This window comes from Rhizobium sp. NLR10b, assembly GCF_019685435.1.
In the GTDB taxonomy this organism is placed as follows: Bacteria; Pseudomonadota; Alphaproteobacteria; order Rhizobiales; family Rhizobiaceae; genus Rhizobium.
This window is the reverse complement of sequence record NZ_JABDWV010000015.1, coordinates 1-190,867: the sequence shown is the minus strand read 5'-3', so window position 1 is coordinate 190,867 and position 190,867 is coordinate 1. Positions and strand designations below refer to the sequence as shown.

Annotated in this window: 181 protein-coding genes, 8 tRNA genes, 3 pseudogenes and 1 riboswitch; of the genes and pseudogenes, 64 read left to right on the top strand and 128 right to left on the bottom strand. The window is 60.8% G+C overall.

Annotation, left to right across the window (positions count from 1 at the left end; translation table 11 throughout):
* The 5 genes and pseudogenes from HJB91_RS23875 to HJB91_RS23855 form a co-directional block, all read right to left on the bottom strand.
* A pseudogene (locus tag HJB91_RS23875) lies at window positions 1–196 on the bottom strand (sugar ABC transporter substrate-binding protein); the annotation flags it as partial.
* Window positions 197–295: 99 nt separating this feature from the next.
* Entirely contained in the window at window positions 296–1,804 is a 1,509-nt protein-coding gene (locus tag HJB91_RS23870; protein WP_221123479.1) for an aldehyde dehydrogenase family protein, read from the bottom strand.
* Window positions 1,804–2,583: an enoyl-CoA hydratase/isomerase family protein gene (locus HJB91_RS23865; RefSeq protein ID WP_210628224.1), complete on the bottom strand. Its 780-nt coding sequence runs from the start codon at window positions 2,581–2,583 to the stop codon at window positions 1,804–1,806. The genes HJB91_RS23870 and HJB91_RS23865 overlap by 1 nt, the downstream gene beginning before the upstream one ends.
* Window positions 2,576–4,189 (bottom strand): acyl CoA:acetate/3-ketoacid CoA transferase, encoded by a 1,614-nt coding sequence (locus HJB91_RS23860; protein ID WP_221155992.1) that lies wholly within the window; start codon window positions 4,187–4,189, stop codon window positions 2,576–2,578. Before HJB91_RS23860 ends, HJB91_RS23865 begins: the two co-directional genes overlap by 8 nt.
* Before the next feature lie 22 nt (window positions 4,190–4,211).
* Window positions 4,212–5,267: a LacI family DNA-binding transcriptional regulator gene (locus HJB91_RS23855; protein WP_221155991.1), complete on the bottom strand. Its 1,056-nt coding sequence runs from the start codon at window positions 5,265–5,267 to the stop codon at window positions 4,212–4,214.
* Between the two features lie 400 nt (window positions 5,268–5,667).
* Between HJB91_RS23855 and HJB91_RS23850 the strand changes: the two genes are divergently transcribed.
* Complete coding sequence (locus HJB91_RS23850) at window positions 5,668–7,200, top strand: PAS-domain containing protein (protein WP_221155990.1); 1,533 nt, start codon at window positions 5,668–5,670, stop codon at window positions 7,198–7,200.
* 118 nt (window positions 7,201–7,318) lie between these two features.
* Entirely contained in the window at window positions 7,319–7,942 is a 624-nt protein-coding gene (locus HJB91_RS23845) for a carboxymuconolactone decarboxylase family protein (protein ID WP_221155989.1), read from the top strand.
* 33 nt (window positions 7,943–7,975) lie between these two features.
* Here the strand turns inward: HJB91_RS23845 and HJB91_RS23840 are convergent, their stop codons facing one another.
* Both HJB91_RS23840 and HJB91_RS23835 read right to left on the bottom strand, forming a co-directional pair.
* On the bottom strand, window positions 7,976–8,950 hold the full coding sequence (locus HJB91_RS23840) for an alpha/beta hydrolase (protein WP_210631645.1): 975 nt from the start codon (window positions 8,948–8,950) through the stop codon (window positions 7,976–7,978).
* 40 nt (window positions 8,951–8,990) lie between these two features.
* Window positions 8,991–9,314, bottom strand: coding sequence for a hypothetical protein (locus tag HJB91_RS23835; RefSeq protein WP_210628229.1), 324 nt, complete (start codon window positions 9,312–9,314; stop codon window positions 8,991–8,993).
* Between HJB91_RS23835 and HJB91_RS23830 the strand changes: the two genes are divergently transcribed.
* Entirely contained in the window at window positions 9,304–9,867 is a 564-nt protein-coding gene (locus tag HJB91_RS23830) for a nucleoside 2-deoxyribosyltransferase (RefSeq protein ID WP_210628230.1), read from the top strand. The genes HJB91_RS23835 and HJB91_RS23830 overlap by 11 nt on opposite strands.
* Window positions 9,868–9,879: 12 nt before the next feature.
* On the opposite strand, the gene HJB91_RS23825 is transcribed toward HJB91_RS23830, so the two are convergent.
* Window positions 9,880–10,767: a LysR family transcriptional regulator gene (locus HJB91_RS23825; RefSeq protein WP_210628231.1), complete on the bottom strand. Its 888-nt coding sequence runs from the start codon at window positions 10,765–10,767 to the stop codon at window positions 9,880–9,882.
* Window positions 10,768–10,880: 113 nt separating this feature from the next.
* Here HJB91_RS23825 and HJB91_RS23820 point away from each other — a divergent pair, with 113 nt between their 5' ends.
* The 4 genes from HJB91_RS23820 to HJB91_RS23805 all read left to right on the top strand — a co-directional run bounded on the left by HJB91_RS23820 (window position 10,881) and on the right by HJB91_RS23805 (window position 14,332).
* Entirely contained in the window at window positions 10,881–11,732 is an 852-nt protein-coding gene (locus tag HJB91_RS23820; protein ID WP_221155988.1) for an oxidoreductase, read from the top strand.
* Window positions 11,733–11,883: 151 nt separating this feature from the next.
* Entirely contained in the window at window positions 11,884–12,882 is a 999-nt protein-coding gene (locus tag HJB91_RS23815; RefSeq protein WP_210628233.1) for a ketopantoate reductase family protein, read from the top strand.
* A gap of 216 nt (window positions 12,883–13,098) precedes the next feature.
* Window positions 13,099–13,410, top strand: a complete 312-nt coding sequence (locus tag HJB91_RS23810) for a DUF1883 domain-containing protein (RefSeq protein ID WP_210628234.1) — start codon at window positions 13,099–13,101, stop codon at window positions 13,408–13,410.
* 247 nt (window positions 13,411–13,657) lie between these two features.
* On the top strand, window positions 13,658–14,332 hold the full coding sequence (locus tag HJB91_RS23805) for a VIT1/CCC1 transporter family protein (protein ID WP_221155987.1): 675 nt from the start codon (window positions 13,658–13,660) through the stop codon (window positions 14,330–14,332).
* Between the two features lie 13 nt (window positions 14,333–14,345).
* Here the strand turns inward: HJB91_RS23805 and HJB91_RS23800 are convergent, their stop codons facing one another.
* Both HJB91_RS23800 and HJB91_RS23795 read right to left on the bottom strand, forming a co-directional pair.
* Window positions 14,346–15,662: a replication-associated recombination protein A gene (locus tag HJB91_RS23800; RefSeq protein ID WP_210628236.1), complete on the bottom strand. Its 1,317-nt coding sequence runs from the start codon at window positions 15,660–15,662 to the stop codon at window positions 14,346–14,348.
* Window positions 15,659–17,062 carry a DegQ family serine endoprotease gene (locus HJB91_RS23795; protein WP_210628237.1) on the bottom strand — a complete coding sequence of 468 codons (1,404 nt, stop codon included), beginning with the start codon at window positions 17,060–17,062 and terminating at the stop codon, window positions 15,659–15,661. The genes HJB91_RS23800 and HJB91_RS23795 overlap by 4 nt, the downstream gene beginning before the upstream one ends.
* A 133-nt stretch (window positions 17,063–17,195) precedes the next feature.
* On the opposite strand from HJB91_RS23795, the gene HJB91_RS23790 reads away from it, so the two are divergent.
* Entirely contained in the window at window positions 17,196–17,576 is a 381-nt protein-coding gene (locus HJB91_RS23790) for a YkvA family protein (RefSeq protein ID WP_210628238.1), read from the top strand.
* A 19-nt stretch (window positions 17,577–17,595) separates the two neighbouring features.
* Complete coding sequence (locus tag HJB91_RS23785; RefSeq protein ID WP_210628239.1) at window positions 17,596–17,946, top strand: lysozyme inhibitor LprI family protein; 351 nt, start codon at window positions 17,596–17,598, stop codon at window positions 17,944–17,946.
* Between the two features lie 49 nt (window positions 17,947–17,995).
* On the opposite strand, the gene ilvD is transcribed toward HJB91_RS23785, so the two are convergent.
* Complete coding sequence (ilvD, locus tag HJB91_RS23780) at window positions 17,996–19,834, bottom strand: dihydroxy-acid dehydratase (protein ID WP_210628240.1); 1,839 nt, start codon at window positions 19,832–19,834, stop codon at window positions 17,996–17,998.
* A gap of 340 nt (window positions 19,835–20,174) precedes the next feature.
* Here ilvD and msrP point away from each other — a divergent pair, with 340 nt between their 5' ends.
* Together msrP and msrQ are read left to right on the top strand one after the other, a co-directional pair.
* Complete coding sequence (msrP, locus tag HJB91_RS23775; RefSeq protein WP_210628241.1) at window positions 20,175–21,122, top strand: protein-methionine-sulfoxide reductase catalytic subunit MsrP; 948 nt, start codon at window positions 20,175–20,177, stop codon at window positions 21,120–21,122.
* Window positions 21,122–21,778 (top strand): protein-methionine-sulfoxide reductase heme-binding subunit MsrQ, encoded by a 657-nt coding sequence (gene msrQ / locus HJB91_RS23770; protein WP_210628242.1) that lies wholly within the window; start codon window positions 21,122–21,124, stop codon window positions 21,776–21,778. The genes msrP and msrQ overlap by 1 nt, the downstream gene beginning before the upstream one ends.
* Window positions 21,779–21,795: 17 nt before the next feature.
* Here msrQ and HJB91_RS23765 read toward each other — a convergent pair whose 3' ends face one another.
* Window positions 21,796–22,200 (bottom strand): DUF2809 domain-containing protein, encoded by a 405-nt coding sequence (locus tag HJB91_RS23765; RefSeq protein WP_405047679.1) that lies wholly within the window; start codon window positions 22,198–22,200, stop codon window positions 21,796–21,798.
* Between the two features lie 173 nt (window positions 22,201–22,373).
* Here HJB91_RS23765 and HJB91_RS23760 point away from each other — a divergent pair.
* Window positions 22,374–23,107, top strand: a pseudogene (locus HJB91_RS23760) (phosphotransferase).
* 149 nt (window positions 23,108–23,256) lie between these two features.
* Here the strand turns inward: HJB91_RS23760 and rplQ are convergent.
* The 31 genes from rplQ to rpsL form a co-directional block, all read right to left on the bottom strand.
* On the bottom strand, window positions 23,257–23,679 hold the full coding sequence (rplQ, locus tag HJB91_RS23755) for a 50S ribosomal protein L17 (RefSeq protein ID WP_088685497.1): 423 nt from the start codon (window positions 23,677–23,679) through the stop codon (window positions 23,257–23,259).
* A 123-nt stretch (window positions 23,680–23,802) separates the two neighbouring features.
* Window positions 23,803–24,813: a DNA-directed RNA polymerase subunit alpha gene (locus HJB91_RS23750; RefSeq protein ID WP_003547579.1), complete on the bottom strand. Its 1,011-nt coding sequence runs from the start codon at window positions 24,811–24,813 to the stop codon at window positions 23,803–23,805.
* A 97-nt stretch (window positions 24,814–24,910) separates the two neighbouring features.
* Entirely contained in the window at window positions 24,911–25,300 is a 390-nt protein-coding gene (rpsK, locus tag HJB91_RS23745; protein ID WP_003547577.1) for a 30S ribosomal protein S11, read from the bottom strand.
* Window positions 25,301–25,433: 133 nt separating this feature from the next.
* Window positions 25,434–25,802: a 30S ribosomal protein S13 gene (gene rpsM / locus HJB91_RS23740; protein WP_011424992.1), complete on the bottom strand. Its 369-nt coding sequence runs from the start codon at window positions 25,800–25,802 to the stop codon at window positions 25,434–25,436.
* Window positions 25,803–26,024: 222 nt separating this feature from the next.
* Entirely contained in the window at window positions 26,025–26,675 is a 651-nt protein-coding gene (locus HJB91_RS23735) for an adenylate kinase (protein WP_210628244.1), read from the bottom strand.
* Complete coding sequence (gene secY, locus HJB91_RS23730; RefSeq protein ID WP_085777822.1) at window positions 26,672–28,012, bottom strand: preprotein translocase subunit SecY; 1,341 nt, start codon at window positions 28,010–28,012, stop codon at window positions 26,672–26,674. Before secY ends, HJB91_RS23735 begins: the two co-directional genes overlap by 4 nt.
* A 232-nt stretch (window positions 28,013–28,244) precedes the next feature.
* Entirely contained in the window at window positions 28,245–28,721 is a 477-nt protein-coding gene (rplO, locus tag HJB91_RS23725; RefSeq protein ID WP_210628245.1) for a 50S ribosomal protein L15, read from the bottom strand.
* Between the two features lie 16 nt (window positions 28,722–28,737).
* Window positions 28,738–28,947: a 50S ribosomal protein L30 gene (gene rpmD / locus HJB91_RS23720; protein ID WP_221155986.1), complete on the bottom strand. Its 210-nt coding sequence runs from the start codon at window positions 28,945–28,947 to the stop codon at window positions 28,738–28,740.
* A gap of 13 nt (window positions 28,948–28,960) precedes the next feature.
* Window positions 28,961–29,530: a 30S ribosomal protein S5 gene (gene rpsE, locus HJB91_RS23715; RefSeq protein WP_003573784.1), complete on the bottom strand. Its 570-nt coding sequence runs from the start codon at window positions 29,528–29,530 to the stop codon at window positions 28,961–28,963.
* 130 nt (window positions 29,531–29,660) lie between these two features.
* Window positions 29,661–30,023, bottom strand: a complete 363-nt coding sequence (gene rplR / locus HJB91_RS23710; protein WP_210628246.1) for a 50S ribosomal protein L18 — start codon at window positions 30,021–30,023, stop codon at window positions 29,661–29,663.
* A gap of 12 nt (window positions 30,024–30,035) precedes the next feature.
* On the bottom strand, window positions 30,036–30,569 hold the full coding sequence (rplF, locus tag HJB91_RS23705) for a 50S ribosomal protein L6 (protein WP_008521309.1): 534 nt from the start codon (window positions 30,567–30,569) through the stop codon (window positions 30,036–30,038).
* A 42-nt stretch (window positions 30,570–30,611) separates the two neighbouring features.
* Window positions 30,612–31,010 (bottom strand): 30S ribosomal protein S8, encoded by a 399-nt coding sequence (gene rpsH, locus HJB91_RS23700; protein ID WP_003547562.1) that lies wholly within the window; start codon window positions 31,008–31,010, stop codon window positions 30,612–30,614.
* 12 nt (window positions 31,011–31,022) lie between these two features.
* The gene (gene rpsN, locus HJB91_RS23695; RefSeq protein ID WP_003573787.1) at window positions 31,023–31,328 is read right to left on the bottom strand and encodes a 30S ribosomal protein S14; all 306 of its coding nucleotides are present in this window, start codon (window positions 31,326–31,328) and stop codon (window positions 31,023–31,025) included.
* A gap of 32 nt (window positions 31,329–31,360) precedes the next feature.
* Window positions 31,361–31,918, bottom strand: coding sequence for a 50S ribosomal protein L5 (gene rplE / locus HJB91_RS23690; RefSeq protein WP_004674930.1), 558 nt, complete (start codon window positions 31,916–31,918; stop codon window positions 31,361–31,363).
* Complete coding sequence (gene rplX, locus HJB91_RS23685; protein WP_008521328.1) at window positions 31,911–32,219, bottom strand: 50S ribosomal protein L24; 309 nt, start codon at window positions 32,217–32,219, stop codon at window positions 31,911–31,913. Before rplX ends, rplE begins: the two co-directional genes overlap by 8 nt.
* Window positions 32,220–32,229: 10 nt before the next feature.
* Window positions 32,230–32,598 carry a 50S ribosomal protein L14 gene (gene rplN / locus HJB91_RS23680; protein ID WP_003573790.1) on the bottom strand — a complete coding sequence of 123 codons (369 nt, stop codon included), beginning with the start codon at window positions 32,596–32,598 and terminating at the stop codon, window positions 32,230–32,232.
* A gap of 261 nt (window positions 32,599–32,859) precedes the next feature.
* Window positions 32,860–33,099 (bottom strand): 30S ribosomal protein S17, encoded by a 240-nt coding sequence (gene rpsQ / locus HJB91_RS23675; protein ID WP_004674926.1) that lies wholly within the window; start codon window positions 33,097–33,099, stop codon window positions 32,860–32,862.
* Window positions 33,100–33,111: 12 nt separating this feature from the next.
* Window positions 33,112–33,312 (bottom strand): 50S ribosomal protein L29, encoded by a 201-nt coding sequence (gene rpmC, locus HJB91_RS23670; RefSeq protein WP_004674925.1) that lies wholly within the window; start codon window positions 33,310–33,312, stop codon window positions 33,112–33,114.
* Between the two features lie 11 nt (window positions 33,313–33,323).
* Complete coding sequence (gene rplP / locus HJB91_RS23665) at window positions 33,324–33,737, bottom strand: 50S ribosomal protein L16 (RefSeq protein ID WP_003573792.1); 414 nt, start codon at window positions 33,735–33,737, stop codon at window positions 33,324–33,326.
* 38 nt (window positions 33,738–33,775) lie between these two features.
* The gene (gene rpsC / locus HJB91_RS23660) at window positions 33,776–34,510 is read right to left on the bottom strand and encodes a 30S ribosomal protein S3 (RefSeq protein ID WP_003573793.1); all 735 of its coding nucleotides are present in this window, start codon (window positions 34,508–34,510) and stop codon (window positions 33,776–33,778) included.
* Complete coding sequence (gene rplV / locus HJB91_RS23655; RefSeq protein WP_004674922.1) at window positions 34,510–34,899, bottom strand: 50S ribosomal protein L22; 390 nt, start codon at window positions 34,897–34,899, stop codon at window positions 34,510–34,512. Before rplV ends, rpsC begins: the two co-directional genes overlap by 1 nt.
* 2 nt (window positions 34,900–34,901) lie before the next feature.
* Entirely contained in the window at window positions 34,902–35,180 is a 279-nt protein-coding gene (gene rpsS, locus HJB91_RS23650) for a 30S ribosomal protein S19 (RefSeq protein WP_007531666.1), read from the bottom strand.
* 15 nt (window positions 35,181–35,195) lie between these two features.
* Complete coding sequence (gene rplB / locus HJB91_RS23645) at window positions 35,196–36,032, bottom strand: 50S ribosomal protein L2 (RefSeq protein ID WP_184452872.1); 837 nt, start codon at window positions 36,030–36,032, stop codon at window positions 35,196–35,198.
* An 11-nt stretch (window positions 36,033–36,043) separates the two neighbouring features.
* Entirely contained in the window at window positions 36,044–36,337 is a 294-nt protein-coding gene (locus HJB91_RS23640) for a 50S ribosomal protein L23 (RefSeq protein WP_003547550.1), read from the bottom strand.
* The gene (gene rplD / locus HJB91_RS23635; protein ID WP_221155985.1) at window positions 36,334–36,954 is read right to left on the bottom strand and encodes a 50S ribosomal protein L4; all 621 of its coding nucleotides are present in this window, start codon (window positions 36,952–36,954) and stop codon (window positions 36,334–36,336) included. The genes HJB91_RS23640 and rplD overlap by 4 nt, the downstream gene beginning before the upstream one ends.
* 13 nt (window positions 36,955–36,967) lie before the next feature.
* Window positions 36,968–37,609 (bottom strand): 50S ribosomal protein L3, encoded by a 642-nt coding sequence (gene rplC, locus HJB91_RS23630; RefSeq protein WP_004674916.1) that lies wholly within the window; start codon window positions 37,607–37,609, stop codon window positions 36,968–36,970.
* 33 nt (window positions 37,610–37,642) lie between these two features.
* Window positions 37,643–37,951 carry a 30S ribosomal protein S10 gene (gene rpsJ, locus HJB91_RS23625; RefSeq protein ID WP_003547547.1) on the bottom strand — a complete coding sequence of 103 codons (309 nt, stop codon included), beginning with the start codon at window positions 37,949–37,951 and terminating at the stop codon, window positions 37,643–37,645.
* Between the two features lie 307 nt (window positions 37,952–38,258).
* The gene (gene tuf, locus HJB91_RS23620) at window positions 38,259–39,434 is read right to left on the bottom strand and encodes an elongation factor Tu (protein ID WP_011424970.1); all 1,176 of its coding nucleotides are present in this window, start codon (window positions 39,432–39,434) and stop codon (window positions 38,259–38,261) included.
* Window positions 39,435–39,502: 68 nt separating this feature from the next.
* Window positions 39,503–41,602 carry an elongation factor G gene (fusA, locus tag HJB91_RS23615; protein WP_210628248.1) on the bottom strand — a complete coding sequence of 700 codons (2,100 nt, stop codon included), beginning with the start codon at window positions 41,600–41,602 and terminating at the stop codon, window positions 39,503–39,505.
* Between the two features lie 29 nt (window positions 41,603–41,631).
* Complete coding sequence (gene rpsG / locus HJB91_RS23610; protein WP_004669085.1) at window positions 41,632–42,102, bottom strand: 30S ribosomal protein S7; 471 nt, start codon at window positions 42,100–42,102, stop codon at window positions 41,632–41,634.
* Between the two features lie 77 nt (window positions 42,103–42,179).
* Window positions 42,180–42,551 carry a 30S ribosomal protein S12 gene (gene rpsL, locus HJB91_RS23605; protein WP_003547537.1) on the bottom strand — a complete coding sequence of 124 codons (372 nt, stop codon included), beginning with the start codon at window positions 42,549–42,551 and terminating at the stop codon, window positions 42,180–42,182.
* Between the two features lie 496 nt (window positions 42,552–43,047).
* Here rpsL and HJB91_RS23600 point away from each other — a divergent pair, with 496 nt between their 5' ends.
* Window positions 43,048–43,341, top strand: a complete 294-nt coding sequence (locus HJB91_RS23600; RefSeq protein WP_085777819.1) for a transcriptional regulator — start codon at window positions 43,048–43,050, stop codon at window positions 43,339–43,341.
* A 101-nt stretch (window positions 43,342–43,442) separates the two neighbouring features.
* Here the strand turns inward: HJB91_RS23600 and rpoC are convergent, their stop codons facing one another.
* The 14 genes from rpoC to HJB91_RS23535 form a co-directional block, all read right to left on the bottom strand.
* Window positions 43,443–47,651 (bottom strand): DNA-directed RNA polymerase subunit beta', encoded by a 4,209-nt coding sequence (gene rpoC, locus HJB91_RS23595; protein ID WP_064801902.1) that lies wholly within the window; start codon window positions 47,649–47,651, stop codon window positions 43,443–43,445.
* Window positions 47,652–47,839: 188 nt separating this feature from the next.
* Window positions 47,840–51,979 (bottom strand): DNA-directed RNA polymerase subunit beta, encoded by a 4,140-nt coding sequence (rpoB, locus tag HJB91_RS23590; protein WP_210628249.1) that lies wholly within the window; start codon window positions 51,977–51,979, stop codon window positions 47,840–47,842.
* A 258-nt stretch (window positions 51,980–52,237) separates the two neighbouring features.
* Window positions 52,238–52,618: a 50S ribosomal protein L7/L12 gene (gene rplL, locus HJB91_RS23585; protein ID WP_210628250.1), complete on the bottom strand. Its 381-nt coding sequence runs from the start codon at window positions 52,616–52,618 to the stop codon at window positions 52,238–52,240.
* Between the two features lie 58 nt (window positions 52,619–52,676).
* The gene (gene rplJ, locus HJB91_RS23580) at window positions 52,677–53,195 is read right to left on the bottom strand and encodes a 50S ribosomal protein L10 (RefSeq protein ID WP_064801896.1); all 519 of its coding nucleotides are present in this window, start codon (window positions 53,193–53,195) and stop codon (window positions 52,677–52,679) included.
* A 329-nt stretch (window positions 53,196–53,524) separates the two neighbouring features.
* Window positions 53,525–54,226, bottom strand: coding sequence for a 50S ribosomal protein L1 (gene rplA / locus HJB91_RS23575; protein ID WP_064801895.1), 702 nt, complete (start codon window positions 54,224–54,226; stop codon window positions 53,525–53,527).
* A gap of 4 nt (window positions 54,227–54,230) precedes the next feature.
* Window positions 54,231–54,662: a 50S ribosomal protein L11 gene (gene rplK / locus HJB91_RS23570; RefSeq protein ID WP_009985507.1), complete on the bottom strand. Its 432-nt coding sequence runs from the start codon at window positions 54,660–54,662 to the stop codon at window positions 54,231–54,233.
* 175 nt (window positions 54,663–54,837) lie between these two features.
* Window positions 54,838–55,368: a transcription termination/antitermination protein NusG gene (gene nusG, locus HJB91_RS23565; protein WP_007791989.1), complete on the bottom strand. Its 531-nt coding sequence runs from the start codon at window positions 55,366–55,368 to the stop codon at window positions 54,838–54,840.
* Between the two features lie 17 nt (window positions 55,369–55,385).
* Entirely contained in the window at window positions 55,386–55,586 is a 201-nt protein-coding gene (gene secE, locus HJB91_RS23560; RefSeq protein WP_003573826.1) for a preprotein translocase subunit SecE, read from the bottom strand.
* Between the two features lie 193 nt (window positions 55,587–55,779).
* A tRNA-Trp gene (locus tag HJB91_RS23555) sits at window positions 55,780–55,855 on the bottom strand.
* A 185-nt stretch (window positions 55,856–56,040) separates the two neighbouring features.
* Complete coding sequence (locus HJB91_RS23550; RefSeq protein WP_221155984.1) at window positions 56,041–56,934, bottom strand: NAD(P)-dependent oxidoreductase; 894 nt, start codon at window positions 56,932–56,934, stop codon at window positions 56,041–56,043.
* A gap of 174 nt (window positions 56,935–57,108) precedes the next feature.
* Window positions 57,109–57,243, bottom strand: a complete 135-nt coding sequence (locus HJB91_RS30905; protein ID WP_259669939.1) for a hypothetical protein — start codon at window positions 57,241–57,243, stop codon at window positions 57,109–57,111.
* A 201-nt stretch (window positions 57,244–57,444) separates the two neighbouring features.
* Window positions 57,445–58,620 carry an elongation factor Tu gene (gene tuf, locus HJB91_RS23545; RefSeq protein ID WP_011424970.1) on the bottom strand — a complete coding sequence of 392 codons (1,176 nt, stop codon included), beginning with the start codon at window positions 58,618–58,620 and terminating at the stop codon, window positions 57,445–57,447.
* A 321-nt stretch (window positions 58,621–58,941) separates the two neighbouring features.
* Window positions 58,942–59,015: transfer RNA gene (locus HJB91_RS23540), tRNA-Gly, on the bottom strand.
* A 24-nt stretch (window positions 59,016–59,039) separates the two neighbouring features.
* A tRNA-Tyr gene (locus tag HJB91_RS23535) sits at window positions 59,040–59,124 on the bottom strand.
* A 203-nt stretch (window positions 59,125–59,327) separates the two neighbouring features.
* Between HJB91_RS23535 and rlmB the strand changes: the two genes are divergently transcribed.
* The 4 genes and pseudogenes from rlmB to HJB91_RS23515 all read left to right on the top strand — a co-directional run bounded on the left by rlmB (window position 59,328) and on the right by HJB91_RS23515 (window position 61,455).
* Entirely contained in the window at window positions 59,328–60,218 is an 891-nt protein-coding gene (gene rlmB / locus HJB91_RS23530) for a 23S rRNA (guanosine(2251)-2'-O)-methyltransferase RlmB (RefSeq protein WP_221155983.1), read from the top strand.
* Window positions 60,219–60,282: 64 nt separating this feature from the next.
* Window positions 60,283–60,974, top strand: a pseudogene (locus tag HJB91_RS23525) (AprI/Inh family metalloprotease inhibitor).
* 125 nt (window positions 60,975–61,099) lie between these two features.
* On the top strand, window positions 61,100–61,258 hold the full coding sequence (locus HJB91_RS23520) for a hypothetical protein (RefSeq protein WP_164517777.1): 159 nt from the start codon (window positions 61,100–61,102) through the stop codon (window positions 61,256–61,258).
* Window positions 61,259–61,317: 59 nt separating this feature from the next.
* Window positions 61,318–61,455: a hypothetical protein gene (locus tag HJB91_RS23515; protein WP_210628254.1), complete on the top strand. Its 138-nt coding sequence runs from the start codon at window positions 61,318–61,320 to the stop codon at window positions 61,453–61,455.
* 123 nt (window positions 61,456–61,578) lie between these two features.
* On the opposite strand, the gene HJB91_RS23510 is transcribed toward HJB91_RS23515, so the two are convergent.
* Together HJB91_RS23510 and HJB91_RS23505 are read right to left on the bottom strand one after the other, a co-directional pair.
* Window positions 61,579–61,749, bottom strand: a complete 171-nt coding sequence (locus tag HJB91_RS23510; RefSeq protein ID WP_409079592.1) for a hypothetical protein — start codon at window positions 61,747–61,749, stop codon at window positions 61,579–61,581.
* A gap of 204 nt (window positions 61,750–61,953) precedes the next feature.
* Window positions 61,954–62,029: transfer RNA gene (locus HJB91_RS23505), tRNA-Thr, on the bottom strand.
* A 156-nt stretch (window positions 62,030–62,185) separates the two neighbouring features.
* Between HJB91_RS23505 and HJB91_RS23500 the strand changes: the two genes are divergently transcribed.
* From HJB91_RS23500 to HJB91_RS23490, 3 genes are read left to right on the top strand one after another with little or no spacing between them, the layout of a single operon-like run.
* Entirely contained in the window at window positions 62,186–62,959 is a 774-nt protein-coding gene (locus tag HJB91_RS23500) for an NAD kinase (protein WP_221147453.1), read from the top strand.
* A 4-nt stretch (window positions 62,960–62,963) separates the two neighbouring features.
* Window positions 62,964–63,467: a hypothetical protein gene (locus HJB91_RS23495; protein ID WP_221147454.1), complete on the top strand. Its 504-nt coding sequence runs from the start codon at window positions 62,964–62,966 to the stop codon at window positions 63,465–63,467.
* A gap of 31 nt (window positions 63,468–63,498) precedes the next feature.
* Entirely contained in the window at window positions 63,499–64,518 is a 1,020-nt protein-coding gene (locus tag HJB91_RS23490) for a serine aminopeptidase domain-containing protein (RefSeq protein ID WP_221155982.1), read from the top strand.
* 50 nt (window positions 64,519–64,568) lie between these two features.
* Here HJB91_RS23490 and prfB read toward each other — a convergent pair.
* The 3 genes from prfB to HJB91_RS23475 form a co-directional block, all read right to left on the bottom strand.
* Window positions 64,569–65,700 (bottom strand): peptide chain release factor 2 gene (gene prfB, locus HJB91_RS23485; protein ID WP_210628257.1). Its coding sequence is split into 2 segments (ribosomal slippage): window positions 64,569–65,630 and window positions 65,632–65,700, totalling 1,131 coding nucleotides; the frame shifts between segments, so codons are not numbered across the junction.
* A 102-nt stretch (window positions 65,701–65,802) separates the two neighbouring features.
* A complete protein-coding gene (locus HJB91_RS23480; RefSeq protein WP_210628258.1) occupies window positions 65,803–68,262 on the bottom strand; it encodes a penicillin-binding protein 1A in 2,460 nt (819 codons plus the stop codon).
* A 361-nt stretch (window positions 68,263–68,623) separates the two neighbouring features.
* On the bottom strand, window positions 68,624–69,883 hold the full coding sequence (locus HJB91_RS23475; RefSeq protein ID WP_221155981.1) for an N-acetylmuramoyl-L-alanine amidase: 1,260 nt from the start codon (window positions 69,881–69,883) through the stop codon (window positions 68,624–68,626).
* Window positions 69,884–70,505: 622 nt separating this feature from the next.
* Between HJB91_RS23475 and HJB91_RS23470 the strand changes: the two genes are divergently transcribed.
* From HJB91_RS23470 to HJB91_RS23460, 3 genes are all read left to right on the top strand, one after another.
* Window positions 70,506–73,370: a ribonuclease E/G gene (locus HJB91_RS23470; RefSeq protein WP_221155980.1), complete on the top strand. Its 2,865-nt coding sequence runs from the start codon at window positions 70,506–70,508 to the stop codon at window positions 73,368–73,370.
* Between the two features lie 128 nt (window positions 73,371–73,498).
* Window positions 73,499–73,720, top strand: coding sequence for a type II toxin-antitoxin system VapB family antitoxin (locus tag HJB91_RS23465; protein WP_210631647.1), 222 nt, complete (start codon window positions 73,499–73,501; stop codon window positions 73,718–73,720).
* On the top strand, window positions 73,704–74,093 hold the full coding sequence (locus HJB91_RS23460; protein WP_210628261.1) for a PIN domain nuclease: 390 nt from the start codon (window positions 73,704–73,706) through the stop codon (window positions 74,091–74,093). The genes HJB91_RS23465 and HJB91_RS23460 overlap by 17 nt, the downstream gene beginning before the upstream one ends.
* Before the next feature lie 12 nt (window positions 74,094–74,105).
* On the opposite strand, the gene HJB91_RS23455 is transcribed toward HJB91_RS23460, so the two are convergent.
* Window positions 74,106–75,764 carry an acyl-CoA dehydrogenase family protein gene (locus HJB91_RS23455; protein WP_210628262.1) on the bottom strand — a complete coding sequence of 553 codons (1,659 nt, stop codon included), beginning with the start codon at window positions 75,762–75,764 and terminating at the stop codon, window positions 74,106–74,108.
* Between the two features lie 178 nt (window positions 75,765–75,942).
* Between HJB91_RS23455 and HJB91_RS23450 the strand changes: the two genes are divergently transcribed.
* The 9 genes from HJB91_RS23450 to rpmG all read left to right on the top strand — a co-directional run bounded on the left by HJB91_RS23450 (window position 75,943) and on the right by rpmG (window position 87,466).
* Window positions 75,943–76,899 carry an aspartate carbamoyltransferase catalytic subunit gene (locus HJB91_RS23450; RefSeq protein WP_064801874.1) on the top strand — a complete coding sequence of 319 codons (957 nt, stop codon included), beginning with the start codon at window positions 75,943–75,945 and terminating at the stop codon, window positions 76,897–76,899.
* The gene (locus HJB91_RS23445; protein WP_221155979.1) at window positions 76,896–78,185 is read left to right on the top strand and encodes a dihydroorotase; all 1,290 of its coding nucleotides are present in this window, start codon (window positions 76,896–76,898) and stop codon (window positions 78,183–78,185) included. Before HJB91_RS23450 ends, HJB91_RS23445 begins: the two co-directional genes overlap by 4 nt.
* 42 nt (window positions 78,186–78,227) lie before the next feature.
* A complete protein-coding gene (gene plsY, locus HJB91_RS23440; RefSeq protein ID WP_221147463.1) occupies window positions 78,228–78,848 on the top strand; it encodes a glycerol-3-phosphate 1-O-acyltransferase PlsY in 621 nt (206 codons plus the stop codon).
* Window positions 78,848–79,990, top strand: a complete 1,143-nt coding sequence (dprA, locus tag HJB91_RS23435) for a DNA-processing protein DprA (RefSeq protein ID WP_210628265.1) — start codon at window positions 78,848–78,850, stop codon at window positions 79,988–79,990. The genes plsY and dprA overlap by 1 nt, the downstream gene beginning before the upstream one ends.
* Before the next feature lie 228 nt (window positions 79,991–80,218).
* Complete coding sequence (gene topA, locus HJB91_RS23430) at window positions 80,219–82,873, top strand: type I DNA topoisomerase (RefSeq protein ID WP_221147465.1); 2,655 nt, start codon at window positions 80,219–80,221, stop codon at window positions 82,871–82,873.
* Between the two features lies 1 nt (window position 82,874).
* On the top strand, window positions 82,875–85,247 hold the full coding sequence (rnr, locus tag HJB91_RS23425; RefSeq protein ID WP_221155978.1) for a ribonuclease R: 2,373 nt from the start codon (window positions 82,875–82,877) through the stop codon (window positions 85,245–85,247).
* Window positions 85,248–85,318: 71 nt separating this feature from the next.
* Window positions 85,319–85,771, top strand: coding sequence for a DUF983 domain-containing protein (locus HJB91_RS23420; protein WP_210628268.1), 453 nt, complete (start codon window positions 85,319–85,321; stop codon window positions 85,769–85,771).
* Window positions 85,772–86,021: 250 nt separating this feature from the next.
* The gene (locus HJB91_RS23415; RefSeq protein WP_210628269.1) at window positions 86,022–87,206 is read left to right on the top strand and encodes an MFS transporter; all 1,185 of its coding nucleotides are present in this window, start codon (window positions 86,022–86,024) and stop codon (window positions 87,204–87,206) included.
* Window positions 87,207–87,298: 92 nt separating this feature from the next.
* The gene (rpmG, locus tag HJB91_RS23410) at window positions 87,299–87,466 is read left to right on the top strand and encodes a 50S ribosomal protein L33 (protein ID WP_003587245.1); all 168 of its coding nucleotides are present in this window, start codon (window positions 87,299–87,301) and stop codon (window positions 87,464–87,466) included.
* Between the two features lie 746 nt (window positions 87,467–88,212).
* On the opposite strand, the gene HJB91_RS23405 is transcribed toward rpmG, so the two are convergent.
* Entirely contained in the window at window positions 88,213–89,586 is a 1,374-nt protein-coding gene (locus tag HJB91_RS23405; protein ID WP_221155977.1) for a PleD family two-component system response regulator, read from the bottom strand.
* An 18-nt stretch (window positions 89,587–89,604) separates the two neighbouring features.
* Window positions 89,605–89,976 carry a response regulator gene (locus tag HJB91_RS23400; RefSeq protein ID WP_003547430.1) on the bottom strand — a complete coding sequence of 124 codons (372 nt, stop codon included), beginning with the start codon at window positions 89,974–89,976 and terminating at the stop codon, window positions 89,605–89,607.
* Window positions 89,977–90,109: 133 nt separating this feature from the next.
* Here HJB91_RS23400 and HJB91_RS23395 point away from each other — a divergent pair, with 133 nt between their 5' ends.
* On the top strand, window positions 90,110–90,418 hold the full coding sequence (locus HJB91_RS23395; RefSeq protein ID WP_221155976.1) for a DUF3572 domain-containing protein: 309 nt from the start codon (window positions 90,110–90,112) through the stop codon (window positions 90,416–90,418).
* Complete coding sequence (locus tag HJB91_RS23390) at window positions 90,415–91,089, top strand: hypothetical protein (protein WP_210631648.1); 675 nt, start codon at window positions 90,415–90,417, stop codon at window positions 91,087–91,089. Before HJB91_RS23395 ends, HJB91_RS23390 begins: the two co-directional genes overlap by 4 nt.
* On the opposite strand, the gene HJB91_RS23385 is transcribed toward HJB91_RS23390, so the two are convergent.
* A complete protein-coding gene (locus HJB91_RS23385) occupies window positions 91,064–91,651 on the bottom strand; it encodes a GNAT family N-acetyltransferase (RefSeq protein WP_210628272.1) in 588 nt (195 codons plus the stop codon). The genes HJB91_RS23390 and HJB91_RS23385 overlap by 26 nt on opposite strands.
* A 76-nt stretch (window positions 91,652–91,727) precedes the next feature.
* Between HJB91_RS23385 and HJB91_RS23380 the strand changes: the two genes are divergently transcribed.
* Together HJB91_RS23380 and HJB91_RS23375 are read left to right on the top strand one after the other, a co-directional pair.
* Entirely contained in the window at window positions 91,728–93,020 is a 1,293-nt protein-coding gene (locus HJB91_RS23380; protein WP_221155975.1) for a DNA polymerase IV, read from the top strand.
* A 225-nt stretch (window positions 93,021–93,245) separates the two neighbouring features.
* Window positions 93,246–94,502, top strand: coding sequence for a L,D-transpeptidase family protein (locus HJB91_RS23375; RefSeq protein WP_221147468.1), 1,257 nt, complete (start codon window positions 93,246–93,248; stop codon window positions 94,500–94,502).
* Window positions 94,503–94,558: 56 nt separating this feature from the next.
* Here the strand turns inward: HJB91_RS23375 and dnaE are convergent, their stop codons facing one another.
* Window positions 94,559–98,056, bottom strand: coding sequence for a DNA polymerase III subunit alpha (dnaE, locus tag HJB91_RS23370; protein WP_221147469.1), 3,498 nt, complete (start codon window positions 98,054–98,056; stop codon window positions 94,559–94,561).
* A gap of 514 nt (window positions 98,057–98,570) precedes the next feature.
* Here dnaE and HJB91_RS23365 point away from each other — a divergent pair.
* Window positions 98,571–99,035 carry a DUF5680 domain-containing protein gene (locus tag HJB91_RS23365; protein ID WP_210628275.1) on the top strand — a complete coding sequence of 155 codons (465 nt, stop codon included), beginning with the start codon at window positions 98,571–98,573 and terminating at the stop codon, window positions 99,033–99,035.
* A 5-nt stretch (window positions 99,036–99,040) separates the two neighbouring features.
* On the opposite strand, the gene HJB91_RS23360 is transcribed toward HJB91_RS23365, so the two are convergent.
* The 26 genes from HJB91_RS23360 to HJB91_RS23235 form a co-directional block, all read right to left on the bottom strand.
* Window positions 99,041–99,724, bottom strand: a complete 684-nt coding sequence (locus HJB91_RS23360) for an ABC transporter ATP-binding protein (RefSeq protein WP_210628276.1) — start codon at window positions 99,722–99,724, stop codon at window positions 99,041–99,043.
* A gap of 14 nt (window positions 99,725–99,738) precedes the next feature.
* A complete protein-coding gene (locus HJB91_RS23355; RefSeq protein WP_210628277.1) occupies window positions 99,739–101,043 on the bottom strand; it encodes a lipoprotein-releasing ABC transporter permease subunit in 1,305 nt (434 codons plus the stop codon).
* Between the two features lie 15 nt (window positions 101,044–101,058).
* Window positions 101,059–102,381 (bottom strand): proline--tRNA ligase, encoded by a 1,323-nt coding sequence (gene proS / locus HJB91_RS23350; RefSeq protein ID WP_210628278.1) that lies wholly within the window; start codon window positions 102,379–102,381, stop codon window positions 101,059–101,061.
* A gap of 580 nt (window positions 102,382–102,961) precedes the next feature.
* A complete protein-coding gene (locus HJB91_RS23345) occupies window positions 102,962–103,237 on the bottom strand; it encodes a DUF1467 family protein (protein WP_210628279.1) in 276 nt (91 codons plus the stop codon).
* Between the two features lie 163 nt (window positions 103,238–103,400).
* Window positions 103,401–103,805 (bottom strand): methylmalonyl-CoA epimerase, encoded by a 405-nt coding sequence (gene mce / locus HJB91_RS23340; RefSeq protein WP_210628280.1) that lies wholly within the window; start codon window positions 103,803–103,805, stop codon window positions 103,401–103,403.
* Window positions 103,806–103,807: 2 nt separating this feature from the next.
* Entirely contained in the window at window positions 103,808–105,478 is a 1,671-nt protein-coding gene (locus HJB91_RS23335; RefSeq protein ID WP_221147470.1) for a ribonuclease J, read from the bottom strand.
* Window positions 105,479–105,495: 17 nt separating this feature from the next.
* Window positions 105,496–106,260, bottom strand: a complete 765-nt coding sequence (locus HJB91_RS23330; protein WP_210628282.1) for a biotin--[acetyl-CoA-carboxylase] ligase — start codon at window positions 106,258–106,260, stop codon at window positions 105,496–105,498.
* Window positions 106,260–107,705, bottom strand: coding sequence for an NADH-quinone oxidoreductase subunit NuoN (gene nuoN, locus HJB91_RS23325; RefSeq protein ID WP_210628283.1), 1,446 nt, complete (start codon window positions 107,703–107,705; stop codon window positions 106,260–106,262). The genes HJB91_RS23330 and nuoN overlap by 1 nt, the downstream gene beginning before the upstream one ends.
* Window positions 107,706–107,723: 18 nt before the next feature.
* The gene (locus tag HJB91_RS23320; RefSeq protein WP_221155974.1) at window positions 107,724–109,235 is read right to left on the bottom strand and encodes an NADH-quinone oxidoreductase subunit M; all 1,512 of its coding nucleotides are present in this window, start codon (window positions 109,233–109,235) and stop codon (window positions 107,724–107,726) included.
* The gene (gene nuoL, locus HJB91_RS23315; RefSeq protein ID WP_221155973.1) at window positions 109,235–111,235 is read right to left on the bottom strand and encodes an NADH-quinone oxidoreductase subunit L; all 2,001 of its coding nucleotides are present in this window, start codon (window positions 111,233–111,235) and stop codon (window positions 109,235–109,237) included. Before nuoL ends, HJB91_RS23320 begins: the two co-directional genes overlap by 1 nt.
* 7 nt (window positions 111,236–111,242) lie before the next feature.
* Entirely contained in the window at window positions 111,243–111,551 is a 309-nt protein-coding gene (gene nuoK, locus HJB91_RS23310; protein ID WP_003587269.1) for an NADH-quinone oxidoreductase subunit NuoK, read from the bottom strand.
* A 23-nt stretch (window positions 111,552–111,574) separates the two neighbouring features.
* Entirely contained in the window at window positions 111,575–112,189 is a 615-nt protein-coding gene (locus HJB91_RS23305) for an NADH-quinone oxidoreductase subunit J (protein ID WP_184452956.1), read from the bottom strand.
* 141 nt (window positions 112,190–112,330) lie between these two features.
* Window positions 112,331–112,822 (bottom strand): NADH-quinone oxidoreductase subunit NuoI, encoded by a 492-nt coding sequence (nuoI, locus tag HJB91_RS23300; RefSeq protein ID WP_004680064.1) that lies wholly within the window; start codon window positions 112,820–112,822, stop codon window positions 112,331–112,333.
* A 40-nt stretch (window positions 112,823–112,862) separates the two neighbouring features.
* On the bottom strand, window positions 112,863–113,906 hold the full coding sequence (gene nuoH, locus HJB91_RS23295; RefSeq protein ID WP_210628287.1) for an NADH-quinone oxidoreductase subunit NuoH: 1,044 nt from the start codon (window positions 113,904–113,906) through the stop codon (window positions 112,863–112,865).
* A 12-nt stretch (window positions 113,907–113,918) separates the two neighbouring features.
* Window positions 113,919–116,000 carry an NADH-quinone oxidoreductase subunit NuoG gene (gene nuoG / locus HJB91_RS23290; protein ID WP_210628288.1) on the bottom strand — a complete coding sequence of 694 codons (2,082 nt, stop codon included), beginning with the start codon at window positions 115,998–116,000 and terminating at the stop codon, window positions 113,919–113,921.
* 222 nt (window positions 116,001–116,222) lie between these two features.
* On the bottom strand, window positions 116,223–116,906 hold the full coding sequence (locus HJB91_RS23285) for a 5' DNA nuclease (protein WP_210628289.1): 684 nt from the start codon (window positions 116,904–116,906) through the stop codon (window positions 116,223–116,225).
* A gap of 2 nt (window positions 116,907–116,908) precedes the next feature.
* Window positions 116,909–118,213, bottom strand: a complete 1,305-nt coding sequence (nuoF, locus tag HJB91_RS23280; RefSeq protein WP_003558451.1) for an NADH-quinone oxidoreductase subunit NuoF — start codon at window positions 118,211–118,213, stop codon at window positions 116,909–116,911.
* 10 nt (window positions 118,214–118,223) lie between these two features.
* A complete protein-coding gene (locus HJB91_RS23275; RefSeq protein WP_221155972.1) occupies window positions 118,224–119,387 on the bottom strand; it encodes an NADH-quinone oxidoreductase subunit E in 1,164 nt (387 codons plus the stop codon).
* 16 nt (window positions 119,388–119,403) lie between these two features.
* Window positions 119,404–119,676: a hypothetical protein gene (locus HJB91_RS23270; RefSeq protein WP_210628292.1), complete on the bottom strand. Its 273-nt coding sequence runs from the start codon at window positions 119,674–119,676 to the stop codon at window positions 119,404–119,406.
* The gene (locus HJB91_RS23265) at window positions 119,676–120,866 is read right to left on the bottom strand and encodes an NADH-quinone oxidoreductase subunit D (RefSeq protein WP_210628293.1); all 1,191 of its coding nucleotides are present in this window, start codon (window positions 120,864–120,866) and stop codon (window positions 119,676–119,678) included. Before HJB91_RS23265 ends, HJB91_RS23270 begins: the two co-directional genes overlap by 1 nt.
* Before the next feature lie 60 nt (window positions 120,867–120,926).
* Window positions 120,927–121,313 carry a four helix bundle protein gene (locus HJB91_RS23260; protein ID WP_221155971.1) on the bottom strand — a complete coding sequence of 129 codons (387 nt, stop codon included), beginning with the start codon at window positions 121,311–121,313 and terminating at the stop codon, window positions 120,927–120,929.
* Between the two features lie 46 nt (window positions 121,314–121,359).
* Window positions 121,360–121,962: an NADH-quinone oxidoreductase subunit C gene (locus tag HJB91_RS23255; RefSeq protein WP_210628295.1), complete on the bottom strand. Its 603-nt coding sequence runs from the start codon at window positions 121,960–121,962 to the stop codon at window positions 121,360–121,362.
* A gap of 18 nt (window positions 121,963–121,980) precedes the next feature.
* Window positions 121,981–122,565, bottom strand: a complete 585-nt coding sequence (locus tag HJB91_RS23250) for an NADH-quinone oxidoreductase subunit B family protein (RefSeq protein ID WP_210628296.1) — start codon at window positions 122,563–122,565, stop codon at window positions 121,981–121,983.
* Window positions 122,556–122,921 (bottom strand): NADH-quinone oxidoreductase subunit A, encoded by a 366-nt coding sequence (locus HJB91_RS23245; RefSeq protein WP_010055493.1) that lies wholly within the window; start codon window positions 122,919–122,921, stop codon window positions 122,556–122,558. Before HJB91_RS23245 ends, HJB91_RS23250 begins: the two co-directional genes overlap by 10 nt.
* A gap of 247 nt (window positions 122,922–123,168) precedes the next feature.
* Window positions 123,169–123,245: transfer RNA gene (locus tag HJB91_RS23240), tRNA-Asp, on the bottom strand.
* Window positions 123,246–123,296: 51 nt separating this feature from the next.
* Window positions 123,297–123,373, bottom strand: a tRNA-Asp gene (locus HJB91_RS23235).
* A 407-nt stretch (window positions 123,374–123,780) separates the two neighbouring features.
* On the opposite strand from HJB91_RS23235, the gene HJB91_RS23230 reads away from it, so the two are divergent.
* Window positions 123,781–123,856, top strand: a tRNA-Val gene (locus HJB91_RS23230).
* A gap of 548 nt (window positions 123,857–124,404) precedes the next feature.
* On the opposite strand, the gene HJB91_RS23225 is transcribed toward HJB91_RS23230, so the two are convergent.
* Together HJB91_RS23225 and HJB91_RS23220 are read right to left on the bottom strand one after the other, a co-directional pair.
* A complete protein-coding gene (locus HJB91_RS23225; protein ID WP_221155970.1) occupies window positions 124,405–124,953 on the bottom strand; it encodes a glutathione peroxidase in 549 nt (182 codons plus the stop codon).
* A 126-nt stretch (window positions 124,954–125,079) separates the two neighbouring features.
* Entirely contained in the window at window positions 125,080–125,442 is a 363-nt protein-coding gene (locus HJB91_RS23220) for a hypothetical protein (RefSeq protein ID WP_221155969.1), read from the bottom strand.
* A gap of 162 nt (window positions 125,443–125,604) precedes the next feature.
* On the opposite strand from HJB91_RS23220, the gene HJB91_RS23215 reads away from it, so the two are divergent.
* Window positions 125,605–126,210, top strand: a complete 606-nt coding sequence (locus HJB91_RS23215) for a class I SAM-dependent methyltransferase (protein WP_210628299.1) — start codon at window positions 125,605–125,607, stop codon at window positions 126,208–126,210.
* Window positions 126,211–126,316: 106 nt separating this feature from the next.
* On the opposite strand, the gene HJB91_RS23210 is transcribed toward HJB91_RS23215, so the two are convergent.
* Window positions 126,317–126,718, bottom strand: a complete 402-nt coding sequence (locus HJB91_RS23210) for a cupin domain-containing protein (RefSeq protein ID WP_210628300.1) — start codon at window positions 126,716–126,718, stop codon at window positions 126,317–126,319.
* Window positions 126,719–126,861: 143 nt separating this feature from the next.
* On the opposite strand from HJB91_RS23210, the gene HJB91_RS23205 reads away from it, so the two are divergent.
* Window positions 126,862–127,848 carry an aldo/keto reductase gene (locus HJB91_RS23205; protein ID WP_210628301.1) on the top strand — a complete coding sequence of 329 codons (987 nt, stop codon included), beginning with the start codon at window positions 126,862–126,864 and terminating at the stop codon, window positions 127,846–127,848.
* Window positions 127,849–127,919: 71 nt separating this feature from the next.
* Here the strand turns inward: HJB91_RS23205 and HJB91_RS23200 are convergent, their stop codons facing one another.
* Window positions 127,920–128,909, bottom strand: coding sequence for a zinc-dependent alcohol dehydrogenase family protein (locus tag HJB91_RS23200; protein WP_221155968.1), 990 nt, complete (start codon window positions 128,907–128,909; stop codon window positions 127,920–127,922).
* Between the two features lie 104 nt (window positions 128,910–129,013).
* Between HJB91_RS23200 and HJB91_RS23195 the strand changes: the two genes are divergently transcribed.
* Window positions 129,014–129,913, top strand: coding sequence for a LysR family transcriptional regulator (locus HJB91_RS23195; RefSeq protein WP_221155967.1), 900 nt, complete (start codon window positions 129,014–129,016; stop codon window positions 129,911–129,913).
* An 84-nt stretch (window positions 129,914–129,997) separates the two neighbouring features.
* Here HJB91_RS23195 and HJB91_RS23190 read toward each other — a convergent pair whose 3' ends face one another.
* From HJB91_RS23190 to clpP, 6 genes are all read right to left on the bottom strand, one after another.
* Entirely contained in the window at window positions 129,998–132,196 is a 2,199-nt protein-coding gene (locus tag HJB91_RS23190; protein WP_221155966.1) for an esterase-like activity of phytase family protein, read from the bottom strand.
* A gap of 95 nt (window positions 132,197–132,291) precedes the next feature.
* The gene (locus tag HJB91_RS23185; RefSeq protein ID WP_221155965.1) at window positions 132,292–133,191 is read right to left on the bottom strand and encodes a DMT family transporter; all 900 of its coding nucleotides are present in this window, start codon (window positions 133,189–133,191) and stop codon (window positions 132,292–132,294) included.
* 193 nt (window positions 133,192–133,384) lie between these two features.
* Window positions 133,385–133,533, bottom strand: a riboswitch (FMN riboswitch).
* 105 nt (window positions 133,534–133,638) lie between these two features.
* Window positions 133,639–133,914, bottom strand: coding sequence for a DNA-binding protein HupB (hupB, locus tag HJB91_RS23180; RefSeq protein WP_003558438.1), 276 nt, complete (start codon window positions 133,912–133,914; stop codon window positions 133,639–133,641).
* Window positions 133,915–134,120: 206 nt separating this feature from the next.
* Window positions 134,121–136,538: an endopeptidase La gene (lon, locus tag HJB91_RS23175; RefSeq protein ID WP_210628306.1), complete on the bottom strand. Its 2,418-nt coding sequence runs from the start codon at window positions 136,536–136,538 to the stop codon at window positions 134,121–134,123.
* Window positions 136,539–136,936: 398 nt separating this feature from the next.
* Window positions 136,937–138,214: an ATP-dependent Clp protease ATP-binding subunit ClpX gene (gene clpX, locus HJB91_RS23170; RefSeq protein ID WP_004680013.1), complete on the bottom strand. Its 1,278-nt coding sequence runs from the start codon at window positions 138,212–138,214 to the stop codon at window positions 136,937–136,939.
* Window positions 138,215–138,515: 301 nt separating this feature from the next.
* The gene (gene clpP, locus HJB91_RS23165) at window positions 138,516–139,145 is read right to left on the bottom strand and encodes an ATP-dependent Clp endopeptidase proteolytic subunit ClpP (protein WP_038688182.1); all 630 of its coding nucleotides are present in this window, start codon (window positions 139,143–139,145) and stop codon (window positions 138,516–138,518) included.
* A gap of 219 nt (window positions 139,146–139,364) precedes the next feature.
* On the opposite strand from clpP, the gene HJB91_RS23160 reads away from it, so the two are divergent.
* Complete coding sequence (locus tag HJB91_RS23160; protein WP_221155964.1) at window positions 139,365–140,792, top strand: GGDEF domain-containing protein; 1,428 nt, start codon at window positions 139,365–139,367, stop codon at window positions 140,790–140,792.
* Window positions 140,793–140,941: 149 nt separating this feature from the next.
* On the top strand, window positions 140,942–142,186 hold the full coding sequence (locus tag HJB91_RS23155) for a cytochrome P450 (RefSeq protein ID WP_210628308.1): 1,245 nt from the start codon (window positions 140,942–140,944) through the stop codon (window positions 142,184–142,186).
* A 61-nt stretch (window positions 142,187–142,247) separates the two neighbouring features.
* On the opposite strand, the gene HJB91_RS23150 is transcribed toward HJB91_RS23155, so the two are convergent.
* From HJB91_RS23150 to HJB91_RS23120, 7 genes are all read right to left on the bottom strand, one after another.
* Window positions 142,248–144,377: a bifunctional diguanylate cyclase/phosphodiesterase gene (locus HJB91_RS23150; RefSeq protein WP_221155963.1), complete on the bottom strand. Its 2,130-nt coding sequence runs from the start codon at window positions 144,375–144,377 to the stop codon at window positions 142,248–142,250.
* Window positions 144,378–144,609: 232 nt separating this feature from the next.
* Window positions 144,610–144,960, bottom strand: a complete 351-nt coding sequence (locus tag HJB91_RS23145; protein WP_210628310.1) for a cupin domain-containing protein — start codon at window positions 144,958–144,960, stop codon at window positions 144,610–144,612.
* Window positions 144,961–145,218: 258 nt separating this feature from the next.
* Window positions 145,219–145,530 (bottom strand): DUF982 domain-containing protein, encoded by a 312-nt coding sequence (locus HJB91_RS23140; RefSeq protein WP_210628311.1) that lies wholly within the window; start codon window positions 145,528–145,530, stop codon window positions 145,219–145,221.
* 289 nt (window positions 145,531–145,819) lie between these two features.
* A complete protein-coding gene (locus HJB91_RS23135; protein WP_210631650.1) occupies window positions 145,820–146,197 on the bottom strand; it encodes a glyoxalase/bleomycin resistance/extradiol dioxygenase family protein in 378 nt (125 codons plus the stop codon).
* A gap of 94 nt (window positions 146,198–146,291) precedes the next feature.
* A complete protein-coding gene (locus HJB91_RS23130) occupies window positions 146,292–146,837 on the bottom strand; it encodes an AAA family ATPase (protein ID WP_259672828.1) in 546 nt (181 codons plus the stop codon).
* Window positions 146,838–146,915: 78 nt separating this feature from the next.
* On the bottom strand, window positions 146,916–148,199 hold the full coding sequence (locus tag HJB91_RS23125; protein WP_210628313.1) for an O-acetylhomoserine aminocarboxypropyltransferase: 1,284 nt from the start codon (window positions 148,197–148,199) through the stop codon (window positions 146,916–146,918).
* Between the two features lie 119 nt (window positions 148,200–148,318).
* Complete coding sequence (locus HJB91_RS23120) at window positions 148,319–148,747, bottom strand: CoA-binding protein (protein WP_221147478.1); 429 nt, start codon at window positions 148,745–148,747, stop codon at window positions 148,319–148,321.
* A 117-nt stretch (window positions 148,748–148,864) separates the two neighbouring features.
* On the opposite strand from HJB91_RS23120, the gene HJB91_RS23115 reads away from it, so the two are divergent.
* Together HJB91_RS23115 and HJB91_RS23110 are read left to right on the top strand one after the other, a co-directional pair.
* Complete coding sequence (locus tag HJB91_RS23115) at window positions 148,865–149,188, top strand: hypothetical protein (RefSeq protein ID WP_210628315.1); 324 nt, start codon at window positions 148,865–148,867, stop codon at window positions 149,186–149,188.
* Between the two features lie 473 nt (window positions 149,189–149,661).
* On the top strand, window positions 149,662–150,498 hold the full coding sequence (locus tag HJB91_RS23110; protein ID WP_210628316.1) for an EamA family transporter: 837 nt from the start codon (window positions 149,662–149,664) through the stop codon (window positions 150,496–150,498).
* Here HJB91_RS23110 and HJB91_RS23105 read toward each other — a convergent pair whose 3' ends face one another.
* Window positions 150,499–151,326, bottom strand: coding sequence for an enoyl-CoA hydratase (locus tag HJB91_RS23105; RefSeq protein WP_221147480.1), 828 nt, complete (start codon window positions 151,324–151,326; stop codon window positions 150,499–150,501).
* 82 nt (window positions 151,327–151,408) lie between these two features.
* A complete protein-coding gene (locus tag HJB91_RS23100) occupies window positions 151,409–151,639 on the bottom strand; it encodes a DUF1127 domain-containing protein (protein ID WP_210628317.1) in 231 nt (76 codons plus the stop codon).
* Window positions 151,640–151,711: 72 nt separating this feature from the next.
* Between HJB91_RS23100 and HJB91_RS23095 the strand changes: the two genes are divergently transcribed.
* The 7 genes from HJB91_RS23095 to HJB91_RS23065 all read left to right on the top strand — a co-directional run bounded on the left by HJB91_RS23095 (window position 151,712) and on the right by HJB91_RS23065 (window position 158,287).
* The gene (locus HJB91_RS23095) at window positions 151,712–152,611 is read left to right on the top strand and encodes a LysR family transcriptional regulator (protein ID WP_221147482.1); all 900 of its coding nucleotides are present in this window, start codon (window positions 151,712–151,714) and stop codon (window positions 152,609–152,611) included.
* 269 nt (window positions 152,612–152,880) lie between these two features.
* The gene (rplM, locus tag HJB91_RS23090; protein ID WP_012483399.1) at window positions 152,881–153,345 is read left to right on the top strand and encodes a 50S ribosomal protein L13; all 465 of its coding nucleotides are present in this window, start codon (window positions 152,881–152,883) and stop codon (window positions 153,343–153,345) included.
* Window positions 153,346–153,347: 2 nt separating this feature from the next.
* Entirely contained in the window at window positions 153,348–153,815 is a 468-nt protein-coding gene (gene rpsI, locus HJB91_RS23085; RefSeq protein WP_221155962.1) for a 30S ribosomal protein S9, read from the top strand.
* A 307-nt stretch (window positions 153,816–154,122) separates the two neighbouring features.
* On the top strand, window positions 154,123–155,313 hold the full coding sequence (gene cml, locus HJB91_RS23080; protein WP_221155961.1) for a CmlA/FloR family chloramphenicol efflux MFS transporter: 1,191 nt from the start codon (window positions 154,123–154,125) through the stop codon (window positions 155,311–155,313).
* Window positions 155,314–155,534: 221 nt separating this feature from the next.
* Window positions 155,535–156,497 carry an agmatinase gene (gene speB / locus HJB91_RS23075; protein WP_221155960.1) on the top strand — a complete coding sequence of 321 codons (963 nt, stop codon included), beginning with the start codon at window positions 155,535–155,537 and terminating at the stop codon, window positions 156,495–156,497.
* A gap of 61 nt (window positions 156,498–156,558) precedes the next feature.
* Window positions 156,559–157,491 (top strand): N-acetyl-gamma-glutamyl-phosphate reductase, encoded by a 933-nt coding sequence (gene argC, locus HJB91_RS23070; RefSeq protein ID WP_210628322.1) that lies wholly within the window; start codon window positions 156,559–156,561, stop codon window positions 157,489–157,491.
* A gap of 7 nt (window positions 157,492–157,498) precedes the next feature.
* Window positions 157,499–158,287, top strand: coding sequence for a sulfite exporter TauE/SafE family protein (locus HJB91_RS23065; RefSeq protein ID WP_210628323.1), 789 nt, complete (start codon window positions 157,499–157,501; stop codon window positions 158,285–158,287).
* An 18-nt stretch (window positions 158,288–158,305) separates the two neighbouring features.
* On the opposite strand, the gene HJB91_RS23060 is transcribed toward HJB91_RS23065, so the two are convergent.
* On the bottom strand, window positions 158,306–159,409 hold the full coding sequence (locus tag HJB91_RS23060; RefSeq protein ID WP_221155959.1) for a COX15/CtaA family protein: 1,104 nt from the start codon (window positions 159,407–159,409) through the stop codon (window positions 158,306–158,308).
* 114 nt (window positions 159,410–159,523) lie between these two features.
* Here HJB91_RS23060 and HJB91_RS23055 point away from each other — a divergent pair, with 114 nt between their 5' ends.
* The gene (locus HJB91_RS23055) at window positions 159,524–159,733 is read left to right on the top strand and encodes a DUF2842 domain-containing protein (RefSeq protein WP_221123474.1); all 210 of its coding nucleotides are present in this window, start codon (window positions 159,524–159,526) and stop codon (window positions 159,731–159,733) included.
* 118 nt (window positions 159,734–159,851) lie between these two features.
* Entirely contained in the window at window positions 159,852–161,093 is a 1,242-nt protein-coding gene (locus tag HJB91_RS23050; RefSeq protein ID WP_221123473.1) for a GNAT family N-acetyltransferase, read from the top strand.
* A gap of 63 nt (window positions 161,094–161,156) precedes the next feature.
* Here HJB91_RS23050 and HJB91_RS23045 read toward each other — a convergent pair whose 3' ends face one another.
* Window positions 161,157–163,322 (bottom strand): GumC family protein, encoded by a 2,166-nt coding sequence (locus HJB91_RS23045; RefSeq protein ID WP_221155958.1) that lies wholly within the window; start codon window positions 163,320–163,322, stop codon window positions 161,157–161,159.
* Window positions 163,323–163,510: 188 nt separating this feature from the next.
* Here HJB91_RS23045 and HJB91_RS23040 point away from each other — a divergent pair, with 188 nt between their 5' ends.
* The 4 genes from HJB91_RS23040 to HJB91_RS23025 are packed head-to-tail and all read left to right on the top strand — an operon-like array spanning window position 163,511 to window position 168,119.
* Complete coding sequence (locus HJB91_RS23040; protein ID WP_221155957.1) at window positions 163,511–164,086, top strand: polysaccharide biosynthesis/export family protein; 576 nt, start codon at window positions 163,511–163,513, stop codon at window positions 164,084–164,086.
* Window positions 164,087–164,089: 3 nt separating this feature from the next.
* Window positions 164,090–165,259, top strand: a complete 1,170-nt coding sequence (locus HJB91_RS23035; RefSeq protein ID WP_210628329.1) for a glycosyltransferase — start codon at window positions 164,090–164,092, stop codon at window positions 165,257–165,259.
* A gap of 56 nt (window positions 165,260–165,315) precedes the next feature.
* Window positions 165,316–166,878, top strand: coding sequence for an undecaprenyl-phosphate glucose phosphotransferase (locus tag HJB91_RS23030; protein WP_221155956.1), 1,563 nt, complete (start codon window positions 165,316–165,318; stop codon window positions 166,876–166,878).
* Complete coding sequence (locus tag HJB91_RS23025) at window positions 166,875–168,119, top strand: O-antigen ligase (RefSeq protein WP_221155955.1); 1,245 nt, start codon at window positions 166,875–166,877, stop codon at window positions 168,117–168,119. The genes HJB91_RS23030 and HJB91_RS23025 overlap by 4 nt, the downstream gene beginning before the upstream one ends.
* 20 nt (window positions 168,120–168,139) lie before the next feature.
* Here HJB91_RS23025 and HJB91_RS23020 read toward each other — a convergent pair whose 3' ends face one another.
* From HJB91_RS23020 to HJB91_RS23010, 3 genes are all read right to left on the bottom strand, one after another.
* Complete coding sequence (locus HJB91_RS23020) at window positions 168,140–168,973, bottom strand: carbohydrate ABC transporter permease (protein ID WP_210628332.1); 834 nt, start codon at window positions 168,971–168,973, stop codon at window positions 168,140–168,142.
* The gene (locus tag HJB91_RS23015) at window positions 168,973–169,866 is read right to left on the bottom strand and encodes a carbohydrate ABC transporter permease (RefSeq protein WP_210631652.1); all 894 of its coding nucleotides are present in this window, start codon (window positions 169,864–169,866) and stop codon (window positions 168,973–168,975) included. The genes HJB91_RS23020 and HJB91_RS23015 overlap by 1 nt, the downstream gene beginning before the upstream one ends.
* A 125-nt stretch (window positions 169,867–169,991) precedes the next feature.
* Complete coding sequence (locus tag HJB91_RS23010; RefSeq protein ID WP_221123470.1) at window positions 169,992–171,329, bottom strand: extracellular solute-binding protein; 1,338 nt, start codon at window positions 171,327–171,329, stop codon at window positions 169,992–169,994.
* Between the two features lie 176 nt (window positions 171,330–171,505).
* Between HJB91_RS23010 and HJB91_RS23005 the strand changes: the two genes are divergently transcribed.
* Window positions 171,506–172,120 (top strand): GNAT family N-acetyltransferase, encoded by a 615-nt coding sequence (locus HJB91_RS23005; RefSeq protein ID WP_210631653.1) that lies wholly within the window; start codon window positions 171,506–171,508, stop codon window positions 172,118–172,120.
* Between the two features lie 20 nt (window positions 172,121–172,140).
* Here HJB91_RS23005 and HJB91_RS23000 read toward each other — a convergent pair whose 3' ends face one another.
* Window positions 172,141–173,898 carry a glycogen debranching protein gene (locus HJB91_RS23000; RefSeq protein WP_221155954.1) on the bottom strand — a complete coding sequence of 586 codons (1,758 nt, stop codon included), beginning with the start codon at window positions 173,896–173,898 and terminating at the stop codon, window positions 172,141–172,143.
* Window positions 173,899–174,257: 359 nt separating this feature from the next.
* Between HJB91_RS23000 and HJB91_RS22995 the strand changes: the two genes are divergently transcribed.
* Window positions 174,258–175,439, top strand: coding sequence for an ROK family transcriptional regulator (locus HJB91_RS22995; RefSeq protein WP_210628335.1), 1,182 nt, complete (start codon window positions 174,258–174,260; stop codon window positions 175,437–175,439).
* Between the two features lie 70 nt (window positions 175,440–175,509).
* Window positions 175,510–175,803: a RodZ family helix-turn-helix domain-containing protein gene (locus HJB91_RS22990; protein ID WP_097598408.1), complete on the top strand. Its 294-nt coding sequence runs from the start codon at window positions 175,510–175,512 to the stop codon at window positions 175,801–175,803.
* Between the two features lie 54 nt (window positions 175,804–175,857).
* Here the strand turns inward: HJB91_RS22990 and HJB91_RS22985 are convergent, their stop codons facing one another.
* Window positions 175,858–176,070 (bottom strand): hypothetical protein, encoded by a 213-nt coding sequence (locus HJB91_RS22985; protein ID WP_210628336.1) that lies wholly within the window; start codon window positions 176,068–176,070, stop codon window positions 175,858–175,860.
* A 247-nt stretch (window positions 176,071–176,317) separates the two neighbouring features.
* Entirely contained in the window at window positions 176,318–176,539 is a 222-nt protein-coding gene (locus HJB91_RS22980) for a hypothetical protein (protein ID WP_064806073.1), read from the bottom strand.
* 540 nt (window positions 176,540–177,079) lie between these two features.
* Between HJB91_RS22980 and HJB91_RS22975 the strand changes: the two genes are divergently transcribed.
* A complete protein-coding gene (locus HJB91_RS22975; protein ID WP_221155953.1) occupies window positions 177,080–177,712 on the top strand; it encodes a bifunctional 2-polyprenyl-6-hydroxyphenol methylase/3-demethylubiquinol 3-O-methyltransferase UbiG in 633 nt (210 codons plus the stop codon).
* Between the two features lie 82 nt (window positions 177,713–177,794).
* Here the strand turns inward: HJB91_RS22975 and HJB91_RS22970 are convergent.
* From HJB91_RS22970 to bcsN, 7 genes are all read right to left on the bottom strand, one after another.
* Window positions 177,795–177,871, bottom strand: a tRNA-Pro gene (locus HJB91_RS22970).
* A 99-nt stretch (window positions 177,872–177,970) separates the two neighbouring features.
* On the bottom strand, window positions 177,971–178,639 hold the full coding sequence (locus tag HJB91_RS22965; protein ID WP_221123466.1) for an HAD family hydrolase: 669 nt from the start codon (window positions 178,637–178,639) through the stop codon (window positions 177,971–177,973).
* Window positions 178,640–178,716: 77 nt separating this feature from the next.
* Entirely contained in the window at window positions 178,717–181,062 is a 2,346-nt protein-coding gene (locus HJB91_RS22960) for a cellulose synthase (protein WP_221155952.1), read from the bottom strand.
* Window positions 181,059–182,105 (bottom strand): glycosyl hydrolase family 8, encoded by a 1,047-nt coding sequence (locus tag HJB91_RS22955; protein ID WP_221155951.1) that lies wholly within the window; start codon window positions 182,103–182,105, stop codon window positions 181,059–181,061. Before HJB91_RS22955 ends, HJB91_RS22960 begins: the two co-directional genes overlap by 4 nt.
* Window positions 182,102–184,534, bottom strand: a complete 2,433-nt coding sequence (locus tag HJB91_RS22950; RefSeq protein ID WP_221155950.1) for a cellulose biosynthesis cyclic di-GMP-binding regulatory protein BcsB — start codon at window positions 184,532–184,534, stop codon at window positions 182,102–182,104. Before HJB91_RS22950 ends, HJB91_RS22955 begins: the two co-directional genes overlap by 4 nt.
* Window positions 184,531–186,723 carry a UDP-forming cellulose synthase catalytic subunit gene (bcsA, locus tag HJB91_RS22945; RefSeq protein WP_210628342.1) on the bottom strand — a complete coding sequence of 731 codons (2,193 nt, stop codon included), beginning with the start codon at window positions 186,721–186,723 and terminating at the stop codon, window positions 184,531–184,533. Before bcsA ends, HJB91_RS22950 begins: the two co-directional genes overlap by 4 nt.
* Before the next feature lie 54 nt (window positions 186,724–186,777).
* Complete coding sequence (gene bcsN / locus HJB91_RS22940) at window positions 186,778–187,755, bottom strand: cellulose biosynthesis protein BcsN (protein ID WP_221147493.1); 978 nt, start codon at window positions 187,753–187,755, stop codon at window positions 186,778–186,780.
* 319 nt (window positions 187,756–188,074) lie between these two features.
* Between bcsN and HJB91_RS22935 the strand changes: the two genes are divergently transcribed.
* Window positions 188,075–188,389 (top strand): DUF1236 domain-containing protein, encoded by a 315-nt coding sequence (locus tag HJB91_RS22935; RefSeq protein ID WP_210628343.1) that lies wholly within the window; start codon window positions 188,075–188,077, stop codon window positions 188,387–188,389.
* A gap of 37 nt (window positions 188,390–188,426) precedes the next feature.
* Here the strand turns inward: HJB91_RS22935 and HJB91_RS22930 are convergent, their stop codons facing one another.
* Window positions 188,427–190,073: an ATP-binding protein gene (locus tag HJB91_RS22930; protein ID WP_221155949.1), complete on the bottom strand. Its 1,647-nt coding sequence runs from the start codon at window positions 190,071–190,073 to the stop codon at window positions 188,427–188,429.
* 271 nt (window positions 190,074–190,344) lie between these two features.
* Between HJB91_RS22930 and HJB91_RS22925 the strand changes: the two genes are divergently transcribed.
* Window positions 190,345–190,692, top strand: a complete 348-nt coding sequence (locus HJB91_RS22925; protein WP_210628345.1) for a response regulator — start codon at window positions 190,345–190,347, stop codon at window positions 190,690–190,692.
* Window positions 190,693–190,867: the final 175 nt, after the last annotated feature.

The window sequence follows — 190,867 nt, the reverse complement described above, 5'->3', positions numbered from 1 at the left end:
CGGCAACCGGGACGTCCTTCCAGGCAAAACCTTCCTTCGATAGATCCTGCTTCAGGACGTTCAAAGCCGCTGCCTCGCCCCCCGACGTCCACCAGTGCAGCATCTGCACTTCCTTCACGTCGGCAGCGCGTGCGGAGACGCCGGCGCCGGCCACGGCCAGTGCGATCACGGCAGTCATTGTCAGAAACTTACGCATCGAAGAACCTCCCAGTTCCCGTTTGGAGATGCGGGACCCATTCCCGCACCCGATCACCCGCCCTCCTCAGGCGTAGTTTCGTCGCTGGCGAAGCCAGCCTCAGGTTCGCGGCATCCACCAGTTGGTGCGCTTGCCGATATGCATGTTCAGCGTCTTGGTCTCCGTATAGTCCTCGACCGCGTGGCGGCCGAGCTCACGGCCAAGGCCGCTCTGCTTGTAGCCGCCGAAGGGCAGTTCCGAGGCGCCGTCCATGAAGGTGTTCATCCAGACCGTGCCCGCCCGCACTGACCGACCGATGGTCAGGCAGGTATCGAAATCGCGGCTCCAGACACCGGCCGAGAGGCCGTAATCGATGGAATTCGCGATCCTGATTGCTTCGGCAGTCGTTTCGAACGTGAGAACCGAGAGGACCGGGCCAAAGACCTCTTCGCGCGCCACCGCCATGTCAGGCGTGACCGCTTCGAGGATCGTCGGCGACATGAACTGCCCCATGCCGAGGTCGAGCCTCTCGCCGCCATGCGCGATCCGAGCGCCGCTGCTCCTGGCGCCGGCGACATAGCCCGAGATCTTCTCCAGATGCTGCGGCGTTATGATCGCGCCGACCTGCGTCGAGGGATCGAGGGGATCGCCGACCTTGACCGCCTTCGACAACTCGGCAATCCGCCTGACGGCATCGGCAGCGATCGACTTGTGAAGGATCAGCCGCGAGCCAGCATTGCAGCACTCGCCGGCATTGAAATAGGCACCGAAGACCGCGGCATCGATGAAGGCGTCGAGATCGGCATCCGGGAAGACGATCTGCGGGTTCTTGCCGCCCAGTTCCAGTGAGACCTTCTTCAGCGTCTGCGCAGCATTCGCCATGGTCAATTTTCCCACGCCCGTCGAGCCGGTGAAGGAGACCATATCGACGTCGGGATGAGACGTCATGACCGCGCCGACCTCAGGTCCCGTACCGGTGACAATATTGACGACACCCTCGGGAATGCCTGCTTCCTGCAGGATTTCTCCGAGCACGAGCGTCGATCCCGACGTCAGTTCAGAGGGCTTGACGACGGTGGTGCAGCCTGCGGCAAGGGCGAAGGGCAGCTTCTGTCCGACGATCAGGAACGGGAAATTCCAGGGCGTGATGATCGACACCACGCCGATCGCCTCGCGCAGGACGACGCCGAGCGTGCCGTCCCCAAGCGTGTTGTAGCTTTCGCCGTGAAGGTCGCGAGCAAGAGCCGCCGCATAGCGCCATATGTCGACGGAGCCCGCGATCTCGCCCTGAACCTGGGTGATGGGTTTCCCCGCCTCGATGGCATCGAGAAATGCCAGTTCTTCCGCACGCGCCGCGATCAGATCGGCAGCCCTGAGCAGAATGGCCGACCGCTCGGAAGCGGTCATTCGCGGCCATGGCCCGAGATCGAAGGCCTTGCGGGCGGCGGCGATGGCGCGTTCGGCATCGCTCCTGCTGCCGGCCGGGAAACGGCTGACCACCACACCATGGCTCGGCGCGACGCGCGCGATCGGATCGGCGGCGCCGGCTTCCCATTTGCCGTCAATCAGCATCTTGAAATCGCGAGCTTTGTCATTGCTAAGCGCGGTCGGATTGACGAGAACCGTCATTACCATTCTCCCTTGAATTTTGCCGGGCGCTTTTCGCTGAACGACGCAACGCCCTCCTTCAGATCGCCGGTCTTGGCGGCGAGGATCGAGCCTAGGGCTTCGACCGCGGTTCCATTGTCTTCACCGTTCGCCGATGCGATCATCAGCTTGACGATCTCGATAGCGGCCGGTCCCCGTGCGGCAATCCGCTCGGCATAGTCCCTGGCAGCCGCCAGCGCGTTTCCCGTCGGAACCACCGCGTCGACGATCCCGAGCAGACGCGCCTCCTCGGCGGTAAAAATCTCGCCGCCGAGCGCCATGCGCCGGACGGCCTGCGCGCCAAACCGGCGCACGAGACGCTGGGTGCCGGACCAGCCCGGCACCATTCCGAGGCCGGTCTCCGGCAGGCCGATCTTGATGTGTTCCTCTGCGATGCGAATATCGGCAACGCCGGCCAGTTCGAGCCCGCCTCCGAGGGCGTGGCCATTGAGGGCCGCGACCAGCGGCACCCTGAGCGTCGCCAGTCTATCGAATATGCGGTGGCCGTGCCGCACCCAGGCGTGGCCGAACTCCTGAGGCAGCATTCCGCCCCAGGCCTTGATGTCGCCTCCGGCGGAAAAGCCCTTTCCTTCGCCGGTGAGAACGGCAGCGCGCACATTCGGGTTCGCCTCCACCGCGTCGGCCGCCTCCGCCAAGGCTTTCAGCATATCGAGATCGAGCGCGTTCAGCTTCTCCGGCCGGGAGATCGTCAGCGTCGCGACATGGCCATCGATATCGATCCTGACCGATCCACTAGCCATTGAAGGAGCCCTCCAGCGCCCGCGCCCTCCTTGCCGGAAGCGAGAGTCCGATCTCAGCCTCCCGGAACAGTGCGGCGTCCATCACCTTCAGGTCGGGCGCGACGATCAGTCGGAATTCGGACTGCTCGAGGATCTGGGTTTGCAGATCGACGCCGGGCGCGATCTCGGTCAACACGATGCCCTCAGGCGTCAGCTTCATGACGCACCGCTCGGTGACATAGGTGATATCCTGACCCTGCTCGATTGCGCGCCTGCCGCTGAAGGTGACGTGTTCGACCACGTTCACCAGCTTCTTCAGCTTGCCTTCCTTTTCGATGAGGAGAGCTCCGTCGGCGATCGAAAGCTTCGCACCGGCGTTGAACATGCCGGAGAAGACTATCTTCTTCGCCCGCGCCGTGATGTCGACGAAGCCCCCAGCGCCGGCGGTGACATGCGGCCGGAACGACAGCTTCGAGACGTTGACCGATCCGTCCTTTCCGATTTCGAGGAAGGACAACAGCGACGCATCGAAACCAGCGCCCTGGAAATAGGTGAACTGATAGGGAGACGGCATATAGGCGTCGGCATTGGAGGCACAACCGAAGGCGAAGTCGAGCAGCGGCACACCGCCGACCGCGCCCTGCTCGATCACCCAGGTGACAGCGCCGTGCAGCCCCTCCTCCAGCAGAATCCGTGGCACGTTGGCCGATATTCCGAAGCCGAGATTAACGCAGCTTCCCGCCTCTAATTCCTGCGCGACACGGCGCGCGATGACCTTCTGGACATTGAACTCCGGAACGCGGAAGCTATCGAGCGGGCGGAAGATCTCGCCTGATATTGCCGGGTCGTACCCAGTCTGCGTCGTCTGCTTCTGATCGGGATCAACGATCACATAGTCGACCAGCATTCCCGGCACGCGGACGTCATGGGGCTTCAGAGAGCCTTCCTTGGTGATACGCTTGACCTGCGCGATGACGATGCCGCCATTATTGCGGGCGGCAAGCGCCTGATCGAGGCCGCCGAGATAGGCGCCTTCATGTTCATAGGTGAGATTGCCGCGCTCATCGGCTGTCGTCGCGCGAATGATCGCGACCTGCGGGACGATCGCGGGGAAGAACAGCCAGTCGTCGCCCTCGAAGCTGACGCGCCTGACCACCGGATCGCCCGAAGCCAGGGCGTTCATTGCGCAGCCCTGCCGCTCGGGATCGACGAAGGTGTCGATGCCGACCTTGGTCAAGACACCAGGTCGCTTGGCGGCGGCCTCGCGATGGATGTCGAACAGGATGCCGGAGGGAATATTATAGGCCGGGATCTCATTATTGGTGATCATCTGCCAGATCAACGGCGGCTCGGCCGAGGACGGTCCCGAGGGATAGGAACCGCCGATGATGCGCTTGAGCAGACCTTTCCTCGCGATATGGTCGACGCCCTTGATGCCGCTCATATCGCCGGCGGCAATTGGGTGAAGGGTGGTAATGTGACTGGGATGACCGGTCGCTTCGAAACGCTCGCCGATCGCCTTCAGCATCAGGTCGGGGCAACCTAGACCGCTCGACGACGACACCGTAACGACGGCGCCATCCGGGATCAGCGCGGCCGCTTCGGCTGGTGTGAGATGCTTCTTCATGTGCGTCACTTCGAACCCCGTTTCAATTTCCCGCTCTGCCGGCCCTTATCGGCGCGGCTGTGCCGGCTCCGCAACTTTCGCGGACGACGAGCCGAACGGCTGTCGTCACCGTCTCCGCTTCGGCCTTGCCCGCATTGATCTGCTTGAGGAGCATCTGTGCGCCGCGACGCCCGATGCCCTGCGGATCGACCGAGACCGTCGTTAGCGCGGGAACCGCCGCCTGAGCCTCGATGACGTCGTCGAAACCCACGACGGCGAAGTCGGCGCCAGGCTCCAGACGGCGCGAACGCAATCCGTCGCAGACTCCGAAGGCGACGGCATCGTTGAAGCAGACGGCCGCAGTGGGCCGGTCGCCAAGAGCGATCGCTCTTCCGATCGCCTCCACGCCGCCCGCTCGCGACGGCGCGGACGAGATCACGAGTGCCTCGTCGTATCCGAGCCCGGCCGCCTCTATTCCGCTGCGGTAACCGGAAAGGCGATCGTCGAAGACAGCGGTGTCGGGAAAGCCGCCGAGAAATGCGATGCGCTTATGACCGAGACCCACCAGATGCTGAACGGCGGCCATCATGCCGGCCCGGTTGTCGGAGACTATCGACGAGACCTTGGCGCCAGGCAAGTTTCGGACGACAACCACGACGGGAATGCCTGCCGAGACCAGCGGCTTGAAGTCGGCGGCATCGGTGGCGCGCGCCGGCGAGACGATCAGGCCCGAAATGCCATGTTCGCGCATCGATGCGACAACCTCGCGCTGCCTGTCGATGCTCTCGCCGGTGTTCGACAGGAACTGCACGAAACCGGCCGACTGAACGACCATATCGACGCCGACCGCCAACTCCGCAAAGAAGCTGTTCGTCAGATCGTTCACGACAACTCCGATGATCCTCGATTTGGAACCGGCCTGCCGAAGATTGGCTGCGCTGCGATTATAGACGTATCCGAGCTCGCGCATCACGGCATTGACCTTGGCACGCGTCGCCTCATTGACCAGGGAGGAGCCCTGAAGCACGAGCGACACCGTCGACTTGGAGACGCCGGCGGCCTTCGCAATGTCGATGACGGTCACCCGCGCCTTTGTCACTTCACCCTCCCGTCGTCATCGTCGACTGGTGCTTATTTATTTGGAACGTTCCAAATATGTCAAGAGCCATTTTAATTAGGGTTGCTCTTTATTGGCCTTTCTCTCTCCCCATCACGTCACGAGCGGGGACTTGTTTTTGGAACGATTTAAATCATGGAAACAATCCGACAGGCTTTTCCCAACGTTGCGAGTTCGGGCCAGCCTGCGAAATCTCTGGCTCTTCAAGTCTGAGGATGAATCGCGGCAGATGTCGTGGATCCATTAGGTTGATGCAGAATCGCGACGCATCTTTGCTGGAATTGCTCTCGAGGAATTCCCTCCCGGAGGTATTAGCGAAACTTTATCGTTTGTGGCCAATGCTACGGATAGGGGACGTGCCAGATTTAAAGCGGGGCCGGAAATGCCGCATTCGTTTGAAGCCATTCTGGAGAACCTGCCGCAGGGCATTGTTCTCCTTGATTCTGCCGATACGGTGACGGCTTTCAATTCCCGTGCGCTTGATATTCTCGGCCTTTCCGATGGCACTCTGCGCAGAGGAATGAATATCGACGGCCTGCCCGGCACCGCCGACTGCCGTGCAGCGGCTTGTTCACGGTTGACTACCGGCAGGCCGCACACCTCGCAGTTTGCACTGGCCAACGGACGGATGATCTCATTGACCTGCGCCCCGTCGAGAGCGGGAAGCTGGATCCTCAGCTATGAAGACATCTCGGCCCATATCCGCGTAGAAGACAATCTGAGGGAACAGCATCGCCGGTTCGACGCAGCTCTCAGCAATATGCCGCATGGGCTGTGCATGTTCGACGCGACGAAGAAGCTGATATTGTGCAACGCATCCTATGCACGGATGTACGATCTGCCGGATTTTTTGACTCGGCCCGGAACGTCGCTGGTGGACATCCTCGCCTATCGAAGCCAACAGGGAAATGGTCCGGCCGATACCGCCACCTATTTTGACGTCGTCTTCGAAGCGACGGCACTCGGCGCACCGGCGAGCCAGAACATCGCGCTCACCGACGGGCGCATCATCAAAATCACCCACAATCCGATGCAGAACGGCGGATACGTGGCGACCCACGAGGACGTCACGAAGACCGTGCGGCTTGCGGAAGCGCTGCGCCGCCATCACGATCAGCTCGAAGTTACTGTGCAAAACCGAACGGCGGAGGTCGAACGGCAGGCGCGCGAGCTTGAGCGGATGCTCGCCCAGGAGCGGAGCATCAACGAATTGCAGCGGCAGTTCGTGGCGATGGCATCACATGAGTTCCGCACCCCGCTTGCAATCATCGATGCTGCCGCTCAGCGGCTGCTCCGGAAAGGGGGCGCGGTCGATCCCGAATTTCTCAACGACAAGGTCGAACAGATCCGTGCATCGGTGAGCCGGATCGTCGATCTCATGGAGAGCATCCTGACGGCCGGACGCCTCGATACCGGCAAGATCGATATCAGTTATGACGCCTGCGCCGTGGGAACGTTGATCAGAACCTGCTGCGAGCGGCAGTCGGCGATCTCGAAGACGCACGGCTTCGTGCTCGACATAGACGGGCTGCCGGAATTCATCGATGCCGATCCCCGCAGCTTAAGCCAGGTCTTTACCAATCTGCTCTCGAATGCGGTGAAATATGCGCCAGGAACCTCCGAAATTCGTGTTACGGCATGGGAGGAGACGGGCAATATCAAGGTTTCGATCAGCGACGATGGCGTGGGGATCGATGCTGAAGACGTGCCCCGGCTGTTTCAACGCTATTTCCGCGCGCGGACCTCGACCGGGATTGCCGGAACCGGTATCGGCCTCAATCTTGTCAAGCAGATCATCGAACTGCATCAAGGCTCGATAGAGGTGCGAAGTGCAAGAGGGTGCGGATCCACCTTCACCGTCACTCTTCCCATCAAGAGAGCCGCTGACATTCTGGCGAGCAACGACGTTGCCTGATCATTCAGGCCCTCAAACGGCGTCCTGTACGGCCGAGGGCTCGTTCCCGATCTGACGGCGCAGGATTGCTGTCCGGCATATCTACCCTATCCTTCTCGCAATAGAGGAGGACCATGTCATGGCTTTCATTCACACCCCGGATGCATCCGCCAGCGAGAGGACGACGTCGATGTACGCGTCGGCCGAGGCGAATTATGGTTATCTGCCGAACATGTATCGTGCCTTCGGCCACCGGCCGGAGGTGATGGAGAGCTGGGCGGGGCTGCTTTCGAGCATTCGCGGCCATATGAGCCTCAGGCGCTACGAATTGGTGACGCTGGCGGCGGCCAAGGAGCTTAAATCCTCCTATTGCATGCTGGCGCACGGCTCGGTGCTGCTGCGCGAGGGATTTACCAGCGAGGGACTGACGGCAGTTGTCAACGAGACCGAAAAGGCACCAATCGATGCCGGCGAGCGTGCGATCATGGCCTTTGCGGCCAAGGTGGCGCGCGATGCGACATCGATCACGCAGCACGATATAGACGGGTTGAAGAAACGCGGGCTGAGTGACGCCGAAATCTTCGACGTCACGGCCGCCACAGCGGCCCGCTGTTTTTTCTCGAAAATGCTGGATGCGCTCGGCGCTGCGCCCGACCACGCCTATATCGAGCGGCTGGAGCCGAATGTGCGAAAGGCGCTCAGTGTCGGCCGGGAAGTCGAGCGGCCCCTGGCGCCTTCACCCTCGGGCGGCACATCGCAATGATGCAGTGTCGGCTGACGCCAGCGGCTGTGGCCCCTACTCTTCCGGTTTTTCGGCAAAATGCCGAATCGCAAACTCGGCAATAGTCTGACTCGAGCGATCGGCATCGTCGAGTATCGCGGGAAACAGCTGCCACTGATGCGGCATGCCCGGCCAGACCTCGGTGGTGACATCCACGCCCTGCCCGCGCGCTTTGTCAGCGAGGCGCAGCGTGTCATCAAGCAGGGCTTCGCCGGAACCGACCTGCAACAATAGCGGCGGGAATCCGGTCATGTCGGCATAAAGCGGTGATGCCTGAGGATCGGTGGCAGGCCGGCTGCCGAGATAGGTCTTGCGCAAAGTCTCGATCAACGCCTTATCGACCAGCGGGTCGCTGCCGGCATTCGCCGTCATCGATCCGCCCGTCGCGGCAAGATCGGTGATCGGGCTCAGCGCAATCACGGCCGCCGGCAAGGGTTTGGCCGCCTGCTTCTGCCGCAGCACCGCCTCGAGCGCAATGTTGCCGCCAGCGCCGTCTCCTGCCACGACGACGTTCTCGTTGCTATAACCGTTATCAAGAAGCCAGCGATAGGCCGTCAGCGCGTCGTTGATCTGGGCGGGATAGGTATATTCCGGCATCAGCCGATAATTGATCAGAAGCACGTCGCTGGATGCGGCCTTGGCGAGCGAACCGGCGAACAAGCCGTGCGTACGGATGGAACCACCGGAAAAGCCGCCGCCATGGATGTAGAGAATCACCCTTTTGCCGATCGGGTGATGGAGCCGGGCGGGCCACATCAGCTCGCCATCCACGCCGTCGGCATCGACCTGCCGGACCTGGATGCGCGTCGGCCCCGGCATCGTTTCCATCAGCCTGGCGAAAGCAGCCCTGCGCTCTTGCAGGCTGTCGGCGCCGGCAAAGTGCTCCTTCCACAGGCCGAGCAGTTTTTCGACCTGCGCACGCGAGGACTGGCTTTGCGGCCCGATTTCTTCTCCCAGCGCCAGCGGTGCCGATAGGATCAGCGCGGCGATGGCGGGAAACAGATATCCGAGCCGCTTCGGCGCACTTCGATCAGCATTTGACAAAATCCGCCCCTTCATCAATCTCTCCCGATGATGCTGCCATGACCGTATCATTGGCTGCTTCGCCCAGCGAAGTCAAAAGGGTGACAAGCGCAACCTTTCGCTTTTTCACGTCTCCAACGAGCAGGCTGATGCCGGCCCGCGCGGCAGCTGCCGGCCTGCTGCGGGCTGATCGGACTGTCAATGGAAGAAATCGAAATTGTTGCCGGCGCGGCTTGCCATCTGCCAGGCTTCCATCGGAAATGGATCCCGCCCTGCCCTCAACTCCCGTGCTTCGGCTCGCGTAGAAATGAAGGATACCGATGACCACCATTTACCTTGCCGGCCCGGAAGTCTTTCTTCCCGATGCAATGCCCATCATGGCAGAAAAACGCCGATTGGCGCGTCAGTGCGGCTTCGAACCGACCGGCCCCGGCAGCGACGAAAATCAAACGCCGATAAAGCGGACAGCTGCGGAGATTTACGCCCGCAATGACGTCGCCATGCGTAAGGCGGAAATCTGCCTCGCCAACATCACACCCTTTCGCGGCGTCAGCGCCGATCCGGGCACGGTCTACGAGATCGGCTTCATGATTGCTCTCGGAAAATCGGTCTTCGCCTATACCAACCACCCCGACGACTACGGCTTGCGCGTCCGCTCGATCTGGTATGCGGGAATGGAGATCGACGAGACGAGCGGACGCCCGCGCGGGCCTGACGGCATCGCAATCGAAAATCACGGCATGGCCGACAACCTGATGATCGACGGAGGCGTCGAGGCGGCAGGAGGCAAGGTATTCCGTGCAACCACCCTGCCGGCGGATCCTGCCCGAGACTTGGCGATTTATTTTGAGGCGCTTCAAACGATCGCTGGCTTGCGCGGGTAGGATTGGGCTCTTTCACACCGCCCTGATCGCGTCGATCACCGCCCTGAAGCCCGCAGATATATGGCGGCGGCTCGGATAGTAGATATAGAGCGGTTCCTCCGGCTGACACCAGTCGTCGAGCACCTGGATGAGTTCGCCGTCGGCAATGGCCTTTTCGACGCGGGGCTCCCAGATATAGGCAAGGCCGACGCCGCCGAGCGCTGCCTGCATCATCAGCTCGTGATCGTCGAGCGACAGTGGTCCGGTCGGCTGAAAGCTCACCGTCTGGCCGTCCTTCTCGAATTCCCAGGCATAACGTGCACCGGAGGGAAACATGTTCTGGATGCAGAGGTGGCGCTTGAGCTCGTAAGGCGTTTCCGGCTTCGGGCGCCTCTCGAAATAGGCGGGTGAACCGACCACGACCAGGCGGATACGCGGCTTGATACGCAAGGCGATCATGCCTTCGGTGACACGTTCGCCGAAACGGATGCCGGCATCAAACCCTTCCTCGACGATGTCGACCAGCCTGTCGGTCGCGTTGATTTCCAGCTGCAAATTGGGATTGCGTTGAAGCAATGGGGCGATGACACGGCCAATGACGAAAGGACCGATGGAATTCGGCACGTTGATTCTCACCCTGCCGAACGGCGTATCGCGGTATCGGTTCAGCGCATCGAGCGCGGCCGCCATCTCCCCGAAAGCCGGAACGAGATGTGAGACCAGGAGTTCGCCGGCTTCCGTCAGCGAAACGCTGCGTGTCGTGCGGTTGAGCAGGCGGATGCCAATTCGGTCTTCCAGATTGAGCACCGCATGGCTGACGGCAGAGGCTGTGACGCCCCGCTCCTCGCCCGCCTTGCGGAAGCTCTTGTGCCGCGCCACGGCCACGAAGGCCGCCAGTTCGGAAAGTTCAGTGGCCCTCATTGCTGAGTTTTGCTCATCATAGTTTCAATAATAACGAATCTTATACAGCATCTGGTTTTCAGTCAAATTCAGTCCGTCAGCACAGAGATGCGACGCCAACAAAGGAATTCGTCATGAAAGTCTGGTTTATCACTGGTGCATCCCGCGGTTTCGGCGCGCTGATGACCAAGGAAGCACTTGCATCAGGCGATGCCGTCATCGCCACGGCCCGCAACCCGAAGACCATCATCGAACAATTCGGGGACCATCCGAACCTGCTGGCCGTCGCGCTCGACGTCACCAACGAGGCGCCGGCCAAGGAGGCTGCGGCCGCCGGCATCGCCCGCTTCGGCCGCATCGACGTTCTCGCCAACAATGCCGGTTACGGCCTGCTCGGCGCCGTCGAGGAAGCCACAGCCGAAGAGATCGAAAAGATCTATGCCACCAATGTCTTCGGTCTCCTGAAGGTGACACGCGCCGTACTGCCCTATATGCGTCGCCAGCGTTCCGGCCATATCCTGAACTTCTCCTCGATCGGCGGCTATTTCGGCTATCCCGGCTGGGGCGTCTACGGCTCGACCAAATTCGCAGTCGAAGGGCTGTCGGAATCCATGGCCGCCGAAGTCGAACCTTTCGGCATCAAGCTGACGATTGTCGAGCCTGGCTTCTTCCGCACGGACTTCCTCGCCGACACCTCGCTGGCAATAAGTCCTGCTTCCATCGCCGATTACGAGGGCACGCCGGCTGGAAACATGCGTAATTTCGCCGTCGACGCCAATCACGCCCAGCCCGGCAACCCCGCCAAGCTCGCGGCCGGCATCATGACAATGGTCAACTCGGCCAACCCGCCGCTGCGCATGCCGTTCGGCAGCGATACGGTCGCCATGATCGAGGCGCAGCATGCGAGTGTCGAAAAGGAACTGGCCGTCTGGCGCGAGCTTGCCGTCTCCACGGATTTTGCAAGCGACGCAACCGCTCGGGCCTGAGCAGCCAAGACCAATGCCGCCGTATTCGGATTTGGACGTGCGGCAGCGCCATGGAGGTGATACAAAGAACGCCTTGCGGCAAATTGGCATTCGCCTCTCGCCGGGGATGGCCTAGATGTAAGTCAGACCGTGACCCCTGAAGAGGCAACACATGCCCATCAAGACCATCTGTATTTATGGCGCCGGCGCCCTTGGCGGCGCCATCGCCGCCAAGCTCGCAGGCAGGGAAGATAACGACGTCGCCGTCGTCGCGCGTGGGGCGCATCTCGATGCGATCCGCAGCCACGGCCTCAGTCTGCGCGAGGCCGATGCGCAAACCCCGCTCAAGGTACGCGTAACGGCAACCGACGATCCGAAGACATTGCCGCGGCAGGATCTCGTCATCACCGGCCTCAAGGGACATCAGCTGTCGCCTGCCGCCGAAGGGATCGCCGGTCTGCTCAAGCAAGGCACCCGCGTCGTCATGATCCTCAACGGCATTCCATGGTGGTATTTCCATCGCGATCCCAGGAGCGGACATCAGGAACTGCAATTCGACGAGCTCGATCCCGGCGGCAGGCTCTGGCGGCTGATCAGCCCGGAACGCGTGATCGGCTGCGTCGCCTATCAAGGTGCGGAAGTGGTCAAGCCAGGCGAGATCCAACTTTCCCACAAAGGCCGCTTCGTACTTGGCGAGCCCTCCGGTGAAATGTCTGCCGAGCTTTCGGCCATAGCAGCGGTGCTGAGCGGCGCCGATCTCAATATTACGACCACGGCCGACATCCGCAGTGAAATCTGGAGCAAGTTGATGGGCAACGCCGCCTTCAACCCGATCAGCGCTCTGACACGGGCGCTGATGACCGACATCATGGCGGATCCGGCGCTCATGGACATGGTGAGCAAGGTCATGAAGGAAGTGCGCGCTGTCGGCGATGCGGTCGGTGCGGATTTCGCCATGTCTGTCGAGCAGCGGCTGGAGCAGTCGCGCCACATCGGCGGCGTTCGGACCTCGATGCTGCAGGACCTGATCGGCGGCAAGGCGCTCGAAATTACCCCGCTTGTCGGCATGCTGGTGGCGCTCGGACGCCTGACTGCCGTGCCGACGCCGGTATCGGAGACGATCCTGGCGCTGGTGACGCAGCTGGATCGGGAAAACCGGCGCGGCAACTGACAACCAGGAGAACGGCGGCCATCAGGGCGACCATTCCTTCCCGACATGGCGTGGGAGATTTCCGCCGCCCGCCTTTATGCCATAACTATATTTTTGCCCCTCGCCACGCATGGATTTCCTATCGCAGGCATGGGCTAAAGGGGCCGATTTCCAACTTTTCGTTAACTGGCATGCTGGTAAAATCTCGTCGCCAAGTTATCAGACGCCGCGAGACCGATGCCGAAACCGAATTTCCGCTTCACCCATTACGATCTCAAGGAACAGCGAGCCGGAACGATCGTCGAGGTGTCGCTGAATGCGGTGAACAATGTTCGTCTGATGACGGCGCCGAACTTCCAGCGTTTCACCGAGGTTCTCGATTTCAAATATATCGGCGGCGTGGCGCGCAAGTCGCCGGTCAAGCTCGCCGTTCCGGAAAGCGGCCACTGGCATGTCGTCGTCGACATGGAAGGCCATCACGGGCTCGCGGAATCCGCCGTCAAGGTGATCGCCGCGCCTGTCAATCAGAAGACACCACGCCCTTCCTGAGCTTTGCAGCACCGGCATCTTTTCTGACGCGCCAGGACAGGCACGGACGTGCTTTGTCGACAAACCGTGATCACGAGACGCCCAATCGTACTGATCTTGATCACGATCAATGAATCATCCCGAGTCGTCGTTCACAATTCTCAGTCGCGGGGCTTCCACCACGCCGCCAGCTGCAGTCCGCTCCCATTCATACTCGGATCGCCGAGAGAGGAACAGCAGACGAAGATCTCATCACCTGGGGCAGCCCATGACTTCGAACCCGATCGATCGTGTCACTGATATCATCGATCCCGGCGATGCACTCGGTGAAGTCCTTTTCGGACTGATCATGGCGCTGACTTTGACGGTCGGCTCGAGACTTGTTTTTGAAGAAGAGGGGTTGGATGCTCAGGAGTTGATCGTCGCAACAGTCGGATGCAACGTTGCCTGGGGGATCATTGACGCCGTTTTGTTCGTTCTGGGGACGACGTTTTACAAGAGCAGGCGGCTGCGCCCTTTTCGGCAAATCAAAGCCGCCGGAAGCGAGACTGCGGCGCTCAACATGCTCGCGAAAGAATTCCCGATCGAAGAAGCACCGTTTTCTGCAAAGGCTGCCGATGCAGACGCGCTTTATAGATCACTGCTGACGCTCGCACGCAGGGCCGATCCTGTGAGGGCGTCTCTATCGAAAAATGATCTCCTTGCCGCCCTCGCGGTCGTTTTTCTCGTCTCGGTCACGTCCATTCCGGCCGTGACCCCTTTCTTTCTCATCGACAGCGCCCACCTCGCTCTGAGAGTCAGCAACCTGTTTCTCATCATGCTGCTGTTCGTGACGGGTTATGCGTGGGCGAAATTTTCGGGAGGCAGGCCTTTTTATGCGGGGATGACGATGACTTGCCTCGGATTGCTTCTGGTCGCCATAGCGGTCGCTCTTGGCGGTTAACCCCGCCCACGCGTCAGCGCGGATTGCGTTCTTTGCGCAGCTTCGCCCACCATTCCAGCCGCTTACGGATATCCCGCTCGAAGCCGCGCTCCGGCGGATCGTAGAAAGTCTGGCGGCCCATCTTCTCCGGAAAATAATCCTGGCCTGAAAAGGCGTCCGGCTCGTCGTGATCGTAGCGATAGCCCTCGCCGTAACCCTCGCCCTTCATCAATTTCGTCGGCGCGTTGAGGATATGCTTCGGCGGCAGCAGCGAGCCGTTCTGCTTTGCGGCCTGGCTTGCGGCCTTGAAGGCGGTGTAGACGGCATTCGATTTCGGCGCGGTGGCGAGATAGACGCAGGCTTGCGCCAGCGCCAGCTCCCCTTCCGGCGATCCGAGATAGTCATAGGCATCCTTGGCGGCGTTGCAGATCACCAGCGCCTGCGGATCGGCAAGCCCGATATCCTCCACCGCCATGCGCACCAAACGCCGGCCGAGATAGAGCGGATCCTCGCCGGCATCGAACATGCGGGCAAGATAATAGAGCGCAGCATCCGGATCCGAGCCGCGCACCGACTTATGCAGCGCCGAAATCAGATTGTAGTGGCCGTCCTGCGCCTTGTCGTAGACTGGGGCGCGGCGCTGGACGATACGCGTCAACGCTTCGGTATCGAAGCTCTCGCCCTCGCGGGCAGCACGCCAGACCTCTTCGGCGAGCGTCAGCACGGCGCGGCCGTCGCCATCGGCCATGCGGATCAGGCTGGCGCGCGCCTCCTCGGTCAGCGGCAGCGGCTTCTGCTCAATCGCCTCGGCGCGCGTCAGCAATTCCTCCAGGCTCTCCTCGTCATGTGACTTGAAAGTGAGGACGCGGGCGCGCGACAACAGAGCGGCGTTGAGCTCGAAGGAGGGATTTTCGGTGGTGGCGCCGACGAGAATGACGGTGCCGTCCTCCATAACAGGCAGGAAACTGTCCTGCTGGGCGCGGTTGAAACGATGAATCTCATCGACGAACAGCAGCGTCTGGCGACCGTCCATGCGGCGCATGCGAGCCGCCTCGAACACCTTCTTCAGATCGGCGACGCCGGAAAAGATCGCCGATATCTGCTCGAAGGCCAGCCCCGCCTCACCGGAAAGCAGCCGCGCCACCGTCGTTTTGCCGGTGCCTGGCGGACCCCAGAAGATCATCGATCCGAGCGAACCACTTTCGATCATCCTCTTCAGCACGCCGTCCTCACCGGTCAGATGTTCCTGACCAGTGACATCGGCAAGCGTCTTCGGCCGCAACCGGTCGGCAAGCGGCCGCCTGGCGGCAACCTCTTCCGGAACACGCGGCGCGAAGAGATCATTGCTCATCGGAAGAACTGCCTGATACGCTGGCCATCGCGCTCGATCTCGACCCGCCAGAGACCGGGATCGCTGCTGGCTATCTCGGCCAGTTCTTTGGTCGATTTTACTTCCGTTCCGTTGATCGAAACGATGATATCCTTGGGCTCAAAACCCAGACGAGCCGCCGGGGAATCCTGCTTGACATCGGCAACGACGACGCCCGCCGATTCCGAGGGCATGCGCAATTCATCTGCGACGCGCGGCGACAGGTTTTCGACGACGGCGCCGGTAAAGGGCGTCCGCCCGCCAATGACGCGCTGGTCACGAGGCGAGGTCTCCGGCGCGCGGTCGAGCGCCAGCGACAACTGCTGCTCGTGGCCGTTGTCGATGACGGTAAGATTGACCGTTTTGCCGAGGCCGGCTGTGGTCAGGCGATAGAGCAACGCGTCCGGATGCTCGACGGCGATGCCGTTGACTGACGTGACGATCTGGCCGGCCTTCAGCCCGGCCTTCGCCGCCGGGCTGCCTTCCGAAACCTTGACGACGAGTGCGCCGCGCACTTTGTTGAGCCCAAGGGCTTCGGCAACTTCCGACGTCACCGCATCGAAGCTCGCGCCGACATAGGGCCGCTCGAAGGATTTGACGCCGGCATCGGCGGAAGCGAGGAAGACTTTGACGAGATTGGCGGGAATGGCAAAGCCGATGCCGTTCGAGCCGCCGCCGCGCGAGAAGATCGCGGTGTTGATGCCGATCAGCTCGCCCTTCATGTTCATCAGCGCACCGCCGGAATTGCCCGGATTGATCGAGGCGTCGGTCTGGATGAAGAAGCCGAACTCGTTCTTGACCACCTGGTTGCGGGCAAGTGCGGAGACGATACCGCTCGTCACCGTCTGGCCGACACCGAAGGGATTGCCGATCGCCAGCACGAGATCGCCGACCTCGACGGTATCGGAATTGCCGATCGGTAGTGTCGGGAAGTTTTCCTTGGTGTCGATCTTCAGCACGGCGAGGTCGACGCGGTCGTCGCGCAGCACCACCTTGCAGGGGAATTCGCGGCCATCTGACAGCGCCACCTTGATATCGTCGGCGCCTTCGACGACGTGGTTGTTGGTGACGACAGTGCCGTTCGCCTCGACAATGACGCCGGAACCGAGCGAGGACTGCTTTTCGGATCGATTCGGCATCTGCTGGCCGAAAAACTGCTCGAAGAAGGGATCGCCCGCAAAGGGCGACTGGCGCTGGATGATCTTTTCCGCATAGACGTTGACGACTGCGCCCGACGTCTGCTTGACGAGCGGCGCGAAGGAGAGCTGCATCTGCATCTGGCTCTCAGGCACCGTCTTTGCCGTCTGCGCCTGGGCCGCAGCCGGCAGAACGAGCATCAGAGCGAAGAGCGAAACGGAGGCGCGCTTGAACAGGCCTTGCATGGGTATCCCTTTTGAATCCTCTTGAGCAACGTTGTAGCGTCCGACGCTAGAAAGGAAAGAGGGCGGAAGCATGGAAGAATAAGGCAAGGGAGTGCCTTGATGGCGCTGCGAATTTGATTCAGGAAGGTCAACCATGCAACTGATATCAAAAGCTAAAATCTGGGCAAAGTCACTGAAGCGTGACATCGTTGCGCTGTGGCTTGCCGCCCGCGATCCTCGCGTGCCCTGGTATGCGAAAGCGGTCGCCGGCGCCGTCGCAGCCTATGCGCTTTCGCCGATCGATCTGATCCCCGATTTCATTCCCGTGCTCGGCTATCTCGACGATCTCGTCATCGTTCCGCTCGGCATCTTGCTGGCGACGCGGCTCGTGCCGGCAGAGGTGATGGCTGCGCTTCGCGTGGAAGCGGCTAGGCGGATCGAACGCCCTTCCGGCCGGGCCGGATTGATCTTCATCCTTGTCGTCTGGCTCGCCTGCATCATCTTTCTGGCTCTGGCGGTGCGCAAGCTGATTTGATCGGCAGTAAAGGAAGAAGATGATGACATGGCGAATGTCGGCCGCGCTCGGTTTGGCGATCCTGATTTTCTCATCGGATCTGGCATGGTCGGCGAGTTTCGATTGTGATGCGAAGGAATTGAAGCCGGACGAAAAGGCGATCTGCGACAATCGCGTCCTCAACGACGCCGACGTCAAGATGGTGACGACCTTCGAGCTGCTCTCCGGTCTGCTGGCCATGGGCTCGCGCGGAACATTGCAGGACGAGCAGACCGCCTGGCTGAAGAAGCGGCAGGAATGCGGGGGCGACGCCGCCTGTATCAAGGCTGCCTATGACGAGCGGATGAAGCAGCTCGGCGAGACCTACAAAAACATCAACCGACCGCTTTGACAGCGGCCGCGCCGCTGGACTCTTAATCAGGGGTCGTAGTTTCGACTACTCAGCGGGCGTTGAGATCCCGCACGGCGCCGCGGTCGGCGCTGGTTGCGAAAGCCGCATAGGCCTTCAGCGCGGTGGTGACGTTGCGCTTGCGAATCTCGGTCGGCTGCCAGCCCTTGCCTTCCTGCTCGGCGTGGCGGGCGGCGAGTTCGGCCTCGCTGACACGCAGGCTGATCGTGCGGTTCGGGATATCGATATCGATCATGTCGCCTTCGCGCACCAGGCCGATCGTGCCGCCATTCGCCGCTTCCGGCGAGACATGGCCGATCGAGAGGCCGGAGGTACCGCCGGAGAAGCGGCCGTCGGTAATCAGCGCGCAGGCCTTGCCGAGGCCCTTCGACTTCAGATAGCTCGTCGGATAGAGCATTTCCTGCATGCCGGGGCCGCCCTTCGGGCCTTCGTAACGGATGACGACGACGTCGCCGGCCTTGATCTCGTTGGCGAGGATCGCCTTGACCGACGCATCCTGGCTTTCGAAGACGCGGGCCGGGCCGGAGAATTTCAGGATCGATTCATCGACGCCGGCCGTCTTGACGATGCAGCCGTCCACTGCGAGATTACCCTTCAGCACAGCAAGACCGCCATCCTTGGAGAAGGGGTGTTCGACCGAGCGGATTACGCCGTTCTGGCGATCGGTGTCGAGCTCGTCCCAACGAGCTTCCTGGCTGAAGGCGACCTGGGTCGGGATGCCGCCGGGAGCGGCGCGATAGAAGTTGCGGACGGTGTCGCTGTTGGTGCGGGTGATGTCCCAGCGATCAATCGCATCGCCGAGCGTCTCGGCATGGACGGTCGGACAATCGCGGTTCAGGAGCCCACCCTTATCGAGCTCTCCGAGGATCGACATGATGCCGCCAGCGCGGTGGACATCTTCCATATGCACATCGCTCTTGGCGGGCGCGACCTTCGATAGGCATGGCACGCGGCGCGACAGTGCGTCGATATCGGCCATGGTGAAATCGACCTCGCCTTCGTGGGCCGCTGCAAGGATGTGCAGGACCGTGTTGGTCGAACCGCCCATGGCGATATCGAGCGCCATGGCATTCTCGAAAGCCTGCTTGGAGGCGATGGTGCGTGGCAGCGCCTTGACGTCGTCCTGCTCGTAATAGCGGCGGGCGAGATCGACGATCAGGTGGCCGGCCTCGACGAAGAGGCGCTTACGATCGGCATGGGTGGCAAGCGTCGAGCCGTTGCCGGGCAGCGACAGGCCGAGCGCCTCCGTCAGGCAATTCATCGAGTTTGCGGTGAACATGCCGGAGCACGAACCGCAGGTCGGACAGGCTGAACGCTCGATGACCTTGACGTCGTCATCGGAGATCTTATCATCGGCAGCCGCGACCATGGCGTCGACGAGGTCAAGCGCATGTGTCTTCCCATGCAGCACGACCTTGCCCGCTTCCATAGGACCGCCGGAGACGAAGACGGTGGGGATGTTGAGGCGCAGCGACGCCATCAGCATGCCGGGGGTGATCTTGTCGCAGTTGGAGATGCAGACCATGGCGTCGGCGCAATGGGCATTGACCATGTATTCGACGCTGTCGGCGATCAACTCGCGCGAGGGCAGCGAGTAGAGCATGCCGTCATGGCCCATGGCGATGCCGTCATCGACGGCGATCGTATTGAACTCCTTGGCGACGCCGCCGGCCGCCTCGATTTCGCGAGCGACGAGCTGGCCGAGATCCTTCAGATGCACATGGCCGGGAACGAACTGGGTGAAGGAATTCACCACCGCGATGATCGGCTTGCCGAAATCCGAATCCTTCATGCCCGTGGCGCGCCAAAGGCCGCGCGCGCCCGCCATGTTGCGGCCATGGGTCGTGGTTCTGGAACGGTAAGCTGGCATCGGTGTCTTCCTCGACATGTCGGAAACATCAGGCGAAGCCGGGCCGGCAATGAAGCCTGCGGGCCGGGCGAACGCCGCTTTTTGGAATTGTCCTAATCCAATCGATGGGGGCTGTCACTACCGGCAAGGCCAAATCCGGTACGCTGCCGGGAGAAGCGCGTTGAGCGCAATTCGAATATATACGGTTCGGCGGGACCTTTGGTTACACCCTATTCCATCACAGCCGAACACAAAAAATTGGCTTCCTGTCAGCAATATTCAAGGCATAGAAATTGATCCGAACATGCGGGCGGTTCGTTTAAGGACTATATTCGGAATATCCGCCCTGGAGGTTTTCGACATGCCAAGCTATCGCCCCCCAAGGATCGCGTCGTCGGAGATCACGCCGCGCCAGCTCTATCTGCGTCGCCGTGAGTTCCTGGGCGCAGCGACGCTTGGCGCCATGGCGCTCTATGGCGCCGGCAAGGCGAGCGCGGCCACCCTTTCCGCCGTCGAGAGCAAGTACAAGGTCGATGGGAAGACGACGCCGATCAAGGACGTCACGACCTACAATAATTTCTATGAGTTCGGTCTCGACAAGGGCGACCCCGCCGCTCTCTCCGGCGATTTCAAGCCGCTGCCCTGGACGGTCAAGATCGACGGCATGGTCAACAAGCCAGGCACCTTCGACGTCGAGGCGCTGATGAAGGAATTCCCGATCGAGGAGCGCACCTATCGGATGCGCTGCGTCGAGGCCTGGTCGATGGTCGTTCCATGGAACGGGTTTCCGCTGGCGGCGCTGCTCGACAAGGTGGAGCCGCTCGGCAGCGCCAAATATGTCGCCTTCGAAACCGTCGTGCGACCGGAGGAGATGCCAGGGCAGAAGGGCTTCTTTCAGTCGCTCGACTGGCCCTATGTCGAGGGGCTGCGGCTGGACGAGGCGCGCCACCCGCTGACGCTGCTTGCCGTCGGGCTTTATGGTGAAACGCTACCGAACCAGAATGGTGCGCCGATCCGGCTTGTTGTGCCGTGGAAATACGGCTTCAAGGGCATCAAGTCGATCGTCAGGATCACGCTCACCGACCAGCAGCCGAAGAACACCTGGCAGGTGACCAATCCGCAGGAATACGGCTTCTACGCCAACGTCAACCCGGCCGTCGACCATCCGCGCTGGAGTCAGGCAAGCGAGAGGCGCATCGGCGAAAGCGGCTTCTTCGGCGCAAGCCGCCGCCCCACCCTGCCCTTCAACGGCTATGCCGACGAGGTGGCGAGCCTTTATGCCGGCATGGACCTGAAGGCGAATTTCTGATGGCCGAACTGTCGCTTGCCATCCCGAAGCGCTGGCAGCCTGCCTCCGTCTGGCTGCTTTATGTCGTCGGGCTCGTGCCCGCCGCCTGGGCCTTTTATCTCGGCGCGACCGATCAGCTCGGCGCCGATCCGGTCAAGACCTTCGAGCTCTTCCTTGGCATCTGGACAATCCGCTTTTTGATTCTGACGCTTGCCGTCTCCCCTGCCCGCGAGCTTTTCGGCTGGAACTATCTGCGCTATCGCCGCGCGCTCGGCTTGCTGACCTTTTACTACGCGCTGATGCATTTTACCGTCTACATGGTGCTCGACCAGGCGATGGAAATTCAGGCCGTCATCAATGACGTGTTGAAGCGCCCGTTCATCATGTTCGGCATGGCCGGCCTTGCGATGCTTATTCCCCTGGCGGTGACTTCCAATAACCTCTCGATCCGTCGCCTCGGCAACACCTGGATCTGGCTGCACCGCCTCGTCTACATCATTGCCGCCTGCGGGGCTCTGCATTTTGCGCTTTCGACCAAGATCCTCGATCTCCAGCAGTTTATTTATGTGGGTTTGATTATCGCGCTCATCCTCTACCGCTCTTGGCGGCCGATCGCACGCAGTCGGAAAAAAAGCCAGGGGCGGCAACGCAATCGTGCGGCGGCGTCGGTTTCCTGACGGTAGTCAGCCGAGTCTCAACGACGCGCGGGATCAAAGGCACAGGCTGCGGCGATGCCGACCGCGTAGGCGAGTATGTTCCAGAGGGAAAATATCCGGCCGAGCAACAAGGCGCCTGCAGTCGTCAGCCGAAACGCGTCCAACCCGGGCGTATGATAAAGCCGGAACAATTCGACCGAGATTGCTATGAAAAGCGCCATGACCGCAATGACCGCCCGCGGTGACCTTCCGAAGACGAGCGCCACCAGCAGATAGACCATCGCTCCCCAGAGCGCCGACCCGCCATATTTGACGACGACGAAAGGCAGATCGACCGCGTAGCCCAAGCGCCTGAGGGCCAGGCCGACCGCAATCACCACAAACACAGCCGCGAGACGGAGGAACTGCGATCGGGAATGTGCTTCGCGCAGAGAACCTTCCACCTTAATCTCCAGGGTTTGGTAAGCGGTGTCGCTGCCGCACCTTGACCAAGATGCTTTAGGCAGTTTCGATGATTGCCGCCATGGCTGCTTTGCGCCGGACACGGACATCTTGGCGTCCTAAACTTTCTCTATTTCTTCCGTCAATTGAATCATAGCCGCCAGGGATATCGCCAATGGGATGGGAAGTACTCGGGCAATGGGGTGAAGATGCGGTTCGCATCGAACGACTGACGGGTGGAGTTGCCAATGGCGTGTGGAGCGTTCGCGTCCACGGGCAGATCGCGGTCGGTGGTCTCGGCAGCCGGACCAACGCCGATCTCGCATGGGAAACCGAGCTGATCCAATACCTCGACAGTGAAGGCATGCACGTTCCAGTGCCGACCCCGACGACGGACGGCCGGCTGTTCGTGGACGGGCTGGTGGTGATGAAATACATGGAGGGCGGAGCGCCCGAGACAGGGTCCGACTGGCGTCGCGTGGCCGACACGCTCCGCGAGCTGCATCGGTTGACACAGGGCTGGCCGCAGCGTCCGGGCTGGCGATCGTCGACCGACCTCCTTCACGCGGAAACCGGAACGAGGATCAACCTTGCCGCGATGCCGCCCGAGGGCGTTATTCGATGTCGCGCAGCGTGGGCGCGCTCGCCGGACGTCAGAGATGCGTTGTCCACGGCAATCCCAACAGCCCTGGCAACGTCCGCATAACCCCCGACCGGGTCGCGTTGATCGACTGGGACGAGTCACATGTCGACGCTCCCGACCTCGACCTGGTGCTGCCCGGCAACGCTGCCGGTCTCGACGACGGCGCGCACGACATCGCCGCGCAAGCGTCAGCCGCATGGGAAGCCGCCGTCTGCTGGCAGGACGACTACGCCGCCAAGCGGCTCGCTGAAGTTCGAGCGGTCTGAGCAGTTTCGGCGGATCGATGGGCCGCATCCATGTCGGGACCTTCCGGCGACAGCATTGCGCCAAAAGGAGCCTTTACGCACGCGCATGGACAAAGAAAAACAGCCGGGCTTTGCAGCCCGGCTGTTCCGTTTCCGGCGAAGCGGAAAATTTAAGCGGCGACGGCCTGCTCTTCGGCAGCAACGCGGGCCTTGTCGGCTGCGCCCTTGGCATAGGTGTCGCGATCAACGAATTCGATCACAGCCAAAGCGGCGTTGTCGCCCTGGCGGAAGCCGGCCTTCATGATGCGCAGGTAGCCGCCGTTGCGGGTGGCGTAGCGCGTTGCGATCGTGTCGAACAGCTTCGAAACGACGGCGGCATCGCGGATCTGCGAGATCGCCTGGCGGCGAGCATGCAGGTCACCGCGCTTGCCGAGCGTGACGAGCTTCTCGACGATCGGACGGATTTCCTTGGCCTTCGGCAGGGTCGTGACGATCTGCTCGTGGGTGATGAGCGAAGCCGCCATGTTGGCGAACATCGCCTTGCGGTGGCTTGCGGTTCTATTCAGCTTGCGGCCGGCTTTACCATGGCGCATTGCTACTCTCCTTTAATGCAGGTGCCCTTACGTTAACCGGGCCTGCCGTTTCCTGGCACATGCAGGCGATCGGCCTGCTGTTTGACGGGGAAAGGCAGCCGAAAGAGCCTGCCTTTTTGGTTTTTAATACTGGTCTTCGTAACGCTTGGCGAGATCTTCGATGTTCTCGGGCGGCCATGCCGGCACTTCCATGCCGAGGTGCAGGCCCATGGAAGCGAGAACTTCCTTGATTTCGTTCAGCGACTTGCGACCAAAATTCGGTGTGCGGAGCATTTCTGCTTCGGTCTTCTGAATGAGGTCGCCGATGTAGACGATGTTGTCGTTCTTCAGGCAGTTTGCCGAACGGACCGACAGTTCGAGTTCGTCCACCTTCTTGAGCAGAGCCGGGTTGAAAGCGAGTTCGGTGACTGCTTCCTCTTCGGTTTCCTTCTGCGGCTCGTCGAAGTTGACGAAGACGCCAAGCTGATCCTGGAGGATGCGCGCCGCGAAAGCGACGGCGTCTTCGCCGGTGATCGAGCCATCGGTTTCGATGGTCATGTTCAGCTTGTCGTAGTCGAGAACCTGTCCTTCGCGGGTATTTTCAACCTTGTAGGACACCTTCTTGACCGGCGAATAGAGGCTGTCGACCGGTATGAGACCGATCGGAGCATCTTCCGCACGATTGCGCTCGGCCGGAACGTAGCCCTTGCCGTTGTTGACGGTGAATTCCATGCGGATCTCGGCGCCCTCGTCGAGCGTGCAGATCACATGCTCGGGATTGAGGATTTCGATATCGCCGACCGTCTGGATATCGCCAGCCGTGACAACGCCCGGGCCCTGCTTGCGCACGACCATGCGCTTCGCGTCGTCGCCATCCATCTTGATGGCGATTTCCTTGATGTTGAGCACGATATCCGTGACGTCTTCGCGGACGCCCGGAATCGAGGAGAATTCATGCAGCACGCCGTCGATCTGCACCGCCGTGACGGCGGCACCGCGCAGCGAGGAGAGCAGAACGCGGCGCAGTGCGTTGCCGAGGGTGAGGCCGAAGCCGCGCTCCAGCGGTTCGGCAACGAGCGTCGCCCTGGTGCGCGAGCTCGAGGAGAACTCCACCTTGTTCGGCTTGATCAGTTCCTGCCAGTTCTTCTGAATCATGAGTTTGCCTTCCGTTCGTTGCCACCATCCAATCGTGACAACCGAGCTTGAAAACCACCAGGAGCGCCAGGGCGCTCACCGGTGACGAGAGCGATGATCAGACGCGGCGCTTCTTGCGCGGACGGCAGCCATTGTGCGGGATCGGCGTCACGTCGCGGATGGACGTGATCATGAAACCTGCAGCCTGGAGCGCGCGCAGAGCCGATTCACGACCCGAACCCGGACCGCAGACTTCGACTTCCAGCGACTTCATGCCGTGTTCCTGGGCCTTCTTGGCGCAGTCTTCGGCAGCGATCTGGGCAGCGAAGGGGGTCGACTTGCGCGAGCCCTTGAAGCCCTTGGCGCCAGCCGACGACCAGGCGATCGCATTGCCCTGCGCATCAGTGATGGTGATCATCGTGTTGTTGAAGGTCGAGTTGACGTGAGCGACACCCGACGAGATATTCTTGCGCTCGCGACGGCGAACGCGGACGGCTTCCTTAGCCATGCTATTCCTTTCGTTGATCTCTTCACCGCCGTAATACCAGCGGCTACACCGGAACGGCGCCTATATGGTCCCGCTCCAAACTCAAAAGAGGCCAGCGCGGACCGCCAGCCTCCCCACCCCGGTTTCCCGGCAATTACTTCTTCTTGCCAGCGATTGCCTTTGCCGGACCCTTGCGGGTGCGGGCATTGGTGTGCGTGCGCTGGCCGCGGACCGGAAGGCCGCGACGATGACGCAGGCCGCGGTAGCAGCCGAGATCCATCAGACGCTTGATGTTCATCGCGGTTTCGCGACGAAGATCACCCTCGACCTGATAATCACGGTCGATGGTTTCGCGGATCTGAAGGACTTCAGCGTCCGTCAGCTGATGCACACGACGTTCAGCCGGAATACCGACCTTCTCGACGATTTCCTGTGCGAATTTCGGACCGATCCCGTGAATGTAGGTCAGCGCGATGACCACGCGCTTTGCAGTCGGGATGTTGACGCCAGCGATACGTGCCACGCCTGTTCTCCTTGCATTCCAGTTGCCATCCGGCAAGTGGGCTTCGTTATGCGGTCCTTGAGAACCGCCCGTTCAAATTAGGTCCGCAACATGTCAATACGACCGAACCCGGACTTCCCTGGGAAATCCGCGCCGATCGCATGGAATGTCGCGAGTTGGCGCGGTGTTTAGCGGAATCACTGCTGAAAAGCAACCGTTCCGCCAAGTTTTATTTTCAAAGCCTTAAAGCTTGGAAAGAATGGCTTCGACTTCGGCGGTCACCTGATCGATCTCCGCCATGCCGTCCACGGACTTGAGTTTGCCCTTGGCATGGTAGTAGCCGATCAACGGTGAGGTCTCCTTGTAATAGACCTGCAGCCGGGCCGTCATGGTTTCCGGAGTGTCGTCCGGGCGGCGCTTGAAGTGGGTGGAACCGCACTTGTCGCACACGCCCTCATTGGCCGGAACCTTGTCAGTGTCATGATAGACGCTGCCGCACTGTGCGCAGGAATAGCGGCCGGCAACACGACGGACCAGTTCGGCATCGTCGACACGGAATTCGATGACGACAGAGAGACCTAGACCCTTCGCCCTCAGCATCGCCTCGGTGGCGTCCGCCTGGACGAGCGTCCTGGGGAAACCGTCGAGAATGAAACCGTTGGCGCAATCGGGCTGATCGATTCGCTCGGAGACAATGGCGATGACGATCTCGTCCGAGACCAGCTTGCCGGCATCCATCACCGCTTTGGCGCGCTTGCCGACCTCCGTGCCGGCGTTGACCGCCGCACGCAGCATGTCTCCCGTAGAAAGCTGCGGAATGCCGTGCTTTTCCACGATCCGCTGGGCCTGGGTTCCCTTGCCCGCGCCCGGCGGCCCCAAAAGGATAAGTCTCATCGCCCCCTCTTTCCTCCTCGCAACTTCGATTTCTTGATCAGGCCTTCGTATTGCTGCGCGATCAGGTGACCCTGGATCTGTGCAACCGTATCAAGAGTTACGCTAACCACGATCAAAAGCGAAGTCCCACCAAGGGATAATGGAATGCCGGTTTGCGACACCAGAATCTCCGGGAGGATGCAGACGAAGACGAGATAGATGGCGCCAATCACCGTGATGCGGGTCAGCACGTAGTCAATATATTCGGCAGTGCGCTCACCCGGACGGATGCCGGGAATGAAGCCGCCATGCTTCTTCAGATTGTCGGCCGTGTCCTTCGGATTGAAGACGATGGCCGTATAGAAGAAAGCGAAGAAGGCGATCAGCGCCGCATAGAGCACCATGTAGAGCGGCTGGCCATGACCGAGGGCGGCAACGATCGACGTCGCCCAGGCAGGCATCGCCGTGGTGTTGGCAAAACCCGCGACCGTCGCCGGCAGAAGTAGGAGCGAAGAGGCAAAGATCGCCGGGATCACGCCCGATGTGTTGAGCTTCAGCGGCAGGTGCGACGTATCGCCCTGGAACATACGGTTGCCGACCTGGCGCTTCGGATACTGGATCAGCAGCCGGCGCTGGGCGCGCTCCACGAAGACGATGACACCGATGACGGCGATCGCGACAATGATGACGAGCAGGATGAGGCCGGTCGACAGCGCGCCGGTGCGGCCGAGTTCGAGCGTGCCGGCAAGAGCGCTCGGAAGGCCGGCTGCGATACCGGCGAAGATAATCAGCGAAATGCCGTTGCCAATACCGCGCGAGGTGATCTGCTCGCCGAGCCACATCAGGAACATCGTGCCGCCGAGCAGCGTCAGAACGGTGGAAATACGGAAGAACCAGCCCGGATCGACGACAAGACCCTGGCCGCTCTCGAGGCCGGCGGCAATGCCGTATGCCTGGAGCGCACCCAGAATGACGGTGCCGTAGCGGGTGTACTGGTTGATGATCTTGCGACCCTGCTCGCCTTCCTTCTTCAGGTTTTCAAGCGTCGGCACGACCGAAGTCATCAGCTGCACGATGATCGAAGCGGAGATATAGGGCATGATGCCGAGCGCAAAGATCGCCATGCGCTGAACGGCGCCGCCCGAGAACATGTTGAAAAGGCCGAGAATACCGCCTGCCTGGCCGCGGAACGCCTGGGCATAGGCTTCGGGATTGAGACCCGGAAGCGGGATATGGGTGCCGAGCCTGTAGACGAGGAGAGCTGCCAGTGTGAACCACAGGCGCTTCTTCAAATCCTCGGCTTTGGCAAAGGTCGAAAAATTGAGGTTGGATGCCAATTGTTCCGCTGCAGAAGCCATGCGATTCTCCGCCCTACCAATTCCGGCGTCTCTGGGGAAATACCGGCCCCGGAATCAGTATGAAAATAATTCAAAACTGGGTTTTGGACGGATTGCAGCGCAACCCCATGCCTCACCCTTGTTTTCCAGTCTTACCGGCATGACGCGGGGCGCCAGCCAAGTTTTTGTGAGGCCCACATATGGGAGCAAAATCGCCCGGTGTGAAGCACCCCGGGCGATATATCATCAGATATTATTCTGCTGCAGCCGGAGCCGAAAGCAGCGTCACTGTGCCGCCGGCCTTTTCGATCTTCTCGACGGCGGGCTTGGAAGCGCCTGCGACGACGATGGTGATCTTGGCCTTGAGCTCGCCGTCAGCGAGAACGCGAACGCCGTCCTTGGCGCGGCGGATAACGCCGGCGGCCTTTAGGGCAGCTGCGTCAACAGTCGCCTTGGCATCGAGCTTGCCGGCGTCGATTGCCGCCTGAATGCGAGCAAGCGACACGACAACAAAGTCGGAAGCGAAAATGTTGTTGAAGCCGCGCTTCGGCAGGCGACGATAGATCGGCATCTGGCCGCCTTCGAAGCCGTTGATGGCGACGCCGGAACGGGACTTCTGACCCTTGACACCGCGACCAGCCGTCTTGCCGGAGCCCGAACCGATACCGCGGCCGAGGCGCTTGCGGCTGTGGGTGGAGCCTTCGTTGTCCTTGATTTCATTGAGTTTCATGAGCGTTTCCTCCGTCTCACTTCTCGTCGACGATGCGAACGAGATGCTGGACAGCACGGATCATGCCGCGAACGGAAGGAGTATCCTCCAGCGTGCGGCGACGGTGCATCTTGTTCAGTCCGAGACCGATCAGCGTGCGCTGCTGGACGTCCGGACGGCGAATCGGGCTGCCGATCTGTTCGATCGTGACAGTCTTCGTTTCAGCCTTCTTGGTAGCCTTGGCCATTGGTCAGCTCCTCTTATTCTTCAGAGGCGTTGCCGGAGGCGCTACGACGAGCCTGCAGCGTTGCATACTTGATGCCGCGCTGAGCTGCGATGTCCTTCGGGTGAACCTGGTGCTTCAGAGCGTCGAAGGTGGCGCGAACCATGTTGTAGGGGTTCGACGAACCGGTCGACTTGGCGACGACGTCGTGCATGCCGAGCGTTTCGAATACGGCGCGCATCGGACCACCGGCGATGATACCGGTACCAACCTTGGCCGAGCGCAGCAGAACCTTGCCGGCGCCATGGCGGCCATGAACGTCGTGATGCAGCGTACGGCCGTCACGCAGCGGTACGAAGATCAGCTCGCGCTTGGCGGCTTCGGTTGCCTTGCGGATGGCTTCCGGCACTTCGCGTGCCTTGCCATGGCCGAAGCCGACGCGGCCCTTCTGGTCGCCGACGACGACGAGTGCTGCGAAACCAAAACGACGGCCGCCCTTGACGACCTTGGCGACGCGGTTGATCGCGACAAGCTTGTCGACGAATTCGCTATCGCGCTCTTCACGGCTCTGGCGGTCTTCCCGCTGCGGCCTTCTTTCCTGTGCCATTGTCCTCTTCCTTTTTCTTTTCCGGGTGCAATCGGCAAACAAATGTGGACCGCATCAGCCTCCCCTTTTGGAGAGTGCCGCGGTCCGGCGAAAATCCGGCCGGCGCTTGACGCGTCCGGCCGGAAACTGATCAGAAGGTGAGACCGCCTTCGCGGGCCGCTTCGGCAAGAGCCTTGATGCGACCATGATAGATGAAGGCGCCACGGTCGAACACGACCTCCGACACGCCGGCCTTGGAGGCGCGCTCGGCGACGAGCTTGCCCACTGCAGCAGCGGCGGCGGTATCGGCACCGGTCTTCAGAGAACCGCGCAGATCCTTCTCGAGAGTGGAGGCAGACGCAAGCGTCTTGCCAGCCACATCGTCGATGATCTGGGCATAGATGTTCTTCGAGGAGCGATGAACCGACAGGCGCGGACGGCCATTGGCCACCGACTTGAGATGACGGCGCACGCGGTTGGCACGACGTGCAAGTGCTTCTTTCCTGCTAGCCATTTCGCGTGATCCTTACTTCTTCTTGCCTTCTTTGCGGACGATCCGCTCGTCAGCGTACTTGACGCCCTTGCCCTTATAGGGCTCAGGACCGCGATATTCGCGGATTTCAGCGGCGACCTGACCGACTTGCTGCTTATTGATGCCGGAGACAACGATTTCAGTCGGCTTCGGAACGGCGATCGTGATGCCGACCGGCGGCTCATAGATCACGTCGTGGCTGAAGCCGAGGGCCAGCTGCAGGTTCTTGCCCTGCAGGGCGGCGCGGTAACCGACGCCGTTGATTTCGAGCTTGCGCTCAAAGCCGTCCTTGACGCCCTTGAAGATGCCTTCGATCATCGTGCGGGACATGCCCCACTTCGAACGCGCATCCTTGGTCTGGTTCACGGGCGTCACAACGACCGCGTTGTTTTCGAGCTTGAGGCTGATTTCGTCGTTAGCAACGAAAAACAGCTCGCCCTTCGGGCCCTTTGCGGTAACCTTCTGGCCATCGACCGTAGCCGTGATCCCAGCAGGCACCTGAACGGGCTTCTTACCGATACGAGACATGTTTCAATCCTGTCTGTTCGCTATGGAGATCCCTGCCCAATCTTAGAAGACCGAGCAAAGAACCTCGCCACCAACGTTCTGTTCGCGAGCCTGGTGATCGGCCATCACACCCTTCGGAGTCGAAAGGATGGTGATGCCGAGGCCGTTCGCGACCTGCGGAATGGACTTGACCGAGACATAAACCCGGCGGCCCGGTTTGGACACACGGCCGATCTCACGGATCACCGATGCGCCTTCATAATATTTCAGCTCGATGCTGAGCTCCGACTTGCCATTGCCGAAATCGACAACGGAATAGCCACGGATGTAGCCTTCGGACTGCAGGACATCGAGAACACGTGCGCGGAGCTTGGACGCAGGCGTCGAAACCGACGACTTGCGGCGGGAAGCGCCGTTACGGATACGGGTGAGCATATCGCCCAACGGATCAGTCATTGTCATCTAACCTGCTCCTTACCAGCTCGACTTGACGATGCCCGGCACCTTGCCGAGATTGCCCAGTTCACGCAGCGCAATACGCGACATGCGCAGTTTGCGGTAATATGCGCGCGGACGCCCCGAAACTTCGCAACGGTTGCGAATACGGGTCTTCGATCCATCGCGCGGCAGGGATGCCAGCTTGATCGAGGCCTTGAACCGCTCTTCGATCGGAAGAGCCTGGTTCATGATGATCGCCTTCAACGCAGCCCGCTTAGCGGCCTGGTTGGCGACCGTAGTACGGCGGCGCTTGTTCTTTTCAACTGCGCTTGTCTTCGCCATGTCAGGTTCCTTTTCTACGCTCGTCGTTACGGTTATTGACGGAACGGGAAGCTGAACTCTTTCAGGAGAGCCCGTGCTTCGTCGTCGGTCGTCGCCGTCGTGCAAACGATGATGTCCATGCCCCACATCTGATCAACCTTGTCGTAGTTGATTTCTGGGAACACAATGTGCTCCTTGATGCCCATGGCGAAGTTGCCACGGCCGTCAAAGCTCTTCGGGTTCAGGCCGCGGAAGTCGCGAACGCGCGGGAGCGCGATGTTGACCAGGCGATCCAGGAACTCGTACATGCGGGCGCCGCGCAGGGTGACCTTCGCGCCGATCGGCATGTTTTCGCGGACCTTGAAGCCAGCGATAGAGTTGCGTGCACGGGTGATGACCGGCTTCTGACCAGCGATAGCAGCCAGGTCGGCAGCAGCAACGGTCGGCTTCTTGGAGTCAGCCGTGGCTTCGCCCACACCCATGTTGATAACGATCTTGTCAAGCTTCGGGATCATCATCTCGTTGGCGTAGGAGAACTTCTCCTGCATCGCCTTGCGGATGCGCTCGACATATTCTTTCTTGAGCCGCGGCTCGTACTTTGCCTCAGCCATCGATCACTTCTCCAGAACGCTTGGCAACACGGACCTTCTTGCCGTCAACGACCTTGAAACCGACGCGGGTCGGCTTGCCGTCCTTGTCGACGATTGCAATGTTGGACAGGTGAACCGGAGCTTCCTTGGCGATGATGCCGGCTTCCTGTGTCTGCGTCTGGCGCTGGTGGCGCTTGACGACGTTGACGCCACGGACGACCGCACGATCTTCCTTCGGCATAACCTGTACGACTTCGCCGGTGCGGCCCTTGTCCTTGCCAGCGAGCATGACGACCTTGTCGCCCTTACGAATCTTCTGCATCGTTCGCTCCTTACAGTACTTCGGGAGCCAGCGAGATGATCTTCATGTGGTTCTTGGCGCGAAGTTCGCGCGGAACCGGTCCGAAGATACGGGTGCCGATCGGCTCTTTCTTGTTGTCGATGAGGACTGCTGCGTTGGTGTCGAAGCGGATGACCGAGCCATCCGGACGACGGATGTCCTTGGCGGTACGAACGACAACCGCCTTCATCACGTCACCCTTCTTCACACGGCCGCGCGGGATCGCTTCCTTGATCGAAACGACGATGACGTCGCCGATCGAGGCATACTTGCGCTTCGAGCCGCCCAGCACCTTGATGCACATGACACGACGTGCGCCGGAATTATCCGCGACGTCGAGGTTTGTTTGCATCTGAATCATATCAGGTCGCCTTCTTGGTTTACCGGAATGGTTGGGCCTAAGCCCCCTACCCCGGCTTATGAAAATGTTCGCCGGCCGACCTGCCGTAACGGCAGGCAACAACACGGCATAGCTGAATAGCGCGGGGTCGATCGTGCCAGGGTGGTTTCCCGAACGGGACCTTCCGTGCGCTCAAAGCAAAAGAACGCCCGGCATTCGAGCGTTCTGACGCTGCTTCATACAGATATTTCGGCGAGACGCAAGGCCTCGGCCAAAATTCTGTTACTTGCCCTGGGCGGCAATCACCGTCCAGCGCTTGTCCTTGGAGATCGGCGCGCATTCCTCGATGGATACGGTATCGCCGATCTTGTACTGGTTGTTTTCGTCGTGGGCCTTGTACTTCTTGGATCGACGAACGGTCTTCTGGAGCAGCGGGTGAGCGAAACGACGCTCGACACGAACCACTACCGTCTTCTCGTTCTTGTCGCCAACGACGACGCCCTGCAGGATGCGCTTCGGCATATTTTTCTTCCTTTAGGCCTTAACTTCTGCCGCCTTCTGGCGGGCAATGGTTTTCACGCGGGCGATGTCCTTGCGGACTTCGTTGATGCGCGAGGACTTTTCGAGCTGGCCGGTCGCCTTCTGGAAGCGCAGGTTGAACTGCTCCTTCTTCAGCTTGGCAAGCTCGTCCTTGAGTTGGTCGGCGGTCAACGCGCGAACATCTGAGGCTTTCATGAGCTCAATCCTTACTCTGCAATGCGCTGTACGAAGCGCGTCTTGACCGAGAGCTTGGCAGAGCCGAGACGAAGCGCCTCACGGGCGATCTCTTCGCTGACGCCGTCGATCTCGAACATCATACGACCGGGCTTGACCTTGCATGCCCAGTACTCAACGGAGCCCTTACCCTTACCCATGCGGACTTCGGTCGGCTTTGCGGTTACCGGAACGTCCGGGAACACGCGGATCCATACACGGCCGGCGCGCTTCATGTAACGCGTGATCGCGCGGCGAGCCGCTTCGATCTCGCGTGCGTTGACGCGGTTGGGCTCCTGAGCCTTCAGGCCGAATTCGCCGAATGCCAGGTCAGAACCGCCCTTGGCGACGCCCTTGATGCGGCCCTTGAACTGCTTGCGGTACTTAGTACGCTTTGGCTGCAACATTTTCTTACTTCTCCGAGCTTATCTTTCGCCAGCGCTAATTACGCGTTGTCGCGTTCGCGGCGACGATCGCCACGGTCGCGTTCGCGGCTTGCCGGACCCTGTGCGTCGCCTTCCAACGCGCGACGTTCGGAAGCCATCGGATCGTGCTCAAGGATTTCGCCCTTGAAGATCCAGACCTTGATGCCGCAGATACCGAATGCGGTTTCTGCTTCTGCCGTGCCGTAGTCGATGTCGGCGCGCAGCGTGTGCAGCGGCACGCGACCTTCACGGTACCATTCCGTACGGGCGATTTCCGCACCGCCGAGACGGCCGGCGCAGGTGATCTTGATGCCCTCGGCGCCAAGACGCATCGCGGACTGAACGGCGCGCTTCATGGCGCGGCGGAAAGCCACGCGGCGCTCGAGCTGCTGGGCGATCGACTGAGCGACCAGAGTTGCGTCGACTTCGGGCTTGCGCACTTCGACGATGTTGAGGTGCGTTTCCGAGTTGGTCATATCGGACAGCTTCTTGCGGAGCTTGTCGATGTCGGCGCCCTTGCGGCCGATGATCAGGCCCGGACGAGCCGAGTGGATCGTGACGCGGCACTTCTTGTGCGGACGCTCGATAACCACCTTGGAGATCCCGGCCTGCTTCAGTTCGCTCATCACGAACTTGCGCATTTTCAGGTCTTCGTGCAGCAGCTGGCCATACTCGGCATTGTCCGCGAACCAGCGGCTATCCCAGGTACGATTGATGCCGAGACGGAAACCGATCGGATTGATTTTCTGACCCATTATGCGGCCTCCTCTGCTGCCTGCACTTCACGAACGACGATCGTCAGGTGCGCGAAGGGCTTTTCGATGCGCGACGCGCGACCGCGGCCACGAGCGTGGAAACGCTTCATGACGATCGACTTGCCGACGTAGGCTTCGGCGACGACGAGTGCGTCGACGTCGAGATCGTGGTTGTTCTCGGCGTTGGCGATCGCGGATTCGAGCGTCTTCTTGACGGCGCCCGCGATGCGCTTGCGGGAAAACTCCAGCTCAGCGAGTGCACGCTCGACCTTCTTGCCGCGGATGGCCGCAGCAACCAGGTTGAGCTTCTGGGGGCTGACGCGGAGCGTGCGGGCGACTGCTTGCGCCTCGTTGTCCTTCAGCCGGCGTTCGGCTTTTGCCTTGCCCATTGTTACTTCCTCTTCGCCTTCTTGTCCGCGCCGTGACCGTAGTAGGTGCGGGTCGGAGAGAATTCACCGAATTTGTGACCGACCATGTCTTCATTGACACTGACCGGGACATGTTTGCTGCCGTTGTAGACGCCGAAGGTGAGACCGACGAACTGCGGCAGGATCGTGGAGCGACGGCTCCAGATCTTGATCACTTCTGCACGTCCGCCTTCACGAACCTTCTCAGCCTTCTTGAGAAGATAGCCGTCAACGAACGGACCTTTCCATACTGAACGAGCCATTGGAGACTTCCTCTCTTACTTCTTACGCTGATGACGCGAGCGCATGATCATCTTGTCGGTCGACTTGTTCGACCGGGTGCGCTTGCCCTTGGTCGGCTTGCCCCACGGTGTCACTGGATGGCGACCACCGGAGGTGCGGCCTTCACCACCGCCGTGCGGATGGTCGACCGGGTTCATGACGACACCGCGGTTATGGGGACGCTTCCCGCGCCAGACGGTACGACCGGCCTTGCCGTCGTTGATGTTGGCGTGGTCCGGATTGGAGACGGCGCCGATCGAAGCAAGGCAGATGCCGCTTACGAGGCGCTGCTCACCGGAGTTCAGGCGAAGGATCGCCATGCCCTGGTCTCGACCCACCAGCTGTGCGTAGGAACCGGCGGAACGGGCGATCTGACCGCCCTTGCCCGGCTTCATTTCCACATTGTGGATGATGGAGCCGACCGGGATATACTGCAGCGGCATGGTGTTGCCGGGCTTGACGTCGACAGCCTTCTCCGAAGCGATGACCTTGTCGCCGGCGGCGAGACGCTGCGGAGCGATGATGTAGGCCTGCTCGCCATCCGAATAGCTCACCAGGGCGATGAAAGCCGTGCGGTTCGGATCGTATTCGATACGCTCGACCGTGCCTTCGACATCGAACTTGCGACGCTTGAAGTCGACCAGACGGTAGCTGCGCTTATGACCGCCACCGATGAAGCGAGCCGTGATGCGGCCGAGGTTGTTACGACCACCGCTCTTGGTCAGACCTTCCGTCAGCGCCTTGACCGGCTTGCCCTTGTAGAGCGAGGAGCGGTCCACGATGACCAGCTGACGCTGGCTCGGGGTCGTCGGATTGAATGTTTTCAATGCCATTTTCTTATTCCTCAGAGACCGGTGGAGACGTCGATCGTCTGGCCTTCAGCCAGCGTCACGACAGCCTTCTTCACGTCCTTCTGCTTGCCGACGAAACCGCGGAACCGCTTGGTCTTGCCCTTGCGCAGCAGAGTGTTGACGGCCGTAACCTTGACGCCGAACAGCGCCTCGACAGCAGCCTTGATTTCCGGCTTTGTCGCCTGCTTGGCGACATTGAAAACAACCTGGTTGTTTTCGGATACCAGCGTGGACTTTTCGGTGATCGCCGGAGAGACGATCACATCGTAGTGGCGAAGATCGGTCACTTGAATCGCTCCTCTAGCGCTTCAACCGCAGCCTTGGAAAGCACGAGCTTGCCACGGCGCACGATGTCGTAAACATTGATGCCCTGGATCGGCAGAACATCGATGTTCGGGATGTTCTGTGCCGCAAGCTTGAAGTTGCCGTCAAGCTCTGCGCCGCCGATGAAGAGGGCGTTGGTCAGGCCGAGCGTCTCGAAAGCGGACGCGAGAGCCTTGGTCTTGGCTTCAGCTGCGACCAGGTTGTCGATGACGATAACGTCATCAGCCTTGATCTTGGCCGAAAGGGCATGGCGAAGGCCGAGTGCCCGAACCTTCTTCGGAAGGTCGTGCTCGTGGCTGCGAACGACCGGGCCATGGGCCTTGCCGCCGCCGCGGAACTGCGGAGCGCGAGCCGAATGGTGACGAGCGCGGCCCGTACCCTTCTGCTTGTACATCTTGGCACCGGTGCGCGAGACATCAGCGCGGCCCTTTGCCTTGTGCGTGCCCTGCTGCTTCTTGGCAAGCTGCCAGCGGATAACGCGGGCGAGAATGTCTTCGCGGGGCTCGAGGCCGAAAATCTCGTCCGAAAGGGAGACCTTCCCGGCGTCTTTTCCCTCGAGGGTCTTGACGTTCAATTCCATTGATCTGGCTCCCTTACTTCGCGGCCGACTTGACGGCGTCGCGCACGATGATCCAGGCACCCTTGGAACCGGGAACAGCACCCTTGATCAGGATCAGACCGCGATCTTCGTCGGTCGAAACCACTTCCAGGTTCTGTGTCGTGACGCGCGTCTGGCCCATGTGACCAGCCATCTTCTTGTTCTTGAAAACCTTGCCCGGATCCTGGCGCGAGCCGGTCGAACCGTGCGAACGGTGCGAAACCGACACACCGTGCGTGGCGCGCAGACCGCCGAAACCATGGCGCTTCATGGCGCCGGCAAAACCCTTACCGATCGTCGTACCCGTCACATCGACGAGCTGACCGGCGGCAAAGTGACCCGCCTTGAGCTCCGTGCCGATCTCCAGCAGATTGTCTTCCGACACGCGGAATTCTGCGAGCTTGGCCTTCGGCTCGACGTTGGCAACGGCAAAGTTGCCGCGCATCGCCTTCGACGTATTCTTCACCTTCGCCTGGCCGGCACCGAGCTGAACTGCGGTATAGCCATTCTTCTCGACAGTGCGCGTGGCAACGACCTGGCAGCCGTCCATACGCAGTACCGTTACCGGGACATGCTCGCCGGCGTCATTGTAGACGCGGGTCATTCCCACCTTTTGTGCAATCACACCTGAACGCATCGGTTCAATCCTTCCAACTCAGCTCGAGCAAGCTCAGAGCTTGATCTCAACATCGACACCGGCGGCGAGATCGAGCTTCATCAGCGCGTCTACCGTCTGCGGGGTCGGGTCTACGATGTCGAGCAGGCGCTTATGCGTGCGCATCTCGAACTGTTCGCGGCTCTTCTTGTCGATGTGCGGGGACCGGTTGACCGTAAACTTCTCGATGCGGGTCGGAAGCGGAACGGGGCCCCGGACGCTTGCACCGGTGCGCTTCGCCGTCGACACGATCTCGCGCGTAGAAGCATCGAGAATCCGGTGATCGAACGCCTTCAGGCGAATGCGGATATTTTGGCCGTTCATTCGACGTTATCCTTGTGTTTGTTTTCCGCATGTCTCTGGACAAGACACGGGTTGTTCTTTCTTCCTAAGGCGGACCACCGGTTTCAAAGATCGAGAGGGCGCCGATACCCGACATCCCTATCCAGTCTTCAGGGCCTTCTAGCCCACCTTATTTGCTTGTTCAGTCACCGCTTCGTCGTCCAAAGCGGCGCGCAAATCGCGCTCGCGCGCCATTTGCTACATTTCTGTGTAATAAGCAAGCGGCTTGCGCCGCCTGCATCATAATATTGTCATCGAATCGGCCACCCCACCGGAGTGGCCGAAGGAATTACTCGACGATCGAAGCGACGATACCGGCGCCGACGGTGCGGCCGCCTTCGCGGATAGCGAAACGCAGCTTTTCTTCCATCGCAATCGGAACGATCAGCTCGACGTCAACCGTGACGTTGTCGCCCGGCATGACCATTTCCGTGCCTTCCGGAAGCGTCACGATGCCGGTAACGTCCGTCGTGCGGAAGTAGAACTGCGGACGGTAGTTGGTGAAGAACGGCGTATGACGGCCGCCCTCTTCCTTCGTCAGGATGTAGGCTTCTGCCTTGAACTTCTTGTGCGGCTTGACCGAGCCCGGCTTGCACAGGATCTGACCACGCTCGACGCCGTCACGGTTCACACCGCGGATCAGCGCGCCGATGTTGTCGCCGGCCTGGCCCTGGTCGAGCAGCTTGCGGAACATTTCAACGCCGGTCACCGTCGTCTTCGACGTCGGACGGATGCCGACGATCTCGACTTCTTCACCAACCTTGATGATGCCACGCTCGACGCGGCCGGTCACGACCGTACCACGGCCCGAGATCGAGAACACGTCTTCGATCGGCATCAGGAACGGCTGGTCAACCGGACGCTCAGGCGTCGGGATGTACGAGTCGACCGCTGCCATCAGTTCGCGGATCGCGTCTTCGCCGATCTTCTTGTCGGAATCTTCAAGAGCAGCAAGCGCCGAGCCCTTGACGACCGGAATGTCGTCGCCCGGGAAGTCGTAGGACGACAGAAGCTCGCGAACCTCGAGCTCGACCAGCTCGAGAAGCTCGGCGTCGTCAACCTGGTCGACCTTGTTCAGGAACACAACGATCGCCGGAACGCCGACCTGGCGGGCGAGCAGGATGTGTTCGCGCGTCTGCGGCATCGGGCCGTCAGCAGCCGAGCAAACCAGGATCGCGCCGTCCATCTGCGCCGCACCGGTGATCATGTTCTTCACGTAGTCGGCATGGCCGGGGCAGTCGACGTGCGCATAGTGGCGGGCCGGCGTCTCATACTCAACGTGCGCCGTCGAGATCGTGATGCCGCGCGCCTTCTCTTCCGGAGCCGCGTCGATCTGGTCGTACGCCTTGAACTCACCGAAGTACTTCGTGATCGCTGCCGTCAGAGACGTCTTGCCGTGGTCAACGTGGCCGATCGTGCCAATGTTGACGTGCGGCTTGTTGCGCTCAAACTTACTCTTTGCCATTTTCGGCTCTCCGTTTTGCTAGTCCCCGAGAGGAGCTAATTCTTGTTATCGGTCAATTGGTATTCCGGTCACTTCTGACCGGAATACTTTGCCTGGATTTCGGTTGCGACGTTCGACGGGACCGGCGCGTAATGATCGAAGGTCATCGTGTACTGCGCGCGGCCCTGCGACATGGAGCGCAGGTTGTCGACGTACTTGAACATGTTGGCCAGCGGAACGTTGGCGCTGATGACAACCGCGATGCCACGGCTTTCCTGACCCTGGATCTGGCCACGGCGGGAGTTGAGGTCGCCGATAACGTCACCGACGTAATCTTCCGGGGTGACGACTTCGACCTTCATCATCGGCTCGAGGAGCTGAGCGCCGGCCTTCTTCGCTGCTTCACGGAAGCAAGCGCGGGAAGCGATTTCGAACGCCAGGACCGACGAGTCTACATCGTGGAAGGCGCCGTCGATGAGCGTCGCCTTGACGCCGAGCATCGGGAAGCCAGCCAGCGGACCGGAAGACAGAACGCTCTCGATGCCCTTCTGAACGCCCGGGATGTATTCCTTCGGAACAGAGCCGCCGACGATCTTGGATTCGAACTTGAAGTCTTCGCCTTCCGGGTTCGGTTCGAAGATGATCTTGACACGTGCGAACTGGCCGGTACCACCGGTCTGCTTCTTGTGCGTATAGTCTTCTTCGGTCTGGCGCGTGATGGTTTCGCGGTAAGCAACCTGCGGCGCACCGACGTTTGCTTCGACCTTGAACTCGCGACGCATGCGGTCGACGATGATGTCGAGATGCAGTTCGCCCATGCCGGCGATGATCGTCTGGCCGGATTCCTGGTCCGTCTTCACGCGGAAGGACGGGTCTTCAGCTGCCAGGCGGTTGAGCGCGAGGCCCATCTTTTCCTGGTCGCCCTTGGACTTCGGCTCGATGGCGATCTGGATGACCGGCTCGGGGAATTCCATGCGCTCGAGGATAACCGGCTTCAGCGGATCGCAGAGCGTATCGCCAGTGGTGGTTTCCTTGAGGCCGGCGAGAGCAACGATGTCGCCCGCGAAGGCTTCTTCGATGTCTTCACGCGAGTTGGAGTGCATCTGCAGCATACGGCCGACGCGCTCGCGCTTGTCCTTGACCGTGTTCAGAACCGAGGAGCCCTTTTCGAGCTTGCCGGAGTAGATGCGTGCGAAGGTGAGCGAACCGACGAAGGGGTCGTTCATGATCTTGAACGCCAGCATCGAAAGCGGCTCGGCGTCGTCTGCATGACGCTCGATATCAGCTTCGGTCTTGAAGTCGATGCCCTTGATCGCCGGAATGTCGAGCGGCGACGGCAGGTAGTCGACGACGGCGTCGAGCAGCGGCTGCACACCCTTGTTCTTGAAGGCGGTGCCGCAGAACATCGGATGGAACTTGACGTCGATCGTGCCGCGGCGAACGAGTTCGCGGATCTTATCGTTGTCGGGCATGTTGCCTTCGAGGTAGGCTTCCATCGCAGCTTCGTCGATCTCGACGACCGTCTCGATCAGCTTTTCACGATATTCTTCAGCCTTGGCCTTCAGGTCATCCGGGATTTCGACGACGTCCCACTGGGCGCCGAGCGATTCGTCGCGCCAGATCAGGGCATTCATCTCGACGAGGTCGACAACGCCCTTGAAGTCGCTTTCAGCGCCGATCGGCAGCTGCATGACGACGGCGGTCGCACCGAGACGCGTCTTGATCATCTCGACCGAGCGGTAGAAGTCCGCGCCGGTCTTGTCCATCTTGTTGCAGAAGATCATCCGCGGAACATTGTACTTCTCAGCCTGGCGCCAGACGGTTTCCGTCTGCGGCTCCACGCCGGCGTTGGCGTCGAGCAGCGCGATGGCGCCGTCCAGAACGCGCAGCGAACGCTCGACTTCGATGGTGAAGTCGACGTGGCCGGGAGTGTCGATGATGTTGAAGCGGCGCATCTTGCCGTCACGGCCCTTCCAGAAGGTCGTGGTGGCAGCGGACGTGATCGTGATGCCACGCTCCTGCTCCTGCTCCATCCAGTCCATGGTGGCTGCGCCGTCGTGGACTTCGCCGATCTTGTGCGACTTGCCGGTGTAGTAAAGGATACGCTCGGTGGTCGTGGTCTTGCCGGCGTCGATATGCGCCATGATACCGAAATTGCGGTAGTCTTCGATCTTATATTCGCGAGCCATTGTGGACTGCCTTTCGATACCGTTCGGAATTACCAGCGATAGTGCGAGAACGCGCGGTTGGCGTCAGCCATCTTGTGCGTGTCTTCGCGCTTCTTGACGGCGGAGCCGCGGTTGTTGGACGCATCGAGCAGTTCGCCGGACAGACGGTCGATCATGGTGGTTTCGTTGCGCTTGCGGGCGGCGGCAATCAGCCAGCGAATGGCGAGAGCCTGGCGGCGCTCCGGACGGACGTCGACCGGAACCTGATAGGTCGCACCACCGACGCGGCGCGAGCGGACTTCAACGTGCGGGGCAATGTTGTCGAGCGCAGAATGGAAAACCGAAAGCGGCTCCTGCTTGGACTTGCCCTGGACGGCGTCGAACGCACCGTAGACGATGTTTTCAGCAACGGACTTCTTACCATCGAGCATGATGGCATTCATGAACTTGGTCACGACGAGGTCACCGAACTTCGGATCCGGGTTGATCTCGCGCTTTTCTGCTTTATGACGTCTGGACATACTTTTCGTCTCTTCAACCGTTAAGGCGCTTCATCACGCGGAGGACCTCGCGCAGCGCCGGATTATTCAAAACCGAATTACTTCGGACGCTTCGCGCCGTACTTGGAGCGACGCTGCTTGCGGTTCTTGACACCCTGGGTATCGAGAACGCCGCGGATGATATGATAACGGACACCCGGAAGGTCCTTGACGCGGCCGCCGCGGATCATGACGACGGAGTGTTCCTGAAGGTTGTGACCTTCGCCGGGGATGTAACCAATGACTTCGAAGCCGTTGGTCAGGCGGATCTTTGCGACCTTACGCAGAGCCGAGTTCGGCTTCTTCGGCGTGGTCGTGTAGACGCGCGTGCAAACGCCGCGCTTCTGCGGGTTCTCCTGGAGAGCGGGAACCTTATTACGCTTTACGTTCGCCTGGCGAGGCTTGCGGATCAGCTGGTTTACGGTAGGCATTCAACCATCCCTTACGTTTTTCTCAGTACCCTTGCGGGCTTGAACTCACGCCGTCTCCGGCAATGACGCATGCTTTCCGTCAATGCGCAAAATATGGCCCGATCCGCTTCCGCAGATGGACCACAAGGAGCAGAGGACGCATAAAATCCTGCGTCATGCGTGCAGCATCATGACTTCAACGTGCGTTTAGAACCTTGTTTGAGGTGAACTTCAGGGCGCGTCGCCCCGAACAGCCAAGCCTCACATGGGATCTGATGGGCGGGGTACTACTGGTTTCCACCCGTTCCGTCAAGGCCGGTTAAGAAATAAACTTGGCCGCATCACCTTGATATGCGGGCCGAACGCCCTGTTTTCATCCTTCTAGACGCATTCAGGGACGTGCGCCAAGATAAAAACTTGGGCCTTGCAGCAAAAGCGGTTAAGGAATCAGCAATTGCGGCGTTAGGTCCTCTCAGCGGATTCGACAAAGCGAATCTCCATGAACCGAGGACAGGCGATGATCACGACACCTGATAACGACAATAATTTCGACGGGCCGATGATCTTCATCATCATCGGAAAAGGCTATGAGTCCGAGGCAAGCGAAGGCATCGACCTGCACATCCTGCTGAAGGCGCCCGATGACGACACCGCCGTGCGCGAAGCCTTGAACGCTCTTGCCGAGGAGGGCTTCATCGAGGCCGATCTCGACCAGATCGGCATGCTGACCGAAATTCCGGCGGAAGAGCCGCACGCCTCGGCTTATCAGGGTGCGGTCGATGGCGAGGTCGCGATCATCCGGTTCAACTGACGGGAACGCCTTCCCTCCCCCGATCAATCAGAGGCTAGCACAAACGAAAACCGCCCGGATCGCTCCGGGCGGTTTTTCAATTCGTAGACCTCGGCTGCGGATTATTCCGCAGCCGGGGCGTTTTCGGCCATGTCCTGCAGCATCGGGGTGGCGACCGCCGCCCCAGTGCCCTTACGGCGCTCTTCGAGAATCAGCTCGTCGCGCGACGTGGCGATGCGGCGAATCTGGGTCATGGTGCCGCCGGTGCCGGCCGGAATGAGGCGGCCGACGATGACGTTTTCCTTCAGGCCCTGCAGGCCGTCGGTCTTGCCGGCGATTGCAGCTTCGGTCAGCACCTTGGTCGTTTCCTGGAAGGACGCGGCCGAGATGAAGGACGGGGTCTGCAGCGACGCCTTGGTGATGCCGAGAAGAACCGGCTCGCCGCTGGCGGGCTTCTTGCCCTGCTCGATCAGGTGGTCGTTGACGTCCTCCAGCTCGATCCGGTCGACGTTGTCGCCGACGATGTAGGTCGAGTCGCCGGCATCGGTGATCTCCACCTTCTGCAGCATCTGACGGACGATCACCTCGATGTGCTTGTCGTTGATGACGACGCCCTGCAGGCGGTAGACTTCCTGGATTTCGTTGACGAGGTAGGAAGCCAGAGCCTCCACGCCCTTGATCGCCAGGATATCGTGCGGAGCCGGGTTACCGTCGAGGATGTAATCACCCTTTTCGATATAGTCGCCGTCCTGAAGGTGGAAGGGCTTGCCCTTCGGGATCAGGTATTCGACAGGCTCGACACCGTCTTCCGCCGGCTCGATGATGACGCGACGCTTGTTCTTGTAATCGCGGCCGAGGCGGATCGTACCATCGATCTCTGCGATGATGGCGTGGTCCTTCGGACGGCGCGCTTCGAACAGTTCGGCAACACGCGGCAGACCACCGGTGATGTCCTTGGTCTTGGCGCTTTCGAGCGGCGAACGGGCGAGAACGTCACCCTGGGAGACCTTCGTGCCCGGCTCGACCGACAGAATGGCGTCGACCGAGAGCAGGAAGCGGGCGTCACCACCACGCGACAGCTTCGCGACATTGCCGCTGGCGTCCTTGATGACGATCGCCGGCTTGAGGTCCGAGCCGCGCGGGGTCGAACGCCAGTCGATGACCTGACGCTTGGTGATGCCGGTGGATTCGTCGGTTGCTTCCAGAACCGAGAGACCATCGACGAGGTCTTCGAACTGAACGGTACCGGCGACTTCCGTCATCATCGGCCGGGTGTAAGGATCCCACTCCGCCAGACGCTGGCCACGCTTGACCTTGTCACCTTCGTCGACATGCAGCTTCGAACCGTAGGCGACACGCTGCGAAGAGCGCTCGACGCCACGCTCGTCCAGGATCTGGACAGTCATGTTGCGGCCCATGGCAACGAGGCTGCCTTCAGAGTTGCGCAGCACGTTGCGGTTCTTGATCTGCACCGTACCTTCGTACGAGGCTTCCAGGAACGACTGGTCAACCACGGTTGCCGTACCGCCTAGGTGGAAGGTACGCATGGTGAGCTGGGTTCCCGGCTCGCCAATCGACTGGGCGGCGATGACGCCGACGGCTTCGCCCATGTTGACCGGCGTACCGCGCGCAAGGTCGCGGCCGTAGCAGACCGAGCAGACGCCCGTCTGGATTTCGCAGGTCAGCGCCGAGCGGATGCGGATCGACTGGATACCGGCCTTCTCGATTTCGATGACATCAGGCTCGAGGATCATCTTGCCGGCATCGACGATGCGCTCACCCGTCACCGGATGATCGATGTCGTCGAGCGCCGTGCGGCCGAGAATACGGGCGCCGAGCGAGGCTACGACCTGGCCGGCATCGACGATAGCGGTCATGGTCAGGCCGGTTTCGGTGCCGCAATCGACGTGCGTAACGATGCAATCCTGCGCGACGTCGACGAGTCGGCGGGTCAGGTAACCGGAGTTTGCAGTCTTCAAGGCGGTGTCCGCCAGACCCTTACGGGCGCCGTGCGTCGAGTTGAAGTACTCGTTGACGGTCAGGCCTTCCTTGAAGTTCGAGATGATCGGCGTCTCGATGATTTCGCCCGACGGCTTGGCCATCAGGCCGCGCATGCCGCCCAGCTGACGCATCTGGTTCGGAGAACCGCGGGCGCCGGAGTGGCTCATCATGTAGATTGAGTTCATCGGCTTTTGACGGCCGGTGTTCTCATCGAATTCGACCGCCTTGATGCGAGCCATCATCTCTTCGGCGACCTTTTCGGTCGCCTTGCCCCAGGCGTCGACAACCTTGTTGTACTTTTCGCCCTGGGTGATGAGGCCGTCATTGTACTGCTGTTCGTATTCCTTCACCAGATTTTCGGTGTCGTTGACGATTTTGGCCTTCGTGTCCGGAATGACCATGTCGTCCTTGCCGAACGAAATGCCGGCGCGGCAGGCATGGGCGAAACCGAGCTGCATGATGCGGTCGCAGAAGATGACCGTGTCCTTCTGGCCGCAATGGCGGTAGACCGTGTCGATCATCTTGGAGATGTTCTTCTTGGTCATTTCCTGGTTGCAGATGTCGAAGGGCACCTTGCCGTTCTTCGGCAGCAGTTCGCCGATGAGCAGACGGCCGGGCGTCGTCTCATAGATCTTCGAGTAGGGCTTGCCATCCTCGCCGATCGACTTGAAGCGGCCGCGGATCTTGGTGTGCAGCGTCACGACCTTGTTTTCCAGCGCGTGATGCAGCTCGCCGAGATCGGAGAAGGCCATGCCTTCGCCCGGCTCGTTCTGGTTCAGGATCGACAGATAGTACAGGCCGAGAACCATGTCCTGCGAGGGAACGATGATCGGCGCGCCGTTGGCCGGGTGCAGGATGTTGTTGGTCGACATCATCAGCACGCGGGCTTCGAGCTGGGCTTCGAGCGACAGCGGCACGTGCACGGCCATCTGGTCACCGTCGAAGTCGGCATTGAAGGCCGTGCAGACGAGCGGGTGCAGCTGGATGGCCTTGCCTTCGACCAGGGTGGGTTCGAAGGCCTGGATGCCCAGGCGGTGCAGCGTCGGTGCGCGGTTCAGGAGAACCGGATGCTCGCGGATGACCTCGTCGAGAATATCCCAAACTTCCGGCTTTTCCTTTTCGACCAGCTTCTTGGCCTGCTTGACAGTCGAGGAATAACCCTTGGCGTCGAGGCGGGCGTAGATGAATGGCTTGAAGAGTTCGAGCGCCATCTTCTTCGGCAGGCCGCACTGATGCAGCTTCAGCTCCGGACCGGTGACGATGACCGAGCGGCCGGAATAGTCGACGCGCTTGCCGAGCAGGTTCTGGCGGAAGCGGCCCTGCTTGCCCTTAAGCATGTCGGACAGCGATTTCAGCGGACGCTTGTTGGCGCCGGTGATGACGCGGCCGCGGCGGCCGTTATCGAAGAGCGCGTCGACAGATTCCTGCAACATGCGCTTTTCGTTGCGGATGATGATGCCGGGAGCGCGCAGTTCAATCAGGCGCTTCAGGCGATTGTTACGGTTGATGACGCGGCGGTAGAGATCGTTCAGATCTGACGTCGCGAAACGGCCACCGTCGAGCGGAACGAGCGGGCGCAGATCCGGCGGGATGACCGGGACGACCTTCATGATCATCCATTCCGGACGGTTGCCTGACTCCATGAAGTTCTCGACGATCTTCAGGCGCTTCATCAGCTTCTTCTGCTTGAGATCCGACGTGGTGTCGGCAAGCTCGGAGCGCAGATCGCCGGCGATCTTTTCGAGGTTCATCGAGGCCAGCATCTCGTAGATCGCCTCAGCGCCGATCATCGCGGTGAACTGGTCTTCGCCGTATTCGTCGACGGCGAGCATGTACTCTTCTTCCGAGAGGAGCTGGTGCTCCTTGAGAGCAGTCAGGCCCGGCTCGGTGACGATGTAGTTTTCGAAATAGAGGACGCGCTCGACATCCTTCAGCGTCATGTCGAGCAGTGTCGAAATGCGCGACGGCAGCGACTTCAGGAACCAGATGTGGGCAACGGGAGCAGCGAGCTCGATGTGGCCCATGCGCTCACGGCGAACGCGCGACAGCGTAACTTCGACGCCGCACTTTTCGCAGATGATGCCCTTGTACTTCATGCGCTTGTACTTGCCGCACAAGCATTCGTAGTCCTTGATCGGGCCAAAGATGCGTGCGCAGAACAGGCCGTCGCGTTCCGGCTTGAACGTACGGTAGTTGATGGTTTCCGGCTTCTTGATCTCACCGTAGGACCAGGAGAGGATCTTCTCCGGAGACGCGATCGAAATCCGAATGGAATCGAAATTCTGTGCAGGCACCTGCGGATTGAAAAGATTCATGACCTCTTGGTTCATGCCTGTCTCCTTCATGGGCTAAAGCGCCCTCAAAATGCGATGGCCGGCGGCAATTCCCGGGAGCCGCCTCCCTCGCTTAAACGAGAATAACCGCAAGATGCGGCGAAACTTCCCTTCCGGGCCGACACGGATGCGGCTCCCGGCGGGACCGGCGTGCGCCGCATTGGCAGCGCACGCCCTATCAATGTTTACTCGGCCGCGTCCGGCAGCTGGGTTGCCTGCGCTTCGTCGAGCTTGGTGTTCTCGAGCTCGACGCTGAGGCCCAGCGAGCGCATTTCCTTGACGAGAACGTTGAAGCTTTCCGGAATACCGGCTTCGAACGTGTCGTCTCCGCGGACAATGGCTTCGTAGACCTTGGTGCGGCCGGCGACGTCGTCCGACTTCACCGTCAGCATTTCCTGCAGCGTATAGGCGGCGCCATAGGCTTCGAGCGCCCAGACCTCCATTTCGCCGAAGCGCTGACCGCCGAACTGCGCCTTGCCGCCCAGTGGCTGCTGGGTCACGAGCGAGTAAGGGCCGATCGAACGGGCATGGATCTTGTCGTCGACCAGGTGGTTGAGCTTCAGCATGTAGATGTAGCCCACGGTAACCTGGCGGTCGAACTGCTCGCCGGTACGGCCGTCATAGAGCGTCGACTGGCCGGTGTCCTTGAGACCCGCCAAACGCAGCATGTCGTTGACGTCACCTTCGTTGGCGCCGTCGAAGACCGGCGTTGCGATCGAAACGCCGCGCTTCCACTGGTCGGCGAGACGCAGAACGGACTCATCGTCGAAGTCCTGGACCTGTTCGGCCTTGGGACCGTCCCCGACGACATCGCCGATGGTCTTGCGCAGCGGCTCGATGTTGCCATTGGCCTTATACGCTTCGATCAGTTCGCCGATCTGACGACCCATGCCGGCGCAAGCCCAGCCCAGGTGCGTTTCCAGGATCTGGCCGACGTTCATGCGCGAAGGCACGCCGAGCGGGTTCAGAACGACGTCGACATGCGTGCCGTCTTCCAGGAACGGCATGTCCTCGACAGGCACAATGCGCGAGACCACGCCCTTGTTCCCGTGACGGCCGGCCATCTTATCGCCCGGCTGGATCTTGCGCTTCACGGCGACAAAGACCTTGACCATCTTCATGACGCCCGGAGGCATTTCATCGCCGCGCTGGACCTTCTCGACCTTGTCCATGAAGCGCTGTTCAAGGCGCGACTTGGATTCGTCATACTGGCCGCGGAGGGCTTCGAGTTCGCCCTGCACCTTCTCGTCCTCGACGGCGAACATCCACCACTGGGAGCGGGGATATTCGGAGACGACGGCGTTCGAAAGTTCGGTGCCCTTCTTGAAGCCCTTAGGGCCTGCGATGGACACCTGGCCGCGCAGCATGTCGATCAGACGGCCGTAGACGTTACGGTCGAGGATCGCCTGCTCGTCGTCACGGTCCTTGGCGAGACGCTCGATCTCTTCGCGTTCGATCGCCATCGCGCGCTCGTCCTTCTCGACGCCATGGCGGTTGAAGACGCGAACTTCGACGATCGTGCCGTAGGTGCCGGGCGGCATGCGCATGGAGGTGTCGCGCACGTCTGAGGCTTTTTCGCCGAAGATGGCGCGCAGAAGCTTTTCTTCCGGCGTCATCGGGCTTTCGCCCTTCGGCGTGATCTTGCCGACGAGGATATCGCCCGGCTGAACTTCGGCGCCGATATAAACGATGCCGGCTTCGTCGAGGTTCTTCAGCGCCTCTTCCGAAACGTTCGGAATATCCCGGGTGATTTCCTCAGGGCCAAGCTTGGTGTCGCGCGCCATCACCTCGAATTCCTCGATGTGGATGGAGGTGAACACGTCATCGGCAACGATCCGCTCGGAGAGCAGGATCGAGTCTTCGTAGTTGTAGCCATTCCACGGCATGAACGCGACGAGCGCGTTGCGGCCGAGCGCCAGGTCGCCGAGATCGGTCGACGGACCGTCGGCGAGAATATCGCCGCGGTTGACGACGTCACCGACGGTGACCAGCGGACGCTGGTTGACGCAGGTGTTCTGGTTCGAACGCTGGAACTTCTGCAGGCGGTAGATATCGACGCCGGACTTGCCGGCTTCGAGGTCTTCCGTGGCGCGGATAACGATACGCGTCGCGTCGACCTGGTCGACCACGCCGCCGCGGCGGGCACCGATGGCGGCACCGGAGTCACGGGCGACGACCGGCTCCATGCCGGTGCCGACGAACGGAGCTTCGGCACGCAGCAGCGGCACGGCCTGACGCTGCATGTTCGAGCCCATGAGGGCGCGGTTGGCGTCGTCGTTTTCCAGGAACGGGATGAGTGCCGCAGCAACCGAAACGACCTGCTTCGGCGAAACGTCCATCAAGTTCATGCTGTCGCGAGGCGCGAGCATAACTTCACCTGCGTGACGGCAGACGACGAATTCGTCGACGAAGGAGCCGTCAGCGTTCAGCTCGGCGTTGGCCTGGGCGACGTAGTACTTGGCCTCTTCCATGGCGGAGAGGTAGAGCACGTCGTTGGTTACCTTGCCTTCAACGATGCGCCGGTACGGGCTTTCGATGAAGCCGTATTTGTTGACACGCGCGAAGGTCGCCAGCGAGTTGATCAGACCGATGTTCGGGCCTTCCGGCGTTTCGATCGGGCAGATACGGCCGTAGTGGGTCGGATGCACGTCGCGGACTTCGAAGCCGGCGCGCTCGCGGGTCAGACCGCCCGGACCAAGGGCCGAAAGACGGCGCTTGTGGGTGATTTCCGAGAGCGGGTTGACCTGGTCCATGAACTGCGAGAGCTGCGAGGAACCGAAGAATTCGCGGACGGCTGCGGCAGCCGGCTTGGCGTTGATCAGGTCCTGCGGCATGACCGTATCGATTTCGATCGAGGACATGCGTTCCTTGATCGCGCGCTCCATGCGGAGCAGGCCGAGACGGTACTGGTTCTCCATCAGCTCGCCGACCGAGCGGACGCGGCGGTTGCCGAGGTTGTCGATGTCGTCGATCTCGCCCTTACCGTCGCGCAGTTCGACCAGCATCTTGACCACGGCCAGGATGTCGTCCTTGCGCAGGATGCGAACGGTGTCCTCGACGGAGAGGTCGAGGCGCATGTTCATCTTGACGCGGCCGACGGCGGAGAGGTCGTAACGCTCCGCATCGAAGAACAGCGAGTTGAACATGGCTTCGGCCGATTCCATCGTCGGCGGTTCACCCGGGCGCATGACGCGATAGATGTCGAACAGAGCGTCCTGACGGTTCTCGTTCTTGTCAGCCGAAAGCGTGTTGCGGATATAGGCGCCGACATTGATGTGGTCGATGCCGAGAACCGGGATCTCGTCGAAACCGTTCGCGAGAATGACGGCAAGCGTCTTCTCGTCGATCTCGTCGCCGGCCTCGAGATAGATCTCACCCGTCGAATAGTTGACGATATCCTCGGCGAGGTAGTTGCCGTAAAGATCGTCGTCGCCGGCCTTCAGCGCCTTCAGGCCCTTATCGGAAAGCTGGCGCAGCAGGCGCGGCGTCAGCTTCTTGCCGGCTTCCACCACGACTTCGCCGGTATCGGCGTCGACCATCTCGGTGATTGCCTTGGCGCCCTTCAGGGTTTCCGGCTTGAAGGGAATGCGCCAACCTTCGCCGTCGCGCTTGTAGAGCGACTTCGTGTAGAAGGTGTCGAGAATTTCCTCGCCGTCCATGCCGAGCGCCATCAGCAGCGAGGTGACGGGGATTTTGCGGCGGCGGTCGATGCGGGCGTAGACGATGTCCTTGGCGTCGAATTCGATATCGAGCCAGGAGCCGCGATAGGGAATGACGCGGGCGGCGAAGAGCAGCTTGCCGGAAGAATGGCTCTTGCCCTTGTCATGGTCGAAGAAGACGCCCGGCGAACGGTGCATCTGCGAGACGATGACGCGCTCGGTGCCGTTGACGATGAACGTGCCGTTGTTGGTCATGAGCGGCATGTCGCCCATGTAGACGGACTGTTCCTTGATGTCCTTGATCGACTTTGCGCCGGTATCCTCGTCGATATCGAACACGATGAGACGGAGAGTGACCTTCAGCGGCGCGGCATAGGTCAGGTCGCGCTGGCGGCACTCGTCAACGTCGAACTTCGGCGGTTCGAATTCGTAAGACACGAACTCCAGCATCGAGGCGCCGGAGAAGTCGGTGATCGGGAAAACGGACTTGAAGACGGCCTGAAGGCCTTCGTCAGGGCGACCGCCCTTCGGCTCTTCAACCATCAGAAACTGGTCGTAGGACGCCTTCTGAACCTCGATGAGGTTCGGCATTTCTGCGACTTCGGGGATCTTACCAAAAAACTTGCGTACGCGCCTGCGACCATTGAACGAAAGGGTCTGAGCCATCGTCGCTCCTTCAAAATTGCATCCGGGCCTGCAACGGACGGGAACCGATGGCCAGTCGACCCCGCCGATCAATGAGTAGTTCAACCTCGTCCCACCTCCCGAAACAGCCAGGCCGGATTGCCTTGGCGCTTCGGTTCGAGACCATGCTCTTGAAGAACCCATTACCCAAAAGCCGTTTTCACGCGGCTTTTGGGTAATTCGTTCAGGAAAACGGCAAATGGGAGGCAGTAAGTGCCACCTCCCACGTGCAGTTCAAGATTACTTGACGTCGGCCTTTGCGCCTGCGTCTTCAAGCTTCTTCTTGATGTCGGCGGCTTCAGCCTTGGAAACGCCTTCCTTGACAGCCTTCGGAGCGCCTTCGACGAGGTCCTTGGCTTCCTTAAGGCCGAGGCCGGTGATGGCGCGGACTTCCTTGATGACGTTGATCTTGTTGGCGCCGGCATCCGTGAGGATGACGTCGAACTCGGTCTTTTCTTCTTCAGCCGGAGCAGCAGCGCCTGCACCACCAGCAGCAGCAGCAACAGCTACCGGAGCAGCAGCGGAAACGCCCCACTTTTCTTCGAGAAGCTTCGACAGTTCTGCAGCTTCCAGAACGGTCAGCGAGGAGAGGTCGTCAACGATCTTTGCGAGATCAGCCATTTTACTAGTTCCTTTTGTTCGGTTCGAACCGGTTGATTATAAACAGCGAAAAACCGCCTTAAGCGGCTTCGTCCTTCTTGGCGTAGGCCGCAAACACGCGGGCAAGCTGGCTTGCCGGTGCGGCAACAACCCCAGCGATGCGGGTAGCCGGTGTCTGGATCATGCCCAGCAGCTTCGCACGCAGCTCATCGAGCGAAGGCAGGGTCGCAAGCGACTTGACTGCATCGGCGTTGAGCGTGGTTGTTCCCATGGCGCCGCCCAGAACAACGATCTTGTCGTTGGTCTTGGCGAAATCCATGACGACCTTCGGAGCGGTGATCGGATCGGTGCTGTATGCAATCAGCGTCTGACCCTTGAAGAGATTGGTAATCCCTTCCGCTTCCGTACCCTGAAGGGCAATTTTGGCCAGGCGGTTCTTCGCGACTTTGACGGTACCGCCAGCTGCACGCATCTTCGAACGAAAATCGTTCATCTGCGCGACTGTAGCACCAGCATAGTGGGCCACGACGACTGAGCCCGAAGCCTTGAAGACTTCGTTCAGTTCCGTGACGAATTCGCGTTTTTCCGCTCTTTCCACTGCCTATCTCCAGTTGGCGGGACCGAAAACGGGCCCGCCGGGTTGCCTTTTGCCTCCCGGGATCCAAAGAGATCCCAAGCGACGCTTGAGGATCCTGTCCCCCCGCGCTCCCGCGCCCATCAGGGCTAAAGAGGCACAAGGCATCCAAGGCTCGAACCGAGTTACGAGAAGTGAACTTCATGCAATTCGGGTCTTACCCGTCTCATGCAGGCGAAGTGATTAAGGGAAAACCACCTGCAATCTCGGACAGGATTCCGGATTTCTCCGGAATATTCCGGCCCCTTGCGAGGCCGGAAATTCAGTGACCGGGCCGAAGCCCGGTCATAAACTTATGCAGTCGGAGCTGCGGTGACCGAGCCGACTTCGATCTTGACGCCCGGGCCCATGGTCGAGGAAATCGCCACGCGCTTGACGTAGTTGCCTTTGGCGCCAGCCGGCTTCGCCTTGATGACGGCGTCGGCAAAGGCGCGGATGTTCTCTTCCAGAGCCTTGGCATCGAAAGAAGCCTTGCCGATACCGGCGTGAACGATGCCAGCCTTTTCGACGCGGAACTCGACGGCGCCGCCCTTGGAAGCCTTGACGGCTCCGGCGACGTCCATGGTGACGGTGCCGACCTTCGGGTTCGGCATCATGCCGCGCGGGCCGAGAACCTTACCGAGACGGCCGACGAGCGGCATCATATCGGGGGTGGCGATGCAGCGATCGAAATCGATCTTGCCGCCCTGGACGATTTCGACGAGGTCTTCGGCGCCAACGACATCGGCACCGGCTGCCTTGGCTTCGTCAGCCTTGGCGCCGCGCGCGAAGACGGCGACGCGAACCGTGCGGCCCGTGCCGTTCGGCAGGTTGACAACGCCGCGAACCATCTGGTCCGCATGGCGCGGGTCGACGCCGAGGTTCATCGAGACTTCGATGGTTTCGTCGAACTTGGCGACAGCCCGCTCCTTGACCATGCCGATGGCCTGAGTCAGAGCGTAGAGCTTGGTGGGATCAACACCTTCGTTGATCTTGCGTGTGCGCTTGCCAGCCATGATCTTAACCCACCACTTCCAGGCCCATGGCGCGGGCAGAGCCCTCGATCATCGCCATTGCACCTTCGATATCTGCTGCGTTCAGGTCCTTCATCTTGGCTTCGGCGATCGTCTTGATCTGAGCCTTGGTGAGGGTACCAGCCTTTGCGCCCTTGCCCGGGGTCTTGGAACCGGAGGTGATCTTCGCTTCCTTCTTCAGCCAGTAGCTGACCGGAGGCTGCTTCATCGCGAAGGTGAATGACTTGTCCTGGTAATAGGTGATGACGACCGGAATCGGCATGCCCTTTTCCATTTCCTGCGTGGCGGCATTGAACGCCTTGCAGAATTCCATGATGTTAATGCCACGCTGACCAAGCGCCGGACCAATCGGCGGGGACGGGTTTGCCGATCCTGCCTTGACCTGAAGCTTGAGCTGGCCTGCAACTTTCTTAGCCATATCTCTCTGCCTTTCATGAACGGCCGGTCGCCCGGCCCGTGATGCCGGATTTCTCCGGCGGCTGCGGTTGCGTGGTGCGGATCATTAGGGTCCGGCTAAGACCCCTCACCTTCCACGCGGATGCGGACTAGGTCCGCCGGAAACAGGCCCCAAAGGCCAGCCTCCAATTTTGCAATCAGACCTTCTCGACCTGCGCATATTCCAGCTCGACCGGCGTTGCGCGGCCGAAGATCGACACTTCCACCTTCAGGCGCGAACGCTCTTCGTCCACATCCTGAACCGTGCCGTTGAACGAAGCGAAAGGACCGTCGGAAACGCGGACCTGCTCGCCGATCTCAAAGGTAACGGATGCCTTCGGCCGCTCGACGCCTTCCTGAACCTGACCGAGAATGCGCTCGGCTTCATAATCCGGAATCGGAACGGGCTTATTGTCGGAGCCGAGGAAACCTGTGACCTTCGGCGTATTCTTGATCAGGTGGTAAGCCTCGTCCGTCAGATTGGCGCGGACCAGGACATAGCCCGGGAAGAACTTGCGTTCGCTATCGACCTTGCGGCCGCGACGCACTTCCACAACCTTTTCGGTCGGCACGAGAATCTTCTCGAACAGGTGCTCGAGCCCCTTCTGGCGAGCCTTGTTCTCGATGTCCTCAGCCACCTTCTTTTCAAAATTCGAGTACGCGTGGACGATGTACCAACGTGCCGCCATTTTCATCTCCACCCGTATCAGTTGCCGGTATTGAGCACGAAGCTCAGGACCCAGCCGATCAGCTGGTCAGCGGCAAAGAAAAACAGCGCGGCAAAAACCACCATCACCAGCACCATGACCGTCGAGATCATCGTCTCGCGGCGCGACGGCCATGTGACCTTGGACGTCTCGGAGCGAACCTGCTGCAGAAACGCAAACGGATTGGATTTGGATGCCATCGACTGCCCACGCAATTACGGCGCGTAAAGCTGAAACTATCAGCCCCACGCACCGCGTGTCTGTTGAACCCTAAATAAACACCGATTTCCGAATGCACAAGAGGGAAACCGAAGTTTAACGAAATTAGTTGCCACCGATCGATCCCGAGCCGGAATGCCGCGAGAATCGCCGCGCTGTCCGTATCAGGGAAGATGGCAGGGGCAGAGGGGCTCGAACCCCCGACCTGCGGTTTTGGAGACCGCCGCTCTACCAACTGAGCTATACCCCTTCATGCCTGTCCTTCAGCCCCCCGGGCCAAGACCCGCAAATCGCTGCCGAAATGCATGGCGCTCCCTTTAAGACGGCGGCAGCGGATTGGCAAGCACGATTTTCGATTTTCAAAGCCTTCTGCTCATTTGCGAGCGTCCGCTTTTCTGCAGGCGTCCGCTTTTCGATCGCGCAACCGGAGAGCATTCAGACCTTCACATATTTCCGCCAGTCGTGTTCTTCCTTGAAACCCAACACCTCGCGAATCTTGCGGTTGGAAAGCAGCCCCTCAAATTCACCGATCTCGCGGGTGAAGGGCACGCTCGGGAAGAATCGCTTCGCCAGCTCTTTCGACGGCGTATTGGCCGAAACCGTATCGTTAGCGGCATTGAAGACCTGATAACCAAGCCCGTCCTTCTCGATGCAGAGATGGCAGATCTGCCCGAGGTCGCGAGCGTCGATATAGCTCCAGGTGATGCGCTTGCGCATCTCGGGATGGGCAAAATAGGTCGGAAACCTCTCATATTCATGCGGCTCGATAACGTTGCCGATGCGCAGCGCATAGATGTCGAAGCCCGATCGTTCGGCAAAGGCGCGGGCCGTCTTTTCGTTGACGACCTTGGAAAGGCCGTAAGAATCCATCGGATTGACGTCGTAATCTTCCTCCAGCGGAAACTGGTGGAAGTCGCGGTGGCCTTCGGCGAAGCAGACGCCGTAGGTCGTTTCGCTCGACGCGACGATGATTTTCCGGATGCCAAGCTTCACCGCCGCTTCGATGACATTGTAAGTGCCCATCACGTTGATGCGGAAGGTCTCGTTGTCGGGTTTGATCAGGATGCGCGGAATGGCGGCGAAATGCACGACGGCATCAAATGGCTGAACGCCCCTGCCCGCGTCGAGATCGGGAAAATCGCGATGCATCGACAGCGCGTTGAAGACCTGGCCGCTATCGGTGATGTCGGCGATGAGATTGGTGACGCCGGGGCTCTCCAGAGGCACGAGATCGAGGTTGTGAACCTCGTACCCTGCATTGACGAGCCATGGCACGGCATGGCGACCTGCCTTGCCGGAACCGCCTGTGAACAGAATCCGCTTTTTCATGGAAATGTCCTCCGCATGATGAAACCGGAGGCATAGTTAGACGCTTCCGCGCGAAGAGCAAGCGAGCGTCCTGCGAGGGGCTTCACCCCGCCGCGCCAGGAGCACCCTATCCGGGAGCACCTGGCCAATTATCGCCCTATCACCGCAGCCCCGTGCGATGAACTGGAAAGGTCGTCACTTGACGACGCTTACCTCATTGATCTGCACTCCGGCCGATTGAACAACCTCTTGCGGAATCGCAGCGATGAAAAACATCGTGAAAACATACATCGCGAATATCGTCGCAACGAATGTGGCCTTTGAAATCATCCCGACTCTCCTCTTTACAAGGAGGAGTCTGGACTAAAATGAGCCAATCACAACTGCTTTCTGAACGTGAGATGAACAAAATACTGTGACGGGCGTTTTTAACGATATTTTTACAACACCTGTTAAACGGCTCAGATGCATCAAAAACGAAAAACCCCGCTGTTTCCAGCGGGATTTCCTGATTGTGGATAACCTGAAAGGTTACTCGACGATTGAAGCGACGATACCGGCGCCGACGGTGCGGCCGCCTTCGCGGATAGCGAAACGCAGCTTTTCTTCCATCGCAATCGGAACGATCAGCTCGACGTCAACCGTGACGTTGTCGCCCGGCATGACCATTTCCGTGCCTTCCGGAAGCGTCACGATGCCGGTAACGTCCGTCGTGCGGAAGTAGAACTGCGGACGGTAGTTGGTGAAGAACGGCGTATGACGGCCGCCCTCTTCCTTCGTCAGGATGTAGGCTTCTGCCTTGAACTTCTTGTGCGGCTTGACCGAGCCCGGCTTGCACAGGATCTGACCACGCTCGACGCCGTCACGGTTCACACCGCGGATCAGCGCGCCGATGTTGTCGCCGGCCTGGCCCTGGTCGAGCAGCTTGCGGAACATTTCAACGCCGGTCACCGTCGTCTTCGACGTCGGACGGATGCCGACGATCTCGACTTCTTCACCAACCTTGATGATGCCACGCTCGACGCGGCCGGTCACGACCGTACCACGGCCCGAGATCGAGAACACGTCTTCGATCGGCATCAGGAACGGCTGGTCAACCGGACGCTCAGGCGTCGGGATGTACGAGTCGACCGCTGCCATCAGTTCGCGGATCGCGTCTTCGCCGATCTTCTTGTCGGAATCTTCAAGAGCAGCAAGCGCCGAGCCCTTGACGACCGGAATGTCGTCGCCCGGGAAGTCGTAGGACGACAGAAGCTCGCGAACCTCGAGCTCGACCAGCTCGAGAAGCTCGGCGTCGTCAACCTGGTCGACCTTGTTCAGGAACACAACGATCGCCGGAACGCCGACCTGGCGGGCGAGCAGGATGTGTTCGCGCGTCTGCGGCATCGGGCCGTCAGCAGCCGAGCAAACCAGGATCGCGCCGTCCATCTGCGCCGCACCGGTGATCATGTTCTTCACGTAGTCGGCATGGCCGGGGCAGTCGACGTGCGCATAGTGGCGGGCCGGCGTCTCATACTCAACGTGCGCCGTCGAGATCGTGATGCCGCGCGCCTTCTCTTCCGGAGCCGCGTCGATCTGGTCGTACGCCTTGAACTCACCGAAGTACTTCGTGATCGCTGCCGTCAGAGACGTCTTGCCGTGGTCAACGTGGCCGATCGTGCCAATGTTGACGTGCGGCTTGTTGCGCTCAAACTTACTCTTTGCCATTTGAATGCTTCCTGTGAACGAAATGGTGGCCCCGGCGAACCGGTTTAGTGCCGCCGTTTAAGGCTTTCGGCGAAATTGCGCAAGACTTAATTGCAGAGACCAATCTTGGCGTGACAGCGCATATGGGAGACAATTCGCCGCCTGCAAGGCGATTCGCCGGGACCCTTCCAAAAATCGCTGGAATCTCAAAGAAAATCGCGCGGAAGCCGCCGCCATTGGCGTCCCTCGCCTACGGCAACAGCAGTCGGCGTACACCCACGGCTGGAAACAGCGCGCGCGACGACCGTGACTGCGATCGCATCAACTGGCTTTAGGGGAGACTGGAGCGGGTAGCGGGAATCGAACCCGCGTATTCAGCTTGGAAGGCTGCTGCTCTACCATTGAGCTATACCCGCGGGATGGTCCGATCCAATGACGAATGGTGGAGAGAGTTGGATTTGAACCAACGTAGGCTGAGCCAACGGATTTACAGTCCGTCCCCTTTAACCACTCGGGCATCTCTCCAGTTTTTCGTCCGGATCTTGAAGACCAAGTTCGTCAGACTTCGAAGCGTTGCCGCCCGTCGTCTGCGCCGCGTATATGACCGGAGCATTTCCGTCTGTCAACACGATGACAATGGAAAAAACACGAAAAATTTCATTCGACGCCGAAAGCCGGCACATGAAAGAAAGCCTATGCGGCAGCGAACGCCATGGCTATAAAGCCGCATGAGCAAAGACAACAAATCCGGCGGCAAGACCGCGACAGACCCATCCGCCAAGGATACGCACTACGCCAATCTGAGGCGCGCCCACCGCGACGCCAAGCGCGAACGCGGCGAGATCCCGACACCCCAGCCACAGAAGCGCCGGCGGGGAGCTGAGGACTGGAAGCCGCCGGTACTCGCGCCCGACCAGGTCTATCTCTATGGCCTGCATACGGTGCGCGCTGCTCTCGACAATCCGGAGCGCAAGAAGATCAAGCTGTTTACGACGCAGAATGCGCTCGCGCGTCTGGAAATCGACGTCGAGACGCTAGGCATTCCCTTCGAAATCGTCTCGCCGCACGAGATCGACAAGGTGCTCGGTCCCGAGGCGATCCATCAGGGCGTCATGCTGGAAACGCGGCCGCTACCGGTGCGCCGGCTCGAAGCGCTGAAGGACAGCCCTCTCCTGCTCGTGCTCGACCAGGTCACCGATCCGCACAATGTCGGCGCGATCATGCGCTCGGCCGTCGCCTTCAATGCCGGGGCGGTTATCACCACCCAGAGACATAGCCCGACCGAGTCAGGTGTGCTCGCCAAGTCCGCCTCCGGCGCCCTGGAACTGATACCTTATATACAGATCACCAACCTCGCCGAGGCGCTTGGCGAATTGCACAAGCTCGGCTTCTCCACCATCGGCCTCGATTCGGAAGGACCGGCGCCGCTCGAAGGCACCTTCTCCGGCGACAAGGTGGCGCTGGTGCTCGGCTCGGAGGGCAAGGGGCTCAGGCAGAAGACGCGCGAAACCGTCAACGCGCTTGCCCGCCTCGACATGCCGGGCGCAATCAAGTCGCTGAACGTCTCGAATGCAGCGGCGATTGCGCTTTATGCGGCGCGGCTCTATCTGAAGCCATAAGCGGGGCAACAGGCGACCAGATCAATTCCAACGACCGCAGTCGTCACGCCAAGGGGGAAGTGTCATGATCCGTTTCGTCGTCCGGCTTCCGGCTGCGGCAGCTGCCCTCCTTGCCTGTGGCCTGGCCCAGGGGCAGGAGATCGATGCCGATATTCTCAAAGCGCAGGCAGGGACCTATCTCCTTGCCCCGCAAGACGGCCGCGCGGGATGCCGGATGACGCTTGAAACCGGTACGGCGATCGGCGGCCATTCGCTGTCCGGCCAGGAGGCCTGCACTAAGCCGCTGCCGGCGCTTCCGAGTCCTATGCCTGGAATTTCGACGGCAATGGCGGTCTCATTCTGATCGACGCGACGCGCAAGGTCATCGCCCGTTTCGTCGAGAACGAAGGTTCGCCGATGAAAACGGAAGACGAAACACCGCTCCTGCTGGTTTCAGCACCCGATGGTGTCGATCGCCTGCCGACCTTCAGGAGCCTTGCCGGGACATGGGCGATGCAAAGACCGGGCGGCGACAAGCTCTGCAGCGTGACACTCGACGCCACCGTCGATACGGACGGCCACGCCCCCTTGTCGCTTTCCAAAGACTGCGCCGCCAATGTCGCCAGGCTCAAGCTCGCCGTCTGGAATATCGACGGTTTCGGGCTGACGCTGATGAGCCATGATGGTTCATCGCTCAGCTTCGACATGCGCGCCGACGGTAATTTCGACAAGTCCGGCGAAGAAGGCGGCAAGCCGCTTTCGCTCGTGCGCCACTGATCCCGGCTGAGGGCTCGATCCGGAGAAATCCACTTTTTGCCTTGGAATGACCTTCTGGAGCATTATGATCTGGCGGCGATCGATCCGTAACGACCGGTCACAAGCAAGAAGGAGCGATTCCCATCATGGCCATTCGACCGCTGATTTTCGGTATCCTCTTCATCGCGGCCTTTGTGGGAATCATCCTCAGCATCATCTGGGTGGACACGTCGCATCCCGTCCACCAGCCCGATCCCCTGTCGCCGACGGCGCCCGGCCCCGCGACGCCGGGACCGGTGCAATAGGCGAGAGGAACGCGGACGGCGATTGCGCGTTAATCCCACCGAACGGGGATTGAACGCTTATGCGCATAATGATCGCCATCGTCGCTGTCATGGTCGCCTCCGTGCTCAGCATCGCCATGATGTCACCTTCCGGTGCCGGACAGACCGGTAACGGCGACAGAATCGAGGCAAGAGTCAACGAATCCATCACGCATTGAAACCGGGAATGGCGAGTGGCTGGGACCGACTATCCTCAGCTGCGATAGAATCGCGGCATGTCGCGATCATATTGGCGCCACTCGCGACGCTCTTCCCAGCGCCACGGCCGCCAAGGGCGGCGTTCATAGCGCCATTCGCCAGCGGTCGTGTGGCCAGCTGTCATGAATCTGGACGATGTCGCTTTGCACGGATAGCGCCGATCGGTCGACAGGCATGGCGGCGGCGGGCGCAACGGCAGCAAAGGCCGCGCCGAGGGACATGGCTGCGGTCAGGAAAATAGGCGCGAACTTCATGGCTGCTTCCTCATTGACGATGAGGAGACACTGCGCCAACACGACTGAATTGCTGCTGAAGCAGTCCTTAGATAGAGTTCATCAAGGAAAAGCGCCGGAGCATTATCGGAACCAGTCCGCCTTCGTTCCCAACGGAACTACGACGCGACAGCCTTCGCTTGGCCGCCCTCTTCGGCTCGCCGAGCCGAAGCTCACAGAGCAGGCTGGTGCCCCCGGCAGGGTTCGAACCCGCGACCCCCTGATTACAAATCAGGTGCTCTACCAACTGAGCTACAAGGGCAATAGCTGCCCAACTAACAGATTCTGCGATCCTGTAAAGGAAAATCCGTGCCGGCGCAGACAGTCGGCGTGGATCCAAAACGCCTTGTCGTGCAAAACGGCCTTGTCGCAACTGCCATTTATCCTTTAGCTAGAGCAGCTTCACAAAGGGCATTGTATGGGCCGTTCATTCCAGACGCTTTCCTTTATCGCCTCGCCGACGATGGAGGCGCTCGCAGCGCGCGAAGAGCTGATTCGCATCTATGGCGACGTTCCGCAGGACAAGGCTGATGTCATCGTCGCACTGGGTGGCGATGGCTTCATGCTGCAGACGCTGCACAGCACCATGAACTCGGGCAAGCTGGTCTACGGCATGAACCGCGGCTCGGTCGGCTTTCTGATGAATGACTACAGCACAGAACGACTTCAGGAGCGTATCTGCGTCGCCGTCGAAAACGCTTTCCGCCCCTTGAAGATGACCACGGCCAATGCCGACGGTACCAATTCGACAGCGCTCGCCATCAACGAGGTCTATCTTTTTCGCCAGTCCTATCAGGCAGCCAATCTGAGAGTCGTGGTCGACGGACGCGTGCGTCTGGAGGAGCTGATCTGCGACGGGCTGATGGTGGCCACCCCAGCCGGATCAACGGCCTATAATCTTTCCGCCCATGGCCCCATCCTGCCGCTCGAGGCGCCCCTGCTCGCCATGACGCCGGTCAGCGCTTTCAGGCCGCGGCGCTGGAGGGGCGCCCTGCTTCCGAACAGGGTGACTGTCGATATCGACGTGCTCGAGCCGGTGAAGCGGCCGGTGAATGCGGTGGCGGACAATACGGAAGTCAAATCGGTGCTGCATGTCCGCATCGCCCAGTCGGAGCATATGACGGCGCGTATCCTCTCCGATCCCGACCGCTCCTGGTCCGACCGCATTCTCGCCGAGCAGTTCAAGGATTGAGATGATGGCAATGCGCCTGACATTGATGACCACGATTTTCCTCGTCGGATGCTCGGCCGCGATCGCCGCTCCCACGCAGGACGTCATCCTGCCGGCTTCGGTGATTTTCGCGACCAGCACCGGCTACTGGGAGAACGACGGCAACGCGCCTGATGTCGAGCGGGCGCCCACCACTGCCGAAAGCGTTTCCGACTCCCAGGAAAAGAGCCATGGTTACTATAAGCTCTTTGCCGTGCGTCAGCCGGACAGGACCTCGAAAGTCTATCTTCAACAGATTGCCCAGACCGAGACCGGTCCTGCGATTGCCTCAACCATTGAGCTGCAGGAGATCAGCGACCTGAAGCCTTACGTGACCGATATCCGCCCCGAAAACTCGAGCGGCATCATCAAGCAACCCGGCCTCTTTGCCACGATCTATCTGAAGACCGATCCCGCGGCCGAGCCGGACGGCTGGACCGTGCTGATCGACGAACTCGGCGACATCACCATCGAGAAAGCAACCAATTGAGCAGCGAGACGCTGTTTTCCAGGCGACAAGGATGAAGCTCGGCTTTCGCGAGGGCGTCCTCTACGATGACCGGAGACCGGACTGGGACGCAGCCGGCCCAAGGCCCGTCCGCTGGTCGCTATGGTATCCGGCTGCCGATGACGCGCGGGAATGCGAGACTCAGGAGAGAAGCTGGTTTCGGAAGGCGGCGGTCGCTCGCGACGCACCAATTCGGCCTTCAGACCGGCCCTATCCCCTCGTCCTGCTGTCACACGGCACCGGCGGTTCTGCGGCCGCACTGGAATGGCTGGCGCGACGCCTGGTCGATCGCGGATTTGCAGCGCTCGGCGTCGATCATCACGGCAATACGGGCAGTGAGCCTTATCGCACGGAAGGGTTTGCCTGTCTCTGGGAGCGGGCTCCGGATCTGAGCTTGATGCTCGACCGCTGTCGCGACTGGCTTGACGATCTTGCCGGTCGGATCGATGCAGACCGTGTATTCGCGGCCGGATTCTCGGCCGGAGCCTATGGCGTCATGCTGCTTCTCGGCGCCGTCACCCAATTCTCGCAGTTCGAACCGTCACGGCTGAAGCCAGGTGGTCCGCACGGCCCGAGGGAATATCCCGACCTCGCCGATCATATCCCCTCACTGCTCCGCACCAGCGATGTTTTTCGCAAATCATGGTCCCGCATGTCGCGATCCTATCGCGACGACAGGATCGCAGCGGCGGTCCTCTGCGCACCGGGTCGCTCCGTTCTCAGCTTCGGCGCGGAAAGCCTGAAAACTGTCGTGGCGCCTACTCTTATCCTTGTCGGCGATGCCGACAAGGCGGCACCGGCCGAGGAATGTTCTTCATGGCTGCATGAGCGGCTGACCGGAAGCGCGCTGAAGATCTTCGGCGGCGGCCTCGGGCATTATGTCTTTGTGCCGGAGGGCACCGGGCTCGGCCTTGCCTTTGCCGCCGAGCTCTTCACCGATCCGCCGGGCATCGAACGGGGGGCCGTTCATGACGAGATTGCCGCTCTATCGGCAGCGCTGTTCCACGACGGCGACACCGGAGCGATAGGCTGAACAAAAAAGCCCTGTTTCCAGGGCTTTCCGATTTCTATAGTGCTGAATTATCAGTCGACATCCTCGACGACCGCGTCGGCGGCGCCGCTGATGCGATGGGCAAGGGCCGCTTCCATGAATTCGTTCAGATCGCCGTCGAGCACGTCGTCCGGAGCGGTGCTGGCGACGCCGGTGCGCAGGTCCTTGACCAACTGGTAGGGTTGCAGCACGTAGGAGCGGATCTGGTGACCCCAGCCGATATCCGTCTTGGAAGCGGCTTCGGCGTTGGCGGCCTCCTCGCGCTTCTTCAACTCTGCTTCGTACATCCGGGCACGCAGCATTTCCCAAGCCTTGGCGCGGTTCTTGTGCTGCGAACGCTCCTGCTGGCAGGCCACCACGATCCCGGTCGGGATATGGGTGATGCGCACGGCCGAATCCGTCGTGTTGACGTGCTGGCCGCCGGCGCCCGACGAACGATAGGTGTCGATGCGGCAATCGCTTTCGTTGATGTCGATGTTGATCGAGTCGTCGACGACCGGATAGACCCAGATCGACGAGAAGGACGTGTGGCGGCGCGCATTGCTGTCGTAGGGGGAAATGCGCACCAGACGATGCACGCCCGATTCCGTTTTCAGCCAGCCATAGGCGTTGTGGCCCTTGACGAGCAAGGTGGCGGACTTGATGCCGGCCTCTTCGCCATCATGGACTTCGAGAAGCTCGACCTTGAAGCGCTGGCGTTCCGCCCAACGGGTGTACATGCGCAAAAGCATGTTCGCCCAGTCTTGGCTTTCGGTGCCGCCGGCGCCGGAATGGACTTCCAGATAGGTGTCGTTGCTGTCGGCCTCGCCGGACAGCATCGCCTCCACCTGGCGGCGCGCAGCCTCGGCCTTCAGCGCCTTCAAGGCATCCTCGGCCTCTTTGACGACGCCTTCGTCGCCTTCTTCCTCGCCCAGTTCGACCAGCTCGACATTGTCTTTCAGCTGCTGTTCCAGCTGCCGGACGCCGTTAACGCCGTCATCGAGCTGCTGGCGCTCGCGCATCAGCTTCTGCGCTTCCTGCGCATCGTTCCAGAGGTTCGGATCCTCTGCCTTGTTGTTCAACCAGTCCAGTCGTCTTATCGCCTGGTCCCAGTCAAAGATGCCTCCTCAGCAGGGTGATAGCCTGCTTGGTTTCATCGACCACGTTTTCGATTTCCGCTCGCATTTTCCTGCTTCTCTGTAACGGTCTTCTTCAAGTGCTGGTGACATAGAGACGCCCGCCGCGGATGTAAAGAGCCGGGGCGGGCTTCTAAAATCGGGTGAGGGCTCAGAAGAGTCCTGGCGTGCCGGTCTGAACGGCCTGGTTGGCCTGCGGCGAGGTTTTCAGGATCTCCTCCGGCGCCATGGTGCTGTCCATGCCGATGACGGAGAAGCTGTCGGCAGGTCCGGTGCCGGGCTTGAAGGCCTCGACGATCGTGTTCGGATCGCCGTCGGCGGCGGCCATGCCGGTCTTGCGGTCGATCGGGATCAGGTTCATGCCCTGCGGAATGACGAACTTCGATTCCGGCATGTCCTTGACGGCGGCCTGCATGAATTCGTTGAAAATCGGGGCGGAGAGACCGCCACCGGTGCCGCCGCGGCCGAGCGGGGCCGGCGTATCGAAGCCCATATAGAGGCCGGCGACCAGATCCGGGGTGAAGCCGACGAACCAGGCATCCTTCTCGTCGTTGGTGGTGCCGGTCTTGCCGGCGACGTCGCGACCGCTGAGATCGATCTTGCCAGCGGCAGTGCCGCGCTGGATGACGCCCTGCATCATCGAGGTGATCTGGTAGGCGGTCATGGGGTCGAGAACGGTTTCGCGGTTGTCGACGACGTTGGGCTCTTCCTGGTTCTGCCAGTCGCCGGCATTGCAGCCCTCGCAGAGGCGCTCCTCATGCTTGAAGATCGTCTTGCCGTAGCGGTCCTGGATACGGTCGATCAGCGTCGGCTTGATCTGCTTGCCACCATTGGCAATGACCGAATAGGCCGAGACCATGCGCAGCACTGTCGTGTCGCCGGCGCCGAGCGACATCGAGAGAACCGGCAGCATGTGATCGTAGATACCGAAGCGTTCGGCATATTCGGCAACGATATTCATGCCGAGATCGTTGGCGAGGCGGACCGTCATCAGGTTGCGCGAATGCTCGATGCCCGAGCGCAGCGTCGACGGGCCGCCGACTTCGCCGCCGTAGTTTTCCGGCTTCCAGACCTGGCCACCCGAGACGATCTCGATCGGCGCGTCCATGATGACGGAGGCCGGGGTATAGCCATTGTCCATCGCAGCTGCGTAGACGAAGGGCTTGAAGGAGGAGCCCGGCTGGCGCATCGCCTGGGTGGCGCGGTTGAATTCGGACTGAGCATAGGAGAAACCGCCGACCATGGCGAGCACGCGGCCGGTCTTCGGATCCATGGCGACAAGGCCGCCCTGTACCTTGGGGGGCTGGCGCAGACGGTAGGAGGTCGACGCGTCGTCACCGAGCTTCTCGACATAAACGACATCGCCCGGGCTCAAGACACCGGCCGGCGATTTCGCCGTCTTGCGGGAGCCATCCGCCGAACGGTAGGCCCATTGCATGTTCTTGGCGTCGATGGTGCCGCGCAGACGGTCCGCCGCAACCTTGCCGCTCCCCTCCTTGGCCGGTTGCAGGCCGATGTCGACGTTGTCGTCGGAGACGGAGAGCACGACGGCCAGGCGCCATTCCGGAACGTCGGACAGCGCGGGAATATCGGCAAGCGCCTTGCCCCAGTCGCCGCTTGCGTCGATCTGCTTGACGGCCCCATGGAAACCGCGGCGCTCGTCATAGGTCACGAGGCCATCCTGCAGCGCCTTGCGCGCGGCGAGCTGCATCTGCGGATCGAGCGATGTGCGCACGGAAAGGCCGCCCTCGTAGAGAACTTTCTCGCCATATTGGTCGATCAACTGGCGGCGCACGGCCTCGGCGAAGTAATCGGACGCGAAGAGCGATGGTCCGTTGCTGCGGGCGGTGACGCCGAGCGGCTGCTTCTTGGCTTCCGCGCCGTCGCTCTGGCTGACATAGCCGTTCTCGACCATGCGATCGATAACCCAGTTGCGACGCTCGAGCGCCGCCTCAGGATGGCGGAAAGGATGATAATTGGCCGGACCTTTCGGCAGCGATGCCAGATAGGCGGCCTCGGCGACAGTCAGCTCCGTAACCGACTTGTTGAAATAGGTCAGCGCCGCGCCGGCGATGCCATAGGAATTCATCCCGAAGAAAATCTCGTTCAGGTAGAGTTCGAGAATCTTGTCCTTGCTGTAGGCCTGCTCGATACGGAAGGAGAGGATTGCTTCCTTGATCTTGCGGTCGATCGTCTGGTCCGAGCTCAATAGGAAGTTCTTGGCCACCTGCTGGGTGATCGTGGAAGCGCCGACAGGACGGCGACCCGAACCGAAATTCTGCAGGTTGACGAGGATTGCGCGGCCGAGACCAGTGAGGTCGACCCCCGGATGGTTGTAGAAATTCTTGTCCTCGGCCGACAGGAAAGCGGCCTTGACGCGGTCGGGAATGGCCTGGATCGGCAGGAAGAGACGTTTTTCCTTGGCGTATTCGGCCATGAGAGCGCCGTTGCCGGCATGGACGCGGGTCGTCACCGGCGGCGCGTAACTGTTCAGAACGGCATAGTCCGGAAGATCCCTCGCGACATTGGCGAGATAGATGGCAATGCCCGCCGCCGCGACCAGAAACAGGACGCAGGCCATTCCGAAGAAATATCCAAGAAGTCTAAGCATATTTTCAGCTACCGGTCTCTTCGATCTACAATCGGCGCGGACGCAACGATTGCACAGATCGAGACAATTTGCACGTTGCGCGCGGCTTACTCCATGAGCGCTACCGCCACAAGCCGATTCCGCGCCTCAAGCTAGGAAACATAAGCCGGAGTAACGGCGCGAATGTGAGCAAAATAGGGCTCTGCCCGCCGCAATCACTGCCTCGGCAGCGTTTCATCGGGACTGTCACATCGAAGCAACGCCCTTCCCGGGCGACAAACCGAACCGCGCCGCTCAGAACGTGATTGAACGGATGCGTCCAAGTCACTGTTTTCATGGATCTCGCCTGAGCGAACCCATTAAAATATCCGGGCGGCGTTCTTCAGCCGCCATTCGCCACGACGCCGGTGCGGTATCGCTTCACCGCCTCGGTCAGAAGATCGGCGATCCTGGTGCGCCAGGTTTCGTCGAGCAGCAGTTTTTCGTCTTCGGCATTCGACAGGAACCCGAGCTCGAGCAGGATCGACGGCACGTCGGGCGCCTGCAGCACGCGGAAGCCGGCGTGGCGATGCGGATTGTTGATGGTGCCGATCTGGTCCTTGAAGGAATTCAGCACGCTCTCGGCCAGCGAAATCGAGAAGGCCTGCGTCTCGCGCCGCGTCAGATCGAGCAGGATGTCGGCGACCTCGGGCGGCTCGGCGACCGTCTCCTTGCCGGCGATCTGGTCGGAAAGGTTTTCGCGCTCGGCAAGGTCGGCTGCGAGCTTGTCAGAGGCCTTGTCCGAGATCGTATAGACCGTCGCGCCGCGGATATCCTTCTGTTTCAGCGTATCGGCATGCAATGAAATGAACAGGCCGGCATGGTTCTGGCGGGCGATCAGCACGCGCTGGGAAAGCGACAGGAACTCGTCGTCACTGCGCGTCAGGAACGCCTTGATGCCCGGCTCCTTGTTCAGCCGGTCGGCCAGGGCCTTGGCGAAGGCAAGCGTCACTTGCTTCTCTTCGGTCTTCGTGTCGACGCCGATCGCGCCGGTATCGATGCCGCCGTGGCCGGCGTCGACGGCAATGACAAAATCGCCGGGGGCGGTTTTTTCTGGCGCCGGAATGGCGCTCGTCGTCTGGGCCGCGTCGGTCCGATCGTCCCAGGATTGTGTCTTGACCAATTCGGCAAAGGCCTGTTTGTCGATCATCTCGGCATCGAGCACCAGGCGATGGCCCCTGCCCGCCTCGTCGGCTTGCACCTTGGCGAGCGAGAGCTTCACCGGCCTTGCCGTTGTCAGCACGATGCGGGCGCTCTCATCATCCATCTTGCCGTAGCGGATATCCTTGAAGAGGCCGCGGGCGGCCAAATCCTTCGCCGGAAATCCAAAGGCGGTGGCTGACAGATCGACGACGATCCGCTCCGGATTGGCGAGATAATGGACGGAGAAACGCGGTTCGCGGTCGAAATCGATGACGATACGCGTCCTGGCATCATCGCCGATGATGCGCGCCCCATAAGCGAGCAGCGGATCCTTCGTCTCGGCCGAACCCGCGAGGCCGGGCAGGAGGCAACCTGCAATGAGCACCGCCGTCTGAACCCGCCTAGCCAATGTCGATCGCCGCGTTGCGAACTGCGCCACGATCCGAGCCCTCTTAAACAATAAACCGCCACACCCTATTTATACCGCGATGGACCTGATATGGCCGGAACGGACGCCCGAGAGCGAAACGCCTTGCCGCCTGCCGAATCGCGGTCACCTGCCCCCGGTTTCTATGCGATTCGAAATCCATCAATATTATGGCACATTTGGCTTTTCCCTTGCTATTGTGACAGAGAAAACATACAACGCATTTTAGGGTAGAAGTGTTGACGGGATAGAGTCGCCGCAAGGGCTGCCAGCCAGATCTGGACCTGGCGCCACATCGGTCATCGTCCGCCGTCTCATGCGCTTCAACCCGAGAACTGGATCCTGATTTTCCGGCATCTGTCGGAACTTCATTGGTGGATCAGCCACCACGCTCTCAGGGAGCAACCTCATCGGACCCGAACCGGGTCTTCGTATTTGTCGATCACGCTTGGTTGTTGATGGTTTCGCAGCAGGTTTTATCTGAAGTGCACAGGCCCCGGACCGAAACGGTTCCGGCTGCGGTCTGGCTGCTGCTCTCCCCTTCGCGTCAAGCGCGACTTTCATTATCCGGCGCGGCCACGGTGGACCGCATTCTTTCTGTTTCAACAGCAGTCGGGAATGCGCTCTCGCGGCCACGCCGAGGAGCACAGCTTACATGGCAGACAAAATGCTTATCGATGCGTCTCACGAGGAAGAGACGCGCGTCGTTGTCGTTCGCGGGAACCGCATAGAAGAATTTGACTTCGAGTCGCAGCACAAGAAGCAGATCCGCGGCAATATCTATCTTGCAAAGGTAACGAGGGTCGAGCCCTCGCTGCAGGCCGCTTTCGTCGATTACGGCGGTAACCGGCACGGCTTCCTGGCCTTCGCCGAAATCCATCCCGATTACTACCAGATCCCCCTCGCCGACCGTCAGGCGCTGCTTCGGGCCGAGGCCGAGGAGCACCGTCGCGACGAAGACGTCGAGCACGTCGAAACCGCGCCGATGGTCGATCTTTCGACCCAGGATCAGCCGGATGTCGGCATCGTGCCCACAGAGGCACCGGCTGCCGTAACGGAAGAGGCCGCGCCGGAAGAGATTGCCGTAACGGCAGAGGTGGCAGGATCACCTGAAGCCGCCGAGGAAGCGCCGGCCAAGAAGGCAAGGCCGCGCCGGAGCCGCAAGAAGGTTGCCGAAACGACGGCGACGGAAGACGCCGTTCCGACAGACGTCGAAGCGGAAGGCGCTTCGGGTGTCGACAACGACGATGACGCCCCTGCCGGCGGCACGATGGCCGCGATGGTGGAAACCGACACGATTTCCGAGGACATCGACACCAGCAAGCGTCGCCACGATGACGACGACGACGACGATGATCACGGCGAAGAGGAAGTCATCGAATCCGTTGGCGCCGAAGACGCAATGGAAGAGGTGCCGGACCGCGTGCAGCGCAAGCCGCGCAAGCAGTACCGCATCCAGGAAGTCATCAAGCGCCGCCAGATCCTGCTGGTTCAGGTCGCCAAGGAAGAGCGCGGCAACAAGGGTGCCGCTCTCACCACCTATCTCTCGCTTGCAGGCCGCTATTCGGTTCTGATGCCGAACACAGCGCGCGGCGGCGGCATTTCCCGCAAGATCACCAATCCGCAGGACCGCAAGCGCCTGAAGGAAATCGCCCGCATGCTCGAAGTGCCGCAAGGCATGGGCGTTATCCTGCGCACCGCCGGCGCCAACCGCACCAAGGTCGAGGTCAAGCGTGATTTCGAATATCTGATGCGCCTGTGGGAAAACGTCCGCACGCTGACGCTGGCGTCGACCGCTCCCTGCCTCGTCTATGAAGAAGGCTCGCTGATCAAGCGCTCGATCCGCGACCTCTACAACAAGGATATCGGCGAGATCATCGTTGCCGGTGAGGAAGGCTATCGTGAAGCGAAAGACTTCATGAAGATGCTGATGCCGAGCCATGCCAAGGTGGTTCAGCCCTACCGCGACATCCACCCGATCTTCTCGCGCTCCGGCATCGAGGCCCAGCTCGACCGCATGCTGCAGCCGCAGGTAACGCTGCGTTCCGGCGGCTACCTGATCATGAACCAGACGGAAGCGCTGGTTTCGATCGACGTCAACTCCGGCCGCTCGACGCGCGAACACTCGATCGAGGACACTGCGCTGCAGACGAACCTCGAAGCCGCGGAAGAAATCGCCCGCCAGCTTCGCCTGCGCGACCTCGCCGGCCTGATCGTCATCGACTTCATCGACATGGAAGAAAAGCGCAACAACCGCGCCGTCGAGAAGAAGCTGAAGGAATGCCTGAAGAATGACCGCGCCCGCATCCAGGTCGGCCGGATCTCGCATTTCGGCCTGCTCGAAATGTCGCGCCAGCGCATCCGCGCTTCGGTTCTCGAATCGACGACCCAGGTCTGCTCGCATTGCGGCGGCACCGGCCACGTCCGTTCACAGTCCTCCGTCGCCCTGCATGTGCTGCGTGGCATCGAGGAATATCTGCTCAAGAACACGACGCACAACATCACCGTGCGCACGACGCCTGACATCGCGCTCTACCTGCTCAACCACAAGCGCCAGACGATCGTCGATTACGAAGCGCGTTTTGGCGTAGCGATCATCATCGATGCCGATGGTTCGGTCGGCGCGCAGCACTTTGCGATCGACCGCGGCGAGCCCGTCGAAAACCCGGTCAAGATCGAAAGCCTCTTCAACTTCGCAGCCATCCCCGAGGATGAGGACGACGACATCGTTATCGAGGCTGATGAGGAAGAAGACGAAGAACTCGAGGAAAAGGCTGCCGCGACCGAACGTCCCGCTGCGGCGCGTTCGGAAGGCGAAGCTGAAGGCAACCGTAAGCGCAAGCGTCGCCGCCGCCGTCGTGGCCGCAACGGCAATGCCGAGCAGCCGGCAGCCGCTGCAGGCGAAGCCGGCGACGAAGAGGAAGATGGCGACGACGAGGGCGCTGAGGGCGACGAAACCGCCGCCGCTGCACCCGAGAGCCGCGCCGAAAACGAGGAATCGCAGCGCCGCAAGCGCCGGCGCCGCGGCAAGCGCGGCGGTCGCCGCAACCGGGAGGACGGGTCCGAGCTGACGGCGAATGAAGCCGGCGAAGATGGCAGCGAGGATGAAGACGACGGCACTTCGGATGACGTCGCTCCCGGTGAAGCCGCAATTGTCGAGACGGTTGCCGAACAGGCCAGGGAGAGCCAAGCTGTAACGGCTGCCGTCGAGGACGTGGGTGTCGTCGCCGAAGAGGTAAAGCCTGCCCGTGGCCGCGGCCGCCGGAAGCCCGCCGCAGCGCCGGTCGAAGAACCGGTAGCGGAAGCGGCACCAGCCGTAGAAGCAGAGCCGGAGGTGGTCGAAGCCTCGGCCGATCTCGCAACGCCCGCGCAGGAGGAAGCAAAGCCGGTTCGCGCCAACCGCGAATCCAATATTTCTTCCTCAGAGCCGACGGTGAAATCCACCCGCAGCGAAACAACCGAAAGCGATGACAGCAAGCCGAAGAAAGCCGGCTGGTGGCAACGCCGTGGCTTCTTTTGAACGCTGATTTTCGGACGTAAATGACGATAATCCGGCCGTGGCGACGCGGCCGGATTTTTGTTTATGGCGGCAGCATCAGCATTGATCTTGAACCCGTGAGGCTGATGTGTATCTTTTACGAGGAAAAAATGCGGACGAATATAGATATCGATGATGCCTTGCTCGCCGCAGCGATGACCGCCACGGGGTTGGCGACGAAAAAAGCTACTATCGAACAGGCCCTCAGAAGCCTCGTCGACAGGCACCGCAGAAAAAATGCGATCGCAAATCTCTCGGGAATCGGCTGGGAGGGTGATCTGGAAGGGATGCGCCGCGATCGACCGGACGAAACCAGTGATCGTCGTCGATAGTTCGGTCTGGATTGCGCATCTACGCGGGATGGAAAACGCCGCCAGACGACGTCTGCAGAATATCGAAGATCCGCTGGAGATTCTTGTTGGCGATCTTATTCTTATGGAGGTCCTCCAAGGCGCGCGCAATGACCGCCATGCAACCACCATCGAAGCGAATTTGCGCCAATTCACGATCCGTCCGATGCTTGACGACAGCCTCGCCGTCAGGGCAGCCCGTAATTATCGCCTGCTGCGGGAACGCGGTATCACAGTGCGCAAGATCATCGACGTAATCATTGGCACATTCTGCATTCAAGAAGGCCACTCGCTCTTGCACGATGATAGTGATTTCGATCCCATGGCCGAGCATCTCGGTCTCAGGATCGCCTGATCGCCCTTGCGATCAGGCCGCCGGCGGGTAGAGCAGATCGACGATGTAGCTGGCGTCGAAACGGGAATCGAGCATGCCGTAAGTGGAGCGCCAGCCGCCGGCAAGGCGTGTCTCGATGAAGGCATCGGCGATGCGCCCTGCTCCAAGCCGATAGAGTTCCGCCGCGCCGGCGGCAAGTGCCAGTTGCTCGACGAGCAGGCGCGCCGCGCCCTCGTCCTGTTCGCAAAGCGCGATTGCGGCGCGTAACACGTCGATCGTTTTCTTGCCGGCGGGGCCGAGATCGCGCGCGAGTCCCGCAAAAACTGTCTCGAACAGATCCTTGCCACGGTTGAGCACGCGCAGCACATCCAGCGCCATCACGTTGCCGGAGCCTTCCCAGATGGCGTTGACGGGGGCCTCGCGGTAATGGCGGGCGATCGGGCGCTCCTCGATGTAACCGTTGCCGCCGATGCATTCCATCGCCTCATAGATCAGCGAGGGCGCGATCTTGCAGCACCAGTATTTGGCGACAGGCGTCATGACGCGGGCATAGGCCGCTTCTTCGGCATTGCCGCGCGCCTTGTCGAAAGCATCGGCCAAGCGGAAGGACAGCGCGGTAGCGGCAGCGACGTCGAGCGCCATGTCGGCGAGCACGCGCGTCATGATCGGCTGGTTGACGAGCATCCTGCCGAAGACGCTGCGGCCGCGCGTATGATGCACGGCCTCGGCAAGCGAGGCGCGCATGATGCCTGATGAGGCCAGCGCGCAATCAAGCCGCGTCAGCGTCACCATGTCGAGGATGGTGCGGATGCCGGCATCCGGGCCGCCGAGCAGGAAACCGAAGGTATCGGTGAACTCAACCTCGGAAGAGGCGTTCGAGCGGTTGCCGACCTTGTCCTTCAGTCGCTGGAACTGCAGTCCGTTGGCGGACCCGTCCTCCAGCAGGCGCGGCACCAGGAAGCAGCCCATGCCCTCCTTCGTCTGCGCCAGCATGATGAAGGCATCGCTCATTGGAGCCGACATGAACCATTTGTGGCCGGAGAGCCGATAGATGCCTTCGCTGACCTTTTCAGCCGCACTCCGGTTGGCCCTGACATCGGTGCCGCCCTGCTTTTCGGTCATGCCCATGCCGATGGTCACCGCGGATTTCTGCATGGCGGGCCGGTTGGACGAATCATATTTGCGCGACAGGATCTTCGGCGCCCAGTCCTTCTGCACCGCAGGGGACGCCGACAGCGCAGCCACCGAAGCGCTCGTCATCGTCAGCGGGCAGAGATGGCCGGATTCCAGCTGTGCCGTCAGGTAAAATCGCGCGGCGCGGACCTTGTGGCCCGCGTCCTTCGCCTCGATATCGGCCTGCGGATCCCAGACAGAGGAATGCAGGCCGACCGACATGGAGCGGCGCATCAGCGCGTGCCAGGCGGGATGAAACTCGACGACGTCGAGACGCTCGCCGCGCGGACCATGGGTGCGCAGCTGTGGCGCGCCCTGGTTTGCCATGCGCGCGAGCTCCTGCGCCTCCGGCGAGGTGACGTAGCGACCGATATTTTCCAGGTCTTCACGGATGCCGCGCGGCAAGGCCGCCGTCAGATCGACGATCAGCGGATCGGATCGATAGGCATTGATGCCGGACCACAGGCTCGGCTGGTTGAGTTCTGCGAGTTTGTCGTCAGTCCGGTTTGCGGAGGTCATTGTTCGCTTCTAGTGCAAGAACCCGGCAAGGAAAACCGGAAGTTATGATTCGCTTTATTCTGCTCTATCGGAATTCAAGCGAAAATGCATGGGGACATAAGCCTTTGCCCACAGCGCGTGCTTGCCCCAGCGGGCGGCACTCATTATAGACCCGCAAGAGACAGCAAGAGGCAGGGTCATGGTCTTTTTCCCCCACCGCCACCTCATCGGCATCAAGGGCCTCACCGAGCAGGATATCACCTATCTCCTCGACAAGGCCGACGAAGCCGTCAAGATCAGCCGCCAGAGAGAAAAGAAGACGTCGACGCTGCGCGGACTGACGCAGATCAACCTCTTCTTCGAGGCATCGACCCGCACACAGGCCTCCTTCGAGCTTGCCGGCAAGCGGCTCGGCGCCGACGTGATGAACATGTCGGTCGGTAATTCCTCGGTGAAGAAAGGCGAGACGCTGATCGATACGGCGATGACGCTGAATGCGATGCGCCCCGACGTGCTGGTGATCCGCCATTCAAGCGCCGGGGCGGCTGCACTTCTTGCCCAGAAAGTCTCCTGCTCGGTCGTCAATGCCGGCGACGGGCAGCACGAACACCCGACCCAGGCGCTGCTCGACGCGCTGACGATCCGCCGCGCCAAAGGCAAGCTTTCGCGCATCATCGTGGCGATCTGCGGCGACGTGCTGCACTCGCGCGTGGCGCGCTCCAATATCCTGCTGCTTAACGCGATGGGCGCACGCGTGCGCGTCGTCGCGCCCGCCACCCTCCTGCCCGCCGGCATCGCCGAGATGGGCGTCGAGGTGTTCCACTCGATGAAGGAAGGATTGAAGGACGCCGACGTCGTGATGATGCTGCGGCTGCAGCGCGAACGCATGTCCGGCGCCTTTGTGCCGTCGGTGCGCGAGTATTATCACTTCTACGGACTCGACGCCGAAACGCTGAAAGCAGCGAAGGATGATGCGCTGGTCATGCACCCCGGGCCGATGAACCGCGGCGTCGAGATCGCCTCCGAGGTGGCCGATGGTCCGCAGAGCGTGATCGCCGAACAAGTGGAAATGGGGGTCGCCGTGCGCATGGCCGTCATGGAGACGCTGCTCGTCTCGCAGAACCAAGGTCCCCGAACCGACGGAATGATGGCATGAGCAGCTCGATCGTCCTCAAGAATGTCCGCATCGTCGATCCCTCGCGCAGTCTCGACGAGATCGGAACGATCATCGCTAAAAACGGCGTGATTATTGCCGCCGGCAGCGAGGCGCAGAACCAGGGTGCGCCGGAAGGCGCCGCCGTGCGCGACTGCACCGGCCTCGTGGCAACGCCAGGCCTCGTCGATGCGCGCGTCCATATCGGCGAGCCCGGCGGCGAGCACCGCGAGACGATCGCCTCGGCGAGCCGGGCGGCGGCAGCCGGCGGCATCACCTCGATCATCATGATGCCGGACACCGATCCCGTCATCGACGACATCGCACTCGTCGAATTCGTCAAGAAGACGGCGCGGGACACGGCGGCCGTCAACGTCTATCCGGCAGCCGCCCTCACCAAGGGTCTTGCCGGCGAGGAGATGACGGAAATCGGCCTGTTGATGCAGGCGGGCGCGGTCGCCTTCACCGATGCCCATTCCAGCGTCCATAACACACAGGTGCTGCGCCGGATCATGACCTATGCTCGCGAATTCGGCGCCGTCATCTCCTGCGAGACCCGCGACAAATATCTCGGCGCCAATGGCGTCATGCACGAGGGACTTTTCGCCAGCTGGCTGGGGCTCTCCGGCATTCCGAAGGAAGCCGAGCTGATCCCCCTCGAACGCGATCTCAGGGTGGCAGAGCTGACGCGCGGCCGTTATCACGCTGCGATGATCTCCGTCCCCGAATCGGTCGAGGCCATCGAACGCGCCCGCAGCCGTGGCGCCAAGGTGACCTCGGGCATCTCGATCAACAATCTGGCGCTCAACGAGAACGACATCGGCGAATACCGCACCTTCTTCAAGCTCTATCCGCCACTGCGCCCGGAGGACGACCGAGTCGCCATGGCCGAGGCGCTTGCCAACGGTGCGATCGACATCATCGTCTCCTCGCACGACCCGCAGGACGTCGACACGAAGCGCCTGCCGTTCGCAGAGGCAGCCGATGGCGCGGTCGGACTGGAAACGATGCTGGCGGCGGCTCTCAGGCTTCATCATGGCGGCCAGGTCAGCCTGATGCGGCTGATCGACGCCATGTCCACCCGCCCAGCTCAGATTTTCGGTCTCAATGCCGGCACGCTGAAGCCGGGTGCGCCAGCCGATATCACGCTCATCGATCTCGATGAGCCTTGGCTTGTCACCAAAGACATGCTTCTCTCCCGCTCGAAGAATACACCGTTCGAGGACGCGCGCTTCAGCGGGCGGGCAGTCGCGACATACGTCTCGGGAAAGCCTGTTCACGCATTTTGAGAGACGGCTGGAACGGTAAGCTACGGAGGGCTGAGGGGGCACATGTTATCCAATCTCATGTCATGGCAGATCACGCTGCCGATCGCACTTGCGGCGGCCGTTATCGGCTATCTCTTCGGCTCAATCCCTTTCGGCCTGATCCTCACCCGGGCCGCCGGCCTGGGCGATGTGCGCAGCATCGGCTCCGGCAATATCGGCGCGACCAATGTGCTGAGAACCGGAAACCGCAAGCTCGCCGCCGCGACGCTGCTGCTCGATGCACTGAAGGCGTCGACGGCAGCCTGGGTTGTCGGATATTTCCTCGGTGAGGAGGCCGCGATCATCGCCGGCTTCTTCGCCTTCATCGGCCATCTCTTCCCCGTCTGGATCGGCTTCAAGGGCGGCAAGGGTGTCGCCACCTATATCGGCACGCTTCTCGGCGTCGCGCCGATCATGGTGGTGCTCTTCGCCGCCGTCTGGCTCGCGGTCGCCGTCACCACCCGCTATTCCTCGCTGTCGGCCCTCGTCGCCATGCTCGTCATCCCAATCGCACTGTGGATCCTCGGCAATGAAAAGGTCGCGGCCGTCATGGCGATCATGACGCTCATCTCCTACTGGAAGCACAAGGCAAATATTTCACGCCTGATGGGCGGAACGGAAAGCAAGATCGGGGCGAAAGGATAATGGACGCGCCGAGCGCGGAATCAACAGGTACAGTGCTAAGCGAAAGGCAGAGGATTGCCTGGCTGCGCCTGATCCGTTCCGACAATGTCGGCCCTGCAACCTTCCGCGATCTTATCGATCATTTCGGTTCGGCTGAGGCCGCACTCGCGGCGCTGCCGGAGCTTTCAGCGCGCGGCGGCGCGACACGGGCCATCCGCATTGCCAGCGAAGCCGAGGCGCACCGGGAACTGGAGGCGGCGCATCGTTTCGGCGCCCGCTTTATCGGCATTGGCGAGCCGGACTATCCGCAGGCGCTGAAACAGATCGACGGCGCGCCGCCGCTTCTTGCGGTCAAGGGCGCACTCGCTGCCGCCAAACGACCGGCCGTCGGCATCGTCGGCTCCCGTAACGCGTCGGCCGCAGGCACCAAATTCGCGGCGATGGTGGCGCGCGACTGCGGTCGGGCGGGTTATACGGTGATCTCCGGCCTGGCGCGCGGCATCGACACGGCAGCGCATCGGGCAAGCCTCGGCACGGGCACGATCGCCGCCCTTGCCGGCGGTCTCGACAAGCCCTACCCGCCGGAGAATCTCGGCCTCATCGAAGAGATAACCGGCGGCAACGGCCTGGCGGTGAGCGAGATGCCCTTCGGCTGGGAGCCGCGCGCCCGCGATTTCCCGCGCCGGAACCGGCTGATTGCCGGCATCGCACTTGGCGTGGTGATCATCGAGGCGGCGATGCGCTCGGGCTCGCTGATCACGGCGCGCCTCGCCGGCGAGTTCGGCCGCCTGGTGTTTGCCGTGCCCGGCTCGCCGCTCGATCCGCGCTGTCACGGCACCAACGGCCTGCTCAAGGACGGCGCTTCGATCGTTACCGAACCTGCCGATATCATCGAAGCCCTGGCGCCGCTTGCGCAACTTGACCTCTTCCCTTTGTCGATGGCGGAAGAGCCGGCACGCGAGAGCCGGGCAATGACGATGCCACCCGGCGATTCGGACCGGATGCGCATCATCGGCGCGCTCGGGCCGACGCCGGTCGAGATCGACGACGTCATCCGCCACACCGGCCTTCCGGCATCCGCGGTCTATCTCATCCTTCTGGAACTCGATATATCAGGCAGGCTGCATCGGCATCAGGGCGGTCTCGTCTCGCTTTCCGATTGATGCTTGCGGGGAACAGGGAAACTGCGTGTTGAAAACCGCACTGACGCAATTTAAAATTGTTTTCTGCTGCAAATCTTGTTTCGCTTGCACCGTACGCAAGAAGTAAAATTGTAGCAAACCCCTTGACCGCAGCGATTTCCCTGTCCATGTCGGAGGGCCGGTATCCAAGTTACGGTGCGTGTTGCGCTGGCCCACAAGCTGGCGTGGTTTCTTTTTTAGAGAATCATCATGAATGTTGTAGTGGTGGAATCGCCTGCCAAGGCCAAGACGATCAATAAGTATCTGGGTTCGGGATACAAAGTGCTCGCCTCCTTCGGCCATGTGCGCGATCTGCCTGCCAAGGATGGCTCCGTTCTTCCCGATCAGGATTTCGAAATGCTCTGGGAGGTCGACGGCGCTTCGGCCAAGCGGATGAAGGACATCGCCGACGCGGTGAAATCCTCCGATGGGCTGTTTCTCGCGACCGACCCTGATCGCGAAGGCGAAGCGATTTCCTGGCACGTCCTCGACATGCTGAACAAGAAGCGGGTGCTGAACGGCAAGTCCGTCAAGCGCGTCGTCTTCAACGCGATCACCAAGAAGGCCGTCCTCGATGCGATGGCCGATCCGCGCGATATCGACGTGCCGCTGGTCGACGCCTATCTCGCGCGCCGCGCGCTCGACTATCTCGTCGGTTTCAATCTTTCGCCGGTGCTGTGGCGCAAGTTGCCCGGCGCGCGTTCGGCCGGCCGGGTCCAATCGGTCGCGCTTCGTCTGGTCTGCGACCGCGAGTCCGAGATCGAGCGCTTCATTTCGGAAGAATACTGGAACATCTCGGCGCTGCTGAAGACGCCGCGCGGCGACGAGTTCGAGGCAAGGCTGGTTTCGGCGCACGGCAAGCGGCTGCAGCCGCGGGCGATCGGCAACGGCGAGGATGCGGGCCGCCTGAAAGCATTGCTCGAAGGCGCCAGCTATATCGTCGACACGGTCGAGGCAAAACCGGTCAGGCGCAACCCGGGACCGCCGTTCACCACCTCGACGCTGCAGCAGGCCGCCTCCTCCAATCTCGGCTTCTCCGCCTCGCGCACGATGCAGATCGCCCAGAAGCTCTATGAGGGCGTCGATATCGGCGGCGAGACAGTCGGTCTTATCACCTATATGCGAACCGACGGCGTGCAGATGGCGCCCGAAGCGATCGACGCAGCGCGACGTGCCATCCTCGACCAGTTCGGTGAACGCTACCTGCCTGAGAAGGCGCGCTTCTACTCGACCAAGGCGAAGAACGCCCAGGAGGCGCACGAGGCGATCCGCCCGACCGATTTCTACCGCTCGCCCGACCGCGTGCGCAAATTCCTCGACGCCGATCAGATCCGGCTCTACGAGCTGATCTGGAAGCGTGGCATCGCCAGCCAGATGGCGTCGGCCGAGATCGAGCGCACGACGGCCGAAATCACCGCCGAGAACAAGGGCGAGAAGGCCGGCCTGCGCGCCGTCGGTTCGGTCATCCGCTTCGACGGCTTCATCGCCGCCTATACCGACCAGAAGGAGGACGGCGAGCAGAGCGATGACGGCGACGAGGATGGTCGCCTGCCGGAGATCAATGCACGCGAGGCGCTGGCCAAGCAGAAGATCAATTCGACCCAGCATTTCACCGAGCCGCCGCCGCGCTATTCGGAAGCATCGCTAATCAAGAAGATGGAAGAGCTCGGCATCGGCCGTCCCTCGACCTATGCCGCCACGCTGGCGACCCTGCGCGACCGCGACTATGTGACGATCGACAAGCGTAAACTGATCCCGCAGGCCAAGGGCCGGCTGGTGACGGCTTTCCTCGAAAGCTTCTTCACCAAATATGTGGAATATGATTTCACCGCCGACCTCGAGGAAAAGCTCGACCGGATTTCCGCCGGCGAATTGAACTGGAAGCAGGTGCTGCGCGATTTCTGGAAGGATTTCTTCGCGCAGATCGAAGACACGAAGGAATTGCGCGTCACCAACGTGCTTGATTCGCTGAACGAGGCGCTGGCGCCGCTCGTCTTTCCGAAACGCGAGGATGGCGGCGACCCCAGGATTTGCCAGGTCTGCGGCACCGGCAACCTGTCGCTCAAGCTCGGCAGATATGGTGCCTTCGTCGGCTGCTCGAACTATCCGGAATGCAACTACACCCGCCAGCTTTCCTCCGAAAACGGTGGAGAAGCGGAAGGGGTCGCGCTCAACGAACCGAAGAATCTCGGCACCGATCCGACCACCGGCGAGGAACTGACGCTGCGTTCCGGCCGCTTCGGCCCTTACATCCAGCGCGGCGACGGCAAGGAGGCCAAACGCGCTTCGCTGCCGAAAGGATGGAAGCCTGAGGATATCGACTATGAAAAGGCGATGGCGCTGATCTCGCTGCCGCGCGATATCGGCAAACATCCTGAAACGGGCAAGATGATCTCGTCGGGCATTGGCCGCTACGGGCCGTTTCTCCTGCATGACGGTTCCTATGCCAATCTGGAAACCGTCGAGGACGTCTTCTCCGTCGGCCTCAATCGCGCCGTGACGCTGATTGCCGAAAAAGCCAACAAGGCGCCGGGCCGGGGTGCGCGCGGTACGCCGGCGGCACTGAAGACCCTCGGCGATCATCCCGATGGCGGCGCCATCACCGTTCGCGACGGCAAATACGGCCCCTATGTCAACTGGGGCAAGGTAAACGCCACCCTGCCGAAGGGCAAGGATCCGCAGGCGATTACCATCGAGGAGGCGCTTGCGCTGATCACCGAAAAGGCCGGCAAGGCCCCGGCCGGCAAGACGGCCAGGGCGAAAGCCAAGCCGAAGGCGGCCGCCGCCGAAGCCAAGGCAACCAAGACGGCCGCCAAGCCGAAGGCAACGAAGGCGAAGGCGCCCGCGAAATCGAAAAAGAGCTGACGTGAGCAAGACACCGCGCGACAGAACGAACCCCGCGGGCAAGCGCCCGGGCAAGATCGGCCGCGCCGGCAGGGATACTTCCGCCGTCGAACCGCTGAACATCGTCCACGGCACGCTGCCCTCGCGGGAAGTGATCCTGCGTTTCATCGCCGATCATCCGCAGAAGGCTTCCAAGCGTGAACTTGCCAAGGCGTTCGGGCTGAAAGGTGACAGCCGCGTCGAGCTCAAGCACATGCTGCAGGAGCTCGAGCAGGAAGGCATGCTGCAAAAGAGCCGCAAGTCGCTCATTCGTCCCGGCGCTCTTCCGCCCGTCACCGTTCTCGATATCACGACGCGCGATAAGGACGGCGACCTGATCGGCCGGCCGGCGGAATGGCCGGAGGAGCAGGGTGTGGCGCCTGCCGTCGCCATCCGTCAGCAGTCGCCGGCAGGCCGCCAGGGTAAGGGCAAGGCGCCCGTCGCCGGGCTCGGCGACCGAATCCTGGCGAAGATCTTCCCGGCCGTCGATCGCGGCGGGCCGGCTTATACAGCGCGTATCATCAAGGTGATCGACAGGCGCCGCGGTGCGGCGATGGGCGTTTTCCGCAGCGCGCCGGGCGGCGGCGGCCGCCTGTTGCCAATCGAACGGCGCGGCGAAGAGATGGTGATCGACCCCGACTATACCGGCGGCGCCAAGGATGGCGACCTGGTCGAGATCGAAGTCGCGCGCCTCGGACGCTTCGGCCTGCCGCGCGCCAAGGTCCTTTCCGTCGTCGGCTCGGTCGGCTCGGAAAAGGCGATCTCGATGATCGCGATCCATGCGCACGGCATCCCGCACGTCTTTCCGCCGGCCGTGATCGCCGAGGCCGAAGCCGCCAAGCCGGTGACCATGTCGCATCGGGAGGACTGGCGCGACGTGCCGCTGATCACCATCGATCCGGCAGACGCCAAGGACCATGACGACGCTGTTTACGCCGAGATCGACCCCTCCCCCGACAATCCCGGCGGCGTCATCGTCACCGTCGCGATCGCCGATGTCTCCTGGTATGTCCGCCCTAATTCGCCGCTCGACCGCGAAGCGCTGAAGCGCGGCAACTCCGTTTATTTCCCCGATCGCGTCGTGCCGATGCTGCCGGAGCGCATCTCCAATGATCTCTGCTCGCTGAAGGAAGGCGTCGACCGCCCGGCGCTCGCCGTGCGCATGAGCTTCTCGGGCGAAGGCCGCAAGATCGGCCATACCTTTCATCGCATCATGATGAAGAGTGCCGCCAAGCTCTCCTATCAGCAGGCGCAGGCGGCGATCGACGGAAGACCGGATGATCAGACCGGACCGATGCTCGAGCCGATCCTGAAACCGCTCTGGCACGCTTATGGAGTAATGAAGCGCGGACGCGACCGGCGCCAGCCGCTGGAACTCGACATGCCGGAGCGCAAGATCCTGCTGAAACCGGACGGCACGGTCGACCGGGTCTTCGTGCCGCCGCGACTCGATGCGCACAAGCTGATCGAAGAGATGATGATCCAGGCGAACGTCTGCGCCGCCGAGACGCTCGAGAAGAAGCGTCAGCCGCTGGTCTACCGCATTCATGACGGCCCGACGCTTGCCAAGCAGGAAGTTTTGCGCGAGTTCCTGGCGACACTCGGCATCTCGCTCGCCAAGGGCGGCAATATGCGGGCCAACAGCTTCAACGGCATCCTGGCCAAGGCGGACGGCACGGCACACCAGACCATGGTCAATGAGATGGTATTGCGCTCGCAGAGTCAGGCGATCTACAGCCCCGAGAATATCGGCCATTTCGGTCTCAACCTGATGAAGTACGCCCACTTCACCTCGCCGATCCGCCGCTACGCCGATCTCATCGTGCATCGGGCGCTGGTCGGTTCGCTCGGCTTCGGCGAAGGCGGCATCACCCCCGACGAAGAAGCCTCGCTCGACGATATCGCCGCCGAAATCTCGACCTTCGAGCGCCGGGCGATGGCAGCCGAGCGCGAGACTATCGACCGGCTGATCGCCCATCATTTGAGCACCCGCGTCGGCGAGGAGTTTGCCGGCCGCGTCTCCGGAGTTACGAAATCCGGGCTCTTTATCACCTTGCCGGACTATGGCGCCGATGGTTTCGTCCCTATATCTACGCTGGGCACCGATTATTTCATCTATGACGAGGCGCATCAGGCACTGTCGGGGGAAAAGACGGGCCTCGGCTATCGTCTTGGCGACAGCGTCACCGTGAAGCTTGCGGAAGCAATCCCGCTGGCCGGCGCGCTGCGGTTCGAGATGCTGAGCGAAGGACGCGAGATGCCGACGGCGGCGCGTTCCTTCCATAAGGCCGGCCGCCGCGACAGGGGCCAGGTCCGCAAGAAACCGGGAACGCGTCCCCCGCGCGGACGCCGCTAAGCCACGGTGCCGAAAGCAGCAATGGTCCTATTGCGGCGCTTCATGCTTTTTGCCTGAACGAGGAAGATGCAATGAACACACCGACCGATCCGGTCGTCCGCTACGGGGATGGACCCGAAGCCGAGCGTCCGCTCGGACGTTCCATCATGCGCGGGCTGTTGAACCGCTGCCCGGCCTGCGGCGACGGCAAGCTCTTCCGCGCGTTCCTGAAACCGGTCGATCATTGCGCCGCCTGCGGCGAGGCGATGCATCACCATCGCTCCGACGATCTGCCGCCCTATATCGTCATCCTGGTCCTCGGCCACGTCCTCGTCGGCGGCTACATGCTGACCGATCTGACCTTGGTATTGCCGGTATGGGTCCATCTTGCCATATGGGCGCCGATCACGGTCATCGCCGCGCTCGCCTCGATCCAACCGATCAAGGGCGGCGTCATCGGCCTGCAATGGGCGTTGCGCATGCATGGTTTCGGCGGCGAGAGCGACAGTCCCGATGATTACGAGCTTCCCCGCCGGCCGGATTGAGCGCCTTCACCTTCCAGACATATTTAGCGTGTAGTGCCAGCGCTCCACCGACCACCACCGACACGCGGGAGTCAACGATCTTCAACGACTTGACATGGTAAGCTTTTCTTGTCTGAACAGGCTTTACATTCCGCAGATCACATCGGAAATACTGCGAAACGCCGCCCGTCACCTGGATTTGGCACATCTGTGTCCCTTCTATGTGAGACGAGAGGTCGGTTCGCTCGCGCAGCTTTCTAAGGATGGATAAATGTCTCAGCCGAGAACCGGCACACCGGGCGATGTCGAAGAAATCCATTGGCCTTCTCTGGTGGCAGCCATCTCGTCCATTTCAGCCGTCGGCATAGCAATCGGTCTCGGACTCCCGCTTCTCAGCATCATCCTCGAAAAACGCGGCATCTCATCCACGTTGATCGGGCTGAATACGGCGATGGCCGGGATCTCGGCGATGGCCGCGGCGCCCGTTACCACCAAGCTCGCCCACAAATACGGCGTTGCGCCGACGATGCTCTGGGCGGTGCTGATTTCGGCGCTGAGCGCGCTCGGCTTCTATTATGCCCAGGATTTCTGGATGTGGTTTCCGCTACGTTTCGCCTTCCATGGCGCAACGACGACGCTGTTCATTCTCTCCGAATTCTGGATCAACGCCGCCTCGCCGCCATCCAAGCGCGGCTTTGTGCTCGGCATTTATGCGACCGTGCTCTCCATCGGGTTCGCTGCCGGGCCCCTGCTCTTTTCGATACTCGGCAGCGACGGCATCTTTCCCTTCCTGGTCGGCGCGGGCGCCATCCTGCTTGCCGCCATTCCGATTTTCATCGCCCGTGACGAAAGCCCGGTGCTCGAGGAAAAACCGGAATTGCATTTCATGCGCTACGTCCTGCTGGTGCCGACAGCGACGGCGGCCGTCTTCATCTTCGGCGCGGTCGAAGCTGGCGGGCTGTCACTTTTCCCGATTTTTGCCGTGCGCGCCCATTTCACCGAATCGCAGGCGGCGCTGCTGCTCACCATGATGGGCGTCGGCAACGTCATCTTCCAGATTCCCCTCGGCCTGCTCTCCGATCGCATCCGCGACAAGCGACCGCTTCTGGCAGGGATGGCGCTGATGGGCTTTATCGGCTCGCTGACGCTGCCGATCCTCGTCAACAACTGGCTGCTAATGGCCGGGATGCTGCTTTTCTGGGGTGGCTGCGTCTCCGGACTCTACACGGTCGGCCTCAGCCATCTCGGTTCGCGGCTGACGGGCTCCGATCTGGCTGCCGCCAATGCCGCCTTCGTCTTCTGTTATGCGATGGGAACCGTTGCTGGGCCACAGGTGATCGGCGCAGCAATCGACGTCGCCGGAAACAATGGTTTTGCCTGGGCGATTGCCGCTTTCTTCGGTCTTTATGCCTTACTTTCCGGCATCAGATTGATGTTCGTTCGAAAACGGACTTGACTTTTCGGACGGGATTCGTAGTTTCGCGCCAGAATTTGCCGTGGAGCCCATCCGGCTTCCACGGCTTTCATTTTCTTAAAGGCAGGACGACCATGGCCAAGGCTACAACAATCAAGATCAAGCTGCTGTCGACAGCCGACACCGGTTTCTTCTACGTCACGACGAAGAACAGCCGTACGATGACGGACAAGATGACGAAGACGAAGTATGACCCGATTGCGAAGAAGCATGTCGAGTTCAAGGAAACCAAGATCAAGTAATCACTTGGCCTGACGGATTTTAAAAACGCGCGCCTTCGGGTTGCGCGTTTTTTATTGCCCCGGAGGATGGCCTTGGAAAATGATAGCGCAAACAGACAAACGCCGCCCTTCCATCTTCGGGAAGTGGCGGCGTTTTCCTGAAAGGGGGTCGGCCAGCATGCAAAACGGCACGAGGAACCGTTGTGACTTGCCTACTAGCCGACCGACCCCACGACCCAGGAGATGCGGCGGACCTGAGCATCATGGGGTATCGACAGCTCCTCTGCGGGAGCGCTTCTTTTATGAGCCGATAATTTGCGCAGAAATGAAAGAAAATCAACAAATTCTTAATGATGAATTTTCTGAGCTTGATTCTATGGTTAAAAGTCCAGTTTTGGAACATGCAAAGATTTGACGGCTCTGCTTGACGGCAAAGCCTTATGACGGTGGAACCGAAGAAGTTCGACAATATAACTTAATAACTTAAGCTGTCCCTCCCCTTACGTGAGGTGATGCCGCCACACTTTATTTGACCCTGTTGGCGGCAGGCGTTTTTTATAGTCTTCATTTCATTTCGGGCTAGGCTCCGGCATTCCGGAGACTGTCGCGCCGCGCCATATCCACAGCAACGCCGGGAGTCCATTTTTGGGCTACCGGGCTGCAAAACTTGGGCCTGCGTCGCACAGGCGAAGGTTAAAATTCGGTAACAAATCGCTTACCGCAGTGGAAAACTCGCAAATGGCGCATATGGCGCCCAAAGTGATTCGTCAGGCAGCCGCTGCGACCACGCGATTGCGGCCGGAATTCTTGGCCTCGTAAAGGGCAAGATCGGCCTGCTTCATCAGCTGATCCGGGGTCAACACCGCGCCACTGCGCGAGGCGATGCCGAAGGAAGCGGTGACCCTCAGGAGTTCACTTGAGCGCTTCAGCATGAAGGGAGCGCTCTCGACTGCCGCGCGCAGGCGCTCGGCGACGGCTGCGGCAACTTCCGGCGAGGTGTCCGGCATCACCACGACGAACTCCTCCCCGCCATGACGGCAAGCGAGATCGGCACCGCGGATGGTCGAACGGACGCGGTTTGCGAATTCGCGCAGCACTTCATCGCCGCCGTCATGGCCGTAGGTGTCGTTCACCTGCTTGAAACGGTCGATATCGGTGATCAGCACCGAAAGCGGCCGGCCCCGCGCCATCGACCGATTGAAGAGTGCGTTCAGGTGATTGTCGAGATAACGTCTGTTGTAAAGGCCAGTCAGCGGATCGGTCACGGCAAGCTCGATCGTCTGCTTGACGCTGGCTCGCAAACGGTCGTTATAACGCTTGCGACGGATCTGCGTCAGGCAGCGGGCGACGAGCTCGTTGGGATCGACGGGGCGGATGATGTAGTCGTTGACGCCGAGATCAAGGGCGCGGACGACCATGTCGTCGGAGCCCTGCTCGGTGATGATCAGGATCGGCAGGAAGCGTGTGCGCTCCAGCGAGCGCAGTTGCGAGCAGAGGCGAAGCGGATCGTAATCGTCGAAATTGGCATTGACGATGACGAGATCGAACGTGTTCTCGGCCGCCTCGAAGAGGGCCGCCTGCGGATCGGAGAGGGCAAGCACATCGGCGACGGGCTTCAACGCCCTGACGATGCGCTCTTGCGAATTGGCGCGGCCATCGACCAATAACACCTGGCCGGCCTCATCGCCACGGCCTTCGCCTGCCCGCATGAGATCGCCCATGCCCATCGTATGAGCGGTGTCGGCGCGGATGCGCAGCTCGTCGCTCAAGGTCTTCAGCCGCAGCAGACTCTTCACCCGCGAGATCAGCTGCAGATCGTTGACAGGCTTGGTGAGAAAATCGTCGGCGCCGGCCTTCAGACCGCGTAAGCGATCGGCAGGCTGGTCGAGTGCGGTGACCATGACGACGGGAATATGGGCGGTCTTCTGATTGGCCTTCAGCCGCTCGCAGACCTCGAAACCATCGATACCGGGCATCATGATGTCGAGCAGGATCAAGTCGACCTGGTTGCGCTCGCAGATTGCTAGCGCTTCGTGACCGTCGGCAGCGGTCATCACGTCGAAATACTCCGCGAGCAGCCGCGCTTCAAGCAGCTTCACGTTGGCCGGAATATCGTCAACCACCAGTATTCGCGCGGTCATAAGCGTCTTTCCGATGCGTCAGGCATCGCCCAGATAGGTCTTGATCGTCTCGATGAATTTCGGAACCGAAATCGGTTTGGAAACATAGGCTTCGCAGCCGCCCTGGCGGATCCGCTCCTCATCGCCCTTCATCGCGAAAGCCGTGACGGCGATGACCGGAATAACGTGCAGCTCGTCATCTTCCTTCAGCCATTTCGTGACTTCGAGGCCGGAGACCTCGGGAAGCTGGATATCCATGAGGATGAGGTCGGGACGATGCTTGCGCGCCAGATCGAGCGCCTCCATGCCATTTCTAGTCTGGATCGTGGTATAGCCGGACGCCTCGATGAGGTCGCGAAAGAGCTTCATGTTGAGCTCGTTATCTTCTACAATCATCACCTGTTTGGGCATGACAAGCTGTCCCTACGTCCGTTCGCGCAGCGGTTCGTCCCATGAGAAAGGCACATGCGGATGAATAGCTCCGTGAAACCGATAGCGCACGCTACCGGTATTTGGTTGAAGAAAAGGTAACTTACCCCTCGAAATGCAAAGCAACTTCAAGACTTCGAAACAGCAGGCGGCCGACCCGCACGAGACGGCGATCGCCGTGCTTGGCTGGCTTGCCGCCGATCCCGACATGTTCGGCCGCTTCCTCGTACTCACCGGCGTGGCGCCCGAGCAGGTGCGCAACGCGGTCAACGATCCGGGTTTCCTCTCAGGCATGATGGACTTCCTGATGAACCACGAACCGACGGCGATGGCCTTCTGCACGGCGAGCGGCCTCAGCCCCGATTCGGTAACCGCCGCCTGGCGGCATTTCTCTTCGCCCGGGCTCGATTCGGGAGAATACTGAGCGTGACAGAGCTCGATATTTCGCACATCCGCCTCGGCGAGCGGCCGCTGATCGTCTGCGACGTCGACGATGTCGTGCTGCGGTTCATCGACCCCTTCCAGCTTTTTCTCCAAAGCCTGGGACACGAATTCCTGCCGCGATCGTTCCGGCTTCACGGCAACATCGTCTCGAAAGCGGACGGCACGGAGATCGAGGGCCGACAAGTCAGCCGGCTGATCGAAGATTTTTTCGAAGCGCAGGAATTGTGGCAGACGCCGGTCGACCGCGTCGTCGAAACGCTCGGCCGGCTTTCGCAAGACGCCGATATCCTTTTCCTGACGGCGATGCCGCCACGGTACCAGGATCCGCGTCGCCGCCTGCTGGACAGCGCCGGCCTGCTCTTTCCGCTGCTTGCCAGCGAGCAACCCAAGGGGCCAATCGTCCATGCACTGCATGCCAGCCGCTCCTTTCCTGTCGCCTTCATAGACGATATGGCGCACAATCTGAATTCGGTCAGGGAACACGTGGCCGATTGCCTGCTCATTCACCTGATGCCGGACTCGCCCGTCCATCGTTTCGCGCCGGCGGCAGCCGACGACATCACCCGCGCCACCGATTGGACGCATGCGGCCGGGCTGATCGAGGCCCATTTCCTTTCCGGCCCGGTCAACCGCGCAGCTCCAGCCGCATGAGCGGACGGCCGTCCTTGCGCATTGCCACCGTCTCGAATCCGGCTGCCTCGAAGATTGCCGTCGAGCCGATGCAGAGCGTCACCGATTTCGACTGCTTCACATGATCGATCGGGCAGGCTTCGAGCAGCCGCGCGCCCCGGCGCCGTGCATGGTCGATCGCGCCGGCGAGCAGGCGATGACTTAATCCCTTGCCGCGCAGTTTCGGCAGCAGGAAGAAGCAGCTGACAGCCCAGATAGAGGGATCACGCGCATCCTCCTCCTCCAGCGGCCGCGAGACGGTGCGCGGTGAATTGAACTGCGGCACGTCGTGGCGCGGCCCGACCTGCACCCAGGCGACCGGTCCGCCATCTGCATAACAGAGGATCCCCGGCGGCGGCCCCGCCCCGATCCGCTCGCGCATATGCGTCTTGCGCTCGTCGGCCGTCATCGTCGTCCTCACCGCATGCGGCAAGTGCAGCGCGACACACCAGCAATTAAAAAAGGCCCCCTGCGGGCCGAACAGAGTTTCGAAGTCTCCCCACCGGTCTGCCGTCACCGGCTCGAAACGAAGATCTTTATCCAAAGGCAAAGCTCCCGTCCTCTCTTGTGACTCATAAGCTTAAGGCGTAGTGTCGCGCCGTTCAACCTTTGTTCTCACCATGACGCCCGCGCCTGACAAGACACCCGGCTTCTGTCGCGACTGCCTTGCCGAGCAGAAGGGCGAGGCGCGTCGTTGCATTTCCTGCGGCAGCCCGCGCCTGGTGCGCCATCGCGAACTCTACGCATTGACGCTTGCGCATATCGATTGCGACGCCTTCTACGCGGCGGTCGAGAAGCGCGACAATCCCGAACTTGCCGACAAGCCCGTCATCATCGGCGGCGGCAAACGCGGTGTCGTCTCCACTGCCTGCTATATCGCCCGTATCCACGGGGTGCGTTCGGCGATGCCGATGTTCAAGGCGCTGGAGGCATGTCCTCAGGCCATCGTCATACGCCCGGACATGGAGAAATATGTCCGTGTTGGGCGCCAGGTGCGTGCGCTGATGCAGGATCTGACGCCGCTGGTGCAGCCGCTGTCGATCGACGAAGCCTTCCTGGAACTTGGCGGCACCGAGAGGCTGCATCACGATCCACCGGCGCGCACGCTCGCCAAATTCGCTCGCCGCATCGAAAAGGAGATCGGCATTACCGTTTCGGTCGGGCTTTCCTATTGCAAATTCCTCGCCAAGGTCGCTTCCGACCTGCAGAAGCCGCGCGGATTTTCCGTTATCGGCCGCGAAGAAGCGGTGGAATTCCTGGCCCCGCGTCCCGTGACCACCATCTGGGGCGTCGGCAAGGCCTTTGCCGCGACGCTGGAGGCGGATGGCATCCGCACCATCGGCCAGTTGCAGCAGATGGAGGAGAACGACCTGATGCGCCGCTACGGCAGCATCGGCCAGCGGCTCGCCCAGCTGTCGCGCGGCATCGACGACCGCGAGGTGCATCTCAACGACTCCGCCAAGAGCGTTTCGGCCGAAACGACCTTCTTCGACGACATCTCGCGGCACGACGATCTGGTGCCGATCCTGCGCAACCTTTCCGAAAAGGTTTCCTGGCGGCTGAAGAAAAACGATATCGCCGGCCAGACTGTGGTGCTGAAGATGAAGAGCGCCGACTTCAAGACGCGCACCCGCAACCGCAAGCTCGAGGACCCGACTCAGCTTGCCGACAGGATCTTCCGCATCGGGCTCGAGCTTCTCAAAAAGGAAACGGACGGTACGAAATTCCGCCTGATCGGCATCGGCGTCACCGATCTCGGCGACGCCACTCGCGCCGATCCGCCCGATCTCATCGACCGGCAGTCAGGCCGGCGGGCGGCGGCCGAAGCGGCGATGGACAAGCTGCGCGACAAGTTCGGCAAGAACACAGTCGAGACCGGCTACACCTTCGGCAACGGCAAGCGCGATCACTAGAACATCCCGCGCAAAAGTGCGCGCGGCTATTCGAAATTCGTACGAATGCGTTAAATCAGACAGCTGAAACTTTGATGATGCGACATGCTTTGCCTTTTATCCTATGCGCGTCGTTAGAGCGGAACCGCTGCACCGGTCCGGGCGAGCCGCCGAGTCCGGGGGTTAAAATCTTCCTTAAACTTCGTCCCGTAATGTGCGTACCAGTATTGCGTATGGTTGGGTATCATGTTCTCGCGTCTCGTCTTCGGCCTCGGCTTGCTGTCGGCCACCGCACTCGTGCACCCTGCTCTGGCCGCGGATGCACGCACGCTGCAGATCTTCGTCTCGAAGAACAAGCAGTCGCTTGTGGTTTATGACGGCACCGAGGTCGTCGCAACCTCGAAGGTCTCGACCGGCAAGGACGGCCATACGACGCCGAGCGGCATTTTTTCGGTGCTCGAAAAGCAGAAATACCACGAATCCAACCTCTATTCGGCTGCCCCGATGCCGTTCATGCAACGGCTGACATGGTCCGGCATCGCGCTGCACGAATCCAATTCCGTTCCGCGTTATCCGGCCTCGCACGGCTGCGTGCGCATGCCCGGCGCCTTCGCAAAAATGCTCTACCGAATGACCGAGCCCGGCATTCCCGTCATCATCAGCGACGACGAATTGGTGCCGCAACCGATCGACCATCCGAACCTTTTCCGCCCCGATGCGCCGGCAGCGATGCCGCTGCTTTCGGATGTCGAACTGCGGCCCTCGATGCCCGACAGCGCCGGGACACCGGTGCAGGTGGCGATGAACGATACCGCGGCGATGCCAATGCCGGCAAATCCGTCGATTACGGCGCCCGAAGCCGAGCCGCCGTCCGAACCGATCAGCATGCTCGTCACGCGGCGCACGCTGCGCGAGACGGTGATCGACATCCAGACGCTACTCAATCAGCTCGGCTTTTCCGCCGGCGGTCCGGACGGCCTGCTCGGTCCGTCGACCGTGCAGGCGATCAACGCCTTCAAGATGCTGCGGCCGGTGGAATTTGCCGGCGACAGGAGCCTGGTCTCCGACAGACTTCTCACATCGGTCTATTCCGCCGCCGGCAAGGGTGAACCGCCGAACGGCGTCATCATGGTGCGTCAGGCCTTCAGGCCGATCTTCGAGGCCCCGGTGACGATCGCCGATCCGGACTTAGCACTCGGCACGCATTTCTTCACGCTGCATGCCGTCGATGAACATGCCGGCACGGCGGATTGGCTGGGCATCACGCTCGAGAACAATCTCTCCCGCGAGACGATGAAGCGGCTCGGGATCACCAATCAGGAAAGTTCGATCGTCACAGGCAGGCCGATCGCCCGTTCGCTGAGCCGCATCACGATCCCCGACGAAACACGCCGCAGGATCGACGCGCTGATCGCGCCCGGCTCGACGTTGACGATCTCCGATACCGGCCTTGGTCGCGAAACCGGTGAGGGCACGGATTTCATCACGATCACCCGTGGGTGATGAGATCAACCGGGCTGATTACGATCGACCGGGTTGATCACGATCAACTGGGTTGATCAGACAAGCTCGACGTCGACGACGCCGGGCGCGGCGCGAAGAGCGGCAGCAATCTCCGGAGTGATGCGGTATTTCTCCGACAGCGCCACTTCCACCTCGCGTTTGCCGTCCTCCTTGATGACGATGAAGGAAACGAGACCGTCGCCCTTGGCGTTCAGATGGCCGGCGACCATCTTCAGCGGCCCGGAATCTCTGATATAGACGCGCAGCGCCTTCTGCATCTGGAGCGACTTTTCCTCCAGCGACTGGATCGTCTGGATACGCAGACCGATGCCCTCCGGCCGCTCCTCACCGGTCGCGGTCAGCAGGAAGGATTTCCCGGACTCGAGCACGTCGCGATACTGGTTCAGCATCTCCGAAAACAGCACCGCCTCGAACTGGCCCGAGGAATCGGAAAAGACGATGATGCCCATCTTGTTGCCGGTGCGGGTCTTGCGCTCCTGCTTGGAGATGACGGTTCCGGCAAGGCGCGCATTGGCAGCCCCCTGCTTAATCGCCTGAGAAAACTCGGCAAAGGTCTGCACACGCATCTTCTGCAGGATGTTGTTGTAGGAATCGAGCGGGTGGGCCGTCAGATAGAAGCCCAGCACCTGGAATTCCTTGAGCAGACGCTCCGATGCCAGCCAGGGTGAATAGGGCGGCAAGGAGATCTTCTCCGGACCTGAGTTTAGTGCGCTGCCAAAAATGTCCGATTGACCGCTCAGCTTGTTTTCCTGGGCGCGCTGGGCATAACCGAGGATGCGGTCGAGGCCGGCGGCCAGCTGGGCGCGGTCCGTGCCAAAACAATCGAAGGCGCCGGCATAGATCAGGCTTTCGAGCACGCGGCGGTTCACTTGGCGCGGATCGATGCGCAGGCAGAAATCCTCGATGCTGGCAAAAGGCTTGTCGCCACGCATCTCGACGATGTGGTCGACGGCGGATTCGCCGACCCCTTTGAGGGCAGCCAGCGCATAGTAGATACGATTGTCGCCGGTCTCGAAATGGCGGAAGGAGGTCTGCACCGAAGGCGCGATCACCTCGATGCCGAGCCGCTTGGCGTCCTGTCGGAAATCATTGACCTTTTCCGTGTTGGACATGTCGAGCGTCATCGAGGCGGCGAGGAATTCGACGGGATAGTGCGCCTTCATGTAGGCCGTCTGGTAGGAGACGATGGCGTAGGCGGCGGCGTGCGACTTGTTGAAGCCGTAGTTTGCGAACTTCGCCAGGAGTTCGAAGATGTTGTCGGCTTGCGGCTTGGATACGCCGTTCTTGACGGCGCCGACGACGAAGCGTTCCCGCTGCTGGTCCATCTCCGCCTTGATCTTTTTACCCATGGCGCGGCGCAGAAGGTCGGCTTCGCCAAGCGAATAGCCCGACAGGACCTGGGCGATCTGCATCACCTGTTCCTGGTAGACAATGACGCCCTGCGTTTCCTTGAGCAGGTGGTCGATCATCGGATGGATCGATTCCAGCTCTTCGTCGCCGTGCTTGCGGGCATTGTAGGTCGGGATGTTCTCCATCGGGCCCGGGCGGTAAAGCGCCACCAGCGCGATGATATCCTCGATGCAGTCCGGCTTCATGCCGATCAGCGCCTTGCGCATGCCGGCACTTTCCACCTGGAACACGCCAACCGTCTCGCCGCGCGACAGCATCTCGTAGGTCGGCTTGTCGTCGAGAGGAATGGCCGCAAGATCGACTTTGATGCCGCGCTTGGCGACGAAATCGACGGCGACCTTCAGCACAGTCAGTGTCTTCAGACCGAGGAAGTCGAATTTGACGAGGCCGGCCTGCTCCACCCACTTCATGTTGAACTGGGTAACCGGCATGTCGGAGCGCGGATCGCGATACATCGGCACCAGCTTGGACAGCGGCCGGTCGCCGATGACGATGCCGGCGGCATGCGTCGAGGCGTGGCGATAAAGCCCTTCGATCTTCTGGGCGATGTCGAGCAAACGCGCCACCACCGGTTCTTTCGCCGCCTCCTCCTGCAGCTTCGGCTCCTCTTCGATCGCCTTTGAGAGTGGCGTCGGATTGGCGGGATTGTTCGGCACGAGTTTGCAGATTTTGTCGACCTGGCCGTAAGGCATTTCCAGCACGCGTCCGACGTCGCGAAGGGCGGCGCGCGCCTGCAGTGAACCGAAGGTGATGATCTGCGCCACCTGCTCGCGGCCATATTTCGCCTGGACGTAGCGGATCACCTCTTCGCGGCGGTCCTGGCAGAAGTCGATGTCGAAGTCAGGCATCGAGACGCGTTCCGGATTGAGGAAGCGCTCGAACAGCAGCGAAAACCTGAGCGGATCGACGTCGGTGATCGTCAAGGCATAGGCGACCAGCGAACCCGCGCCCGAGCCACGACCGGGACCGACGGGAATATCATGTTGCTTGGCCCATTTGATGAAGTCGGAAACGATCAGGAAGTAACCTGGGAAGCGCATGCGCTCGATGACGCCGAGCTCGAATTCCAGCCGCTCGCGATAATCCTTTTCCTCGTAACCGGGCGACATGCCGAGGGTCGAAAGCCGCATGTCCAGCCCTTCCACTGCCTGGCGGCGCAATTCGCCTGCCTCGGCGCGTTCCGCCTCCTCGGCATCGTCGGTGGCGCCCGTGAAACGCGGCAGAATCGGCTTTCGCGTTTTCAGCACGAAGGAGCAGCGCCTGGCGATCTCGATTGTGTTCTCAAGCGCTTCCGGCAGGTCGGAAAAGAGCTTGGCCATCTCGGCCCGGCTCTTCAGGTAGTGATCCGGAGTCAGGCGAAAACGGCTATCGTCGGAGACGATGGCGTTATGCGCAACCGCCATCAGCGCATCATGGGCGTCGTAATCGTCGCGGGTCGGAAAGAAGGCTTCGTTGGTGGCGACGAGCGGCAGGTCATGCGTGTAAGCAAGCCTGACGATCTTCTGTTCGTGCCGCCTGTCGTAGGTGCCGTGCCGCTGCAGCTCGACATAGAGTCTGTCGCCGAAGAGACGCTTCAGCGTGAGCAGCCGGGCTTCCGCCTGGGCGTGGTGACCTTCCCTGACAGCCGCGTCGACCGGCCCGGTCACCGCGCCGGTCAAGGCGATCAGCCCTTCCGTGCCTGCCTCTTCCAGCCAGGAAGCTCTGATATGAATGGCCTGGTTGCTATCGCCGCCGAGATAGGCGCGGCTGACGAGATCGACCAGCCTTTCGTAACCAGCCTCCGTCGCGGCAAGAAGAACGATCGACGGCAGCTTGATCAGGGCCGGCTGACCGCCGCGCTTTTCGCTTTCCAATCCGTCTTCCATGTCGATCGAGACCTGGCAGCCGATGATCGGCTGCAGGCCCTCGTCCATTGCCTTCTGGGAGAATTCAAGGGCGACGAAGAGATTATTGGTGTCGGTAATGGCGATCGCCGGCTGACTGTCGCCGGTCGCCTTGTAGAGGATCTTCTTCAGAGGCAGCGCGCCCTCAAGAAGCGAATAGGCGGAGTGGACCCTCAGGTGGATGAAGCCCGGCGTGCCGCCGGTCGCCTCACCCATTGAACCCTTTTCCGTCTCCGCCATGATATGCCTTCCCAATCAGCCGAAATGAATCGGATGCATTGTCGGCATTGAGGGCGATGATGTCCAGAAGAAGACCCGCGTGTGAACCGCATGACTGCCATGCGATCCCCTGAAAACTTTAGATCGCGATGACGATAAGCGAGAAGCTGGCAACGAACATTGCGATGGAGGTGAATGCTGCGATATCACGGATCATGTCAGTCATCTGGCTCTCCTTTACTCGTTATGTTTTCACTTTGTTCCATCTATGTTCCGATGTCAACAGGAATCTTTTCCTTCGCGCTTGCGTTTGAAAGATGCGGGTTCCGTGCTGCGAATCGAACAGCTTCAGCGCTGGCTTTGAACATGCTCCGCGCGACCGGCCCGACATCGCCTGCCGAACGGATCCATACAGCGCATCCGATGTCTGATGCACCTGCCCCAAGGCGATCGAGCAATGCTCGGCCTTTTGTACTTCTTATGTTCTCTGTCTTCTGCTATTTCCGTATCAGATGAGACAGGGAGGAAGATGATCATGCTCGACACCGCGGTGCTGAACGACTTCATCGTAGAGGCGAAAGCCGCGACCTATGTCGGCGGCGGTGTGCCTCGCCCGCCCTGCCGACCGGGTGCCCATGATATCGGCTACTTCAGCGGCGACTGGCGTTATCTGGACAGCTATTTCGGCGGCACCGATTTCGCCGGACAGGAAGTGGTTTGGTTTACCGGCGAACCCGTCTGGGCGATGAATTATTTCGGCTGCGTCGTCGCGTCCGATCTCATCGACGGCAGAGCCGCCGGGACCGTGATCAAGGCGGCGCTGTCGGCAATGTATCGGGAGGGCCGCTTTCTCGGCGGAATGGAATTCGATCATCCGTTCGGCCGCTATGTCGACCGCAGCGAAGGCGGCTGCGAGCGATTCAGTGGCCATGAATGCATCATGGTCGCCGGGCGGAAGGCTTATGTGCTCGATTACCGCGGCGGGCTGGTCGTCCCGTAGTCGAGCTAGAAGTCGACGACCTTGCCATCGGAGATCGTGACGCGCCGATCCATGCGGCCGGCGAGTTCGTGATTGTGAGTGGCGATGAGGGCGGCAAGGCCAGATTGGCGCACTAGCGCCTCCAGCGCATCGAAGACGTAGCTTGCCGTTTCCGGATCCAGATTGCCGGTCGGCTCGTCGGCAAGAAGCAGCGTCGGCGCATTGGCGACGGCGCGGGCGATCGCGACACGCTGCTGTTCGCCTCCTGAAAGCTCGGCCGGGCGATGCGAACCGCGATGGCCGATGCGCATATAGTCGAGGAGCTGACCGGCTCGCTCCTGGGCTTCCTTCCAGGACAGACCGGCGATCAGCTGCGGCATCATGATGTTCTCAAGCGCCGAAAATTCCGGCAGGAGATGGTGGAACTGGTAGACGAAGCCGATCTCGCGGCGGCGGATCGCCGTGCGCTTCTCGTCGGAAAGACCGTCACAGGCATGGCCGTTGATGGTGACTTCGCCGCCATCCGGATGCTCGAGCAGGCCTGCCACGTGCAGCAGCGTCGACTTGCCCGTGCCGGAGGGGGCGACGAGGGCGACGATCTCCCCTTTCGACAGCGAGAAATCTGCTCCCTTCAAGATCGTGAGCAGCGTATCACCCTGCCCGTAATGGCGCTCGACGCCGGTAAGCTTGAGGACGACGTTGCGGTTCATGAATGCGGCATTCCTTATTCGTAGCGCAGGGCCTGCACCGGATCGAGCCTGGAGGCGCGCCATGCCGGGAAGATGGTGGCGATGAAGGAGAGGCTGAGCGCCATGACGACCACCGAGATCGTTTCGCTGATATCCATCTCGGCCGGCAGCTGGCTGAGGAAATAGACCTGGGGATTGAAAATCACGGTGCCGGATATCCAGGAGAAGAACTGGCGGATGGATTCGATATTGACGCAGACGAGAACGCCGAGCAGCACACCGGCAAGAGTACCGACGATGCCGATGGCCGCCCCGGTCATGAAGAAGATGCGCATGATGGCGCCGGCGCTGGCGCCCATGGTGCGCAGGATGGCGATATCGCTGCCTTTGTCCTTCACCAGCATGATGAGGCCGGAGATGATGTTCAGCGCCGCCACCAGCACGATCAGCGTCAGGATCATGAACATGACGTTGCGCTCGACTTGCAGCGCCGAAAAGAAGGTCTGGTTGCGCTGGCGCCAGTCAGTGAGGTTGATCTGACGGCCTGCCGCTTCCTCCACTTTGGGCTTCAGAGCATCGATATCGTCGGGGTGATCGACGAAAAGCTCGATCGACTGCACCAGCCCCTCGGCATTGAAATAAAGCTGCGCCTCCTCGAGCGGCATGAAGATGATCGAGGAATCATATTCGGACATGCCGATCTCGAACAGCCCGGAGATCTTGTAGGACTTGACGCGCGGGCTGACGCCCATCGGCGTAATGTCACCATCCGGCGACGTCAGCGTAATCAGGTCGCCGACGCGCAGGCCGAGCTGGTCGGCCATGCGGGTGCCGATCAACACGCCTTGGCCGGAAGCAAAACCCACCATGTCGCCCGGGTTAATATGCTCAGAAACCGCTTTGAGTTTGGTCAGATCTTCCGCGCGGACACCGCGCACCAGCGCACCGGTGCTGCCGCCAGCCTGGGCGGAGGCGAGCACCTGGCCTTCGACCAGCGGCAGCGCCATCTTGACGCCGGGCACGGCGGCGAGCCTGCTGGCGAGATCCGCATAATCAGTGAAAGGTCCGTCGACCGGCTGCACGATCATATGACCGTTGATGCCGAGGATGCGCGAGACGAGTTCGGTGCGAAAGCCGTTCATGACGGCCATGACGATGATCAGCGTCGCAACGCCGAGCATGATGCCGACGAAGGAGAAGCCGGCGATGACCGAGATGAAGGCCTCCTTGCGGCGGGCGCGCAGATAACGCCACGCCACGAGGCGCTCAAAGGTGGAAAATGGCTTGCCAGCCGGACCCAAGCCGGATTTTGAACTCCGGTCCACTGCTGCCTCTGCCATTTCGCCTCCGTTTCCTTAAGCCACGAACCTGTTGATCGCCGCTTCGATGGTCATCGTTTCACGGGCGCCGGTCTTGCGGTCCTTCACTTCGACCTCGCCGTTCGCGACCGCACGCGGCCCGGCGATGATCTGGACAGGTACGCCGATCAGGTCGGCCGTCGCGAATTTCGTGCCGGCCCGGTCGTCGGTATCGTCATAGAGCACATCCTTGCCGGCCTTTTTCAGCGCGGCGTAGATCAGCTCGCAAGTATCGTCGCAGGCCTCATCGCCCACCTTCATGTTGATGACGACGACATCGAAGGGTGCGACCGATGCCGGCCAGATGATTCCGTTCTCATCATGCGATGCTTCGATGATGGCGGGAACAAGGCGTGTCGGACCGATACCGTAGGAACCCATGTGGACGAAATGTTCCTTGCCATCCGGTCCTTGCACTTTCGCGCCCATGGGCTCGGAATATTTCGTGCCAAAGTAAAAGATATGGCCAACCTCGATGCCGCGAGCGGAAAGGCGCTCGGCTTCGGGAACGGCGTTGAAGGCAGCCTCGTCGTGCATTTCCGAGGTGGCCGCATAGAGCGAGGTCCACTTGTCGAAGATCGCCTTCAGGCCTTCGACGCTGTCGAAATCGGTGTTTTCGCCGGGAATATCGAAACCGACGAAGTCCTTATGGCAGAAGACCTCGGATTCGCCGGTATCGGCGAGGATGATGAATTCATGGCTGAGATTGCCGCCAATCGGCCCGGTATCCGCGCGCATCGGGATGGCGCGAAGGCCAAGCCGATCGAATGTTCTGAGATAGGCGGCGAACATCTTATTATAGGAATGCTCCGCCCCTTCGCGCGTCAAATCGAAGGAATAAGCGTCCTTCATCATGAATTCGCGCGAGCGCATGGTGCCGAAGCGAGGCCGGATCTCGTCACGGAACTTCAGCTGGATGTGATAGAGATTGAGCGGCAGGTCCTTGTAGGATTTGACGGAGGAGCGGAAAATATCCGTCACCATCTCCTCGTTGGTGGGGCCGTAGAGCATCGGCCGGTCCTGGCGGTCCTTGATACGCAGCATCTCCTTGCCATAGGCATCATAACGGCCGCTTTCCTGCCAGAGCTCGGCCGATTGCAGGGTCGGCATCGAAAGCTCGATAGCTCCGGCGCGGTTCTGCTCCTCACGGATAATGGCGTTGACCTTGTCTAGCACACGCTTGCCGAGCGGCAACCAGGAATAGATGCCCTGAGACTGCTGGCGGATCATGCCGGCGCGCAGCATTAACCGATGGGAGACGATTTCCGCCTCCTTGGGGTTTTCCTTAAGGATGGGCATGAAGTAGCGAGACAGACGCATGGCGATTCCGGAGCAGTTGAGATCCCGCTGGCGAGCGGAATCGAAGATAGGTTGTGAATGTGGGAGCGTTCATAGCCGCTTCGCAGCGGGAAGGAAACCCGCAACTGCTGTCGGGCGCCTCCGGGACACGCTTGTTCGCACCCGCAAAATGAAAGGGCGTGAAAAAGTGCGTGTTTATAAGGACTTGAACGAAAATCTTGTCAACAGAAAAATTTTGCTGGCGTGTAGCAAAAATACAAAAAAAGCTAATGACAAAGCCCAATGTTTGGGCTAGCTTTAGCTCACAAAACAGGCAAGGAAGTTAATTCTTGCCATTTCGCGGTCAAGTCTTGGGAGGATCAGATCTTAGGCGCGCTCGTCGCAGCCCCGGCAACGGTTACAGATCACGCGATACTTAAAACAAGGCTTTTAGCCTTGTTTTTTTTTGGTTTTTCACCCTCTCCCCCCCTTCAAACTCCAGACGGCTTCCGTAAGGTGAGCCCCTCATTCCGTTAGGCGAGCGCTCTGACGCGCCAGCATGACGCCAACTGGACTTCCATGATAAGATTTGCATATGCTCAAAGTTTGAGCAAAAGCTATTTCAATAGAAGCTAGGCCCGAGTTGTGGAAGGGCGTCAAATCCCCAGCCGAAATAAGTGTCGCAGACATACCAGATGCCATAGATCAGCGCTGAGATCAGCGTCGTCAGCGAAAAGACGAAGGCGGCGCGAAAGCGGGTGGGCGCACTTGGCACGGTGCCGAGCACGACATCGTCGTCTTCCGCCTGGGTGCGCAGGCCGATCGGCAGAACGGCGAACAGCGTCATCCACCAGATGATGAAATAGACGGCGAATCCCTGAAGGAAGGTCTGGAGCATTATCTTTCCCGGTGGTGTCTTGCCGACAGAACGCGTGAAGCGCGGTGCCGCTTGGAGCTGGCGCACTTATACGGCGGAATAGCGTCCAACTCAAAGCGAACGCAACATTTCGCCGTCTTCGGGTCACTCTGCCGCAGCGAAAACGAGTCCGATTGTATTTGCTTTAGGCCTGTTCGAGTTCGATCAGCGTGCCGAAGAAATCCTTGGGGTGCAGAAAGAGCACCGGCTTGCCATGCGCGCCGGTCTTCGGCTGGCCGTCGCCAAGCACCCGCGCGCCGGCGACGACCAGTCGGTCACGGGCGAGGATGATATCGTCCACCTCGTAACAGATATGATGCATGCCGCCGGACGGGTTCTTTTCGAGGAAAGTTGCGATCGGCGAGTCTTGCCCGAGCGGCTGCAGCAATTCGACCTTGGTGTTCGGCAATTCGACGAAGACGACGGTGACCCCGTGTTCCGGCAGAGGCTGCGGCTGCGATACGGCGGCCCCCAGCGTGTCGCGATAAGCGGCCGTCGCCGCTGCGAGGTCGCGAACGGCTATGGCGATATGGTTCACTCGGCCGAGCATGGTCAGACCTTGGTGATGAAGGCGGTGACAAGGGGCTTTTTACCCCAGGCGTGATTTGCAGCTGCGCGGATGGCACGCCGCACGGCCTCCTGCAGCATGTCGATATCCTTGCGGCGGGCGCGCGGAATGCTTTCGATGGCGCTGATCGCCGCATCGTAGAGCGTATCTTCCATCTCCTCGCCTTCGTCATCATAAACCGGCAGGCCGATCGAGACGAGATCGGGATCGCCGAGAATGTCATACCGCGCGTCGAGCAAGACGTTTACCGCGACATGGCCGACATAGGAGAGTTTCTTGCGCTCGCCGATACCCATCTCATCGAAATCGCCGATCAGCAGGCCGTCCTTGTAGATCCGGCCATGCGGCGCTTCGCCGATCACCTCGACCGGACCTGGCGCCAGCCGCAGGATATCCCCGTTGCGCACCCGCGGGACGATCGCAATGCCGGATTGCTCGGCAAGCTCCTTATGCGCCGTCAGATGCGTCGCCTCGCCATGCACCGGCACGACGATTTTCGGCCGGGTCCACTCATACATCCTCTGCAACTCGTTGCGGCGCGGATGGCCGGAGACGTGGACGAGCGCCTCGGTATCGGTGATGATATGTACGCCCTGCTCGACAAGGCCGTTCTTGATATCCTGGATCGCCTTCTCGTTGCCGGGAATGGCGCGCGAGGAAAAGACGACGATATCGCCTGCCGCAAAGGCCACGTTGCGCATCTCGTCGCGGGAGAGCTTGGCAAGGGCGGCCCGCGCCTCACCCTGGCTGCCAGTCAGGATGACGACGACCTTGTCGCGCGGAATGTAACCGTACTCCTCCTCGGAAATGAAAGGTTTGACCCCTTCCATCAGGCCGATATCACTAGCGACATCGACGACGCGCTTCAGCGAACTGCCGAGCAGCAGCACTTCGCGGCCGGCCGCCTCGGCAGCCTCGGCTACGGTGCGAATACGCCCGACATTCGACGAGAAGGTGGTGATCGCCACCCGGCCCTCGGCATCCTCGATGATCTTGCGCAGGCTTTCCGACACATCTTTCTCGGAGGGCGAAACACCGTCGCGCAGGGCGTTGGTGGAATCGCACATCAGCGCCAGCACGCCCTCGTCGCCAAGCTGGCGGAAGCGCGTCTCATCGGTCAGCGGCCCGAGCGAAGGCTCGTGGTCGATCTTCCAGTCGCCGGTGTGGATAACGTTGCCGGCCGGCGTGCGGATCATCAGCGACATCGGCTCGGGAATCGAGTGATTGACGGCCACACCTTCGATGCTGAAGGGGCCGACATTGATCGTGTCGCCTGCCTTGAACGGCGTCACCGGCACTTCGCCGATCGTTGCCTTCTCGAAGTTGCGTTTGGCTTCGAGCAGACCCGATGTAAAGGCCGAGGCGAAAACCGGAACATTTAGGCCCGGCCAGAGGTCGGCAAGCGCCCCGTAATGGTCTTCATGGGCATGGGTAATGATAATCGCTTTGAGGTTCTTGCGCTCGCTGGCGAGGAAGCGGATATCGGGCAGAACGAGATCGACGCCCGGCAGGTCGGGTCCGGGGAAAGTGACGCCGCAGTCAACCATGATCCACTGGCGATGCTCGGGCGGGCCGTAGCCGTAAAGGGCAAGATTCATCCCGATCTCGCCGACGCCACCCAGAGGCAGGAATACCAATTCGTCCTGTTTCGCCATAATTTTCGTTTTTTCCGCTATCCAAAAAACACATCACCCGCGGCAATAGACATGACCGTGCCAGCGCCGGTATCGAGCATCAACAAGCCATTATCATCAATCCCGGCGAATTGTCCGGAAATCGACCGGTCCGGTAAATTGACCGTGATATTTTCCCCGACGCCGCAGGCGATGGCGCGCCAGCGCGCGGTGATCTCGGCAATGCCGCGGCCCTGATCCCATATTTCGAGCACATCCGCCGTCGCCGCGAAGAGATGGGCGAAGAGCTCCTCCGGCGACGCCGCGCTCGCATGCTCGCGCAGGCAGGTGACGGGATAGAGCGGATTGTCCGGCATGACCGAGACATTGATGCCGATGCCGACGATCAGCGCATAGCGGCCGTCCGGCAGCCTTTCGCCTTCGATCAGGATGCCGCAGGTCTTCTTTCTGCCGATGAGGACATCGTTCGGCCATTTGACCTCGAGCGGCTCGGCGCCCAGCGGCAGCACCCGGCGGATCGCCTGGTGAACGGCAACGGCGATTGCCAGCGGCAGCGAGCCGAGGCGCTCCATCGGCGCCGGGTCGATCAGCAGAAGAGAGGCGTAGAGATTGCCGCGTTCGGAAACCCAGAGCCTGCCGCGACGGCCGCGGCCGCCGGTCTGCCTCTCGGCCGTCACCCAGAGATTGCCGGGATCCCCCGCCCGGGCTCGGGCGAGGCATTCGCTGTTGGTGGACGATGTTTCCGACAGAGCCTCATGCCTGATATCGCCGAGCGATATCCGGCGCCGTCCGTCGGAGGCCATCAGAAGAGCGTCGCGGCGGCAAGCTCTGCCGCGCCGCCGATCGGGCCGCCGATGAGGACATAAGCGGTGACGAAGAGACCGGAGAGACCGAAGACCAGCCGCAGGGCGCCGGAGACACGGGCGAATTCGCCGGTCGCTTCATCGAACCACATCAGCTTGATGACGCGCAGATAATAATAGGCGCCGACGACCGAGGCGAGAACGCCGATGATGGCGAGCGCATAAAGCTTGGCTTCGATGGCGGCGACGAAAACGAAGTACTTGGCGAAGAAGCCTGCCAGCGGCGGGATGCCGGCGAGCGAGAACATCAGCGCCGTCAGCACGACGGCCATGAACGGGTTTGTCGTGGAGAGGCCGGCGAGATCGTCGACGTTTTCGACGACGGTGCCGTCCTTGCGGCGCATCGACATGATGATTGCAAAGGTGCCGAGCGTCATGATCATGTAAATGACCATGTAAAGCATGACGCCGGAAACACCGGTCTGATTGCCGGCAGCTAGGCCGACCAACGCATAACCCATGTGGCCGATCGAAGAATAGGCCATCAGCCGCTTGATGTTCTTCTGACCGATCGCGGCAAAGGAGCCGAGCAGCATCGAGGCGATCGAGATGAAGACGACCACCTGCTGCCAGTCGGCCAGAACCGGCTGGAAGGCGGTGATGACCATGCGTGTCATCATCGCCATGGCGGCAACCTTGGGGGCTGCGGCAAGGAAGGCGGTGACCGGCGTCGGCGCGCCTTCATAAACATCCGGCGTCCACATGTGGAACGGAACGGCCGAGATCTTGAAGGCGATGCCGGCGAGGATGAAGACCAGGCCGAAGATGAGGCCGAGCGACCGTGCGCCCTCGACGGACAGCGCCTGGGCAATTTCGGCGAAATGGGTGTGACCGGTGAAGCCATAGACCAGCGACATGCCGTAGAGCAGCATGCCGGATGACAGTGCGCCGAGCACGAAATATTTGAGACCGGCCTCGGTCGACTTCAGGCTGTCGCGGTTGATCGCGGCGACGACATAAAGCGCCAGCGACTGCAGTTCCAGCGCAAGATAGAGCGAGATCAGGTCGTTGGCCGAGATCATCAGCAGGATGCCGAGAGTCGCCAGCAGCAGGAGAACCGGGAACTCGAACTTGTCGAGCTGATTTTCGCGGGCATGCCCCATCGTCATGAACAGAGCGACCAGCGAACCGAGGAGCGCCACCAGCTTCATGAAGCGCGAGAAGCCGTCGGCCATGTAGACGCCGCCGAAGGCGAGGCCTTCCGCCGGCACGAAGAGCAGCCACAGACCGGATGCGAGCAGCAGCACGATGGCGAGGCCGGTGACGACAAGGCCCGACCGCTCGCCTGAGAAGACGCCGACCATCAACAGGACCAGGGCGCCGACCGCGAGGATGAGCTCCGGCGCGGAAAGATGCAGACTGAGGAGAATTGTTTCAGCGGTCATGTCCGATAAGTCCCGTCATCATTTCATAGACAGCGCAACGTTCTGCGCTGCGTGCACGGCGGCCGTGTAGTTGTTGACCAGCAGATCCACCGAGGCGGCCGTCGCATCGAAGACCGGAGCCGGATAAACGCCGAAGAAGATGGTCAGCGCGACCAGCGGATAAAGGATCAGCTGTTCGCGTCTGGAAAGATCGAGCAGCGCCTTCAGCTTTTCCTTCTCCAGCGCGCCGAAAATTACCCGGCGATAGAGCCAGAGCGCATAGGCGGCCGAGAGAATGACGCCGGTGGCGGCAAAGAGCGCGACCCAGGTGTTGACCCGGAAGACGCCGATCAGCGTCAGGAATTCGCCGATGAAGCCAGACGTGCCGGGAAGCCCGACATTGGCCATGGTGAAGACCATCATCGCCACGGCATATTTCGGCATGTTGTTGACGAGGCCGCCATAGGCGTTGATCTCGCGGGTATGGGTACGGTCGTAGACGACGCCGACGCAGAGGAAGAGCGCGCCGGAGACGATGCCGTGCGACAGCATCTGGAAGATCGACCCCTGAACACCCTGCATGTTGGCGGCGAAGATGCCCATGGTCACGTAGCCCATATGCGCCACGGAGGAATAGGCGATCAGTTTCTTCATGTCGTCCTGCATCATCGCTACCAGCGAGGTGTAGATGATGGCGATGACCGACATGGCGAAGACGAGCGGCGCAAAATAATCGGACGCGACCGGGAACATGCCGAGCGAGAAGCGGATGAGACCGTAGCCGCCGAGCTTCAGGAGCACGCCGGCAAGGATCACCGAGCCTGCCGTCGGCGCCTGAACGTGCGCATCCGGAAGCCAGGTATGAACGGGCCACATCGGCATCTTCACTGCGAAAGAGGCAAAGAAGGCAAGCCAGAGCCAGGTCTGCAGCGCCGGCGGGAACTTGTAGGCGAGCAGCGCGGTGATGTCGGTCGTGCCGGCCTGCCAGTACATCGCCATGATGGCGAGCAGCATCAGCACCGAGCCGAGCAGCGTATAGAGGAAGAACTTGTAGCTCGCATAGACGCGATCCTTGCCGCCCCAGACTCCGATGATCAGGAACATCGGGATGAGGCCCGCCTCGAAGAAGACGTAGAAGAGCACGATATCGAGCGCGACGAAAACGCCGACCATCATCGTTTCGAGGATGAGGAAGGCGATCATGTATTCCTTCAGGCGCCTCTCGATCGAGAGCCAGCTCGCCAGCACGCAGAAGGGCATGAGGAAGGTCGTCAGGATGACGAACAGCATAGAGATGCCGTCGACGCCGACGTGGTAGCCAATGCCGGTGCCGAGCCAGTCATGCTTCTCGACCATCTGAAAGCCTGGATTGGCATTGTCGAAGCCGATCCAGATGACGAGCGAGACGATGAAGGTGAAGACGGTGGTGATCAGCGATATCCCCAGCACGTTTCTCCGGCCGCTTTCGCTGTCGCCATTCATCAAGAGCAGGAGCACCACGCCGGCGAGCGGCAGGAAGGTGACCGTTGAAAGAATAGGCCAATCGGTCATCAGAAGGAACTCCCGAGCATCATCCAGGTAACGAGCGCCGCAATGCCGAGCAGCATGGCGAAGGCATAGTGATAGAGGTAACCGGTCTGCAGGCGGACCACGCGATCGGTGACGGCGACGACGCGGGCGGCGACACCGTTCGGCCCGTAGGTATCGATGACGCCGACGTCACCCTTCTTCCACAGGAAGCGGCCGAGCGCCCTTGCCGTGCGGACGAACAGGAAGTCGTAGAGTTCGTCGAAATACCACTTGTTGAGCAGGAAATGGTAGAGCACCCGGTGCTGCTTGGCGAGGACGCGCGGCGTCTGCGGCGAGCGGATATACATGTACCAGGCAATGACGAAACCCAGCACCATAGCGATGAAGGGGCTTAAGCCGACAAGCGTGGGTACATGATGGAACTGTTCGAGGAGTTCGTTTTCGGCACCGGTAAAGAGCGCGCCCTTCCAGAACTCGGCATATTCCTCGCCGTAGAACCGGCCTTCGAAGATCACGCCCGCAAATATGGCGCCGAGCGCAAGGATATAGAGCGGCACCAGCATGACCTGGGGCGACTCGTGGACGTGGTGCATGACCTCATGCGAAGCGCGCGGCTTGCCGAAGAAGGTCATGAAGATCAGGCGCCAGGAGTAGAAGCTGGTAAATAGAGCCGCAATGACCAGCAGCGAGAAGGCGAAGCCCGAGACCGGCGAATGCGATGCGTAGGTCGCCTCGATGATCACGTCCTTGGAGAAGAAGCCGGCAAGGCCGAACGGCGTGAAGGGAATGCCGACGCCGGTGATCGCCAGCGTGCCGATGATCATGAGGCCGGCGGTAACTTTGATGTGCGGATACAGGCCGCCCATGTGGCGCATGTCCTGCTCGCCGTCGACGGCGTGGATGACCGAGCCGGCACAGAGGAAGAGCAGCGCCTTGAAGAAGGCATGCGTGAAGAGATGGAAGATCGCCGCGCCGTAAGCCCCTACCCCGAGCGCCACGAACATGTAGCCGAGCTGCGAGCAGGTGGAATAGGCGATGACGCGCTTAATGTCGTTCTGCACCAGGCCGACGGTTGCCGCGAAGAAGGCGGTGATCGCGCCGATCACGGTGACGACCGTGAGCGCATCCGGCGACAGTTCGAACAGCGGCGACATGCGGGCGACGAGGAAGACGCCGGCGGTGACCATGGTCGCGGCATGGATGAGGGCCGAGACCGGGGTCGGGCCTTCCATCGCGTCCGGGAGCCAGGTGTGCAGCAGGAACTGCGCCGACTTGCCCATTGCGCCCATGAACAGCAGCAGGCAGATGCCGGTCAGCGCGTGCGCATTGTCGAGCTGCATGCCGAAGAGGTTGAGGATCACTTCGCTCGCCTCACCGCCGCCTTCATGCGGGGCGAAATTCGATGCATTGGCGAAGATCGTATCGAGGTTAATCGAACCAAACAGCACGAAGACACCGGCAATGCCCAGCACGAAACCGAAGTCGCCGACGCGGTTGACGATGAAAGCCTTCATCGCCGCGGCCGTCGCCGACGGCTTCTTGAACCAGAAGCCGATCAGAAGATAGGAGGCGAGACCGACGCCTTCCCAGCCGAAGAACATCTGCGCCAGGTTGTCGGCCGTCACCAGCATCAGCATGGCGAAGGTGAAGAGCGAGAGATAGGCAAAGAAGCGCGGGCGATGCGGATCGGTATGCATGTAGCCGATCGAATAGATATGCACCAAGGTCGAGACCGTGTTGACGACGATCAGCATGACTGAGGTCAGCGTATCCACGCGCAGCGACCAGGAGACGTCGACGCCGCCGGACTGGATCCAGCGCAGCACCTCGACCTTGATCGGCCCGCCTTCAAGATGGCCCATGCCAACGTTGAAGAAGACGATCCACGACAGGATGCCGGCGATGATCATCAGGCCGCTGGTTACATATTCCGAGGCCTTGGCGCCGATGGCGCGGCCGAAAAGGCCGGCGACGATCGCGCCAATCAAGGGAAGAAAGACAATAGCCTTATAGAGGAACATGAGCCACTCAGCCCTTCATCATATTGACGTCTTCGACCGCGATCGAGCCGCGGTTGCGGTAGAAGACAACGAGAATTGCAAGACCGATCGCCGCTTCGGCAGCCGCGACCGTCAGAATGAACAGCGCGAAGACCTGGCCGACAATGTCGTTCAGGAAGGAAGAGAAGGCGACCATGTTGATGTTGACGGCAAGCAGGATCAGTTCGACCGACATCAGGATGACGATGACGTTCTTCCGGTTCAGGAAGATGCCGAAGACGCCGAGCGTGAAGAGGATGGCGCTGACCGTCAGGTAGTGGGAAAGACCGATGACCATGTTCTTTGTTCCTTGACCTGCCTTTAGACGCCCTGCCCCGGCTTGACCGTAACCACCTCGACGGCGGTGGCGGGCGTGCGGGCAACCTGCCTGGAAATATTCTGCCGCTTGATGTTGGTGCGATGCCTCAGCGTCAGCACGATCGCGCCGATCATGGCGACCAGCAGCACCAGGCCGGCAATCTGGAAGAAATAGACGTAGTTGGTGTAAAGCACGTCGCCGAGAGCGGCCGTATTGGTGCGCTCGGTCAGTGCCGGGATCGGCATGGCGACTGATTTGGCGATCTCAGGCGAGATGACGCTGCCGCCGATGACGACGATCAGTTCGGCCGCCAGGATGATCCCGATCAATCCGCCGATCGGCGCATATTCGAGCACGCCTGCCCTCAATTCGGTGAAGTCGATGTCGAGCATCATCACTACGAAGAGGAAGAGGACGGCGACGGCGCCGACATAGACGACGAGCAGGATCATCGCCAGGAACTCGGCGCCGAGCAGCAGGAACAGGCCGGCCGCGTTGAAGAACACCAGGATCAGAAACAAAACCGAGTGAACCGGGTTCTTCGCCCAGATGACCATGAACGCCGACGCCACCGCGACAAAGGCGAAAAGATAGAAAAATAGAGCCTGCAGACCCATGTTGGTGCCTTTTTCATCTTCCCCCGGGCAGCCGGGAATTTTCCCTGCCCGATGGAGCTTCGCGGCACTCGCCGGCAAAGCTCCTGTGCATATTGACCGTGACAGGAGCGAGCAGCTCCACCGCGGCGTTTCAGATCTCAATCAGCGGTACGGCGAGTCGATCGCGATGTTGCGGGCGATTTCGCGCTCCCACCGGTCCCCGTTATCGAGAAGGCGCGCCTTGTCGAAATAGAGCTCTTCGCGGGTTTCCGTCGCAAATTCGAAATTCGGACCTTCGACGATCGCGTCGACCGGGCAGGCTTCCTGGCAGAAGCCGCAATAGATGCACTTCACCATGTCGATGTCGTAGCGCACGGTGCGGCGCGTGCCGTCGTTGCGGCGCGGACCGGCCTCGATGGTGATCGCCTGGGCTGGACAGATCGCCTCGCAGAGCTTGCAGGCAATGCAGCGTTCCTCGCCGTTCGGATAACGGCGCAGCGCATGCTCGCCGCGGAAGCGCGGGGAGACCGGACCCTTTTCGAAGGGATAGTTGATGGTCGCCTTCTGGCGGAAGAAATAGCGCATCGACAGAAAGAACGCGCCGAAGAATTCCTTGAGGAACAGCGAGTTGATGGAGCTGGACAAGCTTGCCATCTTCAACCTCCAATTTTGCCGGAAACGAGAGCTGGGATCATTACGCCCATCCCATCAGTTTCAGCACGAATGCAACGATGATGACCATGGCGAGCGACAGCGGCAGGAAGACCTTCCAGCCGAGGCGCATGAGCTGGTCGTAGCGGTAGCGCGGGACGAAGGCCTTGACCATCGCGAACATGAAGAACACGAAGCATGCCTTCAGCATGAACCAGATAATGCCCGGGACCCAATTGAGAATCCAGATATCGACAGGAGGCAGCCAGCCGCCGAGGAAGAGGATCGTCGTCAGCGAGCACATCAGGCAGACGGCCGCATATTCGCCGAGCATGAACATCATGTATGGCGAGGAACCGTACTCGACCATGAAGCCGGCGACGAGTTCCGATTCGGCTTCCGGAAGGTCGAAAGGCGGACGGTTCGTCTCGGCGAGCGCCGAGATGAAGAAGACGATGAACATCGGGAACAGCGACAGCCAGTGCCAGTCGAGAAACGAGGCCGGCAGGCCGAGCATGGTGCCGAGGCCGGTATGCTGCGCATTGACGATGTCGGTCAGGTTGAGCGAGCCGACGCAGAGCAGAACGGTGACGATGACGAAGCCGATCGAGACTTCATAGGACACCATCTGTGCGGCCGAGCGCAGCGCGCCGAGGAAGGGATACTTCGAATTCGAAGCCCAGCCGCCCATGATGATCCCGTAGACTTCAAGCGAGGAGATCGCGAAGATATAGAGAATGCCGACATTGATGTTGGCGATCACCCAGCCATCAGCGAGCGGCACCACCGCCCAGGTGGACAGCGCCAACAGCACGGTCACCAGCGGGGCCAGCAGGAACACCGCCTTGTTGGCGCCGGCCGGAATGATCGGCTCCTTGAACACGAACTTCAGAAGGTCGGCGAAGGACTGGAACAGGCCGAAGGGACCGACAACGTTCGGGCCGCGGCGCAGCTGCACGGCCGCCCAAATCTTGCGGTCGGCAAGCAGCACGTAAGCGATGAAGACGAGCAGGCAGACGAGAAGCAGCAGCGACTGACCGATCATGATGATCCCCGGCCAGACATAGGTTGAGAAGAAAGAATCCATGAGTTCCTGCCCTTACTCTGCCGCGACTTTGAAGTTGTTGCGGGCCAATGCCGAGCACTCGGCCATGACAGCCGAGGCGCGCGCTATCGGGTTCGTCAAATAGAAGTCTTTGACCGGCGACGCAAACCCTGACTTGTTCATCTTGCCGGCTTTTTTCGCGACTGCGGCAATTTGGGCGCTATCGGTTTCGGCGATCTCGTCGATGGCGGCGAAATGCGGGAAAGCGGCATAGAGCCGGCCGCGCAACTCACTCAGTGAATCGAAGGGAAGCTTCTTGCCGAGCACGTCGGACAGCGCACGGATGATCGCCCAATCCTCACGGGCATCGCCCGGCGCAAAGCCTGCGCGATTGCCCATCTGGACGCGGCCTTCGGTGTTGACCCAGGTGCCGGACTTTTCGGTATAGGCTGCGGCCGGCAGGATGACGTCGGCATGGTGCGCGCCGTTATCGCCATGCGAGCCGATATAGACGGTGAGCTTGGCCTTCTTGGCGGTGAAGTCGAGTTCATCGGCGCCGAGCAGGAAGAGCACCTCCATCGACTGCAGCATTTCAGCGGCATTGACGCCCGCAGCACCCGGCACGAAGCCGAGATCAAGGCCGCCGACACGCGAGGCAGCGGTGTGGAGGACGGCGAAGCCGTTCCAGCCTTCGACGACCGCACCGACCGAACCGGCAAGCTTGGCGGCACTTGCGAGAACACCGGCGCCATCGCTGCGCGACAGCGCGCCCTGGCCGATGATGATCATCGGCTTGGCGGCGTTCTTCAGGACGTTCGCGAAGGCATGGCCGCCATCGACCAGATCCTTGAGCGTGTCGGGTCCGCCGCCGAGATAGTCATAGCTGTAACGCAGTTCACTGGGCTCGCCGATCACGCCGATCGGGAACTTGCCGCGACGCCAGCGCTTGCGGATGCGGGCGTTGAGAATAGCCGCCTCGAAACGCGGATTGGCGCCGATGATCAGCAGCGCGTCGGCCTGGTCGATGCCCGCAATCGTCGGGTTGAAGAGGTAGCTTGCACGGCCGAGCGACGGATCGAGTGCCGTCCCATCCTGGCGACAGTCGAGATTAGCCGATCCCAGTGCCTTGACCAGCTCGGAGAGCGCATACATTTCCTCGACGGAAGCGAGATCGCCAGCGATCGCGCCGATCTTTTCGCCTGAAGTGGCGCTGACAGCAGCCTTGATGGCGCCGAAGGCCTCGGCCCAGCTGGCCGGCTGCAGGCGGCCGTCGCGGCGGACGTAAGGCCGGTCGAGGCGCTGCGTCTTCAAACCGTCCCAGATGAAGCGGCTCTTGTCGGAAATCCACTCCTCGTTGATCACCTCGTTGACGCGCGGCAGGATGCGCATGACTTCACGGCCACGGGTGTCGACGCGGATCGCCGAACCGACGGCATCCATGACGTCGATCGACTCGGTCTTGTTCAATTCCCAGGGGCGGGCGGTGAAGGCGAAGGGCTTGGAGGTGAGCGCGCCGACCGGGCAGAGGTCGACGACGTTGCCCTGCAGTTCGGAGGTCATCGCCTGTTCGAGATAGGTGGTGATCTCGGCATCCTCGCCGCGACCGATCAGGCCGAGTTCGGAAATGCCGGCAACCTCGGTGGTGAAGCGGACGCAGCGCGTGCAATGGATGCAGCGGTTCATCACCGTCTTGACGAGCGGGCCGATATACTTGTCCTCGACTGCGCGCTTGTCTTCCTGGTAGCGCGAGGTGTCGATGCCGAATGCCATCGCCTGATCCTGCAGGTCGCATTCGCCGCCCTGGTCGCAGATCGGGCAGTCGAGCGGATGGTTGATCAGCAGGAACTCCATCACGCCTTCACGGGCCTTCTTGACCATCGGCGTGTTGGTGAAGACCTCGGGCAGTTCGCCATTCGGGCCGCCGCGGATGTCGCGCACGCTCATGGCGCAGGAAGCCTGCGGCTTCGGCGGTCCGCCCTTCACCTCGACAAGGCACATGCGGCAGTTGCCGGCAACCGACAGGCGCTCGTGGAAGCAGAAGCGCGGAACTTCAGCGCCGGCATCCTCACACGCCTGCAATAGCGTGAAATGATCCGGAACTTCGATCTCGTTGCCGTCAATCTTCAGTTTTGCCATCGTCGCTCAGTCCTGTTTCCCGTTTGCCTGATGACGGCAAACAAACCTGTTTTGCAACATTCTCTTTGCCGAGCCGGATCTTTCGTCCTGCTGGCAGCCGATGTCGCCCAAATTGTCTGTCGCGCGTTCCAGACGCGGAACCCGCACCGGCATCTGCAGCGTGGGCCCTCCGCCCCTTCGCTGATCCGCCCTATTTCCGGCCGGTTTGCGCGGCCGGACAGCTCATTTCCTTCTGCGGCCCCGCCCGGCCAGAACCTTCGCCTGACCGATCCAGTCGTCGCGTGCGATGCGGCCGCTAAGGCCGAGCTCGGCGTCAAGCCGGGCGATATCCTCGTCGGTCCAGGCGGCAATCTCGGCGAAGCCGCGAATGCCTTTGGTGTTCAACACCTGCTCCAGCTTCGGACCGATGCCGGCGATCAGCTTGAGATCGTCGGCCTTTGCAGCCCGCTGAGCCGGTTTTACCTTCACGCTGGGCGTCGGCTGGCTTGCCTGAGTCGGTTCGCTTGCCGGCTTGACGACTCTCAGCCTCGGCCCAGCCTTCCTTTCGGCGGCAGGCTTGTCGGCCGCGGGCTTGCTGAACGCCTTGACGGCCGGGCGGATGTTCTCCGACCGGATATCGACAGCGGGCGCCGGTTCGTCGGGCGGCGTATCATCGAGGGCGGCGGCGAGTTTGCCCGTCGTTTCCAGAGCACTCTGGAAGGCCCCGAAAAAGGCTCCCGCCATCTGCGTCGAGAAACCGAAGCCAATAGCCGTTGCGGCGGCAAAGGCTGCGGCAGGATGTGCCATCAGCGGATGCACCGGCATTGCCTGTGCGTTTTCCAGCATCTCGGCGGCAAGACGGCCGAAGCCGGCCGCGAAATCGGCGGTCTCTTCCTTCTTCCCACTCTTGGATGCCTTGTCGGTCATGATTATTCAGCCGCCTCCAGAACCGCGCCGTGATCGAGCGCGCTCGCCGTATACTGGTCGATGCGCTTTTCGATCTCGGGACGGAAGTTACGGATCAGACCCTGCACCGGCCATGCGGCGGCGTCGCCGAGCGCGCAGATGGTGTGGCCTTCGATCTGCTTGGTCACCTGAAACAGCATGTCGATTTCGCGCTTCTGGGCGTTGCCCTTGGCCATGCGCTCCATCACGCGCCACATCCAGCCCGTGCCTTCCCGGCAGGGCGTGCACTGGCCGCAGCTCTCATGCTTGAAGAAGGCGGAGATGCGGGCGATCGCCTTGATGACGTCCGTGGACTTGTCCATGACAATCGCGGCGGCCGTGCCGAAGGAGGAACCGACGCCGCGCAGACCGTCAAAATCCATCGGGCAATCGATGATGTCCTTGGCCGGAACGATCGGGCAGGATGCACCGCCCGGAATGACGGCGAGCAGATTGTCCCAGCCACCGCGGATGCCGCCGGCGTGGCGGTCGACCAGTTCGCGGAAGGTGATGCCCATTTCCTCTTCAACGGTGCACGGCTTGTTGACGTGGCCGGAGAGCATGAACAGCTTGGTGCCGACATTGTTCGGACGACCGATGGCCGAGAACCAGCCAGCGCCGCGGCGCAGAATCGTCGGCGCGACCGCGATCGATTCGACGTTGTTGACGGTCGTCGGGCAGCCGTAGAGGCCCATGTTGGCTGGGAAAGGCGGCTTCAGGCGCGGCTGGCCCTTCTTGCCTTCCAGGCTTTCAAGCAGCGCGGTTTCCTCGCCGCAGATATAGGCGCCGGCGCCGTGATGGACGAAGATGTCCATGTCCCAGCCGAGCTTGTTGTTCTTGCCAAGCAGGCCGTAGTCATAGCACTCGTCGATCGCCGCCTGCAGCGCTTCGCGCTCGCGGATGTATTCACCGCGCACGTAGATGTAGGCGGCATTGGCGCCCATGGCGAAGCTTGCGACGACGCACCCTTCGATCAGTGTATGCGGATCGTGGCGCATGATGTCGCGGTCTTTGCAGGTGCCGGGCTCCGATTCGTCGGCATTGACGACGAGGTAATGCGGGCGGCCGTCGCTTTCCTTCGGCATGAAGGACCATTTGAGGCCTGTCGGGAAACCGGCACCGCCGCGACCGCGAAGGCCGGAGGCCTTCATCTCGTTGATAATCCAGTCGCGGCCCTTTTCGAGGATCTGCTTGGTGCCGTCCCAGTGGCCGCGGCTCATCGCGCCCTTCAGGGACTTGTCCTTGAGGCCGTAGATATTGGTAAAGATGCGGTCTTTATCTTGTAACATGCTTCACCTCTTACCGCGGCTTCTTGCCGAAGACCTTGATATATTCCGCTTCGCCGCCCTTGGCGAGCGCCTTGGCCTGCTTGACCCAGTCGTCGCGCTCGATGCGGCCGCGGAAGTTCAGGTAACTATCGACCCATTCGCGTTCGGCCTTCTTCCAGCCTGCGACCTGCGCGAAGGTGAAGATGCCGATTTCATTCAATGTCGCCTCTATCTTCGGACCGACGCCGGAGATCATCTTCAGGTCATCAGGAGCGGCGGGCTTTTCGATGCCGGCCGGACGGTTCTTGTCGGTCAGGCTGGGCTTGGCCGCCGGAGCGGTTTCGGCCTTGGCCGCAGCAGGCGTCGCCTCGGCAGGCGCCGTGCCGGAAACCGGCTGCTCCTCGGCTGCCCTGGCGTTTTTCGCAGCAGCCTTCGGCGCCGTCGCCGGTGTCTTCAAGACCGCATTGGTCTCGGCATCAGTGCTCTTCGGGCGGCCGGCCTCGGAGGGCGGGACCGGCGCAGCGTCGACCGGTGCCGACACGGTTTCGGCCTCGCTCTTCTTGGCGCGTGTCCTTGCCTTCGGCTCTTCGGTCGTCAGCGAGGTCGGGCCGCCTTCCGGTGCTGAGAATATCCGATCGATCTGAGTGCCCGGCTTGATGCTCGCGCCATTGCCGGCAGCAAAGGTGTCGATGATCTCCTCGAGGCGCTCCGGCGTCAGGTCTTCGTACGTGTCCTTGCCGATCATCACCATCGGGGCGTTGACGCAGGCGCCAAGACATTCGACCTCTTCCCAGGAGAGCGTGCCTTCGGCATTGCGCTCGAATGGGTGGGAATGGATCTTGCTCTTGCAGACCGACATCAGCGCTTCCGAGCCGCGCAGCATGCAGGGCGTGGTGCCGCAGACCTGGACATGGGCGCGCGTGCCGACAGGATGCAGCTGGAACTGCGTATAGAAGGTCGCGACCTCGAGCACTCTGATATAAGCCATGTCAAGCATGTTGGCGATCTTTTCGATCGCCGCGCGCGTGACCCAGCCGTCCTGTTCCTGCGCTCGCATCAGCAGCGGAATGACCGCCGACTGCTGGCGGCCGGCGGGGTATTTCTGGATCGTCTTGTCCGCCCAGACCGCATTTTCATCGCTGAAAGCGAATGCGGCAGGCTGAAATTGATCTTCGGCTAATCGACGAACGGACATTCTTCCTCACGCCTTGTCAGTTTAGGGTTCCACACCGCGAAGCGGTCAAAGACTGCATTTCGCAGGCATAGGCCGACTGGTCTTTCTGCATAAATACGACGAATTTGCTGCCATTCGGGATGGCGGCCTTGATCTGATAGCCCTTGGACAAAAGCTCGCCCATGGACGATTGCTGCCCCGGCGGCGTCACTTCCTTATGACCCAGCGGCGTGCCGAGGGTGTCAGCCTCCTGAGCCGAAACCCCGGACGCCGAGAGAAGAATTGCGACGGCCAGCGGCAGAAGCTGCATCAGCGGTCCACCTCGCCGAAGACGATATCGAGCGAGCCAAGGACAGCAGCGACGTCGGCAAGCTGGTGGCCGCGACACATGAAGTCCATCGCCTGCAGGTGGGCGTAACCCGGAGCGCGGATCTTGCAGCGATACGGCTTGTTCGAGCCGTCGGAGACGAGATAGACGCCGAACTCGCCCTTCGGCGCTTCGACCGCGGCGTAAACTTCACCGGCCGGCACATGATAGCCTTCGGTATAGAGCTTGAAGTGGTGGATCAGCGCTTCCATCGAACGCTTCATCTCGCCGCGCTTCGGCGGAACGACCTTGCCGTCGATCGACGAGAAAGGACCGGTCTTCGCATCCGAGAGGAGGCGATTGACGCACTGCTTCATGATGCGGACCGATTGGCGCATCTCGATCATGCGGATGAGGTAGCGGTCATAATTGTCGCCGTTCTTGCCGATCGGGATGTCGAATTCGAGATCGGAATAACATTCGTAAGGCTGGGCGCGACGCAGATCCCAGGCAGCACCCGAACCGCGCACCATGACGCCGGAGAAGCCCCAGGCCCAGCAATCTTCCAACGAGACGACGCCGATATCGACGTTGCGCTGCTTGAAGATGCGGTTGCCGGTCAAAAGATCGTCGATGTCATCGAGCGCCTTGAGGAACGGATCGCACCAGTCGCCGATGTCCTGCACGAGCTTTTCCGGCAGATCCTGGTGGACGCCGCCCGGACGGAAATAGGCAGCGTGCATGCGCGAGCCGCTGGCCCGTTCATAGAACACCATCAGCTTTTCACGCTCTTCAAAGCCCCAGAGCGGCGGCGTCAACGCGCCGACGTCCATCGCCTGCGTCGTGACGTTCAGAAGATGCGAGAGGATGCGGCCGATTTCCGAATAGAGAACGCGGATCAGCTGGCCGCGGATCGGGATCTCGATGCCGAGCAGCTTTTCGACGGCCATGGCATAGGCATGCTCCTGGTTCATCGGCGCGACATAGTCGAGGCGATCGAAATAGGGCACCGCCTGCAGATAGGTCTTGGTCTCGATCAGCTTCTCGGTGCCGCGATGCAGCAGGCCGATATGCGGATCGACCCGCTCCACAATTTCGCCGTCAAGCTCCAGGACAAGACGAAGAACGCCGTGCGCCGCCGGATGCTGCGGTCCGAAATTGATGTTGAAGTTGCGGACGTTATGTTCGGTCATTTGCTAGGCGCTCCGCTATTGCAGGCATTAGCCAGTGGGCAATAGGCAATAGTGTAGTGGTTAGTTCTCACGTTCGTTCTGTCCATCTTGCAGGCGGCGAATAAGCGACCGCAGCATCTTCCCTATCTCCGCAATCAAGGAAAGCGCCGACTGGGTCTGCGAGACCGTGGCTATTCCTACTCGCGCCGAGCGTATCAGATGCGTCTCCAATTCCTTCAGGGATCCTTGGGCGATTTTCAAATGGTGAACATATGCACCCGTTGCCTCGCGCCCGTAACCTTCCGCTATGTTTGCCGCGATGGACGCTGCCGAACGTCTTACCTGGGAGGTAAGGCCATAAACTTCCTCTTTGGGAAATCCCTTGGTCAGGCCGTAACATTCAACCGCAAGATCCATGGAGCGCTGCCACACCGGAAGATCCTGATAGGAATTAATCGCCGTTGCCATTCTCCCTTATCACTATTGCCTACTGCCTATTGGCTTCTGCCTAGAACTACTGTTTCGCCTTCTCATCACCCGGCAGCACGTATTCGGTGCCTTCCCATGGCGACATGAAGTCGAAGTTGCGGAATTCCTGTTTCAGTTCCACCGGCTCATAGACGACGCGCTTCGCTGCGTCATCGTAGCGAACTTCGACGAAACCGGTCGTCGGAAAGTCCTTGCGCAAAGGATGCCCTTCGAAACCGTAATCAGTCAGGATGCGGCGCAGATCCGGATGGCCGGTGAACAGGACGCCGTACATATCCCAGGTTTCGCGTTCGAACCAATCGGCGCCGGGATGAACCGCACAGGCCGATGGGACCGGCGTATCCTCGTCGGTCGCGACCTTGACGCGGATGCGCAGGTTCTTCTTCGGCGACAGCAGATGATAGACGACGTCGAAGCGCAGCTCGCGCTGCGGCCAGTCGACGCCGCAAATATCGATCAGGTTGACGAATCCGCATTTGGCGTCGTCACGCAGGAAGGTCAGGAGCGCGATCAGGTTTTCACCCGTCGCCGTCAGCGTCAGCTCGCCATACTTCAACTGCGATGCGGCGATCAGGTTGCCGCGCGCTTCGCCAAGATAGGAGGCAAGCTCAGTCAGGGCTTCACTCATATGCCTTGTCCTTAACCCTTAGCGTTCGATCGTGCCGGTGCGCCGGATCTTCTTCTGCAGCAGAAGCACGCCGTAGAGCAGCGCTTCGGCCGTGGGGGGACAGCCCGGCACGTAGATGTCGATCGGCACGACGCGGTCGCAGCCGCGCACCACGGAATAGGAATAGTGATAGTAGCCGCCGCCATTGGCGCAGGAGCCCATCGAGATGACGTAGCGTGGCTCGGGCATCTGGTCGTAGACCTTGCGGAGCGCCGGCGCCATCTTGTTGGTCAACGTGCCGGCGACGATCATCACGTCGGACTGGCGCGGCGAAGCGCGCGGCGCAAAACCAAAGCGCTCGACGTCATAACGCGGCATGGAGAGCTGCATCATTTCGACGGCGCAGCAGGCAAGACCAAAGGTCATCCACATCAGCGAGCCGGTACGGGCCCAGTTGATCAGCTCGTCCGTCGAAGTGACGAGGAAACCCTTGTCGGCGAGTTCGTTGTTGATCTCGCCAAAAAATGCGTCGTTGCTCCCGATCGGCTTGCCGGTCGACGGATCGATGATCCCCTTCGGCTGCGGCGCGACGAGCGACTGGTTGCTCACAGGGGTCACTCCCATTCCAGGGCTCCCTTTTTCCATTCATAGATAAAGCCGATGGTCAGCACGAGGAGGAAGACCATCATGGACCAGAAGCCGAACCAGCCGATGGCGCCGAAAGAAACGGCCCAGGGGAAGAGGAAGGCGACCTCGAGGTCGAAGATGATGAAGAGGATCGACACGAGATAGAAGCGGATGTCGAACTTCATGCGGGCGTCGTCAAAGGCGTTGAAACCGCATTCGTAAGCCGAGAGCTTTTCCGAATCTGGCGCTTTGAAAGCCACGGCGAACGGCGCAATGAGCAGCGCCAGGCCGATAACGAGCGCAATGGCGATGAAGATAGCGATCGGAATATAGGAACTGAGCAGTTCAGTCATCATGTTCATCCTTGCTTGTCGGAGGCGCCAGACGGCGCTTTTGGGCAATTGCCCGACAAGCGAACGTGCGTTGCAACAAGCCGTGGTTAGCGCAGCCGACGCCCCGGCGCAAGACTTTTACGGCGGCAATTCGACGCGTCGCGCGCGGACATTATCAAGCAGATGCAACGATGTCGCGACAAATCCGCAGAAGTCGATTCAAGCTGCATGCCTGACCCCTGGAAACTGCATGGCTTTCGGAGGAGAATGGCGCGAGTGACGGGGCTCGAACCCGCGACCTCCGGCGTGACAGGCCGGCACTCTAACCGACTGAGCTACACCCGCGCATGACGGACGGAAGAGCCGGACGGCGGCGCCTGAACGCCTGCTTTGAAATGGCGCGAGTGACGGGGCTCGAACCCGCGACCTCCGGCGTGACAGGCCGGCACTCTAACCGACTGAGCTACACCCGCACTTCATTTCAAGCAATCCGGATGCCTTCGCACCCTCACCAAAACGGCTGGCCGTTTCGATGAGCGGCTAACTACGGGGTTCGCCTTTTAGTGTCAAGCAGGTTTGGAGACAAAACCATGACAGTCGCTGAATTGTTTCGGTAAAGCCGCTGCAGGCAGAACGGAAAGCCGGCAATTCCAACCTCCGCAGCCGCAGCGAGGCACGATGGGAGCCGGCGGCGCAGGCAAAATGGATAAATCCGCCGCCCCCCCTTTATCCACAGGCCGACTGCGCCTGATCGGCAGCGCAGACCAGCAGACGACCGCCAAAAAAATCAAAAATTCTTCACAAACACTCTTGCGGTTTTGCCGTGATCCGCATAGATGACGGCCACCAACGCAGCAGGCCGATCGGCTTCGCCAGCGATGGGCGATTAGCTCAGTTGGTAGAGCGCCTCGTTTACACCGAGGATGTCGGGAGTTCGAGTCTCTCATCGCCCACCATTCTTCCCCTCAAGTTTCAAAGAGTGATGTCAACAACCGCAGTCTCATCTGCCGCTGATTGGCTCACGCAGCTATCTGCCTCTGCAGAGGCTGCCGGCTGGGAACGCGGCTTCGGCAAGACGTTCCGGCGCAGCATAGCTGTCCGGCAGGTCAAATGCGGCGCCGTCTGGAAACCAGGTTCCGCCAAAACGGACTACTCCGGCCGCCGGGCCACCTCCTATTGGGCGAATGGATGGGGGCCGGCAAAAGTGGGAGAATCGCCGCCCGGAAAGTCTTCGCGTTTGGAGGCTTATGACACCTGGAGGTGTGCCATGAGGGCTCTCAGCTCCGCATTGACGCTGTGCATCGCGATAGCCCTTGGCGCGCCAAGCGCCACATATGTCAGCCTGCCCGGATACGCGTTCAAAACGAATCCGAACTGTCAGCGCCACGTATCGAAGACGAAGTTTGACAGGAGATGCGACCAGCCGAGACTGGGTTTCAAGGACTTTACGCCCCCGCTTGTGACCGTGCTCGGGATCTGAAGATCCTGCTCGGCTCCTGGCAAATCATGCCTTCGCCAGTTCTTGATCCACCGCGGAAACCAGCCGCGAATCATCCGCCGTCACATCGGGCGCAAAGCGGGCGGCGACTTTGCCGTCGCGGCCGATCAGGAATTTTTCGAAATTCCAGAGGATGTCATCCTCGTCGCCGCCTGAAATGCCGTGGGCATTCAGGCGTTCGCGCATCGGACCCTCGCCCGTCGTCTTCACGCCCGATTTGGTCAGCTGCCGGTAGAGCGGGTGCTGGGCCTCGCCCTTGACCGAAATCTTAGAAAAAATCGGGAAGGTGACGTCGTAGGTGGTGGTGCAGAAATCGAAGATCTCGGCGTCGGTGCCGGGTTCCTGGCCCTTGAAGTCGTTGGCGGGGAAAGCGGCGATGACGAAGCCGCGCTCGCGCTTTTCGCCATAGAGCCTTTCCAGTCCCTCATATTGCGGCGTGAGTCCGCATTTCGAGGCGACGTTGACGATCAGAAGCACCCTGCCCTTGTATTCGTTCAGTGTGATCTGTCGACCATCCACCGTCTTGACCGGAATATCCAGCACATTGCCCATCATGGGAACCTCCAATTGGCAAGGATCGGTCCGGCGAGCTTAGCGATATCGCCGTCATTGTCATCAGGGTGAAGATCAACTCGGCGTCAGCATCCCCGGCGTCGCCGTTGGCAACCCCGGGGCAACCGATCAGGCAGGTGAGGTTTCCCTTACGTCATCGAGCAGGAAATGCACGACGAGGTAATCCGTCTTGTAGTGGCGGCCGCTGTCCGAGACGGATTCGACGCTGCCGCCATCCTTTGGATGCCAGGGATGATAATGAGGGTTGGTGGTGATGAGCGTGATGGCCTTGCCGGCGAACGGCCCCTCGCCCAATCGGAAGCGCATCTCGGCGAGCGGCCAGATTCGCTCGTAATCTTCCATGGCGATGCCCGCCTTCAGCGCCTTCCGGTGCAGCGGCTCGCCGGCGCCTGCTTCTGCGGATGATTCCAGCATCACTTCTTCGGCATCGGCAATGATGGCATTGAACTCTTCGGGCCACATCCGTCTCATGAAGTCGCTCCTCCCAGGGCTCTTTCGTCATTCACAGGCGAAACTTAACGCTTTGTCCGAAAGAAGCAAATTCTTGTCATGCCGTTGTCATCGGCGTCGGCTGGTCCTACGTTCCCTCGAACCGCACCAGGGCCGTCAGCCGCCCCAATCCCGAGATCAGAGATGAAGACACGTGAAGAAAGGCAGGCGCTGCGGGCGAGCATGCCGCGCACCCCGCTCAGCGCCCATCATATGGAAAACGCCCGGCTGCTGCCGGATCGCGGCGAACTGCTCTACCGGATCCCGAATGGCGGCATCGGCGTCGAAGTGGGTGCAGCCTTCGGCGAATATACGGCGGAGATCCTGGAAAAGAATCGCCCCGCCCAGCTTTATCTCATCGATCCCTGGTCGATGGATCGCTACAGCTCCGGGCTCGACGCGATTCACACGAATTTCGCAGCCGAGATCGGCGCCGGCCGGCTGCACCTGATGCAAGGCACATCGCTCGACAAGCTCGCCGAATTCGCGGATGACTTCCTCGACTGGGCCTATATCGACACCGACCATTCGTTCGAGCTCACCTGGCAGGAGCTCTTGCTCTGCGAGAAGAAGGTGAAGCGGACAGGACGCATTGCCGGTCATGATTTCTGCACCGGCAACACGGTCAAACCGATCGTCTACGGTGTCGTCGAGGCGGTTACCAAATTCTGCAAGGATTATGGCTGGCAATTCGAATTCCTGACGGTCGAATCACACGCGCATTTTTCCTATTGCCTGAAGCGCCTCTGATCCGTCTAAAGCGCGGCGCGATCTTCAGATTCGCTTGGCCCGCGCTTTAGTCTTTTTTGCGCATGTCTTTATCGCAAAACCGCTGCACACTTTTGCGAGACATGCTTTACGCCTTGCCGGAATATTGATCGTCGCTGACCTTTTCCATCCAGTCGACATGACTGCCGTCCAATGCCTCGTGGATAGCGATGTGCGTCATTGCCGTGTCCGGGCCGGCGCCGTGCCAGTGTTTTTCGCGCGGCGCAAACCAGACGGTGTCGCCGGCGCGGATTTCGCGAATCTCCTCGCCCCAGCTCTGGGCGAGGCCCTTGCCTGAGGTGACGACCAGCGTCTGGCCGAGCGGATGCGTGTGCCAAGCCGTGCGGGCGCCCGGTTCGAAGGTGACGGAGGTTGCCCTCACCCGGGCCGGCGCCGGCGGCTCGATCAGCGGATCCTGGCGAACATTGCCGGTAAAGTAGTCGGCCGGCGGTTTCGTTGAAGGGCGAGAGCCAGCGGGTTTAATCTCCATGATCGTTCCTTTCCGTCCATTGCGGTTGAAGCCTTGTCTCCGGACGATATTTGATCGAGGCGACCGATCAAGGCCGGATTGGCAATTGCCGCACAGTTGCCCGCCTGATAGGCGAGTGCCTTTCATAACCTGGGGAGATGTTCATGAAACACCATGCTTTTGGCCGCACGCCCTTCACCGTCACCAATGTCGGCTTCGGCGCCTGGCAGATCGGCGGCTCCTGGGGCGATATCAGCGAGGCGGATGGGCGCGCGGCGCTGAATGCCGCGCTCGATGCCGGCATGACGTTCATCGACACGGCGGATGTTTACGGCGACGGCCGCTCGGAAAAGATCATTGCCGATGTCTTGAAGGCACGCGGCGGCGAGCGCCCGATGGTCGCGACCAAGGCAGGCCGCCGCCTCACCCCGCATGTCGCGGAAGGCTATACCAGGGCCAATCTCGAGGGCTTTATCGATCGCAGCCTGGAGAATCTTGCGGTTGACTGTCTCGACCTCGTGCAGTTGCACTGCCCGCCGCGCGAGGTGCTTTACCAGCCTGAGGTCTTCGAGAGCCTGGACACGCTGCAGAAGGCCGGCAAGATCAAGGGCTATGGCGTCAGCGTCGAAAAGGTCGAGGACGGGCTGAAGGCGATCGAATATCCCGGCGTCGTCAGTATTCAGATCATCTACAATATCTTCCGCCAGCGCCCCGCCCATCTGTTTTTCCAGGAAGCACGCCGCAGGAACGTGGCGATCATCGCCCGCGTGCCGCTGGCAAGCGGCCTTCTCTCCGGCAAGATCACCCGGCTTACACATTTCGCCAGCGACGACCACCGCAATTTCAATCGCCATGGTGAGGCCTTCGATGTCGGCGAGACTTTTGCAGGCGTTCCCTTCGAGGTCGGACTGCAGGCGGTCGAGGAAGTGCGCAAGCTGGTGCCAGCCGGCGCCACTATGGCTGGCTTCGCGCTGCGTTGGGTCCTGATGGCTGAAGCGGTCACCGTCGTCATCCCCGGCGCCCGCAATGCCGAACAGGCCAAGGCAAACGCGGCCGCCGCCGACCTCGCGCCGCTTTCGGCCGATGTCATGGCGGCGACGCGTGAAATCTACGAGCGGCTGATCGCACCGCATGTGCATCAGCGCTGGTAAGCTCTGACGGGCCGTTCTAGCCCGCCCGGCCACTTGGCCGGGCCTGAGACATCATCCCAAGAAGGACCGGATCAGACCGTCACGACAATCTTGCCGAACTGCTCGTTCGATTCCAAGAAGCGGTGCGCTTCGACGATCTGTTCGAAAGGGAATGTCCTTGATATGACAGGTTCCAGGGCGCCGGACGCGAGCCCTTCGTAGATAAAGGTCTTTGCAGCCTGCAGCCGCGCCGGGTCGCGGAGAATCTCATGGACGAGATAACCGCGTAGCGTCAGGCCTTTGCCGAGCACCGCAGGGAGCGGAAACGGCGTCGGCTCCTGGTTCAATCCGCCATATTCGATGAAAATGCCGCCCGATGACATTGCCGCGCTCAGCGGTTCGAAAATGGGGCCGGCGACAGCATCGAAGACGACCCGAACGCCATCCCGGCCGGCGACGGCCTTCAGCTTCATTTCCAGATCTTCCTCCTGTGAAGCGAGGACATGCGCAGCACCGGCATCGTGCAATGCCTTACGCTTGCGGGAGGTCCTGGTAATCGCAATCGGCATCGCACCGACCTTGTTGGCAATCTGGATCGCAGCAAGTCCCACGCTGCTCGAGGCCGCGGTAACGGCGACGAAATCACCTTTGCTCAACCCGGCAGTGTCGATGAGTGCGCCGTAGGCCGTCAAAAACGGCATCCAGACGGCAGCGGCCGCCTCCCAGGACAGCGTCGGCGGATGCCTGACGACAAATTCGGCGGGAAAATTTATGAGTTCCCCATAAGCCGGCCACTGGACCATGGAGATGGGCGGGATGATGCTAACACGGTCGCCCGGCACAAAACCATCCACACCCTCGCCCACCGCCTCGACGATACCGGCCGCTTCGAGGCCGAGGCCAGAAGGCAGCGGCGCGGTTTCGATATAGGCGCCTGACCGCAACAAAGCTTCAGCGCGATTGATGCCCAGCGCCTTGACACGGATCTGAACCAACCCCGGCTGCGGCGCGGGAATCACTGCATCTTCGATGCGGAGAACCTCGGGGCCGCCAAGCTCATGAAAGCGGATTACGCGTGGCATTCGATATCAACTCCAAAATGATTGAACCGAATGATCTATGCCAAGCCGCCTCCAGAAGATAAATTGGCCCGGAGGTAAGACAGAAGAAACCAAGAGTTTGCAATATGGATCGTCTCACCAGCATGGCCGTCTTCGTGAAGGCCGTCGATCTGGGCTCATTCGCAGCGGCCGCCGCGGCCCTTGGCCTGTCCGGACCGATGGTCGGCAAGCATATCCGCTTTCTCGAGGAGCGCCTGGGTGTGAGCCTCATCAACCGGACGACGCGGCGCCAGAGCCCGACGGATTTCGGACGCGCCTATTACGAGCGCTGCCGGATGATCCTTGCGGAGACCGAGGCTGCGGATGCGCTTGCAGTCGATCATCTTTCCGAACCCTGCGGAAGGCTGCGCGTCACTATGCCCGTTCATTTCGGTCGGCGCTGCGTGGTCCCGATCCTAATCGAACTCGCTCAGCGGCATCCGAACCTCGAACTTGATCTATCGCTCAGCGATCCTGTCGTCGACCTCGCGGAGGGCGGCTACGATCTCGCGATCCGCACCGGCGAGTTGGAGGATAGATCGGGCGTCATTGCACGCCGTGTCGCGCGCCAGCGCATGGTGGTCTGCGCCTCGCCGGCCTATCTCGATGACCACGGCAGGCCTGAGCAGCTCAAGGATCTCGGCGGGCACGATGCTATCGTCTATGCCCGCTCCGCCCGGTTCCGTCCGTGGCTTTTTCCACGCGGCGAAGAGCCACCGATTGAAATCAGGCCCAAGAGCCGTTTGAGGCTCGATGATCTCGATGCCATTGCCGATGCGGCAACGGCAGGCATGGGGCTCGCCTGGCTGCCCTCCTGGCTTATCCGGGACCGTGTGCAGGCAGGGATGCTGGTGGTGGTCCTGCCGGACGAGCCGGAATTCCCGTATGATTGTCATGCGCTGTGGCTGCAGACATCGCACCTGCCGCTGAGGACTCGTCTTGCGGTCGACGCATTGGCGGCTGCCTTGCCCAAATTCATGACGTAGGCCATCGGCCGTTCAGGGGCGAATCGGCCAAAAGAAAAAGGCCGGGAGCAAAACCCGGCCTTTAAGTTCGATGGGAACGCGAACTCAGTTCGTGGCGGTCAGGTTGACCGGGAAGAACAGGGTTTCCCCGGACGAGTCGCTCACACCGTCATTATCGGTGACAGCGTAAGGCTTGCCCGATGCGTCGAAGGTGAAGCCTTCGAGCTTGTCGAGCACATAGCCGTTGGTCGCCGTCTTCAGTTCGCCGAGGAAATCGTGCGCTTCGGTCTTCTTCACGACCGGCAGTTCGCCCCCGAGCTTGGCCGGCTTCAGTTCCGAGATCGCCACCTTGTAAAGCTTCTTCAGCCTGGCGGCGTCGCCGACGAGGTTGTCGCGCTCGATGATATAGACGCTATCGCCGTGGGCGGAGATCTCAGACAGGCCGACCCAGCCGCTTTCCGTCTTGTCGAGCGGATAGCGCACGGCGCCCCATTCCTTCTTCTTCGGATTGTATGAGACGAGCTTGACGAAGCCCTTCTCGTCGTCACCCCACTCGCGCTGGACGGCCATCCAGAGCGTGGCATCGTCGCCGGTGCCGACAATGGTCACACCCTCGAAGCCGTAGCGGATCTCGTTGGCGGCGAGTTCCCTAGGCAGGGCGATCTCGGCCTTGATGTCGCCCTTGGCATTGACGTTGTAGAGGGCATGCGGGACGAGGCGTTCGCTGTTTCCTTCCGAGGCAAGCCAGAAGGAGCCGTCGGCCGCCGCCGCGATGCCTTCGATGTCGAGCTTCTGGGCTGGAGCGCCGTCACGCTTGACGACGAGCGCGTCGATGATGACGGCCGGCTTCTTGGTTGCGTCGATCGTGTAGATCGTCGACTGCGAGCCCAGAGCGCTGTCGCTGACGGCGTAGAGCATCCCCGGTTTGCCGGGAACGGCGGCGAGACCCGAAAGCGCTGCGAAACCGATCGGAGTGCCTTCCTTGTCGGCGGAGACGATCTGCGGATAGGCTTGGTCGCCTTCCGCACGCTCATAGATCATTACGTCCGAGCGCACCCCGCCGTCCTTGCCGAGATCGAGTTCATTGGCGGTCGCAAAGAGGTTACGCTGCGGGATGGCGACCCCGCCTTCCGGCGAAATGCCCGACGGCAGAAGCTGCATGAGTTCGGGGTCGGCGCCGGTATCCTTATAGACGCCAACGACCGAGGCGCGCTCGGCAAGCAGGAAGAAATATTGGTCGTCGCCGAACTTGGCAGCTTCAAGGCCTTCCGGCTCGACGCCCTTCGATCCCGAACGGCTTTCGGGGTAATGGCCGATATGGGCGACGGCGCGTTCAAAGGAAGCGCCCGATTCATAGAGAACCTTGCCCGCCTTGTCGAAGATGGTGAAGCCGCGCGAGCCGCCCTGGTAATCGCCTTCATTGGCGATGACGAGGCGGTTGTCGTCCAGCCACTTCACGGCATCAGGCTCGCGCAGGACGCCCTTCGATTCGCTCGAGAATTTCAGGGCGCCGTCGCGTTTGGTGTCGATGCCTGAGAGATCAACGCTGCCGGCGGAGAAGTGGGCCTTCACCTGAGCCGTGTTGGCATCGATGATGACGATCTCGTTGTTTTCCTGCAGCGTCAGCGCAATCTCGTTCTGCCCGTTGAAGGCAACGAATTCCGGCTCCGGGTCTTCAGGGGCGACACCGCCAAGGCCGGTCAGCGCCACATGCCTGATGGTGCCGCAATCGACGGTGCCGTTCTTGACCTGGAAAACGGCGAGGTCGCCCGCCGGCATCTGCGGGATCTTGCCGTCATTGACGTCTTCGTCGCGCTCGTTTTCGATCGCGATGGCACCGAGCGTCTTGTCCTTGTTGAGGGCGATGGAATCCGGCTGGCCGCCGAGATCGCAGGTGTTCTCGATCTTCTTTGTCGCTACGTCGACGATTGCGAGGCGGCCGGAGGGCCTGGCCTTGCTTTCGGAGGTATTGACGGCAACCAGCGCCTTGCCGGCACTCGAGGTGACCGATGTCGGCTCGCCATCCATCATCAGCGCGCCGCCGGCCCTCGGAACCCTGGCGTCGGTGATGTCGATGAAGCCGATCGCATCGAACGGGCTGTCGCTATAGATCAGGGTGTTGCCGTCGTCGGTCGCGGTGATGATTTCTGCGGATGTCGGCGACAGCTTGTCCTTGTCACCAGGCAGGTTCTGAGCGACCGGGAAAGAGGCGATGCGGTTGAAAACCGGCTCGGCCGCAGCCGGGAAGACCACGGATGCGAGAAGCACGGCAGCGAGCGCTGCCTTGCGGGATGAAACTGTCATGGAAACCCCCAATGTCCAAAAAGATCGAACAGAGGGGTTTTGCGGGACCGCTATGACAGAGACATGACAGCCCCCAAAATTTCAGAGGGTCGGCGTCAGGCTGCCTGTTTTTCCCGACGCATCTCGTTCCTCATGATGAAGAGCGACGCGGAAAGAATGAGTGCAGCGCCCAGCCACAGATAGCCGGCGGGCGCATAGCCGAAGAACAGCCAGCCGGCGAGCACGTTGAGCGGCAGCTTCAGGTCATCGAAGGGCTGGACATAGGCGGCGTCGGCGCTGGCATAGGCAAGGGTCAGCAGATACTGCGCCACGACCGTCAGGAGGCCTGCCAGAAGGAAGAGCGCGAGTGTCGTGCCTGGCGGCACTGCGAAGCCCGCAGCAAGCGCCAGACCGCCGTTGATCGGCGTCAGCAGCACCAACAACCAGACGGTGATGGTCTCCGGCCTCTCGATACCGGTCAGGCTCTTGGTGATGAGCGACGAGGCACCCCAGAGCAGCGCCGAGAGTACCGGCAGGAGCGCTGCCCAGGTGAAGCTGTCCGACCATGGCTGGAGGATGATCATGGCGCCGGCAAAGCCGACGCCGGTCTCTGCCCAGCGGGCCGCGCCGACGCGCTCACCGAGGAACAGGCGGGCACCGAGAATGATGAAGAAGGGTGAGGTCATGACCAGCGCGATCGCCTGCCAGATCGGCACTGAGGCAAGACCGGAAACCCAGGCCTCGACGCCGAGCGCGGCAAAGACGACGCGCACGACGTGCCGCCAGGGATAGTTCGTACGCATAGCCGCAAGGCCGGATTTGCGCAGGAAGGGCAAGCAGAAGAGGAAGGCGAAGGCATATTGCCAGAAAGCAGCAGAGGCTGGCGGAAAGGCGAGCTTCATGGTCAGCCATTGGGTGACGACGTTGAGCAGCGAGAAAGCGACGCCTCCAAGCACCATGAAAGCAGCGCCAGCAAAGGCGCGGGAACGCTGCATTGTAAGGGAATTCTGATTCATGTCTTCCACTCAGAACTACAGCGCCGCGCGTCTTTCCAGACGCGCAAAGGACGCTGTAGCGCTTTTAATTGCTGCATAATTTCATCCTCAAATCGATTCCGATTTAGGGAATTATGCAGGCGACCAACATAAATCAGGACGCATGAGGCGACGGCGCGCAGACGCCGGCAGTCCCCTGCCCGCTCGCGGCCATGCTCATTCTCTTTCATCCGGACTATACCGTCGGCTCCGGAATCGCACCGGATCTGCTGACCCTTCCCCGGCCAAAGCCTCGCGCTCGCGGGCTCGGGCCGCAGCCCTTACCGCCGGTGGGGACTTTCACCAACAGCACCGTTCGTAAAACAAAGCGCTGCCTGCGGCAAGCGGCAAAACAAAAAGGGGTCCGGCGCGCCGAACCCCTCGAAATCCTGCTCAACCGTTCTCGTTTACGGCCGGCGGACGATCAAATCAGCCGTTGACGGCGTCCTTCAGGCCCTTGCCGGGCGTGAACTTCGGAACGTTGCGAGCCGGGATATCGACTTCAGCGCCGGTCGACGGGTTACGGCCCTTCGTTGCAGCGCGATGAGAAACGGTGAAGCTGCCGAAACCAGCGAGGCGGATGTCGCCCTTGTTCTTGAGTTCGGCCTGGACAACGTCAAAAACCGCGTCAACAGCGGAAGCCGCGTCAGACTTCGTCAGTCCTGCCTTTTCGGCGACTGCGGACACGAGTTCATTCTTGTTCATGTTTCCACCCCTTTCTAAATGGTATGAAACGACTCAAATCTAAGCTAGGCGCAGATTAGGTTTCATCAGGCCCGCCGGGAACCCAAAAGCCCTGCAAATCAAGGAAAAGCAAGCGTCTCCATGACGTTTTCACAAAAAAGGCTGGCGTTTCCGCCAGCCTTTTTGCGTCTTTTGCGCCAATAGGGCACAAATGTGGCAAATGCCACTCAATGCGCTATGGTTGCGCCCGTGTCATCGAGGCCTTCGACCGAAGTGATGACGGGCGTTTCCACCGTCCCATCCCACTCGATCGGCTCCGGCCGCCGGATCAGCGCGTGCTTGATCACCTCGCCCATCCGCGAGACCGGAATGATCTCCATGTTGTTCTTCACATTGTCCGGAATCTCCGCCAGGTCCTTGGCGTTCTCCTCCGGAATCAGCACCTTCTTGATGCCGCCACGAAGCGCTGCTAGCAGCTTTTCCTTGAGGCCGCCGATCGGCAGCACACGGCCGCGGAGGGTGATTTCACCGGTCATGGCCACATGCTTGTTGACCGGGATGCCGGTCATGATCGAGACAATGGCGGTTGCCATGGCGACACCGGCCGACGGGCCATCCTTCGGCGTCGCCCCTTCCGGCACGTGCACGTGGATGTCGTTCTTTTCGAACATCGGCGGTTCGATGCCGAAATCGACAGCGCGCGAGCGGACATAGGAGGCCGCCGCCGAGATCGATTCCTTCATGACGTCCTTCAGATTGCCGGTAACCGTCATGCGGCCCTTGCCCGGCATCATCACACCTTCGATGGTCAGCAGCTCGCCGCCGACTTCCGTCCAGGCAAGACCGGTCACGACGCCGACCTGATCCTCGCCCTCGGCCTCACCATGGCGGAAGCGCGGGACGCCGAGATAGTCGGCGATGTTGGCGGCCGTCACGTGAACGGACTTCGTCTTGCCCTTGATGATCTCGGTGACCGCCTTGCGGGCGAGCTTCATCAATTCGCGTTCGAAGCTGCGGACACCGGCTTCGCGGGTATACTGCTGGCTGATCGCCATCAGGGCATCGTCGCTGACCGAGAATTCTTCCGGCTGCAACGCATGTTCCTTGATGGCCTTCGGCAGCAGGTGCCGCTTGGCGATCTCGCGCTTTTCATCCTCGGTGTAGCCGGCGATACGGATGATTTCCATGCGGTCCATCAGCGGCGCCGGAATGTTCAGCGTATTCGCCGTCGTGATGAACATCACGTCGGAGAGGTCGTATTCGACTTCCAGGTAATGGTCCATGAAGGTCGAGTTCTGCGCCGGATCGAGCACTTCGAGCAGGGCCGAGGACGGATCGCCGCGGAAGTCCATGCCCATCTTGTCGATTTCATCGAGCAGGAAGAGCGGGTTGGACTTCTTCGCTTTCTTCATCGACTGGATGACCTTGCCGGGCATCGAGCCGATATAGGTGCGGCGGTGACCGCGGATTTCGGCTTCGTCGCGAACGCCGCCGAGCGCCATGCGGACATACTCACGGCCGGTCGCCTTGGCGATCGACTGGGCCAGCGAGGTCTTGCCGACGCCCGGAGGGCCGACGAGGCAGAGGATCGGGCCTTTGATCTTGGTGGCACGCGCCTGCACGGCCAGATATTCGACGATGCGCTCCTTGACCTTGTCGAGACCGAAGTGATCGGCTTCGAGGATCTTCTCGGCATTGTTGAGGTCGGCCTTGATCTTCGACTTCTTGCCCCACGGAATGCCGAGCAGCCAATCGAGATAATTGCGCACGACGGTGGCTTCCGCCGACATCGGGCTCATCTGGCGCAGCTTCTTCAGCTCCGCCTCGGCCTTTTCACGGGCTTCCTTGGACAGCTTGGTCTTGGCGATGCGCTCTTCCAGTTCGCTCATCTCGTCGCGGCCTTCCTCGCCGTCACCGAGCTCCTTCTGGATCGCCTTCATCTGCTCATTGAGGTAGTATTCGCGCTGGGTCTTCTCCATCTGGCGCTTGACGCGCGAGCGGATGCGCTTTTCGACCTGCAGGACCGAGATCTCGCCTTCCATGAAGCCGAGAGCCTTTTCGAGACGCTGCTTGACGCTGGTCGTCTCCAGCATCTCCTGCTTCTCGGTGATCTTGATCGACAGATGCGAGGCGACCGTATCGGCGAGCTTGGAATAGTCGTCGATCTGGCTGGCGGCGCCGACCACTTCGGGCGAAATTTTCTTGTTGAGCTTCACATAGCTTTCGAATTCGGAGACGACCGAGCGCGACAACGCTTCCAGCTCGACCGGATCGTCATGGGGCTCCTCGAGCACATGGCCGAGCGCCTCGTAGAAATCCTCGCGGCTGGTATAGGTGTCGATCTCGGCGCGAGCGCGGCCTTCGACGAGAACCTTGACGGTGCCGTCGGGCAGCTTCAGGAGCTGCAGCACGTTGGCCACCGTGCCGACATTGTGAATCGCCGAAGGGTCCGGATCATCGTCGCTGGCGTTGATCTGCGTCACCAGCATGATCTGCTTGTCCGAGCCCATGACTTCTTCGAGCGCACGGATCGATTTTTCCCGTCCGACGAACAGCGGCACGATCATATGCGGGAACACCACGATGTCGCGCAAAGGCAAAACAGGGTAGGCGGTGCTGCTCGCTACAGACGTTTTCTTCGTCATTTTTTTGTCCTTTCCATCGTCCCGTTACCGGGCTCTCTGCACGGCCGCTTGGGACCGGCCGGCTCTCACTTGGCTCTACAAGTGGAGGTTCTGACTACGCTTTTCAAGCCACGCTAACGCCCGCGTTCCCCGGACGTGACAGCTTTATTACAACGGAACGCCAACACTATGAAGCGCGTGGCTGGACCGGCGCTTACCACTTCCGACCAGGCTAAAATACAACGTCGGCAACAGGCTTACGAGATCATCGCATCATTGCCAAGCATCACCCTTGCACAACATCGGCAAAGGCATATCCGGTCCCCACTGCAAATACTAACAGCGCCTCGCATGGTTTTTCAAATAGAAAGGGGCCCGCCAATGGCAAGCCCCCAAAAGAATCGTGCGAAAGTCCAAGGTCACGCCGACGCGTTGGCCTTTTCTTCCTGGCGATCGGCATAGATGTAAAGCGGACGGGCCGAACCGCGCACCACTTCCTCGGAGATGACGACCTCGCGCACGCCTTCCAGCGTCGGCAGTTCGAACATCGTGTCGAGCAGGATCTTCTCCATGATCGAGCGAAGGCCGCGGGCACCGGTTTTGCGCACAATCGCCTTGCGGGCGATTTCGCGCAGCGCGTCCTCGTGGAAGGTCAGTTCGACGTCTTCCATCTCGAACAGGCGCTGATACTGCTTGATCAGCGCGTTCTTCGGCTCGGACAGGATCTGGATCAGCGCATCCTCGTCGAGATCCTCGAGCGTCGCCAAAACCGGCAGACGGCCGATGAATTCCGGGATGAGGCCGAACTTGACCAGATCTTCCGGCTCCAGTTCGCGCAGGACTTCGCCGACGCGGCGGTCGTCCTGGGCCTTGACGGTCGCGCCGAAGCCGATCGAGGTCTTCTCGCCACGGGCGGAGATGATCTTGTCGAGACCGGCGAAAGCGCCGCCGCAGATGAACAGGATGTTCGTCGTGTCGACCTGCAGGAATTCCTGCTGCGGGTGCTTGCGGCCGCCCTGCGGCGGGACGGAAGCGACCGTGCCTTCCATGATCTTCAGAAGCGCCTGCTGGACGCCCTCGCCCGAGACGTCGCGGGTGATCGACGGATTGTCGGACTTGCGCGAAATCTTGTCGACTTCGTCGATGTAGACGATGCCGCGCTGGGCGCGCTCGACATTGTAGTCGGCCGCCTGCAGGAGCTTCAAGATGATGTTTTCGACGTCCTCACCGACATAGCCGGCTTCCGTCAGCGTCGTCGCATCGGCCATGGTGAAGGGAACGTCGATGATGCGGGCCAGGGTCTGGGCAAGATAGGTCTTGCCGCAGCCGGTCGGTCCGACCAGCATGATGTTCGACTTCGCCAGCTCGACTTCGCCGTTCTTGGAGGCGTGCGCCAGGCGCTTGTAATGGTTGTGAACGGCAACCGACAGGATCTTCTTCGCCTGGCGCTGGCCGATGACGTATTCGTCGAGGACCTTGATGATGTCCTGGGGCGTCGGAACGCCGTCGCGGGACTTGACCATCGAGGACTTGTTTTCCTCGCGGATGATGTCCATGCACAATTCGACGCATTCATCGCAGATGAAGACGGTCGGTCCGGCAATCAGTTTCCGGACTTCGTGCTGGCTCTTTCCGCAGAACGAACAATAGAGGGTGTTCTTGGAGTCGCCGCCGTTGCTGCCGCTGACCTTGCTCATATCATTTTCCTTCCAGCACGCCGCATTTCAAGGCGAAATCGCGGTCCACTCTATCAGCTCCTGGCGGCACTCCGTTTCCGGAGCCTTTGCCGAGAAGGGCTTCAGGGGCTACGAACCGGTCCCAATCAACCATGTTCGGGTTCCGGCGGCAACGAATCCCCTTCGAATGCCAAATGCTATGTCATAAAAATTCAACATAGCATTAATAGTTACTATTAGCGTCTTCGCCGCCAGATGAAAGCCTTGTTCGATCACAAATGAGATAGAACTGTGGCGGCAAAAACACCATCCCAATTAATTACTAGGCCTGCTCGCCTTCCATCTCGAGGCGCGACGTCAAAACCTTGTCGATTACGCCCCAGCCCTGGGCCTCGTCCGCATCCATGAAATGGTCACGATCGAGGGTCTTTTCAACTTCCTCGTAGCTGCGGCCGGTGTGCTTGACGTAGACTTCGTTCAGGCGGCGCTTCATCTTGAGGATGTCGCGGGCGTGGCGCTCGATGTCCGAGGCCTGGCCCTGGAAGCCGCCCGAGGGCTGATGAACCATGATGCGGGAATTCGGGGTGGCGAAGCGCATGTCCTTATGGCCGGCCGCCAACAGCAGCGAACCCATGGACGCCGCCTGGCCGATGCAGAGCGTCGATACAGCAGGTTTGATGAACTGCATCGTGTCGTAGATCGCCATGCCGGCGGTGACGACGCCACCGGGAGAATTGATGTAGAGAGCGATTTCCTTCTTCGGGTTTTCGGCCTCGAGGAAGAGCAACTGGGCGCAGACGAGCGTCGCCATGTGATCCTCGACGGCGCCGGTCAGGAAGATGATGCGTTCCTTCAACAGGCGGGAATAGATGTCGTAGGAGCGTTCACCGCGGTTGGTCTGTTCCACGACCATCGGCACGAGGGCCATTGCGGTATCAACTGGGTTTCTCATGTGCGTCCTTTGTCAACGTCATGCCGGCAGGCCGGGAATCAAAGAAAATGTCTTATCCCTACATAGAGTGTCCCTGCCCTCCTCTTCAAGACACGCATTGGGATAACGTTAAGAAGGAGGGCAAGGCCGCAGGGCTTCGACGCCGGCAGCCTCTTTCTCGCAAACGCCTGTTGGCCGCGAGCCCTCGATGTCGACTCCCCGGCTTTTCTCCATGACAGGATGAAGGAAAGGTTACTCCATTCGACAGCGCTCATGCACGTTTACTCAACGGAAAGCCTATCGCCAGATACCGGCCGAAAATCATGCCGCAGTGCAGCGACATTAAGGAACTGGCGAGCTTCCTCCGCAAGGATGCGGGCCAACAGACAGGTCGACGGGCAAGGGGTTGCTGCCGTGTTCAATATCGCTACGGGTCTCGCCATCTGGTGTTCGGAGGCCATGACGCTCGCTTTGGTGCTTTTCGTCGCCTGGCGCCACAATGTCAGGAACGAAGCCTATCTCTATTGGGGCCTCGGCTTCTTTCTGACCGCCATCGGCTTTGCGATGATCTCGCTGCGCAGCGAAATCCCCAGCCTGCTTTCCATCGAGGTGGGCAATGCCATCGCGCTGCTCGGCCAGAGCGCCTGGGTGGCGGGCTTTCTGGCGCTCGACCGCAAAAAGATCGAATGGTGGGCTCTGCTGCCGCCGGCAATCTGGCTTGCCGGGGTCTTTTTGCCCTGGGTCAACACCGATTATTCCAACCGCGTCGTGCTCTATAATCTCGCTTCTGCGACGGGTGCCACGGCATTGGCCATGGCGGTCGCCGCCGGCGACATGCGCCGCGAGCGCACCCGCATCAAGCTGATGGGGGTGTTCGTTATCCAGGGCTGCCTGTGTTTCGGCTCGGCGCTGACGATGGCGGTGACGCTGCCAAGCGATGTCGAGGCGACCAATCTCGGCGGTGTCTCCGCCATGGCAAGCGCCTTCCTGCTCACCATCGCCTTCGCGCTCACTTGCCGACTGGTCATGGAACGCTCCGAACGGCATCTACGCGCGATGACGCTGACCGATTCCCTGACCGGCGTGCTCAACCGTCGTGGCCTGCTCGGCTATTTCGAGTCCATCCAGGAGAGAGCCCATAGCGAGCAGCGGCAGGTCGCGGTGATCCTTTTCGACCTCGATCATTTCAAGCGCGTCAACGACCGCTTCGGCCATCAGTCCGGCGACGCCGTGCTCACCGCCTTCGCTCGCATGGCCCGGCAATATATTCCAAACAACATCTTCGGCCGCATGGGCGGCGAGGAATTCGCCGCCTTCGCGAGCGTCACAGACCAGACGGAAGCCGAGGCGATCGCCGAAGCGATCCGCACCGAATTCTGCCGCCTTCCCGTCAGCACTGGCGAAGCGATCGTTCCGGTCACGGTCAGCATTGGCGTCGCCCTCGCCTCCTCGATCGACGCCAATATCGACAAGCTGATCTCGGCCGCCGACCGAGCCCTCTATGCGGCCAAAGCCGCCGGCCGCAATTGCACGGTCACCTTCGGCGAAGAGGAAGCGGCGGCCCCGGCGCCGGCCACGCCGAGCACCACCGCCGGCGAACTCGTGCCGACGGTCGACGACCAGGTCGAGGCGCTGCGGCGCATGGGCGCCCTGTCACGGGCCAGTTAGCCGTAAGTCAAAAAAAGCAGAATCAATCCCCGGGCTTAGACACAGATCTTAAAGCCGTTGGCGCATTCAGATCGGGCGCTCCTCGTTCCGTGCCCAACACGCCTCTCCACATCTTTTCGAGGGCCGGTAAATCCGCTAAGCCTCGGTTCATGACGTTACCGCCCTTCCTTTCGATCGACCCTGCCCTCCGCCATGTCTCGCTGGACGCCCGCAATCCGGCCTTCTACGGCAACCCGAATGCCGTTTACGCCGCGCTCCACGCCCATTGTCCGACCTTCTACTGGACCGAGCAGAAACAGTGGTTCTTCACCGGCTACGACCATGTGAACGCGCTGCTGCGCGACCGCCGCTTCGGCCGGCAGATCCTGCATATCGCCAGCCGCGAGGAACTCGGCCTTGCCGAGCCGATGGCGCATCTTGAAAGTTTCGATCTCTCGGAACGTTATTCCCTGCTCGAGCTCGAACCACCCGAGCACACGCGGCTGCGCACGCTCGTCAATCGCGCCTTCGTCTCCCGCCATGTCGAGAAGATGAAGCCGGAGCTTGTCGAGCTTGCCAACCGGCTGATCGACGGCTTCGCGCAGAAGGGCGAGGTCGAGCTGCTCTCGGCCTTTGCCGACATCATCCCGGTGACGATGATCGCGCGGATGATCGGCATCCCGGAGGAGATGGGGCCGCAACTGCTCGCCTGGTCGCATGCCTATGTGCGCATGTACATGTTCGGCCGCACGCGCCGGCAAGAAGAAGAGGCCGAACGGGCCGCCAGAGAATTTTCCGACTATGTCAGAGTAGTGATCGCTGAACGCCGGGCCGAGCCGCGCGATGACCTGCTGACCCACATGATCCACACGGAGCACAAGGGTCAGTACCTCACCGAGGAGGAGCTCATTTCAACGACGATCGTGCTGCTCAATGCCGGCCATGAAGCGACCGTGCACCAGATCGGCAACTCCGTACACACCATCCTCGACAGCGGCTGCGATCCGGCAGAACTCTTCCGGGATGAAGCGGCGACGGAGCGCACCGTCGAGGAAACCCTGCGTATCTGCGCGCCCGTCCACATCTTCCAGCGCTGGGCGCTCGAGCCCGCTGAGATCGACGGCGTTTCCTTCAGGCGCGGCGACAAGGTAAGCCTCATCCTCGCCGCCGCCAATCTCGACCCGGCGAAATTCACCGACCCCCTCGCCTTCCGGCCAGACCGAAACGAGGCGCCGAACCTCTCCTTCGGCGCCGGCATCCATTTCTGCATCGGCGCACCGCTGGCTCGGCTGGAGCTCAACGTCGTCCTGCCGATCCTGTTCGAACGGCTTTCCGGCCTCAGGCTGGCGAAGACGCCCGTCGTCAAGGACGTCTATCATTTTCACGGGCTCGACCGGCTGGATCTCCGGTGGTGATCGGCACCGGTCGGCAGATCAGCGGAAGCTCTGCGCGGCGTGCTTGTGCGATCTCGCGGCATTACGCTGCCTGTTCTTGAAGCTTGCTGGATATGTCGAGCGCCGACATGGGTTTTCCGATCAAATAGCCTTGCAGTTGGTCGCAGCCGGCCTCCCGCAAGATCGCCGCCTGGCGGATATTCTCGATGCCTTCCGCGGTCACGGGAATCTGCAGAGCGGTCGCCAAAGCGATGGTCGCCTTGAGAACATCGGCGCCATTGGAGGCCTGGTCGAGAGCGGAGACCAGCGAGCGATCGATCTTCATCCGATCAAAGCCGAACTGCCGCAATGCGCCGATGCTTGCATAGCCGCAGCCGAAGTCGTCGAGCGCGAATTTGATACCGACCTGCTTGAGGTGATCTATCGACCGACGCGCCTGATCCGGATTGGTCATGAGGACGCCTTCGGTGATTTCCAATGTCAGGCGCCTGGGATCGAAATCGAGTTCCTGCAGGAGAGAGATCACCTCGGCGGCAAATTCCGGATTGCAGAGCTGGACCGGCGAAACGTTGACGGACAACGCTAAACCGGGCCAGTTCTTGGCGTGCTCGATCGATGTTTTCAGCATGTGACCGCCGAGAGCATCGATGAGGCCGCATCTTTCAGCAAGCGGAATGAAAATCTCCGGACTGATATTTCCTGTCGCAGTGCGCCAGCGGGCTAGCGCTTCAAGACCGGTGACAACGCCCGTCGTCGCCGAAACGAGAGGTTGGAAGACGGCTTCGATCGCGCCATTGCCGATGGCATTCTTCAACAGAGTTTCCAGTTCGGCGACCCTTTGGCGCTCCCGATCCAACTCGGGGTCGTATTCGATCGCCCGCCCTCTGCCATTTTCCTTGGCGCGGTAGAGCGCCATGTCAGCCCTGCGCAAAAGCTCCAGGGGCTCAATGTCTGCGTCACGCGCAGCAGCGCCGATGCTCGCGCCAACCTCGATCGTTCGTCCATCGATTTTGAAGGGTTCGGCAAACAGCGCCAGAATCGTCTCTTCTATCTCCTGACGCGCGACAGTTCCGACCTGGACCAGAGCGAACTCGTCGCCCCCCAACCGGGCCACGGCAACGACTTCGGGGTGGCAGGCGATCAGCGCGTTCGAGACGATCCGGATCAGATCATCCCCGACCGCATGCCCCCAGGCGTCATTGACCGCCTTGAAACCGTCGAGATCGACCAGGTAGAGCCGAGGCGGCGAAATCTCCGAGCCTTTCAGGTCTTCCAGCAGGGCGAGAAGCCCATGCCTGTTCAGGAGGCCGCTCAGGCTATCGTGGTTCGCTTCGAAAATCGCTGCTTGCGCCAGTTGACGAAGACGCCGCGCTTCGGCTGCGCCCACCAGCAGAACGCCGGCCAGGAACAGCACGAGAATGATGATAGCGGCCGCAACAAAAGGGTAGACCTGTCGGAACACGGCGCTTCCCGGCGCTTTGCTCGGCCAGACGAGATGGCCGATGACGCCACCCTTCATATCCGTGATCGGTGTGTTCAGCAGACTCGGCTCGGGCGCGGCGGCAAGGCGCAAGCCCTCGAGTTCGTGTTCGTTCGAAAGCGTGCTGAGAACGTCCAAGTTGAATTCCTTGTAGAAGCTCAGCACGCTGAGCTTCGTCGGAAGCTCGCCTTCCGCTTGATAAGGCTGGATCGGTTGTGACGCGATGAGCGCGATGCCGGTTTCCGTCTTGATGAAATTGACAACCGGCGCCTGTCCGAAATCGGTGGCCGTATTGATCTGCCGGTAGAAAGCTTCGCCGAAAAAGGCGCTCGGCTGGAAGGGCTTGCCTTTGGCATAGGCGGAGACGATCGACGAGCGGTCGGGACCGGTCACGATGGCGCCGTCGTAAAGCGGATAATCCTCGCTGGTTTTACCCCAGTTCTCATAAGCCCAATCCGCGGCGCCGGGAGATGCGATCGCCTTATAGGCATCATCCCATACGGCGTTGTCAGTCGTTGTCGCGCTCAGGCGGCTGACAAAGGCTGCGATCGCCGCGCGAGCGGCGCGGCTGGCTCTGGCATCATCGATTTCGTTCGCCGACCGCGTCATCGTGGCGACGACATGCGCCATGAGGCCGGTCAAGACGAGCGCGACGACGACGAAGAAAACGGTTGTCGTAATGATGGAAGACGTTTGGGTTCGAACGTGCCTACCCGCAAGATTCGACGACATGCCAATCCCGAAAAGATGAACTGCAAGGTCATGTCTGTGGTGACGGCAGGAGACATCATGTCCGCAATGCGCTGCAGATAAGGTCTAGCATTTGACGATGTAGGTCTCGTTAATGGGAAAGATCAAATGCCCTCTATCCGTGAAAGAGAGGCGGTTATTTCGGGGGAAACGGATCATAATCGCCGCAAACCGGGACAGACCGCCATCGCCAAAGCCGGCTCGCAGCCGCTGTTCAGACCTTGATCACATAGTCCTTGCGAGTCGTTTCAACGACTTCCCAGGTTCCCTTGAAGCCGGGCCTCAAGATCATTCGGTCGCCCTCCCTCAGGTGGACCGGCTCACCGCCGTCCTCCGTGACGATCGAATGGCCTGACAGCAGGCTGAAATATTCCCACTCCTCGTAAACGATCCGCCACTTGCCGGGTGTCGCCTCCCAGATCCCGGAATAGAGGCCGCCGTCGCCCTCCTCCAGATTCCAGGTGCGAAATTGCGGATCACCGGAGATGATCCGAGCGGGCTCCGGCGCGCCGAACTCGGGTTCGACGTTGTCGATGTTGAAGGTGATGAAATTCGCCGCAACCATCGTGGACCTCTCCGCTGTCAGTGTCGTTTGCGGCAAGGGTCTGCGCGCGATTGTTTGAAATTTGTCTCTCGTCTCACAGGGCATTGACCGCGCTTGGGAACCTCCAGGAGCCCCTTCTCCCATCATCTTGAGCGACATTTGTGAAGGTGGCGGTTAGAATTGTCGGTGGTGCTTTCAGTTTGTGAGAGTTTTGCCTGCCTTGGCCGCGGCCGCATCTGACGCAATGCCAGGCTGATAAGGAGCCGCTTGAAATAGGGGCTATCTTGGCGCGGCCGAACGCAGGTCCGGTCGCCGCTCTGTCACTCCGACGGGGACGACTGTCAGAGCAGCGATACCCGCTTCATCGGCTGCAAGCAGAAGCGCCTCGCGGAATCGTTCCGGGCTAATTTTCCCGGTAATTGCATCGACACAGGCTTTTACGGCAGCGACGTATTCCTCGCCGTCATCAGAAGGCCAATCGTTGATCAGGAGATGCGCCGCATCGCCGAGCGTCCGGACGATCTTGCGTGTTGCCGGACCGCGCAAAGCAAGCGCGACCGGCGTGAATGCCGATGATGTATTCCAGCACATCGTCCCCGACCCCTCAAAGGCATGGTTACTGCAATCCTAACCGCGCAACATACGCTTGTTTTCTGAAATTTGGAATTGAAAACTGAGCAATAAAACTGCTTCAACGTGAAGTAGCGGAGACTAAAGAAAGGGGCTCAGGGACCTCCTGTCCGGGCGTCCTGAGGCCCGGCGATATGGGTCGCGCTGATTACGAGGACAGCAATTGATACGACCGATTTGCAACCGGTCGCCACCGAAGTGCAGCCGCTCAGCGTTTGGCACGAAGCCCATGGCCGCCATCATGGACCTGTCAGTGCGTGTGGGTACTGGTCACTCTGACATAATAGCCGTCGGGATCGATAAGGCGAAAGTCACGCAGTCCCCAAGGCTGCACGGCGAGGGCGGAAAGTGGCCAGCCGCTCTCGTCCGCCTTGCGATAGGCATCCTCGACATCAGCGACTTTCAGGACGATCTCGACGCCGAGGCCGACCCTGTCGCCAATTTCGCCGCGTAACGGATGATCGCTCGAAAGGACGCTTCGCGAATTGATCGCGATGGCGGCGTCGCCGTTTCTCAACATCGCATATTCCGTGCTCGTCGAGCCCTCGACTTCAAAGCCCAGGACTCGCTGATAGAAATCAATCGATGTCCGGGGCGTTTGGACAAACAACTCCAACGTCAGGTGCAACTGCGCCTCCCTCTGCGCGAATTCTATGCTTTTACCAGAACAAGCGGACGAACCGCCGCACTGGAACGGCCAAACTTCAACTGCTTGGTCCGGATCAAACACGCTGCCGCCGCAATTCGCGAAGGACTCGTTCAATTCCCTGTTCCACCGTCAGCTTCGATGTGTCGAGAATTTCGCATCCGTATGTCGCTGCTTCGTGCCGTAGGAAGGCGGCCCAGTTCATCATATCCGGATTTGCCAACTCAGGCTGGCCTCGATCAATCGAAAGGCGCCGGGCTCGGGTGTCGTCGTCGCAATCGATCAGGAGGCAGGAATGCGAACCGATCCCGGCACGTTCGGCAGCTTCGGCCAGAAAGGAAAAACGCGACTGCCCCTCGAACAGGACGCTACGTCCTTCTGCCAGGAGCGGCGACAGTCGCGATATCCATGCGAAAGTGGCCGCTCTCTGCCATTCTTCGACGGAGCCGAATTGGTCAACCATCTCTTGCATAGGCGGAACGCCGATGCTGTCCTTGTAAAAGACTTCGATCTCCTGCCCGTGCCGGCGTCCGACAGCCTCAGCAATGGTAGTTTTCCCGGCTCCCGATGCGCCGGTGAGAATGACGAGTGGCATGAATGTTCCCGCAATGGCGGCCAGCATAAGGCATCCGCAAGGCGGCGCTGGTTGTATTTCGACAATGATCGTCTGCGAAATTACAACGTTTGCTGCGAAGGACAATCAGATCTTCGAGAGCGCCTGCTCAAGATCGGCGATGATGTCGTTAACGTCCTCGATGCCGATGGAAAGCCGCACCACGTCGGGTCCGGCGCCGGCGGCGATTTTCTGCTCGTCGCTCAGTTGCCGGTGCGTCGTCGAGGCCGGATGAATGACGAGCGAGCGGGTGTCGCCGATATTGGCCAGATGGGAGAAGAGCTCAAGTCCTTCGACCAGAGTCTTGCCAGCCTCATAACCGCCCCGGATGCCGAAGGTGAAGACGGAGCCTGCGCCCTTCGGCGAATAACGCTGCTGCAGGGCATGGTTCGGATCGTCTTCAAGGCCGGCATAATTCACCCAAGCGATCTTGCTGTGCGCCTTCAGCCACCGGGCGACAGCGATGGCATTGTCGCTGTGGCGCTGCATTCTGAGCGGCAGCGTCTCGATGCCGGTCAGAATCAGGAAGGCATTGAAGGGCGAAATCGCCGGGCCGAGGTCGCGCAGGCCGAGCACGCGGGCAGCGATCGCAAAGGCGAAATTGCCGAAAGTCGCGTGCAGCACCATGCCGTTATATTCCGGTCGCGGGCTAGACAGCATCGGGTAATTGCCTGACTTCGACCAGTCGAAGGTGCCGCCGTCGACGATAAGGCCGCCCATGGAGTTGCCGTGGCCGCCGAGAAATTTCGTCAGCGAGTGCACGACGATATCGGCGCCGTGCTCGATCGGACGGATGAGATAGGGTGTTGCCATCGTGTTGTCGACGATCAGCGGCAGGCCGTGGCGATGAGCGACGTCGGCAATAGCGGCGATATCGACGAAAGTGCCGCCCGGATTGGCAAGGCTTTCGATGAAGATGCCGCGGGTCTTGTCGTCGATCTGGCTTTCGAAGCTCGCCGGATCGGCGGAATCGGCCCAGCGCACCTGCCAGCCGAAATTCTCGAAAGCATGGCCGAACTGATTGATCGAGCCGCCATAGAGCTTGCGGGCGGCGATAAAATTTTCGCCCGGGCGCATGATGGTGTGGAAGACGATCATCTGCGCCGCGTGGCCGGAGGCGACGGCAAGGGCCGCCGTACCGCCCTCGAGCGCGGCGACGCGTTCCTCGAGCACGGCCTGCGTCGGGTTCATGATGCGGGTGTAAATATTACCGAAGGCCTGCAGGCCGAAGAGGGCGGCGGCATGGTCGGAATCGTTGAAGACGAAAGCGGTCGTCTGGTAGATCGGCGTCACCCGTGCGCCGGTCGCTGGGTCGGGCTGTGCGCCTGCGTGGATCGCCAAGGTGTTGAATCCAGGATCGTTCTTGGCCATGTCGCCCTCCGAATTGTTGATCACGAGGCAGGATCATAGCTTGTCGCCGACGAAAGTTAATCGCGATCCGTTTCAACCCTTGGGCGTTCGATGGAAAATCCCTCTCAGGGCAGCCCTGCTCAGGCAATGAGACGGGGATATTCGATCGCCGGGCAACGGTTCATCACCACTCTAATGCCGGCAGCCTCCGCTTTTGCCGCCGCGGCATCGTCGCGGACGCCAAGCTGAGCCCAGATGACCTTCGGTAGCGGCCTCAGCGCCAACGCCTCGTTAACGACCCCATCGAGATATTCGGCGGCGCGAAAGACGTCGACCATATCGATCGGCACCGGAACGTCGGCAAGCCGGGCATAGACGGTGCGGCCTTGGATCTGTTTGCCCGCCTGCCCCGGATTGACGGGTATGACCTCATAGCCGCGCGACAGCAGATAGCCCATGACGCCGTTGCTCGGCCGCGCCGGATTGGGCGAGGCACCGGTCAGGGCGATGGTCTTTACCGATTGCAGGATTCCGGTGAGATAATCATCCGTGTAGGCGTCATGATCCATTTCCATTTCTCCATTCCGGGAATGCCTTTGAGCCCGCCGGCATTTTTTGGCATGTCGACAAAACCGGCTGCACGTGTTTTGCGTATATAGGAGTTGAATGGCTCTGAGGATGATTCAATGAGAAATATTGCTCTTGCCCTCACGCTTGTGCTCGCCGCGTCACCCGCAGCGGCGATTTCGCGCTACAACCCGCTCACCATGAGCTGCGCCAGCGTGCGGGCGGCCATCCACAATCAGGGCGCCGTCATCTTCCGCTACCAATCTCCCCGCGGGCTACCGCTTTATGATCGCTACGTCCGCAACAGCAATTATTGTGACGCAACCGATTATGCGGAGTGGACCCATATCCCGTCAAAGGACGATCCCCGCTGCCCGGTTCTGAACTGCCAAAACCTAGACAACCTTGACGGGATGCTCTTCATTCCGAATCATCAGCTCTGACGTTGCCGCCGTCACGCCTCCTCCCGGCCGCCGTTCGCCTTCTCTGCTTGCAAACAAGCTTTGAGCTCAATCGCGCGCTGCGATTTCCCCTAGATTATACAATCTGAAGCTTCTTTTTTGTGTATATCAAAGTTATAGAATAATATCTGTATTTCAGCAGCATAGAAAGATCCGCTTCGGATTTCCCCCAGCATTTTTCCCCTTATGTTCTCCGTAAGAGCCATATATGTTCTCTCGTCCATTAGAAACATCTCATAGTTGAGAAGATCGCCTGGATTGAACGCATATCGCGCGCACGTAAAACTTGTCGTCAGAGCCCGACATTGTCTGCATATTGAAAGGATGCTATGGGAACCGAAAACGCATCCGCGACCGCGGCAATGCATTTTCGTGCAAATATCAGTTGTCTTTCCAGAATTCTGCCCCGTCGGGGCGAGGCGCTTCGCCTTCCTCCGCAGCACCGGATTTATCCCTTGCCTCTCGACGTCATCCTGCTCGTTCTGTTCGGTGCGTTGCTGCATGCGACATGGAACGCGATCGTCAAAGCGGGAAGCGACAAATCCCTGGATGCGGCGTTGATTTCGGCCGGCGGCGCGGTGTCCGCGCTGCCGTTTCTGGCATTTCTGCCGTTGCCGCAGAGCGCAGCCTGGCCGTTCATCGGCGCCTCGGCCATCCTGCAGTTCGCCTATTTCCAGCTGGTTGCCGCCGCCTACCGAGCCGGTGATATCGGCCTCGTCTATCCGCTGATGCGTGGTTGCGCGCCGTTGCTGGTCGCCGCGACAAGCGGTGTCGTCCTGCGCGAAAATCTTTCCGGCGCCGCTCTTGCCGGCACCATGACGATTTCAGCCGGCGTCCTGACGCTCGCCTTGGAGGCTCGGCGCAGCAGCGGCCACGCGGTCGCCTTCTCCATTGCCAATGCTTTCGTCATCGCCAGCTACACTTATGTTGACGGCATCGGCGCTCGTCTTTCAGGCAATGCGGTTTCCTATACGTTGTGGATGTCGCTGCTGCCGCCGATACTGCTACTTGCCTGGGCGGCGTCGCAGCGCGGCAGCTTGACGGTGCTGCGTCACGTTCGCCGCAACTGGTGGCGCGGCCTGATCGGCGGCGCGGGATCAATTGCATCCTATGGACTGGCACTTTGGGCGATGACGAAGGCGCCGGTGGCGACCGTTGCTGCACTGCGGGAAACTTCGATCCTCTTTGCCCTGGTGCTCTCGGTTGTCGTATTCAAGGAAAAAGCCGGCATCTGGCGTTACGTCGCTGGCGTCGTCATCGCGATCGGCGTGCTGGTTCTGAAACTCGCCTGATCATTCGCCCTTCCATTCCGGCTTGCGCTTGCCGAGAAAGGCGCCGATCCCTTCCTGCGCGTCCTGCGTCAGCATGTTGTCCACCATCACCTTGGCGGCATAATCATAGGCCGCCTCCACTGGTAGTTCGAGCTGCCCATAAAACGCTTCCTTGCCAATTTTCAGGATCAGTGGCGATTTGCCGGCAATCACGGCGGCATATTTGGAAACGACCTGCGCCAGATACTGCTTCGGCACGATGCGGTTGACGAGGCCGAAATCCTTGGCGGTCGAGGCGTCGATCGTCTCACCGGTCAAGAGCATCTCCATAGCCTGCTTACGGTGCGCGGCACGGGAAACGGCCACCATTGGCGTCGAACAGAACAGGCCGATATTGACACCCGGCGTGCAGAACGTCGAAGTGTCGGTGCAGATCGCCAGATCGCACGAGGCGACGAGCTGACAGCCCGCAGCCGTTGCAAGCCCATCGACCTCGGCGATAACAGGTTTTGGCAGATGCGCGATCTTCAGCATCAAATCGGCGCAGAGCCGGAAGCTTTTCTCGAAAAAAGCGGCGCCCTGATCTTCGTCAACGCGATGGGCCGTGAGTTCCTTGAGGTCATGGCCGGCGGAAAAGACGACGCCGGTGGAGGCGATGACGATGACGCGCACATCCAAATCGGCCTGCGCCTTTTCGAGCTCAGCCATCAGCGCTTCGAGAAGCGCGATCGAAAGCACATTGGCCGGCGGGTCGTTAAGCACGAGCCGCAGCACGCCGTCGCGCAACGAGCGGAGCAACAATCCATCCGTCCTGTCCGCTTCCTTTCGGAAGGATACGATTTCGGCCATGATGCTGCTCCCTGCACTCGATTTTCACACATTCGTTCTGCCACAAGGCGCCGCCAATTTCGAGCAGGATCCGCCGTCGCGGTCAAAACCAGAACCATGATTTCGATCTCTCCGCCCTCGCCTGCGCAGGGGTCAGACCGATATCGCGTAGCTCGTCATCGGTGAGTTCCGACAGCTTGCGGCGGCTGCGGCGCTTTTCGAGCCGACACTCGACGGCTACCAGCAGCCGCCTGCTCCAACGCGCCGTCTCACGATGTTTCAGCCGAAGGGCGCTCAGCGGTATCTCCAAGCTTTCGTCGAATTCTATAGTCATCTCTTCATCCTTTCCTGATGGACGAAAGATGCGATGGAAGGTGCCGCGAAAAAAGCTTATGGATATTATTATATGCATAAGGATTTCTTTGGAATGGCTCTCAATCTCGACCAACTCGCAACCTTCATCAATGTCGCCGACCTCGGGAGCTTTACGGCTGCGGCCGACAAGGAAGGCGTGACGCAGCCGGCCGTCAGCCTGCAGATCAAGGGGCTCGAACAGCGGCTCGGCGTCAGGCTGATCGAGCGCGTCGGACGGCGGGCGCAACCGACGGCGGCGGGCATCGACCTGCTTTCGCATGCAAGGCGTCTGCTTCAGGAGGCAGCCGCGGCGGAAGAAGCGATGATGCCCCACAGGGATGGCGCCAGCGGCCGTGTGCGCATCGGCAGCGGCGGCACGGCATCGATCCATCTGCTTCCGCGCGCCATCTCCGCCGCCCGGAAGTCCATGCCCGGCCTCGAAATCACCGTCTCGATCGGCAATGCCGACGATATTCTGCGCGATCTGGAAGCCAACAGTCTCGACATCGCCGTCGTGGCCCTGCCGGCATCGGGACGGAACTTCGAGATCGAACCCTTTTTCGAGGAGGAATTGCTGGCTGTCGCCCCCGCGGGCAGCCCCGTGCCCAAGGGTGGACCGGACGCCGCCTTCATGCGCGACAGGACGCTGCTACTATATGAGGGCGGCAATACGAGACGGGCAATCGACGCCTGGCTGGCAGCCCCGGGCACCAGGATCCGACCGGCGATGGAGTTCGGCAGTATTGAGGCGATCAAGGAACTGGTGGCCGTGGGACTCGGCTGGTCGATCCTGCCGGGGTTGGCGGTGAAGCGCGACCGCGCCGGTCTCCTGACGGCATCGTCGCTGCGGCCGAAGCTGACACGCCGCCTTGGCATGGTTCTTCGCCGGGACAAACATCTGACACGCGGCCTTCGGGAAATGATAAAATGCCTGCGCGCTTTTGAGGATTAGCGATGGTTTTCGACCGACGGCGGGGCAAATATTCAGTTCGATTGTGGGGTATCACAACACCACACTTATAACCATTTGTTTTCATTTGTACTTTTTTCCGTCCGTCGCGAAAGCCGATATTGACCCGGTGTCACATTGCCTTTATACACCGCGCCAGAACGCAGCCTGTCCGGGCTGCTTTCTTTTTGGCAGGTTCGCGCTTGCCAATCCAAGCAACAAGAAACGCCCTTAAAGCCCTCGGGCCAAGGGTCCTAAAAGAGAGTATTCACATGGCAACCTTCTCACAGAAGCCTGCAGAGGTGGAGAAGAAGTGGGTGATCATCGACGCCGAAGGGCTGGTCGTTGGCCGTCTCGCTTCCATCATCGCTATGCGCCTGCGCGGCAAGCACAAGGCAACCTTCACACCCCACGTTGACGACGGCGACAACGTCATCGTCATCAATGCCGACAAGGTCGTTTTCACCGGCAAGAAGTATTCCGACAAGGTCTACTACTGGCACACCGGTTATGCCGGCGGCATCAAGGAACGCACCGCACGCCAGATCATCGAAGGCCGCTTCCCGGAGCGCGTCCTCGAAAAGGCCGTCGAACGCATGGTTCCGCGCGGCCCGCTCGGCCGTCGCCAGATGAAGAACCTGCGCGTCTACGCCGGCTCCAACCATCCCCATGAAGCCCAGCAGCCGGTCGCCCTCGACGTTGCCGCGCTCAACAAAAAGAACGTAAGGAGCGCCTGATCATGGCTGACCTCTCCTCCCTGAAGGATCTCGGCACGGCTTCCGAAGCTGCTGCTCCGGCCCACGTCCGCAAGGTCGATTCGCTCGGCCGCTCCTACGCCACCGGCAAGCGCAAGAACGCCGTTGCCCGCGTCTGGGTCAAGCCGGGCTCCGGCAAGATCATCGTCAACGGCAGGGAATTCGCGGAATATTTCGCGCGTCCGGTGCTGCAGATGATCCTGCGCCAGCCGATCGTCGCGGCTGCCCGTGACGGCCAGTTCGACATCGTCGCAACCGTTGCCGGCGGCGGCCTCTCCGGCCAGGCCGGCGCCGTTCGCCACGGCCTGTCCAAGGCGCTGACCTACTTCGAACCGGGCCTGCGCTCGGTGCTGAAGAAGGGCGGCTTCCTGACCCGCGACAGCCGCGTCGTCGAACGCAAGAAGTACGGCAAGGCAAAGGCCCGCCGCTCGTTCCAGTTCTCCAAGCGTTAATCGCTTCGGACAGACGGAATTTGCGAAAGGCCGGGAAAACCCGGCCTTTTTCTTTGGGTGTTTGATGAATCCCGGGAAGCGCCTGCCGGTCGCCATTGCCGCACTCCGGTTCTGCTGGTAAAAATCCGACAAAACGCTTCGCGAACGAGCGGAGCGGCAATCAAGGTCGCATCATGGGAACAACCAAGTCCGCAGACAACTAAGCCGCAACAACTTTGCGCTGTTGTTGCGGCATCTGTCCAGCAAATCCGATACTGATGAAAGACAGATCGCCGCCGAATGAAAATCATTTGAGCGGACCTTACCCATGTCTTATCCGAAAATTCCGTCGTGGAATTACTCCGTGCCGGCAAGCTTGTTGCTGATCGCCCCTTTCGACGTCCTGGCGTCGCTTGCCATGGACATCTATCTCCCGGTCGTGCCGACGATGCCCCAGGCACTTGGCACCTCGCCTGAAGTCATCCAGTTGACCCTCAGCCTCTACATGCTTGTGCTCGGCGTCGGCCAGATTGTCTTTGGTCCGATCTCCGATATCGTCGGGCGACGGCCCGTGCTGATCGGCGGGGCGGCACTCTTTGCCCTTGCGTCCTTTCTGCTTGCCGGGGCCTCATCCGCACTTCTCTTCGTGGCCTTGCGATTGTTGCAGGCGATCGGCGCCTCGGCGGCTCTTGTCGCCACCTTCGCAACAGTGCGCGACGTCTACGCCGAACGGCCGGAAAGCAGCGTGATCTATAGCCTGCTCGGTTCGCTGCTATCGCTTGTGCCTGCGTTCGGGCCGGTCGTCGGCGCGGTGATTGCCGACCACTATGGGTGGCGAGCCATCTTTCTCGTCATCGGCCTGCTTTCGATCGTTGCCATTCTCAATGCCGGCATGCGGTGGCATGAAACCCGCCCCGCTGCGGCGACGACAACCATCGCCATACGCCCGATCCTCGCGAGCCTGCCCTTCTGGATCTACACGACCGGTTTCAGCGCGGCGATGGGAGCCTTCTTCGTCTTCTTCTCGACCGCACCCCGTATCCTGATCGATCGGGCCGGCTTTTCCGGCATCACCTTCAGCTTCATCTTTGCCTCGGTGGCCTTGGTGATGATCGTGACGGCGCGTTTTGCCAAGCGCTTCGTCACACGCTGGGGCATCACAGGCAGCCTCGCAAGAGGCATGACGTTGCTGCTTGTCGGCGCGGTAACGCTTGCTATGGGAGAGATGTTTCTGCAGGCACCCCTTATCGGCCTCATCCTGCCGATGTGGATCATCGCGATCGGCATTGTCTTTGCGACAGCCGTCACGGCAAATGGTGCGCTTGCGGCTTTCGGCGATACCGCGGGAACAGCCGTGGCGCTCTACTTCTGTGTCGAAAGCCTGCTGGTCGCTGTTGCAGGCACATTGTTCGTGGTTCTGCTCGACGGGAACACAGCCTGGCCACTCGCTGCCTATACCGGCGCGGCAGCGCTGATAACGTTGGCCGGATTGCGTCAGCTAGCGCGGAAGGCCGCCTGAGGAATTTGCCACGGAATGGCGGCAGCTTAAAACGCAGAGCGGCCGTCAAGCGAGGCATCGCTTGAAATCTCGGCGCACCTCGCCTACCCCTTACCTGCCCCGAACCGAACATCAGTTCCTTTCAGGGCAGGATCAGGCGGTTTGGTCGTGACGGTGGCCAGGCAATATAAGGTCGACATCGAACGCGACTACGTTGGCGCCCACAGAGAAGGAGCCCCCCCTTGGCGAACAAGACCATTGATCACGCCTTCACGGCGATCAGCCTCACCTCCGCCGCCAGCGACCCGACCTTTGCCGGCGCGCTGTCCTTCATGCGCCGCCGCTTCACCAAGGAGCTTGCCGGCGTCGATGTCGCCGTCTGGGGCATCCCCTTCGATGCCGCCACATCGAACAGGCCGGGCACGCGCTTCGGCCCGCAGGCGATCCGGCGTGCCTCGGCGATATTCGACAATGATGCGCAATATCCCTTCAACCGCGACCTGTTTGCCGACATGGCGGTGATCGACTATGGCGATTGCCTGCTCGACTACGGCAATCATCAGGACACACCTGGTGCCATCGAACGCCAGGCCAACGCGATCCTCGACAGCGGCGCCTTTCTGCTGACGCTCGGCGGCGATCACTACGTCACATGGCCGCTGCTGAAAGCCCATGCGGCAAAACACGGGCCTCTCGCACTCGTGCAGTTCGACGCTCACCAGGATACCTGGTTCGACGAAGAGCGGCGCATCGACCACGGCTCCTTCGTGGCGCGGGCCGTGCGCGAAGGTATCATCGATCCTGACCGCTCGATCCAGATCGGCATCCGCACCCATGCGCCGGAGGATTGCGGCCTCAATATTCTCTATGGTCATCAGGTCGAAGACATGAATGCCGGCGACATCGCCTCGGCGATCATCTCTCATACGCGCGGCGCCCCTGCCTATCTCACCTTCGATATCGATTGCCTGGATCCGGCCTTTGCGCCAGGTACCGGCACGCCAGTTGCCGGCGGACCGTCGAGCGCCAAAATCCTCTCGGTGCTGCAGCGCCTGCACCAGCTCGATATCCGCGGCGCCGACGTGGTCGAAGTGTCGCCGCCCTACGACCATGCCGATATCACCGCCATTGCGGGGGCAACGGTGGCAATGTATATGCTTGGCCTTCATGCCGAGCGACGCGCCATTGCGGCCTCACAAGGCTGATTTATCATCGTTCAAATTGAATCCGGAAATCCTCAGAACCCATTGAAAGCGCAGGTCTAACATGGCACCGAAAATCTTCATCGATGGCGAACACGGCACAACGGGTCTGCAGATCCGCACGCGCATGGCCGGCCGCCGCGATGTCGAGCTTCTGTCCATTCCCGAGGCCGAGCGGCGCAACGCCGCCATGCGCGAAGACATGCTGAACGGCGCCGATATCGCCATTCTGTGCCTGCCCGACGACGCGTCGAAGGAAGCGGTCCAGATGCTGTCGGGCAACAACAACGTCCGCGTCATCGACACCTCCACGGCCTTCCGCGTCAATCCCGCCTGGGCCTACGGCTTTGCCGAAATGGACGACGCACAGGCCGACAGGATCAAGGCCGCCCGCTTCGTCTCGAACCCCGGCTGCTATCCCACAGGCGCGATCGGGCTCATCCGGCCGCTGCGCGCCGCCGGCATCCTGCCGGACGGCTATCCGGTGACGGTCAACGCGGTCTCCGGTTATACCGGCGGCGGCAAGCAGATGATCGCGCAGATGGAAAACCCGGATCATCCGGATGCGATCACCGCGCCGCATTTCCTCTACGGCCTGCCGCTCACCCACAAACACGTGCCGGAGATGACCGCACATGGCCTGCTCGACCGAGCCCCGATCTTTTCGCCGTCGGTCGGCAAGTTCGCGCAGGGCATGATCGTACAGGTGCCGCTGCATCTCGGCGATCTCGCCGAGGGCGCGACGATGGAAAGCATTCACGCGGCACTGGTTGCCCATTATGCCGGACAGGACATCGTCACGGTCGTGCCGCTCGCCGAAAGCAAGGCGCTCCCCCGCGTCAACGCCGTCGAACTGGAGGGCAAGGACACGATGAAGCTCTTCGTCTTCGGTACGCCGGGTGGTTCCCAGGTCAATCTGGTGGCGCTGCTCGACAACCTCGGCAAGGGCGCCTCGGGTGCTGCCGTGCAGAACATGGACCTGATGCTCGCCAGCTGAGGCCACGATGCTGGATAGGCTTGTCGCCGATATGCAGGCGTGGTTTGCCGCCGCCCTACCCGGTCACGGCATTTATGCGCTGATGGCGTTTGCCTTGATCGCCGGGCTAGCTCGCGGCTTTTCCGGTTTCGGCGCAGCGTTGATCTTCGTCCCGCTCGGCGGTGCCATCGTCGGGCCGAAGCTGGTCTCGCCGATCCTGCTCGTCATCGACGGCATCGCCACACTGGGGATGATCCCACCCGCCTGGCGCGACGCCAACCGGTCCGAGGTCTTCGTCATGGCGGCCGGTGCGGCACTTGGCGTCCCGACCGGCACGGCGCTGCTGGCGCTGCTCGACCCGACGCTGCTGCGCTGGAGCATCACGATCATCGCCATCTGTCTGCTTGCGCTTCTCGTATCGGGATGGCGCTACCACGGCGCGCCGTTCGCGCCGCTCGGCAGCGGCGTCGGCCTGATTGCCGGACTTTTCAGCGGCGCCGCGCAGCTCGGCGGGCCGCCTGTCGTCGCCTATTGGCTCGGCGGCAAGACCGACTTCGCGCGTGTCAGAGCGAATGTCGTGCTGTATTTCTCGATCTCGTCGGTGTTCAGCGCCATCAGCTATTATGTCGGAGGACTGTTCGTGCCCGCCGTGTTCGCGCTCACCGTCGTCGTCCTGCCGAGTTATGCGCTGGGTCTCTATGGCGGCTCGAAACTGTTCGGGCTTGCCGAGGAACGGACCTTCCGCATCGCCTGCTACGTGCTGATCGCGGCCGCTGCCGTTATCGGCATGCCGCTGCTCGACGGCGTGCTGCGTTAGAACGAAAGGCCTCTCGCTTCAATCGCGTTCGGTGATCATCGTCTCGTTCGGGTATTCGCCGTAAAAGCCGCGCCAGTTGGCGACGGCGAAACCAAATACAACAAGCGCGCCGGCCTGGTGCAGCAGGCCCCAGTGAAGCGGCACCTGCATCAGCAGCGTGGCAATGCCGATTGCCGCCTGAACGGTCACCAGCGCGAAAAGCAGGACGGCGCGGCGGGCATGGGTGGTCCAGGGTGCGGCGCGAAGGGCGATCACCATGTTAATGAGCACCACTGCGAAGAGCGTATAGGCGCCGATGCGGTGGATGAACTGCACGGTTTTCGGATTCTCGAAGGCATTTATCCAGAAGGGCTGCTGAATCAGCAGATCGGAGGGAATGAGGGCGCCATCCATCAGCGGCCAGGTATTGTAGGAAAAACCGGCATCGAGTCCCGCCACCAGGGCGCCGAGATAGATCTGGAACAGCGCGAAAACAGCGATTGCGGCAGCGAAGCCGCGCGAACTGCGTGCCGGCGCCGGATCGTTGGAGTGCGGCGACAGCCCGCGCATGATCCACATGCAGCCGGCAAAGATCAGGCAGGCCATGACGAGATGCGTCGCCAGCCGGTACTGACTGACGTCGGTGCGAACGGAAAGGCCTGAGGACACCATCCACCAGCCGATGAAACCCTGCAGACCGCCGAGCGCCAGGATGCAGACGAGCGGCCAGCGCAGGCGTTTCTCAATCCGCCCCGTCAGCCAGAAATAGAGGAGCGGCAGCGCGAAGATCACGCCGATGCCGCGGGCGATCAGCCGGTGCGCCCATTCCCACCAGAAGATGTTTTTGAACTCGTCGACGCTCATGGAACTGTTCAACTGCTGAAATTCGGGAATACGCTGGTAGAGGCGGAACTCCTCTTCCCATTCCGCGGCTGTCAGCGGCGGAATGACGCCATGGATCGGCTTCCACTCGGTGATCGACAGACCGGAATTGGTCAACCGCGTTGCCCCTCCAACGAGCACGAGACAAAAGAGCGCCAAAAGCACAAAGCCGAGCCACAGCCGCAAGGCGCGCCGGTTGCGGTTCTGCTTGCGTACTTCGCTCAGGATCGCCTGTTCCGTGGTGAGGTTCGCGACGGCCATGATGTCTCCTTCTATCCGGCAGTTGATTTGCCCTACCGGCTCATGCAAAACAAGCCCCGAAGCTTTGCGGCATGCCGTCGCGCCGCTCCGCGCTACCCACACAAGAGATAAACAATGCCCGTCCGCCTCCGCAAATTCATCGGCACGATCCTTATCATCGTGCTTGTGCTCGTCTACGCACTGGTGGCGAACACGATCGCGGTGGTGACGCTCGGCAACGCCCCCTGGTGGGGGCACCTGCTCTACTTCTTGCTGACCGGCCTGCTTTGGGTATTGCCGGCAATGGTCATCATCAAGTGGATGGCCGGACCGCGGCAGCAGTAGACCATTAACGACCGAATAACCGTGATCGGCGGAAAACCTCGTCGATGGGCGGCGATTAAACCAAATATACGTCCTGCACACCTACTTTCCCGTTCAGCATTTTGACCGGAGAGTTCCCGTGCAGACGCAAAAGCTCGATTTTGATGAACAGTCGTCGGACGATGGCGCGCTGGCCGATATGGCGATTTCACGCCTACGCCAGGCGAGCATGAAACTTGCCATGGCGAAAATCGACATTACGGTTTTTGACGCGATGGAGCCATTGGAGGATGATTGGCGGGCTCTGGAGACCGATGATCTCCATTCGCTTCATCAGAGCTATGATTGGTGCGCTGCCTGGGTCAATGCCTTTCGCCAGCCGCTGGCGATCCTCAAAGGCACCTATGCCGGGGAGACGGCCTTCATTCTGCCGATCGAGATCGTCAGATCCCGCGGATTGGCCGTCGCAAAGTTCATCGCTGCCGATCACAGCAATATCAATACCGGTCTGTTCTCCGGCAATTTTGCGGAAAGTGGCGGCAGCATCGATGCGGAGAAGTTCGCGGCGCAGCTTCGGCAGGCCTTAAAGGGCCATGCCGATCTGCTGCTGCTGCAAAACCTTCCGCTGGAATGGCGCGGGAGGCAGACCCCACTCACCGGACTGCCGATGGTGCAAAACCAGAACCACGCCTATCAATTGCCGTTGCTCTCCAATTTCGAGGAGACGCTGAAGCAGCTCAACGCCAAAAGCCGGCGTAAGAAATTCCGCGTTCAATCGAGGCGTCTGGAGGCGGCCGGCGGCGTCGAACACACCATCCCGGAAACATCGGAAGAACAGCACCGCCTGCTCGATATCTTCTTCCGCCTGAAGAGTATTCGCTTCGCCAGCCTTGGCCTGCCCGACGTCTTTGCCGATCGGGAAACACAGGCCTTCCTGCACGGCCTCATCGGTAAGCGGGATGATGCGAGACAGTATCTCGGCCTGCAGATGCATGCGCTGCGGCTGAAGGGCGAGAACAAGGACCGGATCGCTGCGGTCTCGGGCATTTCGCGCAAGGGTGATCACGTCATCTGCCAGTTCGGGGCGATCGACGAAGATCTTGTGCCCGATACCAGCCCCGGCGAATTCCTCTATTGGCAAACCATTTCCGGACTGCACGGCAAAGGCGTCGCGCTGTTCGATTTTGGCCTCGGCGATCAGACCTACAAACGATCCTGGGCGCCGGTTGAGACCGCTCATTACGACGTGGTGCTGCCGGTTTCGCCATTTGGCCTCGCCGCCGGCGCGGCACACCGGATCGTTACCCGGAGCAAGGCGCATATCAAGGCGCGGCCGAAGCTCTATAAATTCGCCCAGGGCATCCGCGCACGGATTGGCTGAGCGTTCTTGGTCTTGCGCATGTCGTTCTTCGCAAAACCGCTGCACAGTTTTGCGCGACATGCTTCAGGCGGCCTGGCCGAGCGCCTGCTCGTCCACTTGGCCGCCCGACATCAGCACGACGCGGTCATAGCCCGCCGCCTGGAATTCCGTCATCAGGGCAACGAAGATCGTCTCCTCTAGCCGCGGTAGGGAGAGGATAATTTCAACATCCCGGCTGCGCGTGAGCCGCGAGACGCCGGCAACGTCGGCCGCACCGCATTCGACCACCACGAGGTCGTAGGCGGCGGCGAGCGCATCGAGCAGCAGCGACAGCCGGTCGACACCGCGCATGGCGCGGCGCACGTCGCTCTGACCCTGCGGGATCAGATGAGCATCGGAAAGACGATCGCTGTGGATCGTGTCGCCGAAGGCCGCCTCGCCGCACAGCAGATCGGTGATGCCAGCCGCGACCTGGTTCTCGGCCATCAGTTCTGTGGGATAGCCGGAGCCGGTCATATCAATCAGAATGACGCGGCGGCCGGCATCGGCGAGCATGCGCGTCAACGAAACCGTCGCCGCCGAACCGTTATCACCAGTTGGAGATATGACGATTGCCAGCGGCGCCCGGCTGCCCGTGAGGTAGTCCGCAACGGAGGCAATGGAAAATTCATTGTCGTCCTCCGGCGCCTCTTCGGCGGCCGCCGTTTCTTCGATCATATCCTTTCCGTCATCCTCCGTGACAACGGCGAGCATGCTCGGCTGGACGGGCCTTCCGGCGGCCGGTGCTGCCTGCGGCACATCCTTGTCTCCGACGACCGTTTCCGCCTCGACCGCGTCACGGGACGCATCGACAGCACGAAGCGCCCGACCGCTGAAGAGTTCGGCGAGCATGGTGACGATGGCGCTCAGGATCAGCGTTGCGACGGCCGCGACGACGACGATCGGAACCACCTTCGGGAAATAGGGATCGACCGGCTCGATGGCCCGGGAAACGATACGGGCGTCCGCCGGGCTGGAATTGCTGTCGGCGCGCGAGGCGGCCTCGCGGTAGCGCACCAGATAGGTTTCGAGCAGCTGGCGCTGGGCGTTTGCCTCGCGCTCGAGCGCCTTGAGGCCGACCTCGTCTTCGCCGGCGCGGGCGCTGTTAGCCTGTACCGCGTCCTTCTGGCGCTCGAGCTCGCTTGCGCGGAGGTCGGCAACTTTCGCCTCATTTTCGATGCTGGCCAGAATCTTCTGCGTCTCCTGGCGGATTTGGCCGCGAATATCGGAGAGCTGGGCGCGCAGACTCTTCAGCCTCGGATGACTGTTGAGAAGGCTGGTCTGCAGATCTGATATTTGCGACTGCAGGCCCGATTCCGTAGCCTTCAGCCGCTGGATCGCCTGGGAAGACATGATGTCAGGCAGCGTATCGGAGGCTTCGCCCGATGACAGCGCATTGCGCACCGCCTGCGCCCTCGCCTCGGCATTGGCCTTGTCGCCCCGCACGCGGGTGAGTTCTGCGGAGATGTCATTAAGCTGCTGGGCGGGAAATGTGGTCGTGCCGTTCGTTTGCAGCAGACCGTGGGTGGTGCGATACTCGGCAACCTTCTTCTCGGCATCGCTGACCTTCTTCCGCAGGTTTTCGATCTCCGGCTCGAGCCAACGCGTCGCTTCCGAATTGGAAGCGAGCTTGGCGCCGCTCTGGGTGGAAAGGTAGACATTCGCCATGGCGTTCGGGATAGCGGCGGCGAGCTTCGGATCCTTCGACGTGAAGTTGATGCCGATGACGCGCGAACCCGGCACCTGATAGACCTGCAGCCGCTCGACAAAAGCATCGATTACTCGTTCTTCCGGCGGGTTCTCCATCGGATTCTTCTTCAGATGCAGATTCACGAGGATGCTGCTCATCGCCGAGCCGTTGGCGGCATCGTCGAATTCCGGCAGATTGTAGAGCTTCAGGTCGTTGATCACCTTCTTGAGGAGATCGGCCGATTGCAGGAGCTGCACCTGGCTGGCGATATTCAGCTCGTCCATCAGCGGCCCGCCGCCGGCTTCGTTCGCCTGCTGGGTACTGGCGAAGGCTGGCGCGCGGGGTTCGATGAGGATGCGTGTTTCGCTGCGATATTGCGGCGAGATGATCTTGGCGCCGGCAAAGGCGACGCCGACCGCCGCGAGCGTGATCGTCAAAATCCTGAGCCGGCGCGCCAACACGGCGCGAACCAACTGGCCGAGGTCGATGTCCACATCCTGATCACGCACTACCCCGGACATGCTCTTACTCCACAACAAAGGTGCCGCAAGCGTAAACGACCATGGTAACGCAACGGTTAATTCGATCTCGCCAAGAAATAGAGGAGATCGGCAAAGAATTGGGGGATTGCCATGCGCCTTTTACCGGGTATTAACCCTAACGGATCGATAACGGCTGCACCGAGTTCATTTTCTGTGAGCACAAGCGGATGTCTGTCGCCCCGCCTAAGATCCTTTTGGCCCTGAGCCTTGCAGCCATGACGGCGGCATTGGGCGGCTGCACGACGTACAAGCCGGCTCCGAAAGCCTTCAACGAGGCAACCATCCAGCCCTATACGCTTGATAGCGGCGATCGGCTGCGCATCACCGTCTTCGACCAGCAGAGCCTAACCAATACCTACACGGTGGACCAGGCCGGTTACATCGCCTTCCCCCTCATCGGTCAGGTCCCTTCCCGCGGCCGAACCCTCCAGCAACTCTCAGGGCAGATCGCCCAGAAACTGCAGCAGGGCTATCTTCGCGATCCCGATGTCACCATCGACGTCGACCGTTACCGTTCGATCTTCATCATGGGCGAAGTCGGCCAGCCCGGCCAATATGCCTATGTTCCGGGCATGACCGTGCAGAATGCCATCGCCGTTGCCGGCGGCTTCTCCAGCCGCGCCAACCAAAGCATGGTCGATGTCACCCGCAAGATAAACGGACAGGTGCTGACCGGCCGCATCAATATATCCGGCCCGATCATCGCGGGCGACACGATCTACGTTCGCGAACGGCTCTTCTGAGCAATGGCAAGAGAGAGGCCGCTCCGCATTCTTCACTGCTTCAGATCGCCGGTCGGCGGAATTTTCCGCCATGTCCGCGACCTGGTCGAGGAACACAGCAAGGCCGGGCATCACATCGGCATTCTCTGCGACAGCTCGACCGGCGGCGAGCACGAGGACAGATTGTTCGACGATATCCGCCCATATCTGTCGCTCGGCCTGACGCGCGTGCCGATCCGCCGCTCGGTCAGCCCGTCCGATATCGCGACGATGTGGGATACGTACAAGAAGATTAAAAGTTTGCGGCCGGATGTGCTGCACGGGCACGGCGCCAAGGGCGGCGTGCTCGCGCGACTTGCCGGCTCAGCCCTGCGGGTGAACAGGTATCGCGTAGCCCGCCTCTATACCGCGCATGGCGGAAGCCTGCATTATTCGCGCTCCTCATTCACAGGACAGTTCGTCCTCAGGATGGAGCGCCTGCAGGAATATTTCACCGATGCGCTGGTCTTCATCTGCGAATACGAGCGCGACACCTATGCCCGCAAGGTGGGCAAGCCGCGGACGAAGACGAAACTGATCTATAACGGCATCGGAGAGCGTGAATTCGAGCCGATCCACACCCGGTCGGATGCCGTGCATTTCATCTATGTCGGGATGCTTCGGGACCTCAAGGGTCCCGATCTGTTTGTCGATGCCTTCGCCAAGACCGAGCGGCTGCTCGGCAGGCCGCTTTCGGCATTGATGATCGGCGACGGACCTGACCGCGACCGCTATCGCGAGATGATGATCGAACGCGGCCTCGGAAAACGGATCGGCATGCTGCCGGCAATGCGTATCCACGAAGCCTTTGCCATGGCGCAAAATCTCGTCGTCCCCTCTCGCGCCGAAGCCATGCCCTATATCGTGCTCGAAGGGCTGGGGGCCGGCAAAACGATCATAGCCAGCCGCGTCGGCGGCATTCCCGAGGTGCTCGGCAAGGACAGTCCGGCTCTTGTAGAGCCCGGCAATTCCGACGATCTCGCTCGCGTCATGGCGGAAGCGCTCAGCACGCCCGGCTGGCACGCCAGAACTATGCCGTCGCATGAGGCAGTTAAGGCCGTGTTTTCCTCGACCGTGATGGCGCGGGATGTCCTGCAATTATACCATGAGCTCGTCAGTCCCGCCGCCGAACAAGCAGTGTTCGTTACCCCGTAAATATTTCTTAGGGGCTTTCTGGTATTTCGCTTGCTGACAACGAGCGACAAAACCCCATGAACAAATTGGAAAAAAGCGATCAATTCGACGTGGAAGCGCTGCGCAAGCAAATTTCCGACGTCGAGGCGCGCGGCGACGCAGGTCAGGCCCACTCCGCCGACCCGATCGAAATCAACCCCTATGCCCGGCAGATCGCCGAACAGTTCCGCGACGGCACTCGTTCGCCTGTCATTATTATCGGCCAATTGCGGCTCCTGGAATTCCTGGCGCTCTTTTCGATTGCCCTGATCGTCCGCTACTTCTGGCCGGGCGACGACAGCGATCCCTTGCTGGTCCGGGCGGGCATGGCAGCGGTTGCTTCGGCCTCGACCGTCATCGCCCTGCAGCTTGCCGACACCTACACCATTCCCGCACTCCGGGCGAAGCTACGGCTGATGCCCCGCATTCTCGCCTCCTGGACGATTGCGCTTGTCCTCACGATCGGCCTGTTCGCGCTCATTCGTGGCACCACATGGGCGATGGTCGATGCCTATGTCCCGTGGTTCACCGTCGGCGTGCTCTTTCTCGCGGCCGAGCGTTTCCTTGTCGCCTACGGCATCCGTAACTGGGCGCGCAACGGCATCATGGAGCGGCGCGCTGTCATCGTCGGCGGCGGCGAACCGGCCAAGGAGCTGATCCGCATCCTCGAACAACAGGCCGACAACGACATCCGCATCTGCGGCATCTTCGACGACCGCGGCGAGAAGCGCTCACCGATCATGGTCGCCGGTTACCCAAAGCTCGGCACCGTGGCGGAACTCGTCGAATTCGTGCGGCTGACGCGCATCGACATGTTGATCATCGCCCTGCCGCTTTCGGCCGAAGCCCGCATCTTCGATCTCCTGAAGAAGCTCTGGGTCCTGCCGGTCGATATCCGGCTTGCGGCGCACGCCAACCGGCTGCGCTTCCGGCCACGCGCCTATTCGCATGTCGGCGCTGTGCCAATGCTCGACATTTTCAAGATGCCGATCCGCGACTGGGATTCCGTCGCCAAACGCGGCTTCGACATCTTTTTCACTCTGGTCGCGCTTGCGCTGCTCTGGCCGCTGATGGCCGCCACCGCGATCGCCATCAAGGCGAGCTCGGAAGGTCCTGTCTTCTTCATGCAGAAGCGTCATGGCTTCAACAACGAAGTCATCAATGTCTTCAAGTTCCGCTCGATGTACACCAACATGGCCGACCCCTCAGGCAAGGCCGCGGTGACCAAGGGCGATCCGCGCGTCACCCGTGTCGGAAGGTTCATCCGCAAGACCTCGATCGACGAGCTGCCGCAGCTTTTCAACGTGCTGCGGGGGGAGCTCTCGCTGGTCGGTCCGCGTCCCCATGCGGTTCTTGCACAGGCGCGCGACCGCGCCTTCGCTGATGTCGTCGAAGGCTATTTCGCCCGCCACCGCGTCAAGCCTGGTGTGACCGGTTGGGCGCAGATCAACGGCTGGCGCGGCGAGGTCGATAACGATGAGAAGATCAAGTTCCGCACGGCCTACGATCTCTATTATATCGAGAACTGGTCGCTCTGGTTCGATCTCAAAATCCTGTTCCTGACGCCGATCCGGCTGCTCAACACGGAAAACGCCTATTGAGCGCGATCCAGGCGACATATTCGCGCGTCGCCCAGCCGCAGCGGGCAACGCTGCGGCTGATCGGCTCCGCCTTCGTCGCTTTCGGTGTTTTCCTTTCCGGCTTCGTCATCGATGAGCCGGCGCCCTATGAACTCTGGATGGCGGGGCTGATCGGCCTCTGGTTCATCCTGGGTCTCAGGATTTCGCGCAGCGTCGCGCCGTTGCTTGCCCTGCTGCTCACTTTCAATCTCGGTGGCATGCTGTCGCTGACGCAGATGAAGGATCTTGCGACGGCGCCGATGTATATCGCTGTCTCGACCTTCCTGGCGCTGACCGCGGTTTTCTACGGGGCAATCATCGAGGACAGCCATAAGCGGCTGCCGCTGATCTTCAACGCTTGGAGCCTGGCTGCCGTCGTCACGTCGGCGCTTGGCGTACTCGGCTATTTCCACGCCTTTCCCGGCTCGGAAGTGTTCACTCTCTATGACCGCGCCAAAGGCGCATTCCAGGATCCGAACGTCTTCGGCCCCTTCCTGGTGCCGCCGTCGCTCCATCTCATCCACGGCATTCTGGTCGGCGATCTGAAGAAATCGCCGTTGAAGGCAGCCGCCCTTCTCGTGATTGCCCTCGGCATCTTCCTCTCCTTTTCCCGCGCCGCCTGGGGTCTCTTTGCGCTCGGCGTGGTGCTCCTGATTTTCATCATGCTGCTGAAGGAGCGCAGCGGCGCCTTCCGCTTGCGCGTGCTGATCCTGTCACTGGCGGCGATCGTCATGTTGGTCGCATCGCTGCTCGTGGCGCTGCAGATTCCGAAGGTCGCTGAGCTGTTTTCAACACGCGCTCAGCTGGTGCAGCAGTATGACGGCGAACATCTCGGCCGCTTCGAGCGCCACAGGATCGGTTTCACCATGATGATGGAGCGCCCGCTCGGCATCGGTCCGCTCGTGTTCGGCACCATGTTTCCCGAGGACGAGCATAACATCTGGCTGAAGTCGCTCACCTCCTATGGCTGGCTCGGCTTCGTCAGCTATGTCGGAATGCTCCTCTGGACGCTCATCCTGGGTTTCCGGAACCTGCTTCACGACCGGCCGTGGCAACCCTTCCTGATGGTTGCCTGGATCTCCGTTCTCGGCCATGCGACGATCGGCAATGTTATCGACATCGACCACTGGCGCCATGTCTATCTGCTCTTCGGCACGGTCTGGGGCTGCGCGGCGCTGGAAGCGCGTCACAGGCGCGGCCGAATGCCCGGAGGAACGGCGTAGTCTTGCCGCATTATGGCGGGCTATTTCGTCGCGCCGGCCGTCAAACCGGCGATAAACCGCCGCTGGAAAACGAGATAGGTCAGGATGAGTGGGGCAATGACAATGACCGCTCCGGCGGTCAGAACCGGCGTGTTGACAGTATAACGTCCTTGGAAAAACAGCATGCCGAGGGGCAGTGTCCGATAGGCATCGTCGTTCACCAGAATGAAGGGGATCAGAAACTCGTTCCAGGTCCAGATGAACAGGAAGAGCGCCAGTGTCGACATTGCCGGCATCATCAGCGGAACGACGATCTTGCGCAAAATATAGAAGCGCCCGGCACCATCGAGAACGGCCGCTTCCAGAATTTCTTCCGGCAATTGCTGCATCGCGCTGGCAAGGAAGATCGTCGAGAATGGGATCGACATCGCGATCTGCGGCACAATGACGGCGGCATAGGTGTTGATCAACCCGAGATACCGCATTTCATAATAAAGCGGAATGATGAATGCCTCCGCCGGCACCATCATGCCGAGCGTCAGGATAGCGAACAGGCTGCGCCTGAGCGGAAAGGACAGATAAGCAAAGGCAAAACCCGTCAGCAGGCCCAGAAAGACGCTTGCCGCGACGACGGGAATGACAACGATGATCGAATTCCAGAAGTAGATGTTGAAATGGCCGGCGTTCCAGGCATCGAGGTAATTTTCGAAATGCGGATATGCCGGCAGCGCGAACGCGCCCTGCAGAACGTCGGCCTTGCTCTTGATCGAGGTGAGCAGCAGAAGCAGGAACGGCGTAATCGTTACGAATGCAAGAAGCCAGAGGACAAGGCGAAGGAAGAGCGGGGCAGCGGGAATGTTGGACTTGCGGCTCATCAAGCCATTCCTTTACTTTTTGAGCCCACCAGCCGGTGAATTGCAAAATTGATGGCGAATGTCAGCAGCGCGCCGACAATGGCGATGGCCGCCGCCGCGCCAAACCGATTGAGCTCGAAACCGAGCTGGTACATGTAGATATTCGGCACGAGCGTGGCATTGGCGGGCCCGCCGCGGGTCATTGTGAAAATCAGGTCGAAACTTTTGATCGACGCGATAACCGTCAGCAGCAAAACCACCCTGATCTCCGGCATGAGAAGCGGCAGCGTTATCCAGACAAACGTCTTTCGCGCCGAAGCACCATCGACCTTCGCAGCATCAAAGAGCGAGGGATCGATGCGCTGGATTCCCGTGAGGAAGATCACCATGCAAAAACCGAAGAAATACCAGGTGGCAACGATCCCGACCGCGGGAAGCACGAAGTTGAAATCTCCCAGCCAAGGGAGTGCGAACATGCCCAAGCCCACCGCTCTCAAAAACTGGTTGAACGGACCGAATGCAGGATTGTAGAGCCAGGCCCAGATGATGCCCAACACGGCAGTCGGCATGATATATGGGAGGAACAGGAATGTCCGCAGGGCGAGTTGTTCCCGTTGCTTCAGATTCCAGACGCAGGCGGCAAGACCTATGCCGAGCCCGAGCGGCAGGACGCAATAGAATATCATCAGCTCGGCATTGTTGCGCAAGGCGATGTAAAAACGATCATCGGAAAAGAGATCGATGTAATTGCCGAGGCCAACCCACTTGGGCACGGTCAAGCCGTCCCAACTGGTCAGGCTCAACGCCAAAGCCGCGACAATCGGCCCGAAGACAAAGGCCGCGTAAAGCAGCAATCCGGGGAATAGATAGATCCAATTGGTATGTTCGGAGCCATCAAGTGGGGAGCGCTTCATTCCGGTACTCCATGAAGCCAACGCTATCGTCGTCGTGCAGCAAGCCTGAGATCGCGGCGCTGATTTCTTGAGATGATGTCGACGAGACGCAGGCCGCGGACGGTCGCGGCCTGCGTCCGCGCCATTTATTTCTGACCTTTCAGGTAAGCCTGATAATCCTTGTCCATAGCGTCGACAAAGGCTTCAGGCGTGATCTTGCCGGACAGGAGAAGCGGCGTGTTATCGTCGATTGTCTTCAGCATCGTCGGGCTCGACCAATCGGGATAGTGGCCAAGAGCGTCGTTGGCGTTGAGCGTCTTCCACATCTCGATGCCGGAGCTCAGCAGCGGCGTGAGCTTTGGCTTCGCATCCGCCGCAAGCGACGTTGCCGGAAGATAGCTGGCATTGGCCCAGGCTTCGGCAGCTTTTTCCGAAACCATGTAGTCGATATATTCACCGGCCAGGTCCTGCGTTTTCTGATCTTTGGCAAGGCTTGTTATTGCCCAGGCAAGATCCACGCCTCCGACGCTCAGCGGCTTTGTAATGCCTTTCGGGGCAGGAATGGCCATGAAGCCGATATCCTGGTTGTGCTGCATATCACCGAAATACCAGGTTCCCGAGATCAGGAAGGCGCCCTGCCCCGATATGAAAAGCTGAACGGCGTCGTCACCCGAAATGCCTTCGAAACCGGGATAGAAATAGCCGCCCTGCGCCCATTTCTGCACCAGTTTTGCGGATTCGATGTTGCCTTTGGTATTCCAGGAACCGCCCCTGCCGTAAATCAGATCGTCAAGTTCGGCGCGATTGCCCGCGTCGATATGGGCTTGATCGATGGCACCGATCATGTGCAGGGCGAGATGCTGCTTTGCGCTGCCCATCATGAAGGGCGCCACGCCTTTTTCCTTCAGCTTGTCGAGATCGGCCAAAAGCTCCTCGAAGGTCTTCGGCAGTGCTATGCCGGCGTCGTCGAGGATCTTCTTGTTGTAATAGAGGCCGACGATCTCGGCGAGGCCTGATATGCCGTAGGTTTTGCCGACCCCGAACTTTGGCCCATCCCAGCGATCTCGCGCCAGGACGGAATCGGACTGGCGCTTATCCCAGCTGTATTTCTTGATGTAGTCGTCAACCGGCAGGAGCAGTCCTTCCTTGACCATTGCGCCCATATCGCCGGCGCCCTGGTTGACTTTCGTGACGACCGGGCCGTTCCCTGCCGAAACCGCGAGCTTCAGCGTCAACTTCATGTCATCGAAGGTGCGGGCGGTACGCTTGATCGTAACGCCGGGATGCGCAGCCTCGAACTCTTTGTTCAACTGCTCTATGACCGCACTCTGACCTTCGTAGGTCTGGTCATCCCAAACAGCCAGATCGTCAGCCCTGACGGCTGCCGAAAGGCCAAGATTCATAAGCGCTGCACCAGCAAGCGCGACGGCCGTTTTCATTTGAAATGCCGGCAGCATGTTGATCGATTTCACGCTTCTTTTCATCTGCTCCACCTCACTTGGTTTATTCTCCACTCCCCGCTCGAGCCTTGCGCCAGGCGCCGCCGAACGTTTTCTTCCCCCAGAGCTTTGCCTGACCGGCGAATCTGAGGTAATCGTCAGTGCATCAGCTCCTCTCGCGACCCAAAACGACAAAGCGCCACGCAGGAGGTGGCAAAGTGATGGACACCGGTTGCTTCATCCGTCCCGCGACTGAAGCGGATATCGAAGCCTTTTTTGAAATCTGCCTGAAAACCGCGAATGGCGGTCACGATGCCAGCGCTCTCTATAGTGACCCGCGTCTGCCCGGTTACATCTGGTCGGTGCCATATCTCAAGTTCGCCAAAGACTTTGCCTTTGTTCTCGTCCAGCACGACCGACCGGCCGGCTATGTCGTGGCCGCACCCGACACCAGCCGGTTCGATCAGGACTTGGCGGCAAGCTGGTGGCCGCTGGTGCGCCGAGAGGTCGCCGGACTGGCGCCGACCCGTCCGCGCGACGCCGACGTCTTGGAACGAATCCAAAATCCGCGCAGTGGAACGGTCTGGCTTCAGCACCAGTACCCGGCGCATCTCCACATCAACGTCCTTCCCGGCCTTCAGGCAAGCGGCTGGGGACGAAAGATGATCGACACCGAGCTGCAGGCACTTCGAAATCATGGGGTCACGGCCGTGCATCTCGGGGTCGACCCTGCAAACGAACGCGCCAAAGGCTTCTACCGTCACCTTGGCTTTTCCGAATTCGAACGCGATGGCGCCGTCGCCTTTGCTATGCGGATCGATCAGGGATCCCGTTGAAACCGCCGGCGCCAAACCGCTCATGACATCGGCTCCGCATTTGCAGCGTGAAGCCCATATTTCAAAGCGACAGCCGCCGGCATGGCGCTCCAGCCCTGAAGCAGGGAGCCGCGTCCATAAGGCGGCGAGAAGTATTCCACTGCGCCTATCCAGCCATTGTCGAGGCAGGTTTCCCACCAGCGTGTCAATGCGTAGCGGGCGCCTCCAAGCCCGTGGCGAAGGCGTTCTTCGGCATAAGCGCCGTCCCAATAAGGCCAGTCCGAGCCGTTATGGTAGCGGTAGGGAAAAGCGGTCTTGGACCGTAAATCACTTTGCCGCTTGAATGGTGGATAGGCGCACATCACACCCCAGCTGCCATAGGGCTGTTCCTGATTGTTGCGCGTTTCAAGTCTGGTTTCGAACGCTCTCAGCAGGCCGACAGCCTTCTCCTCTGAAATAGCACTAAATCGCGATAAGGTCAGGCTGTCGAGAGCCAGATGATCCTCGACAAAAGAGCCAGGCGTTCCGTAGTCGAGATATCCTCCCGTTGCCGGGACGAAGAGCTTGGCTTCGATTTCCCGCCGAGCAAGAATTGCGGTCTTGCGCGCATGTTCGGCAAGGGTCGGATCATGCCCCTCGCCCAGTCTCGCCACCGCATCCATAGCGCCGACGAAAAGGCCGAGATCGTAGGAGACAAAGCCGTCACGGAAGACATTGTCGGCCCAATCTCGGTCGTTGCGCGGCTTCAGCGGCAGAACGCTGTCGGGACCGGCCAGACTGACATAGCGATCCATGATCGCCCTCACTGTCGACCAATGAAGCTGCACCTCGGCCGCGTCTTTCGTCACGCCGAAATAGTCATCCAGAAAAAGAATGAAGAAAAGCGGACTGTCGAAGTGGTCGCTCCACCAATCCTGCGGACGGTTATGATACTCCGGAACGGCTCTTTTATGGCTTTTGGGATTAGCCTTGCAGTCGGCGACGAAGCGCTGCCAGGCATCCGATTGCGCCGGTCCCGTCAGGATAACTCCGCTCGGGGCCTCTCCGTCGGGCTGTATTCCCTTGGCGAGCAGTCGGATCTCGTCGCGCACCGCCTCCGGAGCAATCGTCAAAAGAGGCTGCGTCGTCCAATAGCCGTCGCGGTAATAGGTCCGCGCCGGAGCGCTATAGGCCTGTCCGGCGGCAAGGCCGGCGAAGGCGCCATTTTCGTCGCGCCTTATGCTGGAAAGGGCCGCATGGATCCCCTGGCTGACCATAGTGCGCATCAGCGGGTCGGCCTCAGGCATCATGTCGCAACGCGCCACATATTCCGCGGCTTGGGTCATAATGGCTTCACTGCTGAGATCGAGCGCTCTCTCGGCTTCGTCTCTCGAGGCGCCGCAGGCAATCCGCAGATCGGCATCTCGAGCTTCCACGATAAGGACGCCCCAGCCCATTTCGAAAATCTTCCGATGACCGCTGCGGAACACCTTCGCTTTCGCGTCTCGCCCATCCGGCTCGTGCCACCAGGCGCAACGGCGCGCTGGATAGACGCCCTGCAGGCTCACTCCATTGATCAGCATCACCGGCAGCGACTGCGCGACGAAAACGCCGCCCTGTTTCGAGACGAGTCGGTTCGGAGCGTAGCTATAGGGGCCGGCGATCGGAGAAAACCGCACACGCCCCAGGCTGCCGGCACCCCAAAGGGCAAGATCGGCATATCCGTCCGGATGAACATCCGCCTGGAGGCGTGGCGCCATTATAGGCAGCAAGACACCGGCGTCGGCTGAAAGCTGCCCGTTGGTCGAGGGCTTAATCATAGACAGGTCCCCGACAGCCGCATTGAGGAACCTGCAGAATGCGAAACGAAGAAACCGCTGAACCAGCCTGAGCCGGTTCCTCTTTGGGCGATCTTGGCGCGTACGCGCCGACCCAGACAATATGTACGGTGCATACTTGTCCTCGACCCTGTTTCAATCGCGCATTTGACAACGCGTTGATCCCAGCCTACAGGCGGCTCCTCTCTTGTCAAGGACGTAGACAAATTGTCGGCTTCCGTGTACTGAACTGGGCTACGGAGATGGGGATTGAGCACTAAACCCATCATTTCGCGATGGTTGAGAACCGGACCGACCTTACATTAGGGATACGCCTCGAACTAATTGGAACGCGCAGCCGGATGGCAACGACGTCGTCTATCGTACAGACTCCCATCGCACGAAAAATCTCGACCAATACGGTGATCCGGACCGTGTTAGCCAAGGGGAAGATCTCTCGCGCCGATATTGCCAAGCTGACAGGCTTGTCGAAACAGACGATTTCCGATGTCGTGCGCGATCTTGAGGATGATGGGTGGCTGAAAGCTGTCGGGCAGACCGATGGTCGTCCCGGCCGGAATGCGATCATCTATGAAATCAACGCAAGAGCGGGCCTGGCTGTCTCCATCGATCTCGGAGGCACCAAGATCGCTGCGGCTATCTGCGATCTGTTGGGTAACGTCGTTGCGGAAACCAAAGTGCCCACTGACCCACGCGGCGGACCGCATCTCGTCAACCAGTTCAGCGACCTGATCACTCAACTCGCGCTTGCGGCGGGGACGACTGCCGACAAGCTGCGTCTCGTCGTTCTCGGCAGTCCCGGCGTCCTCGATCCGGCTACCGGACATATCAACGTCGCGCCGAACATTCCCGGCGTGGACGCAATGGATCTGCGGCAAGCGTTCAGCGACAAGATGGGCATACCGGTGATCATTGAAAATGACGTCAACCTCGCCGCGCAAGGGGAGAGATGGCGGGGTCACGGCATCGAGGTCGGCAATTTCGCTTTCGTGGCGCTTGGGACGGGCGTTGGCATGGGCATTATCGCCAATGGCGCGCTGTTGCGCGGTGCCCGCGGCGCGGCCGGCGAAATCGCCTATCTTCCACTCGGCGGCGATGCTTTCGATCCAGGCGGTTTTACACTGGGAACCTTCGAGAGCGCGGTCGGCAGCGTCGCCATGCTGCGGCGCTATACCGGTTTCGGCGGGCGCAACGCCTCTACCGTGGCCGACCTCTTCGCTGCGTTCAATGCAGGCGAAACGAGCGCCATCGCCGCAATCGAAGAGACGGCGAGGCTGGTGGCGATCGCTATTGCCACCATCGGAGCAACTCTCGACCCGGAACTGGTGATCACCGGCGGCAGTATCGGTGCAAGGCCGGAGCTCGTAAACGCCATCCGCGCTTTTCTGCCGCGTTGCACCCCTTACCCGCCGCGCATCGAGATCAGCCGATTCGGCAACCGCGCCGCTCTCATGGGAGGCATGGGTATCGCCGTCGAGCGCATGCATGACGATCTGTTCGGTGTAAAATTGCAGGACGCTTGAAGATCGCAGCAGCTCGCAATCAGCCGCTGCGCCACTTGCGAAGCGCGGCAAATGCGCTAGATTTTGCGTCATGATCACAGCAACGCAGATACGCGGCGCGCGCGCCATGATCGGAATGAGCATCGAAGAGCTCGCCGCCGCAAGCGGCCTGCCGGTCGAGATCGTGACGGCTTTGGAAAAGGGCGAGTTTGAGGGTGAGCCGCATGCGTTGTTCGACGTGCGCAGCACTCTCGAAGCGCACGGCATCATCTTCCTGTCGAGCGGCAATCAGGATGAAGGCGGCCCCGGCATCCGGTTGCGGGCACGCACATCAACCGATGACGGCATCCGGCCGGAAAATCTCAATGCCGCCAATGACGACTGACCAGATTGGTCCGTCGCGTCTCGCTGTCTGATCCTTTATCGCGGGAACCACGGGTCAGAGATAGGCCTTGGCAAGGTCAGCGAGTTTGCCGCCGTCTCTCACGCCCTGTCTGTAAAGCTGAATGATAACCGCACCGATCCTCTCGGCTTCCGGCGTCGTTCTGACCAGGCCGCGTTCGTCGCAGACCTTGTCGAGCACTTGCGAAAGCAGATCGAGATCTTCCGAAAAGAGCGGTAAATCATGCGGATGAATTGATGACCGTAACATCACGCCGCACTTCCCTCCGAGGGCAAACGCCTACACGCTTGCATCGCCGGCCGCCCTCCGCAACCGGCAATGAAGTTATTATGCGTGAGGGTCCGAACTTTAGCAACTGCGCAAACTCCTGCGGAATAAAATTTCTTCCGCGCGTCTGGCGCATTTTGCAGCAGGGATCCGAACCGGCTCAGGCGTGTTGCGATTTTTCAGATTCGCCGTTCGGCTTCATCCTGATCTGGCGTTACCGCAACATTCTTCAGCCGTTGCGGCGGCCTCCAGCGGCGATGAACGGCGGATCGATGAAGCCTTCCATGATCACCTTGGCGGTCAGCTCGATCACTCGTTCCTCGGCAAGTTCGGCAAGCGCGAGGGCAACGTCGCCCTCTGGCCAGCCGGCCTTGACCGCCTCGTCCGACAGAGCTTGGAAAGCATCGGCAAGGGCCTGCCTGCAAGTTAGGTTCTGGTTCATATCCGCCATGCGCTCGCACCAGGCCATCACTGAGAGGAACAATCCTAATCTACACATATTCGCAAAAATGCGAAGCACCAAAAGGTTCTCTGAAATTTAAAAGCAGACTATCCAGCGTAAAATTCTGTATATCCTTAACAAAATATACAAATATCAGTCCATATTATTGATGGACCCCAAATGGACGAGAATAATATTTTGCAATCACTCCCGTTAAGAGAGTACTTCATCGGATAATTTACTTCAAATAGTCAAAATCGAATTCGATACACTGATCATTTTCTCTGCCCAATGGCATAGACCCGAAGTCCGGCCGTTTTCAGCATCTTCGCGCCACCCTGTCAATTAGCTTCGGGATATTCCCGGCGCGAGCATGACCCTCAATCGCGTCGTGGTGAAGAGGATCTTAAAGCGGTTCGGCCGTTGGGCATCGGAGGATAGCGGCGAATGCCGACCGGCGTGATCACCTTATTACCATAACGGCACCACACTGCCGTCAAAGTCCGCCGTACCATTGCCTCGGCGCGTTCAATTTTTTCAGGAGGTGAAATGTCTATTGAACTGGATGCTACTACCTATGTTCACGCTAAGCCGACGACCGCTCATTCCTATATCCTGCCGGCCGTTGTCGACGTTCTTGGAAATAGTTTCCACGAGGCAAACGAAACGGCGGTCTTTGATCTCGGCTGCGGCACCGGCGGCGCTGCCTCGGTGCTTGTGGAGAAAGGCTACGATGTCGTCGGCGTCGATCCGTCGGAGGACGGCATTGCGAAAGCGAAAGCGGTCCATCCCGGTCTTCCGCTGGAAATCGGTTCCGGCTACGACGATCTTTCCAGCCGCTACGGGACCTTCGATGCGGTGATCAGCATAGAGGTCGTGGAGCATGTTTACGACCCGAAGGCTTTCTCGGCGACCATGTACGATCTGGTGAAACCGGGGGGCATCGCGGTCGTATCGACGCCTTTTCACGGTTACTGGAAAAATCTGGCTTTGGCGGTAAGCGGAAAGATGGATGATCATTTCATGCCGCTCAAGGAGCACGGCCACATCAAATTCTGGTCCCCGGGGACGCTCAGCACGCTGCTGCTCGACACAGGTTTCGAAGACGTCGACTTCGAATATGTCGGGAGAATTCCGCTTCTGGCAAAATCGATGATCGCAATCGCGCAAAAACCGCACTGACAACCCGTTCTCTACCGCAGCCAGGCACGCGCTGCACTCACCGTTAACGTGATGTTGTGACTAGGGTTTTCAAGGAGTTAAATGGTCGGGGCGACTGGACTCGAACCAGCGACCCCTTGACCCCCAGTCAAGTGCGCTACCGGGCTGCGCTACGCCCCGACCTGCCGAAACGGCTTGCATCGTTTAGTTTTTCGGCGCGTGCAATGCAAGCAGAAAAAACCTGCATCCGACAAAAAGCAAGCAGTTCGCTTGCAACGGTCAGATCGCGGCGACCTTCAGCCGACCTTCGGCGGTCTGGCGAGGCTGCCACGCCCGATAATTGGCAATCGAAAAATGCGGGGTTTCGAAAAGCGTGGCGTGGGTGTCGGTGATGACGGTGACGTCGGCGCCGGCGGCCTCCCCGGCAAGAATGCCGGCAACGGCATCTTCGAAGACCAGGCAGTTCGCGGGGTCGACCCCGAGGCGGCTTGCACCGAGCAGATAACCCTCGGGGCTCGGCTTGCCCGATTTGACCGTTTCGCCGCTGACGATCACCTTCGGCATCGGGATGCCGGCCGCTGCCATGCGGCGCTCGGCGAGTTCGATCGGCGCCGAGGTGACGATCGCCCATCTGCCGTCGGGGATGGCGTTGAGGAAGCGGACGGCATCGGGGATTTCGACGATGCCGGAGACGTCCTCCATCTCCTCGGCCAGCAGCAGATCCGCCTCGTGCACCGGATCGACATCGGGCAAGCCGAGGCCGCGGATCACGTCGGAGGCACGGATGCCGTGGATCGTTTTCAGGAAAACTTCCGGCTCAAAGCCGTGGCGTCTTGCCCATTCGCTCCAGACGCGCTCGACGACGGCAATGGAATTCAGCAGCGTTCCGTCCATATCGAAGAGGAAGGCGTCATAGGATCTGTCGAGGACGTCGTGGTGACCGGGCACGGGTGTTTCCTTGCGAGCACGAGGCAGTGGGGGCCTCTCCGGCAGGCGAGTAGCCGAGAGCAGCGACGGCGTCAACGTCAGTCGTTGACATCAGGATGCGTGACGTTGCGAACATCGGCCAGACCACGTGCGGCGTCGCGATTGCCGGTCGCAGCGGCGGCTTCGAAGATTCGCATCGCGTCATCGTACATTTTCAGATTGAGATAGCAGTAGCCGCGCAGAACCATCAGATCGATCCGCTCCTGCTGCAGCTGGGCGCGCTGATCGAGATAGATGAGGGTTTCACGGTAACGCCCCGCGTCGAAGGCCGACAAGGCGCGATCAGCGAGGATCGCCACCTGCAGTTCGGCAGCGCGCTGGCGGCTCTGCGGCGCCTTGGTTGCCGCAACGGCAGCATTGCCGGAAAGACCGGCGCGCAGATAGGCGAGGCTCTGACCATAGGCTGCGTCTTCGCGGATCTTGCGGACCGGGCTCTGCAACGCCGTCTCGAACGCCGAGACCGCCTCCATCGGCCGGTTAATATCCATCAGGCACCAGCCGCGCGACAGCGCCTCGCCGGGCCCGAGTCGTGATGCGTCGATGGTCGTCGAGCAGTCCCGCGCCTGGCGCGGACCGCGCTTGACAGTCACCGTCTGCATCGCCGGCCTTGCGGCGCGGATGGCGACTTCCGGTTCCGGCTGCTGCATAGCTTCCGGCTCGGCCGGAAGCGGCGCCATGGAAGCGGCCGAACGCTGCGGCGTCTCTACCGGCTGGTCCGGCTGCTGCGGCGCGAGCGGCGCCTTCGCGGACTGCGTATCGGCGCTCGATACCGACAAGGAAGTGTCCTGAAGATTGGCGATGCGCGCCGACCGGCCGGCCCAGCCGCGCTGGAGGTCGAGGACACCCTTGCGGTCGTTCAGCTGCTCACGCGTGACGGCAAGGCCATAGGCGGACGGTTCGTCATCCGGTTTCCAGGCAAGCGCGGTTTCGAACCAGCGCGCGGCAGTCTGGAACTGGTTGAGAGAACGGGCATACCAGCCGAACTGCTGCGCCGTCGGCACATATTTCCGGGCGATGACCTCGGCTGCGATCCGATGAAGCACGTCCTCGCTGAGATCGGCCGGCGGCTGCAGCGCCATCAGATTGGCGGTAGCGGCAAGATAGGTCGCGGTCGCATCATCGGAAACGGCGCGCCAGCGGAACATCACGTCCTCGGCTTCCTGAGGCGCCTTGCGGGCGATCAGCGCCAGCGCCAACCCCTGCGAGGCGGCCGCCGTATCCTCCCTGTCGCGGGCGGCACGAAACCACTTTTCGGCATCGGCAGGATTGTTGCGGCGAAGCTGGTGCCAGCCGAGCAGCAGCGCATCGGAGGCCAGCCCCTGGCTTTCGGCGAGCTTTTCGAGGTGAGCGATATAATTCGGCGCGATGGCGAGCTTCGGATCGTCATTGCTTTCAGCGACGAAGCGTCGTGCAAGATTATCACGAATTGCATCGAATTCCCTGCTGCCGTCGACAGCTGGCTTTTCCAGCGCCAGCAGCGCCTGCATCGGCTGGTAGTCAAGCAGCGTCGAGGCTTTTTCGACCGTCGCCTGCCGTTCGGCAGCGTCGGCGCAGTTCTTCAGGATATAGGCATAAGCATCCTGCCCGCGCTGCGGCCTCTCCGTCCGGATGAAGGCCTCGGCGACACGCCAGAGCACGTCGACCTCGCTGCAGGTGAGCAGGCTCGGCGTCGCGGCGGCGATATCGACCACGGTCGCATATTGCTTGAGGTCCGAAGCATTGATGAGGCGAGAGCGGGCTTCGGCGACACCAAGCCGCTCGAGCAGATCGGCCGGTGGCTGCCACCCGGCGTCGGCAGCCTGGCGGTCGGCGATCGCTTTGCGCAACTCCGCATAGCGGCCATCGGAATAAAGCTTCCACATAGCCTCGAGCTGCTTGTCGCCGTTTTGCGGCACGGCAAGCGGATCGGCCGGCGGAACCCAGTTTGGATAAAGCGCCTGAAGGCGGGAGATTTCAGCCTGCAGGCGCACTTTGTCGCCGCGGCTGGCAAAATAGCGAAGCGCGCTTTCATCGACCGCAGGCGGCGCGGACGCGGCGGCCCGTTGAGGCGCTGGCGGATTGGAGACGATCGGCGGTGCGACCGGAGTCGGCTCTGCAGCTGTCCGGGGGACGTCGGGTTGTGGTGCTGGCTCACCGCTGCCCGGTGCCGGTGGCGGCGACGAAGTGATCGCTTCGATCTTGTCGGCGACGGTCTCGGCATTGAATTCGGAATTGCCCGCGGGAGCGTCGTCCGGCTTGATGCGACCCATCAGCAGCAGCTCCGGCGCCGGCCTGGCTGCAGAGCCGAGGCCTAAATTTTGCTGCAGGGCGCCACGATCCTTCAGCCCGGTGATGAGGGTCGCCACCACGACTGCCGCTGAAATCGCCACGAGAGAAGATTTCACAGACACTCCGGATGCTTCTCCCCGATATAGGCCAGCCCCAGCAGTTGAAGCGTGGACGGAAAATAGAGTGTGGGTGCGAATTGCAGAGCCGAGACCGGCAGCCTGGTCCCGTCGACTACACAGGCCACAACATCGTTAACAATTCTATAACCCGGGTCCAGCAACACGGTCTTCGGCCGGCCTGTGGTCAGATCGATGGTGGCCGGAACGCCATTCTGCGACATCCCCGTTCGCAGGCGGTTCAACAGCGCCTTATCCGTGATGCCGCCCCGCGCGAGATAGAGCGGGATGCGAAGGGCATTATAGGCAAATTCGGCATCGAAACCCTCTGCCGGTCGCGGTGGGCCACTGAGACTGACCCATTCGGCAGGAAGCTTGCGCGGACCGAACTGCATCGTCTTCAACAGCGCTACGCCATCGTCCGACAGCTCTTTCCAGGCATCGGAGGGAGCAAGCGCCGCCATGACAGGCATTGCCTCGTAAATCCAGTAGGAAGGATTGACGACAGGACCGTCGTCACGATCGGCGGCTCCAAAACCTGCGCTGCCCGGCATCAGCAGGGTCCGGCCCGCCGAGCGGACGACGGCTTCGGCAAGCAGCGCCTGCGCCATGCGAGAGGCGGCGAGGATATAGTCGTTACGCTTCCATGCGGTGCCGGCAAGCGCCAGAGCATAGGCGATCAATATGTCGCCATCCGAGGCATTATTGGTATCGGTCACGTGCGGCTTGACGTTGGGATCCCATTTCCAGACGGCCAGGCCATCGTCGCGCAACAGCAACTCGGTGCGGGTAAAATACCAGATCTGCTCGAAATCCGCGGGGCTTGCCGAGAGATAAGCGAGCAGCATGCCGTAGCCCTGCCCTTCGCTGTGGCTGATATTGCTGTTGCCGTTATCGATGATCCGGCCGCTCGCATCGAGAAACTTCGCCTTGTAGGCGGACCACGCATCGGCATTGATCATCGCCTGCTGTGCGGCGGCGGACGGGCCTGCGGGGGCGAACGCAGCCGTCGCCGCAAGCAGAAGCACGCACCACCACCTCATTTGGACCGACCCAGCGTTTTTAGCATGCGCGAGGTAGCGACGCCGATCAGCAGCACGAAGACGACGAGCAGCGAAGCATAGGAGAGGATGTTCGTCGACAACCAGTTGGCGGCGATCAAGCGGTAATTGGCGATCGACCAAGGCGTGGACGCGACGAAATCGAAGCGGGTGACGGGCACGGTGTCGATCTTGCCCGTCTTGCTCGAATAGGTGGTGATATGCCCGGACATCTGCGGCCAGTTCAGCTGACCGGTCAGCACCTCGAGCCCTTCGCGCAGATCCTTCGCCGAGGGTGCTGCCACCACGGTCCACGAACCCTCTCCCAGGGGGCTGGAGCCCTGCGCAATCATGAGGGTGTCGGCGTTGGACGGGGTGAAGACCTTCTCGGCGACGGGGATGAACTGCAGCGAACTGAGGGTGATATCGAAATTGCGCCCCAGCCATTCACGGAAGGCAGTGATGCGGCTGCGCAAGATACCGCCGCCCACCTTGGAATTCCACTCCTCGAAGGCCGTGCCGGTATCGACGACGCCTGGCTGCGGGTCGGCGACCGGACGCCATGAGGCTTGGCTCGCCGCCGAGATGTTGGCCTGCGTCAGCGCGGTTGCCGGCATCTGCGAAATCGAGCCGATAAAGATGGCGTCCCGATCGCCGATCGTATTCGGCGAAGCCACGGTTTCGACGGCGATCGGATGACCGGCCATTACCGCCATCTGACCAAGGAGCGTAGCGGCGGCCGAAAGCGTATCGGCATCGACGCGATCGATGAACAGCGGCGTCGGCTCCGTCGCCCGGCTGTAGGGATAAGCCGTGCCGGACATGGCGGCCAGGTTCGGACGCTGCCCGACGCGGGCAAAATCCGGAATGTGCACTTCGGAGGTGTCGAACAGGGCAAAACGGGGACTGGCGCCGGCGGTAGCACCGGGAGCGCAAGTTGTATCGTTTTTCGTCATCAGGATCGTCTCGATCCCAATCGTATTGAGGCCGGGTTTGAAGTGGCGCATCGTCACGCGGATCGGCAGATGACGGAGAATGCCGCCGGTGGTCGAGGTAAGCGGTACGGTGGAGGCGATGTTGTCGTTGACGTAGATATCGATATGGCTGCCGGGCAGCACATTGTCGGTATAGGCGGCATCGAGCAGCACCTTCGCCTCGCCATAGGCATTGGCATAGAAGTCGGCCGGCACGGCGACATTGAAACTGGCGCGCAGCCGCCGGCCGGAAAATTCCGTGGTCTTCACGCCGAGTTGGGAGAGGGCGATGCTGGTGTCGGAAAAAACCAGCGGCGCATTCGGCGCGCTCCAGCGCTCGGTGGTCAGTGCATCGCGGCGGACATCTGCGGACCTGTCCGTTGGCGACACAATGGTATCGATCGCCGAGGAAACCGCTTGCCAGGAGGGACCGCTGATCAGCAGCACGGGCGAACCGCTGCGCGGATCGATCACGAAAGCGGCCAGCGGCGCGCTTTCGGCGCCGGGCGGCAGGCTGGGAAAGAACGGCCGCAGCTCCGCGGCGGTCCCGACGAGGACCCCGAGCTTGCCAGGACCGGCGGCTGCAAGGGAGGCGGTGTTGAAGGCAAATATTTGGTTCGGCATGCTGCTCAGCACCGACAAACCCTGTGCCAGCCGCAACAATGGCTTGGTCGTCCCCGGCTGCTCCAGCGCCGGGACGACGATATCGAACTCTGTCCTGCCGGCGCCATCGACGCCGATGGCGCGGATCGCGTCGGCACTCGAAAGCTCCGCGGCATTCCCGCCGGCAAAGCTCAGAAAGGTTCCGGCCGGATCGATATTCGACCATAATTCATAGGTGGACTGGATGCTGCAATCGGTGCGGTGGCGTTGCTCTGCCTGGAAGGTCACGAGATTGGCGCCCGGCTGCAGCAGGCCGGAGGGAACCTCGAAAGTGACGGCGGAAGAGCCGTCCGCCGAGCCGACCCGCTGCTGGCCGATCGGACGATTGTTGAGATAGACGGTCAGCGCGGAAGCTTCAGGCGCGACGACGATCGAATTCTGGTAAGCGAAGGTGAAACTTGCCTTGGCGGCCGCCTGCTCGGGCGTCAGATAGACAGACCATGACCGGCGGTCAAATTCGCCGCTGAGGCTGAATTTCGAAAAGGGCACAAGATAACGCCTGCTATCGCGGTGGCGCGGCTGCGAAGCGGCATTCGCCGCCGCGCCAGGCTGAGGCGCCGGCGTCGCCGGCTGCGGCACGGCAGTGATCGGCGCGGGAACGGGCGCGGGCGTTACGGAAATGGGTGGCGTGACAGGTACCGGCGCCGCCGCTGCGGGCGGAGCGGGCGGCGTCAATCTCGGGGCGGTGGACCCACCGGGCGGCCGCTCGCCGGACATATCGAAGGGCGCCGTCTGCGCCTGGGTGACAGCGGGGGCATGCAACAGGAGAAGCGCGGCGGCGACGATCTTTCTCATCCGGCATTGACCTTTGCCGCCCGCTGCTGCGCCTCCCGCTCCGGCCGCATGCTGCGGAAGAGGTAAACCAGGCCGCGGCTGGTCTGATAGAGCGACAGGCCGAGAAACCAGATGGTACCGCGAATGAGGCCCGGATTGCGGCGGCGCGATTCCTGGAACTGGGTCCACTGATCGGAATTGGCAAACATCAGATCGGCGATGAGGCGATGATCAAGCGCGCTTTTCGGCACGTATTGACAGCCGACATTGCTGATATCGCCTGATGGCTCGATGTTGCGGACGATCAGCGGCAGGGTTTCCAGATCTGCGCCGCTATAGGGCCGGAAGCGCATCTCGCCGGGGGCGCCGACGAGCAGCTCATCGAGATGCTTGTTGAAGATATGCAGCCTTGCACCGTGGACGGAGACGTCCTCGATCGAGGCGGCATACCACTTGCCGTTGGCGTAAAACTCGCAGCGCCGGTTGACGCGGACGCGGCGGGACAAAGCGCGCTCGCCGCGTTCCGACACGACACCAAGCGCACAGCCGGCCATGATCAGATTGATGATGTTCCACGCGCCGACGACAAGCGTGACGTCGGCCTTATAGGGCTCGGCATAAATCCTGTAGAAGGTGATGATCAGCGCGATGATCTGCACCGCAAAGATCACGAAGAAGGGACGGCTGATCTCCGACAGGCGGCTGACGGCGATCGATTCGTCCTTGGCGGTAACCTTGAAGGTCGGCTTCCTCGGATTGAGCATCACCGAGACGACGGCCGGCAGCAGATGCACCGTCTGGACATATTCGTAAAGCTCGGAAATCCAGGGCCAGCGGAAGGATCCGTAGAGGTAGTTCTGCATCATCAGATTCACGAGCATATAGGCAAGCGTATAGGCAAGGAATTCACCGCCGGAGGCCGTGAAGATTTCCAGATCGAAGAACAGGTAGAAGAGCGGCGCAAACAGGAAGATCGTGCGCGGGAACGGAAAGAGCCAGAAAAGCGTGGATGACATATAGCACAGGCGCTGCGGGATCGACAGGCCGCGCTTGAACAGCGGGAAGCGGAAGCGCAGGATCTGCATCATGCCCTGCGCCCAGCGGCTGCGCTGGCCGATGAAGCTTGCAAAGGTGGCCGGTTGCAGCCCGGCGATCAGCGGCTTGTCGACATAGATGCTGTTCCAGCCGCTGCCATGGAGAGCCAGCGCCGTCTCGCAATCCTCGGTAATGCTAATGCCCGAAAAGCCGTTCTGGGATTCGAGCGCCTTGCGGCTCAAAACCGCGGCCGAACCGCAGAAGAAGGCGGCATTCCATTTGTCGAGGCCGCGCTGGATGATGCCGTAGAACATCTCATTCTCGCTCGGCATCTTTTCGAAAGTGCGCAGATTGCGTTCGAGCGGATCGGGATTGATGAAGAAATGCGGGGTCTGGACGAGAAAGAGCTTCGGGTCGTCTTCGAAATAGCCGACGGTCTCGATCAGGAAGTCGCGGGCCGGCGCGTGGTCCGCGTCGAAGACGGCGATGAGTTCGCCGGTCGAATGTTTCATACCATTGTTGAGATTGCCGGCCTTGGCATGCTCGTTGCGGTCGCGCGTGAGATAGGTGACGTCAAGATCCTGGCAGAGCTGCTTCAGCTCGATATGGCGGGCCGCCGCCGCCTGCGCCTCGAGCAACTTGCCGGAATTGCGCTTCTGTAGGGTGCCGCCGTCGTCGAGCAGCCAGACATGCAGCTTGTCGGCCGGATAGTCCATCGCCTTGGCGGCAGCCAGCGTGTTTCCGAGAAGGCCGGCATCCTCGTTATAGGTGGGAACGAAGATATCGACATGCGGCAAGCGACCGGGATTGGCGGCACGCGACGGGCGCGGCGGGAGCGGCGTGGCAACGATGAAAAGGCTGAGCGCCAGCATCGCGACGCTGTACATTTCGGCAAGGTAGAGCAGCAAGCCGGGAATGAAATTCTCAGGCTGATTCAGCGGCGGCAGCGTATTCGTGGTGCGCCAATAGACGTAGCGCAGCACGATCGACGTGCCGAAGGCCAGCGCCACCAGGCGCCATGTCCCCTCGCCCTTCAGAATTTTAATCAGCGCCATCACCGTGACGACCGTGATGCTGGTGATGAGCTGGGTCTGCAGATTAACCGGCAGAGTGATCAGCACGATCATACAGAGCGAAACAACGGCCCATATGAAGACACTGCGGGCTTTGCGCATCGACGTTCCTTCGAAATTGCTCCACCGGGCACCGTTCGGCCGCTGGCATCCTCGTTATCTCCGGCAGACGGCCGTCATGGCCGCGTCGCCTATGCAGTCCGGCGAGGGCACGGTGACGCCGATTGCTCTTGCCGATTGTTCCAGCGGCGCGGCCGGATCCGGCGCTGCGTTCGTCTGTGGGGCCTCGCTCGGCAGCGGCACGTGCGGCCCGATGGGCGCGGGCAAGCGCGCAGCGCCCTGCGCCGGTTGCTGGCTTGGGGCGCTGCGAACCGGAGCTGTCCGCGGCAGGCGGACTACGGCAGGCGCCGGCTCATAGCCGATCGGCATCGGGCTGGCGCGATATCCGCCCTCATCGGGGTAGATCGGTTCACCGGTACGACCGAGCGCCGCGCTGGTGGGCGGCGGGTTACCGTACGGATTCCAGGTCGGACCGTCGAAGGTGCCGGTGATGGTATAGCCGTAGACAACGCCGAGCAGCTGGCGCTCGGTCGCGCGGGCGTCACAGAGGCGCACGCGCAGCTGGATCATGCCGAAATTGCGCGCCTGGGTATTGGCGGCCGCGCTCGAGCGGATCTGCTGCCAGGCATAAATGCAGGTATCGCCGGCGCGGCTGCGGCCGGAGGCATAGCCGAAGGGGCCATAAGTGTTCTGCAGGAAGGTCGCCGATGTCGCCATCGGCACGCCGGGAGCCGAACGGGCTACCTCGCGGGCAATGCCGCTCTCGTTGATCATGCTGAAGCTGGCATTGCCCATCCCGGGATTTCTCCCGGAAGCGCCAAAGAACTCAGCTTTGATAAAATTCTGGCCGGCTACTGAAGAGGAGGTGAACAGCGAGATCGCCTGCTCGACGCCATTGCCGCGCTTGCGCTCGACGACGCTGACAATCGACGGGCCGCCCGGCGGCGGCAGGACCAGCGCCTTTTCAGGCGCCACCGTCTCCGGTCCGGAAAGCTGTCGCACACCGCCTGTCGACGTGCAGCCGGCCATCAGACCCGCCACGGCCAACAGCGATATCGTCTTCCCCAAGCGCATGTCTCGAGCCGCCGTAATGGTCTTTCCAGATATCCGTTCGCAGACCGAAACGCGACGGACCGTCGAATCAACGGCCATCCGACCGCTCGCCTGACATAAATCGCCGACATGGTTAACGAAGAGTAAAGAGCCCGACCCTGATGCCACCAGACGACTCGCGTTGAACGTGATTCGGACGGTTCAACCGTATGGTGCACAAACCACTTTAGCAACAAACAATCGGCGCGCTGGCCCCTGCCAGGACATCAAGGCGGTTGCGGAACCATGCCGTATGGCCGGCGTTGCCCTGATGTCTAGAGTTCAAAAAGGAGAACACCCCATGCGCAAGATCATGCTGGCTACGGCCGCCATGTTGACCATCTGCTCGGCCGCCTTCGCACAGAGCACCGTGGTTGTCACCGATCCGGCACCAACCGGCTCCGTCGTCCTGCCCGGGGAGGTGCGCACCTATGTCATGGAGCAAAACACACCATCCGTCGTCTATGACGGCGAAATCACCGTTGGCGCGACGCTGCCGGATACGGTTGAAGTCCATACCGTGCCCAATGCCGATGGCTATGCCTATACGGTCGTCAACGAGCGGCGCGTGATCGTCGAGCCGAAGACGCATCGCGTGATCCAGATTCTCGAGTAGGGGATTGGGGGCTGGAGACGCGCAGTCCTGCACGACTTCACGTCCCCTCATCTCCCGCGTTGACTGGCACGTTCAAGAGTTCACGGATCTTGTGGGCGAGTTGCTCCAGGCTGAATGGCTTGGCGAGCAGCGAAACGCCATGGTCGAGCACGCCATTGTGGACAATGGCATTGCGCGTGTAACCGGTGGTGTAAAGGACCCGGATCGCCGGCCATTTTTCTTGAACGGCATCAGCAAGCTGACGTCCGCTCATCTGCGGCATAACGATATCGGTGAAGATCAGGTCGACGCCGGGATTCTCCTCCAAAAGGAGAAGCGCCTCCACGCCACTTGCCGCCTGCAACACGCTGTAGCCGAGTTCGTGGAGGCTTTCGGCGGTCATGGTGCGGACATGCTCGTCGTCCTCCACTACCAGGATAGTATCGTTGACACTTCCCTGGGGAATCGGCTGGGCGCCGGCGGCGGCCAGGCGGGCATCCGCCTTGCCGACATGACGCGGCAAATAAATCTTCACCGTCGTTCCCCGGTCGATCTCCGAATAGATCTTGATGTGGCCGCCGCTCTGTTTGATGTAGCCGTAGACTTGGCTCAGCCCGAGACCGGTTCCCTTGCCGGGTCCTTTGGTGGTGTAAAACGGCTCGAAGGCGCGGTCGACGACATCGGGCGACATGCCGGTGCCGGTGTCGGTGATGCTGATCATCACATATTGGCCCGCCTCGACCTCCGAATGCATACGCGAATATCGCTCGTCAAGTTCGGTATTGGCGGTCTCGATCGTCAGATGACCGCCGCCGGGCATGGCGTCGCGCGCATTGACGGAAAGGTTCAGCATGGCGTTTTCGAGTTGGCTGAGATCGGCGAAGGTCGGCCAGAGGCCACCGGCAAGCACGGTCTCGATCCGGATATGTTCGCCGAGCGTGCGCCGCAGCAACTCCGACATGCCGCCGACCAGCTTGTTGACATCAATCACCTCGGGGGCCAGCGGCTGCTGGCGAGAGAAGGCCAGAAGCCGTGCGGTCAATACCGCGGCCCGCTGGGCTCCGTCTCTGGCATTCTGAAGGGAGTTCAGCAGGCGGGGATCCTCATGTCCGGTCATCCGCCGCTGGGCGAGATCGAGATTGCCGATGATGATCGCCAGCATATTGTTGAAATCATGGGCGACGCCGCCAGTGAGCTGACCGATCGTCTCCATCTTCTGCAATTGTCGCACCTGCGCCTGGGCGGCGGCATTCTCTTCCATCTCATGCCTGAGTTCGGCAGTGCGCTGCACCACCGTTTCTTCAAGGCGCGCGTTGAAGCTGTTGAGTTCGCTACGGAGGCGACTTTGCCTGCCATGGGCGACAATAATCGTCTCCATCAGGCCAATGATGATCACCGCATTGATGAGAAAGGTCGCAAGTCCGATCCATTGGCCGGCGCTCACCGGCCAGAAGGCATCGTCCGGTTCGACGAAAAACTGCTGGACGAGGAAACCGGCGAGCATGGCCGCCACGAGGCCCGGCCCGGCGCCGCCCATGAAACTTGCGAGCAAGACCGCCGGAAGGAAGCTCAGGAAGGGAAACCCGGAGAGATAATCACTGGCGGCAAGTCTCAGAAGAAAGGTCAGGCCGACGAAGGCAACGGCCAGCGGATAGGTATAGCCCGGCCTGTGACGCAGCCAATCCGTGGCACTCAACAAATCCATTCCACACCCCTTCCCGGCCGTCGCGAAAACGACATCCCAGCTTTTGCACATCGAATTTCGCCGGGCAATATGCTGTTTCCAAAGCGCGGCGCGATCCTCCAGATTCGCTTGCCGCGCCTTAGACTTTTATGTTTACACATATCGGCGTTTCAAAACCGCTGCAGTGTTTTGTGTGACAAGTTTTACCACCGCCGCGCGTGGCGTCTTGACGAGCTTCGCAAGCGGTCCACATAAATCTTCATGCCCGGCAGGGGAATGGGTGGACGGGATCATGAAAGACATATTCATCGTCGAGGACGATGCGCTGATCGCCATGTTGCTCGAGGACATGCTCAGCGATCTCGGCTATCGGGTTTGTGCGAGCGCACCGGATCTGGAACGGGCGCTCGCAACCGCCAGGGATGCAGAATTCGACGCTGCAATTCTCGACGTCTCCCTCGCCGGCCGGAGCTCGCTGCCGGTCGCAAAGCTTCTCGATGAACGTGGCAAGCCCTATCTCTATGCAACGGGGTATGGCAGCGCCCCGGAAGGCAGCAGCCCCAGCGCGCTCCCGGTGCTGCGAAAGCCGTTCCAGCTCAGCGAGCTCGAACAGGCGATGAGGCAGCTTTGCGAAAGCTAGAGTATCCGTTTTGATCAAGCGGCTTTTGGTGTCCATTTTTGGTTTTTCCGCAGGAGTGCGTTTGCCAGCAGGATGATCTTTCGCATGATGGCTGTGATGGCGACCTTCGGCGGCTTGCCGGCTTTGATGAGGAGGTCGTATTTGGCGCTGAGTTCCGGGTTGAAGCGGCATGCAA

Bases quoted from the DNA above. Each gene is read 5' to 3' on its own strand.
- HJB91_RS23750 (WP_003547579.1), bottom strand. From the start codon at position 24,813: ATGATTCAGAAGAACTGGCAGGAACTGATCAAGCCGAACAAGGTGGAG.
- HJB91_RS23845 (WP_221155989.1), top strand. From the start codon at position 7,319: ATGGCTTTCATTCACACCCCGGATGCATCCGCCAGCGAGAGGACGACG.
- HJB91_RS22985 (WP_210628336.1), bottom strand. From the start codon at position 176,070: ATGTTACGGTCATCAATTCATCCGCATGATTTACCGCTCTTTTCGGAA.
- rpsC (WP_003573793.1), bottom strand. From the start codon at position 34,510: ATGGGTCAGAAAATCAATCCGATCGGTTTCCGTCTCGGCATCAATCGT.
- rplP (WP_003573792.1), bottom strand. From the start codon at position 33,737: ATGTTGCAGCCAAAGCGTACTAAGTACCGCAAGCAGTTCAAGGGCCGC.
- HJB91_RS23215 (WP_210628299.1), top strand. From the start codon at position 125,605: ATGAAGACACGTGAAGAAAGGCAGGCGCTGCGGGCGAGCATGCCGCGC.
- HJB91_RS23810 (WP_210628234.1), top strand. From the start codon at position 13,099: ATGCCGAAACCGAATTTCCGCTTCACCCATTACGATCTCAAGGAACAG.
- rpoC (WP_064801902.1), bottom strand. From the start codon at position 47,651: ATGAACCAAGAGGTCATGAATCTTTTCAATCCGCAGGTGCCTGCACAG.
- HJB91_RS23265 (WP_210628293.1), bottom strand. From the start codon at position 120,866: ATGACCGAACATAACGTCCGCAACTTCAACATCAATTTCGGACCGCAG.
- HJB91_RS23820 (WP_221155988.1), top strand. From the start codon at position 10,881: ATGAAAGTCTGGTTTATCACTGGTGCATCCCGCGGTTTCGGCGCGCTG.
- topA (WP_221147465.1), top strand. From the start codon at position 80,219: ATGAATGTTGTAGTGGTGGAATCGCCTGCCAAGGCCAAGACGATCAAT.
- dnaE (WP_221147469.1), bottom strand. From the start codon at position 98,056: ATGGCGGAGACGGAAAAGGGTTCAATGGGTGAGGCGACCGGCGGCACG.
- plsY (WP_221147463.1), top strand. From the start codon at position 78,228: ATGTTATCCAATCTCATGTCATGGCAGATCACGCTGCCGATCGCACTT.
- HJB91_RS23800 (WP_210628236.1), bottom strand. From the start codon at position 15,662: ATGAGCAATGATCTCTTCGCGCCGCGTGTTCCGGAAGAGGTTGCCGCC.
- HJB91_RS23550 (WP_221155984.1), bottom strand. From the start codon at position 56,934: ATGAAAAAGCGGATTCTGTTCACAGGCGGTTCCGGCAAGGCAGGTCGC.
- HJB91_RS23260 (WP_221155971.1), bottom strand. From the start codon at position 121,313: ATGGCAACGGCGATTAATTCCTATCAGGATCTTCCGGTGTGGCAGCGC.
- clpP (WP_038688182.1), bottom strand. From the start codon at position 139,145: ATGAGAAACCCAGTTGATACCGCAATGGCCCTCGTGCCGATGGTCGTG.
- HJB91_RS23020 (WP_210628332.1), bottom strand. From the start codon at position 168,973: ATGAGCCGCAAGTCCAACATTCCCGCTGCCCCGCTCTTCCTTCGCCTT.
- rplL (WP_210628250.1), bottom strand. From the start codon at position 52,618: ATGGCTGATCTCGCAAAGATCGTTGACGACCTCTCCTCGCTGACCGTT.
- rpoB (WP_210628249.1), bottom strand. From the start codon at position 51,979: ATGGCTCAGACCCTTTCGTTCAATGGTCGCAGGCGCGTACGCAAGTTT.
- nuoN (WP_210628283.1), bottom strand. From the start codon at position 107,705: ATGACCGCTGAAACAATTCTCCTCAGTCTGCATCTTTCCGCGCCGGAG.
- rpsK (WP_003547577.1), bottom strand. From the start codon at position 25,300: ATGGCTAAGGAAGCCGTCCGCGTTCGCCGTCGCGAGCGCAAGAATATC.
- HJB91_RS23120 (WP_221147478.1), bottom strand. From the start codon at position 148,747: ATGGATCATGACGCCTACACGGATGATTATCTCACCGGAATCCTGCAA.
- HJB91_RS23355 (WP_210628277.1), bottom strand. From the start codon at position 101,043: ATGGCAGAGGCAGCAGTGGACCGGAGTTCAAAATCCGGCTTGGGTCCG.
- HJB91_RS23130 (WP_259672828.1), bottom strand. From the start codon at position 146,837: ATGCTGGCCGCCATTGCGGGAACATTCATGCCACTCGTCATTCTCACC.
- rplR (WP_210628246.1), bottom strand. From the start codon at position 30,023: ATGGCTAGCAGGAAAGAAGCACTTGCACGTCGTGCCAACCGCGTGCGC.
- rpmG (WP_003587245.1), top strand. From the start codon at position 87,299: ATGGCCAAGGCTACAACAATCAAGATCAAGCTGCTGTCGACAGCCGAC.
- argC (WP_210628322.1), top strand. From the start codon at position 156,559: ATGGCACCGAAAATCTTCATCGATGGCGAACACGGCACAACGGGTCTG.
- HJB91_RS23155 (WP_210628308.1), top strand. From the start codon at position 140,942: ATGACGTTACCGCCCTTCCTTTCGATCGACCCTGCCCTCCGCCATGTC.
- HJB91_RS23035 (WP_210628329.1), top strand. From the start codon at position 164,090: ATGGCAAGAGAGAGGCCGCTCCGCATTCTTCACTGCTTCAGATCGCCG.
- rplE (WP_004674930.1), bottom strand. From the start codon at position 31,918: ATGGCTGAGGCAAAGTACGAGCCGCGGCTCAAGAAAGAATATGTCGAG.
- nuoH (WP_210628287.1), bottom strand. From the start codon at position 113,906: ATGGATTCTTTCTTCTCAACCTATGTCTGGCCGGGGATCATCATGATC.
- HJB91_RS23470 (WP_221155980.1), top strand. From the start codon at position 70,506: ATGGCAGACAAAATGCTTATCGATGCGTCTCACGAGGAAGAGACGCGC.
- HJB91_RS23160 (WP_221155964.1), top strand. From the start codon at position 139,365: ATGAAGGAAAGGTTACTCCATTCGACAGCGCTCATGCACGTTTACTCA.
- cml (WP_221155961.1), top strand. From the start codon at position 154,123: ATGTCTTATCCGAAAATTCCGTCGTGGAATTACTCCGTGCCGGCAAGC.
- HJB91_RS23455 (WP_210628262.1), bottom strand. From the start codon at position 75,764: ATGACCTCCGCAAACCGGACTGACGACAAACTCGCAGAACTCAACCAG.
- bcsA (WP_210628342.1), bottom strand. From the start codon at position 186,723: ATGCGCAAAGCCCGCAGTGTCTTCATATGGGCCGTTGTTTCGCTCTGT.
- rplA (WP_064801895.1), bottom strand. From the start codon at position 54,226: ATGGCTGGCAAGCGCACACGCAAGATCAACGAAGGTGTTGATCCCACC.
- HJB91_RS23450 (WP_064801874.1), top strand. From the start codon at position 75,943: ATGGTCTTTTTCCCCCACCGCCACCTCATCGGCATCAAGGGCCTCACC.
- HJB91_RS23490 (WP_221155982.1), top strand. From the start codon at position 63,499: ATGAAGCTCGGCTTTCGCGAGGGCGTCCTCTACGATGACCGGAGACCG.
- fusA (WP_210628248.1), bottom strand. From the start codon at position 41,602: ATGGCTCGCGAATATAAGATCGAAGACTACCGCAATTTCGGTATCATG.
- rplV (WP_004674922.1), bottom strand. From the start codon at position 34,899: ATGGGCAAGGCAAAAGCCGAACGCCGGCTGAAGGACAACGAGGCGCAA.
- HJB91_RS23420 (WP_210628268.1), top strand. From the start codon at position 85,319: ATGAACACACCGACCGATCCGGTCGTCCGCTACGGGGATGGACCCGAA.
- HJB91_RS23185 (WP_221155965.1), bottom strand. From the start codon at position 133,191: ATGAATCAGAATTCCCTTACAATGCAGCGTTCCCGCGCCTTTGCTGGC.
- HJB91_RS23200 (WP_221155968.1), bottom strand. From the start codon at position 128,909: ATGCCACGCGTAATCCGCTTTCATGAGCTTGGCGGCCCCGAGGTTCTC.
- HJB91_RS30905 (WP_259669939.1), bottom strand. From the start codon at position 57,243: ATGATTTCAAAGGCCACATTCGTTGCGACGATATTCGCGATGTATGTT.
- secY (WP_085777822.1), bottom strand. From the start codon at position 28,012: ATGGCTTCTGCAGCGGAACAATTGGCATCCAACCTCAATTTTTCGACC.
- HJB91_RS23275 (WP_221155972.1), bottom strand. From the start codon at position 119,387: ATGTCCGTTCGTCGATTAGCCGAAGATCAATTTCAGCCTGCCGCATTC.
- HJB91_RS22930 (WP_221155949.1), bottom strand. From the start codon at position 190,073: ATGGATTTGTTGAGTGCCACGGATTGGCTGCGTCACAGGCCGGGCTAT.
- HJB91_RS23380 (WP_221155975.1), top strand. From the start codon at position 91,728: ATGACGCCCGCGCCTGACAAGACACCCGGCTTCTGTCGCGACTGCCTT.
- rplK (WP_009985507.1), bottom strand. From the start codon at position 54,662: ATGGCTAAGAAAGTTGCAGGCCAGCTCAAGCTTCAGGTCAAGGCAGGA.
- HJB91_RS23375 (WP_221147468.1), top strand. From the start codon at position 93,246: ATGTTCTCGCGTCTCGTCTTCGGCCTCGGCTTGCTGTCGGCCACCGCA.
- HJB91_RS22950 (WP_221155950.1), bottom strand. From the start codon at position 184,534: ATGAGAAAGATCGTCGCCGCCGCGCTTCTCCTGTTGCATGCCCCCGCT.
- HJB91_RS23495 (WP_221147454.1), top strand. From the start codon at position 62,964: ATGGCAATGCGCCTGACATTGATGACCACGATTTTCCTCGTCGGATGC.
- HJB91_RS23395 (WP_221155976.1), top strand. From the start codon at position 90,110: ATGCAAAGCAACTTCAAGACTTCGAAACAGCAGGCGGCCGACCCGCAC.
- HJB91_RS23095 (WP_221147482.1), top strand. From the start codon at position 151,712: ATGCATAAGGATTTCTTTGGAATGGCTCTCAATCTCGACCAACTCGCA.
- HJB91_RS23205 (WP_210628301.1), top strand. From the start codon at position 126,862: ATGAAACACCATGCTTTTGGCCGCACGCCCTTCACCGTCACCAATGTC.
- HJB91_RS23060 (WP_221155959.1), bottom strand. From the start codon at position 159,409: ATGGCCGTCGCGAACCTCACCACGGAACAGGCGATCCTGAGCGAAGTA.
- HJB91_RS23100 (WP_210628317.1), bottom strand. From the start codon at position 151,639: ATGACTATAGAATTCGACGAAAGCTTGGAGATACCGCTGAGCGCCCTT.
- HJB91_RS23220 (WP_221155969.1), bottom strand. From the start codon at position 125,442: ATGAGACGGATGTGGCCCGAAGAGTTCAATGCCATCATTGCCGATGCC.
- HJB91_RS23400 (WP_003547430.1), bottom strand. From the start codon at position 89,976: ATGCCCAAACAGGTGATGATTGTAGAAGATAACGAGCTCAACATGAAG.
- msrQ (WP_210628242.1), top strand. From the start codon at position 21,122: ATGGCCGAACTGTCGCTTGCCATCCCGAAGCGCTGGCAGCCTGCCTCC.
- HJB91_RS23870 (WP_221123479.1), bottom strand. From the start codon at position 1,804: ATGACGGTTCTCGTCAATCCGACCGCGCTTAGCAATGACAAAGCTCGC.
- proS (WP_210628278.1), bottom strand. From the start codon at position 102,381: ATGCGTCTGTCTCGCTACTTCATGCCCATCCTTAAGGAAAACCCCAAG.
- HJB91_RS23210 (WP_210628300.1), bottom strand. From the start codon at position 126,718: ATGGAGATTAAACCCGCTGGCTCTCGCCCTTCAACGAAACCGCCGGCC.
- rplD (WP_221155985.1), bottom strand. From the start codon at position 36,954: ATGGAATTGAACGTCAAGACCCTCGAGGGAAAAGACGCCGGGAAGGTC.
- rplN (WP_003573790.1), bottom strand. From the start codon at position 32,598: ATGATTCAGATGCAAACAAACCTCGACGTCGCGGATAATTCCGGCGCA.
- HJB91_RS23365 (WP_210628275.1), top strand. From the start codon at position 98,571: ATGCTCGACACCGCGGTGCTGAACGACTTCATCGTAGAGGCGAAAGCC.
- rpsQ (WP_004674926.1), bottom strand. From the start codon at position 33,099: ATGCCGAAGCGCATCCTGCAGGGCGTCGTCGTTGGCGACAAGAACGAG.
- nuoL (WP_221155973.1), bottom strand. From the start codon at position 111,235: ATGTTCCTCTATAAGGCTATTGTCTTTCTTCCCTTGATTGGCGCGATC.
- rplC (WP_004674916.1), bottom strand. From the start codon at position 37,609: ATGCGTTCAGGTGTGATTGCACAAAAGGTGGGAATGACCCGCGTCTAC.
- msrP (WP_210628241.1), top strand. From the start codon at position 20,175: ATGCCAAGCTATCGCCCCCCAAGGATCGCGTCGTCGGAGATCACGCCG.
- HJB91_RS23345 (WP_210628279.1), bottom strand. From the start codon at position 103,237: ATGCTCCAGACCTTCCTTCAGGGATTCGCCGTCTATTTCATCATCTGG.
- rplQ (WP_088685497.1), bottom strand. From the start codon at position 23,679: ATGCGCCATGGTAAAGCCGGCCGCAAGCTGAATAGAACCGCAAGCCAC.
- rplB (WP_184452872.1), bottom strand. From the start codon at position 36,032: ATGGCATTGAAAACATTCAATCCGACGACCCCGAGCCAGCGTCAGCTG.
- rpmC (WP_004674925.1), bottom strand. From the start codon at position 33,312: ATGAAAGCCTCAGATGTTCGCGCGTTGACCGCCGACCAACTCAAGGAC.
- rplX (WP_008521328.1), bottom strand. From the start codon at position 32,219: ATGCAGAAGATTCGTAAGGGCGACAAGGTCGTCATGCTCGCTGGCAAG.
- HJB91_RS23045 (WP_221155958.1), bottom strand. From the start codon at position 163,322: ATGTCCGGGGTAGTGCGTGATCAGGATGTGGACATCGACCTCGGCCAG.
- HJB91_RS23360 (WP_210628276.1), bottom strand. From the start codon at position 99,724: ATGAACCGCAACGTCGTCCTCAAGCTTACCGGCGTCGAGCGCCATTAC.
- HJB91_RS23465 (WP_210631647.1), top strand. From the start codon at position 73,499: ATGCGGACGAATATAGATATCGATGATGCCTTGCTCGCCGCAGCGATG.
- HJB91_RS23805 (WP_221155987.1), top strand. From the start codon at position 13,658: ATGACTTCGAACCCGATCGATCGTGTCACTGATATCATCGATCCCGGC.
- HJB91_RS23415 (WP_210628269.1), top strand. From the start codon at position 86,022: ATGTCTCAGCCGAGAACCGGCACACCGGGCGATGTCGAAGAAATCCAT.
- HJB91_RS23795 (WP_210628237.1), bottom strand. From the start codon at position 17,062: ATGCAAGGCCTGTTCAAGCGCGCCTCCGTTTCGCTCTTCGCTCTGATG.
- HJB91_RS23140 (WP_210628311.1), bottom strand. From the start codon at position 145,530: ATGTGCTGGAATACATCATCGGCATTCACGCCGGTCGCGCTTGCTTTG.
- HJB91_RS23850 (WP_221155990.1), top strand. From the start codon at position 5,668: ATGCCGCATTCGTTTGAAGCCATTCTGGAGAACCTGCCGCAGGGCATT.
- HJB91_RS23600 (WP_085777819.1), top strand. From the start codon at position 43,048: ATGATCACGACACCTGATAACGACAATAATTTCGACGGGCCGATGATC.
- rpsS (WP_007531666.1), bottom strand. From the start codon at position 35,180: ATGGCTCGTTCAGTATGGAAAGGTCCGTTCGTTGACGGCTATCTTCTC.
- HJB91_RS23500 (WP_221147453.1), top strand. From the start codon at position 62,186: ATGGGCCGTTCATTCCAGACGCTTTCCTTTATCGCCTCGCCGACGATG.
- HJB91_RS23520 (WP_164517777.1), top strand. From the start codon at position 61,100: ATGGCCATTCGACCGCTGATTTTCGGTATCCTCTTCATCGCGGCCTTT.
- HJB91_RS23815 (WP_210628233.1), top strand. From the start codon at position 11,884: ATGCCCATCAAGACCATCTGTATTTATGGCGCCGGCGCCCTTGGCGGC.
- nusG (WP_007791989.1), bottom strand. From the start codon at position 55,368: ATGGCGGCACGTTGGTACATCGTCCACGCGTACTCGAATTTTGAAAAG.
- HJB91_RS22935 (WP_210628343.1), top strand. From the start codon at position 188,075: ATGCGCAAGATCATGCTGGCTACGGCCGCCATGTTGACCATCTGCTCG.
- HJB91_RS23405 (WP_221155977.1), bottom strand. From the start codon at position 89,586: ATGACCGCGCGAATACTGGTGGTTGACGATATTCCGGCCAACGTGAAG.
- HJB91_RS23000 (WP_221155954.1), bottom strand. From the start codon at position 173,898: ATGATTAAGCCCTCGACCAACGGGCAGCTTTCAGCCGACGCCGGTGTC.
- HJB91_RS23010 (WP_221123470.1), bottom strand. From the start codon at position 171,329: ATGAAAAGAAGCGTGAAATCGATCAACATGCTGCCGGCATTTCAAATG.
- bcsN (WP_221147493.1), bottom strand. From the start codon at position 187,755: ATGCGCTTGGGGAAGACGATATCGCTGTTGGCCGTGGCGGGTCTGATG.
- HJB91_RS23030 (WP_221155956.1), top strand. From the start codon at position 165,316: ATGAACAAATTGGAAAAAAGCGATCAATTCGACGTGGAAGCGCTGCGC.
- HJB91_RS23145 (WP_210628310.1), bottom strand. From the start codon at position 144,960: ATGGTTGCGGCGAATTTCATCACCTTCAACATCGACAACGTCGAACCC.
- HJB91_RS23255 (WP_210628295.1), bottom strand. From the start codon at position 121,962: ATGAGTGAAGCCCTGACTGAGCTTGCCTCCTATCTTGGCGAAGCGCGC.
- nuoF (WP_003558451.1), bottom strand. From the start codon at position 118,213: ATGTTACAAGATAAAGACCGCATCTTTACCAATATCTACGGCCTCAAG.
- rpsE (WP_003573784.1), bottom strand. From the start codon at position 29,530: ATGGCACAGGAAAGAAGGCCGCAGCGGGAAGACCGCCAGAGCCGTGAA.
- HJB91_RS23830 (WP_210628230.1), top strand. From the start codon at position 9,304: ATGACCACCATTTACCTTGCCGGCCCGGAAGTCTTTCTTCCCGATGCA.
- HJB91_RS23250 (WP_210628296.1), bottom strand. From the start codon at position 122,565: ATGGGAGTGACCCCTGTGAGCAACCAGTCGCTCGTCGCGCCGCAGCCG.
- HJB91_RS22995 (WP_210628335.1), top strand. From the start codon at position 174,258: ATGGCAACGACGTCGTCTATCGTACAGACTCCCATCGCACGAAAAATC.
- HJB91_RS23865 (WP_210628224.1), bottom strand. From the start codon at position 2,583: ATGGCTAGTGGATCGGTCAGGATCGATATCGATGGCCATGTCGCGACG.
- HJB91_RS22925 (WP_210628345.1), top strand. From the start codon at position 190,345: ATGAAAGACATATTCATCGTCGAGGACGATGCGCTGATCGCCATGTTG.
- hupB (WP_003558438.1), bottom strand. From the start codon at position 133,914: ATGAACAAGAATGAACTCGTGTCCGCAGTCGCCGAAAAGGCAGGACTG.
- HJB91_RS23005 (WP_210631653.1), top strand. From the start codon at position 171,506: ATGGACACCGGTTGCTTCATCCGTCCCGCGACTGAAGCGGATATCGAA.
- rpsJ (WP_003547547.1), bottom strand. From the start codon at position 37,951: ATGAACGGCCAAAATATCCGCATTCGCCTGAAGGCGTTCGATCACCGG.
- ilvD (WP_210628240.1), bottom strand. From the start codon at position 19,834: ATGCCAGCTTACCGTTCCAGAACCACGACCCATGGCCGCAACATGGCG.
- clpX (WP_004680013.1), bottom strand. From the start codon at position 138,214: ATGAGCAAGGTCAGCGGCAGCAACGGCGGCGACTCCAAGAACACCCTC.
- rlmB (WP_221155983.1), top strand. From the start codon at position 59,328: ATGAGCAAAGACAACAAATCCGGCGGCAAGACCGCGACAGACCCATCC.
- HJB91_RS23445 (WP_221155979.1), top strand. From the start codon at position 76,896: ATGAGCAGCTCGATCGTCCTCAAGAATGTCCGCATCGTCGATCCCTCG.
- HJB91_RS23835 (WP_210628229.1), bottom strand. From the start codon at position 9,314: ATGGTGGTCATCGGTATCCTTCATTTCTACGCGAGCCGAAGCACGGGA.
- rpsH (WP_003547562.1), bottom strand. From the start codon at position 31,010: ATGACAATGACTGATCCGTTGGGCGATATGCTCACCCGTATCCGTAAC.
- HJB91_RS23195 (WP_221155967.1), top strand. From the start codon at position 129,014: ATGGATCGTCTCACCAGCATGGCCGTCTTCGTGAAGGCCGTCGATCTG.
- HJB91_RS23150 (WP_221155963.1), bottom strand. From the start codon at position 144,377: ATGTCGTCGAATCTTGCGGGTAGGCACGTTCGAACCCAAACGTCTTCC.
- tuf (WP_011424970.1), bottom strand. From the start codon at position 39,434: ATGGCAAAGAGTAAGTTTGAGCGCAACAAGCCGCACGTCAACATTGGC.
- HJB91_RS23245 (WP_010055493.1), bottom strand. From the start codon at position 122,921: ATGACTGAACTGCTCAGTTCCTATATTCCGATCGCTATCTTCATCGCC.
- HJB91_RS23015 (WP_210631652.1), bottom strand. From the start codon at position 169,866: ATGAAGCGCTCCCCACTTGATGGCTCCGAACATACCAATTGGATCTAT.
- HJB91_RS23055 (WP_221123474.1), top strand. From the start codon at position 159,524: ATGCCCGTCCGCCTCCGCAAATTCATCGGCACGATCCTTATCATCGTG.
- HJB91_RS23125 (WP_210628313.1), bottom strand. From the start codon at position 148,199: ATGGCCAAGAACGATCCTGGATTCAACACCTTGGCGATCCACGCAGGC.
- rpsL (WP_003547537.1), bottom strand. From the start codon at position 42,551: ATGCCTACCGTAAACCAGCTGATCCGCAAGCCTCGCCAGGCGAACGTA.
- rplO (WP_210628245.1), bottom strand. From the start codon at position 28,721: ATGAAACTCAATGAAATCAAGGACAACGAAGGCTCCACCCACAGCCGC.
- HJB91_RS23305 (WP_184452956.1), bottom strand. From the start codon at position 112,189: ATGGGTCTGCAGGCTCTATTTTTCTATCTTTTCGCCTTTGTCGCGGTG.
- HJB91_RS23225 (WP_221155970.1), bottom strand. From the start codon at position 124,953: ATGATGGGCAATGTGCTGGATATTCCGGTCAAGACGGTGGATGGTCGA.
- rplM (WP_012483399.1), top strand. From the start codon at position 152,881: ATGGCAACCTTCTCACAGAAGCCTGCAGAGGTGGAGAAGAAGTGGGTG.
- HJB91_RS22955 (WP_221155951.1), bottom strand. From the start codon at position 182,105: ATGAGGTGGTGGTGCGTGCTTCTGCTTGCGGCGACGGCTGCGTTCGCC.
- HJB91_RS23335 (WP_221147470.1), bottom strand. From the start codon at position 105,478: ATGGCGAAACAGGACGAATTGGTATTCCTGCCTCTGGGTGGCGTCGGC.
- secE (WP_003573826.1), bottom strand. From the start codon at position 55,586: ATGGCATCCAAATCCAATCCGTTTGCGTTTCTGCAGCAGGTTCGCTCC.
- HJB91_RS22975 (WP_221155953.1), top strand. From the start codon at position 177,080: ATGTCTATTGAACTGGATGCTACTACCTATGTTCACGCTAAGCCGACG.
- nuoI (WP_004680064.1), bottom strand. From the start codon at position 112,822: ATGGCAAGCTTGTCCAGCTCCATCAACTCGCTGTTCCTCAAGGAATTC.
- HJB91_RS23735 (WP_210628244.1), bottom strand. From the start codon at position 26,675: ATGAGACTTATCCTTTTGGGGCCGCCGGGCGCGGGCAAGGGAACCCAG.
- HJB91_RS23190 (WP_221155966.1), bottom strand. From the start codon at position 132,196: ATGACAGTTTCATCCCGCAAGGCAGCGCTCGCTGCCGTGCTTCTCGCA.
- HJB91_RS23065 (WP_210628323.1), top strand. From the start codon at position 157,499: ATGCTGGATAGGCTTGTCGCCGATATGCAGGCGTGGTTTGCCGCCGCC.
- HJB91_RS23105 (WP_221147480.1), bottom strand. From the start codon at position 151,326: ATGGCCGAAATCGTATCCTTCCGAAAGGAAGCGGACAGGACGGATGGA.
- nuoG (WP_210628288.1), bottom strand. From the start codon at position 116,000: ATGGCAAAACTGAAGATTGACGGCAACGAGATCGAAGTTCCGGATCAT.
- HJB91_RS22990 (WP_097598408.1), top strand. From the start codon at position 175,510: ATGATCACAGCAACGCAGATACGCGGCGCGCGCGCCATGATCGGAATG.
- HJB91_RS23860 (WP_221155992.1), bottom strand. From the start codon at position 4,189: ATGAAGAAGCATCTCACACCAGCCGAAGCGGCCGCGCTGATCCCGGAT.
- HJB91_RS23115 (WP_210628315.1), top strand. From the start codon at position 148,865: ATGAGAAATATTGCTCTTGCCCTCACGCTTGTGCTCGCCGCGTCACCC.
- HJB91_RS23270 (WP_210628292.1), bottom strand. From the start codon at position 119,676: ATGCAGCTTCTGCCGCTGGCCGTCGCAATTCTTCTCTCGGCGTCCGGG.
- lon (WP_210628306.1), bottom strand. From the start codon at position 136,538: ATGACGAAGAAAACGTCTGTAGCGAGCAGCACCGCCTACCCTGTTTTG.
- HJB91_RS23285 (WP_210628289.1), bottom strand. From the start codon at position 116,906: ATGACCGACAAGGCATCCAAGAGTGGGAAGAAGGAAGAGACCGCCGAT.
- HJB91_RS23510 (WP_409079592.1), bottom strand. From the start codon at position 61,749: ATGAAGTTCGCGCCTATTTTCCTGACCGCAGCCATGTCCCTCGGCGCG.
- HJB91_RS23515 (WP_210628254.1), top strand. From the start codon at position 61,318: ATGCGCATAATGATCGCCATCGTCGCTGTCATGGTCGCCTCCGTGCTC.
- HJB91_RS23790 (WP_210628238.1), top strand. From the start codon at position 17,196: ATGCAACTGATATCAAAAGCTAAAATCTGGGCAAAGTCACTGAAGCGT.
- rplF (WP_008521309.1), bottom strand. From the start codon at position 30,569: ATGTCTCGTATCGGTAAGAAGCCCGTTCAGGTGCCTGCTGGGATCACG.
- rpsN (WP_003573787.1), bottom strand. From the start codon at position 31,328: ATGGCGAAGACAAGCGCAGTTGAAAAGAACAAGCGCCGCCGTACTACG.
- HJB91_RS23040 (WP_221155957.1), top strand. From the start codon at position 163,511: ATGTCTGTCGCCCCGCCTAAGATCCTTTTGGCCCTGAGCCTTGCAGCC.
- mce (WP_210628280.1), bottom strand. From the start codon at position 103,805: ATGCTCGGCCGAGTGAACCATATCGCCATAGCCGTTCGCGACCTCGCA.
- HJB91_RS22980 (WP_064806073.1), bottom strand. From the start codon at position 176,539: ATGGCGGATATGAACCAGAACCTAACTTGCAGGCAGGCCCTTGCCGAT.
- dprA (WP_210628265.1), top strand. From the start codon at position 78,848: ATGGACGCGCCGAGCGCGGAATCAACAGGTACAGTGCTAAGCGAAAGG.
- rpmD (WP_221155986.1), bottom strand. From the start codon at position 28,947: ATGGCCAAGGCTACCAAGAAGGCTGAAACGAAGACTGTCACGATCGAA.
- HJB91_RS23825 (WP_210628231.1), bottom strand. From the start codon at position 10,767: ATGAGGGCCACTGAACTTTCCGAACTGGCGGCCTTCGTGGCCGTGGCG.
- nuoK (WP_003587269.1), bottom strand. From the start codon at position 111,551: ATGGTCATCGGTCTTTCCCACTACCTGACGGTCAGCGCCATCCTCTTC.
- HJB91_RS23480 (WP_210628258.1), bottom strand. From the start codon at position 68,262: ATGCTTAGACTTCTTGGATATTTCTTCGGAATGGCCTGCGTCCTGTTT.
- rpsI (WP_221155962.1), top strand. From the start codon at position 153,348: ATGGCTGACCTCTCCTCCCTGAAGGATCTCGGCACGGCTTCCGAAGCT.
- tuf (WP_011424970.1), bottom strand. From the start codon at position 58,620: ATGGCAAAGAGTAAGTTTGAGCGCAACAAGCCGCACGTCAACATTGGC.
- HJB91_RS23785 (WP_210628239.1), top strand. From the start codon at position 17,596: ATGATGACATGGCGAATGTCGGCCGCGCTCGGTTTGGCGATCCTGATT.
- HJB91_RS23330 (WP_210628282.1), bottom strand. From the start codon at position 106,260: ATGGCCTCCGACGGACGGCGCCGGATATCGCTCGGCGATATCAGGCAT.
- HJB91_RS23320 (WP_221155974.1), bottom strand. From the start codon at position 109,235: ATGACCGATTGGCCTATTCTTTCAACGGTCACCTTCCTGCCGCTCGCC.
- rpsG (WP_004669085.1), bottom strand. From the start codon at position 42,102: ATGTCCAGACGTCATAAAGCAGAAAAGCGCGAGATCAACCCGGATCCG.